General features: G+C 53.2%; 181 protein-coding genes and 3 pseudogenes (2 of these 184 only partly in view). 87 read left to right on the forward strand and 97 right to left on the reverse strand.

The features are described 5' to 3' along the window. Positions 1–857: the 3' portion of a DUF5686 family protein gene (locus tag ACO2Q8_RS00515; protein ID WP_423342813.1), read on the forward strand. 1672 nt of this gene lie to the left of the window's left edge; 857 of the gene's 2529 nt are visible here — the last part of the coding sequence; its start codon lies off the left edge, out of view; its stop codon occupies positions 855–857. Between the two features lie 89 nt (positions 858–946). Here ACO2Q8_RS00515 and ACO2Q8_RS00520 read toward each other — a convergent pair whose 3' ends face one another. Together ACO2Q8_RS00520 and proS are read right to left on the reverse strand one after the other, a co-directional pair. Continuing rightward, complete coding sequence (locus tag ACO2Q8_RS00520) at positions 947–1381, reverse strand: FKBP-type peptidyl-prolyl cis-trans isomerase (RefSeq protein WP_423342814.1); 435 nt, start codon at positions 1379–1381, stop codon at positions 947–949. A gap of 185 nt (positions 1382–1566) precedes the next feature. Continuing rightward, a complete protein-coding gene (gene proS / locus ACO2Q8_RS00525) occupies positions 1567–3039 on the reverse strand; it encodes a proline--tRNA ligase (protein ID WP_423342815.1) in 1473 nt (490 codons plus the stop codon). Between the two features lie 188 nt (positions 3040–3227). Here proS and ACO2Q8_RS00530 point away from each other — a divergent pair, with 188 nt between their 5' ends. From ACO2Q8_RS00530 to ACO2Q8_RS00540, 3 genes are all read left to right on the forward strand, one after another. Then, positions 3228–4511 carry a hypothetical protein gene (locus ACO2Q8_RS00530; RefSeq protein WP_423342816.1) on the forward strand — a complete coding sequence of 428 codons (1284 nt, stop codon included), beginning with the start codon at positions 3228–3230 and terminating at the stop codon, positions 4509–4511. Between the two features lie 219 nt (positions 4512–4730). Further along, positions 4731–6320: a hypothetical protein gene (locus ACO2Q8_RS00535; protein ID WP_423342817.1), complete on the forward strand. Its 1590-nt coding sequence runs from the start codon at positions 4731–4733 to the stop codon at positions 6318–6320. 209 nt (positions 6321–6529) lie between these two features. After that, positions 6530–7087 (forward strand): RNA polymerase sigma factor, encoded by a 558-nt coding sequence (locus tag ACO2Q8_RS00540; protein WP_423342818.1) that lies wholly within the window; start codon positions 6530–6532, stop codon positions 7085–7087. 7 nt (positions 7088–7094) lie between these two features. On the opposite strand, the gene ACO2Q8_RS00545 is transcribed toward ACO2Q8_RS00540, so the two are convergent. The 6 genes from ACO2Q8_RS00545 to ACO2Q8_RS00570 form a co-directional block, all read right to left on the reverse strand. Further along, positions 7095–10286 (reverse strand): efflux RND transporter permease subunit, encoded by a 3192-nt coding sequence (locus tag ACO2Q8_RS00545; RefSeq protein ID WP_423342819.1) that lies wholly within the window; start codon positions 10284–10286, stop codon positions 7095–7097. Between the two features lie 13 nt (positions 10287–10299). Then, positions 10300–11466: an efflux RND transporter periplasmic adaptor subunit gene (locus ACO2Q8_RS00550; RefSeq protein WP_423342820.1), complete on the reverse strand. Its 1167-nt coding sequence runs from the start codon at positions 11464–11466 to the stop codon at positions 10300–10302. 33 nt (positions 11467–11499) lie between these two features. Beyond that, positions 11500–12858 carry a TolC family protein gene (locus tag ACO2Q8_RS00555; protein WP_423342821.1) on the reverse strand — a complete coding sequence of 453 codons (1359 nt, stop codon included), beginning with the start codon at positions 12856–12858 and terminating at the stop codon, positions 11500–11502. Positions 12859–12988: 130 nt separating this feature from the next. Next, on the reverse strand, positions 12989–13498 hold the full coding sequence (locus ACO2Q8_RS00560; protein ID WP_423342822.1) for a shikimate kinase: 510 nt from the start codon (positions 13496–13498) through the stop codon (positions 12989–12991). Positions 13499–13523: 25 nt separating this feature from the next. Continuing rightward, a complete protein-coding gene (locus tag ACO2Q8_RS00565; protein WP_423342823.1) occupies positions 13524–14672 on the reverse strand; it encodes a BT_3928 family protein in 1149 nt (382 codons plus the stop codon). Next, entirely contained in the window at positions 14669–15226 is a 558-nt protein-coding gene (locus tag ACO2Q8_RS00570) for a DUF1599 domain-containing protein (protein ID WP_423343228.1), read from the reverse strand. The genes ACO2Q8_RS00565 and ACO2Q8_RS00570 overlap by 4 nt, the downstream gene beginning before the upstream one ends. 100 nt (positions 15227–15326) lie before the next feature. On the opposite strand from ACO2Q8_RS00570, the gene folP reads away from it, so the two are divergent. The 3 genes from folP (at position 15327) to ACO2Q8_RS00585 (ending at position 17632) form a co-directional block, all read left to right on the forward strand. Continuing rightward, positions 15327–16175 carry a dihydropteroate synthase gene (folP, locus tag ACO2Q8_RS00575; protein WP_423342824.1) on the forward strand — a complete coding sequence of 283 codons (849 nt, stop codon included), beginning with the start codon at positions 15327–15329 and terminating at the stop codon, positions 16173–16175. 144 nt (positions 16176–16319) lie between these two features. Continuing rightward, entirely contained in the window at positions 16320–17150 is an 831-nt protein-coding gene (gene cdaA / locus ACO2Q8_RS00580; RefSeq protein ID WP_423342825.1) for a diadenylate cyclase CdaA, read from the forward strand. A 188-nt stretch (positions 17151–17338) separates the two neighbouring features. Further along, positions 17339–17632, forward strand: a complete 294-nt coding sequence (locus ACO2Q8_RS00585) for a hypothetical protein (protein ID WP_423342826.1) — start codon at positions 17339–17341, stop codon at positions 17630–17632. A gap of 133 nt (positions 17633–17765) precedes the next feature. Here ACO2Q8_RS00585 and glf read toward each other — a convergent pair whose 3' ends face one another. Then, the gene (gene glf, locus ACO2Q8_RS00590) at positions 17766–18908 is read right to left on the reverse strand and encodes a UDP-galactopyranose mutase (protein ID WP_423342827.1); all 1143 of its coding nucleotides are present in this window, start codon (positions 18906–18908) and stop codon (positions 17766–17768) included. 481 nt (positions 18909–19389) lie between these two features. Between glf and ACO2Q8_RS00595 the strand changes: the two genes are divergently transcribed. Further along, complete coding sequence (locus ACO2Q8_RS00595) at positions 19390–20412, forward strand: S1C family serine protease (RefSeq protein ID WP_423342828.1); 1023 nt, start codon at positions 19390–19392, stop codon at positions 20410–20412. Positions 20413–20651: 239 nt separating this feature from the next. After that, positions 20652–21398 carry a hypothetical protein gene (locus ACO2Q8_RS00600; protein ID WP_423342829.1) on the forward strand — a complete coding sequence of 249 codons (747 nt, stop codon included), beginning with the start codon at positions 20652–20654 and terminating at the stop codon, positions 21396–21398. A 5-nt stretch (positions 21399–21403) separates the two neighbouring features. Here the strand turns inward: ACO2Q8_RS00600 and ACO2Q8_RS00605 are convergent, their stop codons facing one another. After that, on the reverse strand, positions 21404–22585 hold the full coding sequence (locus tag ACO2Q8_RS00605; RefSeq protein ID WP_423342830.1) for a class I SAM-dependent rRNA methyltransferase: 1182 nt from the start codon (positions 22583–22585) through the stop codon (positions 21404–21406). A 57-nt stretch (positions 22586–22642) separates the two neighbouring features. Further along, positions 22643–23599, reverse strand: a complete 957-nt coding sequence (locus ACO2Q8_RS00610) for a zinc dependent phospholipase C family protein (protein ID WP_423342831.1) — start codon at positions 23597–23599, stop codon at positions 22643–22645. Between the two features lie 138 nt (positions 23600–23737). On the opposite strand from ACO2Q8_RS00610, the gene ACO2Q8_RS00615 reads away from it, so the two are divergent. The 3 genes from ACO2Q8_RS00615 to radC all read left to right on the forward strand — a co-directional run bounded on the left by ACO2Q8_RS00615 (position 23738) and on the right by radC (position 25394). Next, complete coding sequence (locus ACO2Q8_RS00615; protein ID WP_423342832.1) at positions 23738–24139, forward strand: Dabb family protein; 402 nt, start codon at positions 23738–23740, stop codon at positions 24137–24139. A gap of 106 nt (positions 24140–24245) precedes the next feature. Then, positions 24246–24509 carry a 30S ribosomal protein S20 gene (rpsT, locus tag ACO2Q8_RS00620; protein WP_423342833.1) on the forward strand — a complete coding sequence of 88 codons (264 nt, stop codon included), beginning with the start codon at positions 24246–24248 and terminating at the stop codon, positions 24507–24509. Positions 24510–24698: 189 nt separating this feature from the next. Further along, a complete protein-coding gene (gene radC / locus ACO2Q8_RS00625) occupies positions 24699–25394 on the forward strand; it encodes a RadC family protein (protein WP_423342834.1) in 696 nt (231 codons plus the stop codon). Between the two features lie 71 nt (positions 25395–25465). Here the strand turns inward: radC and ACO2Q8_RS00630 are convergent, their stop codons facing one another. Next, the gene (locus ACO2Q8_RS00630; protein ID WP_423342835.1) at positions 25466–25894 is read right to left on the reverse strand and encodes a hypothetical protein; all 429 of its coding nucleotides are present in this window, start codon (positions 25892–25894) and stop codon (positions 25466–25468) included. Between the two features lie 356 nt (positions 25895–26250). Then, positions 26251–27375 (reverse strand): bifunctional histidinol-phosphatase/imidazoleglycerol-phosphate dehydratase HisB, encoded by a 1125-nt coding sequence (gene hisB / locus ACO2Q8_RS00635; protein WP_423342836.1) that lies wholly within the window; start codon positions 27373–27375, stop codon positions 26251–26253. Positions 27376–27629: 254 nt separating this feature from the next. Here hisB and ACO2Q8_RS00640 point away from each other — a divergent pair, with 254 nt between their 5' ends. The 3 genes from ACO2Q8_RS00640 (at position 27630) to ACO2Q8_RS00650 (ending at position 32180) form a co-directional block, all read left to right on the forward strand. After that, on the forward strand, positions 27630–28598 hold the full coding sequence (locus tag ACO2Q8_RS00640) for an NYN domain-containing protein (RefSeq protein WP_423342837.1): 969 nt from the start codon (positions 27630–27632) through the stop codon (positions 28596–28598). Continuing rightward, positions 28589–29923: an anthranilate synthase component I family protein gene (locus ACO2Q8_RS00645; RefSeq protein WP_423342838.1), complete on the forward strand. Its 1335-nt coding sequence runs from the start codon at positions 28589–28591 to the stop codon at positions 29921–29923. Before ACO2Q8_RS00640 ends, ACO2Q8_RS00645 begins: the two co-directional genes overlap by 10 nt. A 394-nt stretch (positions 29924–30317) precedes the next feature. Further along, positions 30318–32180, forward strand: coding sequence for a DEAD/DEAH box helicase (locus tag ACO2Q8_RS00650; protein ID WP_423342839.1), 1863 nt, complete (start codon positions 30318–30320; stop codon positions 32178–32180). Positions 32181–32274: 94 nt separating this feature from the next. On the opposite strand, the gene ACO2Q8_RS00655 is transcribed toward ACO2Q8_RS00650, so the two are convergent. The 4 genes from ACO2Q8_RS00655 to apaG form a co-directional block, all read right to left on the reverse strand. Continuing rightward, positions 32275–34431: an ATP-binding protein gene (locus ACO2Q8_RS00655; RefSeq protein WP_423342840.1), complete on the reverse strand. Its 2157-nt coding sequence runs from the start codon at positions 34429–34431 to the stop codon at positions 32275–32277. 77 nt (positions 34432–34508) lie between these two features. Beyond that, a complete protein-coding gene (locus ACO2Q8_RS00660) occupies positions 34509–35888 on the reverse strand; it encodes a hypothetical protein (protein WP_423342841.1) in 1380 nt (459 codons plus the stop codon). Between the two features lie 68 nt (positions 35889–35956). Then, positions 35957–36730 (reverse strand): O-methyltransferase, encoded by a 774-nt coding sequence (locus ACO2Q8_RS00665; RefSeq protein ID WP_423342842.1) that lies wholly within the window; start codon positions 36728–36730, stop codon positions 35957–35959. A gap of 41 nt (positions 36731–36771) precedes the next feature. Continuing rightward, a complete protein-coding gene (apaG, locus tag ACO2Q8_RS00670) occupies positions 36772–37158 on the reverse strand; it encodes a Co2+/Mg2+ efflux protein ApaG (RefSeq protein ID WP_423342843.1) in 387 nt (128 codons plus the stop codon). Positions 37159–37336: 178 nt separating this feature from the next. Here apaG and ung point away from each other — a divergent pair, with 178 nt between their 5' ends. Then, positions 37337–38002: a uracil-DNA glycosylase gene (ung, locus tag ACO2Q8_RS00675; protein ID WP_423342844.1), complete on the forward strand. Its 666-nt coding sequence runs from the start codon at positions 37337–37339 to the stop codon at positions 38000–38002. Between the two features lie 73 nt (positions 38003–38075). Here the strand turns inward: ung and ACO2Q8_RS00680 are convergent, their stop codons facing one another. From ACO2Q8_RS00680 to ACO2Q8_RS00695, 4 genes and pseudogenes are all read right to left on the reverse strand, one after another. Then, positions 38076–39713, reverse strand: a complete 1638-nt coding sequence (locus ACO2Q8_RS00680; protein WP_423342845.1) for a hypothetical protein — start codon at positions 39711–39713, stop codon at positions 38076–38078. A gap of 117 nt (positions 39714–39830) precedes the next feature. Next, positions 39831–40568 (reverse strand): annotated as a pseudogene (locus ACO2Q8_RS00685) (IS982 family transposase); the annotation flags it as partial. A 122-nt stretch (positions 40569–40690) separates the two neighbouring features. Beyond that, positions 40691–41696: pseudogene (locus ACO2Q8_RS00690) on the reverse strand (IS481 family transposase). A gap of 528 nt (positions 41697–42224) precedes the next feature. Beyond that, a complete protein-coding gene (locus tag ACO2Q8_RS00695) occupies positions 42225–46517 on the reverse strand; it encodes a CBM35 domain-containing protein (RefSeq protein ID WP_423342846.1) in 4293 nt (1430 codons plus the stop codon). Positions 46518–47025: 508 nt separating this feature from the next. Between ACO2Q8_RS00695 and ACO2Q8_RS00700 the strand changes: the two are divergent. Further along, a pseudogene (locus ACO2Q8_RS00700) lies at positions 47026–47139 on the forward strand (uracil-DNA glycosylase); the annotation flags it as partial. 20 nt (positions 47140–47159) lie between these two features. Here ACO2Q8_RS00700 and lepB read toward each other — a convergent pair. The 6 genes from lepB to ACO2Q8_RS00730 form a co-directional block, all read right to left on the reverse strand. After that, positions 47160–48314 (reverse strand): signal peptidase I, encoded by a 1155-nt coding sequence (gene lepB / locus ACO2Q8_RS00705; RefSeq protein ID WP_423342847.1) that lies wholly within the window; start codon positions 48312–48314, stop codon positions 47160–47162. Between the two features lie 108 nt (positions 48315–48422). Then, positions 48423–49145: a 4-hydroxy-tetrahydrodipicolinate reductase gene (gene dapB / locus ACO2Q8_RS00710; protein WP_423342848.1), complete on the reverse strand. Its 723-nt coding sequence runs from the start codon at positions 49143–49145 to the stop codon at positions 48423–48425. A gap of 159 nt (positions 49146–49304) precedes the next feature. Next, on the reverse strand, positions 49305–49961 hold the full coding sequence (locus ACO2Q8_RS00715) for a DUF5683 domain-containing protein (RefSeq protein WP_423342849.1): 657 nt from the start codon (positions 49959–49961) through the stop codon (positions 49305–49307). 106 nt (positions 49962–50067) lie between these two features. Then, on the reverse strand, positions 50068–50985 hold the full coding sequence (locus ACO2Q8_RS00720; protein WP_423342850.1) for a ParB/RepB/Spo0J family partition protein: 918 nt from the start codon (positions 50983–50985) through the stop codon (positions 50068–50070). 28 nt (positions 50986–51013) lie between these two features. Then, on the reverse strand, positions 51014–51802 hold the full coding sequence (locus tag ACO2Q8_RS00725; RefSeq protein ID WP_038118436.1) for an AAA family ATPase: 789 nt from the start codon (positions 51800–51802) through the stop codon (positions 51014–51016). A 170-nt stretch (positions 51803–51972) separates the two neighbouring features. Beyond that, positions 51973–52995: an SPASM domain-containing protein gene (locus tag ACO2Q8_RS00730; RefSeq protein ID WP_423342851.1), complete on the reverse strand. Its 1023-nt coding sequence runs from the start codon at positions 52993–52995 to the stop codon at positions 51973–51975. 303 nt (positions 52996–53298) lie between these two features. On the opposite strand from ACO2Q8_RS00730, the gene ACO2Q8_RS00735 reads away from it, so the two are divergent. The 3 genes from ACO2Q8_RS00735 (at position 53299) to ACO2Q8_RS00745 (ending at position 55622) form a co-directional block, all read left to right on the forward strand. Further along, a complete protein-coding gene (locus ACO2Q8_RS00735; RefSeq protein ID WP_423342852.1) occupies positions 53299–53652 on the forward strand; it encodes a hypothetical protein in 354 nt (117 codons plus the stop codon). A gap of 158 nt (positions 53653–53810) precedes the next feature. Next, complete coding sequence (locus ACO2Q8_RS00740; protein ID WP_423342853.1) at positions 53811–54350, forward strand: ferritin; 540 nt, start codon at positions 53811–53813, stop codon at positions 54348–54350. Positions 54351–54503: 153 nt separating this feature from the next. Then, positions 54504–55622: an NAD(P)/FAD-dependent oxidoreductase gene (locus ACO2Q8_RS00745; protein ID WP_423342854.1), complete on the forward strand. Its 1119-nt coding sequence runs from the start codon at positions 54504–54506 to the stop codon at positions 55620–55622. Positions 55623–55626: 4 nt separating this feature from the next. On the opposite strand, the gene ACO2Q8_RS00750 is transcribed toward ACO2Q8_RS00745, so the two are convergent. Further along, a complete protein-coding gene (locus tag ACO2Q8_RS00750; RefSeq protein WP_423342855.1) occupies positions 55627–56082 on the reverse strand; it encodes an Lrp/AsnC family transcriptional regulator in 456 nt (151 codons plus the stop codon). 181 nt (positions 56083–56263) lie between these two features. On the opposite strand from ACO2Q8_RS00750, the gene ald reads away from it, so the two are divergent. Then, on the forward strand, positions 56264–57403 hold the full coding sequence (gene ald / locus ACO2Q8_RS00755) for an alanine dehydrogenase (protein WP_423342856.1): 1140 nt from the start codon (positions 56264–56266) through the stop codon (positions 57401–57403). A 117-nt stretch (positions 57404–57520) separates the two neighbouring features. Here the strand turns inward: ald and ACO2Q8_RS00760 are convergent, their stop codons facing one another. The 4 genes from ACO2Q8_RS00760 to ACO2Q8_RS00775 all read right to left on the reverse strand — a co-directional run bounded on the left by ACO2Q8_RS00760 (position 57521) and on the right by ACO2Q8_RS00775 (position 63350). Beyond that, positions 57521–58234, reverse strand: coding sequence for an RraA family protein (locus tag ACO2Q8_RS00760; RefSeq protein WP_423342857.1), 714 nt, complete (start codon positions 58232–58234; stop codon positions 57521–57523). An 84-nt stretch (positions 58235–58318) separates the two neighbouring features. Beyond that, on the reverse strand, positions 58319–59140 hold the full coding sequence (locus ACO2Q8_RS00765) for a LamG-like jellyroll fold domain-containing protein (protein ID WP_423342858.1): 822 nt from the start codon (positions 59138–59140) through the stop codon (positions 58319–58321). 47 nt (positions 59141–59187) lie between these two features. Next, the gene (locus tag ACO2Q8_RS00770; protein ID WP_423342859.1) at positions 59188–60444 is read right to left on the reverse strand and encodes an MFS transporter; all 1257 of its coding nucleotides are present in this window, start codon (positions 60442–60444) and stop codon (positions 59188–59190) included. Positions 60445–60446: 2 nt separating this feature from the next. Next, positions 60447–63350, reverse strand: a complete 2904-nt coding sequence (locus tag ACO2Q8_RS00775; RefSeq protein WP_423342860.1) for a glycosyl hydrolase 2 galactose-binding domain-containing protein — start codon at positions 63348–63350, stop codon at positions 60447–60449. 17 nt (positions 63351–63367) lie between these two features. Here ACO2Q8_RS00775 and ACO2Q8_RS00780 point away from each other — a divergent pair, with 17 nt between their 5' ends. From ACO2Q8_RS00780 to ACO2Q8_RS00790, 3 genes are read left to right on the forward strand one after another with little or no spacing between them, the layout of a single operon-like run. Further along, positions 63368–63595: a hypothetical protein gene (locus tag ACO2Q8_RS00780; protein ID WP_423342861.1), complete on the forward strand. Its 228-nt coding sequence runs from the start codon at positions 63368–63370 to the stop codon at positions 63593–63595. Continuing rightward, positions 63580–63882 (forward strand): hypothetical protein, encoded by a 303-nt coding sequence (locus tag ACO2Q8_RS00785; protein WP_423342862.1) that lies wholly within the window; start codon positions 63580–63582, stop codon positions 63880–63882. Before ACO2Q8_RS00780 ends, ACO2Q8_RS00785 begins: the two co-directional genes overlap by 16 nt. Further along, positions 63882–64055, forward strand: coding sequence for a hypothetical protein (locus ACO2Q8_RS00790; protein ID WP_423342863.1), 174 nt, complete (start codon positions 63882–63884; stop codon positions 64053–64055). Before ACO2Q8_RS00785 ends, ACO2Q8_RS00790 begins: the two co-directional genes overlap by 1 nt. Before the next feature lie 9 nt (positions 64056–64064). On the opposite strand, the gene ACO2Q8_RS00795 is transcribed toward ACO2Q8_RS00790, so the two are convergent. The 10 genes from ACO2Q8_RS00795 to ACO2Q8_RS00840 all read right to left on the reverse strand — a co-directional run bounded on the left by ACO2Q8_RS00795 (position 64065) and on the right by ACO2Q8_RS00840 (position 75498). After that, positions 64065–64829, reverse strand: a complete 765-nt coding sequence (locus ACO2Q8_RS00795; RefSeq protein WP_423342864.1) for an SDR family NAD(P)-dependent oxidoreductase — start codon at positions 64827–64829, stop codon at positions 64065–64067. 3 nt (positions 64830–64832) lie between these two features. After that, on the reverse strand, positions 64833–66026 hold the full coding sequence (locus ACO2Q8_RS00800) for an enolase C-terminal domain-like protein (protein ID WP_423342865.1): 1194 nt from the start codon (positions 66024–66026) through the stop codon (positions 64833–64835). Next, positions 66023–67363 (reverse strand): endo-1,4-beta-xylanase, encoded by a 1341-nt coding sequence (locus tag ACO2Q8_RS00805; protein ID WP_423342866.1) that lies wholly within the window; start codon positions 67361–67363, stop codon positions 66023–66025. Before ACO2Q8_RS00805 ends, ACO2Q8_RS00800 begins: the two co-directional genes overlap by 4 nt. A gap of 88 nt (positions 67364–67451) precedes the next feature. Further along, positions 67452–68903 (reverse strand): RagB/SusD family nutrient uptake outer membrane protein, encoded by a 1452-nt coding sequence (locus ACO2Q8_RS00810; protein WP_423342867.1) that lies wholly within the window; start codon positions 68901–68903, stop codon positions 67452–67454. A gap of 117 nt (positions 68904–69020) precedes the next feature. Next, entirely contained in the window at positions 69021–71990 is a 2970-nt protein-coding gene (locus ACO2Q8_RS00815; protein WP_423342868.1) for a SusC/RagA family TonB-linked outer membrane protein, read from the reverse strand. Between the two features lie 216 nt (positions 71991–72206). Then, positions 72207–72944 (reverse strand): IclR family transcriptional regulator, encoded by a 738-nt coding sequence (locus ACO2Q8_RS00820; protein ID WP_423342869.1) that lies wholly within the window; start codon positions 72942–72944, stop codon positions 72207–72209. A 143-nt stretch (positions 72945–73087) separates the two neighbouring features. Continuing rightward, entirely contained in the window at positions 73088–73348 is a 261-nt protein-coding gene (locus ACO2Q8_RS00825) for a hypothetical protein (protein ID WP_423342870.1), read from the reverse strand. Further along, positions 73348–73641, reverse strand: coding sequence for a hypothetical protein (locus tag ACO2Q8_RS00830; RefSeq protein WP_423342871.1), 294 nt, complete (start codon positions 73639–73641; stop codon positions 73348–73350). The genes ACO2Q8_RS00825 and ACO2Q8_RS00830 overlap by 1 nt, the downstream gene beginning before the upstream one ends. Before the next feature lie 4 nt (positions 73642–73645). Then, positions 73646–75067, reverse strand: a complete 1422-nt coding sequence (locus ACO2Q8_RS00835; protein WP_423342872.1) for an ATP-dependent DNA helicase — start codon at positions 75065–75067, stop codon at positions 73646–73648. 41 nt (positions 75068–75108) lie between these two features. After that, positions 75109–75498, reverse strand: a complete 390-nt coding sequence (locus ACO2Q8_RS00840; protein ID WP_423342873.1) for a hypothetical protein — start codon at positions 75496–75498, stop codon at positions 75109–75111. Positions 75499–75693: 195 nt separating this feature from the next. On the opposite strand from ACO2Q8_RS00840, the gene ACO2Q8_RS00845 reads away from it, so the two are divergent. The 4 genes from ACO2Q8_RS00845 to coaD all read left to right on the forward strand — a co-directional run bounded on the left by ACO2Q8_RS00845 (position 75694) and on the right by coaD (position 78191). Next, complete coding sequence (locus ACO2Q8_RS00845) at positions 75694–76131, forward strand: CBS domain-containing protein (RefSeq protein ID WP_423342874.1); 438 nt, start codon at positions 75694–75696, stop codon at positions 76129–76131. 101 nt (positions 76132–76232) lie between these two features. Continuing rightward, positions 76233–76697, forward strand: coding sequence for an NUDIX domain-containing protein (locus tag ACO2Q8_RS00850; RefSeq protein ID WP_423342875.1), 465 nt, complete (start codon positions 76233–76235; stop codon positions 76695–76697). Positions 76698–76811: 114 nt separating this feature from the next. Then, a complete protein-coding gene (locus tag ACO2Q8_RS00855; RefSeq protein ID WP_423342876.1) occupies positions 76812–77684 on the forward strand; it encodes a DUF3822 family protein in 873 nt (290 codons plus the stop codon). A 51-nt stretch (positions 77685–77735) separates the two neighbouring features. Further along, positions 77736–78191: a pantetheine-phosphate adenylyltransferase gene (coaD, locus tag ACO2Q8_RS00860; protein WP_423342877.1), complete on the forward strand. Its 456-nt coding sequence runs from the start codon at positions 77736–77738 to the stop codon at positions 78189–78191. A gap of 57 nt (positions 78192–78248) precedes the next feature. On the opposite strand, the gene ACO2Q8_RS00865 is transcribed toward coaD, so the two are convergent. The 3 genes from ACO2Q8_RS00865 to ACO2Q8_RS00875 all read right to left on the reverse strand — a co-directional run bounded on the left by ACO2Q8_RS00865 (position 78249) and on the right by ACO2Q8_RS00875 (position 83916). Beyond that, positions 78249–79760, reverse strand: coding sequence for a capsule assembly Wzi family protein (locus ACO2Q8_RS00865; protein ID WP_423342878.1), 1512 nt, complete (start codon positions 79758–79760; stop codon positions 78249–78251). Between the two features lie 834 nt (positions 79761–80594). Beyond that, positions 80595–82442 carry a cytochrome-c peroxidase gene (locus ACO2Q8_RS00870; RefSeq protein WP_423342879.1) on the reverse strand — a complete coding sequence of 616 codons (1848 nt, stop codon included), beginning with the start codon at positions 82440–82442 and terminating at the stop codon, positions 80595–80597. Then, positions 82429–83916, reverse strand: coding sequence for a hypothetical protein (locus ACO2Q8_RS00875; protein WP_423342880.1), 1488 nt, complete (start codon positions 83914–83916; stop codon positions 82429–82431). Before ACO2Q8_RS00875 ends, ACO2Q8_RS00870 begins: the two co-directional genes overlap by 14 nt. A 98-nt stretch (positions 83917–84014) precedes the next feature. Between ACO2Q8_RS00875 and dprA the strand changes: the two genes are divergently transcribed. Next, positions 84015–85121, forward strand: coding sequence for a DNA-processing protein DprA (gene dprA / locus ACO2Q8_RS00880; protein WP_423342881.1), 1107 nt, complete (start codon positions 84015–84017; stop codon positions 85119–85121). A 110-nt stretch (positions 85122–85231) separates the two neighbouring features. Here dprA and ACO2Q8_RS00885 read toward each other — a convergent pair whose 3' ends face one another. From ACO2Q8_RS00885 to ACO2Q8_RS00900, 4 genes are all read right to left on the reverse strand, one after another. Next, on the reverse strand, positions 85232–86812 hold the full coding sequence (locus tag ACO2Q8_RS00885) for a DUF4394 domain-containing protein (protein ID WP_423342882.1): 1581 nt from the start codon (positions 86810–86812) through the stop codon (positions 85232–85234). Positions 86813–87010: 198 nt separating this feature from the next. Then, entirely contained in the window at positions 87011–88489 is a 1479-nt protein-coding gene (locus ACO2Q8_RS00890; RefSeq protein WP_423342883.1) for a capsule assembly Wzi family protein, read from the reverse strand. 11 nt (positions 88490–88500) lie between these two features. Continuing rightward, a complete protein-coding gene (gene pyrE, locus ACO2Q8_RS00895; RefSeq protein WP_423342884.1) occupies positions 88501–89127 on the reverse strand; it encodes an orotate phosphoribosyltransferase in 627 nt (208 codons plus the stop codon). Between the two features lie 79 nt (positions 89128–89206). Continuing rightward, the gene (locus ACO2Q8_RS00900) at positions 89207–90490 is read right to left on the reverse strand and encodes a hemolysin family protein (protein ID WP_423342885.1); all 1284 of its coding nucleotides are present in this window, start codon (positions 90488–90490) and stop codon (positions 89207–89209) included. Between the two features lie 146 nt (positions 90491–90636). Between ACO2Q8_RS00900 and ACO2Q8_RS00905 the strand changes: the two genes are divergently transcribed. After that, positions 90637–91341, forward strand: coding sequence for an NUDIX hydrolase (locus ACO2Q8_RS00905; RefSeq protein WP_423342886.1), 705 nt, complete (start codon positions 90637–90639; stop codon positions 91339–91341). 172 nt (positions 91342–91513) lie between these two features. On the opposite strand, the gene ACO2Q8_RS00910 is transcribed toward ACO2Q8_RS00905, so the two are convergent. Next, on the reverse strand, positions 91514–92299 hold the full coding sequence (locus ACO2Q8_RS00910) for a 3-keto-disaccharide hydrolase (RefSeq protein ID WP_423342887.1): 786 nt from the start codon (positions 92297–92299) through the stop codon (positions 91514–91516). Positions 92300–92609: 310 nt separating this feature from the next. Here ACO2Q8_RS00910 and ACO2Q8_RS00915 point away from each other — a divergent pair, with 310 nt between their 5' ends. After that, positions 92610–93983, forward strand: coding sequence for a Gfo/Idh/MocA family protein (locus ACO2Q8_RS00915; RefSeq protein WP_423342888.1), 1374 nt, complete (start codon positions 92610–92612; stop codon positions 93981–93983). Between the two features lie 102 nt (positions 93984–94085). Here the strand turns inward: ACO2Q8_RS00915 and ACO2Q8_RS00920 are convergent, their stop codons facing one another. The 5 genes from ACO2Q8_RS00920 to ACO2Q8_RS00940 form a co-directional block, all read right to left on the reverse strand. Then, a complete protein-coding gene (locus ACO2Q8_RS00920) occupies positions 94086–94259 on the reverse strand; it encodes a DUF1059 domain-containing protein (RefSeq protein WP_423342889.1) in 174 nt (57 codons plus the stop codon). A 22-nt stretch (positions 94260–94281) separates the two neighbouring features. Beyond that, positions 94282–94731 (reverse strand): DsrE family protein, encoded by a 450-nt coding sequence (locus ACO2Q8_RS00925; RefSeq protein WP_423342890.1) that lies wholly within the window; start codon positions 94729–94731, stop codon positions 94282–94284. A 79-nt stretch (positions 94732–94810) separates the two neighbouring features. Beyond that, the gene (locus ACO2Q8_RS00930; RefSeq protein ID WP_423342891.1) at positions 94811–95440 is read right to left on the reverse strand and encodes a Crp/Fnr family transcriptional regulator; all 630 of its coding nucleotides are present in this window, start codon (positions 95438–95440) and stop codon (positions 94811–94813) included. Between the two features lie 169 nt (positions 95441–95609). Continuing rightward, positions 95610–96164, reverse strand: coding sequence for a cupin domain-containing protein (locus ACO2Q8_RS00935; RefSeq protein WP_423342892.1), 555 nt, complete (start codon positions 96162–96164; stop codon positions 95610–95612). Positions 96165–96336: 172 nt separating this feature from the next. Beyond that, a complete protein-coding gene (locus ACO2Q8_RS00940; protein WP_423342893.1) occupies positions 96337–97263 on the reverse strand; it encodes a glycerophosphodiester phosphodiesterase family protein in 927 nt (308 codons plus the stop codon). A gap of 209 nt (positions 97264–97472) precedes the next feature. On the opposite strand from ACO2Q8_RS00940, the gene ACO2Q8_RS00945 reads away from it, so the two are divergent. Continuing rightward, positions 97473–101696, forward strand: a complete 4224-nt coding sequence (locus ACO2Q8_RS00945; protein ID WP_423342894.1) for a two-component regulator propeller domain-containing protein — start codon at positions 97473–97475, stop codon at positions 101694–101696. Between the two features lie 6 nt (positions 101697–101702). On the opposite strand, the gene ACO2Q8_RS00950 is transcribed toward ACO2Q8_RS00945, so the two are convergent. Then, the gene (locus ACO2Q8_RS00950; RefSeq protein ID WP_423342895.1) at positions 101703–102869 is read right to left on the reverse strand and encodes a glycoside hydrolase family 43 protein; all 1167 of its coding nucleotides are present in this window, start codon (positions 102867–102869) and stop codon (positions 101703–101705) included. Between the two features lie 242 nt (positions 102870–103111). On the opposite strand from ACO2Q8_RS00950, the gene ACO2Q8_RS00955 reads away from it, so the two are divergent. The 5 genes from ACO2Q8_RS00955 to ACO2Q8_RS00975 all read left to right on the forward strand — a co-directional run bounded on the left by ACO2Q8_RS00955 (position 103112) and on the right by ACO2Q8_RS00975 (position 107528). Beyond that, on the forward strand, positions 103112–103798 hold the full coding sequence (locus ACO2Q8_RS00955; protein WP_423342896.1) for a hypothetical protein: 687 nt from the start codon (positions 103112–103114) through the stop codon (positions 103796–103798). Positions 103799–103861: 63 nt separating this feature from the next. Further along, positions 103862–104881 (forward strand): sensor histidine kinase, encoded by a 1020-nt coding sequence (locus ACO2Q8_RS00960; RefSeq protein ID WP_423342897.1) that lies wholly within the window; start codon positions 103862–103864, stop codon positions 104879–104881. An 87-nt stretch (positions 104882–104968) separates the two neighbouring features. Then, the gene (locus ACO2Q8_RS00965) at positions 104969–105736 is read left to right on the forward strand and encodes a LytR/AlgR family response regulator transcription factor (RefSeq protein ID WP_423342898.1); all 768 of its coding nucleotides are present in this window, start codon (positions 104969–104971) and stop codon (positions 105734–105736) included. An 89-nt stretch (positions 105737–105825) separates the two neighbouring features. After that, positions 105826–106356 carry a hypothetical protein gene (locus tag ACO2Q8_RS00970; protein WP_423342899.1) on the forward strand — a complete coding sequence of 177 codons (531 nt, stop codon included), beginning with the start codon at positions 105826–105828 and terminating at the stop codon, positions 106354–106356. A gap of 8 nt (positions 106357–106364) precedes the next feature. After that, positions 106365–107528, forward strand: coding sequence for a cytochrome c peroxidase (locus tag ACO2Q8_RS00975; RefSeq protein ID WP_423342900.1), 1164 nt, complete (start codon positions 106365–106367; stop codon positions 107526–107528). 127 nt (positions 107529–107655) lie between these two features. Here ACO2Q8_RS00975 and ACO2Q8_RS00980 read toward each other — a convergent pair whose 3' ends face one another. The 3 genes from ACO2Q8_RS00980 to ACO2Q8_RS00990 all read right to left on the reverse strand — a co-directional run bounded on the left by ACO2Q8_RS00980 (position 107656) and on the right by ACO2Q8_RS00990 (position 113261). Then, entirely contained in the window at positions 107656–109515 is a 1860-nt protein-coding gene (locus ACO2Q8_RS00980) for a serine hydrolase (RefSeq protein ID WP_423342901.1), read from the reverse strand. Between the two features lie 49 nt (positions 109516–109564). After that, positions 109565–110497: a M20/M25/M40 family metallo-hydrolase gene (locus ACO2Q8_RS00985; RefSeq protein ID WP_423342902.1), complete on the reverse strand. Its 933-nt coding sequence runs from the start codon at positions 110495–110497 to the stop codon at positions 109565–109567. A gap of 106 nt (positions 110498–110603) precedes the next feature. Next, the gene (locus tag ACO2Q8_RS00990) at positions 110604–113261 is read right to left on the reverse strand and encodes a permease prefix domain 2-containing transporter (protein WP_423342903.1); all 2658 of its coding nucleotides are present in this window, start codon (positions 113259–113261) and stop codon (positions 110604–110606) included. Between the two features lie 107 nt (positions 113262–113368). Here ACO2Q8_RS00990 and ACO2Q8_RS00995 point away from each other — a divergent pair, with 107 nt between their 5' ends. Next, the gene (locus ACO2Q8_RS00995) at positions 113369–113839 is read left to right on the forward strand and encodes a Uma2 family endonuclease (RefSeq protein WP_423342904.1); all 471 of its coding nucleotides are present in this window, start codon (positions 113369–113371) and stop codon (positions 113837–113839) included. On the opposite strand, the gene ACO2Q8_RS01000 is transcribed toward ACO2Q8_RS00995, so the two are convergent. From ACO2Q8_RS01000 to ACO2Q8_RS01015, 4 genes are all read right to left on the reverse strand, one after another. Next, positions 113840–116458, reverse strand: coding sequence for an ABC transporter permease (locus ACO2Q8_RS01000; protein WP_423342905.1), 2619 nt, complete (start codon positions 116456–116458; stop codon positions 113840–113842). It lies immediately after the preceding gene. Positions 116459–116526: 68 nt separating this feature from the next. Continuing rightward, positions 116527–116865, reverse strand: a complete 339-nt coding sequence (locus ACO2Q8_RS01005; RefSeq protein ID WP_423342906.1) for a PadR family transcriptional regulator — start codon at positions 116863–116865, stop codon at positions 116527–116529. A 157-nt stretch (positions 116866–117022) separates the two neighbouring features. Continuing rightward, on the reverse strand, positions 117023–117721 hold the full coding sequence (locus ACO2Q8_RS01010; RefSeq protein ID WP_423342907.1) for a hypothetical protein: 699 nt from the start codon (positions 117719–117721) through the stop codon (positions 117023–117025). Positions 117722–117965: 244 nt separating this feature from the next. Continuing rightward, positions 117966–118679, reverse strand: coding sequence for a hypothetical protein (locus ACO2Q8_RS01015; RefSeq protein WP_423342908.1), 714 nt, complete (start codon positions 118677–118679; stop codon positions 117966–117968). 347 nt (positions 118680–119026) lie between these two features. Here ACO2Q8_RS01015 and ACO2Q8_RS01020 point away from each other — a divergent pair, with 347 nt between their 5' ends. From ACO2Q8_RS01020 to ACO2Q8_RS01035, 4 genes are all read left to right on the forward strand, one after another. Then, positions 119027–119890 carry a GNAT family N-acetyltransferase gene (locus ACO2Q8_RS01020; protein WP_423342909.1) on the forward strand — a complete coding sequence of 288 codons (864 nt, stop codon included), beginning with the start codon at positions 119027–119029 and terminating at the stop codon, positions 119888–119890. An 82-nt stretch (positions 119891–119972) separates the two neighbouring features. Then, a complete protein-coding gene (locus ACO2Q8_RS01025) occupies positions 119973–120530 on the forward strand; it encodes a Crp/Fnr family transcriptional regulator (protein WP_423342910.1) in 558 nt (185 codons plus the stop codon). A 78-nt stretch (positions 120531–120608) separates the two neighbouring features. Beyond that, positions 120609–121079 carry a hypothetical protein gene (locus ACO2Q8_RS01030; protein ID WP_423342911.1) on the forward strand — a complete coding sequence of 157 codons (471 nt, stop codon included), beginning with the start codon at positions 120609–120611 and terminating at the stop codon, positions 121077–121079. Positions 121080–121094: 15 nt separating this feature from the next. After that, complete coding sequence (locus ACO2Q8_RS01035; protein WP_423342912.1) at positions 121095–121814, forward strand: DUF4386 domain-containing protein; 720 nt, start codon at positions 121095–121097, stop codon at positions 121812–121814. A 23-nt stretch (positions 121815–121837) separates the two neighbouring features. On the opposite strand, the gene ACO2Q8_RS01040 is transcribed toward ACO2Q8_RS01035, so the two are convergent. Both ACO2Q8_RS01040 and ACO2Q8_RS01045 read right to left on the reverse strand, forming a co-directional pair. Further along, positions 121838–122956, reverse strand: coding sequence for a DUF2911 domain-containing protein (locus ACO2Q8_RS01040; RefSeq protein ID WP_423342913.1), 1119 nt, complete (start codon positions 122954–122956; stop codon positions 121838–121840). A 193-nt stretch (positions 122957–123149) separates the two neighbouring features. Further along, entirely contained in the window at positions 123150–123890 is a 741-nt protein-coding gene (locus tag ACO2Q8_RS01045; protein WP_423342914.1) for a hypothetical protein, read from the reverse strand. 280 nt (positions 123891–124170) lie between these two features. Between ACO2Q8_RS01045 and ACO2Q8_RS01050 the strand changes: the two genes are divergently transcribed. The 6 genes from ACO2Q8_RS01050 to ACO2Q8_RS01075 all read left to right on the forward strand — a co-directional run bounded on the left by ACO2Q8_RS01050 (position 124171) and on the right by ACO2Q8_RS01075 (position 129940). After that, on the forward strand, positions 124171–124464 hold the full coding sequence (locus tag ACO2Q8_RS01050) for a co-chaperone GroES (RefSeq protein WP_134034078.1): 294 nt from the start codon (positions 124171–124173) through the stop codon (positions 124462–124464). A gap of 98 nt (positions 124465–124562) precedes the next feature. Continuing rightward, positions 124563–126197 carry a chaperonin GroEL gene (groL, locus tag ACO2Q8_RS01055; RefSeq protein WP_423342915.1) on the forward strand — a complete coding sequence of 545 codons (1635 nt, stop codon included), beginning with the start codon at positions 124563–124565 and terminating at the stop codon, positions 126195–126197. Positions 126198–126327: 130 nt separating this feature from the next. After that, positions 126328–127797, forward strand: coding sequence for a nucleoside hydrolase-like domain-containing protein (locus ACO2Q8_RS01060; protein ID WP_423342916.1), 1470 nt, complete (start codon positions 126328–126330; stop codon positions 127795–127797). A gap of 167 nt (positions 127798–127964) precedes the next feature. After that, positions 127965–128129 (forward strand): lmo0937 family membrane protein, encoded by a 165-nt coding sequence (locus ACO2Q8_RS01065; RefSeq protein ID WP_423342917.1) that lies wholly within the window; start codon positions 127965–127967, stop codon positions 128127–128129. A 215-nt stretch (positions 128130–128344) separates the two neighbouring features. Then, positions 128345–128728 (forward strand): hypothetical protein, encoded by a 384-nt coding sequence (locus ACO2Q8_RS01070; RefSeq protein ID WP_423342918.1) that lies wholly within the window; start codon positions 128345–128347, stop codon positions 128726–128728. Positions 128729–128785: 57 nt separating this feature from the next. Further along, positions 128786–129940 (forward strand): hypothetical protein, encoded by a 1155-nt coding sequence (locus tag ACO2Q8_RS01075; RefSeq protein ID WP_423342919.1) that lies wholly within the window; start codon positions 128786–128788, stop codon positions 129938–129940. Between the two features lie 3 nt (positions 129941–129943). On the opposite strand, the gene ACO2Q8_RS01080 is transcribed toward ACO2Q8_RS01075, so the two are convergent. After that, positions 129944–131503, reverse strand: coding sequence for a glycoside hydrolase family 43 protein (locus tag ACO2Q8_RS01080; RefSeq protein WP_423342920.1), 1560 nt, complete (start codon positions 131501–131503; stop codon positions 129944–129946). A 146-nt stretch (positions 131504–131649) separates the two neighbouring features. On the opposite strand from ACO2Q8_RS01080, the gene ACO2Q8_RS01085 reads away from it, so the two are divergent. Beyond that, positions 131650–132420, forward strand: coding sequence for a toxin-antitoxin system YwqK family antitoxin (locus tag ACO2Q8_RS01085; protein WP_423342921.1), 771 nt, complete (start codon positions 131650–131652; stop codon positions 132418–132420). Positions 132421–132535: 115 nt separating this feature from the next. Here the strand turns inward: ACO2Q8_RS01085 and ACO2Q8_RS01090 are convergent, their stop codons facing one another. The 6 genes from ACO2Q8_RS01090 to ACO2Q8_RS01115 all read right to left on the reverse strand — a co-directional run bounded on the left by ACO2Q8_RS01090 (position 132536) and on the right by ACO2Q8_RS01115 (position 142549). Next, the gene (locus ACO2Q8_RS01090) at positions 132536–132802 is read right to left on the reverse strand and encodes a hypothetical protein (protein ID WP_423342922.1); all 267 of its coding nucleotides are present in this window, start codon (positions 132800–132802) and stop codon (positions 132536–132538) included. 369 nt (positions 132803–133171) lie between these two features. Beyond that, on the reverse strand, positions 133172–135394 hold the full coding sequence (locus ACO2Q8_RS01095; protein ID WP_423342923.1) for a hypothetical protein: 2223 nt from the start codon (positions 135392–135394) through the stop codon (positions 133172–133174). A 115-nt stretch (positions 135395–135509) separates the two neighbouring features. Next, positions 135510–137735 (reverse strand): hypothetical protein, encoded by a 2226-nt coding sequence (locus ACO2Q8_RS01100; protein WP_423342924.1) that lies wholly within the window; start codon positions 137733–137735, stop codon positions 135510–135512. A 166-nt stretch (positions 137736–137901) separates the two neighbouring features. Then, positions 137902–139077 (reverse strand): sialidase family protein, encoded by a 1176-nt coding sequence (locus tag ACO2Q8_RS01105; protein ID WP_423342925.1) that lies wholly within the window; start codon positions 139075–139077, stop codon positions 137902–137904. Positions 139078–139127: 50 nt separating this feature from the next. Beyond that, positions 139128–140192 (reverse strand): polysaccharide deacetylase family protein, encoded by a 1065-nt coding sequence (locus ACO2Q8_RS01110; RefSeq protein WP_423342926.1) that lies wholly within the window; start codon positions 140190–140192, stop codon positions 139128–139130. Between the two features lie 107 nt (positions 140193–140299). After that, the gene (locus tag ACO2Q8_RS01115) at positions 140300–142549 is read right to left on the reverse strand and encodes a ligand-binding sensor domain-containing protein (protein WP_423342927.1); all 2250 of its coding nucleotides are present in this window, start codon (positions 142547–142549) and stop codon (positions 140300–140302) included. Positions 142550–142812: 263 nt separating this feature from the next. Here ACO2Q8_RS01115 and ACO2Q8_RS01120 point away from each other — a divergent pair, with 263 nt between their 5' ends. The 13 genes from ACO2Q8_RS01120 (at position 142813) to ACO2Q8_RS01180 (ending at position 164120) form a co-directional block, all read left to right on the forward strand. Further along, on the forward strand, positions 142813–144114 hold the full coding sequence (locus tag ACO2Q8_RS01120) for a fibronectin type III domain-containing protein (RefSeq protein ID WP_423342928.1): 1302 nt from the start codon (positions 142813–142815) through the stop codon (positions 144112–144114). A gap of 167 nt (positions 144115–144281) precedes the next feature. Further along, the gene (locus ACO2Q8_RS01125; protein WP_423342929.1) at positions 144282–144821 is read left to right on the forward strand and encodes an RNA polymerase sigma factor; all 540 of its coding nucleotides are present in this window, start codon (positions 144282–144284) and stop codon (positions 144819–144821) included. A 163-nt stretch (positions 144822–144984) separates the two neighbouring features. Continuing rightward, a complete protein-coding gene (locus ACO2Q8_RS01130; protein WP_423342930.1) occupies positions 144985–146028 on the forward strand; it encodes a FecR family protein in 1044 nt (347 codons plus the stop codon). A gap of 121 nt (positions 146029–146149) precedes the next feature. Beyond that, positions 146150–149746, forward strand: a complete 3597-nt coding sequence (locus ACO2Q8_RS01135; protein WP_423342931.1) for a SusC/RagA family TonB-linked outer membrane protein — start codon at positions 146150–146152, stop codon at positions 149744–149746. A 19-nt stretch (positions 149747–149765) separates the two neighbouring features. Then, on the forward strand, positions 149766–151460 hold the full coding sequence (locus ACO2Q8_RS01140) for a SusD/RagB family nutrient-binding outer membrane lipoprotein (RefSeq protein WP_423342932.1): 1695 nt from the start codon (positions 149766–149768) through the stop codon (positions 151458–151460). 178 nt (positions 151461–151638) lie between these two features. Beyond that, positions 151639–155055, forward strand: coding sequence for a SusC/RagA family TonB-linked outer membrane protein (locus tag ACO2Q8_RS01145; RefSeq protein WP_423342933.1), 3417 nt, complete (start codon positions 151639–151641; stop codon positions 155053–155055). 17 nt (positions 155056–155072) lie between these two features. After that, on the forward strand, positions 155073–156713 hold the full coding sequence (locus tag ACO2Q8_RS01150; protein ID WP_423342934.1) for a SusD/RagB family nutrient-binding outer membrane lipoprotein: 1641 nt from the start codon (positions 155073–155075) through the stop codon (positions 156711–156713). Positions 156714–156851: 138 nt separating this feature from the next. Further along, entirely contained in the window at positions 156852–158102 is a 1251-nt protein-coding gene (locus ACO2Q8_RS01155; protein WP_423342935.1) for a hypothetical protein, read from the forward strand. Positions 158103–158214: 112 nt separating this feature from the next. After that, complete coding sequence (locus ACO2Q8_RS01160) at positions 158215–159597, forward strand: PhoPQ-activated pathogenicity-related family protein (protein WP_423342936.1); 1383 nt, start codon at positions 158215–158217, stop codon at positions 159595–159597. Between the two features lie 67 nt (positions 159598–159664). Beyond that, positions 159665–161455 carry a fibronectin type III domain-containing protein gene (locus ACO2Q8_RS01165; RefSeq protein ID WP_423342937.1) on the forward strand — a complete coding sequence of 597 codons (1791 nt, stop codon included), beginning with the start codon at positions 159665–159667 and terminating at the stop codon, positions 161453–161455. Continuing rightward, a complete protein-coding gene (locus ACO2Q8_RS01170) occupies positions 161452–162249 on the forward strand; it encodes a glycerophosphodiester phosphodiesterase (protein WP_423342938.1) in 798 nt (265 codons plus the stop codon). Before ACO2Q8_RS01165 ends, ACO2Q8_RS01170 begins: the two co-directional genes overlap by 4 nt. 208 nt (positions 162250–162457) lie before the next feature. Further along, on the forward strand, positions 162458–163372 hold the full coding sequence (locus tag ACO2Q8_RS01175) for a YybH family protein (RefSeq protein WP_423342939.1): 915 nt from the start codon (positions 162458–162460) through the stop codon (positions 163370–163372). Between the two features lie 7 nt (positions 163373–163379). Continuing rightward, positions 163380–164120: a prolyl oligopeptidase family serine peptidase gene (locus ACO2Q8_RS01180; protein WP_423342940.1), complete on the forward strand. Its 741-nt coding sequence runs from the start codon at positions 163380–163382 to the stop codon at positions 164118–164120. Here the strand turns inward: ACO2Q8_RS01180 and ACO2Q8_RS01185 are convergent. Beyond that, positions 164103–165386, reverse strand: a complete 1284-nt coding sequence (locus ACO2Q8_RS01185) for a sensor histidine kinase (protein WP_423342941.1) — start codon at positions 165384–165386, stop codon at positions 164103–164105. The genes ACO2Q8_RS01180 and ACO2Q8_RS01185 overlap by 18 nt on opposite strands. Before the next feature lie 413 nt (positions 165387–165799). Next, a complete protein-coding gene (locus ACO2Q8_RS01190) occupies positions 165800–167077 on the reverse strand; it encodes a hypothetical protein (RefSeq protein ID WP_423342942.1) in 1278 nt (425 codons plus the stop codon). A 188-nt stretch (positions 167078–167265) separates the two neighbouring features. On the opposite strand from ACO2Q8_RS01190, the gene ACO2Q8_RS01195 reads away from it, so the two are divergent. Both ACO2Q8_RS01195 and ACO2Q8_RS01200 read left to right on the forward strand, forming a co-directional pair. Then, complete coding sequence (locus ACO2Q8_RS01195) at positions 167266–168501, forward strand: DegT/DnrJ/EryC1/StrS family aminotransferase (protein WP_423342943.1); 1236 nt, start codon at positions 167266–167268, stop codon at positions 168499–168501. A gap of 93 nt (positions 168502–168594) precedes the next feature. Continuing rightward, entirely contained in the window at positions 168595–170925 is a 2331-nt protein-coding gene (locus ACO2Q8_RS01200; protein WP_423342944.1) for a hypothetical protein, read from the forward strand. Between the two features lie 110 nt (positions 170926–171035). Here the strand turns inward: ACO2Q8_RS01200 and ACO2Q8_RS01205 are convergent, their stop codons facing one another. The 4 genes from ACO2Q8_RS01205 to ACO2Q8_RS01220 form a co-directional block, all read right to left on the reverse strand. Beyond that, positions 171036–172199 carry a substrate-binding domain-containing protein gene (locus ACO2Q8_RS01205; protein ID WP_423342945.1) on the reverse strand — a complete coding sequence of 388 codons (1164 nt, stop codon included), beginning with the start codon at positions 172197–172199 and terminating at the stop codon, positions 171036–171038. A gap of 120 nt (positions 172200–172319) precedes the next feature. Further along, the gene (locus ACO2Q8_RS01210) at positions 172320–173570 is read right to left on the reverse strand and encodes an MFS transporter (protein ID WP_423342946.1); all 1251 of its coding nucleotides are present in this window, start codon (positions 173568–173570) and stop codon (positions 172320–172322) included. A 10-nt stretch (positions 173571–173580) separates the two neighbouring features. Further along, positions 173581–174144 (reverse strand): hypothetical protein, encoded by a 564-nt coding sequence (locus ACO2Q8_RS01215; RefSeq protein WP_423342947.1) that lies wholly within the window; start codon positions 174142–174144, stop codon positions 173581–173583. A gap of 8 nt (positions 174145–174152) precedes the next feature. Next, entirely contained in the window at positions 174153–176723 is a 2571-nt protein-coding gene (locus ACO2Q8_RS01220; RefSeq protein WP_423342948.1) for a family 20 glycosylhydrolase, read from the reverse strand. Positions 176724–176811: 88 nt separating this feature from the next. Here ACO2Q8_RS01220 and ACO2Q8_RS01225 point away from each other — a divergent pair, with 88 nt between their 5' ends. The 6 genes from ACO2Q8_RS01225 (at position 176812) to ACO2Q8_RS01250 (ending at position 186425) form a co-directional block, all read left to right on the forward strand. Beyond that, entirely contained in the window at positions 176812–177951 is a 1140-nt protein-coding gene (locus ACO2Q8_RS01225; RefSeq protein WP_423342949.1) for an acyltransferase family protein, read from the forward strand. Between the two features lie 108 nt (positions 177952–178059). Further along, positions 178060–178926 carry a metallophosphoesterase family protein gene (locus tag ACO2Q8_RS01230; protein ID WP_423342950.1) on the forward strand — a complete coding sequence of 289 codons (867 nt, stop codon included), beginning with the start codon at positions 178060–178062 and terminating at the stop codon, positions 178924–178926. A 10-nt stretch (positions 178927–178936) separates the two neighbouring features. After that, positions 178937–180808 (forward strand): hypothetical protein, encoded by a 1872-nt coding sequence (locus ACO2Q8_RS01235; RefSeq protein WP_423342951.1) that lies wholly within the window; start codon positions 178937–178939, stop codon positions 180806–180808. A 50-nt stretch (positions 180809–180858) separates the two neighbouring features. Next, a complete protein-coding gene (locus ACO2Q8_RS01240; protein ID WP_423342952.1) occupies positions 180859–183282 on the forward strand; it encodes a hypothetical protein in 2424 nt (807 codons plus the stop codon). A 12-nt stretch (positions 183283–183294) separates the two neighbouring features. Then, positions 183295–184854: a calcineurin-like phosphoesterase C-terminal domain-containing protein gene (locus ACO2Q8_RS01245; RefSeq protein WP_423342953.1), complete on the forward strand. Its 1560-nt coding sequence runs from the start codon at positions 183295–183297 to the stop codon at positions 184852–184854. 107 nt (positions 184855–184961) lie between these two features. Further along, complete coding sequence (locus ACO2Q8_RS01250; RefSeq protein WP_423342954.1) at positions 184962–186425, forward strand: APC family permease; 1464 nt, start codon at positions 184962–184964, stop codon at positions 186423–186425. A gap of 85 nt (positions 186426–186510) precedes the next feature. On the opposite strand, the gene ACO2Q8_RS01255 is transcribed toward ACO2Q8_RS01250, so the two are convergent. Next, the gene (locus ACO2Q8_RS01255; RefSeq protein WP_423342955.1) at positions 186511–187491 is read right to left on the reverse strand and encodes a Gfo/Idh/MocA family protein; all 981 of its coding nucleotides are present in this window, start codon (positions 187489–187491) and stop codon (positions 186511–186513) included. A 67-nt stretch (positions 187492–187558) separates the two neighbouring features. Next, positions 187559–188395, reverse strand: coding sequence for an HpcH/HpaI aldolase family protein (locus ACO2Q8_RS01260; RefSeq protein WP_423342956.1), 837 nt, complete (start codon positions 188393–188395; stop codon positions 187559–187561). 393 nt (positions 188396–188788) lie between these two features. Here ACO2Q8_RS01260 and ACO2Q8_RS01265 point away from each other — a divergent pair, with 393 nt between their 5' ends. The 4 genes from ACO2Q8_RS01265 to ACO2Q8_RS01280 all read left to right on the forward strand — a co-directional run bounded on the left by ACO2Q8_RS01265 (position 188789) and on the right by ACO2Q8_RS01280 (position 192493). Further along, on the forward strand, positions 188789–189493 hold the full coding sequence (locus ACO2Q8_RS01265) for an orotidine 5'-phosphate decarboxylase / HUMPS family protein (protein WP_423342957.1): 705 nt from the start codon (positions 188789–188791) through the stop codon (positions 189491–189493). Between the two features lie 101 nt (positions 189494–189594). After that, positions 189595–190620, forward strand: coding sequence for a zinc-binding dehydrogenase (locus ACO2Q8_RS01270; protein ID WP_423342958.1), 1026 nt, complete (start codon positions 189595–189597; stop codon positions 190618–190620). Positions 190621–190701: 81 nt separating this feature from the next. Next, complete coding sequence (locus tag ACO2Q8_RS01275) at positions 190702–191478, forward strand: SDR family NAD(P)-dependent oxidoreductase (RefSeq protein WP_423342959.1); 777 nt, start codon at positions 190702–190704, stop codon at positions 191476–191478. 130 nt (positions 191479–191608) lie between these two features. Beyond that, entirely contained in the window at positions 191609–192493 is an 885-nt protein-coding gene (locus ACO2Q8_RS01280; RefSeq protein WP_423342960.1) for a sugar phosphate isomerase/epimerase family protein, read from the forward strand. Between the two features lie 80 nt (positions 192494–192573). On the opposite strand, the gene queG is transcribed toward ACO2Q8_RS01280, so the two are convergent. After that, on the reverse strand, positions 192574–193524 hold the full coding sequence (gene queG, locus ACO2Q8_RS01285; protein WP_423342961.1) for a tRNA epoxyqueuosine(34) reductase QueG: 951 nt from the start codon (positions 193522–193524) through the stop codon (positions 192574–192576). 178 nt (positions 193525–193702) lie between these two features. Between queG and ACO2Q8_RS01290 the strand changes: the two genes are divergently transcribed. Next, complete coding sequence (locus tag ACO2Q8_RS01290) at positions 193703–194293, forward strand: nucleotide exchange factor GrpE (RefSeq protein ID WP_423342962.1); 591 nt, start codon at positions 193703–193705, stop codon at positions 194291–194293. A gap of 93 nt (positions 194294–194386) precedes the next feature. Continuing rightward, positions 194387–195532: a molecular chaperone DnaJ gene (dnaJ, locus tag ACO2Q8_RS01295; protein ID WP_423342963.1), complete on the forward strand. Its 1146-nt coding sequence runs from the start codon at positions 194387–194389 to the stop codon at positions 195530–195532. A gap of 53 nt (positions 195533–195585) precedes the next feature. Here the strand turns inward: dnaJ and ACO2Q8_RS01300 are convergent, their stop codons facing one another. Then, positions 195586–195813, reverse strand: a complete 228-nt coding sequence (locus tag ACO2Q8_RS01300) for a hypothetical protein (RefSeq protein WP_423342964.1) — start codon at positions 195811–195813, stop codon at positions 195586–195588. A gap of 144 nt (positions 195814–195957) precedes the next feature. Continuing rightward, positions 195958–198930, reverse strand: a complete 2973-nt coding sequence (locus ACO2Q8_RS01305; protein ID WP_423342965.1) for a DUF2723 domain-containing protein — start codon at positions 198928–198930, stop codon at positions 195958–195960. Between the two features lie 335 nt (positions 198931–199265). On the opposite strand from ACO2Q8_RS01305, the gene ACO2Q8_RS01310 reads away from it, so the two are divergent. After that, positions 199266–199562: a hypothetical protein gene (locus tag ACO2Q8_RS01310; protein ID WP_423342966.1), complete on the forward strand. Its 297-nt coding sequence runs from the start codon at positions 199266–199268 to the stop codon at positions 199560–199562. A 100-nt stretch (positions 199563–199662) separates the two neighbouring features. Here the strand turns inward: ACO2Q8_RS01310 and ACO2Q8_RS01315 are convergent, their stop codons facing one another. Together ACO2Q8_RS01315 and ACO2Q8_RS01320 are read right to left on the reverse strand one after the other, a co-directional pair. Beyond that, positions 199663–201699 carry a M3 family metallopeptidase gene (locus ACO2Q8_RS01315; protein WP_423343229.1) on the reverse strand — a complete coding sequence of 679 codons (2037 nt, stop codon included), beginning with the start codon at positions 201697–201699 and terminating at the stop codon, positions 199663–199665. Between the two features lie 190 nt (positions 201700–201889). Beyond that, positions 201890–202642, reverse strand: coding sequence for an FkbM family methyltransferase (locus ACO2Q8_RS01320; RefSeq protein ID WP_423342967.1), 753 nt, complete (start codon positions 202640–202642; stop codon positions 201890–201892). A gap of 203 nt (positions 202643–202845) precedes the next feature. Here ACO2Q8_RS01320 and ACO2Q8_RS01325 point away from each other — a divergent pair, with 203 nt between their 5' ends. The 6 genes from ACO2Q8_RS01325 to ACO2Q8_RS01350 all read left to right on the forward strand — a co-directional run bounded on the left by ACO2Q8_RS01325 (position 202846) and on the right by ACO2Q8_RS01350 (position 208732). Then, positions 202846–204552, forward strand: a complete 1707-nt coding sequence (locus tag ACO2Q8_RS01325; protein WP_423342968.1) for a DUF6909 family protein — start codon at positions 202846–202848, stop codon at positions 204550–204552. 144 nt (positions 204553–204696) lie between these two features. After that, complete coding sequence (locus ACO2Q8_RS01330; RefSeq protein WP_423342969.1) at positions 204697–205017, forward strand: hypothetical protein; 321 nt, start codon at positions 204697–204699, stop codon at positions 205015–205017. A gap of 144 nt (positions 205018–205161) precedes the next feature. After that, complete coding sequence (locus ACO2Q8_RS01335) at positions 205162–205680, forward strand: hypothetical protein (protein ID WP_423342970.1); 519 nt, start codon at positions 205162–205164, stop codon at positions 205678–205680. A 170-nt stretch (positions 205681–205850) separates the two neighbouring features. Continuing rightward, entirely contained in the window at positions 205851–206300 is a 450-nt protein-coding gene (locus ACO2Q8_RS01340) for a DUF1801 domain-containing protein (RefSeq protein ID WP_423342971.1), read from the forward strand. After that, the gene (locus tag ACO2Q8_RS01345) at positions 206300–207007 is read left to right on the forward strand and encodes a potassium channel family protein (RefSeq protein WP_423342972.1); all 708 of its coding nucleotides are present in this window, start codon (positions 206300–206302) and stop codon (positions 207005–207007) included. The genes ACO2Q8_RS01340 and ACO2Q8_RS01345 overlap by 1 nt, the downstream gene beginning before the upstream one ends. 192 nt (positions 207008–207199) lie before the next feature. Further along, complete coding sequence (locus ACO2Q8_RS01350) at positions 207200–208732, forward strand: malate:quinone oxidoreductase (protein WP_423342973.1); 1533 nt, start codon at positions 207200–207202, stop codon at positions 208730–208732. Positions 208733–208812: 80 nt separating this feature from the next. Here the strand turns inward: ACO2Q8_RS01350 and ACO2Q8_RS01355 are convergent, their stop codons facing one another. The 7 genes from ACO2Q8_RS01355 to ACO2Q8_RS01385 form a co-directional block, all read right to left on the reverse strand. Continuing rightward, positions 208813–209865, reverse strand: a complete 1053-nt coding sequence (locus ACO2Q8_RS01355) for a TolB family protein (RefSeq protein ID WP_423342974.1) — start codon at positions 209863–209865, stop codon at positions 208813–208815. A gap of 203 nt (positions 209866–210068) precedes the next feature. Next, positions 210069–211280 (reverse strand): pyridoxal phosphate-dependent aminotransferase, encoded by a 1212-nt coding sequence (locus ACO2Q8_RS01360; protein WP_423342975.1) that lies wholly within the window; start codon positions 211278–211280, stop codon positions 210069–210071. 96 nt (positions 211281–211376) lie between these two features. Continuing rightward, on the reverse strand, positions 211377–212864 hold the full coding sequence (locus tag ACO2Q8_RS01365) for a glutamate synthase subunit beta (RefSeq protein ID WP_423342976.1): 1488 nt from the start codon (positions 212862–212864) through the stop codon (positions 211377–211379). A gap of 5 nt (positions 212865–212869) precedes the next feature. After that, the gene (locus tag ACO2Q8_RS01370; protein WP_423342977.1) at positions 212870–213295 is read right to left on the reverse strand and encodes a DUF29 domain-containing protein; all 426 of its coding nucleotides are present in this window, start codon (positions 213293–213295) and stop codon (positions 212870–212872) included. 48 nt (positions 213296–213343) lie between these two features. Beyond that, on the reverse strand, positions 213344–217918 hold the full coding sequence (gene gltB, locus ACO2Q8_RS01375; RefSeq protein WP_423342978.1) for a glutamate synthase large subunit: 4575 nt from the start codon (positions 217916–217918) through the stop codon (positions 213344–213346). Between the two features lie 308 nt (positions 217919–218226). Further along, on the reverse strand, positions 218227–219162 hold the full coding sequence (locus tag ACO2Q8_RS01380; protein ID WP_423342979.1) for a glycosyltransferase family A protein: 936 nt from the start codon (positions 219160–219162) through the stop codon (positions 218227–218229). 3 nt (positions 219163–219165) lie between these two features. Beyond that, positions 219166–220071, reverse strand: a complete 906-nt coding sequence (locus ACO2Q8_RS01385) for a glycosyltransferase family 2 protein (protein ID WP_423342980.1) — start codon at positions 220069–220071, stop codon at positions 219166–219168. A 293-nt stretch (positions 220072–220364) separates the two neighbouring features. On the opposite strand from ACO2Q8_RS01385, the gene ACO2Q8_RS01390 reads away from it, so the two are divergent. Both ACO2Q8_RS01390 and ACO2Q8_RS01395 read left to right on the forward strand, forming a co-directional pair. After that, positions 220365–220820, forward strand: a complete 456-nt coding sequence (locus ACO2Q8_RS01390; RefSeq protein WP_423342981.1) for an FAD-binding oxidoreductase — start codon at positions 220365–220367, stop codon at positions 220818–220820. Positions 220821–220849: 29 nt separating this feature from the next. Then, on the forward strand, positions 220850–224110 hold the full coding sequence (locus ACO2Q8_RS01395; protein WP_423342982.1) for a M4 family metallopeptidase: 3261 nt from the start codon (positions 220850–220852) through the stop codon (positions 224108–224110). A 115-nt stretch (positions 224111–224225) separates the two neighbouring features. Here the strand turns inward: ACO2Q8_RS01395 and ACO2Q8_RS01400 are convergent, their stop codons facing one another. Then, on the reverse strand, positions 224226–225164 hold the full coding sequence (locus ACO2Q8_RS01400) for a ribonuclease Z (RefSeq protein ID WP_423342983.1): 939 nt from the start codon (positions 225162–225164) through the stop codon (positions 224226–224228). An 82-nt stretch (positions 225165–225246) separates the two neighbouring features. Here ACO2Q8_RS01400 and ACO2Q8_RS01405 point away from each other — a divergent pair, with 82 nt between their 5' ends. Together ACO2Q8_RS01405 and ACO2Q8_RS01410 are read left to right on the forward strand one after the other, a co-directional pair. Beyond that, positions 225247–226161, forward strand: a complete 915-nt coding sequence (locus ACO2Q8_RS01405; protein ID WP_423342984.1) for a sugar phosphate isomerase/epimerase family protein — start codon at positions 225247–225249, stop codon at positions 226159–226161. A 117-nt stretch (positions 226162–226278) separates the two neighbouring features. Then, positions 226279–227316: a Gfo/Idh/MocA family protein gene (locus ACO2Q8_RS01410; protein ID WP_423342985.1), complete on the forward strand. Its 1038-nt coding sequence runs from the start codon at positions 226279–226281 to the stop codon at positions 227314–227316. A 78-nt stretch (positions 227317–227394) separates the two neighbouring features. On the opposite strand, the gene ACO2Q8_RS01415 is transcribed toward ACO2Q8_RS01410, so the two are convergent. From ACO2Q8_RS01415 to ACO2Q8_RS01430, 4 genes are all read right to left on the reverse strand, one after another. After that, complete coding sequence (locus tag ACO2Q8_RS01415; protein ID WP_423342986.1) at positions 227395–227802, reverse strand: STAS domain-containing protein; 408 nt, start codon at positions 227800–227802, stop codon at positions 227395–227397. A gap of 23 nt (positions 227803–227825) precedes the next feature. Beyond that, positions 227826–228785, reverse strand: coding sequence for a phosphoribosylaminoimidazolesuccinocarboxamide synthase (locus ACO2Q8_RS01420; protein WP_423342987.1), 960 nt, complete (start codon positions 228783–228785; stop codon positions 227826–227828). Between the two features lie 109 nt (positions 228786–228894). Further along, positions 228895–230070, reverse strand: a complete 1176-nt coding sequence (locus ACO2Q8_RS01425) for an acetyl-CoA C-acyltransferase (RefSeq protein WP_423342988.1) — start codon at positions 230068–230070, stop codon at positions 228895–228897. Positions 230071–230113: 43 nt separating this feature from the next. Further along, positions 230114–230686, reverse strand: partial view of a tetratricopeptide repeat protein gene (locus ACO2Q8_RS01430; protein WP_423342989.1) — the 3' portion only. Its footprint extends 135 nt past the window's final position; only the last 573 of its 708 coding nucleotides appear in the window; its start codon lies beyond the right edge, outside the window; its stop codon occupies positions 230114–230116.

Here is a 230686-nt window from a genome sequence, read left to right on the forward strand (position 1 = left end):
GAACGCTCCGACGCCCGTACATGCAGGAACTTCAGAACACTTACATTCGGAGCGAACTTGGTAAGGGCATTACCCAGACCATCAGCCTGCGGAAGCGGTCCTTTGAGCCCCTGTTTCCGTTTGCCTACACGATCAATCAACCGGACCAGATCACAGCCAGTCAATATCGCACCACCGAGTTGGTCTTCGAAACCCGGTTTGCACCCGGCTCGCTGATGATCCAGAATAATAACGACCGGTTTAGTGTGGAGGGAAGCAACAACCCCGTGATTACATTCCGCTATCAGCTCGGACTGAAAAATGTGCTGCACGGCGACTTCAGCTACCACCGCTTTGCGTTGAACCTGAAACACTCGTTCCGAATGGGCGTGCTGGGCCGTACTCGCTACCAGATCAATGCGGGCTACATTCCGTCGACCATCCCGTATCCGCTCCTGTACATGCCGTTGGGAAACGAGACCTTTTTTCGGGTCGAGAATTCGTATAACCTGATGAATTTCTTTGAATTTGTGACCGACCGCTACGCTGGGGCTTTTGTCGAACACAACTTTGAAGGGTTGTTCTTTAACCGGATTCCGGCCATCCGTCGGTTGAAATGGCGGTTTTTGGGTACGGGAGCGATTTTGATGGGGGGCGTAAGCAACGCCAATACTGCCCTGATTCCGCCTACCAACGAAGCAGGCCAGCCGGTGCTGGGTTTTCAGTCGCTGGGTCGGGCACCCTATGTCGAAGTGGGTTATGGCATCGACAACATTTTCAAAATCTTTCGTGTCGATGCCATCCACCGGTTAACGTATCGAGACAACCCAAACATCTCGACGTTTGCCATCAAAGTATCCGCCTGGGTGAACCTGTAGTACCCACGGACTTTAGTCCGTGTTTTTTCTTGGCTATTCAAAATTTCTAGCTAAAAAACACGGACTAAAGTCCGTGGGTACGGGTACGATTAGGAATTGATCCCTACCAGTTCGATATCGAAAATTAACTCCTCGCCCGCCAGCGGATGATTGGCGTCGAGCGTCACCGAGGTTGCCGTTACATTCCGAACAATGACCGGAATGGCTTGTGGATTGCCATCCTGGTGCATATTGAGGGTCATGCCGATTTCCAGCTCAATGTCGTCGGGAATCAGCGAGCGATCAAATTCAAAAATCATATCCTGGCTCGACGGACCGTAGGCATCTTCGACCGGAATCCGGACGGTTTTGGCTTCGCCGATTTCCATGCCTTTCACGCCCTCATCAAAACCCCGGATCACCATACCGCTGCCTACCTGAAACTGGAGGGGCGACCGGCCACTGGACGAATCAAATACGGTTCCATCGTTTTTTCTGCCGGTGTAGTGCACCTGCACCGTATCCCCAGCTTTTGCTTGTGCCATAAAAAAATTGGTTGTGTGTGCCCAAAACTACCCAAACTCGCGGAAAGTCGTTCATCGAGGTGCGATTATTTGAGCCAACGTTCCCCATTTGGAGTTAAGAGTTAAGAGTTATGAGTTGGCTGACGCGTCCACAAGTCGCAGCGCAACTCTTAACTCTTAACTCTTAACTCTTAACTCTTATACTCTTAATAAGCTCTTGCGAAGATTACTCGCTGCTTTGAGGGTTTTCCGCTGTAGATGCAAACGCCCTCTTCCGGTTCCGTATCAAACGGAATGCAGCGGATGGTTGCTTTGGTTTCTTCCTTAATGGCGTCTTCGGTTTCGGAAGTACCATCCCAGTGGGCCAGCAGAAAACCGCCTTTTTCAAGTTGCTCCTTAAACTGGTCATAGGTATCGACCCGGAAGGTGTTTTCCTGCCGGAAGCGGTACGCTTTCTGGTAAATGTTTTGTTGAATCTCGTCGAGCAACGCCTGGATATGAGCCACCAGTCCGTCGACCGAAATGGTTTCTTTTGTTTTCAGATCCCGGCGTGCAATCTCCACGGTGTTATTTTCCAAATCCCGCATGCCCATGGCCAGCCGGACCGGAACGCCCCGGAGTTCGTACTCCGCAAATTTCCAGCCGGGCTTGTTGGCGTCGCTGGTGTCGTATTTGACGGAAATGCCGACTTTGCGAAGTTCTTTGATCAACGGGTTGATTTTCTCGGACAATTGCGCCAGTTGTTCGTCGTTCCGGAAAATCGGGACAATGACGACCTGGATCGGTGCCAGTTTCGGCGGTAGTACCAGCCCGTCGTCGTCGGAATGGGCCATAATCAACGCTCCCATAAGCCGCGTGCTGACACCCCAGGATGTACCCCAAACGTAGTCGAGTTGGTTATCTTTGGTTAAGAACTTCACATCAAAAGCTTTGGCGAAATTCTGACCCAAAAAGTGCGAGGTTCCGGCCTGAAGCGCTTTCCCGTCCTGCATCATGGCTTCAATGCAGAGCGTATCGTCAGCCCCGGCAAAACGCTCGTTCGGCGTTTTGGCCCCGCGTATAACCGGCAGCGCCATCCACTCCTCGGCGAAGGTTGCGTATACATCGAGCATTTGCCGGGTTTCCTGCTGTGCTTCTTCGGCTGTTGCGTGGGCGGTATGGCCCTCCTGCCAGAGAAACTCGGCCGTGCGCAGAAAAATCCGGGTCCGCATTTCCCAGCGCACGACGTTGGCCCATTGGTTGATCAGCAGCGGCAGGTCGCGGTACGACTGAATCCAGTTTTTGTACGTACTCCAGATCACGGTTTCCGAGGTGGGCCGTACGATCAATTCCTCTTCCAGTTTAGCTTCCGGATCAACGATGACCCCGGAACCATCCTCAGCATTTTTCAGGCGGTAATGCGTTACCACGGCACATTCCTTGGCAAACCCTTCTACGTGCGAAGCCTCTTTGCTGAGATACGATTTCGGGATAAACAACGGAAAATAGGCGTTGGTATGGCCGGTTTCTTTGAACATATCGTCCAATGCCCGCTGCATTTTTTCCCAGATTGAAAAGCCGTACGGCTTGATCACCATACAGCCCCGAACTGCCGAATTTTCGGCCAGATCAGCCCGTTTGATCAACTCGTTATACCACTCGGAATAATTCTCGGAACGCGAAGGAATTGCTTTTGCCATGTCTGACGGAAATATTTTATGAAGGCGATTAAACCTTCACCTAGAAATGTGGGTCTAATGTTTTGAGAAGCTTGCAAAGATAGGTTTTTATCCTATATTTGTAATCAAGCGGCCGAATTGTAATCATTTTGCCGGCTTCTGTGTTTTAGCTAGGATGGGTCCCTACAACCTTTTATCACCACAACACCATGAAAGTGCTACATACCTGGAAATACCTCACGTTACTGGCTGCGATCGGCTTTTGGGGCTGTAGCTCCAGTAAACAGACCGCCCAGAACGCGGGAGAGTATGATGACCTCTACGGGTCATCTTCCGACGCTCCGGTTTATGCCTCAACGGCCAAGGAGAAACGGCAGTTTGATCGTACAGCATCCCAGCGGTACGAAGAAAGCAAATTCAACGCCAACCCGGATTACAACGGTCAATCGGGACTGGCTGATGATGAATATTACAGCGAAGTATCGGCTCGTAAAGTAACGCGCGGTATTTCACCCGATCCGGGCTGGGATTCCGGCAACGCCTACAACAACGGTTTTGCCAACGGTTATAACATGGCCATGATGAACTCGACCTGGAACCGCTGGGGCTGGAACAGTCCATTCTACGGCGGTCTGAGCCTGGGTATCGGTCTGGGCATGTCGCCCTGGGGCTGGGGTGGTTTCAATAGCTGGCGCTATAGCTCCTTCTACGATCCGTTTTGGGGTGGAGCTTACGCGTATAGTCCCTTCTACGGCGGTGGCTTCTACGATCCGTTCTTCTCCCCCTTCGGTTACGGCTATGGATTCAACAGTTTCTATAACCCCTACTTCTACGGTGGTTATGGCGGTTTTGGTCGCCCGATAGTCGTTGTTAACAACTACGACAACATTGGAGCGAGTCGAAACGTCCGCTACGGTGCCCGCAGTGGAACCAGTCGCGACCGCTACAACAGCGATTTCGTCAACACACCCCGGACGTACAATAACAACAACGGTGGCCGTCGGTCGGCGGATGCAACTACCTCAAACAACGCCTATTACAGCCGTCCGAACAACACGAACAATGGGGTGGTCAACAGCAGCTCCTACGGAACGGGTCGTGCCAATAGCCGGGGGACGTATTACTACAACGAGTCAGGAAGCACCAGCAGCAGCAATGGCCGGGCGAATGCACTGACCCGTCCGTCGTCGGCACCCAGCTATTCGGCGCCAAGCACCGCCGATTATTATTCGGCTCCCCGGCAAAATAGCCGCGGAAGTTATACCGCACCGTCTGGAAATACTGGAGCCCGGTACAGCGCCCCGCAATACAGCGCTCCGCAGCGGACGTATCAGCAACCCAGCCGTTCGTTTGAAGCTCCGCAGCGCAGTTACAGCCCGCCTTCCCAACCGAGCTTCAGCTCACCCTCAAGCGGGGGCAGCCGGGGCGGTGGCGGTTCATCGATCGGCGGAGGTTCTTCCGGCGGAGGTGGCGGTTCACGCGGACCCCGTTAACGAATGCCGGATGATCATCTGAAAAAATAAAAAGCCCGTTGGTTCTTACAATCGACGGGCTTTTTCGTTGTATTATCGGGGCGAAGTACTGCTATACGCAAACTAAAAGGGATTTTTCAGGGTTTGTTTAAACCAAAGCCCCCTTACTTGCATCTATAGTTCGCTGGCTTAGTGGCAGGCAATTCCAACCCATGGTTTTCATTTTTAGCATACACTTTTATGAAAAATAGTCTTTGTCTTGCGGGGCTGCTCCTGTACGCAGGGGCCGCTTTTGGCCAGGGTGACATCTACGCTGGCGATGCCTTTCGGTATTCGGAAGTAACCCAAACCGGAACCGCCCGGATGCGGGGCCTCGGCGGAAATCACGCCAGTCTGGGCGGGGACGCCAGTTCAGTATTCGGAAATCCGGCCGGACTAGGTTTCTATAACCGGTCGGAGTTCAGCTTAAGCCCTTCTATCAACATCCTGAGTACCGACGCCCGCTACATTAATCAAACGCTTTCCGAAAGCAAAGTAAACCCCAACATTGCTCATTTTGGTCTAATTCTGGCCGGGAGCCGCCAGAACGACAACCGCCGTTGGCAGCGCACCGCCCTCGGAATCACCTACAACCGGCAGGCTAGTTTCACCAATCTGTTTTCCTTTCAGGGCCGAAACTCCGCCAGTTCAATTGTCGATTCCTACGTCGAAGATGCCAACAGCCGGGGCTTAACCGGAGAGCAAATGGATCAGCAGTATTTCCCGGCTCCCGACAACCAGGCCAACTTTACTTCGGCAGCTGCGTACCAGTTGTACCTGATCGATCCGGACCCGAGCCGACCGACCAGCTATAACCGGTTTGACGAAAGTCCGCTGTATCCGCAGAACCAGCGGTTTTTACCCACTGATCAACGCAATACGTTTTCGTCATCAGGAGCTACTTCCCAATGGACCATCGCCTATGCCGGGAATCTCGATAACAAATTTTACATTGGTGCCTCCCTGGGTCTGACCCGAATCCGGTATGATTTCGACAACGACTACCGCGAAAATTTTGTGGGCGGGCAAATCTTCCGCAGCGTCGGCCAAACCGACAATTTTACCGTAACCGGTAACGGAATCAACGTAGCGTTGGGTATCATCTACAAGATCGACCCCAGTCTACAGCTAGGCGTCACTGCCTCAACCCCTACCTTCTACTCGGTCAGGGAATCATTCACTTCCAGAGTTTTCACGGATGCGGTTAACATTCCGCGCGTTGAAAACGGGCAAACGGTTGGTTTTACACCGGATAACCAAAGCATTGACATCGTTCCGAACGACTTCGATTATTCGCTGACAAGCCCTTTCCGGGCTTCGGCCGGCTTTACCTACTTTTTGGGAGAAAGCAAGATCGGATTTATCACGGCTTCGGCCGATTATGTCGGTTACCAGGGCATGCGGACCACAACCGATGCCTATAGTTCCACGCAGGATAACAACGCGTTCAAAAACGATGTCAAGCAAAGCGTTCGGGGCACGTACAACAACGTGGTCAACTTCCGGGTCGGTGCCGAGATCCGGGCATCCCTGATGCGTTTCCGGGCCGGTGTTGCTTACCTCCCTGACCCTTACAAGGAAGCGTATCGTGACCTGGATCGTGCGAAGTTGCTGATCTCGGGCGGCCTTGGATTCCGTTCGGATCGTTTTTTTGCCGATGTAAGCGGCACCTACAATACGCTAAAATCGGCTTATAGTCCCTACGCAGTAAATGTTGTCAGTCAATCCCCTTCGGCCCAAATTGACAGTCAGATGATCAACATCACTCTTTCGACGGGTGTATTTTTTTAAAGCTTACCAACTTTCTTGAAACGTCCGGAGCTCGCTGATAATCAGCGAGCTCCGGACGTTTTTAACGAGTATTTTTACGGATTTCCAAAAATAGAAACCTGGCTCTCCTAACAATTTTATGTAAATCAGGTTAAATAGGGGTCATGGCTATTGATGGGTAGTTTCTACCAGCCCCCGATGGTCGCTCAACGTCGCAATCGATCAGCCATTTGAAAAAGCCATTTACTTCCGATGCCGAAATCGAGTTGATTGAAGGTTTAAAAGCGCACAGCCGTGTGGCCTTCAGTCATTTGTACGATCGGTATGCTGCAACTTTGCTCGGCGTTCTGAACCGGATTCTCAAAAACGAAGCGGAAGCCGAGGATTTACTCCAGGATACGTTTGTCAAAGTCTGGAAAAACATCCATCGCCACGACCCCTCGAAAGGCCGTTTGTTCACCTGGCTTCTGAATGTTACGCGCAATACCGCCTTCGATCACCTGCGTTCCCGCAAGAAAGCCGAACAGATCGAATTACCGGTGGATGATTACCTGCCCGGTCTGAGTACTACCCTCGATAACGTCGGGTACATCGGTTTCAGTGAGGTTGTTCATACGACGCTGGACCCGCGACATTGGCAAGTAATCGATCTACTTTATTTCCAGGGATACACCCAGCAAGAGGTGGCTCAGAAGCTCCAACTTCCCTTGGGAACGGTAAAGACCTGGACACGGCTAGCGCTGATTCAGTTACGCCGGGAGTTTTGCAGCGATCTCCGGGTGTTATAAGCCCCGGTTAAAGTGCCACCCCGTCGTTTTCCTGCAATTGCTGTTCCGGCTTTTTTGCCTGTTCTTTCAGTTCCGCCAGTTTTTTCTTGCCATAGGCTAATCGGGTAATCACGACGAACAACACCGGCACCACAAAGATCGCGAGCGACGTAGCCGCCAACATCCCGCCAAATACCGTCCAACCGATCGTTTTCCGGGCAACAGCCCCGGCACCACTCGCAAACACTAGCGGCAAGACGCCAAGAATAAACGCCAGCGAAGTCATGATGATCGGCCGGAGCCGCAGTCGAACGGCTTCGAGCGTTGCCTCCATCAGATCGACGCCCCGATCAACCCGTTCCTTGGCAAACTCCACAATCAGAATGGCGTTCTTGGCCGCCAGACCAATCAGCGTGATCAATCCAATCTGGGCATAGACGTTGTTGCTCAGGTACGGAATCAGGGTGAGCGTCAGGATGGCTCCGAAGGCCCCAATGGGCACGGAAAATAGCACCGCGAACGGGACCGACCAGCTTTCGTAAAGTGCGGCCAAAAAGAGGAAAACGAACAGAATGGACAAGCCGAAAATATACACCGAGCTGGAGCCCGAACTGATTTCTTCCCGGCTCAAGCCAGAAAAGTCGTAACCGTAGCCCGCCGGAAGCACTTTATCCGCCACTTCCTGCAGTGCATCGATGGCCTGCCCGCTGCTGTACCCCGGTTTTGGACTCCCGTTGATCTCGACCGACCGGAACAGGTTATAATGCGAAATCAGGGGTGCATTTTCAATCACCTGGGTTTTGATGACTGTGCTCAGCGGCACCATGCCCCCTGCCCGGTTTCGAACAAAATACCGGTTCAGTTGCTGAATATCGGAGCGATAGGCGGTATCGGCCTGCGCCACCACCCGGAATTTCCGCCCGTAAATGATGAAGTCGTTCACGTAAACACTTCCCAGATACGTCTGCATGGTGGTGTAAACTTCACTAACATTTACCCCTATCTTACATTTCTCCCGGTCGACATCGACCCGGAAAGCCGGGGTTTTTGAGGTGAAATACGTGAAGGCCCGCGCAATTTCGGGGCGCTTGTTGACTTCGGCCAGGAAGTTCTGCACCACCCGGTCGAACGCCCGCACATCATCCGTACTTTCCCGCTGTTCGATTTCAAAGGTAAAACCGGCCGTTTGCCCCAAACCGGGTATGGCCGGGGGCTGAATCACGACGACACTGGCCTCCTTGATCGGTGCAAAAGCACGTTGCAGCTTGGCCACCACCGAGTCGATCTGCACCGATTTGTCCTGCCGTTCATCCCAGGGTTTCAGCTTCGTAAATACGGTTCCGCTGTTCGACTTACTGGCAAACGTCACGGCGTTCAAACCACCCAGGGCCGCGTAGTGGTCGATGAACGGTTGTTGATCGAGCGTCTTCATGATTTGGTTCAGCACCTGAAGGCTTCGGGCCGTCGAAGCCGCTTCCGGAATTTCAAACGTGATGATCACCCGGCCTTCATCTTCGGTCGGAATAAAACCGGTCGGCTTGCTTTTGAACAACAACCCGGTTCCGACAAACAGACAGGCCAGCAGGATTAGGACCAGGGGCGACGATTTAATTAACCGGTTTACACCTTTGCTGTATGAGTTGCTGGTCCGGTCGAACCACTTATTAAACCGGAAGAAAAACCAGCCCAGTCCCTTCGATTTTTCGTTGGTCGTGGTCGGTTTCAGCATCAAGGCGCAGAGCGCCGGCGTCAGTGAGAGCGCCACAAAGGCCGACAGCAGCACCGAAACCGCGATGGTGATGGCAAATTGCTGATAGAGTCGCCCGACAATGCCGGGAATGAAACCGACTGGCACGAACACGGCTGCCAGAATCAGCGCGATGGCAACCACCGGACCCGAAATGTCGCGCATGGCTTTTCGGGTGGCTTCCTTCGCCGATATTCGCTCGTGGTCGATGTAATGCTGGACGGCTTCCACCACCACAATGGCGTCATCCACCACAATCCCGATCGCCAGAACAAAACCGAACAGCGTCAGGGTATTGATGGTAAACCCGAGCGGAATGAAGAAGGCAAATGTCCCCAGAATCGAAACCGGAATCGCCAGCACCGGAATCAGCGTAGCCCGCCAGTTTTGCAGAAACAGAAACACCACGACAATCACCAGCGCTAGGGCTTCCAGCAGGGTTTCCACCACCTCCTCGACCGACACCTGCACGACCGACACCGATTCGAAAGGCACCACGTAATCAACGTCTTTGGGGAATGATTTTTTCAACTCCTCCATGGCTGCGTAGACGCCTTTGGCTGTCGACAGGGCATTGCTGCCCGGCAATTGGTACAGCAGCAGATACGACGCCCGGTTTCCATCGACAAACGAGTTGCTGACGTAACTGAACTTGCCTAACTGCACCCGGGCCACGTCTTTCAGGTACACAATCGAACCGTTTTGCGGATTGCTCCGAACGATGATCTGCCGAAAATCGTCTTCTTTGCTCAAGCGACTGTTAGTAAAAACCGTATACTCAAACGCCTGCGACGAGGGTTGCGGGGGCGCTCCCACCGAACCGGCGGCCACCTGAAGGTTTTGTTCTTGCAAAGCCGCCACCACATCGGCGGGTGTCATGCCCAGTTGTGCCAATTTGTCGGGTTGCAGCCAAATTCGCATGCTGAAATCGTCGGCACGGGAGAAAATATCCCCGACTCCTTCAACCCGCAGCAGCGCATCCCGGATAAAAATGTTGGCGTAGTTGTCCAGAAACGAAACACCGTGGGTTTTGTTGGGCGAGTAAATGGCCACCAGCATGAACAGGCTCGGGTTCCGCTTACGTACCGTTAGCCCCAGGCGGGTCACTTCCGAAGGCAATTGCGGCTGGGCAATGCCGACCCGGTTTTGCACGTCAAGGGCCGCAATGTTCACGTCGGTTCCGACATCAAACGTCACGTTCATGGTCATTCGGCCATCGCTGGTGCTGTTGCTTTGCAAATACAGCATATTCGGCGTTCCGTTGACCTGGGTTTCGATGGGGGTCGCCACGGTCTGCTCCACCGTCTGGGCGTCGGCACCGGTATAGGTTCCCGTCACCTGGACGACCGGGGGCGTGATGTCCGGATACTGACCGACGGGCAGGTTAAAGATGGCCAGCACCCCCAGCAGCACGATAACAATGGAAATAACGACCGCCGTAACCGGTCGGTTGATGAACGTATTGGCAAACATCTTTTAACGCTGATTAACGGGTTTGACTGGTCGCTGCCGGAGCCGTCGCTGCCGCCTTTGCGACCGAGGCTGAATCCGGAACAACTTTGACCACTGCCCCTTCCCGTAGTTTTTGAATTCCTTCTGTCACAATTTTTTCACCTTCCCGCAACCCATCCCGTACCACGACGTTCGGCCCAATCCGGTTACCGAGGGCCACTTTACGCTGTGAAACTTTGCTGCTGTCGCCGACAACGTAGACGAAATATTCGCTCATCTGCTCCGTAACGGCTTTGTACGGAATCAGCAGCCGCCGGCCCGATTCGCTGTTCAGGACCCGAACGTTGCCGTTCATGCCGGATTTCAGCATTTTTTGCCGGTTATTGAAAAACAGCCGGACTTTAAGCGTTCCGGTTTGCGGATCTACGGCCCGGTCGATGATGCCGATCCGGCCCGAAGCCTCGTAGGGCGTTCCGTCGGGCAGAACGAATACAAAGGTCGAGTCGCTCACCTTGCGGTTTTGCAGCCGGACAAAACGCGAAATTTCGGTTTCATCGACGGAAATATCGACGGCAATCGGGTCATCGGCCGAAATGGTGTTCAGCAGCGTCTGGCCGGGGGAAACAGCCCCTCCCAGCTTTACTTGGGAGATGCCGATGGTTCCGGTCAACGGCGCTTTGATGGTTGAATACTTCAGACTGGTCGAAACCCGGGCCACGTTGGCCCGGGCGGCTGCCACCTGCATTTTCGCCGATTCGAGCGTGGCTTCGGCATTATCGACCACCTGGCGGGCAATGGCGTCCTGCTTCGCCAGGGTCTGGTAGCGGTCAGCATCTTTCTGCGCCCGATTCAGGTTCGCCAGCGCGACATTGACATTCGCCACCGCTTCGTCGTAATTAGCCTGATACTGTTGCTGGTCGATCTCGTACAGCTTCTGACCTTTCGTCACCACCTGCCCTTCCGTGAAAAAAACACCGGTAATGTAACCGGATACCTGCGGGTAGATTTCGACCTGATTGAGGGGCGTTACCGTAGCCGGGTATTCGTCATAGTAGGCGGCATTGCCCTGGCTGGCTTCTGTGACGGCCACGGCCGTGGGGGGCGGAGGGCCTTGTTGAGCCGGTTTTTTATCGCCACCGCAGGCCGTCAGCAAAACCAGCATAACGACCGGTACGGCCAGCAAACTCATTATTCTTTTCATTCCAACTGATGGGTAAATCGGGAAACGCATAGTTTATGGTTGAGAAATCGGCACGGTTCCGAGTGCCCGCTGAACATCCAGTTTGCTTACCAGCACCTGATACAGCGCATTGAAATACGTCAACTGGGTCGTCCGAAGATCGTTCTGGGCGATGATCACATCGAGGTAGGCCCGCACCCCGGAACGGTATTGTAACTGAATGACCCGGTATACATCATTCGCCAGATCGAGGTTCTCCTGCAAGGCCCGGTAATTTGCCAGGTTGCCCTTGTAATTCGCCAGCGCCTGCTGGTATTCCGTGTTCACGACGTTGGACAGGTTGGTTAAATCCCACTGCGAACGCTGGAGTTGCAGTTCGGCAATACGGATTTCCTGCACCCGCCGACCACCCTGGAAAATGGGCAAGGCGATGGTTAGGCCGACGAGCGAGGTGGGGAAATTTCGGCTGTAGAGTTTGGCAAATTCGTTGTTCTGATAAACGAAATTGTAGTTGGCCGAAGCCGAAACCGTCGGCAGATACGCCCAGCGGTTGTAGGTAATGTTAGCTTTCAGCAAGTCCTGCTGGGTACGAAGCAACTGGTATTCGATCCGGCTTTCGGGCCTGACAAACTGGTTGGTGTCGAGGTAAACTTCGTTGGCGAGTTGCAACGTATCGTAGGTCAGTTGAAGGTCGGCGGCTGGCGGATAGCCCATCAACTGCTTTAAATACTGCGACTTACCATTCACCTGCTCCTGCGCCTGTTTCCGTTGCGCCCGCGAGTTATTGAGCGCAATCGCGGCTCGTTTGTAATCAGTCCGGTCCACCAACCCGCTTTGGTACTGGTTGGTTGCATCCTGCAAACTGCGTTCCAGCCGGGCAATATCGCCATTGAGGATGTCAACCTGTTTCTGCGTCAGGATCAAGTCATAAAACGCTTTGCTGACGTTCACCGTAACATCAATCTGATTGTCGACCAGGTTCTGCCGGGCCTGCAACCGATAGGTATTGGCCGTCCGGCTGGCCAGCAGCACGTCGCGGTTGAAGATATTCTGACTCAGGGTAAACTGGATGTTCGACTGATTGGCCACCCCAACCGTCACCGGAACCCGTTCGGGCGAGGTCGGATTGTTGAAGTTGGGAAAAAGCGAAACCGGGAGTTTCAGGTAATGATTCAGGTTATACGCGCCGGAAATCTGCGGCAACCAGGCCGAAAGAGCACTGCGAATGGATCGTTCGGCAATCTGTTGATCAATCTCCGATTGTTTGATAACCGGCTGATGCTGAAGAGCATACTGGACACAGCGTTCCAGGGTTGCCTGTTGTAAAGTAGAATCAGTAGATTGTTGCGAATACAATAAATAAGGCCAACATCCGATCAGGCAAGTAATCAGATACTTTTTCGCTCCTAGCATAAAGGTATACGGCGCAATTCACCAGTTAAAACAGCCGTGTGTGACAGCAAACTGTCTTGAATACATATTGAAAGTTTTAAATGGTTCCGGAGTCGCCAAAGTTTCTTGTAAATCCCAGCGAGCGGACCGCCTACAGGTACGGTTCGAGTTGCCCGGCCAGTTCTTTCACCGCCACTTCTCCCGGAATGATCAAATCGGCCTGGGTGTAAAAAAAACGGCGATCGTTGTACTTCTGGCGCAGATTTTCAAGCAACGTCGGATCTTTCGGATTAAACAGTGGCCGGTCATCCTGGTTGTGCTTGAGCATCCGCTCCAGCAATTCTTCGGGCGACACATCCAGAAAAATACTGATACCGGCTTTTTTAATATAGGCCATATTATCGTGAAAGCAGGGCATTCCGCCCCCCGTCGCCACCACCAGTTGGGTATCGGGCTCGATGGTATGCAAAACCCGGCTTTCGACGTCCCGGAAATACGCTTCGCCGTCGGTCTGGAAAATGTCGTTGATGCTGCGTCCGCCCTCGGCCTCTATAATCAGCCGGTCGGTATCGATAAACCGATAGGTCAATTGCCGGGCCAGCCGTCGACCGAGGGTACTTTTCCCCGACGACGGCATACCGACCAGAAAGATGTTCTTCATTCCGAATCGCTCGGTGTGAGCTGCGTTATTTTTTTCCGACCAACGCCATCACGGTTTCGGGTGTGGGTGTGTCGGTATGGTGCCATTTGCCTTTGACTACACCATCGCTAATCAGCCAGATGCCCGGATTCGAGCGAACGATGGTTTTCAGAACGGTCGCGTCGGCTTTGTAAACTGGCACCGAAAGCTGGTATTCGTGCCGGAACCCATTGATTTCGTCGTCATTGACCGAGGTCAGAATCATCGGCATGACGGTTTTTTCGTCCACGCCCTTCATCAATTTCCGAATGGCAGGCATGTCGCCGATGCTCAGGTCGGTCACATCCCGCACGATCAACATCAGTTTGGTTCCTTCAAACGTGGCCTGCGTAAAATCGCCCGCATCGTTCCAGACCCGGTAATCCGTAATTTTGGGTTTGGCTGACTCGTTCAGCAACACCATTTCCTTGAACTTGTAGGTGGTATCGGTGGGGTATTTTTCAAAGTCGTATTCCTTGCCGTCTTTTTCCAGTTTGTAGGAAAACCGCAATGGCTCGGAAGGCTGCATCTGGGCCGGAATGCTCTTCCCGACCGCGTACGGCAACAAATCGAGCGGGGGCAGGTGCTGAATGGCGTAGACACCGATCCCGATGGAGATGACCGTCGCCAGCCCCACCAGAAAACCGGTGCGCGTATTGCGGAAGATGTGCCGCTGCCAGAGAATGATCAGAATCAGTACCAGCAGAAAAATATCCTTCCCGAACGAAGTCCACGGTTTCAGTTTGATCGCATCCCCGAAACAGCCGCAGTCGGTAACTTTGTTGAAATAAGCCGAATAGAACGTCAGGAACGTAAAGAAGATAATCAGCGCCAGCAACACCCAGGAGGTCAACTTAATGCGGTATGACAGCAACAGCGCCACGCCCAGCACCACCTCGGCCGCACAGAATGCGACGGACAAAATGAGCGTAAACGGAATCAACCCGTGAAAAAAGCCCGCCAAAGCTGGCACATCGAGGGCAAAAACTTCGAAATATTCGGTGAATTTGATCTGCGTTCCGACCGGGTCATTGATTTTGATCAGGCCCGAAAAGATAAAAATGAAGCCCACGATAAACCGGGCAATTTGCGCCACAACGCGCTGCCAGGTGGCGCTTGCCCGGACCGTCACGGGCTGGGGTTTACTTACATTCATGCAGGTACAGAGCTATCTACAATTCCTAATTTAATCAGACAGAACACGGCATAGTTGATCATGTCCATGTAGTTGGCATCGACGCCCTCCGAAATCAGCGTTTTGCCTTCGTTATCCTCGATCTGCTTCGTCCGCAGCAGTTTCATCAGAATGATATCGGTCATCGAGCTGACCCGCATGTCGCGCCAGGCTTCCCCGTAATCGTGGTTTTTGGCAAACAATAGTTCCATCACCCGCCCCATCTGTCGGTCGTAGAGGTCGGTCAGCCTTTCAGCGGGCAGTTCCATCTCGTCGCTGTCGGCCAGTTCGAGTTGAATTAAGGCCATTACGCAATAATTGATAATGCCCATAAACTCCGGCACGACTCCCTCCTGCACCCGCTGCGTTCCGCGTTCCTGCAAGGTCCGGATGCGTTGCGCCTTGATAAAAATCTGGTCGGTGATCGACGGCAACCGCAGGATGCGCCAGGCCGTTCCGTAGTCTTTGTTCTTTTTCTGAAAAACCTCTTTGCAGAGTTCAATCACTTGCCGATATTGAGCTTCGGTTTGCACCATACGTTCGAATCTTCCGTTTTCAGTCGTCGGCAGGCCGGTATTTTCCGCAGCCCGTTGGTCCGTTTGCGGGAAACCGCCCCCCAGGACGACCGCTAATTTCATGCCGAAAGTTACAAAAAAAACGCTCAACCTCCGGGGAAATGTTCTCGACCTGACCTTCCCCGTCGTGATGGGCATCCTGAACATCAACCCGGATTCCTTTTACGCGGGCAGTCGGTTTCCGTCGGTAGATCAGGCCGTTGAGCGGGCCAGAACCCTGCTGGCCGAGGGCGCAACTTTTCTGGACATCGGCGGTTATTCGACCCGGCCCGGCGCGGCTGATGTTTCGCCCGAAGAAGAAGCCGACCGGGTTTTGCCGGTTTTTGAAGGCATTCTGAAGGCATTTCCCGGCGTGTGGTTGTCGGTCGATACCTTCCGGGCCTCCGTAGCCCGGCAAGCCGTGGAGGCCGGTGCCGTGATGGTCAACGACGTATCTGGCGGCAGGCTCGATCCGGCCATGTTCGAAACCGTAGTGCTTCTGGGCGTTCCGTACGTGCTGATGCACCTGCGCGGCACTCCGCAGACCATGACGCAGTATAGCACCTACACCCATCTGGTACCCGACGTGTTGTTTGAGCTTCAGCAACAGGTTCAGCAACTCCGGGCACTGGGCCAGACCGACCTGGTGATCGATCCGGGATTCGGGTTTGCCAAAACGCCGGAACAGAATTTCCAGCTACTGAACCAATTGGCTGCCTTTCAGACGTTCGACGCTCCGGTGCTGGTGGGTCTGTCGCGCAAATCCACCATCTGGCGCACGCTGAACATCCGTCCGGAAGAGGCCTTGAACGGCACCACGGTGCTAAATACGCTGGCTATTTTGAATGGCGCGGATATTTTACGGGTTCACGATGTGCGCGAAGCCACAGAAGTCATTAAATTGGTCACCAGTTGTCAACAAACGCTTTAACCCTGACAACGCTGAAGAGTAAGTACTCAGTTAAAAACAGTTTATAGTTTATGGTTTAAAGTTTCGGGTTAACACGTTGATCGGAAAAAGTCAGACTTAACCATAAACAATAAACTATGAACAAGTAACTACATAAGTTCTCGTATGAAAATTGGTTTTCTCGATATAGAATGGGTGGATGTGCTGGATGTATTACTGCTGGCATTTCTGCTTTATCAAATTTACTTTCTCGTTAAAGGCACGATTGCCAGCCGGATATTTTTGGGCTACCTCCTGGTTTATCTGTTGTATCTGGTGGCCAAAGCCATTGGGCTCGAATTGTTGACGACGCTGCTCGGTTACTTCATCAGCGTGGGCGCCCTGGCCCTGATTATTATTTTTCAGCAGGAAATCCGGCGGTTTTTGCTCATCATCGGTAAATCGACCAACATTGCCAATAGCCGGTTTTTCAGGCGGTGGCTCGGCCAGCCGGTGCCCGACGAACCCGCGGTTTCGCTCAAGCCGATTGTGGACGCCAGCAAAGCCATGTCGTCGGAATTTACCGGGGGACTGATCGTCGTCTGCAAGAACGACGACCTGGAAAAATTCATCGAAACCGGCGACCGGCTGGATGCCATGGTTTCCAAACGCCTGCTACTATCCATTGCCGGGCAATACAGCCCCCTGCGCGACGGTGCCGTTATCATTTCCGACGACCGCATCCGGGCCGCCCGCTGTATTCTGCCCATTTCGGAAAACGATGAGATGTTAACCTCGACGGGTTTTCGGCACCGCGCAGCGATTGGGATAAGTGAAGTATCGGATGCAGCCGCTATCGCCATCTCGGAAGAAACCGGCCGAATCTCCCTGGCGATCGACGGTGAACTGTTCGCCAACATCTCCTCCGGTGAACTGGAAGAAAAGCTTCAGCAGTATCTTCTGGAAAAAAACCGCCCCAAAAAACGCGAAGGCGGTAAGGACGCGCCCGTTGCCTGATAGATGTTACCGATAACTCTACATTGAACACTATTTATCAACTGTTCACAAAACAAGTTTACTAAGAAAACCGCTAGCTAACTTTGGCAAGGGATTTGTGCCCGACAGCTTACTTTTGATCAGCCGGAAACGTAAACTGTATCAAAAATTCAGAAAGCAAATCACGATTTGACTGTGCCCAAACGGCTATGCTAACTCAACTGGAATATAACCGGCTGCCCCTTGCGGAAAAAGCCGAGCTGCTTTGGCGGTATGGGCAGCATCTGATGAATCGAAGCTCCCCGCCCTTTACCATTGGGCTTTACGCCGTGAATGATTTCTTAGTCGAAGCTTACTTCAGTGAGAGCAAGTACTACGAGGGCAATCACGAACTCCAGCATCTGTTTTCGCTTCGCGAGCAAAGCCGCAAACGGTCGAGGAGTCAACATCCGTTCGAACCTTACCTCGATCAGATTGAACTGAACGAGTTGGTTCGGGACTAAACCGTCTCTGCCTGTCCGTTTTCCGGCAGTCGCTTCCGTTCCGGTAAAATACCAAAGCCACTTCCAATCGATCTGGCCCCGCTTGGCAGGCCGGAAAGATGGAAATGGCTTTGAAAAACTGAGCGAAATTCCGTCAGGCAGCCGGATTCTTGCTGGTGGCAGCTTCCGCCAGCGAATCGGCCCCAATCAGCTTTTTGTACAACGTCAACGCCTGTGCAACTACCTGGTCCATGTTGTAATACCGGTAGGTTCCCAACCGACCGACGAAGTGGACGTTTTCCTGCTGGTCAGCCAGTTGTTTGTACCGGCGGTAGAGCTCGGCATTTTCGGGCATCGGAACCGGGTAATACGGATCGCCTTCGGCCTGCGGATATTCGAACGTAATGCTGGTTTTGGTCGGGTGTTCCTGCCCGGTTAGGTGCTTGTACTCCGTCACACGGGTGTAAGCGTGATCATTCGGGTAATTGACCACGGCCACGGGTTGGTGCCACTCTTCGTTCAGGGTTTGGTGTTCAAACCGGAGCGAACGGTACGGCAGCTTCCCGTAACAATGATCGAAGTATTCGTCGACCGGACCTGTATAAATTAACTGATCGTATGACAAACTGTCTTTTACGTCTTTGAAATCGGTGCTGAGCATGAGCGTAATGTTCGGATGATCGACCATTTTCTCGAACATTTTTGTAAACCCGTGCAGCGGCATCGATTGAAACTCGTCACCAAAATACCGGTCGTCGCGGTTGGTGCGGGTCGGAATCCGGGAAGTTACCGATTTATCGAGTTCGGACGGATAAACGCCCCATTGCTTCTTGGTGTAATTCTTGAAAAACTTTTCGTAAAGATCACGTCCTACCTGGCTAACAACCACGTCCTCAGACGTCTTGATCTCATCAACGGGTTCGCCGACCGTTTTGAAATACTCGGCGAGTTCTTCGGAGGTAAAGTTTTTGCCATACAGTTTGTTGACAGTGTCCAGGTTGATCGGAATCGGCAACAACTGGCCTTCGACCGACGCCAGCACCCGGTGTTCGTACGGTCGCCATTCGGTGAAATTGGAGAGGTAGTTAAATACGTCCGGCGAGTTGGTGTGGAAGATATGCGGCCCGTAGAGGTGAATCAGAATGCCGTCTTCATTGTAATAATCGTACGCGTTGCCACCAATGTGCGGGCGTTTGTCAATTAACAGAACCTTCTTTCCGGATTGGCGGGCCAGCCGTTCGGCCAACACACTACCGGCGTATCCGGCTCCGACAATTGCAAAATCATACTGCTGCATATAGCCTCAAAAAGGATTTTTTAAGTGTGAATAAAAGTAGTTAAATTTTTACGAATCCAACTCCGAACCGTTGCAAATCCTTATCCAGCGTACGGGTATTTCCGACGGATCTCGTTGATCAAAAATTTTTTTTGGGTGGTAAAACTTTCCGGATGAAGCTGCTCGAACTCGGTTTTCCAGGTTGAAAACCGGATGGGTTCCTGTTGTCTGAACCGGTGTTCATCAATTTTTTTCGCTGACAGATACGCTTCAAAAGTCATGCATTCAATGGTCGAAAGTGGCCTTTCGTTGGAGAAAACCGGCCCGTCCCTTCTCCAGCGGTTTAATCACAAACCCGAATGAGGCCAAATAAGACGAAATTTCCGCAAAATTTTCTGAACAAGTAATTTAACGGTCAACACTGACAGAATGTCGCTCCTTCACCAGTGTTCAGGGTTGGTACAACTTTTGAAAGTTGTATTTACAACTCAAAATTATCATTATGGAACTTCAGTGGATTACCGATCCTAGTCTGGACTCGATTCCGGGCAGTATCGGCGATACGGATGCCCCCTTACTGGATGCGTATTCCAATACCGTGGTAAATGTAGCAAAAAAAGTAAGCCCCTCCATTGTACAGATCAAAGTGAGCGGTCGGCCGAAAGAAAATCCACCTTCGGGCCGGGGTCGCCCTCAACCCGAAGGCGGTACGGGTTCGGGGTTTATCATTTCGTCGGACGGCTACGTGATTACCAATAACCACGTTGTTGCGGGAGCGGCCAAGATTGAAGTGGCCTTGCCGGATGGCCGTGATTTTGAGGCCACCCTGATTGGCCGCGACCCGGCCACCGACATCGCCGTGATCAAAGTATACGGGGATGGTCTGAAAGCGATCCGGTTCGGCGATTCGAAACAGGTGCAGGTGGGCCAGATTGCGATTGCCATCGGGAATCCGTACGGTTTTCAGTATTCGGTCACGGCGGGCGTAGTCAGCGCCCTGGGCCGGACACTCCGCTCCGAATCCGGCCGGTTGATCGATGATGTTATTCAGACTGATGCTTCCCTGAATCCGGGCAACTCGGGCGGTCCGCTGGTAAATTCGCAGGGGGATGTGATTGGGGTCAATACGGCCGTAATCTTGCCCGCGCAGGGTATTTGCTTCGCCGTTTCTTCCAATCTGGCGGCTATGGTGGCCGGTAAAATCATCCTGCACGGCCGGGTTCGCCGGGGGTATCTGGGCATTGCCGGGCAACCCATCAATCTGACCGAACGCATCAAGCAGTATAACCACCTGACGGCCAAAACCGGCGTTGTCGTGGTCAGCACCGAAGCCGATGGCGTGGCTTATAATACGGAACTCAAACCGGGCGACATTATTGTTGGCTTTAACCACCAGAATGTCACCTCGGTCGATGATCTGCACCGCCTGCTGACCGAAGAAACCATCGGTCAACGCATCCCGATGGCGGTTTTGCGCGATAATTTCCGCCGGGATCTTGTTGTCATTCCGGGTGAAGTGAAGTAAGTTCAACTCAAAACCGCCCCACGGAACCGGCCAGTTCGGCCTTCCGTAGGGCGGTTTTGAGTTTATCACGACCAGCCGAACCTGCCGACAGAAGGCGATCCGGAAAACCGGGTTTAAACGAAGGGCCGACCGACAGCGTAGTTTACCGGATTCGACCGGGTGATACTACCTGATTCTACGCTACTATCTTGACAATGAGCAACTAGTATGCGTACCTTTTCTTACAAACCCTACCCGTTATGAAAACAACTACTTTATTTGCTTCCGGCAGTAACTACGTCAACAGTCGGGTGTTGATTGGAACGATCCTGTTTCTTGGCTGGCTTATGCTCTTCATTTTTGGCATGAGCATCGACGCATCCAAATTGCAGATTCTGAAGGGCAATCAGGTTAATTGGCAAAACCTGCTAGTTCATGGATTGGCCTTTACGCCCACCAATGCCGCCATTATGGCGGCTCTGGCCGGGATGATCGGCGGGATTGCCAGCAACTTAAGCGCCCACAACAAACGAAGATACCTAGGCGAACTGGAACTGGACCCGTTTGAATCCCGAAGTCTGATTTACATGACCGAGCACCCGCTCGTATCGATGTTCCGGGGTTTACTGGCGTATCTGATTCTGGTGGCGGGTTCGTACATTGCCACCTTTACCATTCCCGTCGACACCAAAGATCCTTCTTCCATCATGGGCATGTCAGCGGCTTCCTACTTCAAATTTGCCGTGACGGTTTCGCTCCTGTCTTACTTGGTAGGCTATGATCCCAGCCAATTGCAGCGCATGATTGGTTCGCTCAGCATCGGCGGAAAAAAAGCAACCGAATTTGAAGGGCAGGTGCAGATCAACAACGGGAAGCATAAAATCGATGCGGAATTTGTCGGAAAAGCGACCCCCACCACCCAACCCGTGGCGACCCTGCCTTCCGGACCCGGCAAAACCCGCCTGAACGGACAGACCCGGTCGCGAAAAACCGCCCGCCCCTCGTAGCACTTCTACTCGACCCACAACACCAGCCCCTTCAGATAACCGCCTTCGGGATGAAACAGATTGACGGGGTGATCGGCAGGCTGGCTTAAATGGTGCAAAACCCGCACCTGGCGTTTGGCTTCGATAGCAGCCGCCACAATCGTATTGTAGAACAGTTCCCGGTCGATCACCTGCGAACAGGAAAACGTGAAAAGAATACCGCCTTTAGCAACCCGGCGCAGCCCCTCGGCATTCAGTCGTTTGTAGCCCTGAACTGCCCGGTGACGGGCTGACAGACTTTTGGCGTAGGCCGGAGGGTCCAACACCATCAGATCGTACTGGTGGTCGTGCGCCTGAAGGTATTTCATCACATCGTCGGCAAAGGCTTCGTGCCGGTTTTCGCCTTCGCCCGCATTGAGCGTCACATTGCGGTTGGTCAGGTCGATGGCTTTCTGCGAGGCATCGATGGAATGCACCAGAGCCGCTCCGGCCTGGAGCGCATACACCGAAAAACCGCCCGAATAACAGAAGGCGTTCAGCACCTTTTTACCGGCCGCATACCGGGCCAGTAGCTGCCGGTTATCGCGCTGATCGAGGAAAAAACCGGTTTTCTGGCCGCTGATCCAGTCGACCAGAAACGTATGTCCGTTCTCTTCGACCTTGTGCGGAACCTCCACCAGTCCGTAGCGGTAGGCGTTTTGGACGGTGGCCGCGTACTCGTCGGGCAGGGTTTCGGCGCTTTTGTCATACACCGCCCGAAGTTCATCTCCAAAGACATTTTTCAGGGCTTCGGTAATCAGGTTGCGCTCACGGTGCATCCCGATCGAATGTGCCTGCAAAACCGCCACGCCGTTGTACAGGTCGATAATCAGGCCCGTACAACCGTCGCCTTCGCCGTGGACCAGCCGGTAGCAATTGGTATTGGGGGGCAGAAGTGCGGTTCGGATTGTCCGGATCGTGGTTAGCTTGGCTGTCCAATAGGCGACATCGGGTACCACGGGTTGAAACGAAAAAATTCGGACCAGAATGCTACCGTTGTGAAAATGGCCGGTAGCGAGGTAGCGGCCATTTTTATCCACGACCTCCACCACATCGCCGTCCTGCGGGTCGCCTTCCGTTCGGGCAACGGCCCCGGAAAACACCCAGGGATGAAACCGCCGGATGGCCTCCTCCCGCCCCGGGCGCAGGTATATTTTGGGTAAACTCATGTTCGTTCGCTGATTGGAACGGCGAAGCTACGAAATTCGGACCAATGTGGCTCCCTCCTAGTCTTCACTGCGGACTTTCAGCAACCGCTTCAACCAGCCTTCTTTTTCGTCCGTTTCGGCTTTTTGCTCCTCCGGGCTTACGGTAAAACCGGCTAAATTCGTCAAATCCGGTTGTCCGGCATCGACCCAGGCCGTGTACCAGAAATCGCCCACCATCTGGACCGACGCCCGCATCTGCCGCTCAATCTGCCCGCGCAACTGTTCGTGGTATTTTCGGGAAAAGGTTTCGGTATACACTTTGGTCGTCTGGCCGTTTCGCTCTTCAAACCCGTATTTTCGAACATCGCCCACCTGTGCGGTCAGTTCCCGTTCCAGCCTCAACACCGAATCCAGGGCAGCATGGGCGTTGAAAACCGCCCGCCAGGCCCGTTTCTGAGGAGAAGAAATGTACTGCGCCGGGCCGGTAAAAAAGTCGTAGTCGTTGCTGAACAGTTCCGGTAGCCGCGACTCCCAAAAACCGTGAATGCCCTGCTGACCGGTCAACTGACCATTGTAGTTTCGGGTGGTGTGCAACGGCACATTAGCGTCGGCAATATAATGCCCCAAGTCGGCCGACAGCTTCAGAATCTGGCGAGGGTTACGGTCTTTAAAGGCTTCGGTTAACTGGTATTTCATCAACTGGATATGCCAGGGCACAATGCCGTGCAGGGCCAGCGTATCCTCACCAAACCGCTCGACCGCCGGTTGCCAGCTCCGGGGCAATCCGGTTTTCGAGGTGTCTGCATACGCATCCAGGTCGATGAAATGCCGGGGCGCTTCACCTACGACCGCATACCGGCGCCGATCGGGGTTTACGGCATTCTCGGTCAGGTAGTCCAGATTCTTCTTGTAAAAAACCAGCATTTCCGGAGGTAACGTAAAAACGGCCAACCGGTTAATTTTTCGATGACCGTAAAACCCCCAGACCGGTCGCTGATTAGCCTTTACCCAAACCGCCATTTCGAAAAAAATCATCAAAAACACTTGCTTCAAAACATTTCTACTATACCTTTGCCTAAACATAGTATTTAAATAAGAAAAGTTTAAACTTTATTTATAAATAACTATGTTATTCGGAATAATATTTGGAATAACATCAATTTCACAAACAACATGAAACGCAAATCCATTGGCTACAGCCTGATTCTTTTCTTCTTTGGAGTTTTCGGCCTGATAATCTACGGTGCCTACTCACCTGCCCGAAAAGCCCAGAAACAGCAAATTGTCTGCTTTAAATTCAAAGAAGGCACTAAAAATGAAGCGATTGAGCAGCATATGCGCGAATTTGCCGCCTTAAAGCATGAAATTCCCCAGATCATTTCTTATACTTCCGGACGGACACTACAGGGCGTTGGCGGCAATTCGGCTGAGTATGATGTCATGCACTACCTCACGTTCCAGACCGAAGCTGATATTGAGACGTTCAACCGAAACGAAAAGCAACGCGAGTTTGTAAAAAATAATCAGGGGAGTTGGGAGAAGGTGTTCATTATCAACTCCGAAATCCGGCAGTAACTGGGGTAAACCGGTGAAAACGCTGGAAGTTAAATTTGCATAGTTTCTCACAAATCCCTACTTTTGCGGACATTTGTGAGAAAACTGTATACTGTACCAATAAGCAATGGCAAATCATAAGTCGGCATTGAAGCGGGTCCGGGCAAACGAGAAGAAGCGTTTGCTGAACCGTTTCCAACACAAAACGACCCGTACAATGATCAAGAAATTGCGGCTGACGACCGATCAGGCTGCCGCAACGGAACTGTACAAAACGGTGTCGTCGCTGCTGGATAAACTGGCAAAGCGTAATATCATTCACAAGAACAAAGCCTCAAACAACAAGTCAAAACTGGCGAAATACGTCAACGGTCTGGCTGTTGCTGCTTAATCTCCGTACCCACGGACCGGGCCGCGCAGGCTTTAGTCCGTGTAACCATTGCAAATCCAGAAGTTGTTACTAACTCACACGGACTAAAGCCTGCGCGGCCCGGTACGTGGGTACGAGAACGTCAACGTTACGAGAACCTTATCTGATTCCTTCAGGTGAGGTTTTTTTTATGCCTTATCCCACCACACCATGACCTACGAACTATCCCGCAACATCCGCAGTTGGGCCGAAGAAGACCGGCCCCGCGAAAAACTGATGCTAAAAGGCCGGGCGGCTTTGTCAGACGCCGAATTGATTGCCATCCTGATCGGCTCGGGCACGTATGATGTCTCCGCCGTCGACCTGGCTAAAAGCATTCTGCAAAGTGTGGGTGGCAACCTCAATGAACTCGCCCGGCTAAGCGTTAAGGATCTGTCTAAATTCAAGGGAATCGGGGAAGCGAAAGCGGTTAGCATCGTGGCGGCTCTGGAACTGGGTCGTCGACGAAAAGAGGAAAACCGACCCCAGCGGTCTCGCATCACCAGTTCGCGGGATGCGTACGATGAAATTAAACCACATCTACTGGATAAACCGCATGAGGAATTCTGGATTCTGCTGCTCAATCGGGCCAACGAAGTGATACGGCCGGTTCAGATCAGCTCGGGCGGCTTGTCGGGTACGATCGCCGATCCGCGCCTGATTTTCAAGCAGGCACTCGACCAACTGGCGAGTGCCATCATCCTGGTTCATAACCACCCCTCCGGCAACCTAACAGCCTCTCAGGCCGATAAGGACTTAACCCGCAAACTCAAAGAAGCCGGGCGAATGCTCGACATTCCGGTGCTGGATCACCTGATTTTCACCGACCGCGCCTACCTGAGTTTTGCCGACGAAGGACTTCTGTAAGCCTGTTCAACAAAAAACCGACCCAGCTCTGAAAACCGGGTCGGTTGCACCTGATCCGCTCCGACGGATTCTTACTTCTGATTGACCGTAATCACCGCTTCCTTCGGCTTGCCATCCTCCAGACCGGGAAACGGCGAAACTTCCGACAGGATGACCTCATAGCTGGTCGAGCCCAATTGCAGCGTGACCGCATCGCGGCCTTTTAGTTGCTGCCCGCACTGACCCAGGCATAATTCCCCGGACTGGCTCTGGGTTTCGTTCTTCAGCGTAAACTTCACCTGCGCATTACCGTACCAGACGCAACTGGCATTAGCCGGACAACGGCTGTCGGTGATGCTATCGACATTCAGCGTTACATTCTGTTTTACGCGGGCGGCCTGGTTTACTTTAACGGTTACGGCCTGATTATTTTCGGTGGGAGCCACTTTGTTGTCTTTCTCGCAACCAATGGCCAGCAGACCGAGCAGCAGCAATCCATACAGGTTTTTAAATGGTGTCATTCTCGCTTGTTGTTAATGTTTACCGAGAAGACCCCGCTGTTCGCTTCACCGTTGGAAACTGCTCAAAAATTTTCGGTGCATATAAAAAAAGGGCCAAGCAGGCCCTCTTTAAATTTATCTATTACGGTGATTTTCAACAACATTTTTGGAGTAACCGCCAGAAATAGGTTATTGGCAATCAATAGTTACGTTCTTTTCCTTCCAGCCAACGTCCCGCAATAAATGCTGCAATGAGCAGAACAGCGAAGAAAACGATGGCTACAATTGTCATAAACATAGTCGTACCGGTTTGTTAGTGATAGCGCAAAACTATAAAAAAACTCTGTTGCCTCGGCAAATCCTGGCGCAATAATCTTTTATAGAACGCCTTTCGTACTCGGCAAACTATCCATCGCTTTTACATCGCGCCTGACGGCCATCTTTATCGCTTTGGCAAACGCTTTAAAAATCGCTTCGATCTTGTGGTGTTCGTTCTGGCCTTCTACCTTGATATTCAGGTTGCAAAGAGCCGTATCGGAGAAAGACTTGAAGAAATGATAAAACATTTCCGTAGGCATCTCGCCGATTTTCTCGCGCCGGAATTCGGCTTCCCACACCAGCCAGGGCCGTCCGGAAAAGTCAATTCCGACCTGGGCCAGGGCTTCGTCCATCGGCAGTAAAAAACCGTAGCGACTAATGCCCCGCTTGTCACCCAGGGCTCGACGGTAGGCTTCGCCAAGGGCCAGGCCCGTGTCTTCAATCGTATGGTGCTCGTCGATGTGCAGATCGCCCTTGACCCGGATGGTCAGATCGGACCCGGAATGTTTGGCGAGTTGATCCAGCATATGGTCAAAAAAGCCGATCCCGGTTTCGATGGCGGAGCGTCCCCGGCCATCCAGGTTCAGCTCGACAAAAATCCTCGTTTCGTTCGTGTTCCGTTCGACCACCGTCGTCCGGGGGGGCAATTTGAGGAGTTCATAAATCCGATCCCAGTCGTCGGTACACAAGGCTAACGCTTGATGCATTTCGTCGGTCATGCCCTCGTCCGGATCTTTTGGAGCAATCAGAATGGCTTTTGCGCCCAGGTTCACGGCCATTTGGATATCGGTCAGTCGGTCGCCGATGACATAGCTTTCGGACAGGTTGTAGGCACCGGTCAGATAGTCGGTGAGCATGCCGATTCCCGGTTTACGGGTCGGAGCATTCTCATGGGGGTATGTACGATCGATGTGAACCGCCTGGAAGTGAATATTCTCCCCTTCCAGCGTCTTCATCATTTTGTTGTGGGCGGGCCAGAATGTTGCTTCAGGAAACGCTTCGGTTCCTAATCCGTCCTGATTGGTAACCATCACCAGTTCAAAATCCGTCTCTTCGGCAATTTTACGCAGGTTGGAAAGGACTTTCGGAATATATTCCAGCTTTTCGAGGGAATCGACCTGCTGGTCCGGCTGGGGTTCAAAAACGATAGTCCCATCCCGATCAATAAATAATGCCTTTTTCATGAGTAAGTATAATGGAATGCAAAGGTAGCGAATGAAGCCTACTGAGCGACATTTTCGGTATTTTTTACTATTTTTGCTCCCCATACACATATTATACCGCCATTCTCTATCCTGGTCAATACATGTTTAGTAAGTAACTATCAGATTAACAGGCCACTACCTTCAAAATTGTACGGCAAATTTAAATATTGTGATTATTGCGCTTTGACTGACTCCAATTATTTTACCATTTTATTATTTCTATTTCACATCAAATGCAGACTCCAAAATGCTCTAAGCTAACCCGTATAGCAGTAATATATGATGGGAATTATTTTTTACATGTAAGTAATTATTATAATTATTCTCACGAAAGGCGCAGCCGCATCAGCATATCCGGTTTACATAAATTTATACGAGCCCAGGTTGCGCACGAGGAACAAACCGACTTCCGGCTGTGCCAGATTGTTGATGCGCATTATTTCCGGGGCCGATTAAATGCGCACGAAGCCAGTCAACGCGGCAACCAACTATTTTATGACCGCCTTTTCGACGATATATTGATGTCGGAAGGTGTGGTTACCCATTATTTACCCGTCAAAAATTTTCAGGGCTCCCGCCAGGAGAAGGGCATCGATGTCTGGCTGGCGCTGGAAACGTTCGAATTGACTATTTCAAAGCAATTCGATGTTGTGGTACTGATCACAGCCGATGGCGACTACGTTCCGCTGATTCGGAAACTGAACACACTCGGAACCCGCGTGATGGTCCTCAGCTGGGATTTTGAGTATTTCAACGACGAGGGCGAGAAGCTTGTCACCCGTACCTCGCAGGATCTGCTGGCCGAAGTGTCGTATCCAGTGGCCATGCACGAAATGATCGATACCCGCCTGCGGAAAAACGATCCGTTGATTCAAAACCTGTTTGTTAAACAATCGACGCGGGTTCTGCTAAACACCGGAAATACCGTTGCTTCGGAACTGAACTTTGAAGACTATACCGACGGTATGGTCGACGATTCTGACCCTTCGGAATACAAGATCAGTACGATTCGGAGCCTGAAAAACGGGTACGGTTTTATCAACTATCCGCCCAACAACCTCTTTTTTCATTATACCAGCCTGAACGACGTTGATTTTAATGAATTACAGGTCGACGACGAGGTCAAATTCCGAATCGGGAAAAACGCCGAGAGCAAAGACATTGCCATCGATGTTCATCTGGAAGGAAGTAAATGGCAGTAACCCGTTCTGACCGTCAGGAACAAACATTCCCGCTGACCGTAACGGACGCTGATACCGTTAATTTCTGGCACCAAAAAGCATTGATCTGGGCGACTCAGTCGTATGAGCACGTTGCCTTCTTCAACAACAATGCCGATCAGCTTTACGGTTTTAGCCTCCCCTACCGGGCGTTTCCCAACCGACTCGTGGCCGGTGTTCGGCAAGTCGTTGAGTTTGGAGCGGAAACCGATCCGTTTCACACCTTGTATCAGGTCCATCAGCGTGAACCGGACTTCCGGGTAGGCTATTTAAGCTACGATCTGAAAAACCGGATCGAATCGTTGAGCAGTCGCAATCCGGACCGGATGGGCTTTCCGGATCTTTACTTTTTTCAGCCACTCCATGTCATCGATTTTGAGAATACTGCCCTAACCATTCGCTCTTTCGAAAACCCGGGAAAAGTCTTTGAATCGATTGAAGCCACTGCACCCAACACCGGCCCGGTTGTACGGATTGGCCCCAAACCGACCATCGAACGCCGGGTTTCGCCGGAAGAATACCGCCAGACGGTGAAACGGATCCAGCAGGACATTATCGACGGCACGGTTTACGAACTGAATTACTGCATCGAATTCTTCGCCAAACAGGCTGACCTGGACCCGCTAGCTGCTTACTGGGCCCTGAACGACCGCTCGCCGATGCCGTTTTCTCATTTTCTGCGCATCGGAAACCGCTACAGCCTGGGTGCATCGCCCGAGCGGTTTCTAAAGAAAGAAGGTAACCGGCTGGTTTCTCAACCCATCAAAGGCACCATTCGGCGCGGCCAAACAATTGAGGAAGACCGGCAACTGCAACAGCACCTGCAAACCAGCGAAAAAGAACGGGCTGAGAACCTGATGATTGTCGATCTGGTGCGCAATGACCTCGCCCGTAGCGCCGAAACCGGTACGGTGCAGGTCGATGAACTGTTTGGCATCTACCCGTTCCAGCAGTTGTCCCAGATGGTCTCGACGGTTTCGGCCAGCCTGCGCGATAGCCTGCCGTTTACGGAAGCCCTCCGGCACGCCTTTCCGATGGGCAGCATGACCGGCGCGCCTAAAGTGCGGGCGATGGAACTCATCGACCAGTATGAAGCCACCCGCCGGGGACCCTTCTCAGGTGCCGCCGGATTTATTACGCCGGAGGGCGATTTCGATTTCAATGTGATGATCCGGAGTATTTTTTATAACCAATCCACCCGCTATCTTTCGTTTTCGGTCGGGAGCGCCATTACCTACGACGCTGACCCTCAGCAAGAATACGAGGAGTGTTTGTTAAAAGCGGACGCTATACTCGCCATCCTATAAAAAATGCCTTCCCAAAAAAATACAATTAGATAATATTGCTGCTTGCATTCTTGAAAAATATCTCTTACTTTTGTGACAGTTTTTCAAGCGGACATCCGTCCGGACTCTGTAATAGACACGCTTCATGAGCTTTTTTCTAGTACCGCAGAGCAGCACGGATGTCAACCGGAAAGGGGTTTAAACATTCGTTGGGCGCATCTGTTGGGGCAATCGCATTCGTGACACACGTCACTTTGGGCTAAGCTGGGCATTTTCGGGGGTTCCTTCACGACTGTATTTCAAACACACAAACGTATCGTTCACTGATTTTGGTAATCAGACTGCATGGCCGCGCAGAACGAGCACTCCTGCCGATAAACGCTTGTAGTAGTTCATTTTAAAACTCTTACAAGTTATGACTCCTGAGATCATGGAACAGGAAACGAGTACCAAACCGGCAACTCCGCAACGGACGTTTGCTGATCTGAATGTATCAGACGACATTTTACAGGCTGTCACCGAAATGGGCTTCGAGCATCCCTCGCCCATTCAGGCCGAAGCCATCCCGCCCATTCTGGACGGCCGCGACGTAATTGGTCAGGCGCAGACGGGAACCGGGAAAACCGCAGCGTTTGGCATCCCGGCCATCGAGATGATCGATGTAACCGAGCGTCATCCGCAAGTGCTGGTGCTTTGTCCGACCCGCGAGCTGGCGCTCCAGGTGGCCGACGAAGTCCGGAAATTATCGAAATTCAAACGCGGTATTCGCGTGGAAGCCATCTACGGAGGTGATTCCATCGATCGCCAGATCAAGTCGCTCAAAACCGGGGTTCACATCGTGATCGGTACGCCGGGCCGCGTCATGGACCACATGGAGCGTCGCACGCTGAAACTGGACAACGTCAGAATGATGATTCTGGACGAAGCCGACGAAATGCTCGACATGGGTTTCCGCGAAGACATCGAGGGTATTCTGGAAGAGATGCCTGAAGAACGCCAGACAATTCTGTTCTCGGCCACGATGTCGAAACCGATCATGGCCATCACGCAGCGGTTCCAGAAAGACCCGGTGCTGGTGAAAGTGGTGAAAAACGAACTGACCAACCACAACATCGAACAGGTATACTTCGAGGTAAAACCGAAGGCCAAAGTGGAGGTAATGTGCCGATTGATCGACACCTACAACCTGAAATTGTTGCTCGTTTTCTGTAACCAGAAAAAACGGGTCGACGAAATCGTGGAAGACTTGCAAGTTCGTGGTTATCAGGCCGAAGGCTTGCACGGTGATCTCCGTCAGGCGCAACGGAACAACGTCATGTCGAAATTCCGGTCGGGTGTAACCAACATTCTGGTGGCTACCGACGTAGCCGCCCGGGGGATCGACGTAGACAATGTGGATGCAGTTATCAACTACGACATTCCGCTCGACGAAGAATATTACGTCCACCGGATTGGCCGGACAGGCCGCGCCGGAAAGTCCGGCAAAGCGTTTTCGCTGGTTGGTCGCGACGAAAAATACCGGTTCCGCGAAATCCAGAACTACACCAAGGTTCGGGTGGAGAAAGGTGTGATTCCGTCGTTCGAAGACATCGTTGGCTTACGAAAAGCCCGGTTTATCGAGCAGGTAAAAGAAACCATCGAATCCAGCTCCGATCTGAATCTTTACGATGACCTGCTGACGGCGTTGCACCACGCCGGTTTTTCGACCGAGCAAATTGTGGCGGCACTGGTCAAACGCGGTATGGGCATCGAGAAAAACGAGTTCTCTGACCAGAATCTGGGCCACGACGACGACCGTCGGGAACGCCGGGAAGGCTCAGGCCGCTTCGGTGACCGTGACCGCGGTGGACGCGAAAGTTCCGGTCGCTTTGGTGATCGGGGTGGACGTGAATCTTCAGGCCGGTTTGGCGAGCGGGGTAACCGGGGCGAAAGCCGGTTTGGTGACCGCGATCGTGGGCCGCGTTTCGGTGGCCGTGACGACCGGGGCGGTGAACCTCGCCGGTTTGACCGGGATGAGCAACGCGCTCCCCGCGAGCGGGAAGCCAACATGACCCGCCTATTCGTCAGCGTGGGCCGTCGGGACTTCATCCGTCCGGGCGACATCGTCGGCGCCATTGCCGGAGAAGCCAACATTCCGGGCAGCAGCATCGGTCACATCGACATTTTCGACAAGCACACCTACGTCGACGTTCCGCGTGATGTAGCCAACCGGGTCGTGGATGCGATGGAAGGAAATACGATTAAAGGGAAACGGGTTCAGATTGAAATTGCCCGGTAATCCGACTTTGAATCAGCATAAAAAAACCGCCCTTGAAGCAAGGGCGGTTTTTTACTTTTTGGTGGGTTCGCAACCAAACCGATGATGCCGTAGTTTAGTTCTGTTGAGGCAGTTCAATGATAAACTCCGTCCCCTGCGCTTCCCGGCTAGTGACTTGCAAGGAACCCTGATGACCTTTGGTCACAATGTCGTAACTGAGTGATAGGCCCAGGCCCGTTCCTTCACCGGTGGGTTTAGTCGTAAAAAAGGGCTGAAAAATCTTCCCCCTCACGGATTCGGCAATGCCAATGCCGTTGTCGGCTACGCGAATCTCGACCACTCGGCGGTTGGACGGCCCGGTTTTTTGGCACGTGTCCACCCAAACGGTGGGTGTATAATCCGCGGACCTCGCCTTGCGCTGTTCAGTTATGGCATAGAACGCATTGGAAAGCAGATTCAGAAGCACCCGCCCAATCTCCGCCGGTACAACTTCCACCTTGCCCAGGGTTGGGTCAAAGTCGGTGACTACTTCACACCGGAAGTCCTTGTCTTTCGTCCGTTGTCCCTGGTAAGCCAGACGCAGGTATTCATTGGCCAGGGCGTTTAGATCCGTCGGCTGACGTTCGCCAGTCGTCGCTCGGCTATGTTCCAGCATTCCTTTGACAATGCGGCTGGCCCGGCTGCCGTGGTGATGAATTTTTTGCAGGTTTTGACTCAAATCATCAGCAATAGCCCGAACCTCCGCCGTTTCGCCCCGCTCCAACTCAGCCTTCAGCTCTTCGACCAGTTCAGCGCTGACTTCCGAGAAATTATTGACAAAGTTCAGGGGGTTTTGAATTTCATGGGCGATACCCGCCGTTAACTCGCCCAAGCCAGCTAATTTCTCTTTCTGAATGAGTTGGGCTTGAGAGGCCTTTAATTCGGCAGTACGGGCTTCTACCTGCTGTTCGAGCCGTTGATTTTCGGTCGCCAGTATTAATCGTTTTTCCTCGGTAATTTGCACCAGCGCATCCGCTTTTTTGCGAACATCGGCTAAAATCTCCCTGAACCGCAGGGCAATATAAACGACGAACGAAAACGGAAAAGCAAGCGAAATTACGGAGAAAAGTAGATTAAAGTTGAATGGCAATTGAACAAAGGTGAACACAGCAAACACCGCAGCCGCCACAATACTAACCAATGCGCCAACTACAATCGCCCATTGGGCTCCCCGCAATCGTTTCCAGGAGGATAGCAGCAGGTAAGCGATAAAGGCTTGCTGCATCAGGTTGGCCATTGAAATAACGGCATCCCCGCCTACGTACATATCCACCGCAGCGCCCGCAATCGCTACGATGATTAACCCATAAAACCATTTTCGCCGGACTCGATAGCCGAAAATAGTCATTAAGATCAGGAGGATAAATACAATTGTCAGCCAGAGCGACAGAGTGATTATAGCAACTTTTCCATAATGAACCGGAAAGGAAGAGCTTCTATACAGCAGCAGACGCCCCAGGTTGGATATCGTGGCAAAGGTCCCTGCAACGCCCAACAGTTGTAAGGTGGTTTTTTCGTAGAAATTTAACCAGGAGAGCAACCAGAAACCGATCGTCACCAGAAGCCATATACCAAACCAGAGGCTTACATACCCTACATTTTCCCGGATGGAGTTCAACAAAAGCTGGGGATACTGCGGCCCGGTAAGCTGCAGGAGCCGGATCGTACTCGAAAGCGCTTCTGACTGTAGTTTCCGACCGGGATACTGCGGAAAGGCAGATACGTAATCCACCACATGGATAGCCAGCAAATGGTTTTTTTCTGGTATGAACGGAATAGGGATGGCAGGCTGATGAACATAATAATGCGCCTGATACGGTTTTCCGTTTGCCCCAGTATTCCCAAAAGAAGCTACCCAACGCCCATCCAGGTAGACATCCGCAGCAGCCCAGCTCCCGTTGCGGAGCCCTAATGCCATTCCTCTCCAAGTCGAATCGAGCTGAATGTTGAGTCGAAACCATCCTTCCACCTTCCCCTGTTCATCAGCGTTGCGGACAGACAGGTCAGCGGGTTTAAAAGCGCGCCAGGTTGCGGAACTGGTACCGGGGTTAGCCCAGGCGGGATTATGGCCTGCCGAAAAGAGCCAGCCATTGAGCTCCGCCAGATTTACTAACTGACCCGAGCTGAGCCTGGTCGTGTCCAGCACCAGGCGTGTATCCTGAGCCCCGGCGGAAGACCAGTACATCCAGCCCAAAACTCCCGACAACAGACAACGGAGGAAAGACCGGGGCATAGGAGATATAGGGATTGATCAATTAATCAATTCAATTCATTCAGCCGTTTATCCCCTCATTTCTCTGCACTAACTAGCTATTCTTCCAAATAATACCCAAAAATAATGCCCATTTCATCCTCGCTGGTCAGGCCGAAATAGACGGTTTTATCAGTCGTATTGTTGTAAGTTATCTCCGAAACCAGCGCTTCGCCTTTCGCCAGCGGAATAGGCGTTTTATACGTAATAATTTCGGGATGGTCCCAGTTGGTGGAGGTATAGATGATCTCGCCATCCCGGCTTCCTCCTTTTATGCGGATCACGAATTTTTCGGCCAGTTTATGCGTATGCGAAGTTAACACCAGCACTTTGATGGGCTTGGACATAGTGAACGTTTTGGTCAGCGTTACCCGCGTTTTGGCCGGAATCGTCAGATTTGTGTTGTTGAAATCCATTGTTTTGACCACGTTCTTTACCTTTGCCGGATCGACGGTGTACAGATTCAGATACACCTCGCCCGTCATTGAACTGCCAGTTTTATTCACGTAGTGGGAATTCATATCCATAGTCGCATTCGCGGGAATGGGCAAAGCGGTCCCTTCCGGAAAACTATAGTCGACATAGGGCGACTGGACACCAATAAAAAAGACGTGATTTTGCATCATTAGCGCCGTCGCCAGATTTAAGGTATTGTCAGCATTGCGCAAATCCCGAACCTGGTTTAATACAGGCAGATTCTGATCCGTCCGAAAGCTGTGGAGGGCAAAATGGTGGCTATTGGGACGCATCTTCACTTCATAGCGACTGACATATACGTCCTGGGTATTGCCAATCGCTTTTCGGACAAACAGCTCCCGTTCAAAATTCGGCGCGACCGTAAAAGGGTCCAGCCGCATCTGAAAACCCTGGCCGGGGCCCGGTGCTTTGAGCGCTTCAAACGCTTCCGATGGCACCCCACTCGGAGTTTTATCATCCAGCAGCGTCGAATCGACGACACTCCCGGTTTCGGGTGCCCCAGCTTCGATCCAGCGCCGGACAAATTCGATCTGCCCCACCGTCAGCGGATCTTTCCCCAGCGGCATCGGGTTCCCATAATTGGCTCCGCTGTGGTGGCCGGCCGCCGTATTTAACTTGTGATACAACAGACTTTCCAACGCGGCAAAGGGCTTTACCCGAAGCAGCCCGGCGGCTTTGGCGTTGCTGTTGGTGGAAGCGACGCCAACCAGATTTTTATAAGTTAACCCACTGGTCAGCAATAACCGGTGCTGGTTGAAGGTCGGATCCGTTTCAGACGAATGGCAACCGGAGGTAGCGCAGGTAGGCGTCAGAATCCGGCGTTGCAACTGCTCAAAGCTGCTGGCCACCACCGGCGTTGGCTCTTCCGGCTGATCGGATGATTTCTGGCAGGATGTGATTAAAATACCCAACCCCACGGCCCCCAATAGATTCCTTACTGAACGTTGGAAGAGATGTTTCATAAAACGGCGACGGTCAACCTAGTATTGAAAACGCGCAAAAGGCAGTATTATTTCTGACTTCCAACGACTTAAAAACGCAGGATAAAATCCTGTTTGGGTTGCTGGCTACGGAAAAATACCAGCCCCACATAAAACAAGTCAATCGTAACCGTTACGGCCGGATGGGCTTTGATCTGCTCCCAGGCCTGTTCCATTTCGTCGGACCAGTGAATATCGTCAAAAACGAAACAAGAATCGTTATGAATTTTGGAAAGCGCAATTTCAAAATACCGCATCGTGGGTTCGTAGCGATGGTTGGCGTCGAAAAACGCGAAATCGATCCGTTCCACGGTTTTCAGACGATCTGTCAACGTTTCATCCAGATTCCCGGTGATGATTTCAATGTTCGAACGGTTCAACTTCTGAAAGTTGTTGCTGGCAACGGCCGCCGTTTGCGGGCACCCTTCGAACGTCAGCAATTGGGCCTGGGGGGCGGCTGCGGCTTCATAGAGCGTGGTAATCCCCAACGAGGTTCCCAGGTCCAGAATGAGTTTGGCATCGAGCCGTTGGATCAACCGGTACAGCAAGCGCCCAAACCGAGCCGGTTTTTGTGAATTTTTTGCAATATCCCGAATCGCCCGTTCGCGGGAAGCGTTGATACGCGAACCCGCCCCAAAGTCGGTAATCCGGATGATCCGACGATCGTTTAATAACTCCCGCTGCAATGCTCGGATGGGGCCAAAAGCCGGTTCGTCGGGGTTATCGGCTCGAATAAGGTAGGTGTAGAGATCAAAGACAAAAGGCGAATGCAGGGAATGCGCATCGCGGGCCTTCAGAAGATACGTCAGATAAGCGCGAATCAAGTAACCAAAAACCGCTACGGCGGATCGTTAATAAAACTGATTTAATTCAACCGGAACGGCACGACCATCATAAACTCCGGAATATTGACCCTGAATTGTTTGCCATCGACAATGCGTTCCATCAGATACGTCCCGCTCATTTTGCCCAGACTCGACCGCAGGTTGCAGCCCGACACATATTCGTGCGTTTCGCCCGGCTCCAAAACCGGTTGCTGCCCGACCACTCCGGCTCCTTCCACTTCGCGGGCCATACCGTAGCCATCGTAAATCAGCCAGTGGCGACGCAGCAATTGCACCGTCGACGGTCCTCCGTTTTCGATGGTAATCCGGTACGTAAACACGTAATGGGCCTGCATGGGGCTGGAGTATTCGGGCTGGTATTCAGTCATGACGCTGACTTTTACGCCTTCGGTAATTGCCGATATCATTCGATTGACTTGTTGTTTAACAACCTTTAAACGAAAATTAATTTCAAGAGTTTATAAATCCAACAAGGCTCAAAAATAATTTTAGCTTTCCTCTATTTTTGCCACCACGACAAATAACGTGCCGGTTCCGACTGGTTTCGGTATCGTCTTTGAACCCATACACCCAATATCCATCCTGATGAAGGTCGTTATTGAACCCTCCTGGCAGCAACGGCTGCACGCTGAATTTGAAAAACCGTATTTTCAGAACCTGGTCGAATTTGTGCGAACCGAATACACAACGCAACGGTGTTACCCGCCGGGCAAGCTGATTTTCAACGCTTTCGATAAATGTCCGTTCGACCAGACAAAGGTCGTAATCCTGGGGCAAGACCCTTACCACGGTGAGGGGCAGGCCAACGGATTGGCCTTCTCAGTCAATGAGGGCATTCCGAAACCGCCTTCGCTGGTCAACATTTTCAAAGAGATCCAGGACGATCTGGGAACGCCCGTTCCCCGGTCCGGCAACCTCGAACGCTGGGCAGTTCAGGGCGTGTTACTGCTCAACGCCACGCTGACGGTTCGGGCCAATCAGGCGGGTTCGCATCAGAACAAAGGCTGGGAAACCTTCACGGATGCCGTCATTCAGCACTTGTCCAACGAAAAAGAGAACCTCGTTTTTCTGCTTTGGGGTGCTTATGCCCAGAAAAAAGGAGCGGTTATCGACAGCTACAAGCACCTGATTCTGAAAGCCAAACACCCCTCACCGATGGCGGCCAATTACGGTGGCTGGTTCGGCACCAAACACTTCAGCCAGACGAATGTGTATTTGAAAAGTAAAGGATTGAAGGAAATTGAGTGGTGATATCATTGAATTCAGTTTATGATCTCGGAAATTGAAACCCTTTGACCCTGTATTTACCACTGTTTAGCTTGAATCAGAACTTTTGGGTAGAATAATGGGATAACCATTTAAGCCGATCATTACGAATATAAACCTGGACTCCTGATTGACTACTGACTAATTTATAGTTGCAGGATATAAATCTATCTAACTCAGGGACAGTTTGATGTACAACCTCATTAGGGTTTATAAAAAAATCATTTGCTTTTACTTCGTCTATAAATACAGCAGGACGATTGCGCTCCATATCATGAACAAATTGATGGCGATAATAAGCAATCAATTGAGGATCATGAATAGCACCCAATGAGTTTGTTATCATACAACGGATTGAGTGATTTTGGCGGGTCCCTTGCCTTAAACCGGTAAAAACATGATATGTCAAATTCCATCCCCATACGACTAAACAATCAGTGGATTTTGTATATTTTTTAATCAAATTAACAATATTTTTATTACATAAAGGAGGTCGAAGCGTATTAAAATTTTGATTTTCTTTATCCATTTTAAGCAGACACGTTATTATTAAACTAAAACATAATCCTATCATTATTAATTTAGAATTCAATTTCTGATAAAATTCACTTTTATTTGAATATAGGATGATATTCAAAAAATACGCTGTAAGTAAGATAATTGGAAAAAGTGAGTACAATAAATAATGTTCAAATACATATCCGGTTCTAGCAATTACTCCTATTGAAACTACAATATTTAAAATTAAAAATCTTAGAACATTCAAATCAATGGTATATTTCAACTTATACTTTAGAATAAGCCGTGCTCCTATCAACCATATCAGTGTGTTGATTAGCAAGAAAAACAAATAATCGTAAGATGACTTGAACATTAATTTGATAAACATTTTTACTGTGTCTGCAGAATTATAATGGTTTAAGTTTGTCCGAATATACATTACAAAGAAATCAGTTAATAAGTCATTCACGTACAAGTAAAATAGTAGTGAACCTATTACCGTCAGCAAGCCGGAACCAAGAGCTATAATTAATGAAATTTTACAACCAAATAATTTATTATGTTTGACCAAGCAAATTATACTATAAAATAAGTATAGAAAAGCAATGGGGCCACCCTGTAATTTTGCTAATGGAATTAAACAACAAAGTACAGCTAGTAGGTAATAAGTCCATGATAGCGACTTGTCCGAAGTATAAATTAATGTCAAAAGATAAATTGCTATAGTCATTAAAGTTACAGAAGGCAACTCGCTTGCAAAATGATTAAAGTCTTTATGATTAGTAAAGAAAAAAAAGCTGTAGATAATTAGTAAGCTTAAATAGGCTACTTTATAGTTAAAAAACATTCGCACTGTATTATAAGTCATAAATAAACATATACAAATAAACCCTAGAGCGGCTATATGGAGAGTAGTGTAATTAAATGGAAAACCTATATATTTAATAAGTAGAATTAGAAAGCTATTTATTGGACCACTTGTTGTACCGTCTACTGAAGACCAAAAAACCGGATCATACTCTAAAGTAATGGCCTGCGTTAACATCTGACTTTCATCAGGATTGATTTGTCCATTATATTGCAGAAAGGGCAGTTTTTTATATGAAATTAACATTAGCAATGACATACCCATAATCCTTTCATACCAAGACGAATAGTTTTTGTTAGCGAATTTCATGTAAGATTTGTTTTCCATTCGATTAGAACTTGTTACTCTAAAATTACAAATTTTGTACACACAAATATACGATTAAAATTATTCTATCTATCTTTTTCGGAATATCTATTCAAACGTGAACTATGAGATTATACTTCATGCCGCCAGCACCCAACCCGGTTCGCCTGTTTGCAACAGCCGATCACTGATATTAATTGCTTCAACAGGCTTACGTTCATAAAATGAATAGGCGACCAGCGCTGCATAAACATTGACAAAGGCATTGTGAGCAGACCGATGGCGGCTGTGCTCCAAATTGCAAACGGTCTTAGTCTGGCCAATAACGGTTTCGATCAGGCTCCGTTTTTTAGCCCAACGCCGGGCGGCAAGGGGCAACTCCACAGGCTGACTGCCCCGGCGTGGTTTAGCCACAAAGAAGACCTGGCCCTGGTGTTCAACAAAGGTTTGTTTTTCCATATTGAGCAGATAGCCCTTATCCCCAAAGACCCAACCTACCCCATCGTTGGTGAGTTGAAAGAGTACTTTCGGGTTGGTATCATGGGGGCTGCCATCCCTGATGCGGACGTGAATTAACTGCCCTAACGGATTGATTAACAAGTGAACTTTGAGTCCAAAGAACCAGCCCACGGAGGTTTCTCCCCAAGCGGCAAAGCCGCTCAAGGTGCGATGCTGGTGGACTCTAGGATGACAAGCCGCCAGCGGGGTAGAATCAATGTAGTAAATACCGGTGCGCAAACTGCGTTGACAGCGGTAGGCCAGATAAACCATGAGCGGGATGAGTGTGCGAGGAATCAGAGCCACAAAGCGGTCATAGCTAACCAGGTCCGGGAAATCGCGGTGGAGATCCTGACACACATGGCGGGTGTAATAGCTGACTATACCGATGATACTGAGCCGTATGCGCCGATGCAAACTGGGCCACTGTGTATAAGGGTGTACTCTTAACTTTCTTGTTTAACAACGTTACGTTTTTCTTCTCTAATTTTAGTACAATATTAATCAATGGTTTCAATAGGTCTTCGGCCCCTATTGCGGTAGCCTAAATGGGGTCGCTCAGTATTGTAAAAAATTAGCCACTCATCCAGGTCAGCCTGCAATTGATCGAGCGTTAAGTAGACATTTTGCCGAAAGGCAACTTTGATAAATTCCTCCAACACCGTGCGATGAAATCGTTCGACAAAGCCATTGGTCTGCGGACTACGAACCTTGGTCGTCCGATGTTTAATCTCGTTTAATTCTAAGTAGATTTGAAAGGCATGCGCGTCGGTGCCGCAGTATTCCCGGCCATTGTCGGTCAAAATAGTCTTGACTTCTATTTTTTTGCTTTTGTAGAAGGGCAAAACATCATTGTGCAAGACGGCAACGGCGGCTTCAGGCTGCTTGGAAGTGTGTAGAAAGCCGAATCCATAGCTACCAAATGTATCGACCACCGAGTGTAGATAAATTTTACCTACGACTTTAATGCTACCGATCTGGCAAATGTCCTGACTCAGTAACTCCCCGGGTGCCGATGATTCCACATGGCGTTCCTTGTACTGTGGCCGGGCCGCCGGTGCGGTTCAATTTTTCCAGTAAAGCGGTTTGCTCTGGATTCAGTTCAAGTCCTTCCTGGGCATGCTTTCTTTCCAGAGTCAGCCAGCGATCGTAGCGACTGCCTAATCCGTTTTTATTCAACAGTTCCTGAATCGTGACGCTGCTGACTCGCTTGCCTTCGGCCATCAGCAGCGCTTCCAGCCGATTACACCCCCAGGCAGGATGCTCCAAAGCCAGTTCTTTGATACGGTCGACGACTTCAGGAAGGGTTGTAAAAGGATGTGATTTAGCGATCGGTGGCAAATCTTTGAGTCCCTCGATGCCCTGCTCGATGAAACGCTTTTTGTATTCGTAGAACATGGTTCGCGTCATGCCTTTGCGTTTACAGGCTTCCGACACACTTCCTAGCGCTTGAGCCAGTTCCAGCACACTCAAACGGTGATGAGCTAATTTTTCTTCGGCTTTCATCTTGCTTGTTTTTGTCTAAGTTAATAAAACAAAAAACGTTAAGCAAGAAAGTTAAGAATACAAGTTATTGCCAAATACGATCCGGAAAAAGAACGGATTCGAGAACAATCGTACTATTGGGATAAGAAACTCGATGCCTTAAAGAAAAAAGCAAAAACCTAGTTTTGTGCTATTTTTAACGCCTTTCCAAATGTAGCGTATCTATAGGACCATTACAGCTTTAAAAGTGAAAGTTACTTCATCTTTTAATCATAACCCGTGTCCGAATTTTGGGGAGGACTTCACTATTCCTTTTATTAACCTTTGACACAGTTTCGCGAGCAGTCTCCGGAACGCTTTTCGAGAGCACCTCAATCTGAAGATGGTAAAAGCTTTTCACTAGCAAAAAAATTGGGCTCTTTACAGACTGATTCGCCCACCAACAAACAGGATATTAAAGCACATAAACGAGCTATTTTCAGATTTAATCGCCACTACCTAATTGAAATTAGGTAGTGGCGATAACAGGAGATCAAAAGTTATAAGCGCCTAATTAATTAAGATTACGTGAAGGGCGTTTCCCTTAAGTAGAACATCAACTGATGTTCCATCATTTAAATTTATGCTTATATTTTGTGTCGCATTTGGCTGACAGTAAGGATCAAATGCCCATACGGTTTTTTTGTTATTAACAGGATTACGAAGTATCATAGCCATTGGCTTATAATCGGCCGCATGATGCAGGATGGCTGTTCCATCTGATGGAGCGTTTCTTACAGTACCATTTAATGAATAAGTAGCATATTCCCACTCTGGTGTTGTTGTGCCTAGCCAATCTAACACTCGTTGAGCTTTAATTCGTCCGTGATATGTCGCATCGAATCCTACCAAAGGGGTTAAAGGAGCAACACCAGCTTCATTTGAGGAGACATATGGGAAATTATTCGAACTTCCGGGATCAGGTAGCCACGTTGCTGGATATAATGCACTGGTAGAAATTTTATTTCGATCATTTCCAGTCAATGGAAGATTATGAAAGTAAACCACTCCTTTCCCGCGAGTCATTGCATCAAACGCAAATACTTCTGCTGAGATTAAACTGCACGTACTATGAGAAGTTTGCCGTACTCTTCCAGCTGGATTAGTTGTCTCATGTTCCCATTCATACGAGTTGTGACCACTTGAAGCGTCTCCATTCAAACTTCCACCATCTGGATTCTCCCGAAGGGGCCAGAGATATCCGATTGGTTTATTGTTAGGGTCCTGTTTTAGCATGACATCTATTTCATGCATTTTAACATAGATAGCATCGATTTCATTTACATTCATAGGATAATATTGAACCAATTGCTCAACTCCTATGCTGCTTAAGCTTTTACCATCATGATTAATATAGAAAGGATCTATACTTCCATTTGGTCTAGTTCTTGCCTGCTGCTGGCTTTGATAGCGACGAATGTAATTATTAAAATCAACTGGATTACGGGCCCCGCCACCTTCAGGTTGAAAATTATATGTGAATGCCTTATAACGGAGAGAGCCAGCTCCGTAATTTCCAAAAGTGCGACCAGAAGGATTTTTTTGTTTAAACCGTTCATGATACCCCAAATATCCCTTGCTCGTCCCTCTCACATAGTCATCACCTTCCTCAAGTTGATCAATAAGCCACCCGAAATTATCATATCCTGCATAGTCCTGAGCCGCTACTCCTTGCTCGTAAGTAGGATTTCCATCTAAATATACTTTATTTAATAATGTAGAATTCTGAAGACTCTGTTTGAAATTAGTAGAAACAGGGTATGCCAAACGTTCGTTCATTGGCACATTTTGACCTTTAATTTGAGCGCGGTGGATGATGTTCCATCCGTGAGTATGGTAGTCGTCTAGGCTTGCAGTACCATCTAACGCGTCACCCCCAAAAACTTTTCCAACAGGTAAAGTCAAAGCAGGTGTACTTCGCAAAGCTTCAGCATTCCAATTATTAGATCGTACAAACCAGCTTTGATACAATGGTAACAGTGTTCCTTTTCCATTACTAATTATTTGATCACCTATAAAAGGTGTTCCTGTATCATAAGTGTTAATTATTTGTTGATGCCAGCTTTTGATCCATTGTGAATCTTGACTACCCTGTTTCCACAAATCGTCAACCCGCTGATACCCTAAAGTTGGATACGATTTTGTGATAAGCTTATCGACTACGTATTTTGCATTTACAGGAAGTTCATAATTACTTAAGGCATTTCCTACGTAAACGTCGTTAATAAAATACAAAGTATTGTATCCGCCAACGCTGTAGTTTGAAACATCGCTTATACTTATAAACCCATTCTGTACACCAGATTTGACGATATCAAACTGGTCACGTCGCGTTCCAGCCCTTCCCATATCTCCATAACCAGTCGATGAGCATCCGCTGACATTTAGACTTACAGAAGCGCTTAGATTACATCCAGCTTTGGAAGCCATTACCACATAAGTGTAAGTCCCATTGCTACCAGGGACACTTGTTGTCACGTTTTGTCCAGGCAGGCTAATCCCATTGCCACTCCAACTGTAACTAACCCCGCTACAATCACCGCCACTACAACCAGCACTTAAATTTATTGAGGCACCACAGCCAGGTGTCGCATTATTCACACTAGCCGTTGGAGTAAATGAACAATTGGTAGAGGTCCCTCCACTTAAACAAATTTTGTCGAAGCAGATGATTCCACCATCAGCTCCACTACTCAACCCAATCGTATGACTACCACCTGTTAGCGTAATATTTCCTACGGATTTATCCTGATAAGAACTGGTCTGAGGAAAAACAACCGCTTGAGCTACCCCATCAATGAACACACTACCAGTAACTTGCTTCTCAGGGGCTCTGTAGTGAACTGACAGGCCATAAGTGCCTGCTGACGCAAGGGTAATATTCTGATATCGTATCTCATGTTGGTTCCCCGAACACACTTCTGCAAAAGAAGTGCAGTCGGATTGAGGGCTAGTTGTACAATCGCTCAAGGTTACCGTAGTTGTAGCTGTTTGATTAGTACATCCAGCTTTGGAAGCCATTACCACATAAGTGTAAGTCCCATTGCTACCAGGGACACTTGTTGTCACATTTTGTCCAGGCAGGCTAATCCCATTGCCACTCCAACTGTAACTAACCCCGCTACAATCACCGCCACTACAACCAGCACTTAAATTTATTGAGGCACCACAGCCAGGTGTCGCATTATTCACACTAGCCGTTGGAGTAAATGAACAATTGGTAGAGGTCCCTCCACTTAAACAAATTTTGTCGAAGCAGATGATTCCACCATCAGCTCCACTACTCAACCCAATCGTATGACTACCACCTGTTAGCGTAATATTTCCTACGGATTTATCCTGATAAGAACTGGTCTGAGGAAAAACAACCGCTTGAGCTACCCCATCAATGAACACACTACCAGTAACTTGCTTCTCAGGGGCTCTGTAGTGAACTGACAGGCCATAAGTGCCTGCTGACGCAAGGGTAATATTCTGATATCGTATCTCATGTTGGTTCCCCGAACACACTTCTGCAAAAGAAGTGCAGTCGGATTGAGGGCTAGTTGTACAATCGCTCAAGGTTACCGTAGTTGTAGCTGTTTGATTAGTACATCCAGCTTTGGAAGCCATTACCACATAAGTGTAAGTCCCATTGCTACCAGGGACACTTGTTGTCACATTTTGTCCAGGCAGGCTAATCCCATTGCCACTCCAACTGTAACTAACCCCGCTACAATCACCGCCACTACAACCAGCACTTAAATTTATTGAGGCACCACAACCAGGTGTCGCATTATTCACACTAGCCGTTGGAGTAAATGAACAATTCAAATTTGTATCTAAATTGCTCACAATCTGAATACGATCTTGGGCAAATCTACCACTACCACCTTGAATACGGATGATATTAGGACCACTGTTTAGTAGTATAGTAGTTGCGTAGTTTTTTAAAACCCCATCGGATGAAGGAAATGAAAACGGATAAGAAATTCCATTTACAATAATATTACCGGTTGAAGGGCTAATGCTTTTATAACTTAATATAAGTGCATACAACCCCGATAAAGGCACAGCATTCGCACCCGTCAAGATATAATCAAGGTAATCATTTGATGATGAATACCCCCAGCGAACTTGGTTGTTTGAAGTTCCCGGGTCAGTATTAATTGTTCCAGTGCCAGTTGCATACTCCGATTCTAATGATACTGAAAAACTTTCAGTTAGTCTCGCACTTGAGGCATTGGCATTATTTTTTGATTTTATACAAAAGTTTACTTTTTCTTCAAATAAGCTCTGATTAGTGGCTTGGCCGTGACTTCGCAGCAATCGAAAACAATTATCTGGAGAAGGAGCTGTAAAATACCCTCTTAAGTGATAATTAATTTCCGTGCTGTTGGGATAAGTCAGTTCACCTCTAATTGTTTCTCCGAGATCTCCACTTGTAATCTGAAAGCCTGTGGGTACTATCATTTTGATGGTATATGCGTTCGACCCCGGCAGAAAATACATTAGACTTGAGCTGAATTTTATCAAATTTAAAGTAACTGTTAATTCAACTTCCTCTCCTACTTCCGGCTGAAGCTTGTTGGAATATATCTTAAATCGAATTGGATCAGCGCCTTTAATAGTCTTGTTTTTAACAGTAACTACATTTTTGTTCGATTTGGCACGCTTTTTACCACTGATAACCTTACTGCGTTTATAAAATTTGTTATCTGTCTTGGTGTTACCTGATATTGATTCACTGAAAACAATTGTTACTAATAACAAGGTTACAATGAATCTACTAAAGCATCTTGAAAAAAGGTGAGAATATGACATAGTTGTATAAATTTAGTTGTACAACTAAATTTATAGCTGCTTTGTAAATTCCAAATACCTTGCTGCTATTTTCTACTATTTTCGTTTAAATAACTTGAGTAAATATAAACCCCCATTTTTATAATTCTTACCTAAATGATACAAATAGACTAATTAGTAACTTTAGATTAATTAATATTTTGAATAAACTTTTTATTTAAAGTTTGCCAATAGAATATATATATTTGGATATTAAATCCATTTTCTCTGGGTTTAGATGTAAACTTTTTCTTAAAAGTTACCAGTAAATGGTAAAGTATCGTATTTAGCTTTTCACAACGTGAAAGAGAATGAAATTGACCTGATTCAATGATAGTTAAATTGTTTCTATCAGCCACCAACAACAAATAAGTGCAAACGCCATACAAATCGCCCGTGAATACGTATCAACAAAGCCTCTTTTACAGCTGGAAATAGAAGTACGCGCGATAAGCCGAGAGTAGCATTAACTAATTTAGATCATACAACGGCCAAACACCCCTCACCGATGGCGGCCAATTACAGTGGCTGGTTCGGCACCAAACACTTCAGCCAAGCCAACGATTATTTGAAAAGCAAAGGCTTGCCAGAAATTGAGTGGTAACGTACCCGTACCCACGGACTTTAGTCCGTGGGTACGGGTACGTCAATAATCCGGAACAGGCGGTTCCAGCGGATTTTGTTCAGGACGCTTTCCGGATTCGGGTCGATCGACATCCAGATGAAAACCGCCTTACCGACAATGTGATCGGCGGGCACAAAACCCCAGTAACGCGAATCAGCCGAATTGTGCCGGTTATCGCCCATCATGAAGTAATAGTCCTGTTTGAAGGTATACGAAGTGATTGCTTTGCCGTCAATTTTGATGGATTTCTCGGCCAGTTCCACCTTTTCGTTGTTTTCGTATTTCTGAATAACCGGGCCGTACAGCGCAATGTTCTTCTCGTCCAGTTGGATCGTGACGCCTTCCTTCGGCACCGTGATCGGCCCATAGTTATCGACGTTCCAGGGAAACAACGGCGACTGCGGATAGACCGGCTGGAAGGGGTTCACGGAGCCTTTGGGCGTATTGATCACTTCCAGGCCCTGCACAAAATCCTGTTGCTTTAACAAAGCTGCGGTTTCGGGGGTCGTATGAATCCGGTAGCCCGACGCATCGTTGGCGGCAATCGTATCATTAAACGTTTCGGTGGTTTGCTCAAAATCCGTAATGTCGTAGCGTTTGAACACCTTGGCGCTAATGACGGAGTTGGTTTTCAAAAAATACTCGGTTTCCGATTTGACCGGGTCCGGAAAAGCCTGATTATTGACAAATACCTTCCGGTCCCGGATCTCCACCACATCGCCCGGCGTACCAATACACCGTTTGATGTAGTTGGTTTTCAAATCCGTCGGGTAGTCTTCGGGCGGGTAATTGAACACGACCACATCGCCTGACTTGACCGACGAAAAACCGGGTAGCCGGTATTGCGGCAACTGAATCCAGTCGAGGTACGACGGGATTTCGGTTCCCCAGATTTTCTGGTGCGTCAGCGGCACCTGTAACGGCGTTTTTGGCGTCCGGGTGCCATAATGCAGTTTACTGACAAACAGAAAATCGCCCACCAGCAGGCTCTTCTCCATCGATGGGGTCGGAATGGTAAATGCTTCCATGAAGAGCCACCGGATCAGGGTAGCCGCCACCACGGCAAACACAATGGAATCAAGCCATTCCCGAAAGGGTGATTTATGCTTTCCGGCCCGCTTCGCGGTGGTTTCCTGATTTTTTACTACTGACATTTTTCAGAAAATAATGAATAACGAATATTGAATAACGAATATCGAGCCAATCCGGCACACTTTCAATTTTTCGTTATTCGATATTCATGATTCGATGTTCGTTATTTTTTAATTTAACTCCCCCAACAGATCTTCCATCCCGAAAACGCCCTGGCGACCAGCCAGCCACTCCCCGGCGACAACCGCGCCCAGAGCAAATCCCTGGCGGCTGTGGGCGACGTGGCTGATTTCAATCGTATCCACGTCCGAATCATACCGAACCACGTGGGTTCCCGGCACGGTGCCCTCGCGCAGTGACTCGATCACGACGGCATCCGACTCTTCGGCGGTTTCGTTGATCCAGCGGTTTTTCGTCGGTAATTCATCGATGATACCTTCAGCCAGGGTGATAGCCGTACCGCTCGGGGCATCCTTCTTTTCGGTATGGTGAACCTCTGTCATCGAAACCCGGTATGATGGATAACTCTTCATAAACCGCGCCAGCACTTTGTTCAACCGGAAAAACAGGTTGACACCAATGCTGTAATTCGATGCGTAGAAAAAAGCCCCCTGCGTTTCCCGACAAAGCGCTTCGATTTCGGCGCGATGGGTCAGCCAGCCCGTGGTGCCGCAAACAACCGGCCAGCCCCGTTTCAGGCACGTCCGGAGGTTGTCAACGGCCGATTCCGGCGAACTGAACTCAATGGCTACGTCGACATCCGACGGTTTTAACGCATCCAGATCGGCCCGGTTGTGCAGATCGATCCGGCCCGCAATCGCATGTCCCCGATCCAATGCAATCTGCTCGATGGTTTTGCCCATCTTGCCGTAGCCGAATAAGAGTATTTTCATTCCAACTATGTTTATGATTCAGGGTGTATGGTTTATAGTCCGTTACGGATTAGCGGTTTTTGAAACTAAAGCTGTTTACGATCTTACATTTCCTGCTGAATTTCCACCCAGAAGCCTCAGACAGCTATACCATAAACGATAAAGTCCCCCCTATTTTTTTTATTTAAACGTAAAAGCCAGCCGCACCCCCGGCACCGGCACCGTTCCGATCACCGGCATCAGCAGATGGGGTTTTACGTTCAGCGTCAGGTCTTCGGAAATGTCGAACGTCTTGAGGTGCGCCGTTACGTTGGCTTCAATCACATTGACACCCCACAACAGCGCCATGCCCAGAAAATTGTAATCCCGGTACCGGGCCGATGACCGGGCGGCCCGTTCCAGCCGATCCACTCCGATTTTACCCGAATAGCCGGGCACCTCGATTTGTTTATCTGTGCTGTTAAACGCCAGAATACCGTATTTTCGAAAAAACCGATAATCCTCCGAATAGCGATTGGCAAAATAAGCCAGCGTCCCAAAACCGGCGTATATGATGGGAACTTTCCACCAGTGCCCGTTGTAAATCTGCCCCAAACCCGGCACGAGGGCCGACCGGATCGTGGCTTTCCTGGGAACGATTTTCCGTATGCGGGCATTCTGTTTCGGCGTCAGGGCGACGGTATCCAGAAGTTGACCATTCCCGACCGAATCCGGACGAATGGGAATTGTCTGAACCACCGGAACCGAATCGCGTACAGTGGTTGCCGGATTTTGCCCGGCGGCTTTTCCGCCCAGCATAACTGTCATGGCTACCCACACGTACGTTCTCCACTTCATTCGTTTCGTACTCTGTATTCGTTGCATCCTTTTCGGTGTGTTGTCTCGCTATATACTAACGATAGAACCCCGACGGGCGAACCGAATTCCAGGAAATTAACATTTTTTAAGCCTTGTAATTCAGCACTTCCAGGATGCGGTTCATTTCATCCTGCGAACCGAACGGAATTTTGATCTCGCCCTTGTGCTTGTCGTCGGCCTTGATCGATACCTTCGTACCGAACATCGACGACAACTTAAATTGCAGCCCCCGGATCTCCTGCTTGAACGGCGTGGCCCGGCGTTCGGGTTCCGCTTCGGGCGCGGTCGCAAGGCTCCGGACGGCTTCTTCTACCCGCCGAACCGACCAATCCTCTTCAATAATTTTGTTGAATAGCTTGATCTGGATATCCGGGTTATCGACGTTGATGATGGCCCGGGCGTGGCCCATCGAAATTTTCGTATCGCGCAGGGCGGCTTGAATCACCGGCGGTAGTTTCAGCAACCGAATGTAGTTATTGACCGTTGTGCGGTTTTTACCCACCCGGGCGCCGAGTTCTTCCTGTTTCAGGCTGCATTCGGTGATAAGCCGCTGGTAGCTCAGGGCAATCTCGATCGAGTTCAGGTTTTCGCGCTGAATGTTCTCGATCAGCGCCATTTCCAGCATTTGCTGGTCGTTGGCCTGCCGTACAAACGCCGGTACGTGGGTTAATCCAATGAGTTTGGAGGCCTGCAACCGCCGTTCTCCGGCAATCAACTGGTATTGGTCGCGGCCCAATTGCCGGACCGTAATCGGCTGAATGATTCCCTGTACCCGAATCGACTCGGCGAGTTCCATCAGCGCTTCTTCATCAAACCGGGACCGTGGCTGAAAAGGGTTGGTTTCAACGTGGTTAACGCTGATTTCAGTCATTGTCGAGATCGACTCATACGGCGACGGCTTGCTGGGTCGGTTCACCTGGTCGCTGTCGTGCAATAAGGCTCCTAATCCTCTGCCCAGACCTACCATTTTTTTCGGATTACTTTTTGCGTTCGTATTCTCCATGACTGACTAGCTAAATTCGGGATGAGCATTATACGGTCTGATCTTGCGGCAACCGGCCGTTCTTCGCCAGAATTTCGCGGGCCAGGTTCAGGTAGCTGATGGCTCCCTTACTGTCGGCATCCTGCGCCAGAACCGGCAAGCCGAAACTGGGCGATTCACTCAGACGGATGTTGCGCGGAATGATGGTGTTAAAAACCATCTGCTGAAAATGGGCCGTGACTTCGCCCACAACCTGATTCGACAACCGCACCCGCAAATCGTACATGGTCAGCAGAATTCCCTCAATGGCCAGGGAGGTGTTCAAACGCGACTGGATAATTTTGATGGTGTTCAGCAACTTACCGAGTCCTTCCAACGCGAAATACTCGCACTGCACCGGAATAATCACCGAGTCGGCGGCTGTCAGACTGTTGATCGTAATCAAACCCAGCGAGGGCGAGCAGTCGATGATCACAAAGTCGTACTCTTCCTTCACGTCGTAGAGAGCCTCTTTCATTTTTTCCTCCCGGTTTTTGAGATTGATCATCTCAATTTCGGCCCCGACCAGGTCAATGTGCGACGGCAGCAGGTCCAGGTTCGGAAAGTCGGTTTGAATGATGGCATCTCGCGTCCGGATGTCCTCGATCATGCACTCGTAAATGCTGTTCTCAATTTCTTTTGGATTATAGCCCAGCCCGGAGGTGGAGTTGGCCTGTGGGTCGGCATCGACAATCAGCGTTCGAAACTCGAGTGCGGCCAGACTGGCCGCCAGATTGATCGTCGTTGTGGTCTTCCCGACGCCCCCTTTTTGATTGGCAATAGCGATAACTTTACCCATGGGTTTGTTCGTTACAGCCCCAAATATCAGGAGATGGTTTGAGGAAACCAAGGAACGTTTCACGCTTTTTTTTCAACGTTCCACAGAAAGAAATTAAAAATGAAAAGTTAAAAATTAAAAGTAGCGGACGCCATTTACTTTTAATTTTTAACTTTTAACTCTTAACTGACTCACGCCCAGACTTGCGTACCTTCGGTGCAGTTTTTACACATCTCGATTCCGGAGCGGGAGTGGATGAGGGTTTGCCGGAATTGCTGGTACGGCTGGCTTTCCCAGAGTTCGGCGAAGGTCTGGTTTTTCAGATCACCCAGGCGGTAATGAGCGTCTTTGTCGAAGCAGCACGGCACCACCAGACCGTCCCAGGTAATGACACAGGAGTGCCACATCTTCCAGCAATGGCCGTCGAGCGCGTTCTTGATGGCGTAGGTGCCGTTGGCGGTTTTCTCGTAACGGGAGTATTTATCGATGGTCGGCATCAGGTCCGAACCGTGCTCAAAATCATAAATCTGGGCGGTTTTCAAGCCGACCTCATCCACGCCCAGTTCCCTGGCCAGTTGCCGCACCTCGTCAATCTGGTGTTCGTTGGGTTTAACGACCAGAAACTGGAAAATGACGTGGGGCGTTTTCGACTTCAGTTCCTTCTTCCACTTGATGATGTTCTTCGTGCCTTCGATGACCTTGTGCAGCTTTCCGCCCACCCGGTATTGCTGGTAGACTTCCTGCGTGGTGCCGTCGATGGAGATAATCAGCCGGTCCAGCCCCGACTCCACGGTTTTGCGGGCGTTGGCGTCGGTGAGGTAATGGGCGTTGGTCGACGTTCCGGTGTAAATCCCTTTTTGGGAGGCATAGCCCACCAGCGTCAGAAAATCGGGATGCAGGTACGGTTCACCCTGAAAATAGAACGTGAGGTACAACAGCGTGTCCGCGATTTCGTCAATCGTTCGCTTGAAAAGGTCAGCGGGCAGCATGCCCGTCGGGCGGGTAAACGACCGCAAACCGCTCGGGCACTCGGGGCAACGCAGGTTGCAGGAGGTGGTGGGTTCAAAGGAAATCGCAATCGGCGAACCCCGGTGGATGGCTTTCCCGGTCCATTTCGATTCGTAATAACTCGACAGCACCTTGAGCGCATTCCAGGCGCGTTTGGGGGTTACTTTCGAAAAAAAATTAAGTCCGTCGGATAAATTACGATTCATGTGGATCAGGTCAAACTACGCAACAAAAGTAAACCAATAACCAACGGCATGTGCCACCGGTTCCGAAAATTAGCCCACCGGTTTTCCAACACCGCCCATGCCCCTCTGCCCCATGCCCTTACCCCTCTACCCCATGCTTATCCCAACACCGGTTTTTGCCGTTTCATCCCCGGTCCAGCGCATTTCAAAAAATTTTATTTAGAATAGTTTCAAACAACCCTTGACAGGTCTGCATTCCAATTGTACTTTTACAGTGCTAAAGACGCAATCGTCGGTTTTCATCGTATTTATTTTGTATCATCCGTGTCGAATACCCCATCGTTAACTGAATTATTCGCCAACGCCAAAGGCACGACGTACCAGTGTGATACCACCAATCGGATTATCATTCAGTTTGGTGAAGCCCGGGTGGCGCTGCGCATCGGCGATTTTCTGACATTCAAGAAGCGGGTCGATTCGGTAGATATTCATACGATGATTTTCAATACCGACGATGCCTACGATGTCGAACTCATCGACGCGCCCCGTACCGACCACCTGTTTGTGCTCAACCTCTGCGACCTGATCGCCCTGCGCGAACTGCTGGCCGGAACCCGTTTTGTGCTGGACCTGAACACCTTGCTGAACGAAAGATTGTACAGTTCCCTCGTCTACTGATTCCCCTCTCCCATTCGGCCCGAATCCTATCCAAGCCTAAAAGTAGACTGTTTCCAAATTTTGTACCGTCAAAACTTTTTTCGGTTGAAATCAGTATTCTTGTAACAGAAACGGCACAAATCCGACCATAGACACAAGAACCAAAAACTGATAGACCGATGAAAGATTTGGTTAGAATGAGAACCTCGCTGAAGGAAGAAATCGAGCGAATTCTCAACGAACAGATAAAAATGGAAGCGCATTCGTCGGCCATTTACTTGGCCATGGCTGCGTGGTGCGACCGGAATGGTTTCGACTACAGCGCCGGTTATTTTTACAAGCAGTCGGGCGAAGAGCGGAACCACATGCTGAAAATTTTCAAGTATGTATCCGACATGGGCGGTCACGCCATCTCGCCCGAAATCACAAACGTTCCGCAGGAATTCGACGGCTTTCGGGATCTTTTCGAACTGGCCCTGCAACAGGAAATCGCCGTTACGAACTCGATCAACCGCATCGTCGGAACGGCCCGCCAACTGAACGATTTCCAGACCGACCAATTCATGCAATGGTTTGTGAAAGAGCAGATTGAAGAAGAATACGTAGCCCGTCGGGCCCTCGAACTGTTCGACGTGATCGGCGAAGAAGGCGTTGGCCGGTACATGATCGACAAAGCCATTCCGAAAATTACTTACGACGGCGACGCCGAAGGAGCTTAAGGGACAAATCCTACTCACTTTAAATTCTAGCCCGGATGCAACCCATCCGGGTTTTCTTTTTCCTGTAAACCGATTTTTGAACTTCCTGACGGTGAATCGGTTTTAGGAATATCGACAAGTTCATTGCACAACTTACCTAAGAAAGCCGCTATCTTGGAAGTCATCATTATTGGTGGAGGTCTGGCCGGATTGGTCAGCAGCCTGGAACTGGCGCGGGTCGGGCATACGGTGACGGTGGTCGAACGGAAAACCTACCCGTTTCACAAGGTCTGTGGCGAATATGTCTCGAACGAAGTGCGCCCTTACCTCGAATCGCTCGGCCTGGAATTACATGCTTTGGGCGCTACCCACATCGACCGGTTTCAGTTTACGTCACCGTCGGGCCGGTCGCTCGAAACTGGCCTGGATATGGGGGGTTTTGGGCTCAGCCGATATACCCTCGACCACGCGCTGTTCCAACTCGGGCAGGCTGCGGGTGTCCGGTTTTTACTGGGCAAACAAGTTGACTCCGTGACATTCCAAGCCGACGGTTTTTCGGTGGAACTAGCTGACGGACAACGACTGACAGCTCGAATGGTGCTGGGCGCGTACGGCAAACGTTCCAGGATCGACAAGCAGTTAGAACGGCCTTTCATGCAAAAACCATCTCCCTACGTGGGCGTCAAATACCATATCCGAACGGATGCCCCGGTTGATACCGTAGCCTTGCACAATTTCAAGGATGGCTACTGCGGTTTATCGTCCATCGAAGACGGTAAGTATTGCCTTTGTTACCTCACCACGCGGGACAACTTGCGCCCGTTTGGCAACATTGCAGCGATGGAACAGGCGGTTTTGTGCCAAAATCCGCACCTGAAACGGATTTACGAAACGGCAGAATTTCTGTACGAAAAACCGGGAGTGATCAACGAGTTTTCGTTTTCGCCCAAAAAAGCCGTTGAGCAGCACATCCTGATGATCGGCGATTCGGCCGGCCTGATCACGCCCTTATGCGGCAACGGTATGGCCCTCGCGATCCGCAGCGGCAAACTGGCCAGCGAACTGTCGACCCGGTTTTTGACCAACCAACTTTCGCGCACCGAACTGGAAAACCGCTACCAGGCCGAATGGTCGCGGCAATTTGCCGGGCGGCTCCGGGTGGGCCGAACCGTACAGCGGCTTTTCGGCAACCCGTGGCTTTCCGAAGCGGCCGTGACGGTTTTCGGCGGTTTCAAACCCTTGTTGCGCCGGGTGATTCGGCAGACGCACGGGGCAGTTTTGGCCGTCAACTAACTTCCTACACCGGAATCACCGTCGTATTTTTGACCTCCGACATTACAAAAAAACTGCTGATATTCAAGATGCCTGGAATGACCGAAAGCCGCTCCTGGTAAAACCGGTTGTAGGCTTCCATATCGCGCACAATGATTTTCAGGAGGTAGTCAAAGCTGCCCGACACCAGGTTACATTCCATCACTTCGGGTAGTTGGGCGATGGTTTGGTCGAACACCACAAAGGTTTCGCGGGTTTGTTTGTCGAGTGTGACGTGGCAGAATACGACCAGGTTATTACCGAGTTTTCGTTTATTGAGCAGGGTCACATACTTCTCGATAACCCCCTCCCGTTCCAGGCGTTTGATGCGCTCGTGGATGGGCGATTTGGAGAGATTGATCCGCTGCCCGATTTCCTGAATCGTCAGCCGGGCATCTTCCTGGAGTAATGCCATGATCTGGCGGTCGGTCTTATCTACCATACCTCGAACGGATTTTTTTCTTTTTGACGGGCACTGGGGGGCAAGCAAGCCGGATATTTTCCTTCGATACTACGAAAAATAAACTCTCTTTCCTAAAATGCGTTGTATCTACAGTAATTAGTTTGGCTTGTGGTACTTTTGTGTCCTCCTTTTTCAATAAACCCCAACTACGCAGACTACGATGGTAATCGGTGTTCCCAAAGAGATTAAAAACAATGAGAACCGGGTGGCCCTCACGCCAGCCGGAGTTGCCGAGTTTCGGAAGCACGGTCATACGGTGTATGTCCAGGTAAATGCCGGAGTGGAAAGTGGTTTTGAAGATGAGGAATACATCGAAGCCGGGGCCGTCATGCTCCCGACCATCGAGGAAATTTACGGCATTGCCGAAATGATCATTAAGGTAAAAGAGCCGATTTCGTCGGAATATTCCTTAATAAAGGAAGACCAACTCCTCTTCACCTACTTCCACTTTGCTTCGTCGGAAGAACTGACCCATGCGATGATCGAACGCAAGGCGGTTTGTCTGGCCTACGAAACCGTCGAGAAAGCCGACCGCAGCCTGCCGTTGCTCATTCCGATGTCGGAAGTGGCCGGACGGATGGCCGTGCAGGAAGGCGCGAAATACCTGGAAAAACCGCAGAAAGGCCGGGGCATTCTGCTTGGCGGGGTTCCGGGCGTCAAACCGGCCCATGTCCTGATTCTGGGAGGAGGTATCGTCGGAACACAGGCCGCTAAAATGGCCGCCGGTCTGGGCGCTCACGTCACGATCATGGACATCAGTCTGCCGCGTCTGCGCTATTTGTCGGACATTATGCCCGAGAACGTCGATACGCTGATGTCGAACGAATATAACATCCGCGAAGCCATTAAGCATTCGGATCTGATTATCGGGGCGGTTCTGATTCCAGGCGCGAAAGCCCCGCACCTCATCACCCGCGACATGCTGAAGCTGATGCGGGCCGGAACGGTGCTGGTGGATGTGGCGGTGGATCAGGGCGGTTGCATCGAAACCTGCACACCGACAACTCATGAGAACCCAACGTACATCATTGACAACGTGGTTCACTACTGCGTGGCCAACATGCCGGGTGCAGTTCCGTATACCTCGACGGTGGCGCTGACCAACGCAACGCTGACGTATGCCCTTCAACTGGCCAACAAAGGCTGGCAACGAGCTTGCCTGGAAAATGATGAGCTGAAACGCGGCCTGAACGTGGTCAACGGCAAGGTGGTTTACAAAGGCGTAGCCGAAACGTTTGGCCTACCGCTGGATGATGTCAACGGGCTGTTACGTCGCGAAAAAGAAGAGTTTAGCGCCTAACCTGATCGTTTGCAACGAGGAAGTTTGAATAGACAACACACTTCATCAACAATTTTTTAAAGGGTTTAGGAATAAAAACAGCAAAGACGCGGCCGGATTGAGCCGCGTCTTTTTTTGTTAAAACCGCCCGAATTCTTTGTACACATCGAACGGATCACGGCCGGTTGCCATGGCTTTCCGGCTCTGCGATTCGCTGGCAAACCACTCTTCGGCCAGTTCCAGCACCGGAATCGTCAATTCCTGTGGTACCACTACCACGCCGTCGTTATCGCCGAAAATGTAGTCGCCCGGATTCACTTGTAGTAAACCGGACATGCCTTTTACAAAAATGGGAATCTGGTAATCGACCACCATAAACCGTCCGAAGGCTTCGACCGGGTTTCGAAACCGGCAGAACGTCGGGAAGCCCATGTCGATCAGGTAATTGGAATCGCGGGTCGACCCGTCGATAACCGCCCCGACGCAGCCGTGCGCGGCAGCCGCTGTTGCCGAAATTTCCCCAAAATGTCCGCACGACAGATCACCCTGCGTATCCCGGATTTGTACCACACCGGGTACCATGCTCTTAAACATGCCCAACCGAATGTCGTGGACTTTCGTATCCCGGCTGGGTGTCGCAATGCCGTGTGCTGTAAAGGCTGGTCCGGCTACTTTCATGGTGTGGGTGAGCGGATAAATACCGCTGGCCATGCATTGCTGATGATACCCCATGTGCTCAAGCGCGTCGGAAACCAGCCCCGCGTACAGCCGGAGATACCGGGTTTGAATTTCCTGCCAGTCGTACGAAACCTCGAACTTTCGGATCGGGTATGAATTGGTGATCACTTCCATAATCTATTGTGTTTAGTGCGTTGCTTGGTTAATTACAGTTTCAGAGTGCCTTTCAACGGAGTCTGGTACGCCAGCGGTTGACTTTTATCGGTTTCGGTAATCACCTGATCCAGTCGACCGGTTTGAGTTAGGCAGCGGGTGGTTTTGATGAATTTGCCGAATTTCGTCGACCGACAAGGCCCGGTCGAAAACCGCCAGACCACTTAGTTGACCCACAAAATCATTCCCGATGGCCCCGAGCCGATGAACCGCTCCGACGGTAAAATCGGACCCGTCTTCTCCCCCATCGAAAATGCCTTCCGTATAGGGGTATGGATTGCGGTTGGCCCGCCCGTCGAACGCGCCATTGTGGTACGACCGAATTTCCTTGCCATCGTAGGTCATGGCCACAAACGTCCACTCGTCGAACAGCACCGGTTTTTGCCCGATGGACACGTCAACGCACCATTTCTCGCCCGGCGTCGGGCCGCCAACACCCGAAATATGCCCGCAAACCTGATCCCGGCTTTGGTGCAGCCGGATATTCAGAAACAGGCAGTATTGGCGCTTTTTCTGCGTTTCGTTCCACATCCCGGCCACGGCTTCACACTCCGTGTTGTTGTTGCTTTTGGGTTGTCGTTTCACCCAGGCCAGCACCGTCACCTGCGCGTTTTTTCCACGGATGTTTAGGCCGGGGCATTCCGCCCGGGGAATCGTCAGGTATTCGTGTTCTTTAATATCCAGGGAATAGGCTGATAAAATTCCGCCTTTGATTCTGGGTACAGGGCCGGTGGGTTCCTGCAACCGGTACGGGTATTTCCCTTTGGCCCTGAGCGGTTCTTTCCCGGAAAAATCCCAGAGACACAACAGATTGGGGACGGTCAGCAAATCCGGGGCAGAAGGAGTAACCGGGCTTTGGTTCGTCATAAGCATACCGCTGAGCAGGGTAGTTTGAGTTAAAAAAAGACGTCGGTTCATAGAATGTGTTCGCGGTCTTTATCAAAAAACCAGATCGATCCACTGCCGATAAACAGGCTTCCCAGGACGTAAACCACCGACAGGCTCGCCAATCCAACGGTCAATCCTAAAGTCGGTTTCAGAACACCGAGCAGGTACGGTGCCGAAGCGCCGATTAGAAAAGCACAGGCCAGCATCAGCCCGTAAGCCGACGAGCGGATATTGGGCGCAACCACTTCATAGAGCGAAGCGACAATGTTGGAATCGTACCAGCCGCGGAATATTCCAAATCCGAACAGTGCCCCGTACGTCATAACCTGGGTGTCGCTCATGCTGATCCAGTAGATGAACGGTGCACCCAGCAACAAGCCCAGCGCCTGCACCACCAGCCGACTCCGAGGGTTTGTTTTGGCGAAATGATCAGCGATTTTGGCCCCCGACAACACGCCCAGAAACGCGCCGAGATGGTGATAGAACAGGGCCGAAAAACCAGCATCGGTCAGGCTCATGCCGAACTTGTCGACCAGAAACGACGGCATCCAGGTCAGGTACCCCACGTTGACGAACACCATGCAGCCGAACCCCAGCGTGAGCATGATTACCGTCGGTTTCCGAACGATCACCCGGGCGGTTTGCCCGATTTCGGCCAGCAGCGGCAATTGATTGGCTGTTTCGATGCTGCGGACATCCTTCGGAATCCGGGCGAAAAATACCAGCGCCAGCACAATGCCCAGTCCGCCGAAGAGGTAAAAAGCCCGCTGCCAGCCGTAATTTTCACCTACGTAGCCCGCGATGATCCCGCTTAGAATAATGCCAAAATACACGGCGGTCTGGTGAATGGAAAGCGCGAACGAACGGTTTTCCGGGTATTTTTCGCCCAACAATGCGTTAGCCGAGGGGGCATAAAACGCTTCACCCCCACCGGTTGCAATGCCCCGCAGCAATATGAACTGAAGCACCGTCGAACAGAAACCGGTCAGCAGCGTGGCAAGCGACCAGAATAGCAGACAAAAACCCAGGATGTTCCGGCGCGAAAACCGGTCGCCGATGAAGCCAGCCATGGGCACCAGCAGTCCATACGTCCAGACGAGCGCCGAGGCAATCAGACCCAGTTCGGCGTCGGTCAGGCCGAGATCCTGCCGGATGAGCGGCAACACCACGCTGAAAATCTGACGGTCGGCCTGGTTCAGAAAAAAAGCCATCCAAAGCAGCGCAAGCAGTTCCCAGCGGTAACCGGACGGTTTTCGGGTCATAACGGGGGCGGGTTCAACCATGATCAGGGGAGTTTAGCGGCCAGTTTCGTCGTCACTACCGGGGCATTCCAGGCTGACACCGTTAACGTCGCTTTCGAGCGGGTTTCGGCATCCCGCTGGGCGGCATCCCGCTGGGCGGCACCCCGCCAAAGGATGTCAAGCGTTACTTCCTGTGTTTCGCCAGGGGCAAGCCAGGTGTAATTATCGGACGCGACGATAGCTCGTTTGGTGCCGGTAATGTCGACTTTGGTCATGAAAGCCGGAACGGTTCCGGTATTGCTCACCTGAACCCGCAGGCGGCTTTGTCCGTCGGCAGTCGGTTCGTTTGTCAGCAGCGTTGCGGTCAGCGTCGTCGGGGTCCGGGCCACGGTGGTTTTAAGAAACGGCCCTTTCTCCAGCGTTGGCCAGGCGATGGGTTCGCTCACATATTTCTGGTAAAAGTCGGCGTCTTCCAGTTTGGACAGGCTGCGCGGAAAATAAAACGAGCGGGAGAGCAACTTACCGGACGCATCGCGCAGTTCGGCCAGCAGCAGCACAAAGCGGTCGCGGTAATCAGCCGAAATCGTGAAATCACCGGCCGTTGCGGTGCTCACCGACGTGCCCGCCGGGATGTTCAGAGCGGTTTCTTTCTGCGCGAGCAATTTAAACGCATCGTCGAAAACCCGCACCGACACCTTCGCCCCGGCCAGCGCCTGGGGCAGTGAATGGGTTACTTTAATCGGCAGAGTAATGCGTTCACCCGACTTCCAGAGCAAGCGTGGGAGGTCGATGGCGACGTGCGTCGGTTCGTAGGTTCGTTTCAGAAAATAATACGGCGCTCCGGCATTGCCAAACCAATCCATCATCTGAATGGCGATCACGGGCCAGTGCCGCTTGAACACCCAGGGCATCAGCCCCGCCGTCACCGGGTAATTGCCCTGCATTTTTTCGGACAAAATCTGGTAAAACTCCCCCGCTCCAACCTGTGACGCTTCCGAGATGGATTCAATGGTTGGATCGGTCATGTCGGCTACGTGCGATGCCCGGCTGAGCATCCTCGGCACGCGGCCCGGCCCGTATTCCGTAAAATGATGAATAAACTCCGGGTGCGACGGGCCGAAGCTCTTGTCCCACATCTTGCCCAGCCCGACAAATTCCTTGTTATCAACGGTTTCGTAAAACAGACTGGCTTCCGGAATGCTGTGCATCCCGGTTTCCGACACCCAGGGTTCAAATTTGTAACTGCGGTTATACCAAGTTGGGTCCATGTCGGGATAAGCATGCATGGAGCCATCGTCGGGCGTCGTTCGAACGAACAATCGAGTTTTATCGAATATATCAAGATTACGTTCCAAAATACCGATCGACTTCGCATTACCGGACGAATATGGGTTGAATTCGTTGCCTCCGCACCAGATCGCCAGCGACGGATGGTTGCGCAGCCGGAAGATATTCTGCACGACCTGCGCTTCCCAAACGTCCTGCGGGTAATCGGGCGTGTCCTGGTTGCCGATCGGGAAATCCTGCCAGACCATAATACCCAGTTCGTCGCAGATCTCGTAGAAATAGTCAGTTTCGAGCAGGCCCCCACCCCAGATCCGGATCAGTTGAACGCCCATTTTCTTCGCGGCTTCGAGCGTCCAGCGGTAGCGTTCGCGGGGCAAATCAAGCAGAATGTCCTGTGGAGTGAAGTTCATCCCTTTGACGAAAATCTTCCGACCGTTGACCACAAATTGCCAGTTTTCCCAGCGGTCGGCCGTGCGCGGACCGGCCGTCGGCAACCGCTCGATGGTGCGAATACCGTAGTCGAATTGCAGGACATCGACCGGTTTCCCCGCCCGTTTCAGGCTCAGTTTCACCGTATACCGGTTCGGATCACCCAGGCCATTCGGTTGCCAGCGTTTGGGGTTTGGCACCGTCAGATCGTGTTCGAACCAGTTGCGGCCCTCGTAAACCGTCAGCGGAAACTCTTTGGACAAAACCGTGCTTTTTCCCGAGATTAGTTCAACTTGCAGGCTCAGTTTTTCGTCGACCGGCTTAAAAACCGTTCCTTTCTCATTTGGGTGGTTGATCTGGGTGTTGTGCCAGGGATGCAGTTGGAGTTGCCCCGAATGCCGGTTGGCCAGCACTTCGCCCGACAAATGCAGTTCTGCCTTTGCGTCGGTGACGGTTTTGGTGGTCAGGAATGGGCGTTCGAGGTGAATGGGCGGTACCATTTCCAGCCGAACGCCCTGCCACATCCCAACCGTGAAAAACGCTTCCCCCCCGGAGCCGCCCGAAATCACCCAGGGCTTGATGATGCGGCCGCTGGCGCGCGGGTTGTAGCCGGTGCGCTTCGAATAGTCAAACTCGCCCGAGGCCGTGCGCGGCAGGCTCTCGTAATCCGTGGCTTTGTTGCCCCAGTTTCCGGCCCGCACCTCCACGGTGATTTCGTTCGGTTGCCCCCACCGGACCAACCGGCTGATTTCGACCGACGGCCCGCCAAACATGCCTTCGTGAACGCCTACCAGGCTGTCGTTCACCCAGACTTTCGAGAAATAATCGACGCCGTCGAAACACAGAAACACCAGCGAGCCCTGGTTCGAAGCCGGAACGGTGACCGTTTTTCGGTAATACCAGGCTTTTTCTTCAATCCAGCGGTATTGGGTCGAGTTTTTGTGGTAATACGGATGCGGCAACTTCCCGGCTTTGAAATACGACCAATGCACCGAGTTTGGAACGCTGGTTTGAAAACCGTCTTTACGGGGCTGCTTCAGGTCGGAAACGGGCTGGTCGGTGTACGACAATTCCCAGCCGCTGCCCGACAAATCGAGGTGTTGCGCGCCGGTTCGGGGCGTAATCCGGTACGGACTCCAGAGGTTCCGGCTGTCTGCGGCCGATTGGGCTGAAACCGAACCCACCGCCCAGAATGTTAGTAGGAAGAATAAATAAATCGGGTTATCTTTCATTATTGAAATAGAAAATCATGGAAGCATTTATTTTTGAAGCCCGGCAAGCCAATGAGCAAATTGTCATCGATGTGCCGGAAAACTTACGGGGAAAAACGCTGAAAGTGGTCTTAACGGAAGCTGAGCAGACCAACGCTGAGTTGACGTTGGAGGAAAAAAAGGCCATTCTTGCGAAAAACAAAGGCTCAATGCCCGCAACCTTAGATCCCCAAATCGACCTCGAAGAAGAATGGTATCTCCAGTAAGAATATTCCTCGACACATCGATTTTGGCAGAATACCGCAAAGGCACAAAAACCGATTTGCTGGATGCGTTGATCGAACGCCCTTTTCAACTGTGCTATAACCAGATCGTTCTCAGCGAATATCTTTTTGTTACGCTGGCCCATTACGGTCAGAAGTCGCTTCGCACGCTGAAAAAGGCTTTTTACATTCCTGAACTGCTTGACAAACATGACTTTGAGTCGCTATTAAAGCCGTTGCATTTTTTAGAGACAATTGACTCGTCGGTGGTACAGGATACCCCCGCTTGATGTACACGTACAATTTATTGCCGAATGATGCCATCATCTTTTCCCATTGTAAATCGTCGGGAATCGACTATCTAGCCTCGTACGATTCTGATTTCAACCCCCTTTTCAGGAAAGAAGGCATTACCCTGATCGACAGCGTGGAAGCGCTTGATCGCCACTTCCCGGCTGCGTAAGGATCTCTTTCACAAACTCATACCGCCGTCGACGTAAATATCCTGTCCGGTAATGTACCGTCCGGCTTCCGAGCAGAGTAGCAGCGCCAAAGCCGCACAATCCTGCGTTTCGCCAAAAAAACCCACCGGAATCCGGCTTCGGACCTGCTCGCGGTAGGTTTCGTCGGTCAGCGCTTCGGTGTTGCGGTTGGTCAGGATGACGCCCGGGGCGAGGTTATTGACGGTAATGCCGTCCTTTCCAACTTGCGCGGCCAGGTTCCGAACCAGGTTCGACACGGCGGCTTTGCTGGCGGCATAGGCCATCATCTGCGGGTGTGGTTTCAGTTGCTGCACCGAGCCAATCGTCAAGATGCGCCCCCAACCGCTCTGCTGCATGTCGGGCACAAACCGTTGCAGCAACTCCAGCGTCCGTTGCCAGTTGACGGTGGTTTGCTCGTTAAAGTCGGCATCCGTTACCGCCGTCCAGGGCCGACGAATCTGGACCGAGGCATTCAGGACCAGAATATCGATCGCGCCAAAGAGCTGCCGGGCTTGGTCATAAACACGCTCTGCGGCCTCTGAACCCGCTAAATCCTCCACAATCAACCCACTCCGAACACCAAGCGCTTCCACCTCGGCCACGGCTTGCTGGCCCGAAACGGTTTCATCGCGGCAATGGATCAACACATTGGCCCCCTGCCCGGCCAGCGCCAGTGCAATGGCTTTCCCTATGCCCTGATTGGAACCCGTCACCAGCGCCTTTTTGCCCGTCAATCGCATCAAATCGTTCATCATTTCCTACAGTCCGCCCACGGTTGGGTACCAGTCGGGCCGGTACGGGTCCTGGTGAAACCGGGCGTAGTAATCGCCTTTTCCCTCATAGTATTTTTCGTAAAATTTCATCTTGTCCTCATCAAGCGCGACGCCCAAACCGGGTCCGGTCGGGACGTTGATGCAGCCGTTTTCGTACGGCATCAAACCGCCTTCGATGATGTCGTCGGTCAGGTAATGGTAGTGGGCGTCCCCGGCGAAGTTCATGGTCGGGATGGTCGATGCCGTGTGAATCATGGCGGCCAGTTCAATGCCAAATTCAGCCCCGCTGTGCATCGCCACGCCCAGGTTGAAGGTGTTGCATACGGCGGCCAGGTCTTTCACCCCGCGCGGGCCTTCCCAGTAGTGAATGTCGGTCAGCACAATGTCGACGGAGCCCATCCGAATGGCCGGGGCCAAGTCGTCGAATTTGGCCGGATACATGTTGGTGGCAATCGGAATGCGAATCTGTTTTCGAACGGCGGCATTGCCTTCCAGCCCCCACGACGGGTCTTCGAAATACTCAAGGTTCAGGTCTTCCATCCGGCGGCCCATCTGCACGGCGGTTTGCACCGACCACAGGCCGTTCGGATCGATCCGCAACCCGAAATCGTCGCCGAGCTGCTTCCGGCACAGTTCGAGCACCCGGACTTCTTCTTTCGGAGCCATCACACCCGCTTTCAGTTTCATGGCCTTCACGCCCAGCGTTTCGTGTAATTCCTGGCAAAAATCGGCCAGGTCTTCGGCGGTTTCGTCGTGCTTTCCATCGCCCGGACGGTCGTACCGCCAGAACAGGTAGGCAATAAACGGTACCGCGTCGCGGACGCGCCCGCCGAGTAAATCGCTCAGTGGACGGCCCAGCACCTTGCCCTGAATATCGAGACAGGCCATTTCGAGGGCCGCGTACAGCCGGGCGTTCGAGAGGTAATAAATGCTCCGCAGCACCTTGAGTTTCATCACTTCCAGTTGGAAAGGGTCCAAGCCGAGGATACGCGGTTTTAGCTTCTGCAAGGCCCCCCGCTGATCGCCCCCGCCCACTTCGCCCAGGCCTACAATGCCTTCGTCCGTGATGACTTCGACAATCGTGCGGAGGAAATAACCGGGGTGAACGCCGGTGTTGTGACGTAGTTGGGCGTTGAGCGGAATTGCTACGCAGCGGGTTCGTAAATCAATGATTTTCATTCCAGTTCGATGCGCAGGGTGTTGGTTTGCCCTTTCATCAGTTTAAAGCGTTTCTCGATGGTTTTCTTACCGACTGTAATCCGGGCGACGTAATCTCCGTAAAAGCCCCGAAAGCTCAGCGGTTTACTGTCCGAAACTGTCATTGTGAGCGTCGTTTTCCATTCTTTGTTGATCAGGTCGTCCAGCACGGTATAAGCCGGTTTCGGGCTCAGGTCTTCGCGCAGAAAACCGCCCCCCCATTTGTCTTCGCCGGGAGCCGCCGAGCCGTCGGCCAGGTTCCACCAGTAAATGGCCTCGACGGCCGGATGGCTGAACCAAAGCCGGTAAAAATTTCGGGTTAGTTTCGCCTGAATCTGCTCGCCCTCCGGACCCGCCGGTAAGGTCGGGATGGTAATTTCCGAAATGTGGATCGGCACATTGAACCGGGCATATAGATCGAGTGTACGGTACAACTCTCTCGGTGTCATGGCATGACCAGCCAGCGTTTTCGCAAAGAGCGGTTCGCTGAAGAAGTGGAATTGCAGCCCCAGCCCCCGGATGTCGGCCCCTTTGAATTTCAGATTTTCAACCAGCATATAAAACGGGCTGTATTCCCGGCGGTAATTTTCCCAAAGGTGGGTGGCCTCGTTCAAAATCAGCCGGGTATCCTTCGGAAAAACCGCTGCCGCCGTTTGAAAGGCTTTCAGGGCGTAACTTTCCGGCAAAGGCGCGTTCGGGTTGTTGATAATGACCTCGTTTACCACGTCCCAGGTTTTGATGGATTCGCCGTAGCGCCCGGCAATCTGCCGGATGCGCCGGTCGATGAGCGGCTGCATCGCGCCGGTATCTTTCGGGAACCAGCTTGGATAGCTCCACATCGGGTTGTCCCACACCAGTGTGTGCCCCTTCGGAATCAGGTCGTTTCTTTGGCAGAAATCTAGCACCACATCCGGCGGAGGTCGGCGGTAAATCTCCTCACTCCCGGCCGCGAAGCGGATTTTTCCCGGCTGCGGTTCGAGCGTTTTCCAGTAAAACGGAATGCAGGCCGTGTTGAACAGCGTTTTGAAGACGGTTTCATACTGCCGGTTCTGCCCGGCGGTTTTGAAACCGTTCAGCATAAATATATTCGCTCCAAACAAAAACTCGTGCCGGACCTGCCGGATTTCGACCGTAGCCTTCTGAACCGGTTTTCCGCTTTTATGGGTCAACTCCAGCGTAAAATCACCTTTCCGATGGGCTTCGATGCCTTCGCGAATTCGGGTTTCCACGGCCGGATCATTCCAAAGGGAATCGTAGCGGACCGATTGCGCAGCCGATTTTAGCGAAATAAGGAATAGACAAATACGTAAATACTGCATGTTTTTCGATTCGAAAAGCGTGAAAAGCAGGCAATCGGCAGAACCGACTGCCTGACCAACCAATCTAAAACCTATTATTCTACAGCCCTCAATACCCCGGATTCTGGTCTTTCGACGGATCAAGCGCCGAGTTGTAATTCAATTCGGCCACCGGAATCGGCCAGAACAGGTGCTTGTCGGCCACGTCCTTGCCCGTTGCCGCCTTGATCACTTCTTTCAACTTGGCTGTCCCCAGTCGTTTCAAATCCAGCCAGCGTTTAGCTTCATATTGGGTTTCATAGCCGCGCTCCTTGAGTACCAGATCGTTGAAAGTCGTGGCAGTATAATCAGCCAGCTTGAAATCCACGTCGGAAGGCGCCGTGGGATTTTTGCCGTAGGCCCGGCGGTGAACCTGGTTGAGGGCTTCCACGGCAGCCGCCGTCGGTCCGTTGCCCGCCCGGCTGGCGGCTTCGGCGTAGAGTAACAGGATGTCGGCAAAGCGGTAAATCGGAAAGTCATTGCCCGCACCGTCGCTGGTAGCAGCCAGCGGATCGGAGAATTTCTTGCACAGGATGCTGTTTCGGCCCAGACCGATATCCCAACTGTACCAGAAGGCGGTTCTCCGCAAATCCTTCTCATCCCAGTTTCTGATCACCGGGTTGGTTTGCGTATCGCTGTAATGGGCATAAAAACCGCCTGCACCGTGCAGCCGCGAACCCGGATGATGGGCAAACATGGCCAGGTACATCCCCTGACCGGGTTGTCGGGTGGCTTTCAGGTACCAGATTTCCTCTGTCGAAGTCACCACGGTGGGCCCAAACACCTTGCTGTCGAACTCTGCCGCCGTGGCCACGGGCACCAGCGAAAATTTGGCGGATTTGATGATCTCATCGGCTTTATCCCGGGCTTCGGCGTACTGATTTCGCGTAAAATACACCTCGGCCAAAGCCGCCTTAGCCGCCCATTTCGTAGCCCGTCCGACCTGCGTGCCTTTGTCGGGCAGGTTGGCTTCGGCTTCTTTCAGATCGCTCAGAATCAGCGTGTATACTTCCTCGGCCGTGTTTCGTTTCACGTTGGGTTCATTCAGCGTTGCTTCCGTCCGGATGGGCACCCCACCCCAGTTTCGGACCAGCCAGAAGTAGGCAAACGCCCGTACGTACTTGGCTTCAGCGACATATCGGGTCACATCGGCCGCGCTGATGCTGCTGCCGTTGGGCGCATTCTGAATGACCAGATTGGCGTTGCGGATAGCAAGGTAGAAAAGCCGCCAGCCGTCGTCGGTGCGCGGGATGTTCGTGCTGTTCAGGCCCTGAAAATCGCTCAGTACCTGGTAGCTACCCCGGCCGTAGCTGTAATCGGTGTACGCTTCCAACTGCGCGCCCAATTGCCCGGTAATGCCGTTGGTAGCCCGGAGCTGCGCGTAGGCCGCGTTGACGGCCGCTTCGACTTCGCTGGCGGTATTGTAAAACGTCTCCACCGCCACCGCTTTCGGTTTTTCGACCAGCACTTCCTCACAGGAGAGCAGGCCGAAGAGTAAAGGAAGGAATAGTATCTTTTTCATAGCTTTCTCAATTTTGAATGAGTGAATGATAGAATGAATGAATAGCAAAAGAGCGACTGTGTAAAAATTATTCCATCATTAATTCACTCATTCTATCATTCACTCATTCATTCAAAATTAAAACCCAACCCGCAGGCCGAAGGTGACGGATTTGGAGGTGGGATAGCTGTAGTGATCGATGCCCTGGCCGATGGAGTTGGCCCCACCCTGCGAGTTCGTTTCCGGGTCCCACCACGAGTATTTCGTGAGGGTCAGCAGATTCTGGCCGCTGGCGTAGACCTGGGCCGTCCGCATCCAGGTGATACCCAGTTTCGGTAGCGGCAGGTTGTAGGCAAGTTGAATGGTCCGGAGCCGCAGGTAGGAGCCGTCTTCCACAAACCGGTCGGAATAATTGTAGCTGTTGGCACGGGAAATCACCGGGTATTTCGCATTCGGATTGGTCGGCGTCCAGTGGTTGTAGAGCACTTCGCGGGGCATGTTCAGCCCAAAACCGTAGTCGAGCGTGTTGTTGATCGAACTGACGTTGACCAGGTTGTTGCCCTGCGTTCCCTGAACAAACAGCGTCAGGTCGAACCCTTTGAACGACATAGCGGAGTTAAAACCGTAGATAAAGTCCGGATTGGGATCGCCGATGATCGTTTTATCAAGCTGGTTGATGACGTTGTCGCCGTTCAGATCCTTGTATTTTACCTTGCCCTGTTCGGTATAGCCGTCTTCCCGGTAACCGTAAAAGACACTCATTGGCTGGCCTTCGCGCAGCAGATTGGCCGCATCGCTGATGAGCGTTACGCCTACGCTGCCGCCCAGAATGTCCTGCCCGCCGTTGAGTTTCACGACCTTGCTGCGGTTGAACGAAATATTCCCGTTCACATCCCACTTGAATGCCTTGTCGATAATCCGGGCATCCACGGCAATTTCCAGTCCCTTGTTCTGAATCTGGCCCACGTTCCGGATCGTGCTCGTGAAGCCAAAACCGCTCGGCAACTGGACGGTATTGAGCAGATCACGGGTGTTTTTGATGTAATAATCCAGCGTCAGGCGGTAGCGGTTGCTCAGAAAACCGGCATCAATGCCGAAGTCGGTCTGTTCGGTGGTTTCCCATTTTAGGTTACCGGGCAACTGCGTGCCGGGCGCGAAGGTGTTGTAGAGGGCGTCATCGAAGACGGTTTTTCCCGCCGACAGGTTGTTGAGTGTCGCGTAGGCATTGATCGCCTGGCTGCCTGTAAGGCCCCAACTCGCCCGCGCCTTCAGGTCGGTGATGAACGGTACGTTCTTCATGAACTCCTCTTCCGACACCCGCCACGCCAGCGCCCCCGACGGGAAATAGCCCCATTTGTTGCCTTCGCTGTATTTCGAAGAACCGTCGGCCCGGAAGCTGACCGTCGCCAGGTACTTGTTGTTGTAACTGTAGTTAACTCGTCCGATGTACGAGAGCAATGTGCTGAACGAGTAGCTCGTGCCCGGAATGCCCGGTGTGGCCGCCGACCCCAGATTGGCGGTTTCGGTAATGTCGCTCAGAAAACCGACGCCCGATGCATTCAGGGATTTATTCAGAAAATCCTGGTACGTAAACCCGGCTACGGCCGAAATGCTGTGCTTTTCGGCGATGGTCTTCAGGTAACTGATCGTGTTTTCGCTCAACAAACTCATGCCTCGTGAGGTCGAAACACTCGCGCTGCCCTGCGAATTGACAAACTTTGTCGTGGTGTAGCTGTCGGTGCGGTCGTCGCTGTTTTCGATCCCACCCGAAATCTTAATCGCCAGTCCATCGAACGGCTTGAAGGTCAGGGCGGCATTTGCCAGCACCCGGTTGGCATCCACGTCGTCGGAGGATTGGTAAATATAGTTCAGCGGGTTAATCAACACGTTGGAAATGAACGGATAGGCCGTTGCCAGCACCCGGTACGTGCCGTCTTCGTTATAAGGTGTCAATGTCGGCGGAGCCGAGATTGCCGCCGAAATCAACGAACCGCCCCGGTTGCCACCGCCCGAATTCTGGCGACTCGTCGTGATTTTCGTCAGCGTGGCCCCGTACGTCAGGTTGAATTTCCGGCTGACATCCGACGACACATTCGCCCGCAGGGAATACCGTTTGTAATCGCTGCCGATCACGATCCCCTGCTGATTAAAGATGCTGCCGCCGACCGAAAACCGGGTTTTATCGTTGCCCCCGCTAACGGTCAGGTTGTGCGTTTGCATCGGCGCTTTCCGAAAAATCAGGTTCTGCCAGTCGAAGCCTTCACCAAAGTTATTGATCTGATCCTGGGTAAAATACGGGGTCAGTTTATCGGTCGTAGCCTGTTCGTTATAAAACGTCGCGTACTCCCGGGCATTCATCAGGTCCAGTTTTTTCCGAAGCGTCTGAATGCTGTAATTCCCGTCATAATCGACCTGAATTTTCCCGGATTTGCCTTGCCGGGTGGTAATCAGCACCACGCCGTTGGCCCCCCGCGATCCGTAGATGGCCGTGGCTGACGCATCTTTCAGGATTTCGATGCTCTCGATGTCGGTGTTGTTGATGATCGTCGGATTGCTGCCCGAAGTCGGAAAACCATCGATGACATACAGCGGTTCGTTGCTGCCCTGAATCGAGTTGGTCCCCCGAATCCGGACGCTGATGCTGGCCCCCGGAGCGCCCGTGTTCTGCGTCACCTGCACCCCCGGCGCCCGGCCCGACAATGCCTGCAAGACGTTGGTCGCCGGAAAGGCATTTAGTTCTTTGGCCTTTACCTGCGCCAGCGACCCGGTCAGGTCCGACTTCCGAACGGTTCCGTAGCCGACCACCACGACTTCATCGAGTTGCCGTGAATCGACCTCCAGGGCCACATTGATGACGGACTGGTTGCCCACGGGAAGTTCCTGAGCGATGTAGCCGACCGACGAGAAAACCAGCGTTGCTTTGGCCGGATCGGAAACCGAGATGCGGTATTTTCCCTCGGCATCGGTCGTGGTGCCGGTGGTTGTCCCTTTCAGCGAAATGGTGGTGCCGGGCAACGGGGCATTATCGCTGGCTCCGGTCACCCGACCCGTCACAACCGACTGAGCCCACCCGAATGGGTGAATCAGCAACAAGAGTAGACAGCTCATCCACCTTTTGTACATTATTGGCTTCATAAAGGATGGGTTTATTTTTATATTATAAAATTTAATTTTATTCTATTGCAATTGTAAGCACTTCCATCAATTCTTTCCAACTTTTTTACAATTTTTTTACAAAAAAAATAAAGTCCCTCCGTCAATCCGGAGCTGCAAGGGCACAAAAAAAGGGCCAAGGCCCTGGTAGAAAAATCTCTCTAATCTATTCTAAATCAACCTTTTAGTGATTGACCTAGCCGTTTTACGAAGTAAATCCAGTAAATGTCGCTTGTCCATTGCCATGTAACGGTATTCCGGAAGATAGATACTCAAACTGGCAACGACTAACCCATTTTTATAAACCGGTACGGCCAGGCCCATGACATGGCGGTTAGCGATGGTTTGCAAAGCCAGCTCCTCCTGCCGGATCAACGCAAGGGCTTCCATCAACTCCGTTTCGGATTTTATTTCGGGCCAAGAATCGTGGGTAGGCAGCCCATATTTAGCAATAAACCGCTGAATTTTTTCACCAGGCAACATTGCCAGCAAAAGCCGTCCCGAGGCTGCATCGTACACCGGTTTGATGTCTGTGGTGCGTACCTGCAAATCCTGTTCGGCAAACGTTCGATAAATTGCAATACGCTGATTGTCTTTCAGTACGGCCAATAAACAATTTTCATTGACGGCCCGGGTTAGGGCATCCATCTCTTCGCGAGCGGCTTCGAGCAGATCTTTCCGGTAGGCATCATTCCCGGTCAGGCTATACGATTGGGCTCCCAGGATGTAGCCTTTCTTAGTGCCGACCTGCTCCACATACCCCCGGGCCACGAGCGTTTTCAAAATATTCGCGCAGGTCCCGTGGTTGAGCTGAAGTGCGTCGGCCAGATCACCCAGGGATTTGGGGCGTTCCGGATCATTCGAAATCAGTTCCAGCAAATCGAACGCCCGGTTAATTACCTGAATCATGTTCTATTATTTTTACAATGCAAAAATAATCATGATTCATACGAAACAAAATGTAGACCGAAGGGAAGGTAAAGCAGCCTTGAAATTTTATAAGGCAGAAGGATAGCTTACGGGTAGAATCCGATCAGGAAAGCAATTTTTTTTCACCAAACGTAATAAAAAGCCAGCCCGACCAGACCAACCAGCAGCCCTTCCATAAGCCAGATTTGCAGCGTATTCTGATTTAAAATCCGACGTGTTAGAAAATGTGCGCCAAGAGCCATCCCGATGAGCGGAATCCCGAAGAAGAAATGCAGGATATTATTTTCCTCGTTTAGATGAAGCAGTCCATTCCCAACCATCATGAAGCCCAGTCCGGCGACCAACGTGAAGGGGGTTATGAAGTCAAATAGCTTTTTGAGCATCACTTCGCCAGAAATAACTCCGCCAGCGCCGTCCACTCTTCGTCCAAGGTTCCGGCAAAAACCGTCGCCCCCGCCCGGCGGTACCAGTAACCGGCATTCCAGGCGTCGCCTTCTTTGCGGTGGAGGTAGGCATGCAGCCGGTCGTAGTCGCGGGTACCTTCGCGGCTCTGGGCAACTTCGTGGGCGCGTTCCCAATCGCCTTTGCCGTCGAACCAGAGGGCTTCGGCCACCGGATGCAGGCCAGAGGGCGGGTTGGTTTCGGTCAGGCTGGCGGTAAATTCCTTGAGGGTCATGGCGTTATTCGAAAAACTGGGGCATGAAATTCATCAGAAACGCTTCGTCGGTCGCCCGCGTGATGGCCGTGTAAAGCCAGCGGACAAAATCCTGGTTCACCTGCCCGTCGGGCAAATAACCCTGATCGACAAAAACCGCCGGCCACTGGCCTCCCTGGGCTTTATGGCAGGTCAATGCGTAGGCGAACTTCACCTGCAAGGCATTCAGGTACGGATCGCGCCGGATGGCTTCCGTGCGCTCCTTTTTCGTCTTGATGTAAAAATAGTCTTTTTGCACGCTGTCGTACAATTGCCGGTTTTCGTCCCGGCCCAGCGACGGCTGCGGGGAATAGAGCGTATCCAGAATAATCTTGCTCTCAAACTCGGGTTGCTCGTCCAGATCGACCAGCCGGAGTGTGACGGTGGCAAATTTTAGTCCGTGCTGCTCCTCGCGCTTGCGGATTTTGAGTACTTCCACAAAGTCGCCATTCGCCAGAAAACCGGCGGGTGAATCGTCGTCCAGCACCGTGTAATTATTCTTGACGATCATCAGCATATCCCCCGCGTCGAGTTCTTCCTCGCACTGGTTGATAGCGCGCCGGATGTACTGATTATATTGCACGGCCATCTTGTTCGAGCGCGTGATGATGATCGTATTCTCGCGGCCATACTTATCGTAGCAATACCGGATTCCGTCTTCCAGTTTCTCGCCGGTCATCTTGTAAATATCCCGAAACTTCCGCACGTTCAGGTGGATACGCGGCTGCGGTTCCTGCAACACGTCCCGCAAGTTGGTCGCATTCAGCAGAATGCCCGAATGTTCGTCCTGCCGCATGACCTCCAGCAACTCCTGCTCAACCACCACCATGTCGAAATGCCGCTCCAGGTAGCCTTTGTCCAGCGCCGGGCTCAGTTCCTTACCCACCGGCGGTAACTGCGCCACGTCGCCCACCAGCATCAGCCGGTTTCCGGGGTTTTCAAACACAAAATCGACCAAATCGGCCAGCAGCCCGTTCATGCCAATCTCCGCATCGTCGCTGATCATCGAGGCCTCATCGACGATAAAAACCGTGTCTTCGTGGTAGTTTTTCTGCCGCTGAAACACCAGGTTTCCGGAGTTTGCATCGGCAATCTGACGGTAAATTTTCCGATGAATCGTCTGGGCCATCCGTTTTGAGTAGTTGGCCATGACCTTGGCCGCCCGGCCGGTCGGTGCCAGCAGCACCGATTTGTACCCAAATTTGGGCAACACTTTAATCAACGTGCTGATCAGTGTCGTTTTTCCGGTACCGGCGTAGCCTTTCAGCAGAAAACAATCGCGGTAATGTTCGTGCTCCGACCGAAGCATGAACGGGTTCATCTGCTCAAAGAAAAGCTGCTGTCCGGAAGTGGGCTTGAACGGGAAGCGTTTCGCCAGCAATTGGGCGGGCGTCAGGGTTTCATTCATTGGACGAAGATACGGAAAAATGGGGCGGTTTTCAATCGAAATCACTGACGCTGGTACGGAAACCGGCAGCCATCTTCGTCTTCAAATGTCACGGTTTCATTCTTAATCACAAACCGGTACGTTTTGGTTACATCCCTCGTATTCACCATTTTCACCAGTTGCCGGTCGACCTCATACGCCCCGGCATCCCAGGCCATCTGCACCGAGGTAGCTTCCGACTGCGTTTGGTAAATTCCGTTCGCCGTAAACTCCACCACATCCGGATACACGGCGCTGCACGGGGCCGGACTAACTTTCTGCCAGGACCCGATCAAGCCGTGGGTTGGGTCGGCGGCATCCCGGACCGGTTGCCGACGACACGCAGCTAAAAAAGTACCCGTCAACACGAAACCGAACACGAATTGCCTAAACAAATAAGAAGCTCGATGCATAAGTGGTTGTTTTTTCAAACTTATCAGAACCCCACTTGAAAAACAAGGCAATTATTTATGCCTAATCTTGATCAAATAATTAAATTATTCGAAGAAATTAGGCCAACCAAAGCCATGAAATACAATTTTTGATTGCTTTTGTCATACGGTTTTTCTACTTTGATCCCAACCCAACTACCAAAACCTCTCCAGCCCATGAAAATTCGTCAGATTCTGCAAGGCAAAACCATCAACACCATCTATTCCGTCACCTCCGATTCAACGGTTTACGAAGCTCTGGAAGCGATGGCCAGTAAAAACATCGGTGCCGTGCTGGTGATCGACGACGGCCAGCTTTCCGGCATTTTCTCCGAACGCGATTATGCCCGTAAAGGGATTCTAAAAGGTCGGGCTTCCAAAGACACCTTGATCAAAGAGGTGATGACGGCCAACCTCATCACCATCAGCAGCGATCAGCGCCTGGAAGATGCCATGATCATCATGTCCGACAAACACATTCGCCATCTGCCCGTTGTCGACAACGGCGAACTGACCGGCATTATCTCCATCAACGACGTCGTGTCGGCCATCATCCGCGACCAGAAAGCCCGCATCGACTCCCTCGAAAGCTACATCTCCGGAAACCCTTATTAAGAGTTAAGAGTTAAGAATGAAGAGTTAAGAGTTAGCTTCGCCACTTCTAGGGAAAAGGCGGAGCCAACTCTTAACTCTTCATTCTTAACTCTTAACTCCTTATGGATTTGTTTGGCAACCGGCTGCGGGTGCGGGTTTGCGGGTTGTGTCGGGTTGGGGATCAATTGCTGATGGTTCGACACCGGGGGTTGGGGCCGGCCGGCACGTTCTGGGCACCGCCGGGGGGCGGTTTGGAGTATGGCGAAACCGCCGGGCAAGCGCTCATTCGGGAGTTTCGGGAAGAAACCGGTTTGGTGATTGAGGTCGGTGAACTCCGGTTTGTGAGCGAATACCTGAACAAACCGCTGCACGCTCTTGAACTGTTTTTTGAAGCCCGGATCGTGGGCGGAGACCTGCAACTGGGAACCGATCCGGAGTTAGACACTGCTAATCAACTGCTTGCGGATCTACAACTGTTGACCTTTCAGGCTATTAAACGTCTGCCCGCCGAGGAGGTACACAGCCTTTTTCAGCGCTGTGATTCGATGGAGGATTTATTCCAATTAAGAGGATATTTGCACCCATAGTGACGGTCTGTCCGGTATTTTTGTACTTTTAGCCGTAGGAACGGGGACTCCCCGGCGCAACCCACTGGCATTTTATCTATTTTACTGTTTGTGCATACCGAGACTGTAGCTGCTGTGACCCCAACTGTCGCCCTTCGGGAAGAGTCCTTCGATCCTTCCACGACCGACTCGTTCCAACTCTGCCTGGAAATGAGCAAAGAACGTTTCCGGTTTTGCGTGGTCGAACCCGCCGAGCGCCGTTGCATCTGGCTGGAAGATTATACATTTCCGACGTTGTTGACCGAAAATCCGTTGATTCCGTCGTTGCGGACGATTTACCAGAACCATCCCGTATTGCAATCATCGTACTGGAAAATGATCCATGTCTCGGTCAATTCGTCGTCGTTCACACTAATTCCTTCGGCGCTTTTCCGGAAAGAATATGCCGCCCAATACCTGCAACTGATGCGCGGGAATCCGTTGTCGGCGTCGGAACACGCCCTGGCTTATACGCACCGAAACGAAGAGTTTCAGGCGGTTTTCAGCGTTGACAATGCCCTGACCGACTGGCTGGCAGCAACCTACCCCCTTCAGCAAATTACCCTGGTTCATCAGTCGAGCGCCCTGATTCAGGCAACCTCCATGACCGACTCGGTGCTGAATTCGGACCAGAAGTTATCGTTGAATTTTGAAGGCGACTCGGTTACGATTGTCTTCCGGAAGGGCGGACAGTTTATGTTCTGCAACCGATTTGCGTTCAAAAATGCCACCGATCTGGTCTATTATATTCTCTACGTCGTCAACGAGTTACAAACCGAACCCAAAGCTTTACAGGTTGTTTTATACGGCGAAATAACCCCCTTTGCCGAAATTTATACCTCCTTAGAGCAATTTCTACCCAATCTGTCGTTCGGTCAAACTCCCGCAGGCTTGCAGTTGACAGCCGCTTTCGACGACGTACCCGAACACCGGTATTTCAGTTTATACGGCAACACCTTCATCGACTGAGCCCGAACCGTCGAACTGTCGAACCGTCGAACCGTACCTTTCTGAACCTGTATGAAACGAATTGCGCTTTTCCCCGGCTCCTTCGATCCTTTCACGAAGGGACACGAAGATGTGGTCTTGCGGGGCCTCAACTTATTTGACGAGATTATCATTGGCATCGGACGCAACGCGAACAAACAACGGTATTTTCCGCTCGAACAAATGGCGGGACTGATCGAGAAAACCTTTGCCGGTCATCCCAGCGTCCGGGTGGTGACATATGACGACCTGACCGCCAACGTTGCCCGTGGGCTAGGAGCTCGTTTTTTACTACGCGGATTACGCAACACGACTGATTTTGAGTACGAAAACAGCATCTCCCAAGTCAATCGGTACGTCTACGAAGATGTCGAAACCGTTTTTCTGATCACCTCGCCCCACCTGGCGCCCATCAGTTCGAGCATCATCCGGGAGTTGCACCGGTATTCGAAAAATATCGACGAGTTTCTGCCGTACAAATTGTCTTGAACCAATCGGTTCGGTCCTGACGCAAATCGAGATGGCGGTTGTTTTTTTCACTCAGGTTCACCGTGCCCGCCCGACCCGGTATTTGTAATAATCCCAGGTTTTGCGGATTCCGGCGTAGATGGCGTTGCTGTTCGGAAATAGCCCGCCCTGATCAGCAGCGGCCGAAACCGTTGCCAGCAATCCACTCTGATTGAGCGGAATACCTAGTTGCAGCAACGAAGAAAATTGCTCGACGGTTTGCGCAAACGGCATTTCATACGTGCCGTAATTCTGGCTATACGAAACCTTGACCAGAAACGTAGCCTGCCGACCAAAACCGCCGTGCAGCCCGGCATGATAGGCCCGAACCCGGTTATTGACAAAGAAGCCATACCGCGGCAGATCCGGCCGGGAGTCGGTCATGGGGGTAATGAAAGGCGTTCCGATGCCGTTTCCCTGATACGACCATCCGTTACGGTATTGGCTGTGGTTGAAGTAGTTATCACGTCCCCGTAACAAATCGGCGTCCAGAAACTGGCTTCCGCCCTGCCCTTTTGTGTACAGAAATTCGGCGACCGCGCCGGTAATCCGGAAGCCCGACGAAGCCGGGTTCAGGTTCCGAAACCGAATCCCGTTCAGGCCGTCTTCGAGGTTGGTACCGTAAAAAAGGGAACCATCTTCAAAAATGCTTTGGCGGTAGAGCAGAATCGAAATTCTCTTCGTGCTGTATTCGAACCCCAGATCAATAGTTCCCAGGTGATTCCCGATGCGGTTTTCCCGGTCGAACCGGCTGTAGTAGGTAGTATCCACCCCGGCCGTCTGGGCGCCGAGACTTTTCCCGATCATCATGTAGTAAAAGGCTTCTGCGCTGGCGGGCAGGCGACCGTTTTTCACCAGGCCTTCCGTCAGATCCCGGGTGGTGCCGCCCCACTCGACCTGGTGATTGAAACCGGCGTATAGTTTGATGCGCCAGTTGGGTTTCCCCAGGCGCGCATAGAGCGCTTTCTGGTGCAAATACGCATTCCGGACAATACTGCGGTTATCGAACCAGCCGTGCGCCAGAAACCCCCGAAAAGCAAGCAGCCCGTTTTTGAACGGAAATGACGTGTATTCGGACAATCCGACCTGGATTTTAGGCATCGGCAAGGCATTACCGGACCAGCTATACGAGCCCGAACTCAGGGTTGAATCGACCAGACCAACGACCTCGCGCCGACGACCTCCAACCAGTTCCAGTGCCCCCACCCGCATGTTGACGTACGCTTCGGGCACCAGCAGGGCGGTTTGGCCGCCCGAAGCCACATTCCCGATCACATCAAGGCCGTAGCCTACGCCAAAAAAGTTTCTACGTTTCGCGGGGAGCGTGTCTGCCGTCGAATAATACCGAACGTCTCTCCGAACTCCGGCACGAAGCGTGGCATAGGGCAGACTGGTCGGGACAACACCGAACTGATTGGAACGCAACCAGAAAGGGGTTTGGGTTGATGTGCCATAAAAACCGCCTACTTCCGTGAAAAGCTGAACGGGTTTAACTTCGATTTGGGCCTGAGCCAGAAAAGGACAGAAGAAAAATAGTAGGCGTTTTATCATTTGATTTTTTGGAGAAAGGATGAACTACCCAGGTAAAAAAGGACGTAGAACCCAATACCTGCAAACCCCACGGTTACGGAGTTTTCCTGGGTGACCTCATAAGCCATGTAAGCACTTCCCAGGGCGAGAAAACCGCTTAACAGGACAAGCAGAACATAAGCGCACCAATAGCGGGCAGAGCGTTTAACACTAGTTTTTTGGGGTGTCATTGTGCAACAGGAAAAATGAGAATTCATTCCGAACCGAACGTTGGGGCAAAAAAGGTTCCTGCCGACAGCAAGCTGCCGGGAACAGAAAACCGGTTTTCACCGATTCATTCGAAATTTTTAAGAAGTGATTTTGTTACGGTTGGATCCCGGATGAGATCGTGGGCTAAGCCAAGTTACGGTGGGCTCAACATCGGATTTAATCGAAGAGTGAGATCGATTAACGTTATCTCCCTGTGAAATAAGCGGTTTGAGAGACAAACTGTTCCGACATGTAAGCTAGTTGATACGGCAATATTAGCGGTATTGTCAACAATGAACTTCCCGCTGGATCGATATGTTTGAAGCAAGTCAGATTATTCAGTAATTTATAATCAGTCCATCTCTAAGAAATATGAAATTATTTTTGCTGGCTTCGGACGAATCACCACATCAAAATAGATAATTACTTAAAAATCAAACTATTAACCAAATAATCCTAGCAGGTCTAACACTGAAATTGAAGAAGGTAAAAACATGAAGAAATTAATGTACTATAAGTAATTTATTAATGCTTGAACATTTTTCAATAGGTATAACCCTTCTACACAGCCGTTCTTTTTTACCTGTCTGGCTGGTATAAATCAGACTAAAGGCTTTTGATAAATGCAATTATGGCGCTTTTCTCGTTTCGACTCAAGCGTAGCCGAACGTCTGATAATGTTTGATTTCCAACCGTAATGCCGAGACCTTTACCACCCCCATTGTCGTAAAAATCAATTACTTCTTCCAGCGTCCGGAACGCCCCGTTGTGCATATACGGGGCTGTCTGGACCGCATGTCGCACAGTTGGAGTCTTAAAAGCATGTCGTAAAGGCTCAAGGGCAAAACGTCCGTATCGCCCCTGATCCGGATCGATCCGCTCCAGACCGGGACGAATGGGCACTCCGATTACCTCCGACTCTGTTTCCGAAAAAAACGGTGGCACGGTCCCGTTGAAGAGCGGCAGAAAGTGGCAGGTCCCGCAGCGGGCCTTGCCCATGAACAGATTAAAACCGGCAATTTCTTCGGCAGAAAGAAGCGGTTTGCCGGATGGACCGGTTTCGCCCCGCATATACCGGTCAAACCGGCTGTCGAGTTTGATGAGCGATCGCTCAAAGGCCGCGAGGGCATTCTGGATGTGAATGGGTTTAAGGGTGTCGTTGAAATCGGGAAACGCTTTGCGGAAGAGCGACTGATACAGCCGGTTTTGCCGCAGGGTAAGTACTGCCTTTTCGAGCGAGCCATGCATTTCTTCCTGGTTCTGGATTACATCCGATGCCTGGTTTTCAAGATTATCCGCGCGCAAATCGTAAAATAATCCACTCTGCAAGGCGGCATTCACGAGTGTGGGTGTATTGCGTAACAGCGTCCCCCGACCGCTCAGCGTCGCGTTTTTGGGTAAACCGTCGGTGAAGCCCTTCGTGGGCTGGTGGCAACTGGCGCACGAACGCTGCCCGCTCGCAACCGAATCGTTTTGGGACAGAATCGGATCGAAAAACAATTTTTTCCCCAGCAAGACCTTCGCCGGATTGGAACGCATCTGGGCCGTAGGGGCATAAAAATCCGGGTTAAAGGCTCCGGCTTCGAAAGGAGTCGGGGCATCGGCCCGAAAGGCCCGCAAGTCGGAAAACGGTGCGATGCCCAACTCCCGTTGAAAAGCCAGCAATTCGACCGATAGTGGATTTGTTAGGTTTTTGATGAAAAAGGCCCGGTTAAAAGTATCGAAGTCCGGATGATGGTTTAGGTACTGCTCGGCCTGTCGTACTAAATCGTCAACTCGTACAAAAACCGTCCCGAAACGGTTTTTGTAAAAACGCAGGTAAGCTCGAAGACTTTGCATGGCTTGGGCCGCTTCCGGCACAGCGGTTTGACAGCTTGGCGTATCGAATCCGCTGATACCGAGCGAAATGATGCGAAAGACCTGCATCCGGACAGCATCAAATACATGCGCATCCGTCAGTTCCGTATCCCGCCAAAGATCGTCGTAGCGCAGCAGTTCTCGTCGTAGTTTACGAACTTCCCGAATGAGCGCGGTGCGCTGGCCGGGATCAAAGCGTGGGTACAGCATCTCTTCGATGACCTGCAAACCGCCCGGTTCGAACAGCTTGCCTTCCTGAGCTTCAATCTCGGGCAGGGGCGGCCCGTTGACCAGCCGCGTCGTGGCCGGGAAATAATACTCCGTGAAGATCTCCAGCTTTTTATAAGCCATCCGACACCGTCGAAAAACCGCCTGAAGAGAGTCGGAGGAGATACTTCGCTCGGCCAGGGGCAAAAACCGGGTCTGCACCAGCGCGTCCAACTCGGCCAGATCAAGGGCAAACTGCGCTTTCACCCGAGGAACCACCGACCGGTTTTCGGAGGGTTGATCCCACTGCGCCAGCAACAGGACAAAAAGCAGTGTGGCTCCGAAAAATGGTAAACCGCCCGCGATTCTATGTAACTTATTTTGGAACACCGCGCACCACAACGATTTGCCCGCCTTCCCCCATGTTACCAATCGCCGGATCGTAAATATTGACGTCTTTGGTCAACGCACTGCCGTCGGCATTCACAAACCGGGTGTCGCGCCAGGTATGGGGTTGCAGGTTGAGCAAAAACGTATTCGGCAACCCGGTCACGTCCGAGATGTCGAGCATCGCGCCGAACTCCCAGGTGCTGCGTCCCTGATGCCCGATCACGTTGTATTTCCGCTGAAAATCAGCATCGTTTCGGCGGTGGTTCATCTCCAGCATGGGTTTAAGTTGGCCCGTTTCGATCGCATATTGCCAGACCCGACCGTCGTGTTTGGGCGGTGCCACCGGCGCATCTCCATCTTCCTGGATGTAGACGAAATTTTGCGTCACACAAATATTATCCGGATTCACGAGATTGTTACCGGGGTCGGCCGAGCCATCAGCAACCACTGTAAGTTTGCCTTTCAGCGGATTGGCCGCATCGAGTTCGAGTCGGTACACCCTCCCCCACTGTACCCGGTCCGGAGCAAAGGAACCCGTCACGGCAAAGTACACGTCCCGGCCGTTGGCGGCATTGCCTTTGCGGTAATCGACATCTTCGACGCGGGCAAACTGGATGGCGTTTTGCTCCTGCTGTCGGGCCGCAATCTGGGCTCCAGTGGCGGTTTTGGCCCCTTCAATTTCGGCAAATTCAACCTCGTACGTTTGGCCGGGCCGCATCTCCTTCTCAATCGGATTCTGATTAGTCCGGCGCAGGGTAAAGAGCTTTCCGTTTTGCAAATCACCCACGGTGTTCGACACGTACAAGGTGAGCTGTCCGTTGTTTTCGTCTTCCGTCAGCACGATCACGGTTTTGCCAGGATACGACGCCTTCGGCAACGGCAGCGCATTCTCAAACGAGCCTTTGCCCAGGGCAGGCAGCGTTCGGTTGCCGTTCTTTTTGTCGGCGGCTCCGAGCGGGTCGATGGCATGAACCCGGCCCTCCGGATCGCCTTCCCCGGCCGTTAGAAAAACCGGGCCAAAACCGTGCTCAGCGGGGGTTGCCAGCGTTCCGGAACACAGTTTCCAGAGTCCGCCCTCCGCATCGACCAGGTATTCGCCCCGAACCGGTTTGAACGTTTTGTCGAGGTAAATCTGGGAAATGGATCGGATAATTTCGTGGTTCGTGATCAGAACAAATCCCTCACCAGCCGGATCTTTCAGCAAAGCCGCTCCGTCGGGCTGGGCTCCCAGCACAAAACTGGGCGACTGCGCCAGTTTGTCGTCACTGCTCATCAAAGGCAGGATTTCCAGGGATTCAAAACCGGGCAAAGTCTGCACCAGCGCGGGTGTCACGGAATGGGTTTTCAGAATGACCTCCGTTTTCATTGGGTCGGAACTGGAGTCGCCGGTTTCGCTTTTTTTACAGCCAGTGAGCAACAGAACGGTCAGCAGCAGTGGAAAAAACCGCCATAATAAGAAAGGGTGAATGACCATACCGGAAGGTTATTTCCCAAAAATAATATTTTTTATTTTGACAGCCACCGTTACTCCACCCCCTACACAACGTCTTCAGAAAAACAGCTTCTTGCCACGTGGATTCATCGGAATTATTTTACCAATCGGCCTTAACGTCGGTCCCGGGTGTGGGCGACATTCTAATTCGGCAGCTCATGAGTTATTGCGGCTCAGCCTCCGAAATTTTTCGCTCCCCGCTCGCCAAACTTGTTAAAATACCGGGAATTGGAGCCGTAACGGCGCGATCCATTCTCAACCCGGAGGTGCTGAGAGAGGCCGAACGGGTGCAGCAGCGTTGTGAAAAACTCCACATCCAGCAATTATTTTACACCGATAAACGCTACCCGGCCCGTTTGAAGGCTCTCTACGACGCCCCCGCCATGCTCTACTGGCAGGGCCAGGCCGATTTGAACAGTCAGCGAATTGTAGCCCTGGTCGGCACGCGGCAAGCCACGGACTACGGGCGACGGACAACGGAGGAAATCATTCAGGCCTTAACGCCCTACACACCCCTGATTTTGAGCGGATTGGCTTACGGTATTGATATTATAGCACACCGGGCCAGCCTGGCCAATGGGTTACCAACCGTCGGGGTGATGGCCAGCGGTATTGATATCATTTATCCGTATGTCCACAAAAAAACCGCCCAGGAAATGCTCCTGCTGGGCGGTTTGCTGACCGAAAACCGGCCGGGGGTCAAACCGGATGCGCGCCTGTTTCCGGCCCGAAACCGCATCATTGCGGGCATGAGCGACGCCCTGGTGGTGGTGGAGGCAGCCGCGAAGGGGGGTGCCCTGATCACGGCCGAATACGCGAACAATTACCACCGGGACGTGTTTGCCGTACCCGGCCACCTCAACCAGCAGTTTTCGCAGGGGTGTAACAAACTGATCCGGGAAAACAAAGCCCAGATTTACACCCGCCCGGAGGACCTCATCGAAGCATTGAATTGGGATCAATCCGGAAAAAAAACACCGTCGGTCGACAAAACGCTGGCATTGCCGGATTTTACGGAGGAAGAAAGCCAGATTCTGGCCATTTTCCGGCAACAGGCCGACTGGCACCTGGATGAGCTAAGCTGGCGAAGCCAGATCCCGCTGGGAAAACTGGCTTCGCTGCTGCTCAATCTGGAATTTAAAGGCATTATCCGGTCCTTACCGGGCAAGAAATACCAACTGAATTAACCCGTACCCACGGACTTTAGTCCGTGTGAGCTTTTATGAGCCATTAGTTAGTATGAACTTAAGGGTTAGACTCGCTCACACGGACTAAAGTCCGTGGGTACGGGGACGGGTTAAAACCCGAGTCCGAGGGCGAAACCGCGCACGGTGGTCGGGAAGGTCCCCAGGTCGGTCAGCATCCCGTTGTTGAGGTCGATGTTATACAGTTTCGTAGTGCCGCCCGAAGTCAGCAAGGCGTAGGCCTTGTTGCTCCGGCCACCGATATCGAAACCACTCGTGGCGGCTACATTGATGCCCAGCGGACTGCCGCCTGCCTGCGTTCCGTCGTTGGGGGGAATCTGCCGATACAGTTTGTCGTTCAGGTCGTCGATGTTGTACAAGACCGTGGAGGTTGCGCCCGCGAAGTTGTTGGTGTAAGCCGAAGCGCGAACAACTGGTTTATCGACGGCCATTGCCCCAAAATTCAGACTTCCATCGACGGCTACCTCTGCAGTGGTCGGATTGATGCGTAAATTCTGACCGGTATTGCTGATGACCCGGATGCGGTCGGCAACGGGGTTGAAGTCAAAACCGTAGTCGCTACCCGTCAACGCCGGGGTAAAGGCTCCCGAACCGACCAGATTGACCTGCGCATTGGTGGTTCCGGCCGGATACGAGATGGTATAAATCCGGCTCGATGAACCCAGCGCATACAACTGGCCCGTTGCCGGCCGCATGTCGATGCCGCGAATGGTTTCACCCGGTTGCAGGCCCGTAATGGTGCGCAATGTAGGGTTAAGTTCCCAGGGATTGAAAATCAGCAGATTGTTCCCACTGACGGCGTAGGCCACGGGGTCGGTCGGAATGGCCAGACCAATGTAGGTTTTAGCACCGAGGTCGCCGATTTTTTGCAACGCTCCGGTCATCAGGTTGATTCGCCCCAACTCGGATTTGCCACCGGCCCAGTAGGCCACCAGCGCCTGGCTATTGTCCGAGGAAATGTCGAAACCGGCGGTGCCGCTGATGTCGATTCCCAGGGGACCGACGTTCACCAGCGTTCCGTTGTTGGGCGGGTTCTGAATATACAGGCGGTCGCTGGCCGGATCGATGTCGTAAAGCGTAGTGCTGCTCGATACGCCCCGGCTATTGGTATAAGCTACTGCCGAGATCATCGGACTCATGCCGCCGTTGATCATGCCGTCTTCTCCGCCGGGCTGCAACGCTCCCGTATTCGGATTCAGACGCAGGTTCTGTCCGGTATTCGTCACCACCCGGATCAGATCGACCGTCGGATTAAAGTCGAAACCGACGGCATCGCCACTCAACGCCGGCGAAAATGACCCCATGCCGATGGCCCGTGCCACCCCGGTTTCCTGATCGATGACATACAGGCGGCTGGTGCTGCCAAGCCCGTACAATTGCCCGGTTGCGGGCCGGAAATCAATGGCTAACAGCTTTTCCCCCTCCTGCAAACCGGTGATCGGCGTGTCCGACAAATTGGACATCGGATTGCCTACACTCTTTTTGTTAAGCCGGTTATCATCGGTTAGGGCAAAAAACTGGACGTCCGATGCGCTTACCCGGGCGCTGTTATGCCGGGCGGTGTCGGGTTTTAGCGGATTTTCCTGTGGATTACAGGCATTCAGACCGGCCATTAACGCAATGGCTCCCAGGCTGGCTGTCAGACCGAATCGGCTTCTTGCAATCGTATTCATGTTTCAAATGATTTTGGAATGGTGAATAGATAGACAGGATACTGACAGCCTTACGAATAAATGACGGTATTTAGATTTCAGCGCTATAAGAAATCTTAGAATATGGTTTTCTACCTCCAATTCAACAAGATGGTAAACAGACACTTACCTTACAGTAAGAAGAAAAAAAATAACAATCAGCTAACAGGGGTATTGTGCCTACCAGGTTCTTTTAATCGAGAGAAAACCGCCGGTTTGCTGCGGATACAATCCGCCCCGGTCCAGTGCGAAACGGGCCGAAAGAACCGTATTGGAAAGTTTGGGAAGGGGCCATTGTGCGGATAGCAGGGTGGAGACCTGCTCGAAACGCGGAGAATAGGGTTCGTTGAAGGTGCCGAAATTCCGGCTGTAGGAAATCCGGGCGTTCAGCCGGATGCGATACCAGTCGGCATCCAGACCGAGATACCAGGCATTTACCCGGTTGTTGGGAAAAAATCCGCCCCCCTCATACGCCCGAACGGCGGCTGAATAATCGGCACGGGGAGCCAGGAAAGGCGTCCCGATCGTGCGACCGAAATACGACCATCCTTCGCGGTATTGCCCGTGGTTAAAGTAATTGTCGCCCCCCTGATACTGAGCGGTTTGATCAAACACCGGCCCGCTCTGGTTGGTGGTCGACAGCCACTCCAACACCGCGCCTTGCCATTGAAAGCGGGCGTTGGCACGAGGCATCCGGTTGCGGAACCGCAGCCCCCATAACCCATCCGGAAAGTTGAGGTAAATGAGTCCGCTGGCGTCTTCGTACAGATGCTGGTAATAAAGCAGCGTGGTCAGTTGCGAGGTGGTCCATTCCAACCCGTAGTCGATGGAGCCGATGTGATTTCCGACCCGGTTTTCACCATCGAATGTCGTTTGCTGGTTGTTGACGAGGTCTTTCGGGTACCGCCCTACAATCAAACTCAGATAGTCCTGAAGCGAAGAGGGCAATTTGCCATCGACCGCAAACGGGCTGTCTTTCAGGTAGTCGGCTCGGCCGCCCCATTGCACCTGATGGTTGATCCCGGCGTAAAATTTAAACCGCCAATGCGGTTTTCCGAACCGGCCGTACAGGTATTTCTGATGCAGAAAAGCGCCTTTGATATACGGCGGATTGAACCAACCGTGGGCATATCCGGCCCGAAACGCCAGGATGTGTTTCAAAAAACCGACCGAAATAAACTCCGGCGTGTGCAACTGAACCTTCGGAATCGGCAGCGAATTGCCCGACCAGACCACAAAACCGGAGGTCAACGTGCTGTCGCCAATGCCGTATAGTTCGCGCCGACGACCCGCCCACAATTCCACCCGGCCGTACCGAACCTTGGCATAGGCTTCCGGCAACAACCACTGGCTGCTCCTGCCAACGTTGGCAACGGCGTAAACACCCGCGCCCCAGTCGAAACGCGAACGATGCCGGTTAGTGGTGTCCGTATTTGTCCGGTATTTGCGTTGAAAACCGCCCTGCAGCGTACCCACCGACCCCTGCAAAGGAACAAAACCGTATTGGTTGGTGCGAAGCCAGAACGGAAGCTGACCGGAGCCGGAAGCCATTCCACCCAATTCGAGTTCGGCCCTACCGGACGAAACGGGTTGGGGTGTTTGGCCTACGACCGCGCCCGTCATCAACCAGCCCAGCCCCAGAGTAACGAGCCGCTTCATCGGCTTTCAGGCTATTGGTTCCATTCCGACGGCTTCTGACGCCAGGCGGCCAGTGAACTAAGGGCTTCTTCAGGAATGTAGTTCAGATTACGGGCTTCTTCGACCAACGTTTCGTAATTGCTCAGGCAGACGAGTTGTACGGCTTTGTCGGCGAAATTTTGCGCAGCTACCGGAAAACCGTAGGTAAAAATGGCGGCCATGCCCAGCACCTCGGCCCCGGCCTGACGCAGCACATCGACCACTTTCAGCGAACTTCCCCCCGTTGAAATCAGGTCTTCGATCACGACCACGCGCTGTCCGGCTTCCAGTCGTCCTTCGATCTGATTGCCCATGCCGTGTTTTTTCGGTTCGGGCCGCACATACAGAAAGGGCAGATTCAGGGCATCGGCTACCAGCGCCCCCTGGGCAATACCGGCCGTGGCAACGCCCGCAATGGCATCGACGCCGTCAAAAGCCTGCTGGATGGCTTCGGCCAGTCCGTTGCGGATCGTGGTCCGGGCTTCTGGGTACGAGAGGGTAATCCGGTTGTCACAGTAAATGGGTGATTTCCAGCCCGAACTCCACGTAAACGGTTCTTCCGGCCGCAACCGAACGGCCTTGACTTCCAGTAGCAATCGGGCAACCTGTTGTGCAAGCATGTAGAAATTGAATGATGAGTTATGAATGATGAATGAGCTGACGCTTTAATTCATCATTCATAACTCATAATTGAAAAAATTACTCTTCCGGTCGTTTGGTGACCATGATCTTGTCGATGCGGCTTTTGTCCATGTCGACTATTTCGAACTGATAGTCCTGCCAGGTAAAGGTTTCGCCGGTTTTCGGAATGTCTTTGATGATGTGCAGGGCAAAACCGCCCAGGGTATCGAAACCGGTCAGTTCGCGACGGTTCTGGAGCACAATGTCGAAATGATCCAGAAAATCGTCAAACGGAATCTGGGCATCGATGAGGTAACTGTCATCGCCACGGTCGACAATTTCATATTCAAATTCGTTGGTGTCTGATATATCCCCCACCAATGCGTCCACAATATCGTTCAGCGTCACCATGCCCAGCACCCCGCCGTATTCATCGACAATGATGCCGACGTATTGCCTTTTTTCCCGAAACCGCTCCAGCACCTGATAGGCCATATTGTTTTCCGGTATGTACAGCAAATCACGCTTGATGTCTTCGAGCCGGGTCAGTTGATCGTCCAGGTCTTTGCCCAGAAAATCCTTGCTGTTGATCAGGCCGATCATTTCATCGACTCCGCCCCGGCAAAGCGGGTAATGCGAATGCCGGTGTTCAATGATCGACTGGCGGTTTTCCTCCACGGTCGCTTCCAGATCCAGGTACACAATTTCCTGGCGGTTGGTCATCAGCGACGTAATTCGGCGGTCGCCCAACTGAAAAACATTCTGAACGATCTCCTGCTCAATCTCTTCGATCACTCCACCCGAGGTACCTTCCTGAATCAAACTCTTGATTTCCTCTTCTGTCACGGCACTCGTATTGGGCTTGATATTCAGAATCTTAATAATCAGGTCGCTCGAAAACGCCAGCAGGCTGATAAACGGAGCCGTCAGTCGGGAGAGCAGGTTCATGGGCCGAACCATGAATTTGGCGATGCCTTCCGGATTCGACAAACCGATCCGCTTCGGAACCAGTTCGCCCAGCACCAGCGACAGGTACGTGATCAGCACGACGGTCAGCGTCACGGCGATGCTGTTGGCGTAGGGTGCCAGCAGGGCAAACTGCGAAACAAACGAAGATATCTGGTCGGTCAGGCTGTCACCACTGAAAATACCGGTCAGGATACCAATCAACGTAATACCGATCTGAACGGTGGCCAGAAAGCGGTTGGGCGATTCAGCCAGTTTGAGGGCTTCCTCGGCCCTGCGATCGCCATTGCGGGCGTCGGTTTCCAGGCGGGCTTTTCGGGAGGATACCAGCGCAATCTCCGAAAGCGAGAAAACACCGTTCAAAATGACTAAAAAAAGTATTATTGCGAGTTCCACGCGGGGAAAAGTTGGCGTTTTGCAAAAATAGTGGATTTCGATTCTCTTCAAAGATGAATGGTTTATCTAAATTTGTTTTGTAATTCGAGCAGCATCCAGCTAATCACGTTTCGACGGACTTATTTTTCCATTTGTTCATTGACCTCATGACCATTTTTATCGACGACCGGCCCATTCATATTAAGGGTTCGAAACAGGCCGCTAAATTGCAGGACGAAACATTGGCCAGTCGTGTGGAATACGACCGGATTGTCGACGCCCGGCTGGAAGGACTGAAAATAACAGCCCTGAAGGGCCATTTGCTGGTGCTGAATGCAACACCCGTCACGGTTGAAAAACTGGTCAATCTCCTCAACAACTACGACGCCAGTGAACTCAACTCCGTGACGCTGGTCGCCGTCGATAAGAAAGCCCTTGAAGAGAAGTTCAAAAGCCTCTACAAGATAATTAAAGCGGCCGGGGGCGTGGTGATGAAAGACGATAAGCTATTGTTGATTTTCCGCCGGGGTAAGTGGGATTTACCGAAAGGGAAACTCGATGAGGGTGAATCCTCCCGCGTGGCGGCTCTGCGGGAGGTTCAGGAAGAAACCGGGGTGGTTGCTTCGCTCGGCGACCGGATCTGCACGACCTGGCACACGTATACGCTCAACGGAAACCGTATTCTGAAACGAACGAAGTGGTACCAGATGACCTGCCTCGACGACGCCAACATGGTGCCCCAAACCGAGGAAGACATTGAGCGCATCGAATGGATGGACACCAAAAAAACCGCCCTGGCCCTGACCAACTCCTTCAGTTCCATCCGGTTCGTGATCGAAAGCCTGATTGAGGAGTTGAGAGTGAAGAGTTAAGAATTATGAGTTATGAATTAGGCGTGTACGAAGGATTCATACTATGGCTGGCGGCTAGCCCCGGAGGGGCTTAATCTGGATAGTGCCAACCAGCAGGTGAGCCCTTCGTACATTCTTAATTCATTCATTATTAACTCATTCATTATGAGTTGGGGTTGGCGGGTCCCGGGGCTTAAAAATCCGTTTGGGCTTCCTTCAAATCCAGTTCTTGGATCCAGATATTGCGATAGAGCACGTCGTGGCCTTCGGCTTGCAGTTTTAAGCCGCCCGGCGTGTCGGTGATGCCTTTGCCCCCGTCGTTCCCGCCGTCGATACCGGAATTCGGGCCGCCCCACACCTGGTTGATCGGCTGGTTGGTGTGTACTTTTTTGCCGTTGAAATACATCGTCAGCATCGCTTTTTCAACACGCTTGCCGTCTTTGAACCGGGCCGCCCGGAACACGATGTCGTATGAATTCCACTTGCCGACGCCGTTGTAGGCAAAATAGGGCGAAGGCGTTTCGTTGATCACGGCGGCCATACCGTGCGAGGTCGTGTCGCCGTCGAGTACCTGGATTTCGTAGCGATTTTGCAGATACACCCCGCTGTTGCCACCCGGTTTGCTGATGAAAAACTCGATGTGCAACCGAAAATCCCGGAATGCCTGCTTGGTCACGATGTCAGCCGAGCCGTATTTGCCGCCCGCAGCCGTCGGATCGTTGCTGTTCAAAACCGTCCCTTTCCCCGCCGGATCGGGTACAATCGTCCATTTGATCGGCGGACTGGCGGCCAGCCGGGGGCCTTCCCAATACGTCCACTTGGCATCCAGCATCTGGCGGGAGCCGTCGAACAACACTTCGGCCCCTTTGGCGGGTTTGGTCCCGACGCCGACCTGGGCGGAAACCGGGTTGAGCAGGCAGCAACCAAGCAGTAAGGCAAACGCAAAGAATACCGTAAATAAGCGGGCAGATCGAATCATGAGAAACGGGTTTAGGCATTGAAGACGGAAAGTCCGATAAAGATAAAAGCTTTCGGCGATTTGTCGAATGGAAGCACGGATTTGCCTCTGATCTCAAACCATCGGCTGCGTTATTGACGCAGTGAAACGCTTCGATTGTCCTTCATCAGCTCGATTAGAAGCGACAGTCGTCGTTCTTTATTTTTTACAATAGCTGCAAGATAAAAATTATATTTTATAGATTCGGGAAGAATACCGATTGACAGCGTCTACAGTACAGTCCCATGTTGTTGCGTACCATACCGCGTATCCAAACCCCATCCTGATCAACATGAACGAAGAACTTTACTTCCTCTCCCGCCGGAAGTTCCTGCTGGCGGCTGCAGTCACGGCCCTGGCTCCCCCGCTGGCGCTCAAAGCCTCCAAACGCAAACTGGGCCCGAACGACCGGCTCAACCATGCCTGCATCGGCGTGGGCGGCATGGGCTGGGGTGACCTGCAAAATTTTGCCAAACATCCGAAGGTCAACATCGTGGCGTTGTGCGACGTGGACGCCAACCGGCTTCAGCGAGCCGCCGAGGCTTTTCCGCAGGCCCGTACCTACACCGACTGGCGGGAACTGCTCGAAAAAGAAGGTGACAAAATCGATTCGGTCAACGTAACCGTGCCGGATCATAATCACTTTGCCATCGCAATTCAGGCCATCCGGGCGGGCAAGCACGTCTATTGCCAGAAACCGATGTGCCACGACGTGGTCGAAGTTCGGGTGCTAACCGAAGCTGCCGTCAAGGCAGGGGTGATCACCCAGCTTGGCACGCAGATCGCTTCCGGAAAAGGCGACCGGACAGCAGTTCAGTGGCTAAAAGAAGGAACTATTGGCAAAATCAAACACGCCTACCTGTGTTCAAACCGGCCGGGAGCCATTGCCACCTACCGATTGCCGGGCCCACGCCCGGCTGAAGGCCAGGAACCACCCGCCACGCTGAACTGGGATTTGTGGATCGGCACGGCACCCATGCGCCCCTTTTCTCCGGATATCTACCACCCCACCAAATGGCGGGCCTGGCAGGATTTCGGCACGGGCTGGTCGGGCGACATCGGCTGTCATATTTTCGATGCCGTCTGGAAGGGGCTGGGCTTGAAGGCTCCCAAAACCGTCATTGCCGAGGTGCAGAAATCCTGGGAAGATTCGCCCGAACGCCGGGCCGACACCTGGCCGCAGGGCGACCACATCACCTGGACATTTCCGGGCAATAAAATGACGTCGGGCCGCACCCTGACGGTCGAGTGGTTCGATGGAGAAATGTATCCGCCAGAAGAAATTCGGGCCTTGTATTCCGTGTCGGATTACCCGGCTGAATCGGCCATGCTAATCGGCACGAAAGGCGCGCTGCTCATCCCGCACGGCAAGATGCCGGTGTTACTGCCCGACGACCAATTTAAAGACTACAAACTTCCGGAATTGGAGGACCGCAACCATTATCATCATTTCGTGGACGCCTGCCTGGGAGGCCCCAAAACCGAGTCACACTTTGCGCAGTCGGGTCCAATGACCGAAGCTATCCTGCTCGGGACGGTAGCGATTCGGGTGCCGGGGCAACTGCTGGAGTGGGATGCCGCCCGAATGAAAATTCCGAACCATCCCGAAGCCGAACGCTACCTCAGCCGCATTTACCGCGACGGCTGGCGCATTGCGGGGTTGTAGCAGGGGGCGCGGGGCAGGGGGCAGAGGGGTAAGGGCAGAGGGTAGCTCCGCCAGGATGAAACGCATCAGCCACCCTCTGCCCCATGCCCCATGCCCTTACCCCTATGCCTCTTCTTTAATCAAGGCTTTCACCTGTTCGGCCAGTTCGGGGGTCACGGTTAGGCCGTGGACGGTCTGGGCGTGGGCGGCTACCTGTTGCAGCACTTCTTCTTCCGTGGCGGCCTTCACCACCCCGCTGCAATCAAAGCCAAGTTCGCGGCAATGGACGGTTTTCATGGTTTTTGCGAGTTAAAACGGTTTAGTACGTAAATAGTTTGTCACTTTCGGTCGCCAGCCGGACCAACACCGTCGGCAGGGCAAACTCGGCCGGTTTTCCGTTCAGATCCGCCTGCAAGATGCCACGGGCTTTGGCCGAATTGCCGGAGAGGTAAAACCGCCCGTTGGCTTTTACGATGGCATCGTAGTGTTCGCGCAACTTGCCGGTACCCAGCCCCGTCAGCTCGTTCAGCACCTGGTCTTTCAGCAAATTAACGGCATCTCCGGCCAGAAACAACGAGACGGTATGCCCTTCTTCGAGGGCGGTTTTGGCCACCAGAAAAGCCAGGGCGGCCCGGGTCGCGTCGTCACTTTGCGTGACATGAATGAGGAATTTCATCTTTTTTTCGGGTGAAGGAGCGGCATTCGACTGGGCGTAACTGCTTGTCAGTGACACAAGAAATGCCGTCAAAGCCAAAACCAGTATTTTCATCCTATTTGTGCGTTTATCTGCTCAAAACTAGCACACGATTCCCCGAAAAAACGGTATCAAAAGATACACAAGGTCAACTTTATTTTAGCTGAATAACGCCCCGGAACAGAGCGACCTGCCCCCGCTGCTCAAACTCTTTCAGAATGCGGGAAATCACGACCCGCGTAGTGCCGAGTTCATAGGCCAGTTCCTGGTGGGAAATTTCGATTCGGGACGAATTTTCTTTCTGCGCCCGGTTTTTCAGGTAGGCAAGCGCCCGTTTGTCGATTGGGTCAAAGGCCACACTTTCAAAGGAACCCAACAGTTCGTCGTAACGGCTGCGGAACGTCTGGATCAGAAACGCATTCCAGGAAGGGTATTTCAACTGCCAGTCGTTGACAAGCCGGGTCGGAAACACAAACACCTCCGATGGCTTCGTCGCCACACCGTACGACGTACTGGTATTGCTGAAATACGCAGCCGACAGCGACATCATACACGTCTGGCCCTCGCGGACGTAGTACAGCAGAATTTCGCGGTCTTCTTTCTGCTGAAAAACCCGGATTTCGCCTTTGATGACAATGGGTAAAAAATCAAGGTACTGCCCTTCCCGCACCAGGGTGTCGTCTTTGTTGACGGTCATGAATTTGCCGTGGGTGAGCATTTCCTCCCGGAGCGCCGGTTCGGTAAAGACCGCAGGCAGTTTGTTCAAGAGTTCACTTTTTTCCATCTGACGGATAAGCGCTAACGGCCCAAAGATCTGACGACCAATGTTCCCGCTAAAATAAGCAAGGAAACAACATCAATCTACCCGACACGGCCCTACACCGACGAATTTCAAAAAACCGTCAAGATCCTTTTCCCCTCTACCCTTTCCCTACACCCTCTGCCCTCCCCCCTCAGTCGAGATACTTTCGGTAAACCGGCCGGTAGCCGAACAGGTAGGCAACCGGACTGAGTAGCGAAAAAACGATTTGCTGCACCACCCGGCTCGGCCTGGCCAGTCGGAACACGCCGGAGAAGTGACGGGCCAGCAACACCGTCTGCAACAGGGGCGGCATCCCGTGCTCGTTCGTCTTGCCATCGTTCGCTAATCCGGTTGTGGTTTCAAAAAAATGCTCCGTATCCAGCGCGGGCCGAACCTGCCAGTTGACCACCGCCGGTCGGTCGGAGGCATTCCACATGGCATGAACCTCCTGCTGAGCAATGTGCAGTGTATCGCCTTTCTGTAATTTCAGGGGTTGCCCGCCGTTCAGCCGAACCGTCAGTTCGCCCGCCATGACCCGAAACTCTTCCGTCTGCTGGGGGTGGTAATGCGGAACCGGCTCGCGGCTGTGGGCGGCATACGTCGATTCCATTTCGAGCAGCGCCCCGCCCGTGTCCTGGCTGGTTTGAATAAACCGGATGGTTTGCCCGGTTCGCTGGTTGTGGAGGGTTTTGTTTGAATAAGCCATTGTCTTTGTTGTTTACGGTTTTTGACCCGGAATGTCCTGTTTAAATTGCTTGATCCGAATCCGTTACCTAAAACTGAGAAGAAATGGCCTACACTTCAACTATCTAGGCGGTGAAGTGCTACTATTACCGGTTGAACTGCCAATAAACCAGGAGAATAGCCCCCGCTGGCGGTTAGTTTGATGCACGTTGTAGTTTGAAAAAACCGGCTTTGACACTACTGGCGGGCCGAATGCCCCGAATCGCGTCGGCAACCTCGATGGGCCGGTCGGATTCCAAAATGCTGGCTCCATCTTCGAACACGCGCCGGTAAGCGGCAGCGCGTGCTTCGGGCGTTGTCAATTTATCGTAGGTCGGAGCCGCCGAAATCATGCACATGACCCCTTTGGCATGCAGCAACTCATACATTGTCTGGTTTTCCGGTTTTACGTCCGGACCGATGTACGCCATCACCTGTGCCCACGGAATCCCGGCTTTTTCGTACTCCGCAATCACCTGCGGGGTTTTGATGTGGGCCGAAAACAGGCGGTTTGGGTTATCCTTGTAATAATAGGCTGCTTCGGCCGCCGAATGGACCGTCAGCATCACAAACGCGTCGGCCTGATGTTTCCGGAGCAGGGCCGCAATCATCGGAAAAGGCACATCTTTTTTATCCAGATTCAGGATGGTTTTCCCGCGCGCCCACTCGATGGCTTCCGCCAGCGTCGGAATCCGGTAGTCGGTTACCTGCCCCTCGGTATCTTTCAGGCGGAACTTCTGCAGTTCTTCCCAGGTATGCTCCGACACCCTGCCGGTTCCGGTGGTAGTTCGCTCCAGCGTGGCATCGTGCATCAGCACAATCACACTGTCTTTCGTCAGCCGTGGGTCGATCTCGAAAAAAGCCGGGGTGTATTTCAGGGTGTTCTCGAACGTGGCCAGCGAGTTTTCCGGAAAACCGCTTACCATGCCGCCCCGGTGGCCGCTGACGATCGGAATGTCCTTACCCGTCCAGCGAAAAAAACGGTGCAGATCCTGGGGCGTTTTCAGGTCAATGATGTGCAGGGGTTGCTGGGCCTGCGCGCAGCACAGACTGACAAGAAGCAGAAAAACCGGACGAAACATAGGCCGTGAGAATTGCAGATATAGCTGAAAACCGTACCAAAGTAAAGCACGAAGGTAAAAGTAGTACGTTCAGCAAAGCGGCCCTGCAAAATTTAATTTTTCAGAATATTTATCCGGCGGTATTGTTGATTGATATTTGCACAATTATTGATCTGTTCAACAAATAGCTGATTATCAGAGAACCTAACCATTGATCCCAGCACCCTTTGATGAAACGATTACTAGCTGTCTTTCTGGTCGCATTATTTACAGTACTGCATGTTGCCGAAGCCCAGCTTACCCGGGTTCAGTTTAAACACATTACAACTTCAGAGGGCCTATCGCAGAGTAACGTCACCTGCATATTACAAGATAAACGGGGCTTCATGTGGTTTGGGACTCAGGATGGGCTCAACCGCTACGATGGATACACCTTTACAGTCTATCAGAATGAACTGCATCACCCCAACAGCCTTAGTGACAACTATGTTTTATCGCTGCATGAAGACCGAAAGGGACGAATCTGGGTCGGAACCGACGATGGCGGGCTATGCCTGTTCAATCCGCAAACCGGTAATTTTACAGTATACAAAAACAATCTGAACGACAGTACCAGCCTTAGCAATGACCGCGTAACCGCCATCGCTGAAGATGAACTGGGCAATCTCTGGGTTGGAACCGACGATGGACTTAATCTTTTTAATCCTTCCGGCCGTACGTTTATTCGTTACCGGTATGCATCCGGTACACTGAACACGTCCGATTATAATACCATCCGGGATGTGCTGGTGGATCGGAAAGGACAAGTTTGGGTAGCTACCTACGGCGGAGGACTGAGTAGACTGGACCCAAAAACGCAGACATTTCGTCACTTTGAAAAGCAGGCCGGGAATCCCCTCTCCCTGAGCCACAATTTGGTAAAGGATCTGCTTGAAGATTCTGGGGGACACCTTTGGATTGCCACAGAAGGGGGTGGCTTGAACCGGCTAAACCCGGACCAGCAGACCTTTACCCGTTTCCAGCACAACCCCGCCGTTTCGAACTCACTTTGCCATAACGATGTCAATACGCTGGAAGAAGATGGTCAGGGGAATTTATGGATCGGTACGGAGAATGGCGGCATCAGCATTCTGGACAAATCCAGAACATCCTTCACCCATTATCCGTATCAGGAAACGAATCCGCGGGGACTTAACAATGGCTCCATCTATGCCATTCGCCGGGATCGCAGTGGCAATATGTGGATTGGTACGTATACGGGTGGGATTAATTTCTTCGATCACCAGTCCGTCCGGTTTCAATTGTACAAGAAGAACACGCAGGATGAGAATAGCCTGAGCAACAACAGTGTTACGGCGGTCCTCGAAGATCATCAGGGGAATCTGTGGATCGGAACCGATGGGGGCGGTCTGAATGTGCTGATGAAAGCCACCAATCAGTACGTACGCTACCGCCATCGACCCAACGACCCCGGCAGTATTGGCAGCGATTTCATCATGTGCATCTACCAGGATCAAGATCAGGACATCTGGATCGGTACATACAAAGGAGGGCTTAGTCGGTGGACCGGCAAATCAGGCGGTTTTCAAAATTTCACGCAACGGAAGGATGAGCGGGGACTTAGCCACGAAACCGTTACCAGCGTGGTGGAGGGGAAAAAAGGCGAAATCTGGCTGGGTACAATGGGAGCCGGCATCAGTCGCTATTCTAAACTGAGCGGCCGGTTTACGCATTTCCATCCTGATCCCAGCCAGCCCAATAAGCTTCTTCAGGGGTATATCAGTGCCTTGTGTTACGACCACCAGGGAAATTTGTGGATTGGCACCGAAGGCGATGGATTAACCAAACTCACGACCCGAACCGGCGTTTTCACGGCGTATCGGCATGACCGAACGGTTCCTAACAGCCTGAGCCACAATCTGGTGATCAGTCTTCACGAAGATAGCCAGCAGCAGCTATGGATTGGAACATACCGGGGTTTGAGCCGGTTTGAGCCCAAAACGCAATCGTTTATCACCTACGACGAAAAACAGGGCTTGGCGAACAAAGTCATTCAGGGCATTGCCAGTGATCGTCACGGCAATCTCTGGATCAGTACCAATAAAGGGGTATCGACCTTCAACCCACGAACGAAACGATTTCGAAATTATGACGCGGGCGATGGGTTGCAAAAAGGAGCTTTCAACCGGATGGCGGTTTTCAAAAACCGCCAGGGGAAACTGTACTTCGGCGGAAGCAATGGTTTGAATGGCTTTCATCCGGACAGCCTTCGAAATAATCCATTGCTTCCGCCGGTGTATCTGACGCAACTGCATGTTTTTAACCGTCCCGTACTCCTGCGGTCCGACCAGATTACGCTCTCGCATGATCAATCGACGCTGACCCTGAAGTTTGCGGCTTTGAATTACTCACAATCCGAAAAAAACCTGTATCAGTACAAGCTGGAAGGCTTTGACACGGAATGGAGTCTGGTGAGTCCGCAGCGGGTCGCTACCTACACCAACCTGGAACCGGGCATCTACACGTTCCGGGTCAGGGCTTCCAACAACGATGCGGTCTGGAACGAACAGGGCACAGCTTTCCGGATACGCATTCAGCCCCCCTTCTGGCGAACCTGGTGGTTTGAAACGCTCGCCGTGCTGGCCGTCCTGGGCAGCTTATACCTGATCCATCAGGTACGAATTCGCACCCTCAAACACCGGCAGGAGAAACTTGAACAGGCCGTGCAGGAACGAACGGCCGAGGTCATGTACCAAAAGGAGGAATTACAGGCGCAGTCGGAAGAGTTACATACCCAGGCCGAAGAATTACAGACGCAGGCCGAACACCTGCAAAAACTTGTTGAAGAACTGGGCAAGCACCGGATGCGGGAACAGGCCGCCCGCGAAGAAGCCGAAGAAGCCAATAAAGCCAAAAGTGTGTTTCTGGCCACGATGAGCCATGAAATCAGGACGCCCATGAACGGGGTGCTGGGGATGACCTATTTGCTCCAGGAAACCGAACTTTCGCAGGAACAACAGGAATATGTGGACACCATCTACCAGTGTGGCACCAATTTGCTGGGCGTCATCAACGACATCCTGGATTTCTCCAAGATCGAATCCGGCAGTCTGGAACTGGAACTGAGTGAATTCAACCTTCTGGAGTGTGTCGAAAACGTCCTGGATCTGTTTGCCCAAAAAACCGCAGAAAACGGGTTGGACCTGCTGTATCATGTTGAAAGCGGGGTGCCTGTCAACATCGTCGGCGATGCCTTACGGTTACGGCAAATTCTGATTAACCTGATTGGAAATGCCGTTAAGTTTACCCACAAGGGTGAAGTATTTGTCCGGGTGTATGTCCGGAGGCTCCTCAATGACCGGGAGGTGGAACTCGGTTTTGAGGTGCGCGATACGGGCATCGGTATTTCGGACGAAAAGCTTCAGCGGCTCTTCAAAGCGTTTTCACAGGGCGATTCATCCATGACGCGTCGGTACGGCGGTACCGGTTTGGGGCTCGCGATCAGTGAGCGATTGGCCAAACGGATGAAGGGTGACATCTGGGTGGAAAGCCAGGAAGGGAAGGGAACAACCTTCAACTTCACGATCCGCTGCGAATCAGGGACACCAGCCCAACCCGATTTTCCACCCAGCCAATTCCTTGAAAATGCGGGAAAACGAGTGTTGGTCGTTGACGACAACCTGACCAACCTGGCGGTTTTGAAAGAACAACTTGAGCAGTGGCAGTTAGTGCCCGTAACGGCATCCTCCGGTTCTCAGGCACTGGCCCTCTTGTCAGCAAACTGGCCGATCCATCTGGTTATCACCGACATGCAGATACCGGGAATGACCGGAACTGAGTTAGCCCGTCAACTCAAAACCTCGCACCCCAACCTACCCATTGTCCTGCTGACGTTAGTGGGAATGGATGCGCATAAAATCCATCCGGAACTCTTTTCAGGCAGTTTATCCAAACCGATCCACAGGCTCCCGTTTTATACGATGATTCAGCAGCAGCTTAAGCAGGCCGATCCGTCGCCCGTTTCGGTTTCGCACACCGGCAAGCAGCACTTATCCGAAGAGTTTGCCAAAGAATACCCTCTTTCGATTCTGGTTGCAGAAGATTATCCTGCCAACCAGCGATTGATCCTGCATGTATTGCAGAAACTCGGCTACCAGCCGCAGCTTGCCCAGAACGGACTTGCAGTGCTGAGAATGATTTACGACCACCCGTTCGATGTCATCTTGATGGATGTGCAGATGCCGGAGATGAACGGGCTGGAGGCCACCCGCATCATCCGACAGCAATCAGGCCCGCAGCCGGTTATTATTGCCATGACGGCCAACGCCCTGAAAGAAGACCGGCTGGAATGTTTGCAGGCCGGTATGGATGATTACCTCTCAAAACCCCTTCATCTCAATCTGTTGAAAACCGCCTTACAACGGGCGATTGAACGGAAACACCAGCCAAGATAGCCAGCCTCAATCACGGTTACCGGTCGACTTTAGCCCGGATGGCAGTTTTTGTGGGGTAGTAGTCGGCCCCAAAATGGTGATCCGCCCGTTTTTTACCTGCATGCGGTCAATAAACACCACCCGTTCTTCGCCGGTTTTGGCCGTCCGGCCGTGGTAGACGCAGAACATCTCCTTCCCATCGGGTGAATAGGCAATGCTATTGTGGCCGGTGCCGGTCACCGACCCGCCCTTGTCGACATTTTGCTGCAACACCGGGTTGTTATCCGCTTTTTTGAATGGCCCCAGGGGCGAGTTGGATGTGGCATACCCGATGGCGTAGTAGCGACCGCCAAAGTGGTTCGCCGAATACATGATGTAATACGTGTTGTCTTTTTTAAACGTCACCGACCCCTCCGTCCATCGCCGGTTTACTTCGCGGGCCGTCACCGACCGGCTTTCCCATTCGGCCTGCTTGTCGTTGAGCCGGACGGGAGGGCGCAGGACCAAAACCGGCTGACCGATGACCCCGCTGAAATCCGGTTTTAACTCAACCCCGTACACCCAGCTTTCTTCAATTTCCTTATACCAGCCTTTTTTGCGGGCCATATCGGCCACTTCGCTTTCCACCGGATGCTTATAACAGGCCCGGGAGTAGTACAAATAGGCTTTGCCGTTCGAATCAAAAAAGACATTGCCATCGATGATGGGGTAGCCCGGATCAAAGATGGGCTTGTTGGTCAGGTCAATAAAGGGGCCGGTCGGTTTGTCGGCAACGGCCACCCCAATGCGGAAGTTTTCCACTTCGCGGGTCGGGTTTTCCTTCCATTGTGCACTGTACACCAGGTAAAATTTACCCTTTACCTCATAGACTTCCGGTGCCCAGTAGGCTCCGCCCCAACTGGCTTTGGGGTCGCTCCAGCCATTTTTATTGTCGTGAAAATAAACCTGTCCTTCCGGCTTCCAGTTCACCAGATCCCTGGAGGAATACGTCACAAACCCTTTATCAGCACCTCCACCCGTACCATACAGGTAATAAGTTCCCTTCGTAAACAGAATATACGGGTCACCTAGTTGCACCGGCAAGGGGTTGGAAAACGTGCCAGTGCCGGGTGTTCGGGTTTGCGGTTTTTGTGCGATTGCAGGATATAAAAACAGGGAACAGAACAGGAAAATCAGAAATGCTATGCGTCTCATTACACCACCAATTAATTAAGTTAACTATAAAGATAAGTTTATTTTTCTTCCCGAAGAAGCCGGGTAGCTCATCGAACTGGTGCCCAAAATAACTCTCCCGGCTTTCGCTTCACCCCCAACCTGCCAACGCTTCGCCCCCGCCCTGACGACGGTTGACCGCAAACGGCTTTCAGGAGGGCGGTTTTCACCCCAATTTTGAATCAACAACCACACAAAACAAGCAACGCAAACCAATTTAGCTCATGAAAACGACATTCCGCTTTCCGTTCGCTCTGGCTTTAGTACTCGGCTTTGTTGCCTTCGTTTCCGCCCAGGCCCAGGATCAACCAGCCCGACGGCAATTCCCTTACTCCAACCGCTTCACATTCGGGGGCGGGGTCAGCCAGCTATTGCTGGGCGGTTTCAACGTCCAGGCCGAATACACGACCAACCGGATGGTATTCGATTATTCGCACGGATTCAATATTACCCTGGCCGGGCAGTCGGCTTCGCTGGTTGCGCAGGATCAGAAGCTGGCCGAAAAACTCACCTCCACACTCGGCATTGGCATCGGTTACCGCTTCACGCCGACCTTCGATGTTCGCTTTGAACCCAAACTCCACTACTACGAGGTGTATTACGACGGACAACCGCAGACAGCCGCTAACCGGATTACTTCCTACCGAACCGTCACGCTCGGTCTGGGCGCTTACTACCGCTACTACCCGTTCCGCAAGCAGACAAACGGCCTGGCCGGTATCCTGATCATGCCGAGTGTCCGGTACTGGCCGAATGTCTGGAGTTCGCTGGACGACAACAAGTTTACCTACCAAAACCGGGTCACTGACCGCACCGAAACCTACAAAGCGGCTTCGCAGGGTTTCCCCGGCACCAATGGTCTGCTGGCCAACGTGACCATCGGCTACACCTTCGGGATGCGTAAAAAATGAAGTAATCTGAAAAAACCGTACCTTTCAGTACCTTACTTCTCAGGCTCTTCACGGTACACGCTCATGGAAACCGCCCCGTATACCCTCAATGATCGAACCATGCGTCTGGTTGGCATTCCCCTGTTCAGTATCCTGATTCCAACGCTGGTTCATTACGAGGATTTTCAGCAACTGAATCAAACCTACTTCATGTACCTGGCCATGTCGGTCTGTAACACGGTGGCGCTTTGGGAAGGCAACCGATTCATCATCGTCCGGATGCGTCGCCGGTTTCCCAGCTACAGCCAGACCACGCAGCGTTTGCTGAGCGAAGCCGTCCTGGCGCTGGTCTACACGCTGGTCGTTACGTACATACTCGATGAGATCCTGTGCAAAGCCATCTTTCACAACGACCAGATGCTGGTAGGGTTCAAAATCAGCCTGATTCCGACGCTACTGGTGTACCTGGTTTACGAAGCGGTGTATTTTTTCGAATCCTGGAAACTGAACGTCCGTAAAACCGAGTCGCTGGCCCGCGAGAGTGTACAATCGCAACTGGAAGTCCTTAAAAACCAGCTCGATCCGCACTTCCTGTTCAACAGCCTCAACACGCTGGCGGCTCTGATCGACGACGAAAACCACGACGCCCAGCAGTACCTCGAACGGCTGTCGGATGTCTACCGGTACGTGCTCGTCAGCCGCAGCAAAAACACCGTCCCGCTCGAAGAAGAAATCCGGTTTCTGGATGCCTACGTCTACCTGAATAAAATCCGGTTTCGGGAAAATTTGCAGGTCGAGAAACACCTCTCGCCCGAAGCCTACCGCCAGTTTGTAACGCCCCTGAGTCTGCAGATGCTGATCGAGAACGCCATCAAGCACAACGTCGTTTCGAAAGAAAACCCGCTGAAAATTAAGATCCAGCAGGAAGGCGATCAGTATCTGGTCATCGAGAACAACATCCAGGAGAAGACGATTCTCGAAAAATCGACGCGGGTAGGCCTGCAAAACATCATCAACCGCTACAGCCTGCTCACCGACCGCCAGGTCGAAGTGATCCGAAGCGGAGGGTTGTTCACCGTCAAAATTCCACTCTTGTTCAATTAGTGAATGAGTGATTGAGCGATTGAGTGAATAGATCGAAGATCATGCTTACTCCACCGCTCATTCACTCATTCACTCATTCACTCAATAATGCGCGCTATCATCATCGAAGACGAGTATCCGGCGGCTGAACGACTGGAAAAGCTGATTCACAAGCTGGACCCCACGATTGAGATCGGGACGGTTCTGGAAAGCGTGGAAGCCGCAAAGCGCTGGTTTTCAATGAGTCAAACTGTTGATCTTATTTTTTCGGACATCCAGCTTTCCGACGGCCTGAGCTTCCAGATTTTCGAAGCGTTTCCGGCCCACAGCCCCATCGTGTTTACCACGTCCTACGATGAATATGCCATCAAGGCATTCCGGGTCAAGAGCATCGATTACCTACTGAAACCCATCAAGTTGCCCGAACTGGCCGAGGCCATTCAGAAATACCAACGGCTGAAGCAGGACTTTTCACCCCAGGCCTACGCCCAGAAAGTAGAGTCGCTGCTCGACAGCCTTCAAATGACCCGCCGGACGCACAAAACCCGGTTTTTGGTCAAAAACGGCGAGCAGTTGATCCCGATCCCGCAGGAACAGGTCGCGTATTTTTACACCGCCAACGAACTCGCCTGCCTGGTCGGGCGCGACGGTCGGCAGTACCTGGTCGATTACACGCTCGAAGAACTCGAATCGCTGGTCGATCCGAGGCAGTTTTTTCGGCTCAACCGGCAGTTTATCGCGCAGGTGACGGCCATCCAGAAAATTCACCCCTATTTCAACGGCAAACTAAAAATCGAGCTTCGGCCCGAAACCGCGCAGGAGGTAATCGTCAGCCGCGAAAAAGCTTCTTCGTTCAAATCCTGGCTCGACGGCTAACCAATTTCTGTCCCTTTTCTGATGATTCGTTTGCAGACGCGCTACCGCCCTGCCCGGCATCGCCTGTGCCTTTTTGTCCAACTACCGCCATGCAAAAGCTTTTCGTTTTCCTCCTCCTCGTTGCTCTAAGCGGCCCGACCCTCGCCCAGCATCCTTTCCGCTACACGGTTTGGGCCGACGGTTTTGTGAACGCCCAACTGCCCAAATCGAACCTTTATGGGCTGGGTGTCGGCGGTCGGCTCGAACTCAGCAAACCGCTCCGAAACGGCCCAAATGCCCTCTTTGTCCAAGCAGGTTACGGCCGGTTTTTCGAGAAAGCCGCCTTTACGGCCGACATCGGGCTCCTCAATGTCGGCTACCGCTACCAGTCACGCCGGGCTTTTCAGGCATCGGTCGGCCTGGGGGCGCAATACCGGTCCGAACGAATGCGGCTGCAATTTGCCGATGGTACCGTCGATGAGACGTTCAACCATTTCATGCCCAGCGCAACGGCCGGACTGGGCTTTCGGCTGCTGACCCGCTACCGCGTCGGTCTGGAAAACCGGGTGCTGTTCAAGCCCGAAAGCGGCACGCTCACCCTCCGAAATACGCTGGTTTTATCCCTCGGTTATACCTTTTGAAGAACATCATGAAAACCGCTACGATCCTGTCAAGTGTTGCCAGTATGGCCTTTTTCGGCGCTAGCGTGCTGTATTCCTGCCAGTCGAACGGCCTGGAAGTCAATCCCGACGAGTCGATCGGTGCGTTGCCGCTCACCGTTGCCGACCCGGCCGACAACCCCCGTACACCCGAAAAAGTGGCGTTGGGGAAGGTGCTGTTCTACGATCCGGTTTTGTCCGGCAATCAGGATGTGGCCTGCGCGACCTGTCACCACCCACAGTTTGGCTATGCCGACGGCCTGGACTTGCCAATTGGTGTCGGGGGCGAGGGGCTGGGCAAAAACCGCCGGTTCCGGGCGGGTCAATCGGCGGTTTTTACCAGACGCAACACACCCACCCTGCTGAACGTCGGCTTCAACGGCATCGATGCGCGCGGGCAGTACAACCCGTCGACGGCGCCGATGTTTTACGACCTGCGGGCACAATCGCTGGAAGCCCAATCGCTGCGGCCGATTGCAGCTTTCGAAGAAATGCGGGGCACGGTTTTTACAGAAACGAATGCTGTCGATAGTGTGCTGGCCCGGCTGCGGGCCATTCCGGCCTATCAGGAACAGTTTCGGGCGGTTTTCGGAACGGGTAATGCCATCACGGCTCAGAATCTGGGGAAGGCCCTGGCCGCTTATGAACGCACGCTGGTCGCCAACAATGCGCCCTTCGACCGGTACCGGCGCGGGGATGCTTCCGCCATGACCGAAGCCCAGAAACGCGGGATGGTTTTGTTTATTCAGAACGGCTGCAATGCCTGCCACAGCGGCCCCATGTTCAGCGATTACAAAGTCCACGTGCTGGGCGTGGTCGATCACGAAAAGCTGCCCGAATCCGACGCTGGGAAAGACAATACCTACGCTTTTCGCACACCCACACTCCGGAATGTGGCACTGACGGCACCCTACATGCACAACGGCAAACTAGCTTCCCTGCCGGATGTGATGACCTTCTACGATGTGGTAACAACCGGCGAACAACTGAACCCACGCGTGCCGACGAGCCGCCTGGATTCGCTGCTGCGGCCCCGCGTGAGCCTTCACAACGACCTGATCCAGTTTCTGAATGCGCTGACGGACCCCGGTTTTGATCAATCCGTTCCGGCCAACGTGCCGAGTGGTCTTTCGGTTGGTGGTCGGCTTCGGTGAGCAAACGGTGTGGCCATATCGGAGGCTGCTCTGAACCTGTGAAACGGCAGACCGGGCGGAATAAAGGCGAAAACCGTACCTTAATTTCTGCCGCCGAAAGTCAACGGAGTTGCTCATTACCTGTGTCCTACTGCCAGGTTTGAATCCCGATCACGCCGTAGGCGTATAGATAAACAGCCACGATCAGGTGCAGAACCGACAGAATGGTTGCGTGCCAGTATAGCACCGGATTGACTTTCGCTCTGCGTTCCCTGACGACCGTGACCACCGCCCAGATTGCCAGAAGCGCGAATAAAAGGCTTGAAATCATCATCGAAACCGACACAAACGTAACCTTTCCCAAGCTTTCAAAAGGATCTTTCCCACCAATCGTAGTCAGAATCAGAAACGCCAGGAAGCACAAACTCGCCAGAAACGGCCACCGGAGCAGGCTTTTTGCGGAACGGTCTTTCCGCCAGTTACGAATAAACCAGATACTTCCAACCAACACGGAACCCAGCCAATACAACAGCCAGATAAAACACAGGCCAAGCTGCCCGAACGTCAGAAACGGCGAAATTCGTTTGAGAACCAGACTCCCGGAATGCACTACCTCACCGGCCAGCGGGTCGTCGACCTGTACCAGGCTGATCTGGCCGGTTTTAGAAGACGCGTACTGATGATCTCCGGCCGCTACATAGGTCTCCAAACTGCCCCCAAACATGCCCCGGCCAAAAACAAACTGATTGAAGCTCCTGAGATGCTGTATGTTCATAATTCGCTCCAGAAAATAGCTCATTTGCATCCGTGGGTTAATGGGCATGTAATACCCCGCCAGCGAAGTTGGGGTTGGTCCCTTGCTCCGCCGGGTCGAATCGGTTGGTAAGCCGCGGGTCTGAAAGTTGCGAATCAGGTCTACAATCCGAAGTATCGCATCGGCATTGCCCGCATTGATCATGACCGCGTACCCAAGCCGGTGCTTGGGGAGGTACGAAAAATCCGTTAACCCGCCGGTCACCCCACCCGAGTGCGACCGGTAAACAAACCCGTTATGGGGGGACGACATATTGGCCAGACCATAGCCATGTTCCAGCCCGGCTTTGGCTCCCGATGAGGTCGAAGGCGTTTCCATTCGTTTCAACGAAGCTTCGCTGATCAGCGGTTTTCCATCCACCCGGCCCCGGTTGATGAAAAACCGCAGCATGCGGACCATGTCTCGCGGAGACGCATTGATCGACCCGGACGGGCGGACACAAATGTGCCAGTACGGCTGCGGTTTTTGATCGACGTACAGGGTAGCCCCCTGCTTTTGGTAGCGGTCGGAGGCAAAAAAGGTCATGGTTTCCATGCCCATCGGCCCGAAAAACTGCTGTTGAATGTAGTCTTCAAACCGCTGGCCGGTGACTTTCTCCACGATGTAGGCCGCCACGGGCGGTCCCGAATTGCAGTAGGCCATCCGCGTGCCGGGCACCCAGCGCGAAATCCGGGAATGCGGGTGGTAGTCCAGGCCCTGTTTTAACGTAATTGTCGGATCACTAAGAGCATACTCGGTCAGGTGCATGTCATCCCAGCCCGTGGTGTGTTCCAGCAGGTGTTCAATTAGAATCGGATGGGTCTGCTCCCAGGGATTTGTAAACTGGATTTCCGGAGCCCGGTCGCGCACTTTATCTTTCAGACTAACCCGGCCCTCTTCCTGTAGCTTCAGAATGGCCAGCGAAACAAACATTTTGGTGACGGAACCGATCCGAAACATCGTATTCTCGGTGGCTTTCACCCGCTTTTCCAGACTTGCCTCGCCCAATCCGGCCACCCAAACCGTGCTATCCCCCTGCACCAGCGCCACCCCGGCGGCCGGGGTTTTGGTTTCTGTCAAAATGGCTTCAATCGCCCGCTGAAGCTCCGGTACCGTTTTTGGTATTTTCGGCTTTTGCTGGGCCTTTCCGTATAGAGGCACGAAAAAAAAGAAAGCAAAAAATACCGTACTGAAGAGTTTTTGAGGGAAAGCCATTTCTCGGACCGTTATCTTTTCTGGTAAGCACGAACCCACTTCAGTCTACCTACTTCACCGGCGTAAAGATCATTTTCGGCAACTTCATGGCGTTGTCGATGAGTCGGATTTCCAGTTTCAGGATTTCCGCTTCGGCTTTAGCGTCGATTTTTTCAGGATCATCGCCCGGTTTGTGGTAATCCGGATGGCCGCCGGTATGAAAGAACAACACCGGAATCTGTTTCGCATAAAAAGCCGCATTGTCCGAACCGCCGTTTCCGGCCCGGTCGGTAAAAAACTTAATCCCGGCCGTAACGCCCCGGAAGACCTCCGGCCAGGCGTCGGCGGTTCCGTAGCCCCCGATTCCGACGCCCCGCTCCGGGTTATAGCGTCCGATCATATCCATGCAAATCATGAAATTCAGCCGGTCGAGCGGCAGCGTCGGGTGATTCAGAAAATGGCGGGAACCCAGCAACCCGAGTTCCTCCGCGCCGAAGGCCATAAAGAGCAGGTTGTACGGCTCCTTCACGTCGTTTCTGGCGTAATACTGCGCCAGTTCGAGCAAACCGGCCACGCCCGAGGCATTGTCGTCGGCCCCGTTGTGAATCTGTCCCTGCGGGTTTTCAGCCAGTGAACTGCCCTGGTTGCCCAGGCCGAGATGATCGTAATGCGCACCAATCACGATGGTATGGTCCGCACCGTTATCCAGAAAACCGATCACGTTGGCGGCTTTTCGCACACTATCGGGCACCACCACCCGCCGAACCTTGGCCGTAAAATGCTGGTAATAACCGTCTCCGCCCAGCGGTTTTAGACCGTATTTTTTAAAATACCGGGCAATGTAGGCAGCGGCTTTGGCATTTTCGCGACTTCCCGTCCCCCGGCCTTTCATGCGGTCGGAAGCCAGCTTTTCGATGTGCTGTTGAATCCGGTCGGCCGCCGGTTCCTGCGCCCGGAGCACCGTTGTGAAGAGAAGAAAAAGAGCAAGAAAGTGGTAGTTCATGCCCGCAAAGGTAACGGTTTTGGGTGGTTTCGGTGCTGCCGAAAACCGGGCACCGAAACCACCCAACCGGATTTGATCCGTAAAAACCGGGATAAAACCGTGCCGTTTACTCCGAGCGCAGATTGTTCACCGGATTCATGAAAGCCGCCCGAATGCTCTGGAAACTGATGGTGAGTAAAGCAATGACAATGGCCAGCAGCCCGGCGAGAGCAAACACCCACCACTCGATGTCAACTTTATAGGCGAAGTCGTTCAGCCATTGGTTCATGGCCCACCAGGCCACGGGGGCTGCCAGGAACAGCGCCACCAGCACCAGCTTGACGAAATCCTTCGACAACAGAGCGACAATACCGGCCACCGATGCACCCAGCACTTTCCGAATGCTGATTTCCTTGGTACGCTGCTCGGCCGTAAACGTCGCCAGCCCGAACAGCCCCATGCACGAAATCAGGATGGCGATGGCCGTAGCGGTATTGACCAACCGGCTGGTTTTGTGTTCTTTTTCGTACAGACTGGCAATCCGCTCGTCCAGAAAGTCGTACTCAAATTTTTTATCAGGATGAACAGCCGCCCACTGTTTTTCGATTTCAGCCAGCGTACTTTTCATTTCGGTCACGGTTTTTCCCGAAAACCGCACCCCAAGATTTCTGGCCTGGCGGGGTAAAAAACTGATAAAGGCCGGATCAATTTTTGAATGGAACGATTGCTCATGAAAATCGGCCACGACCCCGACAATGGGATACGGTTTTCCGTCGAATTCCAGAAATTGATTCAGAGCATCCGCCGGTTTTTGAAAACCCAGCCGTTTGGCAAACGTGGCGTTGATGACCAGCTCGCGCAGGGAATCGCTTTTCAGGTAATTCCGCCCGGCCAGCAACCGCAGGTTATACAAAGGGATAAAATTGGCATCGCCGACTTTGGCCGACACATCGAGTTCGATTTCTTTTTTACCCCGGTATTTCATTTTTGTCATCATGTAGCTCATGCCCATCGGCGGGAACCATTGTTTCGTCACCCGCTCCACGCCCGACAACTGGCTGATCTTTTCCTTCAGAATATCGGTTTTTCCCGCCCGGCCCGATTTGATTTCAATAATGGCGTCGGTCGAAAAACCCAGATCCTTGTTGCGGATGTAACTCAATTGCCGCTCCACAATCAGCGTTCCGATGATGAACACCAGTGAAACCGTAAACTGGAAGACAATCAGCGCCTTCCGCAAATAGCCCTTCTGACCGCCTTTCAACGCACTCTGCCCTTTGAGCGTCAGGGCCGGTACATACGACGACAGGACCAGCGACGGATAAAAACCGGCCAGCAAGGCCGTTGTGACGGTCATTCCTACCAAAAACAGTCCGGTTTCGAGACTAAACAAGTTAACGGTTAGCCCTTTGGGAGTCAATGACTGAAAGGCGGACAGCATGGGGCTTACCAGCAGCAGGGCAACCACCACCGCCAGCAGCGTCAGCAGGACGGTTTCGCTCAGGAATTGAAAAATCAGGCTTTTCCGGCTGCTGCCCAGCACTTTCCGGACGCCCACCTCCTTCGCCCGCTGCACCGACTGAGCCGTCGACAAATTGATGAAGTTGATGGCCGCAATCAGCAGGATAAATACCGCCACGCCCATCATCCCGTAGAGCGTCGGCAGGTGGGCTTTTCGGGAATAATTATCGCCGTAACCACTATCAAAATGCAGGTCTGACAAGGGTTGCAGTCCCGGCATAAACTTGAATTCCCCCTGAAAATGCCGTTTGGAAAACTGCTGGAATGACTGATCAAACTGCTCCGGACTGGCCCCTTTCGGCAGTTTGACATACGCCTGCGACGACGACCAGATATCGTCCCACTGGTCGAGGTTAATGCTGCGTCGCATCAGGCTGCTGCGGATGGTCGCGAACGAAATGAAATCCGTGAACGTCAGATCTGTCGGTTTATCCCAGTCTTTTACGATGCCGCTGACGCTGACCCGGACGGAATCCCAGTAGATCACTTCTTTGCCCAGGATTTGCTCCAGTGGCAGATCGCCAAAGTATTTACGGGCCTTGTGTTCCGACAGCACCAGTTGAAACGGTTCGGCGAGGGCGGTTTTCGGATTTCCGGCCAGCCACTGATACGAGAAAATATCGAAATACTGCGGTTCTGTTACGATGATCTCGGCATTATCGACCTCATGATTCCGGTGATCGAACCGCTTCGGTTTGTCTTTGCCGTTGGGAATCAGCACTTCCGATTCGATGTTGTGAAAAGCCGCCACCGTGCCCAGCCCGGCTACTTCACGCCGGACGGCCGCCGGAAGCGGATTCGGTACAAACCCAGCCGGGTGGGTGTCGGCCCGGGGATTGAATTGTTCGATCCCGACCAGGCGGTAAATCCGTTCCCGGTCCGGGTGGAAAGTGTCGTAGCTCAGTTCGTAGGTCGTGATCAGGTAAATAATCAGACAGGCCAGAACCCCCAGACTGAGCCCAGAGAGGTTGATCAGCGCACTGACCCGGTGTTTGGTCAGGTTGCGAAAAGCGGTTTTGAAGTAGTTTCGGATCATAACCGGATGTAAAAAAGAAGGTGAGGCATAGTCGTCTATCCGGCGTTTTAAGGCAAACGGACGAATAAATTTTAGGACATTCAGGATAAACCGCCGGTCGGCTTGGGCGACTCCGGCCCGGGCTACATCCCGCTCGTAGCGCTCGTACAGATCGCCCTGAATCTCCTCCAGCAAGTGGGGCGCACAGAACGCTTCCAGCAATCGGTCGGCCCAGCGGGGTGGCTTCATCAGAATTAGGAGTTATGAATTATGAGTTAAGAGTTAAATGGGCTGGGAGTCGTGGCTTACGGTTTTCAGGATCAGTTTTAGTATCTTTGACTAATTGCATCTACGCTATGGAAACAAAGGCCGTTGAAATTACCGAAATCGAAACGCCACTGGACGAAACGATGTCGTTGAACCATTCCCGTCTCACCTACCGCCTGAGCATTTCCCTGGCCCCATACGATCCCCCGTTCGACATTATGCCGGAACTCGAACTGGAATTGATGACCGGACGAGCGAAACCCGATATTTCTATCTTCCGGAACCTAACCTTCAACTGGGAGGAAGACATCATTCGGTATACCCAACCGCCCATCACGGCCATCGAAATCCTTTCGCCGACGCAGGCTTTTGATGAATTAACCGGAAAAATCCGGAAAATCTATTTTCCTGGCGGGGTGCAGTCGGCTTGGCTGGTCGTGCCAACGATCAAAGCGATCCATGTTTTTTTGCCGAATCAGCCCGTTAAAATCTACACCGAAGGTGCCATCGTTGACCCTGCCACGGGCATCGAACTTCAGCTAGGTGACATTTTTCGTTAATCACTCCGACCGTAGGGACTTCACCGGGTTCATCAAAGCCGCCTTGATGCTCTGAAAACTGATTGTCAGCAAGGCCACCGTCATCGCCAGCAAACCGGCTCCCGCAAACATCCACCACTGAATCGTAATGTGATAGGCAAAGCCCTGGAGCCACTGGTTCATGGCGTACCAGGCAACCGGCACGGCCAAGAGAATGGACACCAGCACCAGTTTGACGAAATCTTTGGCTAACAGTTGAATAATGCCCGGGATTGTCGCGCCCAGCACCTTCCGAACACCAATCTCACGGGTGCGAACCTGGGCCGTATACGCCACCAGCCCGAACAGACCGAGGCAGGAAATCAGGATGGCAATGGTCGTAAAAATCGTAAAGAGCGTTGCGGTCCGTTGTTCGGTTTTGTATAGATTGTCAAACGTCTGGTCCAGAAACGTGTATTTGAACGGGTTTTCCGGATTGTATTTTTTCCATTGCTGCTCGGCGGCCGCAATTGCGTTTAGCGCATCTTTTCCGGTCGTTTTGATGTAAATGCGACCCGCATGTTTCGGATTAAAATAGAAAATAGCGGGTTCGATCTTCTGTTTCATGGAGCTAAAATGAAAATCTTTCACCACACCAATGATCGTACCTTCCCGGTCCCAGAGCTTGAACCGTTTGCCAATCGGATTCTGGATGCGGGCGGTTTTGACGGCGGTTTCGTTCAGGATATAATGGCTTGAATCAGACACCGTTCCGGTAAAATTCGCGCCCAGCGGCAACTTCATTTTAAAGAAAGGGATAAAATTTTCATCGATTGCCATCGGGCGCATCATCATGGTTTCGCCGGGTTCTTTTCCGTCCCACTCGTTCGCGCCGGTTTGCGAACCTAACTCCACGATGTTGTTGTTGCCCCGGGTTATATCAACGATTCCGGGATTTTGTAACAACTCAGCTTTCGCAACGTCGAAACGGCGGCCCAGATCCCGCCCAAAAAAAGAAAATACGTGGTTTTTGTCATAGCCCAGTTCCTTCGAACGGATGTATTCCAGTTGACGCCCGATAATCAACATCCCGGAAATCAGAATAACGGTAAGCGTAAACTGGGTGATCACCAGGGCTTTCCGAAAAACCGCATCCGTCAACCGGGCCGACACGTTGCCTTTCAGCGCCTTCAACGGTTCGAAAGACGACAGCAGCAGAGCCGGGTAAACGCTCGACGCCAGCAACGTGCCGGTGATGGTTAGCCCGATCACCGACCAGATGTGTGAATTCGAAAAATCGATGACGAGTTGTTTGCCCGAAAGCTGATTAAAGAATGGCATTAGTAGCGACATCAACCCAACCGCCAGCAGTGCCGACAACGTAAAGAGCAGTGCGGTTTCGATGATAAACTGCATGAACAACTGCGTTTTAGCCGCGCCCACAATTTTCCGCATACTCACCTCTTTAGCCCGCAGCATGGAGCGCGCCGTGGACAAATTCACGTAATTGATACAGGCAATCACGAGAATTAGCAGGGCGATGATCGTAAACATTCGGACAGTTTCCATTCCGCCTTCGCTCCCGTCGGCTTTGTACAGGTGCATGTCGGGCAAAGCCTGCAACAGATACGTCAGATCCGTATCATCCGATTTATTGCGGAGGTGAATAGTCCGTAGTTTAGTTGCCAAGGCCGAAGTCGAAACACCCGGTTGTAGCAGTAGATAGGTGTCATACCCGAATTCATGGAAGTCGTTATTTTGATTTCGACCGTCTTTTCGGCTGGAATAGGCAACATCAAACCACAGCGACATCGGCAGAAACAGATCACCTTTGATGGATGAATTTTTCGGAAAATCAGGAATGACGCCCGTGACCTTGAGGCTGTTTTTTGTATCGGTGGTAATGACTTTGCCAATAGGTTCTTCGTCTCCAAAATAGCGTTTAGCGGATGTTTCGGTCAGTACAACGGAATTATCGTCGGGAAACGGGTTGGCCGGATTTCCTTTGACCAGGCCAAAGTCAAAAACCGTGAACAGGTTCGGATCCGCGAACATCACTTCTTCATCGGCAAACGTTTTGTTCTGGTACTTGTACAGCGCGTAGATACTGCCATCTGTAACCCGAACGGCGTCTTTCACTTCGGGCACCTCCCGTTTTGCCATCTGGGCGATGGGGGCCACGGTGACGGTCCAGATCTGCTTGCTGGCTCCGGTTCCGACCTCGTTTTCGAGCCGGTAAATCTGATCGGCTTTGGCATGAAACCGGTCGAAGCTCAGTTCATCCTGCACCCACAGCAGGATCAGCATCCCAACGGCCAGTCCTGTGGTTAGTCCCGTCATGTTGATGAGCGCGTAAAACCGGTTTTTCACCAGGTTCCGCCAGGCGGTTTTGAAATAGTTTCGCAGCATAGCCGGTTGGACTAAATACGTGGTTGAATACTCGTTTGATGGTTGTTTCCGGAAAAAGGGTCCGCCAGCCCGGGGACGCAGAAAACTCAGCACTTCGCGCCCGTACTGTCTCCGGGCACAGGGCCAGCCAAACCGTCGTCCATTCCGCAAAAACCGCTCGTACAAATCCCCCTGCACTTCCTCCAGCAAGTGGGGAGCGCAGAACAGTTCCAGCAGTCGGTCGGCCCAGCGGGGCGGGGTTAGCTTTTGCATAGGGCATGGGGCGCGGGGCAGAGGGCACCGGGTCTATTGCCCTTTGCCCCATGCCCTATGCCATTTAGTTACACACTCACGGTGGGCAGGCCGTTGGGGGCAATCGAATCCCAGAGTTGCTGGCGAACGGCGCGGATGTCGTGCAGCGTCCGGCTCCCCAGAACCGTCACCGTAAACAGGCGCTTGCGTCGGCCACCGCGTTCGGCCGTGGCCTGGCCCAGGTGTGACTGGAGCATTCCTTTTTCTTCCAGCCGGTGCAGAGCCGCATGAACCGCACTGATGCTGACGGTTCGCCCGGTTTGCCGGTCCAGTTCGTCGGTGATCGCTACGCCGTAGGCCGCATCACCCAATACCGCTACTGTCAGTAACACAACCTCTTCAAACTCGCCCAAATACGATCGTCTCATGGCGTACGAGATATAATTAACTTCTGTAGAACAAATCTGCGGCCAGAAATAAAAAACGGCCTTTTCAGGCCGTTTAGACAGATTTTGCCGACACGATTGTCCGAATTCGTACAGTTGCCCTGTCCGAACCCGAACAACCGCGTCGGCTTTCCTACCCTCATGGGGCTGGCTTCAGGGCATACTGCCGATTGGGTCGATCGATGGTCAGCCAATAGGCCACGCGACTGCCCGCGCCGGTCAGTTGCAGCCGGTACGTGCCGCTCAGCAGATTTGAAATGTTCAAATACCGGTTATAACCTTCCAGTCGGCTCGTTTCACTGTAAAATACGATTTTCGAAAGTTCGTCCGTGAGTTCGATGGCAATTCGTTTTTGCTCCGGATTGGCAAAATTAATCCGAAGCTTGCCGAACGGATTCACCAGCGGATTTACCGTCAGCCGTTTGTTGGTGGCAGGCAGGACCGACGACGATGGGTCGCTGAACCTATACATTGGCGAGGTCTTGCTGAACCCGGTTTCGCTGGAAGCCAGCAAATCATACGACTTTACCTGCGAAGCCAGCAAGTGGCTGTTGACCATCCGGTCGAGCATCTCATCGAACAGCCGCATGTTTCGTTTTGTCAGTTTGACGTATTTCCCCGGCAGGGTTTCCTGATAAACCGGCTCGTTGTGGGCATTGAAAAACTGGATGACGGTGCTGCGGGTAGCGTAGTCGGTCTGCAATTTCCAATAGCCTTTGTCCGTAGTGCCACTGGCAAGGTCGTCAGTCTGGGCCAGCGCCAGCCGGTTGGTGAACAGCAACAGAACGAAGAGCAGACCACTAACGAGTTGGGTAAGTTGAGAGCATTGGGTTTTCATGGGATTGTGCATGTTGTTTACAGGTTGTTTGGGGGATAGCATTATTTCAAACTTTGCAGATCAAATGCGTTGCCAAAAATAAAAAAGGGCGTTTTGAGCAAATTAAAGGCATTTTTACCCCAGGACCATGTCCGAAACCGTACAGCCAGTGTCCGCTACCGTACCCACGGACTTTAGTCCGTGTTTTACGGCTAACTTTTTCGAGTAGAAAGCTAAAAAACACGGACTGAAGTCCGTGGGTACATTAGCGAATTGGCTTGAGCACGTACGAGCGGGGGTTTTCCTGAATCATCAGTCGATATCTATACGACTTCTGCGCCCCATCAACCTCCAGCCGAAACCGCCCCTCCGGTAATTGCGTCAGGTTCAGGGTCCGGTTATAGTGTAACTGGGCATTTTTTTCCTTGTACACATACCGCCCCTGGTCATTGAGGATAGTCACGAGAATAAGCTCCTGATACACGTTATTGATAAAAATTTTCAGCCTGCCGGTATTGTTAATCGATACATCGGAACGTAATGGACTGAGATCCTGCCCTTCCGGGGGCGAATCCAGCACATATAAGGTAGTAACCGGATCGGATGGCGGAGTCGACACAGCCTGGTACGCTCCCCCGCTCCGATCAACCGATAGTTCGTGGCTTCTGAGCTGGGGAGCCAGCAATTGATTCGACAGCAGGCGCTGAAGCATTTCGTCGAATACCCTGATGTTGCGGTTTGTCAACTTTACATACCGCCCCGACAGCGTTTCCTGATAGATCGGTTCGTGTTGGCGGTTATAAAACCGGATTTGAGTTTTCTGGGTAGCTGCGTCGGTCTGGAGCTTCCAGTACGGTTTGGCCGAATCGGTATGTCCGTAATAATCCGACTGACCAAAGGCCACATAACTACCCGTCAGCATGGCAAGCAGGGAAGCGTTTCGAAGCCTACGAACGGCTTTTAGGAGAAGAGTTTTCATGATTGTGTACTTGTTGTTTACGATTGATAAAAAGGCACTCATTATTTCAAATTTTGCAGAATAAATACATTGCCAACAAAAAGTAAACTTAGTTTTGGTTAAGAGATCGGTGTTGAGCGATTCCCCCGGATGGCAATCGTCCATTACTGGCGAGGGCAGGTCCTGGAATGGACCTGAAACTGGTCAGTTAAGAAGCTGGTGATGTCGATGCGCTAAAGAGAGGAAAAAACTGATCGACGTTGCATCGTCACGCCGGGTTCCGGTCCGGAATTCACCCGGAAAATGGCTGAGTTCCGTTGGCGGTTTCTTTCCCAAAGCCGGATTTCTTTTTCCTGTATGTTTGCAGCATGAAAGTTTTATCGCTGACAGAATTAACCCCGGACCAATTTCTGGCCGCACAGGCACTCGAAATTCACTGTAAATCGAAAGACGGTTTGACCGGCACCATCCACTGGGATAAGTCCATGAATTTCTTTCCTGCGATGCGTCACTGGTTTTTGTTATACCAGCAGGACGTTCTGATTGGACTGCTTTCCGCCTTTGCTCCCACGACCAGCCAGGTCGAACTGGGAGGGTATATTCTCCCGAACGCCCGACGAAAGGGCTGCTGTTCGATGTTGCTCGATGTGGTCGCCGATGAAGCCCGGAAATACGATTATTCGCAGCTCATGTTAATTACCGAACGCGCTTCCGAAACTGGTCAGGCCTTTGTCCGGCATCAGGGCGCGACCTATTCCAACACCGAATACCAACTTGCCTGGCACCCCCCGGCCAACTGGTCCCCCTCTCCCATTCCATCGGTACGGCTGGTTGAAAGTACGCTGGACACCCTGGAATCCATGACGCACCTCAGCCGCTCCATCTTTGGCGGCACCGACGAAGAAGCCCGACGGATTCTGGAGACAACCATGCTGACACCCCATCTGACGCAATATGCAGCTCTGCTCGGGGAGCAAACCGTGGGAATGGTTGCTATAAATTATGAACAAAACGACGCCTGGATTATTGGCCTGGGCGTGGCATCTGGCTTTCAGGGGCAGGGTCTTGGCCGATGTATTCTGGAACAAACCCTGGCTTTGCTTCGGTCAGACGAGCGTGCCAAACGCATTCTGATCGAAGTCGATTCGACCAACGAAGCGGCCCTTCATTTATACCAGAAAGCCGGTTTTCAGATTTTTATGGGCCAGGATTATTTTCGACTTTCCCTTTGAAAAAAATTATTTCGCGGAGTTAAGGGGATAAGCAGAGGCTCCGCTTAGCTCCGCGAAATAACCTCATTACCCGTCAACAACTATGAACGTTTTACACACTTTTCTCCAGCAACTCGGCCTGTCCAACGAAGACATTCTGCCACTGGGTCTTGAGCCGAAAGCGTACCGGAAAGGCGAGTACTTTTTGCAGGAGGGCCAGGTTAAACCACAGGTCGGTTTTGTGTTGAAAGGTGTTTTTCAGTATTTCTATAACCACGACAGCAATGAACTCACCACCTACATTGCGTCTGAGAACAACTTTATCGTGTCGCTGGGGTGTTTTCTGAAGCAACTGCCCGCCAAAGAGAACATCCGGGCGTTGACCGATGCCGAAGTGTTCATCATTCCTAAAACACAGTTCGACCTGCTCCGTGCCCGCAACGAAGCCTTTCAACGGTTTTATGTTGAGATGCTCGAACACGAACTTGTCTGCATCGACGAGAGTCGTTTTAACCTGCTCACCCTCACGGCCGAAAAACGCTATCAGAAAATGCTGGCCGAAGAACCTCACCTCCTGCAACTCGTTCCGCAACAGTACCTAGCATCCATTCTGGGCGTCACTCCCCGCCACCTCAGCCGCATCCGGAAAAACATCCGCTGACGGATTTATAGACAAATGTCCGGTAGATTCGCCGGGCCGCGACCGAGTTTTGTATCGTCAAATCAATCCAAACACGACATGAAACCAGTCCTTCTTTTTCTACTGCTGATTTCGGGCACGGCTACGCATGCCCAGGGTCGGTTTTCCGACCACGAATTGAGTATCAACGCCTTCCGGAATCCATCTATCGGGCTGGAATACCGCTTCCGGCAGCTATCGGTTCATGCCGGTTACTACCCGACGATTGTTTCGCAAAACCGGGATGGCGTCAATGAAACAACCTCCTTTTTCCGCACCGGCCTGACGCTCTGGTTCTTGCCGATTGGCCGGAAACCGAATCCATCGTCATTCTACACCTCCCTCTCCTACGTGCGCGGACTTGACCGCTCGTACCGCAACGACAACGGCCTGCTGGCCGATGCCGGTTTTCGTTGGATGGTTTGGAAAGGGCTGAATCTGCGGCTGGGCGGGGCTGTGTTGATGTCACCCAACCACGACGTCAAGGTCAATCCGACCCCCGGCCTGAGCTATTCTTTTTTCTTCAAGTGATTCCTGTTGTCATCCATGAAAACCAGTGGAACGTTGCTCATCGCCGGAGCTATTTTGGTCCTGATTCCCTACACTATTCTGACTATCATCTTCCAATATCCCGACGTTTTGCGGGAAGATCCTGGCGTTATTCTTACCCGGTTTCACGCCGGAGGTGCCTGGCTCGTTGTGGTTTGGTGGGCATTTGCCTTAACCGGTTTGCCACTGCTCGTTGCGTACGTTAGATTGGGTCAGCGGTTTGAAAACCAGCACCCACTCGTTCGAACCGCGACGACCTTGGGCATGATTTCCGGAATTACGCAAATCATTGGCTTACTCCGCTGGGTGTTCGTCGTGCCGGTGCTCGCCGATCGCTACGTACAGACCACCGACCCGGGTATTCGGGCGTCCATTGCCGTTGTTTTTCAGGCCATTCACCAGTTGGGCGGGGTATTGCTGGGCGAACACCTCGGACAGTTGTTCACCATCGCCTGGATGGTTCTGATGGCACGGGTGTCCGTCGATCTGAAGCTTTTCCCGCGCTGGGTGGCGGTTTTTGGGTACGGGGCTTCGGGGGTGTATTTGCTGGCGCAAACCGAGTTGGTAGCGACGGTCGTACCTGGTTTTCCGGTGGTTGGCTGGGCAGGACTGGTGGGGAGTACGCTGTGGCTGGCCTGGCTGGTGGTGGTTGGGGTTCGGTTAGTTGTTACACAGAGTTCATCAGAGATTATCAGAGGAGATCAGGGTTTTCTCTGATGAACTCTGTGTAACAGCCCATTTCACATATTCGCGTCCTTCCCTTCTTCCAGCTTCTTAATCATCCCGGCTACGCTGTTCTTGTTCAGTTCGTTGGGGGCTTGCGGGAGGGCGGCTTTCAGGTACGGTAGGGCTTTTTTATAGTCGCCCAGCGCCGACAAAGCCCGACCCATGCCGACATTGGTCGTAAACACGTTAGGGTTCTTATCGTAATTGACTTTGAAAACCTCGTAGGCATCTTTATTGCGTTTCTGCTGAAGGAGCGTCCGGGCGTACTGGTGCAATTCGTTCATATTGCCCATCGGTACCGCTTCTTTCATGACGGCATCGGCTTCGGCTTGTCGGTTGAGTGTCGATAGCACCAGCGCTTTCGTGCTGAGGGTCTGGAAGTTCTTCTGTCCAATAAACGGCAGATTCACCGACTGATCGGCCCAGACCAGCGCCTGGTCCAGGTCAGCCTTGTTCCGGACGCAGTAGTTGGCCGCCTGCACAAACGACTGCCAGGTAAACCCTTGTGAATTCCGCAGTTCGTTTTTAAACGAAGCCAGTTGAATCTTGACGACATCGGCTTCCACCCGGAAAGGGATCATCCGTTTTTCCCACAGCAAGGCCACCGTTGCCGAGTTGTCGGTTTGGTCGATGAACTCGTATTTGAGCCATTCCACACTTTTGTCGAGCGGCTGATTTTTGATCGTCACACGCAGAGCATCTTCAGCCGGGTCGTAGAAGAAGCTTCCCCAGGAAGTCGAGTTTTTGGAGAAAATAACCGTCGTTTCGGACTCGCCCAGGATCATATGCAAACCGTATGACCCGGCGGGGAGGTCTTTGCCTTCCACCTTCACATCGGTCGAAAACGCAATAACGGTATTTTCATTGGCCCCGGCCCGCCAGGGGGCGGCTTTGCTGCTGCCAAAACCGAGATCGACCAGGCCGTAATGAGCTACTGGAGTGCCCCAGATTTTGCCTTCGCGGCCTTTCACGCCGGGGCGGCTGTAGGTAATCGAGATGGTTGTCAGACCGATGTTTTCCGAAACGGTCGCTTTTTTGTTGCCCCCTTCGGGAATGGCGGTGAGTTGCTGGGCCGAGAGAACGGCGGAATACAGGGTCAGCAAAAGGCAAATGAGAATAGACGGTTTTCGCATAGGAAGGTTGATCAAGTGTATCGCACGAAAATAAAACACTTCCCGGCGGCATGGACTCCCACAGATTGGGGGATTTAAGGGGGGCTTAGTGATTACACAGGGTTGATCAGAGATTATCAGGGGTTATCAGAGAGCACCCTGATTAACTTCTGATGTCCTCTGATTAACTCTGTGTAACAACCCCACAAACCCGTCACGCCAGCCCCTGGCGCTCCACGAGCTGCCCGGCCATCGGGAGCAGGGTTTCTTCCAGCGGCAACCGGCGTCGGGATTCCACCATGTAAGTCGCCGGGTTGGGCAGGTGGGGCCGTCGGCGGATGAGTTCAAGCTTTAGCGTTTCGTAGGTCACGCCAACACTTTTCCGCACCGAGTCGATGTAGCGGGTATGAATCGGCTGCTGACCGGTTTGGCTGGCCGACCAGAGCTTACGGCCCGGCAAAGCCAGCGTGGGCCACGATAAGCAGAAATAATAAATATGCGTTTGTGAATGCGACGTCCAATGGAGAAACAGGTATCCCTCTTCCCGGCGAAGCGGCAGCATCCCGATGGGTGTCAGGGTCAGGTTGGCTTCCAGTTCATCGGCCATCTGTTGCCCTTCTGTCAGCATTCGGCCAAACCGGGGTAAGGCAAAGGTCATGATCGAGTCGATTTCGGCCATAAACTCATCGTCTCGCTGGCGTGGCTGGTACCGTACCGTAAGACTTTCGGGATCAATCCCGGTGGCTTCCTTGGGAAACGAGGCAGAAAGGCTACCTTTGCGGTTCTGAAACCGAAGGCCGGTTTCGTAATGCTCGCGCAGTTCCGTCAGGTCCGGATACAACTTTTTGTCAGAGAAGTGCCGCTCAACGTGTTGCAGGTATGCCAGAACGACAAACTTTTTGTACTCGAAATCAATCAGTCCTTGCGTCAACCAGTCTTTCTGAAGTTTTTTCATAGACACGCAAAAAAGAAAAACCGTCAAACTTGTTGCTAAGTAAGTTAACGAAAAATCGGAATCTGCCAAATAGTGTTTGGTATTTTTTTTCATTAGCCGAAAAGTCTACGCCGTAAGACCTTGATTTCCAAACTGACACCAAAAACCGGTAATTTTGTCAGTCTCTAACTGACATGGGTGTCTGGCACAATAAATGCCTACTGGACGAGCGTCAGTTCGACAGAACCGTCGAGCCCTTTATTAACCACAATCAATTCAACTTCTAAAACACAAGCCCATTATGGAAGCAGTAACGGAAAGTAAAGTAAACGTAAGACCGTTGGCTGACCGGGTGCTGGTTGAACCGGCTCCTGCTGAAGAAAAAACCGCATTCGGTATCATCATCCCCGATACGGCAAAAGAAAAACCCCAGCGCGGAACGATTGTCGCTGTGGGTACGGGCAAAAAAGATGAGCCGCTGACCGTTCAGGTGGGTGACACGGTATTGTACGGCAAATACGCTGGTACGGAAATCACTGTAGAAGGCAAAGAGTATCTCATCATGCGTGAGTCGGACATTTTTGCCATCATCTAAGTCAATGATGAATGAGTAACGATGAACGATGACACCATCCTTCAGCCGGTTTTTTCATTCATAATCCATCATTCATAACTCATCATTTCATTACTGCTATGTCTAAGAAAATTTTCTTCGATACCGAAGCCCGCGACAAGATCAAGAAGGGCGTTGATACCCTGGCGGATGCTGTGAAAGTAACGCTCGGACCCAAAGGCCGCAACGTTATTCTCGACAAGAAATTCGGCTCACCGGCCATCACCAAAGACGGTGTGACGGTTGCCAAAGAAATTGAACTGAAAGACGCCATGGAAAACATGGGCGCTCAGTTGGTGAAAGAAGTGGCTTCTAAAACCGCCGACTCAGCCGGTGACGGTACGACGACCGCTACGGTTCTGGCCCAGTCGATCTACTCGATCGGGGTGAAAAACGTAGCCGCCGGTGCCAACCCGATGGACCTGAAACGCGGGATCGACAAAGCCGTTACGGTTGTTGTTGAAAACCTGCGTCAGCAATCACGCGCTATTGAAACCTCTAAAGAAATCGCTCAGGTCGCAACGATCTCGGCTAACAGCGACGAGGAAATCGGTAACATGATTGCCGATGCCATGGAGAAAGTTGGGAAAGAAGGTGTCATCACCGTGGAAGAAGCCCGCGGAACCGAAACGGAAGTAAAAACTGTGGAAGGGATGCAGTTCGACCGGGGTTACCTGTCGCCGTACTTCGTAACCAACACCGAGAAAATGGAAGCTGAACTGGAGCGTCCGTTCATCCTGATCTCGGAGAAAAAAGTGTCGTCGATGAAAGAACTGCTGCCGGTGCTGGAGCAGGTGGCTCAGACGGGCCGTCCGCTGCTGATCATCGCCGAAGACGTCGACGGAGAAGCCCTGGCTACGCTGGTGGTCAACAAAATCCGGGGTGCGCTGAAAGTAGCCGCCGTAAAAGCGCCGGGCTTTGGCGACCGTCGGAAAGCCATGCTGGAAGACATCGCCATCCTGACGGGCGGCCAGGTCATCAGCGAAGAGCGTGGTTTCAAACTGGAAAACACCTCGATCGAATACCTGGGTCAGGCTGAAAAGATCATCATCGACAAAGACAATACGACTATTGTCAACGGGGTTGGTCACAAAGAAGATATCGCCGGTCGCGTCAATCAGATCAAAGCACAGATCGAAAACACGACCTCAGACTACGACCGTGAGAAGCTGCAGGAGCGGCTGGCCAAATTGTCAGGTGGGGTAGCCATCCTGTACATCGGTGCGGCTACGGAAGTCGAAATGAAAGAGAAGAAAGACCGCGTTGACGATGCCCTGCACGCAACCCGTGCGGCCGTTGAAGAAGGGATCGTGGCCGGAGGTGGTGTTGCCCTGATCCGGGCCATCAAATCGCTCGAAAACGTCAACACGCTGAACGAAGACGAGAAAACCGGTGTGCAAATCATCCGGACCGCTCTGGAATCTCCGCTGCGGACCATCGTGGCCAACGCCGGTGGCGAAGGCTCGGTGATCGTCAACAAAGTGAAAGAAGGCGAAGCCGACTTCGGTTACAACGCCCGCGAAGACAAGTTCGAAAACCTGATCGGCGTCGGTATCATCGACCCGACGAAGGTGACGCGTCTGGCGCTGGAAAACGCTGCTTCGATCGCCGGTCTGCTGCTGACCACCGAGTGTGTGGTTGCCGACGAACCGGAAGAAGCTCCCGCTGGTGGTGCCGGACACGGCCACCCGGGCGGCATGGGCGGTATGATGTAATTCATCGCCCGCGATTCATCACGAAAGCCCCGGCCCGACGGTCGGGGTTTTTGTTTTGTGTGTCCATACGGTTTTTTGGGAAACTTTTTAGAGATTGAATTGCCATAAACCATCCTAAATCCGTTCCCTCATGAACCCGTTGCGCTTTTCGGTTCTCCTCTTCCTGCTCATTCTAAAACCGGTCCTACTCCTGGCCCAACCATATTCGAAGTCCCGGGTGATCGTACTCACGGATATTGAAGCCGATCCGGACGATGCCCAGTCGCTGGTCCGGTTTCTGGCCTACGCCAACGAATTTGATGTCGAAGGGCTCATCGCCACCACCTCGACCCACCAGCGAAACCGGGTCGCGCCCGAAAGCATCCACAAAATCCTGAATGCGTACGGCAAAATCCAGCCGAATTTGCTGAAACATGCCAAAGGCTATCCAACTGCCGCCGAACTGAAAGCGAAGGTCAAAAAAGGGCTGGCGGTCTACGGCCTGACAGGCGTCGGTGAAAACAAGGACTCCGAAGGTTCGGACTGGATCATCCGGATGCTTGAAAAACCGGATGTACGCCCGGTCTGGATTTCGGTCTGGGGTGGCCCGAACTGCCTGGCGCAGGCCCTCTGGAAAATTCAGAAAACCCGACCGGCCCCGGAAGCCGCCCGCCTGTACCAGAAACTGCGTGTATACACCATTTCGGACCAGGACGACTCCGGCCCCTGGATTCGGAAAACGTTCCCGGACGTTTTTTTTATCGTCAGTCCGGGCAGTTACCGAACCGCCACCTGGTCGGGCATCACCCGCAACTTTCCGGGGGCCAACAACGAGGTGGTCAGCAACGCGTGGATTGCCCGGCATATTCAGCAGGGGCACGGGCCGCTGGGGCTGGAATACCCGGATGTGGCTTACGGCATGGAAGGCGACACGCCCTCGTTTCTGGGCCTGATTCCCAACGGACTCAACAACCCCGAACACCCGGAATACGGTGGCTGGGGTGGCCGATATGAGCTATACACCCCCGTAGCTGAACCCTCGGCCGGGCCACCAATGAGTGGCCGCACGCAGGGGGGCCAGGTGGTGACGATGCCGGTTTCCGGCACCGAAACCCGCCCGATCTGGACCAATGCCGAAGATTCCTACTCACCCCTGGTGGCATCAAGCTGGGGAAGACCGTATGTAACGGATACAACCCGCTACAAAAGCAGCCAGGTGACGCTGTGGCGCTGGCGGGAAGACTTCCAGCACGATTTTGCCGCCCGCATGGACTGGATGGTAACCGATTACAAACAGGCGAATCACCCGCCGGTCGTCAAGCTAGCCCATCCAACTACTTTGCGCGTGAAGTCCGGGGAAATATTTGGCCTGAATGCCGAAGGAACCTACGACCCGGATGGCGATGCCCTGAGTTATTACTGGTTTCAGTATCCGGAAGCCGGTACATTCAAAGAACCGGTTCGGTTTGCGCCGTTTTCACCCAACCTGATCAATCTCCACACCATCAAAGCCCCGGATGTAACCAGCCCCCAAACCATCCACTTTATCTTAAAAGTGACCGACAAAGGCACACCGGCTCTGACACGCTACCAGCGCGTGATTGTTCAGGTATCGCCCTGATTGTGTAGATATTTCCCCAAAACGATGACGATTTGTGTAGTTTTTCGGTACAAATTTATCAGCAAAACCCCTCAATTAGCCTATAAACCGGCTTTTCGGGCTTTGGCATACATTTTTCTGTTTAGCTGAACGTACACAACTTATATTCACCTAAATAAGGAAACGTCATGGGAAATCTGCTTTATGTCATTGCGGTGGTTTTGATCATCCTTTGGTTAGTCGGCTTGTTAGGTTTTGGTAGTTTCGGTCTGGGCAACGTTATCCACGTTCTGCTGGTGATTGCCGTAATTGCCATCATTTTACGATTGATTCGCGGAGACAGGGTCGTGTAAAGAAAGCTGGATCAACAAATATGATAAAGAAAAAGCTCCTGGACTTCCGGGAGCTTTTCAGTTTTATTTACCCTAACCCCTAAAGGGTGCTTTCTGCACCCTTTAGGGGTTAGGGGCAAAGGAGAGTATCAAGGGCCATTTATTTTTAAGCAGCTTATTAAACCTCAGGCCCAAACAAGCATCCAACCCACATCAACAACAAATTCGAAACGGACATGAAAAAGGCATTGATAATGATCGCGACCGTGGCACTGATGATCGGGGGCTGTGCATCGCCCCGAACCACAACTGACCGGTACGATCGCTACGATCGCCGGGATGACCGCTACGGCCGGTACGACGACCGGAGTGTTCGGGAAATTCCGCTGGAAAACAAACTGGAACGCTGGCAGGATGAATTGCGGCTGACCAACCGCCAGAAACGCGAAATCCGGAACATTCAGGAACGCTACGAACGCCGGGGCCTGACCCGCACTGAGCGCAACGACCGACGCGAATACCGCGACTTGGTGCGGCAGAAACGAAAAGACCTGCTTTCGGTGCTGAACAACCGCCAACGCGAACGGCTCCGTCAACTGGAACAACAATACCGGAGTTGATACAACCACCTATGAATGATAAGGGCGCCCACCGGCGCCTTTTTCTTTTTCCGGGAAATGAATACCTTACCCATTCATTTCCTGAACCGCATCATGATTCAAAACCGCCTTCCGTGGCTAACACCCCTCGTCGGCCTGCTTCTGCTGACGCTCCCGGTTTTTTGCCAGAAAATAAAACCACCCAAACGGAACACCACGGTTTCGATCAGGGGCGACCAGTTTTATATTAATGGAAAACCGACGTTTCAGGGCCGAAGCTGGAACGGCTATAAGATTGAAGGCTTACTGCCCAACGCGCGTCTGGTGCAGGGTATTTATGACGACCGAAACTCTTCGACCCGACCGAAATGGGCCTATCCCGACACCAAAACCTGGGATGCTGACCGCAACACGGACGAGTTCGTAGCCGCTATGCCGGTCTGGAAAGCGCATGGGTTGCTGGCGTTTACGCTCAATTTGCAGGGCGGCAGCCCGGAAGGCTACTCGAAAGACCAGCCGTGGATCAATTCCATGTTTAACCCGAATGGCTCGTATGATCCGTTCTACTCCCGTCGACTTCATCGCATTCTCAACAAAGCCGACGAACTCGGCATGGTGGTGATTCTAGGGTTGTTTTATTTTGGGCAGGATCAGTACCTAAAAAACGAAGCCGCCGTGATCAATGCCGTCGATAACACGTTGGATATTCTGGCCGATGGCGATTACCGAAATGTGATCATCGAAATCAACAACGAATGCGATATCCGCTACGACCACGACATTCTGAAACCGGAGCGCGTGCATGAACTCATTCAGCGCGTGAAAAACCGCAAAATCCGGGGCCACCGGTTTCTGGTCAGCACCAGCTTCAGTGGCGGCAAAATCCCGACGGAAAACGTCGTCCGCGAAGCCGACTTTTTGCTCTTACACGGCAACGGTGTGAAAGATCCGGCCCGGATTACGGAAATGGTGCAGCAAACCCGCGCCCTGGCTGGCAACCGGAAAGTGCCCATCGTATTCAACGAAGACGATCATTTCGATTTCGACAAACCGGCCAACAACTTCCGGTCGGCCACCATCGCCTACGCGTCGTGGGGCTTTTTCGATTACCGCATGAAGGGCGAAGGCCTGGACGACGGGTATCAGTCACCCCCGATCAACTGGCAGATCAGTTCTCCGCGCAAGAAAGCTTTTTTCGATTACCTGAAAGAAATCACCGGCGGGTTACCCTGACCGTTAGTCGTACCGCAAGGCCACGGCCTGAACCGCCCCTCGCCCTTCGCCCGAAACACTGAGACCAATCCGCGGGGCGCGGTCCCAGCGGGGCAAGAAGGCACCCTCGACCGGCGACGTGGTAAACCGCTCCGGTTTTCCGTTGTCAATAGTCCAGTAGAAATCAAAATAGGGGCCGCCGTAGCTCTGAATCTGCAATTGCACCGGCCCGGTTGTTGCCGGCAACGGCTGCGATTTCAACACCTGCCGAACACCGTCTTTAATCTGCCAGAGTTCCAGCGTTTCCCGCCCGACACCCAGGCCCAGCGCATGGGACGCATCACCATAGAGCGTAACACTCTGCATCGCATCGGATTTCGGCAGCACCCTTGCCGAGAACGTATACCGTCCTTTTTTCAGTACCATCCCCAGAAAACTGCCGGTCGGACCCGTCGCTGTGTTTTGCAGGTGCAACACGCCCTTCTCGACCGTAAACGACGGTTTCGGCTGGCTGACATCCCACACCCAGGGCATTTCAACCGGCGGTTTTTCAAAATCAATGACCAGATCCCGGCTGGTCAACGGAGCAGTTTTTGTGGGCGATTCGGCCTGTGCGGGCGTTGTGTTTCCGTACCGAAAAACCGGCCAGGCGGTTTTGGCGTCCCAAACCAGCTCGCTCAGCACGCCCTGGCGACCCGTAAAGGTGAAATCCGTGCCGTTGTAGGCGTGGTGAAGGTAGAAATACCGGTTGTCGGGCGTCGTAACCACCGTTCCGTGCCCGGGGCATTTCCAGGCCTCGTCGCCCACCAACACGGGGTTTCCGGCAAACTTCTCCCAGGGGCCTTGCAGTGTTTCGGCCCGGGCCAACCCGACCTGGTAGTTGCAGCCCGTTCCGCAGCAGGCATTGCCCGAATAGAGCATGTAAAAATACCGCCCCCGCCGGAAAATTGCCTGGCCTTCAGCCCCGCCCGCTTCCCAGGTGTTGCGTTCGGCAGTCAACAGATGAAACGCCTTTCCGGTTACCTTCAGACCGTCGGGCGATAGTTCGGCCCCCAGCAGCTCAATGTCTTTTCCCTTGTCAAGTCCGTAGGCTTTCCAGGTAATGAATAGTTTCCCCTGATCCTCGATTACGTACGCGTCGATGGCTTCGCTGGTCCATTCGAGCAACAAACCGTGATCGGTAAAGCCTTTCCGAAGGTCGCGGGTACTGGCAACGCCGATGTACGAACGTTTGTCAGCTTTCCGGCGGGCGGTGTAGTAGACGTAAAACGTCCCGTTCCGATGGAATAGCTCGGGTGCCCAGTAACTACCCATCGTCCAGGTCGGTAAGCTCTGAAAAACCGGTCCGACATACGTCCAGTTGATCAGGTCAGGCGAGGTGTAAATCGGGTAAGCTGGCCCCCATTCCGAGGAGGTCCCGACGGCGTAATAGGTGTCGCCCACCCGGATCACCGAGGGGTCGGCAAAGTCGCCCGCAATCACCGGGTTTCGGTACGTATTCGTGGCCTTTTGCTGGGAAAAACTGCGGGTAAAGACTCCCGTTAAAACCAAAACAAAAAAAAGTGCTTTATTGAGTAACAGCATGAATTCAATTCTTGTTATATTGAACTTAAGTAGTAAATAATAGTACCAAAGCAATAGATCGGTACCCATCTACCTGGGTTATTCGCCAAACCGGTGAACAAAAATACCGATGCTTATTCATTCATCCATCTAGATCGTAAAAACTGATGAACGCTTTTTATCTCCTCTGCTTTACCAGCCTCCTGCTGGCTCGCCCGGATGACGAAACCAAAAAGAGAAACCGGTTGGATAACCGGGTTGAGCGCCGACAGTATCGCAATTCGATTGAGGAAATTACCTACCACGATCGCTGGAAAAAGGTCGCCACGGTCCGACTTTTCGACTTGAACAACCAGCGTCTGGCCGAAGAACATTACAGCGATTTCCAACAGCGTATTCGGCACGGGCGGGCCCGGTTTTGGTATCCCACCGGCCAACTTCACTGGACCTGCGACTTCAAAGAAAACCAGATTAATGGTCCGTTCTTCTCCTATTACGAAGATGGGACGCTGAAACGACGGGAATTGTACCGGCAGGGTTTTGCGCGAAAAGGCGAGTGTTACACGGCTGACGGCACCGCTGTCGACTGCCAACCCCTCGTACAACCCTCTGATTTTGAGGGCGGTTCGAAAAAGTTTGTTCAATTTCTGCGCGAACGGCTCCGGAAGTTTCAGCCCACCAATCCGTCGCAGTTCATTACCTTGGAAGGGAGCTTGTCAGAAGAAGGCATTCTGTTCGGACTACACCCGGTTTCGTATATTGAGCAGCGTTCCGCCGAACGTGAGATGGTTCGGCAAATGGTCGAGGCTTTGCGGGATATGCCACGCTGGCGCCCCATGATCATCGACGACCAACCGGTTCAAAGCGACGTACTGATTAGCATCTATTTCAGCGACGGCAAACTCTTCAGCGCCAGCTACGGGGCGAATGCGTTGTGAATGAAGAATTAAGAATGAAGAGTTGCTTTGCAGACGGGGTCACCCGGCGGTTGAGCGGAGCAAAAAATACCCCCGGCTGACTTTCAGCCGGGGGTTATTTGTGTCTTACATCAGGTTACTTGTAGTGTCGGTCGCGAACCATGCGGATGTTATTAAACATCGGTAATTCCTCCACACAGTCGGCCGGGATTTTGCCCCGCTCAATCCAGTTGTGAACCCGTTGGATTGACATTCGATGCTTTTTGGCATAATCCCGAATGGACAGCCATTCGCCCAGGTCGAGTTCATGTCCGTGCTTGCGCAGGAAGGCAAGCGTCTGTTGCTGCCCCCGTTTCAACTCCTCCAGTTCTGCGGCCAAGTCAATTTTTGCAAGATTTTCCATGTTAATCGGTTTGGGAATGGAAGCCTGTTGCCCTCGGTGTTACTCATCATCCGCCTTCATGGCTTTCAGCTCACTCAGAATTTTCTTTTCCTTCGTCAAAAAATCTGCCCACTCCTTCTGTTCATCCCTTGCCTCAATGTCGTAAGTGATGGTTCAGAATGTTCATGAAATACGCTAAACGGCTTTCGTGTAAGGCGATTAATTTGTCTAGCTCTTGGCGGGTCATAGCATGGCTAATCGAAAATAAAGATCCGCATTGTTTAGTAATTAAACAACCCCTCGCGTAAGTCTTTCTCCTAGAAACTCTGCGTAACCGCCGGGCGGCCCCGTCTTTTTACCTCCGTTCATCTCCGCGAAACAACCACCTTTTTACTTACTCGGCCCGGAGATCACCCCCAGATACCTTCCCATCCAGTAGGGCAACAAGAACGAATCACCGGCGCTGAGTTCGCTCTGGCCGTTGCCGCCGGGCCGGTCGAGTTTGAACAGGTTGCGGTTATGCTTCAGTTCAGGGCGTTCGTCGGGTGGCAGCACCTCGCTCGTGGTCTGTCCCCGAAAATTTTCCGGCACAAACGCCAGGTCTTTCCGGTGGCTGTTCATAACGGACCACTCGATCATATCCAGTGGGAATTCCTGCAAATGCCAGATGCTTTCGGGCAAATCAAACGAGTCCGCACCAGTCATGGCGTAACTGAAATTCCAGAGGCTGTTTTTCTCCGGGCGTTCAAATTCCCAATGTTCTTTGATGGTCGCGCCAAACCGGGTTTTCAGGTCAACATCGAACGCGTACGGATACAGGCACCAGTAGGCCAGAAAGTACATTTCATCGTCGGAATGATTCCACTCTTTGGCGAGCATCTTGGCCCAGTCGCTGGCGTTGGCGGGTGCCGGGCCAATCTGACTCAGTGACCTCAGCGCATTATCGAGGTATCCGTGTTTCTGCATCAGTTCATAGGCCTTTTCCTTATAAACCGGCTTTTTCGTGAAATGATAAGCCGCCTGCAAAAACGCGAGGATGTTGGAGGAGTTGATTTTCCGGTCGCCGACCATCGTCGGAAAGCCATTGACATAATCCGGGTGCCACTTGGCCCAGAGCGTCGGTTTCCCATCGAAATCAATCAGGTACCAGTCATTTCGAATGATATTAGTCATCAGCTTGTCAATCAGATCAATGGCGCGCATCCGGGTGTCGCCTTCCGTCAGTTCGGCGATCTGGGTCAGGGCAAAAAACTGGCCGACGGTCTGGTCGCTGCTGGTGGTGCCGCGCCAGTCCCAGCGCCGGTCTTTGGCGTGGGTCCAGCCATTCGTCAGCCCGCCATCCCATTTTTCCGGCTTAAACTTAAAGTAACCGCTTCGCTCAAAACCACGCGCAAAATAGCCAGGCATATCCGTAATCGTAAACAGGCGCTCCATCGCTTCGAACGACTCCATCCAGTTCTGCAACGCTTCGGGCTCGCCGGTTACTTTGTAGCGGTATAACTGACTAACCAGGTACATAGCCGTCCAGAGGTTGTCGCTGTCGCGCTGCCCCATTTCGAAGGTCGACAAATCGCCGTTTTTCAGCGTTGAAACATCGCAGTTGAACCCGTAGCGAATGTGCCGCTGCCGCACCTGCTTTTCGTACAGCAAAGCTTTCTCATGCAGGGTCATATTCCGAAAACGGATCTGCCCTAAGCCTTTGGTTGTCAAGATTAAAACCGTATTCCCTTCGCCTTCCGAGATGTGCATGACCCGGTTTCCGGGCAACCACCGTTCTCCGTAGTAATAATCAAACCGGCCATCAGGTCGCAACCGGAATGCACCCTGATTTGACCCAAACCAGAGGTTGCCATGAACGTAGGCTATCGTGGTCAGATCAGGCACCGGAAGCTTTTTCTGAACCGCCCCTACGGCTTTTTGCTGCTCCGGATCAAAGACAAAATAGCCCTCGTGCGTGCCGACATACACCTGGTTCTGAACGATGTCGAAGCAGGTCAAGCCGGGTTGTACAAGAACGGTTTTGAGTTTTTTATCCGACAAGCTGAGTTGGCTCAGCGACTGATTACCCAGCAGCCAGAAGCGGTTTTTCTCCGCATCGTACCGGATGGCTTTCACCGGATCGCGGTCCATTTTTCCGGTCCAGACAACCGTTGAATCCTGCAACAGCTTCAGCGTTGTACCGTCCGACACCAGGTAGGTCGAGCGGTCGGCGGCCGGGCAGAAAAACCGGGCATTGGGCAAGCCGTGATTCGCCAGCAACTTCCCGGCCCAGGCGTTGCTGAACACGGTTTGAGCATCCAGGTAAACAAATTGCCGCTGCGTCAGGCCGAGATCCAGCAGTTTTATATCGCTCATCGGTCGGTACGCCCGAACCGGTTCCAGCGTTCCGGGATACTGAAACTGCCCGCCCTGTGGTTGCAGCAAGCCTTTTTCCGACAGCACCTGAACCATCCCGTTGCGGTCGGTGTAGACTTTCGAAACCCGAACGGTCGTGTCGTTCAGGTAATGCTTGACGCTGTAATCCTGCGCATACGGCACATCCTGATAAACCGGCCGCTGGGCGTACGATTGCCAGACAAGAGTGGTGAGAAAAAAGAGGAGAAGTGGTTTCATTTTGGGGGTAGTAAGCCTTGGTTGTTACACAGAGTTAATCAGGGAATATCAGAGGTAATCAGAGAAAACCCTGCGTAACTCTGATATTCTCTGATTAACCCTGTGTAACAACTTCCTATTTACCAGAAGCTGGTCCGGAGATGACGCCCAGATACCTTCCCATCCAGTAGGGCAACAACCAGATGTCGCCCGCGCTGTGCTCCGAGCTGCCGTTGCGGCCTTTCCGGTCGAGGGTAAACATGTTCCCGTTGTGCCGCTGAATGGGCCGTTCGTCGGGCGGGAGCACCTCCTTCGTCGTTTGCCGGCGGAAATTTTCCGGCAGTTTTTCGATGTCTTTCCGGTGGCTGTTCTGGATGTTCCAGTCGATTAGGTCGAGCGGATGTTCCTGCAAATACCAGATCGCTTCTTTTAAGTCAAAGTCTTTCGTGCCTGTCATGGCCGTGAAGATGTTCCAGGCACCCTCCTTCTCGGGTCGCTCGGCCTGCCAGTGGTCCAGAATCTGCTGCTTGTACCGGGTTTTCAGCGTATCGTTGAGGGCGTACCGGTACAATCCCCAGTAGCCGACAAAATACATCTCATCGTCCGAGTGGTTCCAGCCGTCCGACATGTGCTTGCTGTGCTCGTCGGCATCGGCGGGCGCCCGGCCAATCTCGCTCATGGGCCGCATCATGTTGGCATAGTAGCCGTGTTTCTGCATCAGCTCAAATGCCTTCCTCTTATACTTCTCTTTTTTGGTAAAGTGATAGGCGGTTTGCAGCATGGCCACGATGTTTGAGGAGTTCAGTTTGCGGTCGCCGACGTTGGTCGGGAAGGCATTGACATACGACGGATTCCAGCGGCCCCACTGCGTCGGTTTTCCGTCAAAATCAACGAGGTACATATCGTTTTTGATGATGTGACTCATCAACGTGTCGATGAGCGTGATGGCCCGGCTTTTCAGATCCTTGTCGGGAATCAGTTCAGCCATCGCCCCGAACGCAAAAATATGCCCGATCACCTCATCGCTGCTGGTGGTCGATTTCCAGTCCCAGTCGGGGTGTTTGCTGTGCTGCCAGCGTTCCGGATCGGACAGTTCCTTGATGTGACCGCTGCGTTCGAACGACCGGGCCGGAAAACCGGGCACGCCCGTGATGGTGTACAACCGCTCCATCGCGTCGAGCGACTCCCGGCAGTTTTGCAGCGCTTCGGGGTCTTTCGTCACGGCATACCGGAAAATCTCCCCGCCCAGGTACATGGAGGTCCACAACCCGTCGTTGTCCGAATCGTCCAGGTAACCGGTGGCCAGGTTGCCCTTTTCCATGCCACTCAGCGTTGAATTGAAGCCTACCCGGATGTGGCGGCTGCGTACCTGCTGGTCGAAGAAAATCGCCTTGTCGTGCAGCGTCATCTGTTTGAAACAGAGTTGCCCCAAACCGACTTTGGTCAGCACCAGCACCGAGTTTTTCGGCCCTTTCGAAATCTGAACGACTTCGTCGCCGGGCAACCAGCGTTCGCCGTTGTAGTAATCAAACTTGCCATCGGATCGCCGGGCGAACGCGCCTTTGGTCGAGCCAAACCAGATCTTCCCGTCGATCTCAGCCACCGCCGTAATTTCCGTCCAGGGGAGTTTCTGCTGAAGCCCACCGAGTTGCTTCTTGCCGACGACATCGTATTCCAAATAACCGTCCGTTGTTCCGACAATGATTTTTTTGCCACCATCGGCCAGGGCGAAAGCGGTAAAATTGGCTCCGGCAAGCACATTTGTCAGTTTGGGACTGGTCACTGAAAGCGTCGACAACGACTTTTTACCCAGCACCCAGAACTGATTTGCTCCGGGCTGGTACAATACCGCCACCACCTCGTCGCCCGGCAAACTGCCTTTCCAGAGACTTTTCGAGTCCTTCACCAGGTTCAGCGAAGCGCCGTCGGAAACTAGAAAGGTAAAACCGGCCCCGCCCGCAAAAAACCGGGCTTTCGGCAAGCCGTGCTCGGAGAATAGCTTTCCGGCCCAGGCATTGCTAAAAACCACTTTATCGGTCAGGTACACCAACTGCTGCTCATATACGCCCAGGGCCGTCAGGTTCTTGTCTTTCGTAAACCGGTAGGTATTGTCGGGGCGCAGCGTGCCGGGATACAAAAACTGCCCGTCGTGCGGATGCAGGAGTTCCCCCCTGGTATTGATTAGTTGAATAGCGCCATTTCGATCAGCTACAACCGCCTGCAAAGTGCCGTTGGCGGCATCCCCAAAATACTTGATGCTGTAATCCTGCCAAAATGGTTTATCCTGGTAGACGGTTTGTGCCCGAACCAGCGTAGCGATCAATGAGAATACTAAAAAAGATAAGTAGCTTGGTGTTCGCATAATCAAATTAAAGGTTACACCCCGAAAGTGGCTAATGCTCCTGCCAGGGAAACTTGGTCACAAAATTGAGAAGAGTTCTATACCCTGTCAGGGTCTGCAACCGTTCGATGGCCCGACGCTGACAGGGTGGGTTAGTCAAGTAGTTATGAATAATTCAGGTTTTCAGTTATTTAGGTTGGTTTCTGCCCGACGAACCGGCCGTCACGGGCGCGCTGATGAGCTTTTCCGGATCGACGGTTACGTGTTTGATCGACTTTTCGCCCTTTTCCAAATGGTGGGAGTACGTCATGTGCAGTAGACCGTCCGGGGTTTGAATTAGGCAGGGATACGAAAAACCGCCTTCGTTCTTTTTTTTATCTTCGACCCGAAATTTCCAGGGCCAGGTTTTTCCTTCGTCGTCTGACAGAAACAGGCTCAGGCGGTATCGGCCATCGTCGATGTCGTTGCCAAGGAACGCCCATTTGCCGTCCCGCAACCGCAGCAGTTCGACGCTGGCGGTATTTGGAATATCGGATTTGATGGTCGCCGTCCAGGTTTCGCCCTGATCCGACGACTCGCTGGTGTGTACGCGACTCGGCATATCCCCGCTGTCGCGCATGTAGGCCACTAGCGTTCCGTTCTTCCGCCGGGCCAGCGCCGGTTGAATTGGTCCGCGCCCGACAATCGGCAGACTGGGCCGCCAGGATGTACCGTCATCGTCGGAAATGGCGATCATTGACATATTCAGGCCATCGGAATATAGTGGCAGCAAAATGCGTCCGTTGTCGAGCAGCAGCGGTTTGATACGGGTCATCCAGCCCAGGCTTCGTTTGCGGGCATCCCGACTGGCTTCCAAAATCATCTCATCGTACGGGGGCGCATATTCCGCCCAGCCGGACGTGTTTCTCGGCAACTGCTTGAACCGGTTTTCCACTTCTTTGGCAAACCGTTCGTCCGGTTTTAGCAGGATGTTGTCCTGCCAGGTCCAGACCGGCGCACCGGCTTTGCTGTAGTCATTCGTGGTTTTGAACCGGAGAATTGATTCCTCCCAGCGGTTGGCCTGTACGGCAATCCAGACCAGAAACAATTTTCCCTGCCGATTCAGAAACAAAACCGGATTACAGTCCGGCAAACCGGGCGTATCGGCCAGCACAAATGGATCACTCCAGGCTTTTTGTCCTTTTACCAGCCGCGCACCCATGATTTTCACGTCGTCAGCCGTTCGTTCCCCGCTACCCTGAAACCAGGCCGCCAGCAGATCGTCATTCGGCAGGGCCACCAAACTGCTCCCGTGAACATGCTGCGGCTGATTCGGGAAAATCAACTCCTCCCGAACAACCGGCGACTTTGATTGCGCCCACACACCGTTATGGATGCCCAATACCAGAAAAAAAAACGCACAAACTCTCCTAATCATCTTACTTTAATGGCTTTCCGGCGTTCCATCATCTCCCGCCAGGTGGTCAGGATGATCCCTTCCGATTCAATGAATTTTTTCAGCTCGGGATCCATCATCGAGAGCATATCGGCATACCGCGAGCCGCCCGAACCGCTGATGTATTTGAAGGATTCGTTCTGATCGTTGCTGTGAATGATGATCATAGCAACGCCCGATTTCATCTTGGTCAGAATTTCCTTAAACCGCTGCGTTTTGTATTTTCCCCAGGCTTCCGGGCTGGGGTTCGGGTCGTCCTTCGGTTTCCAACCGCCCGTATCAGCGTACAAATCATCTAAAACCGGCAACCCGGCTTTCCAGATTTTCTCACCGATGACGGGAGCCTGTTTGATCGCTTCCGGAATGGGCAGAGTCATTCCCTCCCGGTATTTTCCCTCAGCTTTCAGCTTCTCGATCACTGGCTGAATCTCGCTATCGGCCAGGAGCGTATTGTTGCCACCGGGAAACATCACCGGAATGCCGTACTCCACGCCTACTTTAATGTAGCGCTCCAGAAAAGCCGGAGTGGCAAAGAGTGTGCCCATGTGCGAATCGAGGTGGGTCGGTTTCAGGCCCATGTTCAGCGCCCGGTCGATCTGCGCCCGCATCTCCGTTTCCACCTCGTCGGGACTCGCATTTTTCACAACCTCAGCCACCGACGGCCACAACGCGCCTTCCCGGTCGGTCAGGCTCGGCACCTGTTTGATCCCGGCCAGGGGAGTCCAGCGGTAATCCTTCCATTCCGACGTCAGCGTCAGGTGAATCCCGGCATCGATGGTCGGGTGCTTCAGGACGTAATTGACAAAGCTGGCCGCCCAGGCACAGGGCATCATGATGCTGGTCGACGTGGCAACGCCGTTCTCGATCGATTTGATGGTACCCTGGTTGGCCGATAGGAACATCCCGGCATCGTCAACGTGGAAAATGACCACCTTCTTGCCCTTCGGATAGCCAAGCTGCTCGGCGTAGGGGATTTTCGGCTGGGCATGCGCGGCAACGATTCCCGCTGAAACGGCGAGGATAAGGGTTTTTAGTCTTTTCATCTTTTTCTGTTACACAGAGTTTATCAGAGAATATCAGAGGTAATCAGGGTTTTCTCTGATAATCCCTGATTACCTCTGATAAACCCTGTGTAATAATTCAATCCCTCTCATTCGATCATTTTCAAATACCGCCCCATCCAGTACGGCAGGAGCCAGAAAACCGGCTCGCGCTCGATGTCGGGGTGTCCGTTGATGGCGGCCCAGGGATTTTTGTCCCAGCGCACCACAGTTCGGATACTCGCGGGCGGCAACGCGTTGATTTGCAATTCATCCAAAACCGGGTTGCGGCTAATCTGCACATCGTCCCGCTTGGTGTGGTCGATAGACCAGTTGACCAGATCGAGGGGTGTATCGACCAGGAAGTCCACCGATGCCGCCAGTTCTGCCTTTTTATTCCGGGCAAAACAGTAAAAGAAATTGACGAGCGGGTTCTGATCACCTTTGCGCCGTTCCATCCAGGCATCCATGTGTTTTTCGTAGAAATCCCGCAGTTTGGGGTCTTTCTCGCACCGGATCAGAATGGGGTACACGTAGGCTTGCAGCATCACATCGAAATAAATAAACCAGGCCGGATTCTGCTCCGGCACTTTCGCCATGTTATCGAGATAATGCTCCTGGTCAATCAGCCGACGGTATTCCTTCTCATACTTCGGCTGGCCCGTTACGTGGTGGGCCAGCTTCAGAAACGCCAGCATTTCCATCGAATTCTGGTTGCGGTCGGGCATCCATTCCGGGTCGTGGTTCAACTGATCCGGCGACCAAACCGCCCAGCGTGTCGGTTTTCCGTCCGTATCGACCAGGTTATAGTTGTGCCTGATCAGGTAGTCGACCAGCCGGGCCACGTGCTGCCGAACGAGTTTCTTTTCGGCTTCGTCGGCCACCAATTCGTAATACAGGTAATACCCGATCATGTGGCCGCACAGCTCATCGCTGCTGGTGTCGCCCTTCCAGAGCCAGTGCCCGTCTTTCGACTTCCGCCAGCGGACTTCCACCGGCTTGAAACGCGGTTCTTTCACGAGTTCGTCGGCCAGTTGGCGGGCTGTAAATTGGCGGTTTCCGTCGTGTACCTCGGTCCAGGAGGCCGGAACGATGGTGCGGGCAAAAAAACCGTCGGTATCGGTCACCTCCTGCAACAGCTTCAAAAACCGGAAGGCTTTAGCGGCTTTTTCCCTGGCATCGGCGCTGCCTGCGGCCGCGTACCGAAAACATTCCATCGCCAGGTAATTGCCGGTGTACTCGCCATCGTTGTCATCGTCGTCCGGGGCCCAGGTCGTGGTGTCGCCGGGCGTTTTCAGCTTGCACTGGCCCGCAATCCACGGTTCGCGAATGTGCCGACGCATTAGCACATCGTAGAAGTAATCGTTCTTTTGAGCCAGATTCATCTTCCCCTTTTTGATCGCGCTCACGCCCTGCGGAGTTGCCAACCAGGCATTTCCTTCTGCATCGAACGCAATGTCGTTTACGCGGTCGTCGAGCAGCCAGCGTCGGCTGAAGCGCAGGGAATGGCTCCCATCGGGTCGATAACGTACCACGCCAACCTCTGTTCCGACCCACATGGTGCTGTCGGGCGAGCGTTCTACGCAGGTGACGAAGTTGGACGGGATACCGTCGGCTTGCCGCAGGGTACGTTGTTTCTGGTTCTGGTTTAAAACCGTCACTCCACCCAATCCGCCCGCCCACAGCTTCTGCTCGCCGTCAAAAGCCACTCCCTTGATATAAGCACTGATCAGGTGCCTGGTCGAAACCAGGTGCTCAGCCGAATCCGCCCGAGCGTGGTACAGCCCCACATCCGTAGCCACCCATAAACCGCCCTGCTGATCGGAAACCGCATCCCGAATCGACCGGGCCAGTTTGTACTGCTTTTGTTCCCAACCCGCCTTGGTATGCAGCCAGACGCCGTGCGGTCCGAGCGCGTACACGCCTTCCTGCGCAACACAAAACGCCGAAATCGGTGCCGTGGGGCTGGTCATTCGCTCGACTTTACCAGCCTTAAACCGGTAAACACCGTTCCAGGTCCCCAGCCAGACCGCCGACTCAGCATCCACCTCCACGGCAAAAGCCGGTCCCTGATCGGTTGCGTCTAAAACCGGTTCCCATTGGTTGCTGTCGGCTTTTTTCCGGAAAACCCCGGCTGCCGTGGCCGCCCAGACAGTATTCTGCGGGTCGACCGTCAGACTCCGCACCTGGTTAGCTTCCGGGTTGGTACCAAGGGGATACGCTTCGTGGTATTCCTGCCAGAACGACACATCCTGATAGATCACCGCTTCGCCGTCTCTTCCGTCCTCCGGACGGCACGCCCCCAGCAGGGCCGTTGTCAGGGCAACAGCAGCAAGAAGATGCGTCCATTTTGAGTCCATACCGTAGCCGGGGAGTTTCTACGTCTAAGTATACTCACCAACCCCATTTCCAGGCTACTGGACTGACCCGGCATTTTACAGAATTTCTGAAAATGAAAAGTTTAACATACTGGTAATAGTCCTTTTGCCAACTTTGGCCGTATAACTCCTGGTGAAAAAGCTTTTTTATGAATTTTTTTTGCTCACTGACCCGTACTTTCCTCTTTCTTCTCGTTGCCGTTGCAACCCACTTCCGCGCGTTTGCTCAGGAACATAAACCGTACTTGCCAACTGCTTACCCGGATCGCCTGACGTTAGGCTGGCAGGAAAACCCGGCAACCTCGCAGTCGGTCAACTGGCGCACCGACTCGACCGTGACGAAAGCCGTGGGAGCCATCGCTGAAGCTGATCCGTCGCCGGATGTGGAAAAAAAGGCAACACTGGTAACCGGAACCACCCAGATCGTGAAGCTCGACGGCACGACCAAGCACTACCATACCGTTCATTTCACCAATCTTAAACCGGGTACGAAATACAACTACCGCGTCGGCAACGGCACCATCTGGACGGAGTGGTTTCAGTTTACGACCCCCCAAAACAGCCCGGCTCCTTTTTCGTTCATTTACTTTGGCGATGCGCAGAACGACATTCGTTCGCTCTGGTCACGAGCCATTCGGGGGGCTTACTCGACGATGCCGAAGGCGGCATTTATGATTCACGCGGGCGATCTGATCACAACTTCCAACGCCGACTGGCAATGGGGGGAATGGTTCGAAGCGGGGGGTTGGGTCAACGGCATGGTGCCGACTCTGGCGACACCCGGCAATCACGAATATTTCAAAGACGACGACGGCAAGCGGAAAGTATCGCGTCACTGGCGTCCTTCGTTTGTCTTGCCCGAAAATGGACCGGAAAAATTAAAGGAAACCGCTTATTACATTGATTATCAAGGCACCCGGTTTGTGTCGCTCGATTCACAGGGTGCCCTGCTCGACTCGACCGTCCTGGCCCAGCAGGCCGACTGGCTGACGAAGGTACTCACCAACAACCCAAACCGCTGGACCGTCGTGACGCACCACCATCCGATTTATTCGACGGCGAGCGGCCGCGACAACTCCGAATGGCGGGCTAAAATGGAACCTCTTTACAAGAAATACGGGGTTGATCTGGTGTTGCAGGGCCACGACCACACCTACGGACGCGGTTTGAACATGCCCCTGGGCAAAAGCCGCAAATACCCCGACGGGCCGGTTTATGTCGTGTCGGTCAGCGGACCTAAAATGTACGAACTTGGTTTGCAGGACTGGATGGACCGTGCCGCGTCGAACACTCAATTATACCAGATTATTTCCATCGACGGCGGCAAACTTTCGTACCAGGCTTTTACCGTCACGGGCGAACTGTACGATTCATTCGAATTAACCAAAACCAGTAAAGGACAAAACCAACTAATCGATCGGGCTCCCGCTCAAATGGCTGAACGGCTTGACTTGCCTGCCGAGTATCAAAAGCGGTTTAAGCCCGAGCAACTCGAAGAATACAACCGCCGGTACCAGCAATACAAAGCCCGGAAATCGCAAAAGTGATCAACTCACGGAGCACAACGCAAAATGAGGATAGATTTACGCTTTTTGCGACGCAGGACTCAAAAAAAATACCTAGTTTAGCTTATTCGCTTCACGAACCATCTCTACAAAGAGTACTCATACCCCATTGACCGTAATTTGACCATGATTCCTAATCTCCCACAGCAATGGATTGCCTCAATGAACATATTCTCCGTAAAGTAATCCAGGGCGATCAGGCTGCCTTTGCGGAGCTATACAAGCACTACCGGACGCCCGCCCTGAAGTTCTGCATCACCCTTCTGAAGGATGAAGAAGAAGCAGAGAATATGATTCATGAAGTATTTATCAAAATATGGGATCGCCGGGCGCAGATTAACCCTACCCTTAATTTTACCTCCTATCTGTTTACCTGTTTGCGCAATATGGCATTCGATCATCTGAAAAAGATGGAGAAGAATAACCAACTCAAACAGATATACATGGAAAAAATGGCAGCTGTCCGAGATGAAGAGGCAGAAGATAAAGAGACCAAATTTCAGCTTTTATATTCGGCCGTCAATCTTTTATCTGAGAAGCGGAAACAGATTTTATTTCTGAATATTGAAGAAGGAAAATCGTATCAGGAAATTGCCGAAATGCTGATGATCTCCAAAAATACTGTCAAAAACCAACTCGTTAAAGCCAAGCAGTTTTTGCGCGAGAAAGTGGATGTAGCCACTTCCTGATGGTTCTTTTTCCAAAAACAAAAAAGCCACCCAGAGGTTGCTCTCGGGTGGCTTTTTTGTTTTTGGCTGACCTGACGGTTTGCGGATAAAAATATTTCTCTGAGCGATAGTCTTTTAGATCGACCCAACCGTAATATAGGCATCTTACCAAACGTACGCTGGAATGCAACGGTCCCGCGCTGAATATCTGATTAATAGGCTAATCAACAACACGCTGTCCGAGAATGAATTGGATGAGCTGTTGGCTGGATTGGGCCAGGAGGAGGTATTGAATCAGTACTCACCTATACTTGAACAGTATTTCAATGACTTAATCGAACAGGAAAATCCGGATTTTACGGCCGAAGCCACCCACACTGCTCACCCTGAAAATTTGTCAAAGCATAACCGGTTCTTGCTACCTTTTCGGGCGCCATGGGGCTCTTATGGCCGCCTGGCAGCATCTTTCGTGCTGTTACTCGGGGTCGGAATCGGTTCGTATTATTTCATAAACAAACACCAGAATCAGGTCAGCCATCCCGTTGGACAAATGAGTCACCGCCCGGTTTTATCGCCGGCTTCGACGAGCGAAGAGGTAGTTCCCCGGGGTAAACGCCGGAACGTAAAGCTGAGCGACGGGAGTCTGGTAAAATTGAATTCTGATTCCAAAATCCGGTTTCCGAAAACCTTTGATCCGGACGTCCGAACCGTGTTGCTCGAAGGTGAAGCCTTTTTTGACGTACAGCGGGATGAAGCCCGGCCGTTTTCCATTTCCGTCGGCGATGTCAAAATAGATGTACTCGGTACGTCTTTCAATGTCAAGGATTACCAGGATGAGGAGGAAGTCGAAATAACGGTCCGCTCGGGCCGGGTGGGCGTCAGTTTAAATTCCACAGAAAGGGACCCAATTATTCTCCAGAAAGATCAGAAATTAATTTTCAATAAATCAACAAAAAACTTTCGGGTTATCGGCGTCAATGCGGTGCAGGAAAGTAGTTGGGTCGACGGTTCACTGATGTTCAATAACACACCTTTCCGATCGGTAGAGCATACACTCGAAAAATGGTATAACGTCGATATTATCGTCGCCGATTCAGCACTTTATAGCACATCCTTAACCGGCAAACACCTGAATGAAAATCTGGATTCCATGTTGGAATCGATCACCTACGCTATCGACGCCCGGTACGAAATAAAGGGCCGAACAATTATTATCCGAAATGAATAAAATCAAAAACATGTGCGATGAAAACCGCAAAAAACACGTCTTAATAGCCAAAAAATGAGTGGATTTCAAACCGTTTTAAACGTCAAACTATCTGTTAAAACACTACTTAATCCAATCTTTTATGAACACAAATTTTATCTTCCAACGAATGCTAAGGCACGTCTTCGCCGTCGTGGTTTTCGCGGGGCTTTGCTGTTCCTCGGCCTGGGCCAATCGACCCGAAATCGATCTGGAAAATGTTAAGATTACGTTCGCCCGCGAAGAAGGGAAAATCAGCGCGATTATTGGCAAAATCACCAAAATGACCGGGTATGTTTTCTTATACGAAGACAACCTGAAAACCGATCTCGACAAACGGGTTCGGATTGAGAACGGCACGAATTTACAAAACATTCTGGTCAGCATTTCCCAGCAGTCGACGCTGGAATTCAAGGCCGTGAACAAAAACATTGTGATTCGCCGAAAAAACGGCCAACCCGCCGAACCGACCGAAGTCAAACAAGGTCGTAAAGTAAGCGGGCGGGTTTCGTCCAGCGTCGATGGCGCTCCTCTTCCCGGTGTGAACGTGGTGCTGAAAGGGACGCAAACGGGTGCCAATACCGATGCATCCGGCCAGTATTCCATCGATGTTACCGGTTCAAACCCGGTGCTGGTTTTTTCGTACATCGGTTTTCAGCCGCAGGAGGTGGCTGTTGGAAGTCGAAGCGTGGTTGACATTACGCTCACGGAAAGTACCGAAACCCTCCAGGAAGCCGTCGTGACAGCCCTCGGGATCAAGCGCGAAAAGCGCTCGCTGGGCTATGCCGTATCGGATGTCAAGGGGGATGCCATTACGCAGGTAGCCCAGGAAAACGCCATGAACTCCCTGGCCGCCCGCGTACCGGGCGTTGCTATTAACCAGACCAGCGGGGTGGGTTCTTCCATCAGTGTGGTAATTCGGGGGGCCAAATCGCTGACCGGCGACAACCAGCCGCTGTTCGTGATCGATGGGGTACCGGTTGCCAACAGCCTGAACAACCTGCGGGCTATGGGAGACCGGAATAACGTCGACTACGGAAACGCCATCTCCGACCTGAACCCGGAAGATATCGAAAGCATCTCGGTCCTGAAAGGCCCCAGCGCGGCTGCGCTCTATGGCTCACGGGCCGGTAACGGGGTTATTCTGGTCACGACCAAACGGGGAAGCAAAGGCAAAGGTGTCGGCATTACGTTTTCGAGCAGCAACGTCTTCGAACGGCCGTATGAATACCTCGATTTCCACTACAAATACGCCAACGGCGACCGCAACAACCGGCTCGACGAAAGCTCGGCCTACTGGGGTGGCCCGGCCCTGGACGTGGGCAATACCGCCGTGCAATGGAACAGCCCCGTGGGAGCCGATGGCAACAAAGTGGCGACCCCGCTGGTGTCGTACAAAGACAACATGAAGAACTTCCTGGAAACCGGAATTACGTCGACCAACAACATTGCCCTGGCGGGCGCGGGCGACAAGACTACCTACCGGGTCTCGTTCAACAGCATGATCAACAAGGGGTTAATTCCGAACTCCGACCTGTTCCGTAACTCGCTGGCATCGGCGGTCTCGTTTGACATCAGCAAGAATTTCAAACTCAGTACCAACTTGAATTTTGTTCGCTCGAAATCGAACAACCGCCCCTCGACCAACAACCGGGGTGCGAACCCCCTCGAAGCCGTCTACCTGTATCCGCACGTAGACGTTCGTCAGTTGAAAGATTACTGGGTGCCAGGTAGCGAACAGATTCAGCAGCGGGCACCGTCGACCAATGGCGACAACCCGTATTTTCTGGCTTATGCACTCAACAACGGGTTTACCCGTGACCGCATTTACGGGAACATCAAACTGGATTGGAACATTACATCGGAGCTGACGGCTTATGGCCGGATCTCGCACGACCAGTTTACGGAAAACCGGGAAACCAAAATCCCCTGGAGCTATTCGCGGGTTCGGAATGGCGGTTATTACCTGCAGGACATTGCCCGCCAGGAAACGAACATCGATGGAATGGTAACGTACCGCAAGAAAATCGGCGATTTCGACTGGAGCATTTCCGGCGGTGGTAACGTGATGACTCAAAAATACCGTGACTCGTACATGGGCGGTTCCGTACTGACGATTCCGGGTTTGTACCGTATTTCCAACGTGCCGAACTCGGCGCTGCAATTTACCAACAGTACCTACGAAAAAGCCATCTACAGCTTGTTGGGAACAGCGAACTTTGGATACAAAGACCAGGTCTATCTGGATCTGACCGCCCGGAACGACTGGTCGAGCACGCTGCCTGCCGCCAACCGCTCGTATTTCTACCCGTCGGCTTCGCTGAGCTGGCTGGTGAATTATACCTTCAACCTGCCGCAGGAGATTTCACTCCTGAAACTGCGGGCCAACTGGGCGCAGGTCGGGAACGACACCGATCCGTACCGGCTGGTTCCGGCCCTCGGAACCGGTTCGTGGGGAACGCTCATTACAACCAATGTTTCAGGAACCCTGCTGAACCCGCAACTGAAGCCGGAAATTCAGACCTCCACCGAGTTTGGGGTCGAATTGAACCTGTTCAACAACCGGGTACGGTTTGACGGAACATACTACAACGCCGAAAACCGCAACCAGATTCTGACCGTCACCACCCCGACCTCTTCCGGTTTTGGCAGCAAGCTGATCAACGCCGGTGCGCTCGTCAGCAAAGGCTGGGAGATCGCGCTGGGCGGTACACCGATCAAAGATGCCAACGGCTGGACTCTCGACCTGAACCTGAATTTTACGCGCAACCGCACGACCATCAAGGAACTGGCACCGGGCATTGATTACTACCAGCTCTGGGACGACAACAACGGGGGTGCCTTCTCGTTCGTCGGTGAAGAAATCGGGAACCTCTACAGCCGGGGTTTTGCGTACGTGGAAGACCCCAGCTCTCCCTACTACCGCTGGCCGATCCTGAGCAAAAACGGCGAATGGATTGCCGTCAACGACCGCAACAAGCGGGTGAAAGTCGGGAACTTCAACCCCCGGTTTATGATGGGGATGCAAGCGTCGTTATCCTATAAACGCTTCACGCTGAATGCCAGCTTTGACTGGCGGAGCGGGGGTAACTTCCAGTCGTACACCTACCGGTATGGTGAATCCGACTGGCGGTCACAGCGTCAACTCGACAACCTGATTCCGGGTGGTCTGTACTCAGCCGCCGATCTGGCCGCGCTGCTGAAATCAGATCCGGGTCAATACATCATTCCGCAGAATGGCAACTTCCCCCGCGTCGGTGGTCATACGCAGGCAACGGGCGGAATGGGCTTCGATTCCAATGGCGATGGGGTGCTGGAGTACGACGGCGGTTTTATCCCGGGCGTGATTCAGAACGCCGACGGTACCTATACCGAACACCTGGGCGGCCCCGGTACGAACATCTACCCGATTACCGACACTTACCCCTGGAGCTACAACCAGCAAATCACGTTCGACGCTTCGTTTATCAAGCTACGTGAGCTGTCGCTGGGTTACAGTGTCCCGAAGTTGTTCGGTCTGCGTAATGCCAACATCTCCGTCTACACCCGGAATCTGGTGCTGTGGACGGCTGCTAAAATCGGGATCGATCCCGAGCGTGCTTTCCAGGCCGATGGGGGCCGGTTCCGGCAAGGTATTGAGCTACAAAACGTGATGCCGTGGACCATACCGGTTGGATTTAAAGTAGGTTTCAGTCTGTAATAGCCCAACAATATTTCTCATGAAACGACTCACTGTATTTACGAAAGCCGTTTTCGTCCTCGCTATTGCGTTGTTATCTTCCTGCGATGACAAACTTACGGAACTGAACGAAAACCCAAACGTGGTTGACCCCGCAACGGCCAACCCGAACTTGCTGATGCCGACGGTCATGGTCGATGCGGCCAAAAACTACCTGAACCTGGGTTACGGCGACATTGCCGGGGTGGTTCAGCACACCCAGAAAGACGGCTGGTTCAGCGGTCACAACAGCTACGACTGGTCGCCCAGAGACTGGAGCGATTACTACAACCAACTCAGAAACAACGACTTTCTTTACGAACGCTCGGTGGCACTCAATTACAAGTTTCACCAGGGCGTGGCGCTGACCATGAAGGCGTTTCTGTTTGGCAATGTCACCGACCTCTGGGGTGATGCGCCATACACCGATGCCCTGAAAGGCGATGTTTCCAATGAGTATTCGCTGCCGAAATTCGACAGTCAGGAGGTCATCTACAAAGGCATCATCGAAGACCTGAAAGCGGCTTCGGCCCTGTTTGCTTCCGGCGACGTAACCGGTTACCGGACGGGCTATGATGTATACTACAACGGCGATGCCGCCAAATGGCAGAAATTCGCCAACTCATTGTTGCTGCGGTATTACATGCGGATTTCGGCCAAACTGCCTGATGTGGCCAAAGCCGGCATCGAAAGCATCTACAGCTCTGGTGTTTATATCAAATCGGCCAGCGAAGACGCTGTGATGGATTATGTGGGAGGTACGGCCGCCAACTCCTGGCCGGGAGCCGCCGAATTCGAGTCAGACCCGTCGGAATACCGTCGTCGGAAACCGGCCAAAACATTGACCGACAAATTGCTGGCTACCGACGATCCGCGCCTGAAAGTCTGGTTTGCCCCGGTTTATGTTCGTTGGGTAGCCGACCCGACCCTAACGGTCACCGTCGATCCGTTTATCCGCAAAAACGGCACGATCATGAACGGAACGGTTTCACTGACCGATGCGCAGTTCCTGACCGAAACCAAAGCCGGGAACAAATTCACGCGTCACTTCAACCCGAACACCTTCACGGTAGCCGTCGACACCCGCGAATACGTGGGCGTTCCGGCCGGGCTGATCGACCCCAGTTCGTACAACTACAACCCGACACCGGGCCAGGTCGTTCAGAACCAGCACGTTTCGCAACTGGCCGAAACGTACCGAGGATCAAGAGGTGGCCTCCTGAAAGCCCGGCTGATTTCGGCCGCGGAAGTGTCGTTCATTCTGGCCGAAGCTGCTCAGAAAGGCTGGGCCACCGGGTCCGCCGAAACGCACTACAACGCCGGAATCAAAAACTCGCTCGACACCTGGGGCGTCGGTAGTCAGTATGCAACCTACATCCAGAAAGACGGCGTGAAGTTCAACAACACCCTGGCGCAGATTCTGGAACAGAAATGGATCGCGAGCTGGACGTCGGCCATCGAAGCCTGGATGGATTTCCGCCGGACGGGACTGCCCGCCCTCAAAGCTGGTCCTGCATCCGCTGAAAGCGTGTTGCCGGTCCGGTTTATTTACGGGGATAACGAAACCAACTACAACAACGCCAACATCTTGAGCGCGCTGACCAAGCTGGAAGAGAATTCCTATACAAAAATCCGGGGCAAAAACAGCCAGTGGGCCAAACCCTGGGTCATCCAGGGTACTGGTAAACCCTGGTAAGAGGTAACAAACGGTTAATAAAAAGGGTGGGCATCGTTCCACCCTTTTTGCATACATTAGCTCCGTAATTGTACTCTGTACACAATCGAATTCGCCCGGCCTTCTCTGTTCCAACCCACATTCAGTACCCCCGGATCATTCATTAACGTCCATTTTCCTAATCTATTAACCAATACGTATGAACAAAACTTCTACTTTTCAGCAAAGGCTGCGGTATTTGCTTATCACCACATGGCTACTGGGACTAAGTTTCTCCTGGGCCTGGGGCCAGCAAACCCGGCGTGTCTCCGGCACCATCCGGCTGGAAACCGACAATTCGCCAATTCCCGGTGTAAACATCCTGATCAAAGGTACCCAAACCGGTACGACCTCCGACAACAACGGTCGTTACAGCCTCGAAGTGAGCGGCACCAATCCGACGCTGGTGTATTCGTATATCGGTTACCAGACGGAAGAAATCGCCGTTGGAAACCGCAATGTGATCGACGTAACCATGGCCGAAGGGGCCGAAACGCTCCAGGAAGCCGTTGTGACGGCCCTCGGGATCAAGCGCGAAGAACGCTCGCTGGGGTATTCGGTCGGAAAAATAGACGGCAAAGACCTGACGCGTGTCGTACAGGAAAACGTGCTTAACGGCATGGCCGGGAAAGTGGCCGGGGTAACCATCAGCGCCACCGGCGGCACTGGTTCGTCGGTCAGCATGATCATCCGGGGGGCCAAGTCACTCAGCAACGACAACCAGCCGCTCTTCGTGGTTGATGGTGTGCCGATTGCTAATACGCTCAACAACGTCAGCCAGATCGGAACCGATAACCGGGTCGACTACGGCAACGCCATCTCCAGCCTGAACCCCGACGATATTGAAAATATTTCGATCCTGAAAGGTCCGAGCGCAGCCGCCCTCTACGGAACCCGCGCCGGAAATGGTGTGGTGCTGATTACGACGAAAAACGGCTCGAAAGCGAAAAAAATGACGGTGAGCATCAATTCGAATACGGTTTTCGACAAACCGTATAAGTTTCTGAAATGGCAGACCCGGTTTGGCTCGGGGCAATTTTCGGCCATTCCGGTTTCGGTTAGCAACAACCCGCTCACCAACCCATTTGGCAAACTGATTCAGGAAGAAATTGGGGCCACCTACGGCGCTGAACTCGACAAAGGGTATTCGGAAGTCCAGTGGAACAGCCCGCTGGATGCCAACGACAAACCGGTTCCGATGCCGCTGGTTTCGCACCCCGACAACGTCCGGAATTTCGTCCAAACCGGCATCACAACCACCAACGGCATTTCGATTGCCAACAGCAACGAGCAGGTAACGTACCGGATTTCGTACTCGAACATGCAAAACCGGGGGATCATTCCGAACTCGGATTTATTCAAAAACACGCTGAACATCAGCACCGCGGTAAAGCTGAACGAAAAGCTTCGGATGAGTACGAACCTGGACATCAGCCGGAACAATTCCAACAACCGTCCCGCCGGAAACCGGGGCTCCAACCCCCTCCAGGCGGCTTACAACACCTCGCCCCACATCGACCTTCGGGAATTAAAAAACTACTGGATGCCCGGTCAGGAAGGCTTGCAGCAACGGACGCAGTACAACGGTCTTTACAACAATCCCTACTTCCTGGCTTACGAAATCAACAACGGTTTTGTCCGCGACCGGCTTTTCGGGAACCTCCGCGCCGACTGGCAGGTTACGAAGGACATCAGCCTGATGGGCCGGTATTCGCTCGATACTTACCAGGAACAACGTGAAACCAAAATTGCCAACAGCTACACCAACGATCCGCGTGGCGCTTACGGACTGATTAACATTGGCTCGTTTGAAAGTAACGCTGATTTTCTGGCAACGTATAAAAAAGACGTTAGCAACTTCGGGCTGTCGGTTTCGGTCGGTGGTAACTACCGCTACCAGAAAGGCTCGAACCTCACGAATGCCACCCGTAACGGAACGGGGCTGATCGTGCCGGGCGTTTACACCATCCAGAACATTGCACCCGCCAACCTCGACTACAACAGCACGAAATTCCAGCGCGGGATATACAGTCTGTATGGTCTGGCCAACCTGAGTTTCAAGGACATGGTGTACCTCGATCTGACGGCCCGGAACGACTGGTCGAGCACCCTGCCTGCCAACAACCGCTCCTACTTTTACCCCTCGGCTTCGCTGAGTGTGTTGCTGAATGAAATTCTGCCACCTTCCAACACGATTAGTCTGCTGAAACTACGGGCCGGGATAGCCCAGGTCGGGAACGACGCCAATCCGTACCTGCTGCTCAGCACACTGACCAACGCCGGAACCTGGGACGGCATTCCGCGTCTGAGTATTCCCGGAACGCTGCTCATTTCGGACTTAAAACCGGAAATCGCTACTTCTACCGAATTTGGCGTCGACCTGAATCTGTTCCGAAACCGGCTGCGGGCCAGCGGAACCTACTACATCTCGGAAAACCGCAACCAGATTCTGAGCACCAAGCTGCCGCCCTCCTCGGGTTATACCACCAAGAACATCAACGCCGGTCTGCTCGTCAGCCGGGGTATTGAACTGACGCTCGGCGGCACCCCACTGGAGAAAAACGGCTGGCGACTGGACCTGAACGCCAACCTGACCCGCAATCGCACGACGATTGAGAAACTCTCCGACGACCTCCCCTACTTCACGCTCTGGACCGACGCCAAAGGCGGGGCCTGGACGTATGTGGGGGACGAAATCGGCGATATTTACGACGCAAAGGTGGTGACCGTCGAAGATAAAAACTCGCCCTACTACGGCTACCCGATTCTGGACCAAACTGGCAAGTGGCAGTCCATCGACGCCATCAATACGAAGAACAAAATCGGTAATTTCAATGCCCGGTTTTTGCTGGGTCTGCAAACCTCGCTCAGCTACCGGGGCTTTAGTCTGAACATGACCTTCGACTGGCGGAATGGCGGGGATTTTGTCTCGCAAACTTACCGTTACGGCGAAGAAGACGGTCGCTCGCAGTTGTTTTACGACAAACTCATCAACCCGAACGGCCTGACCGGCGACGCGCTCCGCGATTATCTGGTGGCCAATCAGGACGAGATGATTCTCATCAACGGCAACAACTTCCCGGTAGTGGGTGGTCCTACGCCAAGCGATGGCGGTTTTCCGTTCAAGTACGGCCCCTACACCCTACCGCACGGTGGCGTGTTTATCCCGGGCGTGATTGCCACCGGTTATGACGAAAACGGCAATCCGACCGGTTACAAGGAGAACCTGGGCGGCCCCGGCACGCTGACGCTGCCCTTTGCAGGCTCCACTTCCTGGGCCTTCACGCGCCCGATGTTGTTCGATGCCTCGTTCCTGAAACTGCGCGAAGTGTCGCTGGGCTACGATTTGCCGCAAAATCTGGTCAAACGGTTCAGGATGCAAAACGTGAACGTGTCGGTTTACAGCCGGAACATCATCCTGTGGACGGCGGCCAAAATCGGCATCGATCCCGAAATGGCGTTCCAGCCTGAAGCGAGCGTACAAGGCTCCGGCATCCAGTTTAAACAGGGCATCGAACGGAACAACGTAACACCCTGGGTGTTGCCGATCGGTTTCCGGCTTGGTTTAACGTTCTAACCCACCCTTTTTGTATCATGAAACTCGTTACTAAAAAAATCATAGGTCTCGCCGTGCTGTTTTCCCTGACGGTCTTTTCGTGCAAGGACCTGACGGAGTTGAATGTAAATCCCAACGGAGTGGACCCCACCTCGGCACACCCGAACCTGGTTTTATCGACCGTACTGACCGAATCGGGCAAAGCCTTTGTCAACCTCGGTTATCAGGACATTGCCGGGGTGATGCAGCATACTCAGAAGGATGGCTGGGGCAGCAGCCACAACGAATACGACTGGGGTGGAAGCCAAAGCTGGAGCAGCTACTACGACATCCTGCGCAACAACCAGTACGTATACGACCGCTCCGTCGAACTCGGTTTCGAACTGCACCAGGGCATTGCGCTCGTCATGAAATCCATGCTGTTTGGGCTAATTACCGACCTCTGGGGCGATGCACCCTACAGCCAGGCGCTGAAAGGCCTCGAAGGCGGAGCCGCCAACACCTTCCCGGTTTTCGATTCGCAGGAAACGATTTACACCGGTATTCTGGCCGATCTTGAAAAAGCCAACACCCTGCTTTCCAAAGCCAAAAGTGCCTACACGAGCAACGCCGATGCAGCCGATGTGTATTACAAAGGCGACCCGGCCAAATGGCGGAAGCTCGCCAACTCGCTGGCTCTCCGGTATTACATGCGGCTTTCGCAGAAAAAACCGGACGTCGCCAAAGCCGGTATTGAAAAGATCGCGGGGAATGCAACGCAGTATCCGATCATCACCGCTTCTGCCGATGATGCCGCCATGCCGTTTGCGGGCAACAGCAACGACGATTCCTGGCCGGCCAATACGATCTACGACGCCAGCGAAAGCAATTACCGTCGGTTGAAAATGGCCGATACGTTTGTCAAATACCTGCTGGCGGTCAACGACCCGCGTCTGCCAATCTGGGCGGCTAAAGTCCAGATCCCGCTGGTAGTCGATGCGACGCTTCCGGCAAAAACCGACAAAATCGTGGATGGTAAACGCTACCTTTCCCCCGATATGGTGGCCGGGAAAGAAGTCAATACCGATCCGAACTACGTGGGATTGCCCACGGCCATTGTCGGTGGATCGACCTATAACCTCAGCAATACCGGTGAACAAGCCGCCAAAAATCCGCACGTGTCGTGGCTCAATGACATTTACCGGCAAGCCAAAGGTCCGTTGCTGAAAGCCCGGTTGGTGTCGGCGTCGGAAGTCAATTTTATTCTGGCGGAAGCCGCCCAGAAAGGCTGGGCCGCCGGGGATGCCAGGGCCCGCTACGAAGCCGGTATCAAAACGTCACTGGAAGCCTGGGGCGTCAGCAGCGCCTATACGGCCTACATCGCCCAGAAAAATGTGGCGTACAACGGCACTCAGAAACAGCTCATCGAGCAAAAATGGATCGCGAGCTGGACAGCCGCCACCGAAGCCTGGTTCGACTACCGCCGAACCGGTTTCCCGGAACTCATCGCGGGGCCTAATGCGAAGCGGAAAGTCTTGCCGGTCCGGTTTTTCTACATGCTCGACGAACGGAACCTGAACAAGGCCAATGCCGATGCCGCCCTGAACCGGCTGGAACTGACGCCCTATTCGGAAGCCGACGGCAAAAACAGCCCCTGGTCGAAACCCTGGGTGTTGCAGGGAACGGGTAAGCCGTGGTAACTGGATGGTTTAGATGCTGGATACTAGATGGCGGGATGCTGGATGGTAGCGCTGATCGGGACCGGGCGGCCGGCGCCGTTCCATATCCCGATCCTAACTGTTTAGGATTTTTAATTCGATCTTCCGAAAGAATTATTCATGAATAAGACATTCTTATTTTTCATTTTGGCGTTCATCACCGCGTCTGCCCACGCTCAACAATTCCGAGCGGGGGCGGCTGTGCGGGTGATTACGCCCAATCCGTTGCTGCCGATTTCGGGCGGAATCGGAACGCCGAAGAAAGCCACGGAGAAGAAAGGAGATCTGTTCGTGCGGGCGATGGTGCTGGAAAAGGGCACCACCCGCGTCGCCATCGTCAGCGTCGATAACCTGGGCTGGCCGTCGGTGCTGGGCAACCGATCGCGGGCGCTCATCAAAAGTATTCGTCCCGAAAACGTACTGATCGGGGCGACGCACACCCACAGCGGCCCCGATGCCTACGGTTTTCCGGATCAGTCGGGAAAGGCACTGGCCGATTTGCCCTACCTGGACAACTGCGTCCGGCAAATTGCCGAAGCCGTCGAGGAGGCCGTCACGAAACTACAACCCGCGACGCTGAAAGTTGCCGTGGGCGAAGCGAAGGGCAAAATTGCCTTCAACTACTACGCCGACGAACTCTATGACCCGCGCTGCGGGGTGATTCAGGCGCTGTCGGCTTCGGGAAAACCGATTGTGACGCTGGTCAATTACGCCATTCATCCCGAGGTAATCGGCTCGGGCCGGGGCATTCTGAGCCCGGATTTGTGCGGCCCGCTGTACGACAAAATCGAGTCGAAAACCGGGGGCGTGGCCCTGTTCATGAACGGAGCGCAGGGCGGCATGGTGACGGCGGATGTTCGGCGGCAAGGCGGCAAGGAAGAAAACACCTGGGAAGAATGCATCCGGATCGGCGAGCTGCTCGGCGAGGAAGCCCTGCGGCTTGTTGGCACGGCCCCTGTCTTAGAGAACCCGTCGTTGTATTGTGCGTCCCGATCGGTCGCGTTTCCGATTGAATCAGAGATGATGAAATACATCATCAAAAAATCACCGCTGGGTTACCAACTGACGGATGCGGATAAGGTATCGACTCAGATCAACCTGCTGAATATCGGCCCCGCCCAAATACTGACCATTCCGGGCGAAGCGTTACCTAATATCGGATATTACGTCAAACGGCACATGAATACAAAGTTTCCGTTTCTGTTCGGACTGACCAACGACGCCTTCGGCTACATGTTAACCAAAGTCGATTTCAACAGTTTTAAACGCTATGAGTACATCAGCCGGACCAGCCTGGGCGAGATGACCGGCGAAATTTACATCGATAACGCCCTGAAATTCATCACCGAAAGTCCCAAACCCACGCCCTGACCAAAAGCAGGGCTGTCCTATGGATAACCCCGGATGCAATCCGGGGCGGGCTGCCGGGACCGTGGGCAAGGCCGGGACAACCAAGGCCCAAACATCCTGAAAACCAATGATCATGCTGAAACACTTGTTAACACCCTGCCTTCTCCTGCTAACCCTGGTGCTGCCGTCGTTCGATGCGCCGAAAAAAGCACCGGTCACACCCGCCACCGCCCTGCAAAGTTACCTAAACAACGGCGACAAGTCGTTCCGCTGGGAACTGAAAGATTCGTTCGAAATCGACGGGCTGAAAGCCTACAACCTGCTGCTGACCTCGCAGAAATGGCGCGAATTTACCTGGCGGCACCAACTCACCCTGCTGGTCCCGACGGAAAACCGGCACGACGGCGCGCTGCTGTTCATCACGGGCGGTTCCAACAAAAACGAGCAACCCAACTGGAACGACAAAGGCAAAGGGGACAAGGTGGTGCAGGGCCTGGCCGGGATTGCGGTTAAGAACAAGGCCATCGTCGCCCTGCTGCGCCAAACGCCCAACCAGCCTTTTTTCAACGACCTGACCGAAGACGCTCTGATTTCGTATACCCTCCACAACTTCAAAAAAGACGGCGATTACACCTGGCCGCTGCTATTTCCGATGGTTAAAAGCGCCGTGCGGGCGATGGATGCCATGCAGGAGTTTTCGAAACAAACGTTGAAACACGATATCAACCGGTTCGTGGTGTCGGGTGCTTCCAAACGCGGATGGACCACCTGGCTCACCGGCGCCAACGACAAGCGCGTAACGGCCATTGCGCCGATGGTCATCGACATACTTAACATGCCCGTCAGCCTGGATTATCAGGTGAAGGTTTGGAAGGATTATAGCGTGCAGATCGAAGATTATGTGAAGCTCGGCATTCCGCAAACCGCCAAAACCGAGAGCGGCAATGCCATCAATACGATGGTCGATCCGTACATGTACCGCAAAAACCTGACAATGCCGAAGATGATCTTCATGGGAACGAATGACGAATACTGGGTGGTCGACAACATCAAAAATTACCTCGACGATATTCCGGGGCAGAATTTCATCCATTATGTCCCGAACGCGGGCCACAACCTGGGCGATGGCAAGTCGGCCTTTGAGGGCCTGGGCGCTTTCTTTGGCCTGACGATGAATAAAAAACCGTATCCGATTTGTGCGTGGACGGTTTCGCCGACGAAGAAAGATGTAACGGTTTTGGTCAAAACCACGCCCGGTGCACTCGTGGATGCGATTGTCTGGTCGGCCAACTCCACCGACTCCGATTTCCGCAACGAAACCTGGACCAGTAAAAGCCTGGGTGTCAAGAACAAGGCCAACGTCACCGTGACGGAAGCGTACCCGACATCGGGTTACCATGCCTTCTACGTCGACCTGAAATACGCCGATCCGAACGGCGGAACCTATACCGAAAGCACCCGCATGTTTGTAACCGATAACGACGAAGTATTTCTAAAACCGAGTTCATTTCAGTAAACTCCTGTCAGCGCCGGGCCGTCGATACGGTCGAAGACCCTGACAGGGGTTTTATCACCCACCCACAATGAAGAGATCCCTTATTGCTGCCCTGCTTACGACACTGGGCGCTCAACTCGTAGTATCCGCCTGCCGAACCGAAGCTCCTTCCACTGCAACGACCGTAAAAGATGTGATGGATGGTGCCGTCACCCGGCTCTATGAAACCCTGAAACCGGAACAGCTCGACACCCTCGGCCAGTCGTACATCCTGCGGTTTTTGACCGAAAGCGAAAAAGAGGTGCTGGCAACCCAGTACCTGACCTTCGAGGTCGATCAACCCGTAACGGTTTCACTGATGCGGCACCAGGACCAGAAAATCCTACCGTTCTGGCTGGAACCGAGCGGTTTTCGAAAAACCGGGATGGTGGTTAAAAATGAGGAATACATTTACGAGGTCTGGCAAAAAAACTTCGACGCCGGAAAAGTTTCACTGGGTATCAACGGTTTCGACAAGCACCGGCCGGTGTATTTCATTAGCGTGGGGCCGCAAAAACCGGGCGATCAGGTGACGATTTCCAACGTTTTCCCGAAACACCAAACCCTGGATTCGCTGCGCGTCGGGGTATTTACCTACCACGACTGGAGCGACCTAACCCTGACTGAAGTACCGGAAATCCTGCGCGGGCAGACGCTGTTCCAGACCATCCGGGGCCGGGCGCGGGAAGCCCATTTGATTGGAGCCTTTCGGAAAACAACCACACCTTCGTCCCCAAAACCGGATCAGATTCTGCTGAGCTGGAGCGGTGATCCGGGCCAGACGATGGACGTTCAATGGCGAACGGCGGCTTCGGTTGCCGAGGGGTCGGTGCAGTATTGGGAAATCGGTTCGAACGATACGCTTTCGGCCCCGGTCACCGCGTTCCGGATGGAAGACCGGTTGTTGCAGAACGACCGGTACGTGAACCGGTTTACGGCCCGGCTTTCCGGGCTTCAGCCCGGTGGTACGTATGGCTACCGGGTGGGGTCAAAAACCGGCCCTTGGTCGGCCCCGGCCACGTTTACGACCCAAGCCGCTGAGCCGAACAGGTTTTCCTTTATCTGGTTTGGCGACACGCACAAATCGCCGGATTGGGGTTCGATGGCCCGGCAAACGCTGGGCCGCCATCCCGAAATTGCTTTTTATTCGATCGCCGGGGATTTGGTCAGTACGGGCCTGCACCGCGACGAATGGGACGAACTCTGGCAGCATTCGGGCGGGATTTTTAGTCAAAAACCACTGCTACCGATTCCGGGCAACCACGACAGCCAGGATGGTTTGGGAGCCTGGATGTACCAGGAAATGTTCAGTTTACCGAAAAATGGGCCGAAAAACCGGGACGTTCCAACGGAGCAAACCTACGCGTTTACGTACCAGAATGCGCTCTTTCTGATGATCGACGCGACCTCGCCCCTCGAAGCGCAAACCGCCTGGATCAAAGAGGAACTGGCAAATTCGAAAGCCGACTGGAAGTTCGCGTTCTTTCATTTTCCACCGTACAATTTCGAGGAAGATTACGCCGACATTCGGAAAGCATGGTGCAGCCTGTTCGACCAATACCACGTCGACATGGTTATGAGCGGGCACGTTCATTATTACTTACGAACTAAACCCATGCGGGCCGAAAAGCCGGTTTCCTCACCGGCTCAGGGAACGATTTACACCATTTCGATCGGGATTCCGAGCCACCACGACGAATGGCCCGACGAACCATATGCCCAGGTTCGCTACAATGATGGCCCGTTTTACCAGCACCTGAAAATCGACGGCAAATCGCTGGTGTACACGGTTTTCGACAAGTATGGGAAGGTGAAAGATGAATTGAAACTTACGAAATGACCTTTACCCGCCCTTATTTTCTGCTCCTGCTCGGCCTGCTGATCCTCGGTTCCGCCCACGCCCAACCCGCAATTTCGGCCCACCGGGGTTCGTCGCTGGTCGCCCCGGAAAATACCCTGGCGACCTTCCGAACGGCACTGAAAATGCCCGTGGGTTACCTCGAAATCGACGTTCGGACGACGAAGGACGGCCACCTGGTGATTCTACACGACGGCCTGCTCGACCGGACCACAACCGGTACGGGACCGGTGCAAAATCTGACACTCGCCGAAGTGAAACAACTGTCGGCGGGGAAAGGCTTTGGAGAAAAATTCAACGGCGAGCGGGTGCCGACACTGAACGAGGTATGCCAATTACTCCGCGACTGGAACAAAACCCATACCCAAAAAGTCAATCTCTACGTGGATTGCAAAGCGGTGTTACCAAAACCGCTCGTGGACGAGTTGGCCGCATTTGATCTTTTGACCGACGCAGTTTTTTACGGTTCCGACGCGTTTTTGGAGTCGTTGAAACAGGTGTCGCCCACCGCGAAGCTCATGCCTTCGTTACGCAATGCCGACGAACTGCCCGGCAAGATGCAGCAACTCCAGCCGTACGCGTTCGACGTGCGCTGGGCGTCGCTTACGCCGGAACTGGTCCAGCAGATTCACGCCCACGGGATTCGGGTCTTCTCGGACGCGCTGGGCTTTTTTGAGAACGCCGAACAATACCTGAAAGCCGCCCGCCTAGGCGTGGATGTGATCCAGACGGATTATGTGCTGCGGGTGAGCCAGGCGCTGAAGGAAATGAAATAAAAAACGGGACGCTTGCCTGATTTCCACTTTGTCAAGGGGGGTGTGTATTTGGTCCATCCCAGCCTGTGGGTGGTCAACTCCATTTTATTCTCACCCGGCTACATTCTACATTCGATGGAAAACCGCTTTTCAAGCCAAGCCAATGTTGTTCATCATTTCCCGTATGGGCTCTTGTAAATCCCGGAACAGCCTCTTTCGGTGGAGAGTCATGATCCTGTTTGTCCTCCACGTTGCGGGGAATACCAGAGGATTCTCCCAAAAACCGCCCTCTATTCAACAGCGGTTGCAGCAGCATTCCGAAGCCCTCGTGACCGCCGAAAAAAACGGCGATCTGGATCGTTTTCTGCATTCCTATGCCCCGAACGCCATCGTCATGCCGGAATACCAGCTTACCCGAACGGGTTTGCGGGAAATTCGCGAATTTTATCAGGAACTCTTCCAACGGCAACAAATCAGGACGTTGGAACACAAGGCCGATGAATGGCTCTGGCTCACCGACAGCGCCATTGTTGAACTAGGCACCTTCCGGAAACAATTCATCGACCCCACGCTGGGCGACAGCCTCCAGACCCACCGGGGCCAATACTGGCACATCTGGCGCGTCCAGCCGGATGGAACGATCAACCTCCAAGGCGAAGCCTACGGTTTTTTTCACCCGGTAACGCAACCGGAACGGCTGGTCGTCGCGACCGGAAAACAACCCGACGAACCGGAAATCTACGCGGATCGCACCCCGCCTTTCGAATTACTGGCCTACAATGCGCTCATGGAAAAGGGCGTGCGTACCCGAAATGGGCCCCTGCGTTCGTCGTTTTTTACGGAAGATGGCAGCTTCAAACCGTTCGCGGAGGAACTGGTAACCGGCCTGCCCCAAATCAAACCGTACCTGATCGCCTACAGCAGCCGGGGTGTTGTCACCATTGACTCGGTCCGCTGCTACACCTACGCATCTGACACCTTCGAACGCTACACGCTGGAATACGCCATGTTTAAAGTGCAATGGCACCGGGCCGACGCAGCCGGTCGCACCGAGGGCAAAGGCATCCGGATCTGGAAACGGCAACCGGACCATTCGCTCAAACTGTACCGTGAAATTGGTACCCACAATCACCTCGAACCCTGAAGACACTGTGAAAACTCTGTTAAAAACCGTTTTTCTCTTTGGAGTATGGCTCCAGTTCCCCGCCGGTGCCCAAACCGCCTGGCACCACAAAGAATATAAAAAAAGCGACTTTCAGGGGTTGCGTTATGGGCTGTTCACACCCCGAAATTACCAACCGGGCAAGGCGTACCCGCTCATCGTCTACCTGCACGGCAGCCGGGATACGGTTTCGCGGGACAATTTCTGGTACCAGGCAGCGATTCAAAACGAGCACCCCTGCTTTGTGCTGACGCCCAAATGCGAAGAACCCGAACAAGGCTGGGGCAACACCTGGACCGACACACACACCCCCGCGATGCAGAAAACCCTGGCCCTGGTCGATTCGCTGGTGCAACACTATGGCATTGACAAAAACCGGCTCTACCTGTACGGCATTTCGATGGGCGGTTTTGGTGTCTTTTCCGTTCTGGCCAAAGAACCCGATAAGTTTGCCGCAGCGTATGCCGTTTGTGGTGGCTCGAACGAGTCGGCGGCTTCCCGCATCCGGACACCCCTCTGGATTTTTCACGGGGCTGACGATGACATCGTCCCGGTACGGCTTTCCCGAAATATTTACCACGAAATGCTGAAAATAGGCTCGAAAACCGTTCGCTATACGGAGTACCCCGGTGTTAAACACAACAGTTGGGAGAACGTCAATCGGGAAAAAAGCCTCCCGGCGTGGTTGTTCGCCCAGCAGAAACCAGCCCCCTCACCCGGCCGCCGGTAATCGGAGAAAAAACGTGGTTCCCACGCCGACCTGGCTGTCAAACCAGATCGTGCCGTTCTGGGCTTCGGCATATTCCCCACACAGAAAAAGGCCGAGCCCGACGCCCCGTTCCTTGTGGGTACCGTAGGTGGGCTGGGCTTTCAGCGAAAAAACATGGTCTTTGTCTTCGTCCCGAATCCCCCGGCCGTCGTCTTTGACCGTCATCCGGTACGACTTTCCATCCGGTATGGCATCGACAACAATTGACCCGCCGGTATCCGTAAATTTGATGGCGTTGCCCACCAGATTCCGGATAATCAACTGAAGCATAGCCGCATCCGCCAGCACTTCCGGCGTCAAACCCACCCGAAAATCCAGTTGAATGGCCTTTCTGGCCGCCAGGGGTTTGTAAATTTCGATAACGGGTTTCAGGCACTCAAAAAGGTTGACCGGCTTCAGCGTAACCGTCGTTCCTTTCATCTGCGTAGTGGACCAGGACAGCAGATTGAACAGCATTTCCTGGGTATAATTAACGCCATCCAGTAAATCCGACTCGATCAATCGCCGTTGATCAGTGTCCAGATTGGTTTCTTTCAAAACTTCCAGGTATTGCTGCACCGACGCCAACGGCGAGCGCAAATCATGCGATACGATGGAAAACAGCTTGTTTTTCTCTTCATTCAACCGCTCCAGCACCAACGACCGTTCTTCGACCCGCTGTTGCTCCACCTTGTAAGTTCTGGTAAAAAAAAGGGTTCCGAAATAGAGAAAAAAGACATTGATCAGATAAGTGGATGCCAAATCGATGGTGTGCGCCAGCCGATCCGGGTAGAATTCGAGGACGGTTTTAGGATACAGGTACTCGACCGTCACCAGCGTCAGGACGACCACGGTATTCAGGACCGTCCAAAAACCGGCGTGCCGGGCTGGTCCGGCAATCAGCAAGAGAAACAAGGTGGTATTAAAGCCCAGCAGCGAAGAGCCGACCATGCCGGCATTGAAAAAATAGTTGACGGCAAACAGAAAGGTCACCACCAAACCCGCCAGCGGAATAGCGACGACAAACTTTTTTTGAATTCGAGCCAGGTAGTAAATATAAAACCCGGCCAGAAAGAGTCCCAGAAAAATCCAGCCGGTTTCGAACAGTCCGATAATAAAGCTGAACAGGACATTGTAGCCCATTATCCCAATCGTCAGAATACAGATCCCATTAAAAATGCGCCCTTCGAGCGGAAACACCTCCGGGCTTCCAATTAGTCTATAAAATGTATTCTGAACTGTTTTCAACCGACTTCCCCGCGTTTAGTCAGTAAATATACCAACAAATTGTGGTCGTCTGATAAACCAGCCGATCACCCCCAGCGGAATACCCAGGTCAGCCAGGATAGAAAGTCCAGCAACCCGTCGTCCCCTGTAGCAGGCCAAAGAGCTGATTCTGAGCGGCCAGCACGAAACCATCGCAAAAGTCTCGCCCCTGATCGGGTACAAAAACCACCAGCATTTTACGGTTGCGTTCAAAAAAAAGTTCGGGTATTTGCCCGGAGAATTAAACCAGTTCCGGGCACGCTTCTACTCATGCGCGGGGCGATCCAGCACCACTGGCAGCACAGCGTTCCGAAGGAGAGAAAAGTCAAAGGGTCCCGGTTTAACCTGACATTTCGGGTGGTCGGGGCTACGTAACCGCAAGGCGGTTTTTAAAGTCACTCAAAGCGCCGGTTCATGCCTTTCAGCTCACCGTGGGTGTTGATGGCAACGAGCGTTAGCAGGGCAATAAACACCAGCAGCAGCGCGAAGCCCATCGCCCACCGGCCCGGATACAGTCCGCGATGGGCAAAATCCGGCTTTGTTTTTCCGGCCAGTATCATGATAATTTGCAGGTTAGCGAGGTAAAGATACTGTTCAATCCGGTAGGTACTGACAAAAGCCCCCGTGATGAGGAAACTGAATACCGTATACAAACCCAGATTTCCCAGAAAGAAGGTCCGTACGTCGCCGTAGTTGTACCGAACCGAGTCCGTTTTGCGGTTTTGATAATACACCAAAAAACAGATCAGGCTCGTAATCAGAATAACCGCCAACGCCAGCCAACGCACCAGTTGGGCCAGCCCCGACGCGTTTTGGACGAGCTTCACCAAGGTTTCCTCCAGTCGTTTCAATTCAAAACTTTGGTCCCAAACCACAAACGGGATGAACAATGTCAGCATCAGCAGTGGCAACCAAACCCCGTTTCGTTTCGGCGCTTCGACCGGTTCCCAGGCGGAGGTAAAAGTTCCGTAGGCCATGCCAATTCCGCCAAAAAAACCGAGGGTATATTCCATCACATTCCAGAAATTAAACTTGATGCCGGAAACACTTCCCAGCACTTGCAGGAAGTTTCCGAAGGCAAAGCCAAAACCGCCACCCAACCCGGCAAAAACCGCCACCCGCAGGGCCGAAGGGTGCTCATTCCGGTACAAAAACCAGGTCAGCGCCAGCGCCATACCCAGACAGGCGGCCCACAGTTCCGAGCGCGGGGGCGTCATGAGCCAGCCCCACTGCTCGATCAGGAAAAAATAGGCAACCAGCGCACCGACAACCATTTCAACCACCAACTGATGCCAGCGTACCGGACGGTTCGGCGAGTCGGCCAGGGCCAGTCCGAACAAACCGCCCCCGATAAAACCGTAAAGACCGCCAATGATAAACAACATCAGCAGGCCGTAATACACATTCACAAAATCGGTGCCGCGCCCGTAGCCCACCACCGCGCCGTAGCTCATGATCCCGCCAATACCCCAGCCGACGGCCCCCGCCAGCGCAACCGAAAACAGCCGGGAATACCAATCGGCCCGCTTGGCGACCAGTAAAACACCCACCGCCCCAATGCCGCCCGCCCAGGCGGCTCCCTGTTCATGACCAAACTGCCCCCGGATGGCCCAGGCCGTGCCCATCGCCATCCCGGCCATGAGTAAACTCGTATAAAAAGACTTCAAATTCATGATTAGTAAGGGTTTGTGCTAAATACGTTAATCAGTCGCAATCAGGCTATTCGGATAAAATATAGGCAAACCGGATAGCCTGAAAGTCCTCTTCCGCCGTATGTACGGTGTACACTCCGCTTCGCTCCGCGAAACAGCTTTCATTATTTCGCGGAGCGAAGCGGAGTCAATACCGGTGCTTGAACAGGATGGAGAAACAACTATTTAATGAGCAATTGGCCCTTGAGGGCGGAGAGAAAACCGTGCAGACGACCTTTTCCTGGCCGATTTTTGACGAAACGGAGGTTCAGGCCGTGGCCGAGATCGTCCGGAGCGGACGTTGGGGTAATCCCGACTGTGGGGAATTTGTCGAGGCCTTCGAGCAGGAATTTGCCGCTTACTGTGGGACCAAATATGCGGTTTCCTGCGTCAATGGGTCGGTGTCGCTCCGGCTGGCGTTGATGGCCTGTGGAGTTCGGCCGGGTGACGAGGTAATCGTTCCTCCGTATACGTTCATTGCCACGGCTTCTACGGTGCTGGAGGTCAACTGCGTACCGGTTTTTGTCGACATTGACCCGGACACTTACAACCTCGATCCGAAAGCCGTGGAAGCGGCTATTACCGAGCGGACCAAGGTGATTATTCCGGTTCATTTTGCGGGGCTGGCCTGCGATATGGACGCTATTCTGGACATTGCCCGTCGCCATAACCTACGCGTCATCGAAGATGCCGCCCACGCCCACGGTGCCGAGTACAAAGGCCGGAAACTGGGCTCCATCGGCGACGTTGGCAGTTTCAGTTTCCAGTCATCGAAGAACCTGACGAGTGGCGAAGGTGGGATTGTGGTCACCAACGACGATGAGCTATACCGGATGATGGCGTCGCTGCGCAACGTCGGACGGCTTGACGGTCACCAGTGGTACGACCATTTTAATCCCGGTTGCAACTACCGCATTACGCAACTCCAGGCGGTTTTGCTTTCCCACCAGCTCAAAAGGCTCGAAGAACAGACCGTTTTGCGCAACCGGAACGGCCGGTATTTGACGGAATTGCTTTCCGAAATTGAGGGTATTACACCCCTGAGCCAGACGCCGGACGACGTGCGACATTGTTACCACCTGTACATTTTCAAATACAATGCGCCGGCCTTCAGCGGCCTTTCCCGGAAAGACTTCGTGGCCCGGCTGGCGGCTGAGGGGGTACCGTGCTCGACGGGTTATCCGCACCCGTTGTATAAGCAACCGTTGTTCCAGAACAGGAACTTCCTGTGCTACGCCATCCCCGAAACGGTGGACTACTCCACGGTCGATTGCCCGGTGGCCGAGCGGGCCTGCCGCGACGAAGCCGTCTGGATTTTTCAACACGCGATGCTCGGCAGCCGGGACGATATGCAGGCGTTTGCCGATGCGATTCGTAAAATCCAACGGATTGTTACACAGAGCTAATCAGAGATAACCAGGGTTTATCAGAGATTCACTGATGACCTCTGATTTCCCTGATTAACTCTGTGTAACAACCTTTTACCTTTCCTAACCCAAATGATTTTCCGATTTATACTTTTCCTGCCTTTTCTATTTTCAATCCTCCAACTCTCCGCTCAACCCGTTAACCTCAAAAACGCGGTCATTCTGGTTTCACCTTCCATCCCGGCTCCGATGCGAATGACGGCCCCGCAACTGCTGACGGAGGAAATTGCCAAACGGACTGCCACCTCGCTGAAACAGGTCAGCAACTGGCCGAAAGGCCCGGCCATTGTGCTGGCGTTAGCGTCAGACAAGAGCGTGGCAGGTAAAACCGTTCCAAACCGCCCAGGAACCGGTTTGCCGGAACAAAAACCGGAAGGGTTCCGGATCGTTACCGAACAAACCGCAACCGGAACCACCGTTTGGGTGCTCGGTGCCGATGCGCGGGGCGTTCTGTTTGGGTCCGGCTGGCTGCTCCGAAATCTGAAAATGGACGCCAAACGGCTCGAACTGGAGAAAACCGTCGACCTGGCCACGGCCCCGGCTTACTCGATTCGCGGACACCAACTGGGCTACCGAACCACCGCCAATTCGTACGATGCCTGGACGGTCGCCCAGTTCGAGCAGTATTACCGCGACCTGGCCATTTTTGGCACGAATGCCATCGAGGGCATTCCGTTTCACGAGGGCGACACGAAAAGCCCGCTTTTTCGGATAACGCCGAAAGAAATGCAGGTGCGCATGAGTGAATTATGCCAGAAATACGACATGGATTACTGGGTTTGGACACCAGCCACCTTCGACCTGACTGACGAAAGCCAACGAAAAGCCGAACTGGAAAAACACGAAGCGTTTTACCGCGCCTGCCCCCGGCTGGACCACATCTTTTTCCCCGGTGGCGACCCCGGCGATAACCACCCGCGCGAGGTGATGGCCTTTTTGAAAGACCTGCACGACCGCTTAATCCGCTCGCATCCCAACGCCAAAATCTGGATTTCCCTGCAAGGGTTTGACACCGAACAGATTGACTATTTTTACAACTATCTGGCGCAACTCAAACCGGCCTGGTTGCAGGGTGTCGTGTCGGGGCCGAGCAGCCCACCGATGGCCGAAACCCGGTATCGGTTGCCCAAAAATTACCAGCACCGCGAGTACCCGGACCTGACGCACAACGTGCGTTGCGAGTTTCCGGTCGAACGCTGGGATCAGGCTTACGCCCTGACGCTGGGTCGCGAAGCCATCAATCCCCGCCCTTTTTTCTTCGCCGGAATTCACGGGAAATACGCGCCGTTTACCAACGGTTTTGTGTCGTATTCGGATGGCTGCCACGACGATGTCAACAAGGTAATCTGGAGCATGCGCGGCTGGGACCCGACCAAATCGGTGAACGAAATCCTGAACGAATACAGCCGGTTTTTCTTTGGCTGGCCCCTGACCTATGGGGCCACCAACGGCATTCTGGCCCTCGAAAACAACTGGCAGGGCCCGCTGGCCCAAAACGGGGGCGTCGAAGCGACGTTTGCCTTCTGGCAGAATCTCGAAACCGCGCACCCCGAACTGAAAGCCAACTGGCGCTGGCAAATGTTGCTGCTGCGAGCGTATTACGATGTCTACACGCGTCGGCGGTTGCTGTATGAGCAGGGGCTGGAGAAAACCGCGACCGAGCTGCTTGCCCAGGCAATGGAAACAAACCTGGCCGAAACGATGGAGCAGGCCCTGGCGGTCGTGAACAAGGCCGACAAGGAGCCGGTTTCACCCGATTTGCGAAAGAAAATCGAAACCCTGTGTGCGGATTTGTTCGCGTCGATCGGTTTACAAACCAGCGTTCCGAAGTACAAGGCGAAGAATTACGAACGGGGCTGTCTGCTCGACTTTGTCGATTACCCCCTCAATAACCGCTGGTGGCTGACGGACGAGTTTAGTAAAATCCGGGCGATGAAAACTCCGCGCGAACAACTGGATCGCATCAAGTCTATCGCTTTTTGGGAAACGCCCGGCGCGGGGAGTTACTACGATGATGTGTCGAGTGGCGGCAACAGCCCGCGCGTCCGGACGATTTCCGAGGATGCGACCGACATCGCCTGGTGGAACAACGGTTCCAGCCGCGCCCGGTTGTCGAGCCAGACGTTTCAACATGCCCCGGCGCTGGAGTACGACAACCTTGACCCCGGCGCTCGCTACCTCATCCGGGTGGCAGGGTCGGGCGATGCCCTGCTGCGGATCGATGGTCAACGACTCCATCCAACCGTCTACAACAAAGAACTCGAAACCTTCAAGGAATGGATTGTGCCGCTGTCGCTTACCCAGGACGGGCGGATTTCCGTCTCCTTCGACGAACCGGAAGAATCGCACCTGAACTGGCGGCAACGCTCCAAAATCTCCGATGTCTGGTTGTTGAAGCAATAACATTTAAAGCGGTTACACAGGGTTGATCAGGGACCATCAGAGGTCATCAGGGTTTCTCTGATAACCTCTGATGGTCCCTGATCAACCCTGTGTAACAACCCCCTTAATCCTCACTTTCCCGCCAAATACCGGTTCCGGAATTCGATGGGCGTGCAGCCCTTCACCTGTCGAAATTGCCGGGCGATGTTTTTGCTGTCGGTCAGCCCCATGTCAAGCGCGATTTCAAACACCGACATGTCCGTTTCCAGCAGTTTCTGCGTGAATTTCTCGATTCGCAGGTTAAAAATGTATTTGTAAACCGGATACCCGGTAATGGTCAAAAACCGCTTTTCCAGCGCCCGGCGCGATAGGGGTACCTGCCGAACTACCTCCTCCACCTGCAAATTTTTGTCAATATTCTGGTGAATAAACTTCAGCGATTGGGCAATGTACTCGTCGTGGGTGGCATAAATATCCGTGGATTGCCGCGTGACGATCTGCGTCGGTTTCACGACAATATCATAAAACACACCGGAACCGGCCCGAATGAGCTGGTCGAGCAGCCGGGCCGAATCGTAGCCACCTTTTTCGGCATCGAGGGCAATGCTCGACAACGGCGGGTCCGACAGTTCGCAGATCAGTTCGTCGTTATCGACGCCCAACACGGCGACCTCCTCCGGAATGCGAATCCCGGTCTGGCGGCAGGCTTCGGTGATGTGCTGACCCTGGCGGTCGTCGCAGGCCATGATGGCGATGGGCTTCGGCAGGGATTGGAGCCACTGGCTGAGCGCACTCGGTTTGTAATACCACAACTCGCTGGATTGCGCCTTGGTGTGTTCAAACGTATGAACTTTAAAACCGGCTTTCTGGATGTGGGTTTCGAATCCTTCGGCCCGCTCCCGCGACCAGACAATGTCCCGAAAACCGTAAAAAGCAAACTGCGTGAAGCCTTTTTTCAGAAAGTAATCGGCCGCCATCGCCCCCGCTTCCTGGTAGGCACCGGTAATGTTGGGAATGTCGTCAAACCGCTCGCGGAAATCCTGCGCAATGACCGCGACCCCGGCTTTGGTGAACTCCGAAACCTCTTTGTCGTTGTAAAACTGACCGATGATGCCGTTGGCGCCCCACTCCTGCGCCCACTGCAAGATGCCCTTGATGCCGATGGTCTCGCGGTAAAACAACGGCATCCGGCAAAACACCCAAGGGCCGTGTTCGCGCGAATACTTCGTCACCCCTTTCAACAGGCTTTTGCTGTACTCCTCCGCCAAATCGATCAACAGAATGACTTTGTACATGGGCTTTTGATGGGTGGGTTGTTACACAGAGTTTATCGGGGAGTATCAGGGTTAATCAGAGAAACCCTGATAATCTCTGATTAACTCTGATAGACTCTGTGTAACAACCAGATTCCCAATTCACGCAAATAACTCCTTCAAACTCTTCACCGTGGCGTTGTTGACCAAAGGCCGGGCCCAGAAGCCGATGCTGAGAATGTAGCCGAGCGTAATCAGCAGAAACAACATCGCCAGCCGCAAACCGACCAGCTCAGCCAATCCGCCGACGATCAGCGGTACCACCGCGCCCCCGGCAATGCCGGTGCAGAGGATGCCGGAAAACGTGCCGTGGTGATGCGGAACGGAATTCAACGCCAGCGAGACGATGATCGACCACATGACCGATGCACAAAAACCGGTCATGGGAAACGCATAAAGTGCCAGCTCTTTCGTGCCGAACAAGCCCGCCAGCAAAAATACAATGGCTCCCGACGCAACCAGTACCAGCACCCGGCGGCTATCAAAAATTTTGAGCAACAACAACCCCAGCAGACACCCGACCGTTAGCAGCCCCCAGAACCACGAGATGACCGTGGCCCCGGTCGTGGTCGGATCGACGCCGTGGTAGGTTTGCAGAAACTGCGAAGTCCAGTTGGCAATGCCCTGCTCGGTGCCGACGTACGCAAAGATGCCGGCAAAAAACAGCCACACGGTTTTGTTGCCGAGCAGGTCGCCAAACGCTTTGCCGGTATCGATGCGCTCGTCGTCTTTCAATTCGACCTCCGGAAACCGGACGAAATAAATCACCACCACCATCAGCAGGGCCGTCAGGGCAAACACCCAGTACAGCGACACCCACTTCAGATCCGCCGGAACCAGTTGATCGAACAGGGCGATCAGGCCGCCGGTTTCACCGGAATGCACACTACTCACTAAGTAGCTGTATAACAATGGACTCAGAAAAGAAGCTGCTCCAAAAAACAACTGCGCCAGCACGGAATTGAACGCAAATTGCGCTTCACCCCCGGCCACCCGCAGCAGCGGATTGATCACGACCTGCAACATCGCCATGCCGAGGCCTATCAGAAACAACGACAATAGCGCCACCGAAAAACCGGGCACCAGTGCAAACAGCAAAGCCCCCGCAAAAGCCAGAAAAAAAGCCGCCAGCAAAACCGGTTTCTCGCGGTACTTCTCCACCAGAATCCCCGACGGTATCGACATCACCCCGTAAGCGACGAAAAAGGCAAACGGCAAAAACCCGGCCAGCCCGATGCTGAGCTGAAAGCTCGTAATGATGTCGGGAATGAGTGGCCCTAGGATGTTGGTCAGAAACGAAATGACGAAAAAAATCAGCAGAATTAGAATGACAATCAGGGTATTACGCTTCATAGAAAACAAGTTAACGAGGACGCCCTCCGAGCCAACGACCAATGATTAGCTTGAACCCGAAATGTCCATCCCATTTTTGAGTATCATTATCGTAGGCAAAATGCGTACGCCCAAACTGCAGTCCGAACGAAAGGCTGGTCCGTGGTCCCACCAGCAGTTGATAACCCGGCTCCAGAAACAAACTCGAATTGCTGTGCGCTTCGAGTCGATTGCGGGTAAAAGCCAGCCCAGGAGCCAGATAAAAGCCCTTCGTCGGTTCCGAGCGCGTTGGCTTACGGGTCAGGTAGATGGGCAAGGCTGCTTCCAGCCCCAAATGGCTAATCTGATTGCCAGCCTTCCGGATACCCAAATTCACGACTGAAATCAGCCGCAGATCGAATCGGTGCGTCAATGTTTTCTGGAAAACCAGTGGCAGAATGTTGACATCCAATTCTCCTTTCTCGTAAAACGGTTCTACCGTTACCGAGGGGTTCAGGCCCAGCATCGTGGCCGATTTTTCCTGCGCCCAAACCCAGCCAGTGGCTGTTATCCAGAGAAAAATGATCCCCAAAAACCTGATCTGACCTTGAAACATACTCAGGCTTATTGAAGTACCGCCGTCCGACTCGACCGTCCGGCCGCATCGAAACTCTTCAGTTTGACGTTTCCGAAAACCGCCACCGGTTTTGTGTATAAAGTCGATTGAGCGGTCGGCTCCGAACCGTCGGTCGTGTAGCGGATGCTCAGGCCCGGGTATTCGACGTTGGCTTTCAATGTACCGTTTTCGAGAATGGCTCCCGGCATCGGAATACGGTAGTTGTAGCCGCCGTTGAGCGTTGCCAATCGGGGCAATTCCCGCTGTGCCAGCGCATTGGCAAAGGCATTCCAGCCGGTTTGGATGGCTTTCTCGCGCGCATCACGGTTTTCGATGGTTTCCCACGCCCGCTCCGGCGACCAGGCACTTTCGGCAAACCCGAGCAGTTTGGGCAGCGAGTAATATTCCATCATGTCACGACCTTTGACGGTTTCGCTCCAGAGTTGCGCTTCCAGCCCGATGACGTTTTTCCGGGCCTCCGGTTTCATTTTTTCGAGTCCGGCGAAGTTCAGCGGCTGGCCCATCGAAGTCCGGTACGTCGTCTTGAACATATCGAACGGTGCAAATGTCCAGTTGGCCCGGGTGTCGACAAAACCGCCCCAGTACAAGCCCGGCTCCAGCGGATCGTTGTTGTAGGCCAGGTCGAAATAGAAGTTCGTCACGTTGCAAAGCACCACCGGATAGCCCGCATTCGCCAGCCGGTTGCCCAGGTCCAGGTCGTAAATGTTGTTCCAGATGTAGGGCACCACATTTTTGCCCACAAACGCCGGATTCGGAAGGTACTTGCCCTCCGGCGATTTCGTCAAGGCCACTTCCTCCCAGCCGTGGATGGACAGATTCCGCTTTTCGAGCCGTTTCAGCAGCTTGCCGAAAAAATACGATTGCAGGTTTTTGGGATCTTTCACCGCCGGATTTTCCTTCAGAAGCTGAGCCGCCTGGGGCGATTTCGTCCAGACGCCTTCCGGCACTTCATCGCCCCCGGCATGGAACGTATCGAGTTTCAAACCGGCTTGCTGGTAGAGTTTGGCAATCTCGTCCACCACCTTTTCGTAAAAATGGTAGGTCGACTCCCGGGCTACACTGACCACATTATCTTTATACGCCTGGGCCGACAGATACACCGACTTATCCTCCGGGTCGATCAGACGGTACTCGTTGGCTTCTTTTTCCTTGCCTTCCTTCATCAGCCGCTCGTACCGGGCCTCCATCGACTTGATGGCCGCCCGCGCGTGGCCCGGAAAGTTCAGTTCCGGAATGACCTTGATGTGCCGGGCGTTGGCGTATTTCAGGATTTCGATAAAATCCGCTTTCGTGTAAAAACCGCTGCCGTGTTTGGTTTCGTCCTTCGCTTTCGGTCCCGAACCGTAGGCCGGATGCAGCACCGGGGCCGCCATGCCGCCCGCCGTGTGTTCGCGTTGCGCACCCACCTGCGTCAATTCCGGCAAGCCGTCGATTTCGATCCGCCAGCCTTCGTCTTCGGTCGTATACAACAGGAAGTGGTTGACCTTGTAAAACGCCAGCAGGTCGAGCATCCGCAGGACACTTTCCTTCGTCTGGAAATTCCGGCTCACATCGAGGTGCATGCTCCGGAAGTGGAAACGGGGCGCATCTTCCACCTGCACGTAATTCAGCGCCACCGAAGCCGTGGGGTTCAGGTACGTCTGGGGCGGAATCAGCGCCAGCAGGCTCTGCGTCCCGTAAAATACCCCGGCGGCATCGCTCCCGGTGATGGTCACGCCGTTGGCATCGATTTGCAGGGTATACGCTTCTTTGGCAATCCCGTTCACCGCAACCGGGCCGGTTTTCAGCACAATGCCTTTGTCGTTGGCCGTCGCGGTTTTCACGTTGAAACTCGTCCCGGTCAGGGTTTTCAGTTTCTCGCTCAACAGGTTGGCCTCATTTTCTAACCCATTGCCGTAAAAGATCGTTTGTTTATTGTCCAGCGTAAACGTACCCGGCGAGGTCGTCAGCTTGACCGGCGACGGAATGATCAGCGGGAGCTGATTTGCCGGTAACAGGCTCAGGGCCAGGTTATCCTGATATCGTTTGGCCGCCGTTTGCAGCGGTAGCTGGTCGGCCTTTCCGCGCAATTGCTGCTCTTTCCGGACAAAGGGTAAAACCCGGTAATTGGCTACTTCTACGACGTTTTCTTCCTTGCCATCCTTGTCGTAAAAAACAAAGTACAGACCCATCGGCGCATCCGTATTCTTAATCACGCCTTCGGTGCCCCAGTAGCGGATTTCGGTTGCTGCATGCGGTTTTAGTGAAAAACCGGCGTTGGGCGTCAGCTTGTACCAATCGCCGTTGATGTGTTGCACCGTGCCGGGTTGCGGGGTTTTAGCGGCCAAAATGGGGCGGGGCGACATATTGAAAAATAGTGCCCAGTTTTTGTCGTCGAGGGCCAGGTCGCCGTTGTTGACGAGGTTAAACCGGGCCTCAAACCCGTTCTCTGTATCGGTAAAATTGCTCACCAGTTCCCAGGTGACCGTGATTTCTTTGGCTTCGTTTTCGGAGGGCTTACACCCATTAACCAGGAGCAAAACGGCCATTAAAACCGTGAGGCAAAAAAAGTTACGCATGAAAGGGTTCGTTAAGTAGCCTTAATATTACGGATTCCAGTAGTAAAAATACCACTGGCGTTCCAAGACTTTTTCAACTTCCGGACCGATGCTCCCCCAAACGAACCCGCTTCCCCCTCCCATCGATGCGCCGGAGCCCGCGCCCACCCGGTTGATCTCGCTCGACGCCCTGCGCGGTTTTACCATTGCGGCCATGCTGCTGGTCAATTTCCCCGGCGACGGCGACCATGTTTACCACCCGTTGCAACACACGAAGTGGAATGGCCTGTCGTTCACGGACTTGATTGCCCCCTTTTTTCTGTTCATCATCGGGGTTTCCATCGTCTTTGCGTATTCGAAACGGCTGGAAAGCGGAGCGCCCAAAGGCGACTTGTACCGAAAAATCGTCTGGCGGTCCGTCAAAATCTTCGTCGTCGGGATGGTGCTAAATCTCCTGCCCACCTTCGATTTTGCCAACATTCGCTGGACGGGTACGCTGCACCGTATCGCCTTCGTATTTCTGATCTGCTCCGTTATCTACCTGAATACCAATTGGAAGCAGCAAGCCTGGATCGGGGCGCTGACACTGGTGGTGTACTGGCTGGCGCTCACCCAGATTCCCACGCCTGGCGTCGGCAAGGTGATGCTCGAGCCGGGCGTCAACCTGGTGGCCTGGTTCGACAGCCTGTATTTGCCGGGGCGCATGTGGCAGGGCACCTGGGACCCCGAAAGCATCCTGAGCACTTTCCCGTCGGCGGTTTCGGGTGTCACCGGGATGCTAGCCGGGCGGCTGATGATCAGCAACCGGACCCGGCTGGAAAAAGTGGCCTACCTGATGACGATTGGACTGTTTACGGCCGTAGCCGGGTATCTCTGGAACCTGACGTTTCCCAGCAATGAAAACCTCTGGACGAGTTCGTTTGTGCTGATTACGTCCGGATTTGCAGCCCTGCTCTTCGGCGCGGTTTATTTTCTGGTCGATATTCTGGGAAAAACCGGAGGCATCCAGCCGGGCATCATCTTCGGAGCCAATGCCATTGCGGTCTACGTCCTGGGCGATTTGCTCTCCATTGTCTTTTATTACCTGAAATTCGGCGAACATTCGCTGAATGAACACGGCGTGAATGTCATCACCAGCCTGGGTTTCGACTCCCGGTTTGCCAGCATGATGTATGCGCTGTTTTTCGTCGGCATTAATTTTATTCCGGCTTATTTTCTGTATCGCAAAAAGATATTTATCAAGCTCTGACTGCCTACTCTTAATTTCATGAAATGTATAGCAATTGGGATTTTTCTTTGTCTGTTAAACAGCTACTGTTTTGCACAGAAAAGAGACGTTAAACGAGTTAAGATTGGAATGTTTACGGACGCTCACATCCCGACCATGCACGACGGTAACGCCCGGCTGACGGCATTTATGAACAGCATGAAAACCGCCAAACCGGACTTTATCATTGAACTCGGCGATTTTCTGACTCCCTCCGAAAAATACGCGTCGGCCTACGCCATCTGGAAAGCCTATCCCGGCCCGAAATACCACGTCATCGGCAACCACGAGATGGACGGCGGTACCTCGCTCCAACAGGCCCTAGCCTACCGAAATATGCCCTCTTCATATTATTCCTTCGACCGGAACGGTTTTCGGTTCATTGTGCTCGATGGCAATGACAAAAAATCGCCGGAACTGAAAGGTTATCAGGAACACATCGGGGAGCCGCAACTCACCTGGCTGAAGGCCGAACTGGAAAAGGCCCGAACGCCCATCGTGATCTTCTCGCACCAGGGCTTAGGCCCCGATGGAGTCGACAATTCGGGCGAAATCCGGGCGGTGCTGGAAGCACATAACGCCAGGTCGAAAACCGCTAAAATTATCGCCAACTTTTACGGCCATATTCACTACGACCGGGCCGAAGAGGTCAACGGCATTTGGTATGTCTGCATCAATTCGATGTCGTATAAATGGCTGGGTGAGGAATACGGACACGTTCGATACAGCGATGAAGTTGATAAAAATTACAAGTGGATTAAATACACCGCGCCGTACAAAGACCCGCTCTATACCGTGGTCGAAATCACGACGGATGGCCTGATTAAAATTGCCGGGAAGAAATCCGAATGGGTGGGTCCATCGCCCTGGGACATCGGCTTTCCCACAAAAAATAAAGAGTACGACCGGCCCGAAATCCGGGAGCGCGTGCTGCGCTTTCAGCCCTTGAGTCAGTAAAATGCCCTATATGTTCCGAAACCCTTCCCTTTTCCTCTGCCTGTTTTGGGCCGCCAGCTTCCGGGTGGTGGCTCAAACCGGCAGTCCAGCCGAACCCGTGCGCTACGTGGGGGGCGAAACCGTCGACCCGAACGTACACGAGGGACGGTTGCGCTACGCCGTTGGCGTAGAAAACCGCCAGACCGTCCGCGTCAACCGCAGCCACCCCGAGCTGGCCGACGGCCACGGCTGGACCTACAACCACGCGTCGAACCTTTGTTTCTGGAACAACACCTTTTACCAACAGTACCTGAGCAACCCGGCCGATGAGCACATCGCGCCCGGCCAAACGCTCGTGACGACCTCGAAGAACGGTCGGCAATGGACAAAACCGGTGGTGGTTTTTCCGCCGTATGTGCCTCCGAAGGGCGTTCAATTGCCCGACAGTGCGAGCGGTTACATGATGCACCAGCGGATGGGCTTTTACGTCGCCCCCAACGGCCGGTTGCTGATCCTGGCGTTTTACGGCCACGCCGAAGAACCGTTTAAGGAAGGCGGCATTGGGCGGGTGGTACGCGAAGCCTACAAAGACGGAACATACGGCCCGATTTACTTCATTCGCTACACCAGCCACAAAACCGTCAACGGCGTTCAGTGGAACGAGTCGAACACAAGCTATCCCTTCTACAAACGCTCGACCGATGCCGGGTTTGTGGCGGCCTGTGACGCCTTGTTAACCGACAAACTCATGACCTTGCAGTGGTGGGACGAAGACCGGGGGCTCGACGGTTTTTATTCCTTTCAACCCGGCCGCGAAGCCCTGTCATTTTACCACCGGAAAGACGGCAACGTGGTTGGCTTGTGGAAACGCTCGCACAGCGCCCTGTCGTTCGACGGCGGCAAAACCTTCTCAAAACCGGTCAAAGTGCCGACTTTCCTGATGGCAGGGGGCAAACAGTGGGGCCAGCGCACCGACGACGGCCGGTACGCGATTGCCTACAACCCCATCGAACTCGACGAGTACCGCTACCCGCTGGTGGTCGTGACCGGCGACGATGGCATTCTCTTCGACCATATGCTGCTGGTCCAGGGCGAGGTGCCTCCCCGGCGGTTTTTCGGACGCTGGAAAGACTTTGGTCCCTGCTATGTTCGGGGCATTGAGGAAGGTAACGGCAACCCGCCCGGCAACGACCTCTGGCTTACTTACAGCATGAACAAGGAAGACATCTGGGTCAGCCGGATTCCGACGCCGGTGCGGTACGCCGTCAAAGGCCCGGTTGCCGACGATTTCAACAGCCTGTCGCTGAACGGGGCCGTTCCCGACTGGAATATCTATGCACCCCAGTGGGCACCGGTTGCGGTGGTCAAAGCGCCGGGCGGAACCGGCAACTGCCTCAAATTGTCAGACAAAGACCCGTACGACTACGCCCGGGCGATTCGGGTTTTTGAAGAAACCGGCAAGGCGCAAATTCGGCTCAAAGTCCGGCCGGAGCAAAACCACACCGGCACGCTGGAAATCGACCTCACGGACCAGTATGGAAACCGCCCGGTCCGGCTGCGGTTTGACGAAAAAGGCCTGATCGTGGCAACAATCGGCAGTCAGGAAAAAGCGGTGCAACCCTACCGCGCCGGACAATGGTACGAGCTAACGTTCAGCGTCGACGCCAGCCTGTACGGTCATTACGACCTCACGATTGATGGAAAGAAGGTCGTGGAAAAAGCCGCCCTGGCCGAAGCCGTCAAATCGGTAGAGCGGTTGTCGATCCGGACCGGCCCCTACCGCGATTTGCCCAACCGAAAAACCCCGAACGAAGAACCGGGGCCTCCGCTGCCCGGTGCCGATGAGCCCGTTCCGACGGCCATTTTTTACGTTGATGAGGTCCGGATTCAATCCGTCAAATAAAGCCACGGCGAAAACCGGGGCCAGCCCCTAACCCTGATTTCCACAACACCATGCGAGTAGTAAGCCGTCTTCTTTGCTACGCTCTCCTGTTTGGTAAACTTGAGCTACTTCTTGCTGCCCCCATCGACCTGAGCCGAGCGCAGATTTTCAATACCGTCAAAGACCCAAAAGTGCTAAACCGTAGTCTGGAAATTCTGCAAGAAGAAGTGCAGAAGCGAACCCGGATTCGGTTACCCCTGGCGAAGAAATGGCCGACCGCCGGGCAACCCGTGATTGGGTTAGCGCTGGAGACAACCCTCTCTGCTTTCCCGGAAACCGCCCGCATAGCACTGAACGCCCTATCCGCCATTCAGGCCGAAGGCTTCAAGCTCTTGGTTCAGGAAGAAACCAACACGGTTTTAATCGTGGGAAAAGACGCCCGGGGCTTGCTGTACGGTGTCGGGCAATTCCTGCGGAAAGCCGAGATGAGCCCCGGCCAGCTTCGGATAGCCCGAAACGCGACACTGGCGACCAGCCCCCGGTATCCGATTCGCGGGCATCAGTTGGGGTATCGTCCCAAAACCAATGCGTACGACGCCTTTTCCGTCACGCAGTTCGACCAGTACATCCGGGAACTGGCCCTGTTTGGAGCCAACAGCATCGAAATCATGCCCCCGCGCACGGACGACGACTTCACGAGTCGGCACATGAAGCTGCCGGCCATTCAGATGATCCGGGAGCAGTCGCGGATATGCCGGGAATACGAGCTGGATGTCTGGATGTGGTACCCGAATATGGGCCAGAATTACGTCCACCCCGATTCGATTCAGCAAGAACTGAAGGAGCGGCACGCGGTATTTGCCGCCGTGCCGAAGCTGGATGCGGTGTTTGTGCCCGGTGGCGATCCCGGCGAACTGGAGCCTGATGTCCTTTTTGCCTGGCTCGAAAAAGAAGCGCAGGTGTTGCAGAAATACCACCCGAACGCCAAAATCTGGGTTTCTCCGCAGGTATTCCGGCCGACGCAAGCCTGGTTCGATGCGTTTTTCCGGCACGTCAACAGCGGCTATCCGTGGTTTGGCGGGGTGGTGTTCGGGCCGTGGGTGAAGTTGCCGGTGCAAGAAATCCGGAAGCTGCTCAAACCGTCGATTCCAATCCGGCATTATCCCGACATTACGCACAATTATAGCTCGCAATATCCGGTGCCGCATTGGGACCTGGCCTGGTCGATGACCTGCGGCCGCGAAAGCATCAACCCCCGACCGCACGACGAGAAAATCATTCACAACGCGCTTGATGAGTTCGGCGCGGGCAGCATCAGCTATTCGGAAGGCACCAACGATGACGTGAATAAGTTTGTCTGGAGCGATCAGGATTGGGACCCCAACCGGCCCGTCATCGAAACCCTGCGCGACTACGCCCGGCTGTTCATCGGCCCGGATTTTACGGAACCGTTCGTCCGCGCAGTGTTGTCTTTGGAGGAAAACTGGCGCGGCCCTTTGCTGACTAATCCGGCCATTCCACAAACCCTCCGGCAGTGGCAAACGCTGGAACAACAGGTTCCGCAGGCGGTTTTGCAGAATCCCCGGTTTCAGATGAGCCTGATTCGGGCGTATTTCGATGCCTACACCCAACGGCGGTTATTGTTTGAAACCGAACTCGAACAACAGGCCCGCGACATACTGGCAACGGCCGAAAAAACCGGGTCGCTGCCGGCCATTCAGCAAGCCAAAGCCACACTCGAAAAAGCCTGGAAAGAACCGGTCCGGCCCGACTACCGGGCGAAATGTTTCGCGCTGGCCGATTCACTGTTCAAAAGCATCGGCGCGCAGTTGACCATTGAGAAACACGGCGCGATGGGCGGCCGGGGCAATTTTATCGACAACATCGACATTCCGCTCAACGACTCGCCCTGGCTGTTCGACCAGTTGGCCAAGATTGAAAGAGAGTCGGACGAGAACGAGCGGCTTTTGAAAATCCGGGCGATGCTGCACCGCACCGATCCCGGCCCTGGCGGTTTTTACGATCATTTCGGCGCGCCGGAAAGCTGGCACCGGGTGATTCCGGGCGAACCCTGGGCGAACGACCCCGGTAGTTTGCGCGGCCCCCGGATCGGCTTCGGCGTCGGGCTGGTGGGCGTCGAATGGGTCGACGAAATCAAGGCGACCGGTTTTAAAGGCCAGATTACCCCGCGCGTCTGGATGAAACAGGCTAAAACGCTGTATGACCAGCCGCTGAAAATTGCCTACGACGAACTCGACCCGACGGCCACCTACCGGATGCGGATTGCCTACACGGGCCGGTTTCGCTCGCGCATGAAACTAACCACCGACGACGGGACGGTTATCCATGACTTTATCCAAACCGGCGAACAGCCTATTTATGAATTCGATGTTCCAAAAACGGTTTCCGCCGACGGCAAAGTGACCTTCATCTGGACCTGCGGAGAGGGTGAGCGCGGGTCGCAAGTGACGGAAATCTGGCTGTTTCGGAACTAGTAACCACCGCTTATGAAAACGGCACGACTTCTTTTTCTCTTTTTCTGGGCGCTTGCCCCGATGGCCCAGGCTCAAACGACGGCCACCGGCATGGTTTTTAATGACATCAACAAAAACCGTCGAAAAGACCCCGGCGAGCCGGGTTTGCCCAACGTCTGCGTCTCGAACGGCCGGGTAGTGACGAACACGGACAAAACCGGTCGCTGGACCTTGCCGGTCGGTGACGATACCGGTTTTTTCGTGATCAAACCGGCGGGGTACGCTGTGCCGACCAACGCCGATCAGCTTCCGCAGCATTATTACCTGCACAAACCCAACGGCTCGCCAACGACCCAAACCGAGGGCGTTGCGCCGACGGGTCCGCTTCCGAAATCGATCGACTTTCCGCTCTGGAAGCAATCGGAAGATAACCAGTTTTCGATGCTGCTGTTTGGCGATCCGCAGGCCCGGGGGCTGACCGAAGTGAATTACGTGCTGCACGATGTGGTGGAAGAATGCATTGGCACGAAGGCAAAATTTGGCCTAACGCTGGGCGATATCGTAGCCGACGACCCAAACCTGTTCGCCGAAGTCAACGCCGGAATTGCGCAGATCGGTATTCCCTGGTACAACACCTTCGGGAACCACGATTTCAACCGGGGCGCTGTTGACGACCGGTTCAGTGACGAAACCTTCGAGCGGTTTTACGGCCCCAGCACCTACGCGTTCGAGCACGGGCAGGTAGCGTTTATCGTCCTGAAAAACATCTATTTCACGCCCGAAGGCAAATACAAAGCCCATTTGGTGGACGCTCAACTGGATTTTGTCCGAAACTACCTGAACCACGTCCCCGACGACAAATTGATCGTTCTGGTCATGCACGCGCCCATCGTCCTCTGTGACAACCGGAAGGCGTTGTTTGAGATCATTGAAAAACGGTCGAACGTCTTCTCGGTTTCGGGGCACACGCATACGATGGCTCATTTGTTTGTCGACCAGCAATGGGGCTGGAACGGCCGTAAACCGCACCACCATTTCATCAATGCCACGGTGTGCGGCAGTTGGTGGGTCGGGCTCAAAGACGAGGTTGGCATTCCGCACGCAACCATGAACGACGGTGCGCCGAACGGTTATTCCATCCTGACGTTTGACGAAAACCGGTATTCGATTCAGTTTAAAGCCGCCCGACGACCGGCTGATTACCAAATGAATATCTACCTCCCGGACGAACAACCGCAAACCGCCTGGGACACCACGCACGTTCTGATCAACGTGTTTGCCGGATCGGCCCGCTCGACAGTCGAAATGCAACTCGACGGGCGGGGTAACTGGTTACCGCTCGAACTCCGTCCGGCCCCAGACCCCGCGGTGGCAGCCATGCACCGACTGGGTCCGTACCTTGATGCAGCCGTCGACGGCCAGAAGCTCGACAAGGTACTCGGCTGGAAAATGGACGAACCCGAAATTTCGCGGCACATCTGGCGAGGCACGTTGCCTAAAAAGATGCCTCCGGGTACGCACCGCCTGACGGTTCGAACAACCGATCAGTTCGGCCAGACCTACACGGCCCACCGGCTTTTTCGGGTGCGCTGAAAAAGGTAAAAAGTAAGAATTATCAAGTTTTTCGGTATTTTCGGGAAATCAACTGCCGGATGTACCAAACGCTCCGGCCTTCATCGCTCACCTTAACCAAATCTGGCATGGCTCCTGGCCCCAACAAGCATGCGGCAGCATACAACCCCGAATTACCCGAACCGGCCGAATCGGCTGGCATGAAACGAGAAGTTAAACTAGTGGATGCGACCCTGTTGGTAGTCGGCAGTATGATCGGCTCCGGCATTTTTATTGTCAGCGCCGACATCATCCGGAATGTGGGGTCGTCGGGTTGGCTGCTGATGGTCTGGCTCATCACCGGCCTGATGACACTGACAGCGGCCCTCAGCTACGGCGAGTTGAGCGGGATGTATCCGAAAGCGGGCGGGCAATATGTGTATCTGAAAGAAGCGTACAACCCGCTCATTGGTTTTCTGTACGGCTGGAGCTTTTTCGCCGTTATCCAGACTGGCACTATCGCGGCCGTGGGCGTGGCCTTTGCCAAGTTTACGGCTTACTTCATTCCGCAGGTCAGCGAAGATCTGGTGCTATTCAGCATCGGTTCGTTCAAATTGTCGCCCGCCCAGCTCCTGTCCATCGTGCTGATTGTCATTCTGACCTACATCAATACCAAGGGCGTCAAAGGTGGGAAGGTGCTGCAAACCGTCATCACGACGGCCAAACTGCTCAGCCTGTTCGGGCTGATTGTCTGCGGGCTACTGCTGATGAAACCGGAGGTCTGGGAAGCCAACTGGACCAACGCCTGGGACCTGCAAAAGCTGATGCCCGACGGCTCGTTCGAATCCTACACGCTGGTGGCCGGTTTGGGGGCTATTGCCGCGTCGATGGTCGGCTCGATTTTCTCCAGCGACTCCTGGAACAACGTCACGTTCATTGCGGGTGAGATTGTCAACCCCAAACGGAATATCGGCCTCAGCCTGTTTCTCGGGACGCTTATCGTTACCATTATCTACGTCATGGCTAACGTGATGTACCTCTCCGTGCTGCCCATCAACGAGATTGCTACGGCTGAAAAAGACCGGGTGGCCGTGGCAACGGCGCAGGCGATTTTTGGTCCGGTCGGGACGGCCCTAATTGCGTTCATGATCATGGTGTCGACCTTTGGCTGCAACAACGGCCTGATTCTGGCCGGAGCGCGGGTATATTACACGATGGCGAAAGACGGGCTGTTTTTCAAACAAACGGCCGAACTGAACCGTCATGCCGTGCCGGGTTTTGCGCTCTGGATACAGTGCGCGATGGCGTCGGTGCTGTGCCTCAGTGGTCGGTACGGCGATTTGCTGGACATGATCTCGTTTGTGGTGGTGATTTTCTACGTGCTGACGATTGCCGGTATTTTCATCCTCCGCGCCAAACGGCCGGACCTGGAGCGGCCCTACAAAGCGTTTGGCTACCCGTTCTTACCGGCGCTGTACATCCTGATGGGCCTCAGTTTCTGCGGGTTACTGATTGTTTACAAACCGAACTTCACCTGGCCGGGGCTGATCATCGTGCTCATCGGCCTGCCGCTTTATTATTTATCGAAAGGCCGGAAGACGGCGGTGGAATGAGGGATTGCGTTGTTACACAGGGTTTATCAGGGTTATCAGAGTTTTCCCTGCTTATCTCTGATAAACCCTGTGTAACAACTGACACTCACTTCCCCGTAATCCAGTCCATGATCAAACTGGCCCGCGCACCGGTTTCGCCCGTACTGGGGCACGTGCCTTCCCCCCGCAAGGCTTTCACGATGGTTTCAATCAGCGGCTGCTGCACGTGCTGCGGATAGGGAATGGTGTAGACTTCCGTACCGGAATCCGTTTCCACCTTGATGTCGAATTTTTCGAAGAAGGAAAACGTAATTTTACCCGCCGAGCCAATCAGATACGCTTCGTCGATGCGCTGCTCTTTGTTGACCGTGTAGCACCAGCTTCCCAGGCCCAGCACGCCGGATTCAAATTCGAAATTGGCCACCACAATATCGTCGGCTTCGTACAAACCAGCCTGGTTACGGGAAAAACCCCGGGCGGTTTTGATGGGTCCGAGCGCGTATTCCAGAAAGTCGAACTGGTGCGATGCCAGGTCGTGAAAGTGCCCTCCACCGGAGATTTCCGGAAACACCCGCCAGCGCGGCCTGGCTCCTTCACCGACTTCCTCGGCATAGGGTTGGTAATGCAAATGAATATCCACAAACCGGATGTCGCCAATGATTTTCCGATCGATTAACTCTTTCACTCTCAGGAAGTAATCCAGCGAACGGCGGTAGTAAGCCACAAACAGCGGAACGCCGGTTTCGCGGCTCACCTGATTCATGGCGTCGCATTCGGCGGCATTCCGGGCCATCGGTTTTTCGACATACACCGGTTTTCCAGCCCGCAGGGCCTGAATTGCGTAGTCGGTATGCGAACCGGGTGGGGTGGCAATATAAACCGCATTGACCTCCGGGTCGTGGATGAGTGCCTCGGCATCGTCATACCATTTGGGAACACCGTGCCGAAACGCGTAATCGGCGGCAAGTTCACCGTCCCGGCGCATCACGGCGACCAACGTCGAATTCGGCACCTTGTTGAAAGCCGGGCCACTTTTGACTTCGGTCACATTCCCGCAACCGATAATTCCCCATCGAATCTGATCCATATGCGCAAGTTAAGGGTGAAAACCGGATGCACCCGATGGTGCCGGGCCTTTTTTCCAACCGGGCCTTCTAAATGACCAGCTTTGGAGAGTTGTCGGACTCGTCGTCATCCCCGACAGCTTTTTTGATGCTACCGATGTCATCCCGCAACCGCTGCCCGAACAGGGCGACATCAAAGCTGTGGACAACGATATTGACGCCTTCCTTCATCCAGTAAACCTGTCGATCCGGCGACTGCGAAAAATGGATGCCGACCGACAGGCCTTTCCGGCGGGTGGTATGAATGATCGTGCGAACGGCGGCTTCAAACTCCGGGTGGTCGTATTGTTCCGGAATTCCCAAACTGACCGACAAATCGTGTGGACCGATAAAAACCGCATCCAGTCCGGGTACCGACAGCATCGTGTCGAGACGCTCCAGGGCCGGAACGCTTTCAATGTTGGCAATACAAATGTTGCCCGCGTTGTATACTTCGAGGTAGTGTTTCAGATCCGGCGGGATCTCCTCTTTCCCGCTCAGATACCGGTTGAGTCGTTCACCTTTCAGCGGCCGGTATTTGGTGGCACCCACGAGGTCGATAATTTGCTCGACGGATTCCAGGTATGGCGCGATGACACCCACGGCCCCGCCATCGATCACCTGACAGGCCAGAAAAGGGTCCGGTTTCGGAATTCGAACAATGGGTGTAATGGAGTAAGCCCGAAAAATCTGGCACATGCGGGCCAGCTCGGTGCGGTCGAGGGGGATGTGTTCGGTATCCAGAAAAACGAAATCCAGTCCTGCCCGCTGAAGCCCAATCGGCCACATAGGAACCGTCGAGGTCACACAGGTCCCGTAGACGTTTTGCCCGTTTCTGAGTTTCCGAAGTAAGGAGGTATCTTGAATAAGTACTTTCTTTTTCAACATGGTGCTATTCTGCCCTACACATTGCATAAGTCATACCATACATATACTAACCAATCCCGAATTCAGACTATTCCGAAAAGAATTGTTTATAGTCATAGCCTGAACACCGATGAAACCAGTACCTATGTGTATTGATTGGTCAGGTAACTTCTTTTTCGCTGTCAGTGGAAAGTGTTGCGATCAGTACAGACAAGATTTTATTGGGCATTAATTACCTGTCCAAAGAAAAGGCGGCAAATTGCCTGTTAAAAACAGCTTTCGAATTTTTTTTCGGCAAGGTGGGGTTAAATTCCGCCGATCTGATCATTATAGAATTAAACCGGTAATTTTCTGCATCAAACTACCTCATTACGAATTTTAGACATCCATTTATCAAATTCAATCCATCACGGAATGAAACCCATTGTTCAAATTTCCCTTGACCTCACCAACATTGATGAAGCCCTCGAAACGGCTGCTTTGGCCCTGCGCGCGGGCGTCGACTGGCTCGAAGCCGGTACTCCGCTGATCCTGGCGGAAGGGCTGCACGGCGTCCGAAAACTACGTGAAGCCTTTCCGAACATTCCGATTGTGGCCGACCTGAAAACGATGGACGGCGGATATCTTGAAGCCGAAATGATGGCCAAAGCGGGAGCAACCCACGTCGTAGTGATGGCGCGGGCCCATGCCGAAACCATCAAGGTGGTGGTGCAGGCCGGACACGATTACGGCGTGAAGGTCATGGGCGACAACCTGGGTTGCCCCGACATGGTCGAAGGGGCCAAATGGCTGGAAGACCTCGGCTGCGATTACGTCATTCATCACATCGGCTACGACGAACGCCGGGGCATTGCCGCCCAGGGACTTCGGATGCCCAGCCCGCTCGACCAACTGCGCGAGGTGGTGCAGGCGGTTCGGGTGCCGGTGCAGGCCGTGGGTGGTCTGACGCTCGAACAGGCCATCCGTTGCCCCGAATACGGCGCTCCGCTGGTGGTGTTAGGCGCTCCGTTGACCATCGACGCCGACGCCTTCAAAACCGCCGACGGCGATCTGGAAAGTTCGCTGCGATTAATCTGTGAAAAAATCCATGCCTACGGCGATGTGGCCGTAGGTGGCTGATTATCAGTTAAATCGGTTTATCGTTCAGGGTTTATCGTTTCCTAAGGCTCTAATAAATGTGTAGTTACCCTAAACTATAAACTATAAACTATTCAACCGAAATGACTTCTGCGGCTGTTGTCAATTTTGCCCCCGAGAAAGGCTCGGTGGAACTTCGTGAACTCCCCAAACCGACCATCGGCGACGAGGATGTGTTGCTGGAAGTCGCCAACGTCGGCGTCTGCGGCAGTGACCTGCACCAGTGGACGGCCGACCATAGCTGGCCGGTGAATTACCCGGTCGTGCTCGGCCACGAGTTTGGCGGCCACATTGTTGAAGTCGGTAGCCGCGTGGTCGGCTGGCAGGAAGGCGACCGCGTGGTGAGCGAAACGGCGGCTGTCATCGACCTGAATAATCCCATGTCGCGGCAGGGGCTGTATAACCTCGACCCTACTCGCAAAGGCTTCGGCTACGGTGTCAACGGGGCCATGACGCGCTACGTGCGGGTGCCAATGCGTTGTCTGCACCGGGTGCCGGACCAACTGGCCTTTGAGCAAGCCTGCCTGACCGAGCCCTGCTGCGTGGCCTACAACGCCGTGGTCGAAAACTCCCGGCTGAAACCCGGCGACCGCGTGATTGTGTTGGGGCCGGGCACCATCGGCATTCTCTGCGCGGCAATGGCCCGGCTTTGTGGGGCCGAAGTGGCCGTGGTGGGTCTGGAAGCTGATCGGCACCGGCTGGCGATTGCCCAGCAATACGGCTGCGAGTCCATCATCGGCGATGCAACGGACTGGGCCAAACAACGTGACGGCTTGGGGGCCGACTGCATCATTGATGCCGCCGGAGCCAGCATCACGCTCAAGATTGCCCTTCAACTCGTGCGGCCCAACGGCCACATCACCAAAGTCGGCTGGGGACCGCAACCGCTCGGTTTTTCGCTCGATCCGCTGGTGCAGAAAAACGTGACGCTTCAGGGCAGTTTCAGCCACAACTGGCCGATCTGGGAGCGCGTGCTGGCCTTGCTGGCCAGCGGCCAACTTGACGTAAAACCGATCATCGGGGGCGTCTGGCCGCTTACCCAGTGGCACGAAGCGTTCGAAAAAATGCACCACGGTGACGTCATCAAAAGCGTCCTGAAACCGGTCTAGATTTAATGAGATAAAAGATGAAAGACAAGAGAGTAAAGATTCCTTTGTCACTTGTCTAAACTCTCTTGTCGCTTGTCTGAAATGCGCTTAGAAAACAAAGTGATCATCGTCACCGGCAGTTGTATCGGTATCGGGAAAGCCATTGCCAAACGGTGCGTGGCCGAAGGGGCAACCGTGGTTGTTCACGGGCTGGAACCGGAGTTAGGCCAGGAAGTTGTACAGGAACTGGGGACTGACCGGGCCGTTTTGCACATCGAAGACCTGGCCGTGGAGGGCGTTGCCGAACGGCTGGTCGAGCTAGCCGTTCGGACGTTCGGGCGGCTGGATGCCGTGGTCAACAACGCGGCTCTGGTGGCTTCCTCGAACCTCCACACGACCGATTTACGGTTTTTCCGCCGAATGCTGGAAGTCAACACCCTTGCTCCGTTTGCCCTGATCAAAGCCGCCCTGCCGTATTTGAAACAAGCGAAGGGCTGTGTGCTGAACATCGGTTCGGTCAATGGCTGGAGTGGCGAACCGGATTTGATGGCCTACAGCGTATCGAAAGGGGCGCTGATGACGCTCACCCGCAACCTCGGTGACACGCTCCACCGGGAAGCGGGCGTTCGGGTGAATCAGATCAACCCCGGCTGGGTGCTGACCGAAAACGAAGCCCGGCGCAAGCACAAACAGGGTCTGCCCGAAGACTGGTACAAGGATGTGTCACCGGTTTTTGCGCCCTCGGGCCGGATCTTATGGCCCGCCGAAATAGCCGCAGCCGCCGTGTACTGGCTGGCCGACGAAAGCGGCCCGATCAGCGGACAAATCGTTGACCTCGAACAACACCCGTTTATCGGCCGCAATCCGCCGAAAAACTGAGTACCCACGGACTTTAGTCCGTGAATTTTAGCTACTACATTGATTAAACAACAACTCACCGATAAAGGTCCGTGGGTACTGATATGCTCTAACTTCAAAAACACGGACTAAAGTCCGTGGGTACTAAAAAATGCCCAAACTCGCTGCTTTCCCCAAAGCCTTCATGCAGGCGCTCTGCAAAGACGGCACCATGACGGTTGCCGAATGGATTGAACTCGCCGTCAAACTCGACATCGACGGCCTGGAATGGTACGCCGGTTTTCTGGAAATGGCCGACGAAGCCAACTGGTCGCGGTTTCGGCAACAGGTCGAGGATCACGGCAAGGTGATTCCGATGATGTGCTGCTCACCGGATTTTACGCACCCCGACGCGGCCTTTCGCGCCAACGAAATTGCCAAACAAAAGCGCTGGATCGACATGACCCACGCACTGGGCGGCTCCTACTGCCGTGTGCTCTCCGGCCAGCGCCGACCTGAGTTGACCATTGACGAAGGCATCCGGTTGGCCGCCGAATCCATTGAAGCTTGCCTGCCCTACGCCCGAGAGCGCGGCATCACGCTGATTATCGAAAACCATTACAAGGACGATTTTTGGGAATACCCCGAATTTGCTCAGAAAATGGAGGTATTCAGCAAACTCGTCGATCAGATTCACGACCCGAATTTTGGCGTCAACTACGACCCGAGCAACACCTTTCTGGCGGGTGAAGAACCGCTGGAACTGCTCGAACGGGTCAAAAACCGGGTCGTGACGATGCACGCCAGCGACCGTTACCTGTTGTCGGGCACCATCGAAGACCTGCGTCGGGAAGAAGGCGGGGCCGTTGGGTATGCCAAACGGCTGAGCCACGGCGAAATCGGCAAGGGGCTGAACGATTACGACGCCATTTTCAGCACCCTGAAAAGCGTAGGTTTCGACGGCTGGATCAGCATCGAAGACGGCGTCGACGGCATGGAGCAGTTGGCCCGCAGCGTGGCGTTCCTGCGTCGGAAAATGGCGGAGTACTGGCCTTGAATGATAGGAACACGGATTGAACAGATTTAACGGATGAAACGGATTAGAACAGATTATCCGTGTAAATCCGTTTAATCTGTTCAATCCGTGTTCCTATCAACCTCCATTTTTACAAACGAAATATTGCGTTTCAACCCTTCCAGCTTCGTGCGTTTGACGGCTGACCGGCGGAAGATTTCCTGAAAAATTTCTTCGGTGATTTCCTCCCAGTCGCTCCGGCTAAATTCGGTCAGGGCCGGATTGGGGTCAAAGGCTGGAGTCTGGTGCGGGCGGGCAAAGCGGTTCCAGGGGCAAACATCCTGGCAGATGTCGCAGCCGAAAATCCAGTTGTCGAATTTATCCCTGACTTCGTCCGGAATGGCGTCTTTTAGTTCAATCGTGAAGTACGAAATGCACTTGCTGCCGTCGACTACGTACGGTTCGGTGATGGCGTCGGTTGGGCAGGCGTCGAGGCAACGGGTACAGGTACCGCAGTAATCGGCCATCGGGCCGTCGGGCGTCAATTCGAGGTCCAGAATCAGCTCGCCGATGAAGACAAAGCTGCCCATTTCGCGGGTAATCAGGTTCGTGTGTTTGCCGACCCAGCCCAGGCCGCTGCGTTTGGCCCAAACCTTATCCATCACCGGGGCCGAATCTACGAAAAACCGGCCGTCCACTTCGCCGATTTCCTCCTGCACATACGCCATCAACTCCTTCAGCTTGTCTTTGATGACAAAGTGGTAATCCGTTCCGTAGGCGTATTTCGAGATTTTGTAATCGTCGGCATCCTGAGCCAGCGTTTTTTCAGGGTAATAATTCAGCAAAACCGTCACGACCGACTTAGCGCCCTCGACCAGCCGCCGGGGATCGAGTCGTTTGTCGAAGTGATTGGCCATGTAGCCCATCTTACCGTGCATCTGCCGGTTCAGCCAGGCTTCCAGCCGGGGCGCTTCTTCTTCCAGGAATTCCGCTTTGGAAATCCCACAGAAGTCAAAGCCTAGCGCGGCTGCTTTGGCTTTAATCAGTTGGGTCCGTTTTTCAAGTCTATCCATCAGGCTGACGCTCTCCTCTCCATAACCCGAACCCAACGTGACACGTTCGGCGTTTACCGGGAAAGTTACGGGCCTGAAATGGGGAATAAAAATGCCATCTTGTCAGTATTCTGAAAATTGGCAACTAATTTGCAACTTTTAGGGCATCATGTGGTGGCGAAGAAATACAACCAAGCGTATGGAAAATAAGGAGACTTTGAATACCGAAGGACAGGAAACTGTTCAGCAACCTGACAATACCGTCAATGAAACCGCAGTAGAAGTGGACGCGCAACCTGACAATCCGTCGGACGAAACGACCGAAGAGCAGGGTGTCCTTTCCGAATTTGACAAAGTAAGCGTCGAACTGACCGATTTGAAAGATAAATACCTGCGGCTATATGCCGATTTTGAAAATTTCCGTCGGCGGACGGCCAAAGAAAAAGTGGAATTGATCTCAACCGCCAACGAAGGACTGCTGGTGGCGCTGTTGCCGGTGCTTGACGACTTCGAACGGGCGATGAAATCAGCCGAAACGACCTCCGATGTTGATGTGCTGAAAGAAGGCGTTCAGTTGATATTCAATAAATTCTGTAAAGTGCTGGAGTCGAAGGGCGTCAAGCCGATGGAATCCGTCGGCCAGGTGTTCAACCCGGATTTACACGAAGCCATTACGCAGTTTCCGGCTCCGAGCGATGATTTGAAAGGCAAGGTCATCGACGAAACCGAAAAAGGCTATTTCCTGAACGAGAAAGTGATTCGATTTGCTAAAGTGATATTGGGTTCCTGAAACCGTATACGGCGATACCATTATGAATAGACTAAACCGGATGTCGATTTACCCCGTCATCCGGTTTAGTCTATTCGCCTAGAAGACAACTACATGGCTACGAAACGAGATTATTATGAGATACTGGGGGTCGACCGGAATGCTTCGGCGGACGACATCAAGAAAGCCTACCGGAAGATGGCGATCAAATACCACCCGGACAAAAATCCGGACGACCCCAGCGCCGAAGACAAGTTTAAGGAGGCCGCCGAAGCCTACGATGTGCTGAGCGATCCGCAGAAGAAAGCCCGCTACGACCAGTTCGGCCACGCCGGCATGAACGGCGCGGGGGGCGGTGCGCAGTCGATGGACGATATTTTCTCGCAGTTCGGCGACATTTTCGGCGACGACAGCCCGTTTGGCAGTTTCTTCGGCCGGGGTGGCGGGCAACAGCAGGGCCGTCGTGTCCGGCGGGGTTCCGACCTGCGCATCAAGCTGAAGCTGAATTTGCAGGAAATTGCCAACGGCGTCGAGAAAAAAATCAAAGTAAAACGCCACGTCGCCTGTACGACCTGCGGGGGCAACGGTTCGAAGAACGGCACCGCCGTCACGACCTGTAATTCCTGTAACGGTTCGGGACAGGTTCGGAAAGTGGTGAACACCATGCTCGGCCAGATGGTGTCGACCAGCACGTGTCCGACCTGTAACGGCGAGGGCAAGATGGTGACCGAACGCTGCGACACCTGTTTCGGCGAAGGCCGGTTGTTGCAGGAAGACGTGATCCCGATCAAGATTCCGGCCGGGGTCGCCGAAGGCATTCAGCTTTCCGTGACGGGCAAAGGCAACGTACCCCCGCGCGGGGGCGTGGCGGGTGATTTGCTGATTGTGGTGGAGGAAGAGGAAGACGAGAACCTGAAACGCGACGGCAACAACGTGGTCTACGACCTGCACGTCAACTTTGTCGATGCGGCTTTGGGTACCTCCGTGGAGGTACCGACCATCGACGGCCGGGCACGGATTACGCTCGAACCGGGCACGCAGGGCGGTAAAATCCTGCGGCTGAAAGGCAAGGGAATCAAGGAATTGAATGGCTACGGCCGGGGTGACCAATTGATTCACATCAACATCTGGACGCCCAAAACACTGAGCACCGACGAACGCAACACCCTCGAACGGCTGCGAAACTCACCGAACTTCCAGCCCAAACCGGGGAAAAACGAGAAAGGGTTTTTCGATAAAATGAAAGACTTTTTTCACTGATAACAATCTTCAAAACGAAATCAGCCCGGCCAATTGGCCGGGCTGATTTCGTTTTAAGGCTTCTTCTTCCGCTGACTGGAGTCTTTCGGTAATAACTCTTCTATCTTCAATTGAAACGTTTCCGAGTCAGCCGCCGAGTTGGGCATCGGAATCACCTTGCTCTCATCGTGTTTGTGAACCGGCATGTTCGACCGGAACGACGGTTTGGCATTCGGCATCGTTTGCACCTGCCGGTCTTTCGGCACCTGTGGAAGCTGCGGCAATTTGTCCGGCAAACGCATGGTATCTGCGTGTACCTGAAAGCTTATCACTAAACTACACACTATCGTTACCATACGACTGATTGATTAGCGGTTTAGCAATTCAAAGTTGAACTCGCAATTTTTCTGCCAGCACCGGGCGGCCCGGTGCTGGCAGCGTTGTTATCACCCTAACGCATTCAAATGCTTCTGGAAGATGGCGTCGTATTTCTTCGCCAGGGTTTCGTTTTTCGTCTCCCGGAACGCATTCACAATCGTTTGCAGGTTGTACAGGTCAAAGTTGGCGTCAGAGCTGCCTCCCCCGGTTTTCTTGATGTAGGTCAGGCTTTGGTCGGCCCGGTTGGCAATCACATCGGCGATCTGCTGGGCGGTTTTCGGCTCACCCACTTCGAGCAGAATCCGGATGTAGTTGGTCGAAATCTGGTCGTACGGAATGCTTTTGTCCGGAATGACCTGCAACGAACGTTGGATGACCTCCTTCGCCTGGGCATTCTTCCCCTCGCGCATCAACTGGTCGGCCAGGCGCAGGAACGCAATCCGGGCCGAGATCACCGGCGAACCCCGGTAGGTATCATCGTAGTACGAATCCGGATTGTTCATTTCCCGCCAGAAGGTTTTCTTCATCATGACGTTGTACATCACGTCGGTATTGACAAAACCGTCGGACGCACCCGGCACCTGGAACGGCATCAGCCGGTAGGCATAGCCCTCCAGTTGCATGTGATCCTTCAGGTTCAGGTAGTTCGACTGCCCCAGGGTGGTCGAGAAGTAGATCGGCCGCTGCCAGTTGTTGGTCGCAATCATGTCGAGCATGATCAGGTCCGGTTTGTAAATATCCTGCTTGCCGAAGTTCCAGACGATGGTGTCTTTGATCATCGGCAGGAATTTCTGGGGTACAAAACCGAGTTTCTGCACCTCGGCCTTGTTAACCGGCAGGAAGAACGTCTGCGATGGCAGGATGCTGGTCATCTCGCCGGTCGTCAGCGGCACCTGAATGGCCGGGTTGTTCTGCTTCACCAGGCCGATGTATTCTTTCAGGTTGATGCCGTTTTTCACAGCCGGGATTTCGTAGAACGGAATCACGTCGTTTTTCCCTTTGTTGAACTGGGCAAATTCGAGCGAAATCGGCAGGGCTTCCGACTCGTACGTTTTCCGCTTCATCTGCTGGATGTACCATTCGGTTCCGAGCAGACTCAGGTTACACACCCGCACATCGGTCCGGAAGCCTTCCACTTCCTGGGCGTACCACAGGGGGAAGGTGTCGTTGTCACCCCCCACAAACAGAATGGCGTTCGGAGCGCAGGAGTTCAGCAGGTTTTTAGCAAAATCGACAGAATGGTAACGGTTCGAGCGGTCGTGGTTATCCCAGCTTTTGGCCCCCATCATCACCGGCACCAGCAGACACAAACCGGTGACCAGCGCCACCCGCATTTTCTCATTTTTCAGATAAGCCGCCAACCCATCCACAAGCGCCACCACGCCCAAACCAACCCAGATCGCGAAGAAGTAAAACGAGCCGACGTAGATGTAATCCCGTTCGCGCGGTTCGGAGGGCGGGGAGTTCAGGAAGATTTGCAGGGCGATTCCGGTAAAGAAAAACAGCATCCCGACAATGAGCAGATCTTTCGACCGGCGGAAATACTGAATCACAATGCCGAACAAGCCCAGCAGGAACGGCAGCATGTAGAAATTGTCGCGGGCCTTGTTGTTCTTGATCAGATCGGGAATGCCATCATCGCTGGTCCAGGGCAACAGAGAGCCCGACCCTTCCTGATCGCCCGCGCGTCCGGCAAAGTTCCACATCAGATACCGCCAATACATATGCCCTAGCTGGTATTGAAAGAAGAATTGCAGGTTATCACCCATCGTCACCTTCCGCGTCGGCTGGCCTGACTGATCGAGCGGGATGTTCAGCATCTGCGAGTACAGTTGCGGATGGTTGTTCTGGCTGCTGTAAATCCGGGGAAACAGCATTTGCTTGTCGCTGTCGTAGATGTATTCCGGCATGTAATCGAAAACGACATACTTGCCATCCCGTTTTTCGTACTGCGGAGCGCCTTTTTTCTGGTCGACCGGCCGTGAGAAAAACAACGGCCCGTAACTCAGCGACCGACTGCCGTATTGCTCCCGTTTCAGGTACGACACAAAATTGACCACATCACTCGGGTTATTTTCGTTGATCGGCGTATTGAAATCCGACCGAATCAATACCTGAATATACGACGCATAGCCAATCAGAACGAACGCCAGGCCCAGCAGGGCGGTATTCAGCATCGGCCGGTTTTTACGGGCCGACCAGATGATGCCGTAGATCAGTGCGCCCAGGAAAGCGATGGTAAAAATGATGATCCCGGTCGTATAGGGCAATCCGAACGTATTCACGAAAAACCGCTCGACGGCAAAAGCCGCCGACGGCAGGCCCGGTATAATCCCCGAGTTGATGATGCCCAGAATCACCATCCCGACGGCGAATGCGATAAAACCGCCCCGAAACGTCGGTTTCTGGTTTTTCTTGAAATAGTAAATCAGCGCCATGGCAGGCAAGGTCACCAGGTTCAGCAAGTGAACGCCGATGGACAGCCCGATCAGGTACGCGATGAAAATCAACCAGCGGTTGGCAGCGCCCTCATCCTCAATCAGTTCCCAGCGAAAAGCCGCCCAGACGACGATAGCCGTAAAGAACGACGACATGCCGTACACTTCGGCTTCAACCGCCGAGAACCAGAAGGTATCGGAGAAGGTGTACACCAGCGAACCGACCGCTCCGGCACCGATCACGGTCCAGATTTCAGCCTGCGTCAGGTCCCCAAACTGCTTGTTCAGGAGTTTGCGGGCCAGCATCGTGATGGTCCAGAACAGGAACAGGATCGTGAACGCACTCGCCAGCACCGACATCATGTTGACCCAGTAGGCCACCTGCGTAACCTCTCCGAAGGCAAACAGTGAAAACAGCCGGCCCACGAGCAGGAAGAACGGCGCGCCCGGCGGGTGCGGAACCTGAAGTTTATACGCACAGGCAATAAATTCGCCACAATCCCAGAAGCTGGCCGTCCGCTCGACCGTCGACGCGTAGGTAAACAGCGCCACGGCAAACAGCAGCCAGCCGGTCAGGTTGTTCAGGCGTTTATACGATACCATAGACGCTTGCGAGCTTGACTCAGAAATAACGTTAGAATCTGTTCCTTTGATGGTTTGCATTGAGTAACAGCCTTAGCCGAAAGATATATTTCCCAAAAATAAGAAAATAAACCCCGCGTATTGCCCTTCCGGGTCGTTAAAGTTTGTTAAAACGGCTTCCGGACCCGGCTGTTAGCGGTTGCCCGTTTCCACCACGTATGCACCAAAACCCACCAGTTATGGGTTTGGACTGGCAAGTTGTCAGCGTCTTCGGTTACTTCATAGCGTCGATCCACACCCGACTGTCTTTTGAATTCCAATCCGATTTTGTCCCTCAACAACCCGATAACTATCGTATGAAAGCGCTTTTCAGAATCGGTATCGCCATCGATTGCATGGCTGTGCTCTACGGAATTTACGATGCCCTGGCCAGCACGTTTTTATGGCCTGAAGTGTATGCGGGGAAAGGATTGCTGATCTTCGCCCTGAGCGGGACGCTGGTAGCGCTGATGATCTATGTGAAAAGCCGTGACCGGATTTCGTTCAACGAAGTCACCGACCGGCTCCCGGTTTTTCCGCTGCTGGGCTTCGGGTTGATGATGCTCCTGATCGCGGCTTCGAGCCGGTTGAGTACGGGGGGGAATAAGAGATAAAAGTTGTTACACAGAGTTAATCAAAGGGGATCAGAGGTAATCAGAGAAGTACTCCGATGAACCCTGATCCCCTTTGATTAACTCTGTGTAACAACTATCCCTACAACGTCAAGCCACTCCGCCGGAGCATGGCCTGCGGAGACGGTTCGCGGCCCCGGAACTTCTTGTAAAGCTCCATCGGTTTTTCAGTACCGCCTTTTTCCAGCACGTTTTTCCGGAATTTTTCGGCCACTTCCCGGTTCGACAAGCCTTTTTCCTTAAAGAACTCGAACGCATCGGCATCCAGCACTTCCGACCATTTGTAGCTGTAATAACCGGCCGAATAACCGCCCGCAAAGATGTGCGAGAACGCCGGGCTAAACGCCGTGCCGGGCACTTTCGGGAACAGGTTCACCAGCGAATCGACGTGCGACTCCACCTGCTCGACGGTCTCCCCTTTCGGCGCGTTGCCGTGCCAGTACATGTCCACCAACCCGTAGCGCAACTGTGTCAGGTTCGACATGCCCGCCATGAAGTTCTGGCTGGCCCGGATTTTATCGATCAGATCATTCGGAATCACTTCACCGGTCTGGTAATGCTTCGCAAAGAGCTTCAGCGCTTCGGGGTCATAACACCAGTTTTCCATCACCTGCGAGGGCAACTCCACAAAATCGCGGTACACGCTCGTCCCCGACAGGCTTTCGTACTTGCCATTGGCCAACATGCCGTGCAAACCGTGTCCGAACTCGTGGAACAGCGTGGTTACTTCGTAAAAAGTCAGCAGCGACGGTTTGGTATCCGTCGGGCGCGTGAAGTTACAGACGTTGACGATGTGGGGCCGGATGTTGACACCGTTTTCGATCTTCTGCCCCTGAATATCGTTCATCCAGGCTCCGCTGCGCTTGCCTTCCCGGGGGAAATAATCGCCGTAGAAAACCGCCAGAAACTTGCCGTCCTGATCGAACACGTCGTAAATTTTAACTTCCGGATTATACACCGGAATATCTTTCCGCTCCTTGAACGTCAGGCCGTAGAGTTTGTTAGCAATCGTGAAAACGCCTTCGATGACGTTCTCCAGCTTGAAATACGGTTTCAGAATTTCGTCGTCCAGGGCGTATTTCTCCTTCTTCAGCTTTTCGGAATAATAACTGAAATCCCAGCGTTCCAGCCGCTCATCGGTAAAGCCGTGTTCTTTGGCGTAACGGGTCAGTTCGGCCAATTGTTTTTCGGCCACCGGTTTGGCGTAGCCTGCCAGTTCGCTCAGAAACTGCTTTACTTTCTCCGGCGAACCAGCCATGCTTTCTTCCAGAATGAAATCGGCGTGTGTCTGGTAACCGAGCAATTTGGCGCGGTCGTAGCGCAACTGTACCATTTTGCCGATCAACTGCTGGTTGTCGTTTTTATCGCTGTGAAAACCGCGTGAGTTATACGCAATGAACAGTTTCTTGCGTAGCTCACGGTTGTCGGCGTATTGCATAAACGGCTGATAACTCGGAGCTTGCAATGTAAACACCCAGCCGGTTTTGCCTTTCTGTTTGGCCGTGGCTTTGGCAGCTTCCCGGGCAAACTCCGGCAAACCGGCCAGGTCCTTCTCGTCCGTGATTTCCATCACGTACTCGTTCGTTTCGTTCAGCACGTTTTCGCCGAACTGCAACGATGCCTGAGACAAGTCTTTGTTGATCGCCCGGAATTTTTCTTTCTCGGCCGGTTTCAAATTCGCGCCGTTTCGGGCAAAACTTTTATACGACTTTTCGAGCAACATCCGGTCTTCGCCGTCCAGTTTCAGCTTATCCCGCTGTTCGTATACGGCCTTAATGCGCTTAAAAAGACTTTCGTTCAGCGTAATGTCGTTGCCGTATTCCGTCAGCAGGGGCGACGCTTCCCGGACAATTTTCTGCAGTTCCGGACTGGTTTCAGCACTGTTGAGGTTAAACATGATCGACGACACCCGGCTCACCATCCCACCCGCGCGTTCGAGAGCCACAACGGTATTTTCGAAGGTTGGAGCCGCCGGGTTGTTCACAATGGCATCAATTTCTTTCCGGCCCATCGTCATCGCTTCCTTCAGGGCGGGCAGGTAATACTCATTCTTGATCAGATTAAAAGGCACCGTCTCGTGCGGTGTCTTGAACGGTAATAACAGCGGATTTGCGCTCATTTTTGTTTTTTCAGGAGAGGGTTGTGCCAGTAATGCCGGGCTCAGGGCCGCCAGCAACACAACCGAATGGGTCATTTGTCGAAGTGTAAACATGGTTTTCTGCTCATAGGGTTTCTCGCAGTTTACAAAAATACAGCAAAAAAAGAAACTCTCTCCCCGACAAACGGAAATAGTACCAGACCACTGGTAATCAGACCGTCAGATCTTGCCGCTCGTAAACCTCGTATTCACCCGATACGGTTTTTCGGTAATTATAGGGAGCCGTTGCGGCTACAAAACTGGCGGAGCTACCCGGTATCATCCACTCATGCAGTTCCACGATCAGGGCGCGAACGAAAGGTAACCAGGGTTCCGTGCAGGTTCGGAACACCTCGGCTTCGCTGCCTTCGATGTCCAGTTTGACAACCTCAAACGGTTTCCCGCCGTTCGCCCGGATCAAGGCTTCGATGGATTCGGCGCGGACTGAAGCGGGCGTTGGCCGGTCGGTTTCTTCGACCTGAAAGCCCCACGCCCCGCCACCCGCATCCCGGATGTCCAGGTGCGTCGACCGCGACCATAAACCCGCCTGAACGGCCCGAATCGTTTCATAAGACTGGCAATTCAGTTGCAGCATTTTAAAGTTCTCGGATTCCGGTTCGACCGAAACGATCTGCATGGCGGGATACCGGTTAGCGAAGTACACGGCGGCCAGTCCAATGTTACCACCCCCATCCAGAAATGTTTGTGGGTGGTTCCCCAGTTCAACGGCATCGTATTCGCCCTGGACGAAGATGTTGTTGAATACATTCCGGTCCGAAGTGCCCAGTCGCAGGTAGATCGGGTGCCGGGCCTGCGGAATTCGGATGCGAACGAGTCCTTTTCGTTTCGATTTCAACAAAAAGTATAGACGCAGGCCCTGGGCAACGCCAAAGCGCTTCAGATAAAAAGGTAGCTTGCTTCTCATTTCAGGTGATAAAGTCACAAAGTACCTTTTCTCATCATAAGTTGCAATATATCAACTGGTTATCAGATTAATACTCATATTTTATACTGTTCATTATTTAAGAAAAACCGCCCGCTTTAACGATATCATTACACAAGAATCCCAACCCAACCCGGCCGTGGAGTACGACGAAAGCTGTATCTTGCGCTTAATTTTTCCGTTTCATGCACACCGATTTTTCGCCCCCGCTCACCCGCGCTCAGGAGTCCCGCATTGCCATTGAACGCTTGTACATTACCATGCGGCATCTGTTTAACCGGGGCTTTTACAAACCGTCGGGCGTGTCGGGTGAAGAAATCCGGCAGGCCCTGCTCACGCTCCGGCCCGAGATTTACGGTTCGGTGAATGATCCGCAGCGGGTGGAACTCGACGGGCTGGTGTACGTTATGGACCGCTTGCCCAAGGGCATCGAATCCTGCCGGGTCATCACGCTCGTGTCGCGCGAGGGCTTCGAGCATTCGCGGTTTCCGGTGCTGGTTCCGGCCAAACGCCGTCGGAACTGTTACCGGGTCGATCAGGAGCAGATGGTGATCGAGGTCACGAACGGCCGCAGCGAGATTTACGACATCCTAACCCACCTGACGTTCATGTTTATGGAAGCCGATAAAATCCGGCAAAACGTCTTTCTGGAACGCGGCAACAAGCTCCGGGAGTGGGAGAAACTGGAAGCCATCATCAAATCGGGCGGGACCGTGCAGGAAGAAGAACGTGAACTGGCCCTGATGTACCTCAGTTCCATCCTGGGCCGCACGTTCGAAGAAACGCAGCAGGCTTATTACCGGTTTGCCGAAAACGCCGGAACCAACACCGGGCTGTTTCAGATCGTCTACGGACTGGGCAGCGTGTCGGTGCGCGAGATTCGGGAGAAGCACGTCGACCGCGAGATCAACTTCACGCCAATGCTCCGCGACCGCGTCGGGCAGCACCTCTACGGCGAACGCTGGGCCACGCGCATCAAGCAGTACATCCAGACCAACGGCTGGCAAAACCGCCCCATTCACATTATCAGCGCCAACCCGCACAGCGTTGTCAACTGCCTGTACGCGCCGGCAGCTCTGGCCGAAACTACGACCTGGGATAACCTGTTCGACCTGGCCTACAAACTCAGCCAGCCCGCCCAGCAGGAACTCCGCCAGCAGGTTACGACCTACGCGCTTTCGCACGGGTTGCACGAGTTGGAAGACCCCGGCGGCACGAATCTGCTCGTCCAGTTGATCGACACGGCCCAGCTAAATGCCAGCCAGATTTCACCCGAAATCGGTCACGATCCGGATCAGATTCGATCCGTTCAGCCGATTTTGCTCGTGATGGATTACGCGTTCGGCGAGCAAGCCTTCGAGACGATGGACGAACTCTTGAAACCGTACGACAACCACCAGGGCGAGTCGTTTGCCTTAAACGTCGCATCGATCTCGATCATGGGCAAAGCCGGAATCCTGACCGGCGACAAAGGCGACCTGATGATTCCGACAGCGCACATTTTTGAAGGAACCGCCGACAATTACCCGCTCGAAAACGACTTTTCGGCCGCCGATTTCGACGGCTATGGCATTGACGCCTACGAAGGTGCGATGATTACGGTTCTGGGCACCTCGCTCCAGAACAAAGACATTCTGGCTTACTTCAAAAACTCGTCCTGGAAAGCCGTGGGGCTGGAAATGGAGGGTGCGCATTACCAGAAGGCCATTCAGTCGCACGCCAAAATCCGGGGCAGCGTCCGGCCCGACATCAAAATCCGGTATGCCTACTACGCGTCCGACAACCCGCTACTCACCGGGGCCACGCTGGCCTCAGGAAGCCTCGGCACGCTGGGCGTGAAGCCGACCTACCTGATCACGATGAAATGCTTGGAGAAGATTTTGAAGCCCTAAAACCGGTAAGACGACCTTCTCTTCCGTGAGCTCATCCCTGAAAAGAAGTTGTTGATGCGGGCAAAGGGGGTGTTTATCAAAAAACAGATTGCGCATTAGCCCGGTGTAGTTCATCTTTGTCCAAATGAGTTGAACAATAAGCTGATGAACAAGCCCTTTATGTCGGGTCCGCTGGGCATTCACTGGTCTGTATGTGCCTTACTTTGCGCCTTAGTCGCCATCGCCTACGGTATTTTCATCATCCATCCCGGCAAAGGTTATGCCTGGGCCGCACAGCCATTCTGGAAGTACCTCGTTTTACGGTGGTTTCACAGTCTGGTCTGGGTCTTTCTAGCCCTGGCCTGCTTGATTATGCAGACTGGACAGCCCGAGCATGTTGGTTCTGCAAAGGTAGTGGGACTGCTGGGGCTGGGCTGTTATCTTCTTTATCTGCTCATTTTCTTCTTTGAAAAGGCTAAAAGCTAGACTTCGATTTGGCGTTCCTTCCATTGCCTAACCGATTTTTCCCGGACTGAATCCGTAACTGTTTCAATGAAAAGCTTTACCTACTGGTTGACCGTTTTCGGCTTATTGACTCTTTCAACGGCAAAGGCTCAGTCAGCGTCCGGTTTGGCAAACGAACCAGCCCGCAGCAAACCGGTTTCCCTCGATCTGACTATTGGCTACAGCTTCCCGCAAAAAAGTCGTCTGAAACCGCTCAACCTGCCGAACACCCATCGACTGGGTGGTTTAGCGGTATCGGTCAACGTCTGGAAAAACCTTTTTCGGTACGATGATACAACGAAGTCTTTCGACCTGGGCGCCAGCGTTGGCTATTTACCGTTTGTTCAGAAAAAGCTGACGCTTTATGCCTTCAGGCTGGGTGTTAAACATTCGATGTATTTTGTCAAAAAATCCGGTTTTGAGCAGGCCGTCATGATTGGCATCGCTAACCCTCTCAACCGTTCACCGGAACCGCTGAAAAAAGCTAATTTTTCCGTCAGTGGGCATTTTGGCTATTTCCTTCCTACCCAAGGCAGTCTGACAGTCGGAGCCCGGTGGAACTGGAATTTCATCTGGCTGCGTTCTTTCGAGAAGCAGGTGGTTTCCACCAGCGTGTTTGATCTCGGTATTCGCAGTGCCTTATGAGATGCACTCTCAAGAACTATACTAGACAATCAGAGAAAAGACATCAGACTATTTCGCTGACTGTTAGGTGATTACTCTCTTACCTATTCGCTTTCTTCTAGTGTCTGAGTATACCTTGTGCTTACCCGTTACGTTTGTCTGTTCGGTTGACTTCGCGTAATTTGGGAGGCATGAAGACCAACATCCCGGGCGGAGGCTCGCCAACGAACAAAACCGCCAGAAAACCCTCTGACCAGGAACAGGTTACGGCGTTTATCGACAAACTCGAATCCCCGCTACGGGATATGGTGCAAAACATCCGGGGCATTATCCTGAATACCGCCCCTGAAATCGGCGAGCGCATCAAGTGGAACCATCCCAGCTTTTATTACACGGGCGACCTGAAACCATTCGACCCGAAAGAATACAAACGGGATATCGCCGTATTCAATCTGTTCAAAGACCGGGTGATGCTCGTTTTTCCAACCGGAGCCAGGGTAGCCGACTCCACCGGCTTGCTGGAAGGCACCTTCACCGATGGTCGGCGAACAGTCCTCTTCAAAGACCTTGCTGATGTCGACGCGAAAGGAGTTACGTTGCAAACGGTGGTCAGGGCATGGCTTGATCAGGTTGAAAACTAATGATCGAGAAGCAGAAAATGACTCAGGAATCGTCAAAAAGCACAGAGAATAAACTGGGGACACTGAATATTATCGTGGTTTTCCTCTCAATTTATGTTTTGGGAGCTTTACTGGTCGATAGTGTTTATGTCTTACCTCCTGAGACCTCACGTCTCCTAACTTACATTGATAATTCGATATGCGCCTTGTTTTTTCTGGATTTCTGCATTCGCTTTTACCGGGCTGAGAATAAAGTAAAATTCATGCGTTGGGGCTGGATCGACCTGGTATCCAGCATTCCAATGGTTGATTTTGTGAGGGCAGGCCGTATTTTACGTTTGATTCGATTGCTTCGGGTAATCAGGGCTTTCCGCTCCATCAAGCAACTGATTGACCATATTTTTAAAGAAAAGGCTCAGGGCACATTGACCTCTGTATCAGTTATTGCCATCTTGCTGATTATTTTTTCGGCGATTGCAATTCTTCAGGTTGAAAACGTTCCCGAAAGTAACATAAAAACCGCTGAAGACGCCATCTGGTGGGCCTATGTCACGATTACGACCGTAGGCTACGGAGACAAATACCCGGTAACCACCGAAGGGCGAATCATCGCGGTTATGCTCATGACCGCCGGAGTGGGCTTGTTCGGCACTTTTACTGCGTATGTAGCCTCCTGGTTTGTCACTGATTCTCAGTCAGCTAAACCATCCGATACCGGTAATCCCTAAGCGTTGAAACCGTACCCCTTTTCGCAATCCGTTAATTGGGCTGAACAATCAGGAAGAAAGGTCGGCGGCTTCCACTAATCCACGAACAAGTTTGATTTATCGAAGACTTTGCATTCAGGCTAACTTTCCGGAACAAGTACGTGTTAATTTTGTAACTATTCTAAGAAATCAACCATTGCCAACGTCTTCACCATGCCAACGCGCAATAAAGTCGTATCCAGCACACCCGATGTTGTTCTGATTGGGGCCGGGATCATGAGCGCTACCCTCGGCGTTCTGCTGAAAGAACTACAACCGGATCTGACTATCGAAATCTTCGAACGGCTCGATGGCGCAGCCGCCGAAAGTTCGGATGCCTGGAACAACGCCGGAACCGGCCACTCGGCCTTCTGCGAACTAAACTATACGCCGGAACTACCCGACGGAACCATCGAAACCAAAAAAGCAGTCAAAATTGCCGAGTCGTTCGAGATCTCGAAACAATTCTGGGCCTACCTGATTCAGGAGAACTTTTTGCAGGACGCGCCGAACTTCATCCGGACGATCCCGCACATGAGCTTTGTCTGGGGGGAAAAGAATGTGGAATACCTGCGTAAACGCTTCGAGGCTCTTCAGCAAAACCATCTTTTCCACGGCATGCGGTATTCGGAAGACCCGAAACTACTCGAAAAATGGATTCCGCTCGTGATGGAAGGCCGGTCAAAAGACGAAAAGGTGGCCGCGACCCGCATGGACATCGGCACGGATGTCAACTTCGGGGCGCTGACCCGGGCGATGTTCTACCGGCTCTACAACATGAAAGGCGTCAAGATTCACTTTGCCCACGATGTTCGCGACCTCTGGCGTTCGAAGAGCCTGGGCGGCTGGAAAATCCGGGTTGAAAACGTAACGACCAATCAGGTTCGGGATGTGCAGTCCAAATTTGTCTTCATCGGGGCCGGGGGCGGTTCGCTGCGGTTGCTCGAGAAGTCGGACATTCCCGAAAGCCGGGGCTACGGCGGTTTTCCCGTCAGCGGCCAGTGGCTGAAATGTACCAACCGCGAGATCGTCGAACGCCATGCCGCCAAGGTCTACGGCAAGGCTTCGGTGGGTGCTCCGCCGATGTCGGTGCCGCACCTCGACACCCGGATGATCGGCGACCAGAAAGAATTGCTGTTCGGCCCTTATGCCGGTTTTTCGACCAAATTCCTGAAACACGGTTCGTACATGGATTTGCCCAAATCCATCCAGATGGCCAACTTGGCGCCGATGCTGATGGCCGGTTTGCACAACATCCCGCTTACCCGGTATTTGATCGAGCAGGTCATGCAATCGCCGGAAGACCGGCTGGCAGCCCTGCGGGAGTACTTTCCGAACGCCCGGATGGAAGACTGGGAACTGGAAATTGCCGGACAACGCGTGCAGGTGATCAAGAAGGACGAAGAGGAAGGCGGAGTACTGGAGTTCGGTACGGAAGTCGTGAGTGCCGCCGATGGCAGCATTGCCGCCCTGCTAGGCGCGTCGCCGGGGGCTTCCACGGCCGTTTCCATCATGCTCGATTTGATGAATCGCTGCTTCAAAGACCAGATGGCGTCGGACGAATGGCAGACGAAACTGCAAAAAATGATTCCGTCGTACGGTAAATCACTGGCGAAAGACCCTGAACTAACGCAAGCCATTCGGTCGATGACCAGCGATGTGCTGGGGCTGGATGTGGCCGAATACACGCCGGAAGGAAGCCTCTGACCCAAACCAGTTTATGCGAAAGCCATCCGGTTTCTGGAAACCGGATGGCTTTCTTTTTGGTACTTCAAAAACCGCATCGGTTATTTCGGCACGCCGACCATATACAGATCAAAACCGCCTTTGCCGCCGGGCCGGTTCGACGAAAACAGCAGCAGCCGTTGCTTAAATCGACCGGGTTCACGCAGGATGGGCCGGTATTCGTCGTACGACGAGTTGATCGTTGGTCCAAAATTCACCGGAGCCGACCACCGGCCATTTTCAAACACCGAGTAGTAAAGATCAAAACCGCCCAGCCCACCCGGCCGGTTCGAGGTAAAGACCAGGATATTGCCCAGGATGTAAGGACATTTATCATCGGCCGTTCCCGACAGTTCCGGGACTTTCTCGATGGGAACATTCGCTAGTTCGGGAAGGCGGTTTTGCAAATCCGTCGCTGGGATGGAGGGCAGTGAGGCCCGGTAAATGTCGAAGGAACCGTTGCGGTTGGAGGTAAAATAAATCTCGTTATAGTCTTTGTTGAAGGTCGGATACGCGTCGTCAGCCGGGGAGTTGAGCGCACTGACAGAAACCGGCGTAGTGAAAATTTTATTGACACTTCGGGAAGTAGCCGGGGTTGGTTCCGGATTGAAGTTATGGGTCAGGTAAATATCCAGATTCCCCGTTCGATCGGAGGCAAAGAGCATGAGGTACTCGCCAAAATGGTTCTGATACCCGTCCCGAATCAACTCTTCGTCGTACGAACGAATATACGGCCCCAGCTCATTACCTTCGGAATTGGCTAATGAGACGGCACTGGACAGTGAATTCAACTTGGCTACTTCATCAAGCCCCCAATACGGTTTGTTATCAACGGTCAATTTCCCATTGTTCCGATTAAATGAATAGTTCAACGTTTCATTGACAAAATCGAATTGACTCTTCCCTCCCCGTTTCGACGAAAAGATTAGGGGCGTCACTTCCCCAAAACTTGGCACATCGGAATTATAATCGTCGTCGGGGGAATTGACATCGGCCAGATTCAGGGGTTTATCGGGCAGTGTTCCTTCGTCGTATTGGTAACCCCGCGGGGTTAACTCGCAACCGGCCAATACCAGCAGGAGCAGCACGGCACTAGGGTACAGATTCCGTTTCATCCGATTCGGGTTTAGGCTTTCTCATAGGCAAGACCCGGTTTTTCGTCCGTGGGTTGTACGCAGCGTCCGGAAAGTTTTTAACGCATATACACGGCTTCGAAGGTCGCCAGCGGAGCCATCCGCGCCCGGTTCAGGATCAGGGTGTCGCCTTTCAGGATGTAACTGTCGACGGTTTCCAGCACGTTCATGAGTTGCTGCTCGCTTTATTTTCTCCGGCTTTCCAGAAAGGCTTCAATCCGGTCTAGGGCAATCGTCAGGTCGTCGACGGATGGCAGGCAGACAATTCGGAAATGGTCGTCGTGGACGTAGTTGAAACCGGTTCCGGCCACCACCAGCACTTTCTGCTCGTCCAGCAGATCAAACACAAACTCGTCGTCGTTAGCGATCCGGAACTGCGACCGGTCGATTTTCGGGAAAATGTAAAGCGAGCCCTTCGGTTTGACGCAGCTTAGTCCGGGAATGGCCGTGATGCGGTCGTAAGCATACATGATCTGGCGGTGCAGCCGCCCGGTGGGCAGAATCAGGTCGTTGATGCTCTGGTAACCGCCCAGGGCGGTTTGAATGGCGTATTGGGTCGGCACGTTGGCGCACAGCCGCATACTCGCCAGCAGCGTCAGCCCTTCGATGTACGATTTAGCCCGGTGTTTGGCCCCGCTCAGAATCAGCCAGCCGCCCCGAAAACCGGCTGCGCGGTAATTTTTCGACAAACCGCCCATTGAGATGCAGAGCGTATCTTCGACCAGTTTCGCCATCGGGTGATGCACGGCCCCGTCGTAGAGGATTTTGTCGTAAATCTCGTCCGCAAACACAATTAATTGGTGCCGTTCAGCGATCCGGGCAATGCCTTCAAGCACAGTTTTGTCGTAAACCGCTCCGGTCGGGTTGTTCGGATTGATGACGACAATGGCCCGCGTCCGCGCCGTGATTTTCCGTTCCAGATCCTGCAAAGCCGGGTTCCAGTCGGCCTGCTCGTCGCAAAGGTAATGTACCGGTTTTCCGCCCGACAGCGCCACCGATGTCGTCCAGAGCGGGTAATCGGGCGAGGGCACCAGCACCTCGTCACCTTCGTTGATCAGCGCCTGCATCGTGAGCAAAATCAGCTCGCTTACGCCGTTGCCGATGAACACATCGTTGATAGCCACATCTTTAATGCCCAGGTTCTGGGTGTAGTGCATAACGGCTTTGCGGGCCGCAAACAGGCCTCGCGAGTCGGAATAGCCCTGGGCGTTCCGGATATTGAGGATGATGTCGTGGACGATTTCGTCGGGGGCGTCGAAGCCGAAAGGAGCCGGATTTCCGATGTTCAGCTTGATAATCGTGTAGCCCTGGCTTTCGAGGTCGAGCGCTTTTTCGTAAACCGGTCCGCGAATTTCGTAGCGTAAGTCATTGAGCCGGTCGGATTTCAGAAAATTCATAGGGGTGATTAATAGAACTAAATGGCGGCAAAGGTACAAAAAAGAAAAAGCCGCCGGTCATAACCGGCGGCTCCGTATGTAGTTGGATTCCGTTGGTCAGACCGTCGCAAACATCGACTTCGCTTTCGCTTCCAGTTGAGATTCACCCATCAGGAAGAGGTCCACCGCTCGGGCGGCTTCGCGACCTTCGGAAATGGCCCAAACGACCAGCGACTGACCCCGGCGCATGTCCCCGGCGGCAAATACTTTCGGATTGGATGTCGTCTGATAGTTGATGGCTTTCACGTTCCCACGTTCAAATTCCAGTTCGAGGGCGTTGAGCAATCCTTCGTGCTGCGGATGCACAAAACCGGCCGCCAGCAGGGCCAGTTCGCAGTCGATATCCCGCTCCGAACCCGGCACTTCGGCCATCGTCATTTTTCCGTCGACGGTTTGCCATTCCAGATTCACAATGCGGAGGGCTTTCAGGTTGCCGTTTTCGTCGCCAATGAACGCTTTCGTATTGATCGACCAATGCCGTTCACAGCCTTCTTCGTGCGAAGTCGACGTCCGAAGCATCATCGGCCAGTTCGGCCAGGGCGTGCTTTCGGCGCGTTCGGCCGGGGGCATGGGCATCAGTTCGATCTGCGTCACGGATTTGGCCCCGTGGCGGTTTGAGGTCCCGACGCAGTCGGAGCCGGTATCGCCCCCACCGATCACGACGACGTTTTTGCCCGTCGCCAGAATCTCGCCGTTGGCGTATTTGACACCCCGGTGATCAACTTCCACCGGACGGTCGGCCACGCGTTTGTTTTGCTGACTCAGGAATTCCATCGCAAAATGAACACCTTTCAGCTCGCGGCCCGGAATGGGCAAGTCGCGCGGAACGGTGGAGCCACCCGTCAGCAAAATCGCGTCATAATCCGCCTGCAGTTCAGCAGCTTTGATGTCGACGCCGACGTTAGTATTCGTTTTGAAGGTAACGCCCTCGGCTTCCATGACGGCCAGCCGACGGTCGATTACCCATTTTTCCAGTTTAAAATCGGGAATGCCATAGCGCAGCAACCCGCCGATCTGGTCGGCGCGTTCGAAAACCGTCACGGTATGCCCCGCCTTGTTCAGTTGGGCCGCTGCGGCCAGACCGGCCGGACCCGAGCCCACGACGGCCACTTTTTTGCCGGTGCGTTTGGTGGGCTGAACCGGTTGCACAAAGCCCCGGGCAAAAGCCGCTTCCGCAATCGATTTTTCGATGAACTCGATGGCTACCGGTGGTTTATTGATCCCCAGCACGCAGGCCGCTTCGCAGGGCGCGGGGCAGATACGGCCCGTAAATTCGGGGAAATTGTTGGTCGACGCCAGAATCTCGTAGGCATACTCCCAGTTCTGCTCGTACACGGCGTCGTTGAACTCGGGAATGATATTGCCCAGCGGACAGCCGTTGTGGCAGAACGGAATACCGCAATCCATGCAGCGGGCGGCCTGTTTCTGGGTATCCTCCTCCGCGTACGGCTGCTCGATTTCCTTGTAATCGTGAACCCGCTGCTGAGCATCGCGCTTTTTCGGCAGTTCGCGGGTGAATTCTAAAAATCCAGTGGGTTTTCCCATGTAGATTAAAGCGTATACGGTTTTTCAAATACTTCGTCCCAGGTCAGGTCTTCCTTGTCTGCTGAAACTCCGGTTTCAATTTCTGCTTCGATTCGAGCTTCAGCAATAACCCTTTCCCAAATGCTTTGGATATAGGGTACATTGAGGGAAGGGGTATATTCCCTTAAACTCTTGATTTCAAAGCGGGCATTATTGATCGTAAGAAGCCAGCTTTTGGATCGTTTTTCCGGCTGAATTTTCCACTTGATGATGTGGTGCATCAACTGAACGAGTTGGCTTTGCAACGTCCGGCGTTCAGAACGGGACATGGTTTCGATGAGTTGATTCAGCCCGCGCTCGGCTTCTTCCAGGTCGCCTTCGTCCCAGGAGCGTTTGATCTCCTGGGCGGCCAGCAATTCGGAAGTGGAAGCAATTTCGTCCCAGTTTTTCATGGCATTACCTTGGTTTTCAACAAAGATAACGAAAGAAAATGGGTTGGCTTATTGATGAACCACGTCAACGACAATGTCCTGATAAACAATGTTCTTGTCGCGAATCTGATCGGTGAGCGAAACGCCCCGACCCGCCAGCGCCTTGCGGAAGTCGCTCGGCATTACCTTGACGAACTGCCCGATCAGGTTGTCCCAATCCTGAATCAGTTGCAGGGCCACGTTACTGGTCGTATACTGGAAGTGTTTCTCCACAAACTCCTTCATGATGCCCATGTCTTCGGCGTCCAGCTTTTCCAGATTGACCATTTCCTGGTTCACCTTGGAAGCAAAGTCGCCGTCTTTGTCCCAGACGTAGGCCACCCCGCCCGACATCCCGGCGGCAAAGTTCCGGCCTACGGAGCCCAGAATGATTGCCAAACCGCCCGTCATGTATTCGAGTCCGTGATCGCCCACGCCTTCGACCACGACTTTGGCCCCGGAATTCCGGACGCAGAACCGTTCCCCGGCCATCCCACGGATGTAAGCTTCGCCGGAGGTAGCGCCGTAGAACGACACGTTCCCGACGATGCTGTTTTCTTCCGGTTTGAACGGCGCCATCCGGTCGGGGTACACAATAAGTTGCGCCCCGCAGAGGCCCTTACCGAAGTAATCGTTGGCGTCGCCTTCCAGTTCGAGCTTGATGCCGTTTGTGTTGAACGCGCCGAAGCTCTGACCCGCCGTACCCCGGAACTTGAAGTGGATCGTGCCTTCGGGCAGCCCTTTTCCGGCGTAGACTTTTGAGATCTCGTTTGACAAAACCGTCCCGACGGCCCGGTTGAGGTTGATGATCGGGAATTCGGCGTATACCGACTCACCGGTTTCTAGCGCCGGTTTTGCTTTTTCCAGCAGTTCCCAGTCCAGAATATCGGCCATGCCATGATCCTGATCCTCCTGCTTGAAGTTGGCAACATCCAGGCTGTTGGCGTCTTTGTAGAGCACCGCCGACAGATCGATGTTTTCGTATTTCCAATGCTTGATGTCCTTCCGGATTTCGAGCATCTGCGACTGGCCGACCATCTCGTTGACGGTCCGGAAGCCCAGTTCGGCCATGATTTCACGCAGTTCCGTCGCCAGGAACGTGAACATGTTGACGACGTGCTCCGGTTTGCCCGAGAACAGCGCCCGCAGGTCTTTGTTCTGCGTCGCCACGCCCACCGGACAGGTGTTCAGGTGACACTTCCGCATCATGATGCAACCGACGCTGACGAGCGCAGCCGTTGCTACACCAAACTCCTCGGCACCGAGCAGGGCGGCAATCGCCAGGTCACGGCCCGTCCGGATTTGCCCGTCGGTTTGGACCGTCACGCGGCCCCGCAATTTGTTTCGAACCAGAGTCTGGTGCGTTTCGGCCAGGCCCAGTTCCCAGGGCAAACCGGCATGCCGGATTGAGCTGAGCGGAGAAGCCCCCGTACCGCCGTCGTGTCCCGAAATCAGGATGTGATCGGCATGGGCTTTGGCAACCCCGGCGGCAATCGTCCCGACCCCGGCTTCCGACACCAGTTTCACGCTGATGCGGGCGTTGCGGTTGGCATTTTTCAGGTCGAAAATCAACTGCGCCAGATCCTCGATGGAGTAAATATCGTGGTGGGGCGGGGGCGAAATCAAGCCCACTCCGGGCGTTGAGTGCCGCGTCCGACCAATCCAGTCGTCAACTTTGTGGCCGGGCAACTGCCCGCCTTCACCCGGTTTGGCCCCCTGCGCCATCTTGATTTGCAGTTCGCGGGCGTTGGTCAGGTAGTGGCTCGTGACGCCAAACCGCCCCGAGGCCACCTGCTTGATGGCCGAGTTCATGTTGTCGCCGTTGGCCAGCAACTGGTAGCGTAGTTCGTCTTCCCCGCCTTCGCCAGAATTGCTTTTGCCGCCGATGCGGTTCATGGCAATGGCCAGTGTCGTGTGCGCTTCCCACGAAATAGACCCGAATGACATGGCCCCCGTCGCAAACCGTTTGAAGATGCTTTCGATGGGTTCCACCTCGTCGATGGATACCGGATTCCCCTTCCTGAATTTCATCAAACCGCGCAGTGTCAGCGCCTTACGGGTTTGATCGTCAATCAGATTGGCGTATTTTTTGTAAATCTGGTAATCGTTTTTGCGGGTCGCCTGTTGAAGCAGGTGGATGGTGTCGGGGTTGAAAATGTGCGCTTCCCCGCGTTGCTTCCACTGGTACACCCCGCCGACTTCCAGGCGGTTGGTCAGCTTGTTGTTTTCGGGGAACGCCTGCCGGTGACGGACCAGGATTTCGCGGCCGATCTGCTCCAGACCCATGCCGCCAATCCGGGAGATGGTGCCCGTAAAGTAGCGGTCGACGACCTCTTTGTTCAACCCCAGACATTCGAAAATCATGGCACCCTGGTAGGATTGCAGGGTCGAAATGCCCATTTTCGAGAAGATCTTGAGCAATTCCTTGTTGACCGCCTTGATGTAATTCTGGTGCAGTTTCTCCACCGGATACTCCGACTGGATCATGCCCCGCTCCTTCATATCCGTGATCGTTTCGAAGGCCATGTACGGGTTGACGCCCGACGCGCCGTACCCGATCAGGGTGGCGTAGTGGTGCGTTTCCCAGACATCCCCGGCTTCGACCAAAAGGCCAACCTGGCCGCGCAAGCCCCGGCGAATCAGGTGGTGGTGAATGGCCGAGGTCGCCAGCAGCGACGGAATCGGCGCGTGGTCGGAGTCGATGGCCCGGTCGGACAGGATGATGATCTCAAAACCGTCTTCGATGGCGTCTTCGGCGTAGCGGCAAATCCGCTCCAAGGCCCGTTCCAGTCCAATCCCGCCCTGGTCGGCGCGGAAATAGGTATTGATGGTTTTGGCCTGGAAGTGGTTTTTATCCACAAACCGCAGTTTATCAAACTCTTCGATGGTCAAAACCGGCTGCGTCAGCTCGATCAACCGGCAGTGTTCGGGCGTTTCAACTAACAAATTGCCCGTCGCCCCGACGAAAGAAATCAGCGACATGATCGACCGCTCCCGGATCGAGTCGATCGGCGGGTTGGTCACCTGCGCAAACAGTTGTTTGAAGTAGTTGGCCAGGTGCTGGCTCTGGTCCGACAGGATCGCCAGGGGCGAGTCGGTTCCCATCGAGCCAAGGGCTTCCAGACCGGTTTCGGCCATCGGAGCCAGGATCATCCGGAGGTCTTCCGATGTAAAGCCAAACGCCTGCTGGCGCTGCGTAATGTCCTGTTTCCGCATGTGGCTGAACGTGCGGACCGGTTTCGGCAGGTCGGAAATTTTGATCTTGTATTCGTCGAGCCACTGCTGGTACGGCTGCCGTGAGCAGATGTCGCCCTTGACTTCTTCGTCGCTGATGATGCGGCCCTGCTCCATGTCGACCACGAACATGCGGCCCGGTTGCAGGCGGCCTTTTTTGACCACTTTCGCCGGATCGACGTCGTTGACCCCGGCTTCGGATGCCATGATCACCACGTCTTCGTCGGTCACCCAGTAGCGCGACGGGCGCAGCCCGTTACGATCGAGGGTGGCACCCACAATGCGGCCGTCCGTGAACGAGATCGACGCCGGGCCGTCCCAAGGTTCCATGATGGCCGCGTGGTATTCGTAGAAGGCGTGCCGCGCCGGGTCCATGCTGTCGTTGCCGTCCCAGGCTTCGGGGATCAGCATCATCATCACATGCGGCAGCGACCGGCCCGACATCACCAACAGTTCGATGGCGTTGTCGAGGTTGGCCGAGTCCGACTGGTTCAGGTTGCAGATGGGCCGCAGCATGGCCAGTTCTTCTTTCGTGAACAACTTGGATTCGAGCATGGCTTCCGCCGTCTTCATCCAGTTCACGTTGCCTTTCACGGTATTGATCTCGCCGTTGTGGGCGATGTACCGGAACGGCTGCGCCAGTTGCCACGACGGGAAGGTGTTGGTCGAAAACCGGGAGTGAACCACACCGAGCGCCGAAACCAGTTCTTCCCGCTGCAAATCCGGGAAATAATCGCGGAGTTGTTTAGTTGTTAACTGACCCTTATACGTTATAACGCGGCTCGAGAGCGAGGAGTAATAAAAGCTATTTTGCAAGCCAGCCACCGTCTCGTTGATGATACGGCTGCTGTAGTTGCGAACGACGTAGAGTTTGCGTTCAAATTCGTCGGAAGTAAGGGTTTCCGGTTTCCGGATAAATATCTGCTCCATGACCGGCTCGACCGAGCGGGATCCGTTGCCCAAGTCAGTCGAATCGACCGGAACGACCCGGTAGCCGATCAGTTCCAGATTCAGTTTTTTCAGTGAGCGGTTCAGAATATCGCGGCATTCCTTGCGCAGACGCTCATCTTTGGGCATGTAAATCATCCCAACACCGTACTCACCCGCCGGGGGCAGCGAGAAGCCCAGCTTGCGACACTCGTCAACGAACAATTCGTGGGGAATCTGAATCAGAATGCCAGCGCCGTCCCCGGTATTGGTTTCATAGCCAACGGCACCCCGGTGGTCCATGCGCGTCAGCATCGTCAAAGCGTCCTCGACAATCTGATGCGACTTGCGGCCCTTCACGTGCGCGACGAATCCAATCCCACAGGCGTCATGTTCAAACTCAGACCGGTAAAGGCCCTGTTGCGGTGCGTTAGCAGAAGACATCGGCGTAAACTCGTTTGTGGTTTTGTTATTGAAAATCTGGCAAATCAGACAGGTCGCAGGCGGGTTAATGAAAAACTAGCTATCAATTGCAGACACTACTGTTTTTGCGTTGGATGTGCAAGTTACATTAAAATATATTTCGTAAAAACTCCAAAATACAAAATTTCATTTGCACGACCAATTTTATCAATTTGTTACAAATATGTCTTGGTTAGTGAATAAATATCACTAAAATAAATTTAAAATTGAAGGAATTGAAATTCTACTTTATAAGAAAATTTAATTAATTCCACCTACTATTTTCATAGTTAAAAGGCCTGCTCGAATACAAAAATAGATTCCAGTTCAAATTCCAGACCGATTCGGCCAATTAGCCCCGGCACCAGTTTTAGAAAGAATCGGCCCAGCGCCGAAACCAGTTTTTGCTTTTGCAGCGCCTGAACATGGCGCGAAAGCTCGGCGTCAAACGGTCGTTCCGCAACTACCCAGCGGGCGTGAACATAAGCCCATAACTGGACGAGCGCCCCAATCAGAAAGGGCTTGCGCACAGCGTGTTTGAGCAGGGTTAACAGAAAGAAATCGAAGCGGTACGGAATGCGCCCCTTGAACTCTCCGGTTTCGTAATGATTGGTGAGGGAAGGATGCCGGATACCTTCCGGTTTGAGGTGGTGGAAGTGATGCGGCAACGTGGCGGTTTGCCAGCCCTTAAGCCGGGCCATGAAGGTATCGATTTCATCTTCCCCCCGAATGGTATAGTAGTGACCAATGGCTTCAAAGCAGGCCCGGCGGTAGATTCGCGTGGCCCCCCGCACGCTGGTCCAGTCATCGATCGTCTCGGGCACCCTGTCCTGCACTAAGTGCCCCGACGCCAGCCCCAGCGCCGGATTTCGATGAAAATCCGCGAAGATGCGCTCGAAAAAATCCGCCGGAAATGCAATATCGGCGTCGATCTTGACGACAAAATCGACTTCGACGCCCTGAATCAGGTTTCGGGCGTGGTTGAGCAATGCCCCGCTCCTCCCACCGGTCGTTTTCAAATCCGGTCGGAAATCGCGGAAGGTCACTAATTCAATCCAGGGATACACCTGTTGGTAGCGCCGTATCAGAACCGGCGTCTGGTCGGTTGAGCCATCGTCCAGAATAATCCATCGCGCGGGCCGAATCGTCTGTGAGCAGACGGATTGCAGGGTTTTTTCAATGTAAGTTTCTTCATTTTTGGCAGGCGACAGGATCAGGTACGTCATAACTTATTGTGCGGTATTCAGCCGCCGGTATTTCCATAAATAAGCCCGGAAAGTAGCCACAACAAACAAGCCAACACTTAGCGGCCACAATACCGGTAAACCGTGTTTTCGATAGAAATGGATGGTTTTATGAATAGAATTGATAGAATATAGGTTAAAAAAGCTCTTGATAAAAATAGCGAAGGGTGGTTTGAGGTAAGCTGTTCCGGCAGCCGTCAGCGAGACGCGGTCATAGACGACCGCATCCCACGAGATCAACACCGGAACACCGGCCGCTTTGGCCGTCAGCGCCAGATCGTCGTCGGAGCCGTACTGCGGAAACCGGCGTTCATCGAGTAAGCCAATCCGATCGAAAACCGGCACGGGGACAAGTGTCCCCCGTCCGTTTAGGCATTCCGTAGGATGCAGGCCGGAATAGCGCCCAGGCTCGTAGGGTTCAAAAGGTTCGAGGTAATTGATTGTTTGCATCGACCAGCGGATGGTTTGTCGGGTACCCCCAAACGTAATTCGGGCCGGTTGCTCGTAGGTAACCGACAGGCTCCCCAGAATCCCACCCTCTCCCCCACGCTGGTGTGCCGCAACGAGTTTCCGCAGGTAATCGGGGTCGACGTATGAATCGTCGTTCATGATCAGAATATGGGAGGAGGTGAGGTGATGCCGGACGTAGCGGATGCCTTCGTTGACGGATTTGGTAAACCACCAGTTGCCCGACCCCACGACCACGTGAACCGTCGGATACCGTTCGCACAACAGGTCCAGCGTTCCGTCGGTCGAGCCATCGACGATGACCACGATTTCCAGCGAAAACGGTCCCGTCTCCTGCCGGCCGAGTTGGTCTAGTAAAAGTTGCAACAGGTTTTTCCGGTTATATGTCGGAATCACCACGGCAATGGAATACGCCAATTCCATGAAAAACAATGATCAAATCAGGATAGGCTTGAAGAGTTATGAGTTAAGAACTATGAGTTGGCTTCGCCGTTTCCTGTAAAGTGGCGGAGCCAACTCATAGTTCTTAACTCATAACTCTTAATTCTTAACTCAGAAATATCAAATGTAGGAAAAATAAAAATCAGGTCGGTAAAATGCCGCCGTTTGCTCAGTCAGGTACACTTCAGTATCGTTTTTTGACGACTCATCTAGAGAATGGTAGTGACCGGGCGGACTTCCCGCTACTTTCGGGCAGTCTTTAACCAGCCCACACCATGCTGAAAAGCTTTCTGTTCGGAGTCTTTACCCTCCTGTCGATCGGAACGACCGTCGCCCAGACGGCCTCTTCCGGTTCCCGGTACCCGGTTTCGTACCCCAATCGTCAGATTCAGGTTGGTGAAGGGGGCGGTTTTACGGGCAGCACCCGCACATACTGCCTGCTGGAAAACGGCTTGTTGTTTGTCAAATCCGATACGGACTCCCTGTATAAGCCTTTGGACCAGAAACCAGCCACGACCACCCGGCGGCTGTTCCGACAACTGGAAAAGACGTGCCGAATCCAGACAACCCGGTTTAATCACCCCGGTAATCTATACCAGTTTGTTCGCTGGCAGAAAGGCAAAACCGAGTATACCGTAACCTGGGGCGACCGGACACAACCCGCGCCAGCCTGTTTCGTCCAGTTTTATAAGACGTTTATGGCTCAGATTCCGCCCAACAAGCGGAGCTAAGTAGTTCATTACCAACAACAAATACATCCATGAAATCATTTTTACTCCCTGTTCTGCTGGGCTGTGCGATTAGTGCCGTTGCCCAACCGGCCGCCCCCGGTTTTGGGCGAAAACTCAAAACCGCCCCCGCCAGCCCGGGCCTGGCCCAGCGTCTGAATGCCGATGTCGCAACGTCCTCAGCCCCGAAAAGCGGTTTCCGGCTTGCATCCGGTAGCACGTCACCCCAGTTCAATACAGAATTGCTTCGCCTGCGGGTGGTGCGCGATTCGGCCACCAACCTGCCGGTTTTTATCGAAAACCGGACGAAACCGTCGGCCGACGCCCGGGGAGCCCGAATGAGCGCCCGGGCGTCGGCTTTTTCGTTTCTGAACCAGGTCAGCGACTTGTTGAAGATCGAAAAACCGGACGAACAGTTTCAGATCACCCGCACCGACACCGACGCACTCGGCCAGACACACATCCGGATGACGCAGATGTTTCAGGGCGTTCCGGTGTACGGCAGCGAGCTGGTAGCCCACCTGACCAACGGAACCGTCACGGTGCTGAACGGCCGGTACACGCCCATCCAGTCGGCCAGCGTAACGCCCCGGCTGTCGTTGTCCGAAGCCACCGAACGGGCTTTCCGGGACGTGGGCAAAGAATCCGTCGTACGCACGTTCGGACAGAATCTGTTTGCTTCCAAACCGTCGCAGGGCGCGCTGTGCCTTTATCCGATGGGCGACAAAACCGTCCTGGCTTACGAAATTACCCTTCGGCCCAACATCGTCGAACGCTGGCAGTATGTGGTCGATGCCCAAACCGGAGCCATTCTGAACAAATATAACCACACCTGCGGGGTCGATGGACCGGTGAAAGCGTCGGTGAAAGACCTGAACGGGGTGGCTCAAAGCGTCAACGGCTATCAGTCCGGGAGCGGTTACTACCTCATCGATGCATCGCGCGGCATGTTTGACGCCAAGGCATCTTCTATGCCCAAAAAAGCGGTGGGCGCCATCGTGACCCTCGATGCCCGGAACAAACGCGATGCGGAAGGCAACATGGACCTGTTTTTTGTCACTTCCATGACTAATACCGACTGGAAATCGAATGCGGTTTCGGCCCACACCAACGCCGGGCTGGCCTACGAATATTACCTGAAAACCCACAAACGGAATTCGTTGAATGGCAAAGGCGGCTCAATCATGTCGATCATCAACGTGGTCGAGAAAGACGGAACCGGGATGGACAATGCCTTCTGGAACGGCGACTACATGGGCTACGGCAACGGCAACAAGGCTTTCAAACCGCTGGCAGCTGCGCTCGATGCGGCCGGACATGAAATGACCCACGGCGTCATTGAAAACTCGGCCAACCTGGTGTACCAGGATCAGTCGGGGGCCATCAACGAATCGATGGCCGACGTTTTCGGCGTGTTGATCGACCGCGACGACTGGAACGTGGGCGAGGACATCGTACTGAAAACCGCCTACCCGACCGGGGCCATGCGGAGTATGTCGAACCCGAACCAGAACGGGGCCAGTGTGCGCGGCTATCAGCCCAAGTCGATGGATCAGTTTATCGTGACCAAAGACGACAACGGCGGAGTCCACCGCAACAGCGGAATTCCGAATTATGCCTTTTACCTGTTTGCCACCAAAATCGGCAAAGAAAAAGCCGAGCAGGTGTATTACCGCGCCCTGACGAACTACCTGACCCGCACCTCCCAGTTCCTGGATTTACGGCTGGCGGTGATCCGATCAGCAGGCGATTTGTACGGGGCCGTGGGAGCGGAAGCCAAAGCCGCTCAGGAGGCCTTCGATACGGTCGGGATTGTGGATACGACCCCAAAACCGGATGAGCCGAAGGATTTGCCGAGCAATAACGGAGCTGATATGCTGCTGATTTACAGCCCCGGCGACCGGCAATTGTACACGGCTCCCCTCAGCACGGGTGACCTGACGGCCCACGTCAAAGCCGAAGTGAAGCACAAACCAAGCCTAACCGACGATGGCAAAGCGGCTTATTACGTCACGGCCGATGGCCGCATCCGGGCGGTCAACCTGACCGGAGCGGCCCAGGAGGTGATTGTCTCGGACGAAACCATCTGGGATAACGTGGCCATCTCGCGTGACGGTAAAAAACTGGCGGCCCTGACGAAGGAACGCGATCAATCGATCTGGGTATATAGTTACGACCTGAAAAAATGGAAGCAGTTTCCGCTCTACAACCCCACCTCGGCCGAAGGCGTTACGACGGGGGAAGTGGAATACGCCGATTCGTTCGAGTGGGACCACGACGGCGAGTTTCTGGTGTACGATGCGTTCAACAAGCTGAAAAATTCGGAAGGCGACGACATCGACTACTGGGACGTAGGCTTCATCAACGTCTGGGACAAGGCGCAGAATACCTTCGGCGACGGCAACATTCTGAAACTATTTTCCAACCTGGAAGAAGGCGAAAGCGTGGGCAACCCCTGTTTTTCGAAGAACTCCCCCACCATCATTGCTTTCGACTACTACAACGCCACCGACGACAGTTACAGCATCCTGGCTGGCGACCTCGAAACTGGCAAACTAAGCGCCGTCATTACAAACACAACCGTTGGCTACCCGGGCTACTCCCGACTTGACGACAAGCTGGTTTTCAACACGTTAAACCAGACGGGTGATGTAGAAATGATTGCCTCGATCGACCTGCAAACCGACAAGATCAGTCCGAAAGGCGAGGTAAAAGCGCTGTATGACAACGCCAAATGGCCCGTCTGGTACGCCACGGGCACCCGGTCGCAACCCGGCAAAACCGCCCAGACGATCACCTTCAACGCCCTGCCCGATCGCTACGCCGACGACGGTTCGTTTACGCTGACGGCTTCGGCTTCGTCCAAACTCCCGGTGAGTTTCGAGTTGGTTTCGGGTTCGGCGACGTTGTCCGGCAACCGGCTGAGCCCAACCAAACCGGGTGTGGTGACGGTGCGGGCCACGCAACCCGGCAACGAGCAGTTTGCGGCCGCCACGCCCGTTGAGCGCAAATTCAACGTGCTGGCCGTGACGGGTCTGGAACCGACCTGGGCTGATGCCATGAAGGTGTATCCCAACCCGATGACTACTTCGCTGACGGTTTCGTTGCCAGCGGGTGAACACCTGGAAACCGTCACGCTAACCAACGCATCCGGTGCGACGCTCGTCCAACAGGCAATCAAAAACCGGGCACACGAAACTACGCTGGATACCAGCCAGCTTCCAGCCGGTTTTTATGTTTTGAAAGTCCAGACAGCGAAAGGACTCGCGCACCGGAAAGTGGTAAAACCGTAGATTAAATTCTGAAGAAAGAACCGGGACAAGGCTACCCCACCCCAACCCCTCCCTACGGGGGAGGGGTTGGGGAATCTGATCAACCAATTCACTTAGTTATGAAAGAGTCGCTTGTCTAGTTTCTTTCTTCTGTTGTCTGAGAATTTATTTCCATCGTCTCCCCCTCCATCGCCAGGTAGGTTTCTGGAAAAACCGTGCGGGCCTGGGTCAGAAAATCGTCGGTGACTTTATACCGGGACGAAAAATGGCCGATCAACAACCGCCCTGCCCCGACCTGCCGGGCGGTCAGGGCTGCCTGGCGGGCCGTCGAATGGAAATACTTCTCACTGAGCGCTTCCATATCGTCCAGAAAAGAGGCTTCGTGGTAGAGCAGATCAACGCCCCGGATCTGGTCGAACATGGCTTCGTTGTAGCGCGTATCGGAGCAAAACGCATACGACCGGGGACGGGGTGCGGGCAGCGTATACGCTCCGACGCTGTACAGCACCTGCCCCCGCTCGTCGAGAATATCGTGGCCGTCTTTCAACTGGCGGTAATACGAAACCGGCAGATCGGCAGGCAGTTTTTCGGCAATCAGCTTTCGTTTACGGCCTTTTTCACGAAACAGAAAACCGGTGCAGTCGATGCGGTGTTGCAGCGGAATGGTTTCGACCTGAACGTTCGGATGATCGAAAATCAGTTGCGGTTTTGAGGGGTCGGTTTCCTGAAAATGGATCGGATAATTCAGCTTCGTGTCGGAATACCGGAACTGCACGGTGATGATCTCCCACAAGCCGCGCGGACCGAACAGCCAGAGGTCGTCGGTGCGGCCGGACAGATTCAGGCTCGACAGCAGCGGTACCAGCCCAAAATAGTGATCGCCGTGGAGGTGACTGATAAAAATGTACTTCAGCCGACCGGGCCGCAGGTGATTTTCCATCAGGCGGTATTGGGTCCCTTCCCCACAGTCGATCAGAAAATAATCGCCCTCAATCGTCAACGCCTGGGCGGTGGTGTGGCGGTTCAGGACGGGCGTTGCCGAACCGCTCCCCAGGATAGTCAGGTTGAATGTCATATTTTTTGTAAACTTGCCACTCAAGCATTCAGTTTCCAAAAAACCGTTGAAAAGATGTACGGTTTTCAACACCGCCCCCGCTATGCTGCACCTTGGTTTTGTGAGCGCTATTCTGGCCGAATACGATCTGGAACACGTCCTGGAATTTGCCTCAACGCACCGGTTTAAATGCGTCGAGGTCATGTGCTGGCCAACCGATAACACCGACGCCCGGCGGTATGCGGGGGTTTCGCACATCGACGTGGAGCATTTCGATGCCAAGCACATTCAACTGCTGACCCAGAAATACGGCGTGTATATTTCAGGCTTAGGTTACTATCCAAACCCGCTCGATCCGGACCCCAAAAAGGCCGACTATTTCCGCGAACACATTAAAAAAGTGATCCGGGCAGCGGCCCGATTGGATATTCCGGTGGTCAATACCTTCATCGGTCGCAATCCGGGACTTAGTATCACCGAAAATCTGAAGCTCTTCGCCGAACACTGGCCCGCTATCATCAAAGTTGCCGAGGAGAACAACGTCAAAATCGGGATCGAGAACTGTCCGATGTGGTTTACGGACGATGAGTGGCCAGGAGGCAAAAACCTGGCGACCACTCCAGCCATCTGGGATCGGATGTTCGAGATCATTCCGTCGCCGATCCTGGGCCTGAACTACGACCCGTCGCACCTGATCTTCCAGATGATGAACGAGGTTAAACCCATTTATGACTACAAAAACCGTCTGCACCACATTCATTTAAAGGATGTGAAAATTTATCGGGACAAACTGGATCGGGTGGGCATCATGGCGAATCCGCTGGAATACCATTCGCCGAAGTTGCCCGGTTTAGGCGATGTGCGCTGGGGCGATTTCTTCGCAGCCCTGACCGACGTGCGGTACCGCGGCCCGGTTTGCATCGAGGTGGAAGACAAAGCCTACGAAGGCAGTGCCGAGGATGTGCAAACCGCCATCCTGACCGCAAGGAATTATTTGAGCCAGTTTGTGGTGATTTAAACGAGGTTGTTACACAGAGTTGATCAGAGGAAATCAGGGGTGATCAGAGTATTTCCCTGATGAACTCTGATGTTCTCTGATCAACTCTGTGTAACAACCCCAACCTCCCCTCTCCAAATGTCGAAATTGAAAGTCGCCCTCATCGGTGGGGGCAACATTGCCGATAAAAACCACATTCCGGCCCTGCAACACCTTTCTGAACAGGTCGAAATCGTGGCCATTTGCAGCCGTGACAAAGCAAAAGCCGGGGCGTTGGCGCAGAAACACGGGATACCGAATGCGTTTTCGGATGCGACGGAACTATACCAACAGTGCCGCCCGGATGTGGTGGTGATCTGCACGCCCAACAACCTGCACTACCCCTTTGCCATCCAGGCCCTGGAACAGGGTTGTCATGTATTCTGCGAAAAACCGCCTGCCCTTCGTGCCCACGAAGCCCGCGAAATGGCCGATCTGGCGACGCGAAAGGGCCTGACGCTGGCGTACAACCTCCAACTCCGGCAAACCAGCGAATGGGAACTCCTCATGCGCAGCAAAACCGGCGGCCAGTTGGGCGAGATTTACCACATCAAGGCGAATTTTCTGCGTCGGCGGGGCATTCCGGGCTGGGGATATTTCACCGACAAAGCCATGCAGGGCGGGGGCGCGCTGATGGATCTGGGCGTGCATGTGCTCGATTTGGCCCTGTGCGCCCTCGATTACGCGGTTCCGGCGCAGATTCTGGCGAACACTTATGACTTCATCGGGAAAACCGGGGGCAAAGGGCTGATGGGTTCCTGGAACCCGGAGACGTTCGGCGTGGAAGATGCCTGCATGGCGCATCTCTCATTCCCCAACAACGCGTCGATCATGCTGTCGTCGTCGTTTGCCCTGAACACCCAGGCCGACATCAACCGCAACCTGGAGGTGTTTGGCAGCAAAGGCGGGGCAAAACTGTTTCCGTTTACGCTCTACACAGAAATGGCCGGCGAACTGGCGGATGTGCATTTCCCGCACCTGGACGCGGTCGACATTCAGCTTAAAAATACAGCGGCTTTTCTGGATGCCTGTCTGGGAAAACCGTCCAACGTCTGCACGGGCGAACAGGGGGCTATTTTGCAGGAAGTTGTGGAGCGGATTTACCAGTCAGCCGCGCGGGCGGTTTACTCCGAATAGATTGTCAGAAAACAAATCATCCTTGAAATTTATGAAGTCGACTTCGTAAATTTCAAGGATAAATGGCGAAAAAGCAATTTAATCTTCCGCGCTGCCGCCAAACTCGTAACTGTCGTCGTCCTCGCTGCGGAAATCGTTTTCCAGTTCGTTCATGAACACCGCATCAACGGCTTCCTCCACCGTCGGCAGGATGGTCAGGTCCGGAATTTTGGCGCTATCCAGAAAATCGATGACCTCATCGCGTTTCGTCACCAGAATGAACAGGCCCGATTCGTTAGTACACTGGCGGTTGATCTTCCGAATCGTCGGAACGCCTGTATCCTCAATCTCTTTAACCGCTTCGAAATCGACAATGATGTTGCTGTACCCTTCGCGGAACAGATTTCGGCTGAGGGTTTCGAACGTGGCAGACACCTCTCCGCCAAAAACCGGTTCGTTCAGCGTAATGAGCGAGTACTGCTCGTTCTTTTCAATGGAATAATTCATACGTGGATAGAGCTGGTTCCGCGTCAAAAATACGTAACCGTCAGGGAACGGCGGATGTTTTCTTCGATCCGTTCGTAAATATTCCCGGTTTCTGAGCGAATAAAGGGCTTTCCCGTTACTTTTTCGTACAATTCGACGTACCGGCTGGTGATTTGTTCAATCCACTCGTCGGTCATTTCCGGGATGGTTTGTCCTTCTTTGCCCTGAAACTGGTTGGCGATAAGCCACTCCCGAACAAATTCTTTGGACAACTGTTTCTGCTGAACACCGTTCTGCTGGTTTTCGGCGTACGAATCGGCATAGAAATACCGCGACGAATCGGGCGTATGAATCTCGTCGATCAGGTACACCTGTCCGTTCAGTTTCCCGAACTCATATTTCGTATCGACCAGAATCAGCCCCCGCTCGGCGGCCATTTCAGTCCCGCGCTTGAACAGCGCCAGGGCATACTGCTCCAATTGTACGTATTCCGCTTCGGGCACCAGACCTTTGGCCAGAATGTCTTCCCGCGAAATATCCTCGTCGTGGCCTTCGTGGGCTTTGGTCGTGGGTGTAATAATCGGTTCGGGCAGGCGATCGGCTTCCTTCAGACCGTCGGGCAGCGCAACGCCACACAAGGTCCGGCGACCGGCCCGGTATTCGCGCCAGGCATGACCGGCCAGGTAGCCGCGCACCACCATCTCGACCGGGTACGATTCGCATTTCAGCCCCACCGTCACGTTCGGATCGGGTACGTCCAGCAGCCAGTTCGGAACGATGTCGGCCGTGGCCTGCAGGAAGTGAGCTGCGGTCTGGTTCAGCACCTGTCCTTTGTAGGGAATCGGCCGGGGCAGCACCACGTCGAAGGCCGAAATCCGGTCGGTGGCTACCATCACCAGCCGGTCTTCGAAATGGTACACATCGCGGACTTTCCCCCGGTAAAAACCGGTTTGTCCGTCAAACTGAAAGTTGGTTTCTTTAATGGCCTGCTTGGAAATACCCATTTTTTAGGAAAAGAATATCAAATGTAAAATGTTGAATGATGAATGTAGAAGTTGTTTCTAAACCGGAGCGCCACTTTTACATTCATCATTTTACATTTATCATTAAAAGTTAAACTTTCTCAATCACCAGCGCCGACGCTCCTCCTCCGCCGTGGCAGATGCCGACGGTGCCGATGTGGCCGTTTTGCTGGTGCAGGACATTCATTAGCGTCGTGACAATCCGGGCGCCCGAAGCGCCCAGCGGATGCCCCAGCGCCACCGCTCCACCGAACACATTCAGCTTCTCCTGCGGAATTTCCAGCAACTCACTACACGCCAGCGCCACCACCGAAAAGGCTTCGTTGATCTCGTAAAAATCAACCTCGTCTGCTTTGACACCCGCCCGTTTTAATGCCGCCGGAATGGCCAGCGTGGGCGCGGTCGGAAAATTGGCCGGTTCCTGCTCCGCATCGGCATACCCCAGAATTCGGGCCAACGGTTTGATGCCCAATTCGTCGGCTTTTCGCTTGCTCATCAGCACCAGCGCTGAAGCGCCGTCGTTGATGGTCGAGGCATTGGCCGCCGTAACGGTTCCGTCGGGCATGAACGCTGGTTTCAGATTCGGAATTTTCTCAAAAAACACATTTTTGTATTCCTCATCCTCGCTGACGTTCCGGTTGCCTTTACCCTGTGGCACGTCCACCGGAACGATCTCCGCGCCAAATTTACCATTTTCCGTTGCTTTTGCTACCCGCTGGTACGATTGCACAGCATACGCATCCTGACTTTCGCGGCTGATGTTGTATTTTTTCGCGGTAATATCAGCATAAACCCCCATCGCGCACAGGTCAAACGGATCGGTCAACCCGTCTTTGGCCAGTCCGTCGATGAGTTGGGCATTTCCGTATTTGTAGCCAAACCGGGCTTTAGGAATGTAATAAGGCGCATTCGACATGCTTTCCATCCCGCCCGCAATAATCACATCGGCCTGCCCCAACTGGATCGTTTGAGCAGCTATCATAATGGCTTTCGTCCCCGAAGCACACACTTTATTGACAGTGGTACACCGCACACTGACCGGCAAACCGGCCTTGAGCGTGGCCTGGCGGGCCGGAGCCTGTCCCAGATTGGCCGACACTACATTGCCCATGATCACTTCATCGACCTGATCGGGGGCAATACCGGCTTTTTCATAGGCAGCCCGAATCGCAATGGCCCCGAGTTCGGTGGCCGACAGTGGAGCGAGCACTCCGCCAAAGCTACCAATGGGCGTACGAACGGCCGAAATTATTACTACATCATTCATGGTTTAATGAGTAAACTGTGGTTTGTTGATGAATGGGCGTCGATCAGTAGGTATTAAACCGTTGCCGGTCTTTGGCCGTCGACGCCTGTTTTCGTTGGTGAATGTACTGCACTTCGTTGGCCTGCATGGCGTTCAGAATCGCCAGCGCCTGCTCCTCCGATAAATTCAGGGAACGCAACCGGCGCAGCAATTCGTCTTTGTTGTCACCCTGTTCCAGTTCGGTGCCTTTTTCCTGGCCGCTTTCGAGTGCAACTTCGGTTTCAATCTGCTGCTGCCGAAGCCGGGGTTTGGGAGTCGGCGTAGAGTTGGTACGGGGCTTTCCGGAGTACGTCTTTCGAATCAATTCGTAATTAATCTGGGCGGGTTCGAAACCCGGAACCGTATTCAGGGCCTTCCGAAATAACGTTAATGCAGCAGCCGAATCGCCCTGCATAACCGCAATGACGCCCAGTTGCAACTCGGCAGTAGCCGCCAGACCGGGCTGATCGACCTGAGCCACCAGCCGGTAATGCCGTTGGGCCTCAGCATATTGCCGAAGCTGAAAATACGAATGCGCCAGATTCAGCCGAGCCGATGGCTCGACAAAGAGCGTGGAATTAACCAGGGCCACATAATG

Origin of the sequence: Larkinella sp. VNQ87 (genome assembly GCF_049445795.1) — a bacterium.
In the GTDB taxonomy this organism is placed as follows: domain Bacteria; phylum Bacteroidota; class Bacteroidia; order Cytophagales; family Spirosomataceae; genus Larkinella.

Excerpts from the sequence above, each read along its gene's own strand:
- ACO2Q8_RS00520 (WP_423342814.1), bottom strand. The coding sequence starts at position 1,381 with ATGGCACAAGCAAAAGCTGGGGATACGGTGCAGGTGCACTACACCGGC.
- proS (WP_423342815.1), bottom strand. The coding sequence starts at position 3,039 with ATGGCAAAAGCAATTCCTTCGCGTTCCGAGAATTATTCCGAGTGGTAT.
- ACO2Q8_RS00530 (WP_423342816.1), top strand. The coding sequence starts at position 3,228 with ATGAAAGTGCTACATACCTGGAAATACCTCACGTTACTGGCTGCGATC.
- ACO2Q8_RS00535 (WP_423342817.1), top strand. The coding sequence starts at position 4,731 with ATGAAAAATAGTCTTTGTCTTGCGGGGCTGCTCCTGTACGCAGGGGCC.
- ACO2Q8_RS00545 (WP_423342819.1), bottom strand. The coding sequence starts at position 10,286 with ATGTTTGCCAATACGTTCATCAACCGACCGGTTACGGCGGTCGTTATT.
- ACO2Q8_RS00550 (WP_423342820.1), bottom strand. The coding sequence starts at position 11,466 with ATGAAAAGAATAATGAGTTTGCTGGCCGTACCGGTCGTTATGCTGGTT.
- ACO2Q8_RS00555 (WP_423342821.1), bottom strand. The coding sequence starts at position 12,858 with ATGCTAGGAGCGAAAAAGTATCTGATTACTTGCCTGATCGGATGTTGG.
- ACO2Q8_RS00560 (WP_423342822.1), bottom strand. The coding sequence starts at position 13,498 with ATGAAGAACATCTTTCTGGTCGGTATGCCGTCGTCGGGGAAAAGTACC.
- ACO2Q8_RS00565 (WP_423342823.1), bottom strand. The coding sequence starts at position 14,672 with ATGAATGTAAGTAAACCCCAGCCCGTGACGGTCCGGGCAAGCGCCACC.
- ACO2Q8_RS00570 (WP_423343228.1), bottom strand. The coding sequence starts at position 15,226 with ATGGTGCAAACCGAAGCTCAATATCGGCAAGTGATTGAACTCTGCAAA.
- folP (WP_423342824.1), top strand. The coding sequence starts at position 15,327 with ATGCCGAAAGTTACAAAAAAAACGCTCAACCTCCGGGGAAATGTTCTC.
- cdaA (WP_423342825.1), top strand. The coding sequence starts at position 16,320 with ATGAAAATTGGTTTTCTCGATATAGAATGGGTGGATGTGCTGGATGTA.
- ACO2Q8_RS00585 (WP_423342826.1), top strand. The coding sequence starts at position 17,339 with ATGCTAACTCAACTGGAATATAACCGGCTGCCCCTTGCGGAAAAAGCC.
- glf (WP_423342827.1), bottom strand. The coding sequence starts at position 18,908 with ATGCAGCAGTATGATTTTGCAATTGTCGGAGCCGGATACGCCGGTAGT.
- ACO2Q8_RS00595 (WP_423342828.1), top strand. The coding sequence starts at position 19,390 with ATGGAACTTCAGTGGATTACCGATCCTAGTCTGGACTCGATTCCGGGC.
- ACO2Q8_RS00600 (WP_423342829.1), top strand. The coding sequence starts at position 20,652 with ATGAAAACAACTACTTTATTTGCTTCCGGCAGTAACTACGTCAACAGT.
- ACO2Q8_RS00605 (WP_423342830.1), bottom strand. The coding sequence starts at position 22,585 with ATGAGTTTACCCAAAATATACCTGCGCCCGGGGCGGGAGGAGGCCATC.
- ACO2Q8_RS00610 (WP_423342831.1), bottom strand. The coding sequence starts at position 23,599 with ATGATTTTTTTCGAAATGGCGGTTTGGGTAAAGGCTAATCAGCGACCG.
- ACO2Q8_RS00615 (WP_423342832.1), top strand. The coding sequence starts at position 23,738 with ATGAAACGCAAATCCATTGGCTACAGCCTGATTCTTTTCTTCTTTGGA.
- rpsT (WP_423342833.1), top strand. The coding sequence starts at position 24,246 with ATGGCAAATCATAAGTCGGCATTGAAGCGGGTCCGGGCAAACGAGAAG.
- radC (WP_423342834.1), top strand. The coding sequence starts at position 24,699 with ATGACCTACGAACTATCCCGCAACATCCGCAGTTGGGCCGAAGAAGAC.
- ACO2Q8_RS00630 (WP_423342835.1), bottom strand. The coding sequence starts at position 25,894 with ATGACACCATTTAAAAACCTGTATGGATTGCTGCTGCTCGGTCTGCTG.
- hisB (WP_423342836.1), bottom strand. The coding sequence starts at position 27,375 with ATGAAAAAGGCATTATTTATTGATCGGGATGGGACTATCGTTTTTGAA.
- ACO2Q8_RS00640 (WP_423342837.1), top strand. The coding sequence starts at position 27,630 with ATGCAGACTCCAAAATGCTCTAAGCTAACCCGTATAGCAGTAATATAT.
- ACO2Q8_RS00645 (WP_423342838.1), top strand. The coding sequence starts at position 28,589 with ATGGCAGTAACCCGTTCTGACCGTCAGGAACAAACATTCCCGCTGACC.
- ACO2Q8_RS00650 (WP_423342839.1), top strand. The coding sequence starts at position 30,318 with ATGACTCCTGAGATCATGGAACAGGAAACGAGTACCAAACCGGCAACT.
- ACO2Q8_RS00655 (WP_423342840.1), bottom strand. The coding sequence starts at position 34,431 with ATGCCCCGGTCTTTCCTCCGTTGTCTGTTGTCGGGAGTTTTGGGCTGG.
- ACO2Q8_RS00660 (WP_423342841.1), bottom strand. The coding sequence starts at position 35,888 with ATGAAACATCTCTTCCAACGTTCAGTAAGGAATCTATTGGGGGCCGTG.
- apaG (WP_423342843.1), bottom strand. The coding sequence starts at position 37,158 with ATGATATCGGCAATTACCGAAGGCGTAAAAGTCAGCGTCATGACTGAA.
- ung (WP_423342844.1), top strand. The coding sequence starts at position 37,337 with ATGAAGGTCGTTATTGAACCCTCCTGGCAGCAACGGCTGCACGCTGAA.
- ACO2Q8_RS00680 (WP_423342845.1), bottom strand. The coding sequence starts at position 39,713 with ATGGAAAACAAATCTTACATGAAATTCGCTAACAAAAACTATTCGTCT.
- ACO2Q8_RS00695 (WP_423342846.1), bottom strand. The coding sequence starts at position 46,517 with ATGTCATATTCTCACCTTTTTTCAAGATGCTTTAGTAGATTCATTGTA.
- lepB (WP_423342847.1), bottom strand. The coding sequence starts at position 48,314 with ATGTCAGTAGTAAAAAATCAGGAAACCACCGCGAAGCGGGCCGGAAAG.
- dapB (WP_423342848.1), bottom strand. The coding sequence starts at position 49,145 with ATGAAAATACTCTTATTCGGCTACGGCAAGATGGGCAAAACCATCGAG.
- ACO2Q8_RS00715 (WP_423342849.1), bottom strand. The coding sequence starts at position 49,961 with ATGAAGTGGAGAACGTACGTGTGGGTAGCCATGACAGTTATGCTGGGC.
- ACO2Q8_RS00720 (WP_423342850.1), bottom strand. The coding sequence starts at position 50,985 with ATGGAGAATACGAACGCAAAAAGTAATCCGAAAAAAATGGTAGGTCTG.
- ACO2Q8_RS00725 (WP_038118436.1), bottom strand. The coding sequence starts at position 51,802 with ATGGGTAAAGTTATCGCTATTGCCAATCAAAAAGGGGGCGTCGGGAAG.
- ACO2Q8_RS00730 (WP_423342851.1), bottom strand. The coding sequence starts at position 52,995 with ATGAATCGTAATTTATCCGACGGACTTAATTTTTTTTCGAAAGTAACC.
- ACO2Q8_RS00740 (WP_423342853.1), top strand. The coding sequence starts at position 53,811 with ATGAAAGATTTGGTTAGAATGAGAACCTCGCTGAAGGAAGAAATCGAG.
- ACO2Q8_RS00750 (WP_423342855.1), bottom strand. The coding sequence starts at position 56,082 with ATGGTAGATAAGACCGACCGCCAGATCATGGCATTACTCCAGGAAGAT.
- ald (WP_423342856.1), top strand. The coding sequence starts at position 56,264 with ATGGTAATCGGTGTTCCCAAAGAGATTAAAAACAATGAGAACCGGGTG.
- ACO2Q8_RS00760 (WP_423342857.1), bottom strand. The coding sequence starts at position 58,234 with ATGGAAGTGATCACCAATTCATACCCGATCCGAAAGTTCGAGGTTTCG.
- ACO2Q8_RS00765 (WP_423342858.1), bottom strand. The coding sequence starts at position 59,140 with ATGACGAACCAAAGCCCGGTTACTCCTTCTGCCCCGGATTTGCTGACC.
- ACO2Q8_RS00770 (WP_423342859.1), bottom strand. The coding sequence starts at position 60,444 with ATGGTTGAACCCGCCCCCGTTATGACCCGAAAACCGTCCGGTTACCGC.
- ACO2Q8_RS00775 (WP_423342860.1), bottom strand. The coding sequence starts at position 63,350 with ATGAAAGATAACCCGATTTATTTATTCTTCCTACTAACATTCTGGGCG.
- ACO2Q8_RS00780 (WP_423342861.1), top strand. The coding sequence starts at position 63,368 with ATGGAAGCATTTATTTTTGAAGCCCGGCAAGCCAATGAGCAAATTGTC.
- ACO2Q8_RS00785 (WP_423342862.1), top strand. The coding sequence starts at position 63,580 with ATGGTATCTCCAGTAAGAATATTCCTCGACACATCGATTTTGGCAGAA.
- ACO2Q8_RS00790 (WP_423342863.1), top strand. The coding sequence starts at position 63,882 with ATGTACACGTACAATTTATTGCCGAATGATGCCATCATCTTTTCCCAT.
- ACO2Q8_RS00795 (WP_423342864.1), bottom strand. The coding sequence starts at position 64,829 with ATGATGAACGATTTGATGCGATTGACGGGCAAAAAGGCGCTGGTGACG.
- ACO2Q8_RS00800 (WP_423342865.1), bottom strand. The coding sequence starts at position 66,026 with ATGAAAATCATTGATTTACGAACCCGCTGCGTAGCAATTCCGCTCAAC.
- ACO2Q8_RS00805 (WP_423342866.1), bottom strand. The coding sequence starts at position 67,363 with ATGCAGTATTTACGTATTTGTCTATTCCTTATTTCGCTAAAATCGGCT.
- ACO2Q8_RS00810 (WP_423342867.1), bottom strand. The coding sequence starts at position 68,903 with ATGAAAAAGATACTATTCCTTCCTTTACTCTTCGGCCTGCTCTCCTGT.
- ACO2Q8_RS00815 (WP_423342868.1), bottom strand. The coding sequence starts at position 71,990 with ATGAGCTGTCTACTCTTGTTGCTGATTCACCCATTCGGGTGGGCTCAG.
- ACO2Q8_RS00820 (WP_423342869.1), bottom strand. The coding sequence starts at position 72,944 with ATGATTCAGGTAATTAACCGGGCGTTCGATTTGCTGGAACTGATTTCG.
- ACO2Q8_RS00825 (WP_423342870.1), bottom strand. The coding sequence starts at position 73,348 with ATGCTCAAAAAGCTATTTGACTTCATAACCCCCTTCACGTTGGTCGCC.
- ACO2Q8_RS00830 (WP_423342871.1), bottom strand. The coding sequence starts at position 73,641 with ATGACCCTCAAGGAATTTACCGCCAGCCTGACCGAAACCAACCCGCCC.
- ACO2Q8_RS00835 (WP_423342872.1), bottom strand. The coding sequence starts at position 75,067 with ATGAATGAAACCCTGACGCCCGCCCAATTGCTGGCGAAACGCTTCCCG.
- ACO2Q8_RS00840 (WP_423342873.1), bottom strand. The coding sequence starts at position 75,498 with ATGCATCGAGCTTCTTATTTGTTTAGGCAATTCGTGTTCGGTTTCGTG.
- ACO2Q8_RS00845 (WP_423342874.1), top strand. The coding sequence starts at position 75,694 with ATGAAAATTCGTCAGATTCTGCAAGGCAAAACCATCAACACCATCTAT.
- ACO2Q8_RS00850 (WP_423342875.1), top strand. The coding sequence starts at position 76,233 with ATGGATTTGTTTGGCAACCGGCTGCGGGTGCGGGTTTGCGGGTTGTGT.
- coaD (WP_423342877.1), top strand. The coding sequence starts at position 77,736 with ATGAAACGAATTGCGCTTTTCCCCGGCTCCTTCGATCCTTTCACGAAG.
- ACO2Q8_RS00865 (WP_423342878.1), bottom strand. The coding sequence starts at position 79,760 with ATGATAAAACGCCTACTATTTTTCTTCTGTCCTTTTCTGGCTCAGGCC.
- ACO2Q8_RS00875 (WP_423342880.1), bottom strand. The coding sequence starts at position 83,916 with ATGGTCATTCACCCTTTCTTATTATGGCGGTTTTTTCCACTGCTGCTG.
- ACO2Q8_RS00885 (WP_423342882.1), bottom strand. The coding sequence starts at position 86,812 with ATGAATACGATTGCAAGAAGCCGATTCGGTCTGACAGCCAGCCTGGGA.
- ACO2Q8_RS00890 (WP_423342883.1), bottom strand. The coding sequence starts at position 88,489 with ATGAAGCGGCTCGTTACTCTGGGGCTGGGCTGGTTGATGACGGGCGCG.
- pyrE (WP_423342884.1), bottom strand. The coding sequence starts at position 89,127 with ATGCTTGCACAACAGGTTGCCCGATTGCTACTGGAAGTCAAGGCCGTT.
- ACO2Q8_RS00905 (WP_423342886.1), top strand. The coding sequence starts at position 90,637 with ATGACCATTTTTATCGACGACCGGCCCATTCATATTAAGGGTTCGAAA.
- ACO2Q8_RS00910 (WP_423342887.1), bottom strand. The coding sequence starts at position 92,299 with ATGATTCGATCTGCCCGCTTATTTACGGTATTCTTTGCGTTTGCCTTA.
- ACO2Q8_RS00915 (WP_423342888.1), top strand. The coding sequence starts at position 92,610 with ATGAACGAAGAACTTTACTTCCTCTCCCGCCGGAAGTTCCTGCTGGCG.
- ACO2Q8_RS00920 (WP_423342889.1), bottom strand. The coding sequence starts at position 94,259 with ATGAAAACCGTCCATTGCCGCGAACTTGGCTTTGATTGCAGCGGGGTG.
- ACO2Q8_RS00925 (WP_423342890.1), bottom strand. The coding sequence starts at position 94,731 with ATGAAAATACTGGTTTTGGCTTTGACGGCATTTCTTGTGTCACTGACA.
- ACO2Q8_RS00930 (WP_423342891.1), bottom strand. The coding sequence starts at position 95,440 with ATGGAAAAAAGTGAACTCTTGAACAAACTGCCTGCGGTCTTTACCGAA.
- ACO2Q8_RS00935 (WP_423342892.1), bottom strand. The coding sequence starts at position 96,164 with ATGGCTTATTCAAACAAAACCCTCCACAACCAGCGAACCGGGCAAACC.
- ACO2Q8_RS00940 (WP_423342893.1), bottom strand. The coding sequence starts at position 97,263 with ATGTTTCGTCCGGTTTTTCTGCTTCTTGTCAGTCTGTGCTGCGCGCAG.
- ACO2Q8_RS00945 (WP_423342894.1), top strand. The coding sequence starts at position 97,473 with ATGAAACGATTACTAGCTGTCTTTCTGGTCGCATTATTTACAGTACTG.
- ACO2Q8_RS00950 (WP_423342895.1), bottom strand. The coding sequence starts at position 102,869 with ATGAGACGCATAGCATTTCTGATTTTCCTGTTCTGTTCCCTGTTTTTA.
- ACO2Q8_RS00955 (WP_423342896.1), top strand. The coding sequence starts at position 103,112 with ATGAAAACGACATTCCGCTTTCCGTTCGCTCTGGCTTTAGTACTCGGC.
- ACO2Q8_RS00960 (WP_423342897.1), top strand. The coding sequence starts at position 103,862 with ATGGAAACCGCCCCGTATACCCTCAATGATCGAACCATGCGTCTGGTT.
- ACO2Q8_RS00965 (WP_423342898.1), top strand. The coding sequence starts at position 104,969 with ATGCGCGCTATCATCATCGAAGACGAGTATCCGGCGGCTGAACGACTG.
- ACO2Q8_RS00970 (WP_423342899.1), top strand. The coding sequence starts at position 105,826 with ATGCAAAAGCTTTTCGTTTTCCTCCTCCTCGTTGCTCTAAGCGGCCCG.
- ACO2Q8_RS00975 (WP_423342900.1), top strand. The coding sequence starts at position 106,365 with ATGAAAACCGCTACGATCCTGTCAAGTGTTGCCAGTATGGCCTTTTTC.
- ACO2Q8_RS00980 (WP_423342901.1), bottom strand. The coding sequence starts at position 109,515 with ATGGCTTTCCCTCAAAAACTCTTCAGTACGGTATTTTTTGCTTTCTTT.
- ACO2Q8_RS00985 (WP_423342902.1), bottom strand. The coding sequence starts at position 110,497 with ATGAACTACCACTTTCTTGCTCTTTTTCTTCTCTTCACAACGGTGCTC.
- ACO2Q8_RS00990 (WP_423342903.1), bottom strand. The coding sequence starts at position 113,261 with ATGAAGCCACCCCGCTGGGCCGACCGATTGCTGGAAGCGTTCTGTGCG.
- ACO2Q8_RS00995 (WP_423342904.1), top strand. The coding sequence starts at position 113,369 with ATGGAAACAAAGGCCGTTGAAATTACCGAAATCGAAACGCCACTGGAC.
- ACO2Q8_RS01000 (WP_423342905.1), bottom strand. The coding sequence starts at position 116,458 with ATGCAAAAGCTAACCCCGCCCCGCTGGGCCGACCGACTGCTGGAACTG.
- ACO2Q8_RS01005 (WP_423342906.1), bottom strand. The coding sequence starts at position 116,865 with ATGAGACGATCGTATTTGGGCGAGTTTGAAGAGGTTGTGTTACTGACA.
- ACO2Q8_RS01010 (WP_423342907.1), bottom strand. The coding sequence starts at position 117,721 with ATGAAAACCCAATGCTCTCAACTTACCCAACTCGTTAGTGGTCTGCTC.
- ACO2Q8_RS01015 (WP_423342908.1), bottom strand. The coding sequence starts at position 118,679 with ATGAAAACTCTTCTCCTAAAAGCCGTTCGTAGGCTTCGAAACGCTTCC.
- ACO2Q8_RS01020 (WP_423342909.1), top strand. The coding sequence starts at position 119,027 with ATGAAAGTTTTATCGCTGACAGAATTAACCCCGGACCAATTTCTGGCC.
- ACO2Q8_RS01025 (WP_423342910.1), top strand. The coding sequence starts at position 119,973 with ATGAACGTTTTACACACTTTTCTCCAGCAACTCGGCCTGTCCAACGAA.
- ACO2Q8_RS01030 (WP_423342911.1), top strand. The coding sequence starts at position 120,609 with ATGAAACCAGTCCTTCTTTTTCTACTGCTGATTTCGGGCACGGCTACG.
- ACO2Q8_RS01035 (WP_423342912.1), top strand. The coding sequence starts at position 121,095 with ATGAAAACCAGTGGAACGTTGCTCATCGCCGGAGCTATTTTGGTCCTG.
- ACO2Q8_RS01040 (WP_423342913.1), bottom strand. The coding sequence starts at position 122,956 with ATGCGAAAACCGTCTATTCTCATTTGCCTTTTGCTGACCCTGTATTCC.
- ACO2Q8_RS01045 (WP_423342914.1), bottom strand. The coding sequence starts at position 123,890 with ATGAAAAAACTTCAGAAAGACTGGTTGACGCAAGGACTGATTGATTTC.
- ACO2Q8_RS01050 (WP_134034078.1), top strand. The coding sequence starts at position 124,171 with ATGGAAGCAGTAACGGAAAGTAAAGTAAACGTAAGACCGTTGGCTGAC.
- groL (WP_423342915.1), top strand. The coding sequence starts at position 124,563 with ATGTCTAAGAAAATTTTCTTCGATACCGAAGCCCGCGACAAGATCAAG.
- ACO2Q8_RS01060 (WP_423342916.1), top strand. The coding sequence starts at position 126,328 with ATGAACCCGTTGCGCTTTTCGGTTCTCCTCTTCCTGCTCATTCTAAAA.
- ACO2Q8_RS01065 (WP_423342917.1), top strand. The coding sequence starts at position 127,965 with ATGGGAAATCTGCTTTATGTCATTGCGGTGGTTTTGATCATCCTTTGG.
- ACO2Q8_RS01070 (WP_423342918.1), top strand. The coding sequence starts at position 128,345 with ATGAAAAAGGCATTGATAATGATCGCGACCGTGGCACTGATGATCGGG.
- ACO2Q8_RS01075 (WP_423342919.1), top strand. The coding sequence starts at position 128,786 with ATGAATACCTTACCCATTCATTTCCTGAACCGCATCATGATTCAAAAC.
- ACO2Q8_RS01080 (WP_423342920.1), bottom strand. The coding sequence starts at position 131,503 with ATGCTGTTACTCAATAAAGCACTTTTTTTTGTTTTGGTTTTAACGGGA.
- ACO2Q8_RS01085 (WP_423342921.1), top strand. The coding sequence starts at position 131,650 with ATGAACGCTTTTTATCTCCTCTGCTTTACCAGCCTCCTGCTGGCTCGC.
- ACO2Q8_RS01090 (WP_423342922.1), bottom strand. The coding sequence starts at position 132,802 with ATGGAAAATCTTGCAAAAATTGACTTGGCCGCAGAACTGGAGGAGTTG.
- ACO2Q8_RS01095 (WP_423342923.1), bottom strand. The coding sequence starts at position 135,394 with ATGAAACCACTTCTCCTCTTTTTTCTCACCACTCTTGTCTGGCAATCG.
- ACO2Q8_RS01100 (WP_423342924.1), bottom strand. The coding sequence starts at position 137,735 with ATGCGAACACCAAGCTACTTATCTTTTTTAGTATTCTCATTGATCGCT.
- ACO2Q8_RS01110 (WP_423342926.1), bottom strand. The coding sequence starts at position 140,192 with ATGAAAAGACTAAAAACCCTTATCCTCGCCGTTTCAGCGGGAATCGTT.
- ACO2Q8_RS01115 (WP_423342927.1), bottom strand. The coding sequence starts at position 142,549 with ATGGACTCAAAATGGACGCATCTTCTTGCTGCTGTTGCCCTGACAACG.
- ACO2Q8_RS01125 (WP_423342929.1), top strand. The coding sequence starts at position 144,282 with ATGGATTGCCTCAATGAACATATTCTCCGTAAAGTAATCCAGGGCGAT.
- ACO2Q8_RS01130 (WP_423342930.1), top strand. The coding sequence starts at position 144,985 with ATGCAACGGTCCCGCGCTGAATATCTGATTAATAGGCTAATCAACAAC.
- ACO2Q8_RS01135 (WP_423342931.1), top strand. The coding sequence starts at position 146,150 with ATGAACACAAATTTTATCTTCCAACGAATGCTAAGGCACGTCTTCGCC.
- ACO2Q8_RS01140 (WP_423342932.1), top strand. The coding sequence starts at position 149,766 with ATGAAACGACTCACTGTATTTACGAAAGCCGTTTTCGTCCTCGCTATT.
- ACO2Q8_RS01145 (WP_423342933.1), top strand. The coding sequence starts at position 151,639 with ATGAACAAAACTTCTACTTTTCAGCAAAGGCTGCGGTATTTGCTTATC.
- ACO2Q8_RS01150 (WP_423342934.1), top strand. The coding sequence starts at position 155,073 with ATGAAACTCGTTACTAAAAAAATCATAGGTCTCGCCGTGCTGTTTTCC.
- ACO2Q8_RS01155 (WP_423342935.1), top strand. The coding sequence starts at position 156,852 with ATGAATAAGACATTCTTATTTTTCATTTTGGCGTTCATCACCGCGTCT.
- ACO2Q8_RS01160 (WP_423342936.1), top strand. The coding sequence starts at position 158,215 with ATGCTGAAACACTTGTTAACACCCTGCCTTCTCCTGCTAACCCTGGTG.
- ACO2Q8_RS01165 (WP_423342937.1), top strand. The coding sequence starts at position 159,665 with ATGAAGAGATCCCTTATTGCTGCCCTGCTTACGACACTGGGCGCTCAA.
- ACO2Q8_RS01170 (WP_423342938.1), top strand. The coding sequence starts at position 161,452 with ATGACCTTTACCCGCCCTTATTTTCTGCTCCTGCTCGGCCTGCTGATC.
- ACO2Q8_RS01175 (WP_423342939.1), top strand. The coding sequence starts at position 162,458 with ATGATCCTGTTTGTCCTCCACGTTGCGGGGAATACCAGAGGATTCTCC.
- ACO2Q8_RS01190 (WP_423342942.1), bottom strand. The coding sequence starts at position 167,077 with ATGAATTTGAAGTCTTTTTATACGAGTTTACTCATGGCCGGGATGGCG.
- ACO2Q8_RS01195 (WP_423342943.1), top strand. The coding sequence starts at position 167,266 with ATGGAGAAACAACTATTTAATGAGCAATTGGCCCTTGAGGGCGGAGAG.
- ACO2Q8_RS01200 (WP_423342944.1), top strand. The coding sequence starts at position 168,595 with ATGATTTTCCGATTTATACTTTTCCTGCCTTTTCTATTTTCAATCCTC.
- ACO2Q8_RS01205 (WP_423342945.1), bottom strand. The coding sequence starts at position 172,199 with ATGTACAAAGTCATTCTGTTGATCGATTTGGCGGAGGAGTACAGCAAA.
- ACO2Q8_RS01210 (WP_423342946.1), bottom strand. The coding sequence starts at position 173,570 with ATGAAGCGTAATACCCTGATTGTCATTCTAATTCTGCTGATTTTTTTC.
- ACO2Q8_RS01215 (WP_423342947.1), bottom strand. The coding sequence starts at position 174,144 with ATGTTTCAAGGTCAGATCAGGTTTTTGGGGATCATTTTTCTCTGGATA.
- ACO2Q8_RS01220 (WP_423342948.1), bottom strand. The coding sequence starts at position 176,723 with ATGCGTAACTTTTTTTGCCTCACGGTTTTAATGGCCGTTTTGCTCCTG.
- ACO2Q8_RS01225 (WP_423342949.1), top strand. The coding sequence starts at position 176,812 with ATGCTCCCCCAAACGAACCCGCTTCCCCCTCCCATCGATGCGCCGGAG.
- ACO2Q8_RS01230 (WP_423342950.1), top strand. The coding sequence starts at position 178,060 with ATGTTTACGGACGCTCACATCCCGACCATGCACGACGGTAACGCCCGG.
- ACO2Q8_RS01235 (WP_423342951.1), top strand. The coding sequence starts at position 178,937 with ATGTTCCGAAACCCTTCCCTTTTCCTCTGCCTGTTTTGGGCCGCCAGC.
- ACO2Q8_RS01240 (WP_423342952.1), top strand. The coding sequence starts at position 180,859 with ATGCGAGTAGTAAGCCGTCTTCTTTGCTACGCTCTCCTGTTTGGTAAA.
- ACO2Q8_RS01245 (WP_423342953.1), top strand. The coding sequence starts at position 183,295 with ATGAAAACGGCACGACTTCTTTTTCTCTTTTTCTGGGCGCTTGCCCCG.
- ACO2Q8_RS01250 (WP_423342954.1), top strand. The coding sequence starts at position 184,962 with ATGGCTCCTGGCCCCAACAAGCATGCGGCAGCATACAACCCCGAATTA.
- ACO2Q8_RS01255 (WP_423342955.1), bottom strand. The coding sequence starts at position 187,491 with ATGGATCAGATTCGATGGGGAATTATCGGTTGCGGGAATGTGACCGAA.
- ACO2Q8_RS01260 (WP_423342956.1), bottom strand. The coding sequence starts at position 188,395 with ATGTTGAAAAAGAAAGTACTTATTCAAGATACCTCCTTACTTCGGAAA.
- ACO2Q8_RS01265 (WP_423342957.1), top strand. The coding sequence starts at position 188,789 with ATGAAACCCATTGTTCAAATTTCCCTTGACCTCACCAACATTGATGAA.
- ACO2Q8_RS01270 (WP_423342958.1), top strand. The coding sequence starts at position 189,595 with ATGACTTCTGCGGCTGTTGTCAATTTTGCCCCCGAGAAAGGCTCGGTG.
- ACO2Q8_RS01275 (WP_423342959.1), top strand. The coding sequence starts at position 190,702 with ATGCGCTTAGAAAACAAAGTGATCATCGTCACCGGCAGTTGTATCGGT.
- ACO2Q8_RS01280 (WP_423342960.1), top strand. The coding sequence starts at position 191,609 with ATGCCCAAACTCGCTGCTTTCCCCAAAGCCTTCATGCAGGCGCTCTGC.
- queG (WP_423342961.1), bottom strand. The coding sequence starts at position 193,524 with ATGGATAGACTTGAAAAACGGACCCAACTGATTAAAGCCAAAGCAGCC.
- ACO2Q8_RS01290 (WP_423342962.1), top strand. The coding sequence starts at position 193,703 with ATGGAAAATAAGGAGACTTTGAATACCGAAGGACAGGAAACTGTTCAG.
- dnaJ (WP_423342963.1), top strand. The coding sequence starts at position 194,387 with ATGGCTACGAAACGAGATTATTATGAGATACTGGGGGTCGACCGGAAT.
- ACO2Q8_RS01300 (WP_423342964.1), bottom strand. The coding sequence starts at position 195,813 with ATGCGTTTGCCGGACAAATTGCCGCAGCTTCCACAGGTGCCGAAAGAC.
- ACO2Q8_RS01305 (WP_423342965.1), bottom strand. The coding sequence starts at position 198,930 with ATGGTATCGTATAAACGCCTGAACAACCTGACCGGCTGGCTGCTGTTT.
- ACO2Q8_RS01310 (WP_423342966.1), top strand. The coding sequence starts at position 199,266 with ATGAAAGCGCTTTTCAGAATCGGTATCGCCATCGATTGCATGGCTGTG.
- ACO2Q8_RS01315 (WP_423343229.1), bottom strand. The coding sequence starts at position 201,699 with ATGAGCGCAAATCCGCTGTTATTACCGTTCAAGACACCGCACGAGACG.
- ACO2Q8_RS01320 (WP_423342967.1), bottom strand. The coding sequence starts at position 202,642 with ATGAGAAGCAAGCTACCTTTTTATCTGAAGCGCTTTGGCGTTGCCCAG.
- ACO2Q8_RS01325 (WP_423342968.1), top strand. The coding sequence starts at position 202,846 with ATGCACACCGATTTTTCGCCCCCGCTCACCCGCGCTCAGGAGTCCCGC.
- ACO2Q8_RS01330 (WP_423342969.1), top strand. The coding sequence starts at position 204,697 with ATGAACAAGCCCTTTATGTCGGGTCCGCTGGGCATTCACTGGTCTGTA.
- ACO2Q8_RS01340 (WP_423342971.1), top strand. The coding sequence starts at position 205,851 with ATGAAGACCAACATCCCGGGCGGAGGCTCGCCAACGAACAAAACCGCC.
- ACO2Q8_RS01345 (WP_423342972.1), top strand. The coding sequence starts at position 206,300 with ATGATCGAGAAGCAGAAAATGACTCAGGAATCGTCAAAAAGCACAGAG.
- ACO2Q8_RS01350 (WP_423342973.1), top strand. The coding sequence starts at position 207,200 with ATGCCAACGCGCAATAAAGTCGTATCCAGCACACCCGATGTTGTTCTG.
- ACO2Q8_RS01355 (WP_423342974.1), bottom strand. The coding sequence starts at position 209,865 with ATGAAACGGAATCTGTACCCTAGTGCCGTGCTGCTCCTGCTGGTATTG.
- ACO2Q8_RS01360 (WP_423342975.1), bottom strand. The coding sequence starts at position 211,280 with ATGAATTTTCTGAAATCCGACCGGCTCAATGACTTACGCTACGAAATT.
- ACO2Q8_RS01365 (WP_423342976.1), bottom strand. The coding sequence starts at position 212,864 with ATGGGAAAACCCACTGGATTTTTAGAATTCACCCGCGAACTGCCGAAA.
- ACO2Q8_RS01370 (WP_423342977.1), bottom strand. The coding sequence starts at position 213,295 with ATGAAAAACTGGGACGAAATTGCTTCCACTTCCGAATTGCTGGCCGCC.
- gltB (WP_423342978.1), bottom strand. The coding sequence starts at position 217,918 with ATGTCTTCTGCTAACGCACCGCAACAGGGCCTTTACCGGTCTGAGTTT.
- ACO2Q8_RS01380 (WP_423342979.1), bottom strand. The coding sequence starts at position 219,162 with ATGACGTACCTGATCCTGTCGCCTGCCAAAAATGAAGAAACTTACATT.
- ACO2Q8_RS01385 (WP_423342980.1), bottom strand. The coding sequence starts at position 220,071 with ATGGAATTGGCGTATTCCATTGCCGTGGTGATTCCGACATATAACCGG.
- ACO2Q8_RS01390 (WP_423342981.1), top strand. The coding sequence starts at position 220,365 with ATGCTGAAAAGCTTTCTGTTCGGAGTCTTTACCCTCCTGTCGATCGGA.
- ACO2Q8_RS01395 (WP_423342982.1), top strand. The coding sequence starts at position 220,850 with ATGAAATCATTTTTACTCCCTGTTCTGCTGGGCTGTGCGATTAGTGCC.
- ACO2Q8_RS01400 (WP_423342983.1), bottom strand. The coding sequence starts at position 225,164 with ATGACATTCAACCTGACTATCCTGGGGAGCGGTTCGGCAACGCCCGTC.
- ACO2Q8_RS01405 (WP_423342984.1), top strand. The coding sequence starts at position 225,247 with ATGCTGCACCTTGGTTTTGTGAGCGCTATTCTGGCCGAATACGATCTG.
- ACO2Q8_RS01410 (WP_423342985.1), top strand. The coding sequence starts at position 226,279 with ATGTCGAAATTGAAAGTCGCCCTCATCGGTGGGGGCAACATTGCCGAT.
- ACO2Q8_RS01415 (WP_423342986.1), bottom strand. The coding sequence starts at position 227,802 with ATGAATTATTCCATTGAAAAGAACGAGCAGTACTCGCTCATTACGCTG.
- ACO2Q8_RS01420 (WP_423342987.1), bottom strand. The coding sequence starts at position 228,785 with ATGGGTATTTCCAAGCAGGCCATTAAAGAAACCAACTTTCAGTTTGAC.
- ACO2Q8_RS01425 (WP_423342988.1), bottom strand. The coding sequence starts at position 230,070 with ATGAATGATGTAGTAATAATTTCGGCCGTTCGTACGCCCATTGGTAGC.